Source organism: Mangrovibacterium diazotrophicum, assembly GCF_003610535.1.
Lineage (GTDB): Bacteria > Bacteroidota > Bacteroidia > Bacteroidales > Prolixibacteraceae > Mangrovibacterium > Mangrovibacterium diazotrophicum.
Window position 1 is genome coordinate 57,672 of sequence record NZ_RAPN01000002.1, and the last position, 230,686, is coordinate 288,357.

At 45.3% G+C, this 230,686-nt stretch carries 165 protein-coding genes, 5 tRNA genes and 1 other RNA gene (2 of these 171 only partly in view); 49 read left to right on the plus strand and 122 right to left on the minus strand.

The annotated features are described in order from the left end of the window. From BC643_RS16470 to BC643_RS16495, 6 genes are all read left to right on the plus strand, one after another. A protein-coding gene (locus BC643_RS16470) for a DUF4956 domain-containing protein (protein ID WP_120274376.1) crosses the window boundary here: on the plus strand, positions 1-445 show its 3' portion. It extends 284 nt beyond the left edge of the window; the window shows 445 of its 729 coding nt (coding positions 285-729); its start codon lies beyond the left edge, outside the window; its stop codon occupies positions 443-445. Between the two features lie 22 nt (positions 446-467). Continuing rightward, the gene (locus BC643_RS16475; RefSeq protein ID WP_120274377.1) at positions 468-1,181 is read left to right on the plus strand and encodes a DUF2490 domain-containing protein; all 714 of its coding nucleotides are present in this window, start codon (positions 468-470) and stop codon (positions 1,179-1,181) included. Positions 1,182-1,197: 16 nt separating this feature from the next. Beyond that, positions 1,198-2,964, plus strand: a complete 1,767-nt coding sequence (locus BC643_RS16480; RefSeq protein WP_170154590.1) for a carbohydrate-binding domain-containing protein — start codon at positions 1,198-1,200, stop codon at positions 2,962-2,964. A gap of 251 nt (positions 2,965-3,215) precedes the next feature. Then, complete coding sequence (locus BC643_RS16485) at positions 3,216-3,767, plus strand: RNA polymerase sigma factor (protein ID WP_120274379.1); 552 nt, start codon at positions 3,216-3,218, stop codon at positions 3,765-3,767. Next, positions 3,764-4,627 carry a FecR family protein gene (locus BC643_RS16490; protein WP_120274380.1) on the plus strand — a complete coding sequence of 288 codons (864 nt, stop codon included), beginning with the start codon at positions 3,764-3,766 and terminating at the stop codon, positions 4,625-4,627. Before BC643_RS16485 ends, BC643_RS16490 begins: the two co-directional genes overlap by 4 nt. 29 nt (positions 4,628-4,656) lie before the next feature. Beyond that, positions 4,657-7,230, plus strand: coding sequence for a TonB-dependent receptor (locus BC643_RS16495; RefSeq protein ID WP_170154591.1), 2,574 nt, complete (start codon positions 4,657-4,659; stop codon positions 7,228-7,230). Here the strand turns inward: BC643_RS16495 and rnpB are convergent. Both rnpB and BC643_RS16505 read right to left on the minus strand, forming a co-directional pair. Further along, positions 7,230-7,646: RNase P RNA component class A (rnpB, locus tag BC643_RS16500), an RNA gene on the minus strand. The two genes, BC643_RS16495 and rnpB, sit on opposite strands and share 1 nt — an antisense overlap. Positions 7,647-7,719: 73 nt before the next feature. Continuing rightward, a complete protein-coding gene (locus BC643_RS16505; RefSeq protein WP_120274382.1) occupies positions 7,720-8,664 on the minus strand; it encodes a TIGR01212 family radical SAM protein in 945 nt (314 codons plus the stop codon). Between the two features lie 224 nt (positions 8,665-8,888). On the opposite strand from BC643_RS16505, the gene BC643_RS16510 reads away from it, so the two are divergent. The 10 genes from BC643_RS16510 to hemE all read left to right on the plus strand — a co-directional run bounded on the left by BC643_RS16510 (position 8,889) and on the right by hemE (position 19,612). Then, entirely contained in the window at positions 8,889-10,424 is a 1,536-nt protein-coding gene (locus BC643_RS16510) for a DUF4301 family protein (RefSeq protein WP_120274688.1), read from the plus strand. A 44-nt stretch (positions 10,425-10,468) separates the two neighbouring features. Beyond that, the gene (locus BC643_RS16515; RefSeq protein ID WP_120274383.1) at positions 10,469-11,887 is read left to right on the plus strand and encodes a tetratricopeptide repeat protein; all 1,419 of its coding nucleotides are present in this window, start codon (positions 10,469-10,471) and stop codon (positions 11,885-11,887) included. A 3-nt stretch (positions 11,888-11,890) separates the two neighbouring features. Then, positions 11,891-12,649 carry a phosphosulfolactate synthase gene (locus tag BC643_RS16520; protein ID WP_120274384.1) on the plus strand — a complete coding sequence of 253 codons (759 nt, stop codon included), beginning with the start codon at positions 11,891-11,893 and terminating at the stop codon, positions 12,647-12,649. A gap of 252 nt (positions 12,650-12,901) precedes the next feature. Then, complete coding sequence (locus BC643_RS16525) at positions 12,902-13,279, plus strand: hypothetical protein (protein ID WP_120274385.1); 378 nt, start codon at positions 12,902-12,904, stop codon at positions 13,277-13,279. Between the two features lie 49 nt (positions 13,280-13,328). Next, on the plus strand, positions 13,329-14,585 hold the full coding sequence (gene hemA / locus BC643_RS16530) for a glutamyl-tRNA reductase (protein ID WP_120274386.1): 1,257 nt from the start codon (positions 13,329-13,331) through the stop codon (positions 14,583-14,585). Further along, a complete protein-coding gene (gene hemC, locus BC643_RS16535) occupies positions 14,575-15,504 on the plus strand; it encodes a hydroxymethylbilane synthase (protein WP_120274387.1) in 930 nt (309 codons plus the stop codon). The genes hemA and hemC overlap by 11 nt, the downstream gene beginning before the upstream one ends. A 5-nt stretch (positions 15,505-15,509) precedes the next feature. Further along, positions 15,510-16,259 carry a uroporphyrinogen-III synthase gene (locus BC643_RS16540; protein WP_120274388.1) on the plus strand — a complete coding sequence of 250 codons (750 nt, stop codon included), beginning with the start codon at positions 15,510-15,512 and terminating at the stop codon, positions 16,257-16,259. Positions 16,260-16,262: 3 nt separating this feature from the next. Continuing rightward, the gene (gene hemB, locus BC643_RS16545) at positions 16,263-17,255 is read left to right on the plus strand and encodes a porphobilinogen synthase (protein ID WP_120274389.1); all 993 of its coding nucleotides are present in this window, start codon (positions 16,263-16,265) and stop codon (positions 17,253-17,255) included. Positions 17,256-17,277: 22 nt separating this feature from the next. After that, positions 17,278-18,567, plus strand: coding sequence for a glutamate-1-semialdehyde 2,1-aminomutase (hemL, locus tag BC643_RS16550; protein ID WP_120274390.1), 1,290 nt, complete (start codon positions 17,278-17,280; stop codon positions 18,565-18,567). Positions 18,568-18,580: 13 nt separating this feature from the next. Beyond that, complete coding sequence (hemE, locus tag BC643_RS16555; RefSeq protein ID WP_120274391.1) at positions 18,581-19,612, plus strand: uroporphyrinogen decarboxylase; 1,032 nt, start codon at positions 18,581-18,583, stop codon at positions 19,610-19,612. A gap of 210 nt (positions 19,613-19,822) precedes the next feature. On the opposite strand, the gene BC643_RS16560 is transcribed toward hemE, so the two are convergent. From BC643_RS16560 to BC643_RS16595, 8 genes are all read right to left on the minus strand, one after another. After that, entirely contained in the window at positions 19,823-20,230 is a 408-nt protein-coding gene (locus BC643_RS16560; protein WP_120274689.1) for a DUF4332 domain-containing protein, read from the minus strand. 98 nt (positions 20,231-20,328) lie between these two features. Next, positions 20,329-21,186, minus strand: a complete 858-nt coding sequence (ypfJ, locus tag BC643_RS16565; protein ID WP_120274392.1) for a KPN_02809 family neutral zinc metallopeptidase — start codon at positions 21,184-21,186, stop codon at positions 20,329-20,331. 446 nt (positions 21,187-21,632) lie between these two features. Then, the gene (locus BC643_RS16570) at positions 21,633-22,082 is read right to left on the minus strand and encodes a DUF3276 family protein (RefSeq protein ID WP_245995008.1); all 450 of its coding nucleotides are present in this window, start codon (positions 22,080-22,082) and stop codon (positions 21,633-21,635) included. Positions 22,083-22,194: 112 nt separating this feature from the next. Then, entirely contained in the window at positions 22,195-23,010 is an 816-nt protein-coding gene (locus BC643_RS16575) for a M48 family metallopeptidase (protein ID WP_120274393.1), read from the minus strand. Positions 23,011-23,104: 94 nt separating this feature from the next. Next, positions 23,105-23,980 (minus strand): bifunctional methylenetetrahydrofolate dehydrogenase/methenyltetrahydrofolate cyclohydrolase FolD, encoded by an 876-nt coding sequence (gene folD / locus BC643_RS16580; RefSeq protein ID WP_120274394.1) that lies wholly within the window; start codon positions 23,978-23,980, stop codon positions 23,105-23,107. A 19-nt stretch (positions 23,981-23,999) separates the two neighbouring features. Further along, the gene (gene ffh, locus BC643_RS16585; RefSeq protein WP_120274395.1) at positions 24,000-25,328 is read right to left on the minus strand and encodes a signal recognition particle protein; all 1,329 of its coding nucleotides are present in this window, start codon (positions 25,326-25,328) and stop codon (positions 24,000-24,002) included. Positions 25,329-25,871: 543 nt separating this feature from the next. After that, positions 25,872-27,665 (minus strand): arginine--tRNA ligase, encoded by a 1,794-nt coding sequence (gene argS, locus BC643_RS16590; protein WP_120274396.1) that lies wholly within the window; start codon positions 27,663-27,665, stop codon positions 25,872-25,874. A 113-nt stretch (positions 27,666-27,778) separates the two neighbouring features. Further along, positions 27,779-29,044 (minus strand): OmpA family protein, encoded by a 1,266-nt coding sequence (locus BC643_RS16595; protein WP_120274397.1) that lies wholly within the window; start codon positions 29,042-29,044, stop codon positions 27,779-27,781. 163 nt (positions 29,045-29,207) lie between these two features. Between BC643_RS16595 and BC643_RS16600 the strand changes: the two genes are divergently transcribed. Then, entirely contained in the window at positions 29,208-29,747 is a 540-nt protein-coding gene (locus BC643_RS16600; RefSeq protein WP_245995009.1) for a 3'-5' exonuclease, read from the plus strand. Between the two features lie 31 nt (positions 29,748-29,778). On the opposite strand, the gene BC643_RS16605 is transcribed toward BC643_RS16600, so the two are convergent. Both BC643_RS16605 and BC643_RS16610 read right to left on the minus strand, forming a co-directional pair. Then, entirely contained in the window at positions 29,779-30,195 is a 417-nt protein-coding gene (locus tag BC643_RS16605) for a DUF5606 family protein (RefSeq protein ID WP_120274399.1), read from the minus strand. A 98-nt stretch (positions 30,196-30,293) separates the two neighbouring features. Further along, positions 30,294-32,351 (minus strand): TonB-dependent receptor, encoded by a 2,058-nt coding sequence (locus BC643_RS16610; RefSeq protein ID WP_120274400.1) that lies wholly within the window; start codon positions 32,349-32,351, stop codon positions 30,294-30,296. A 320-nt stretch (positions 32,352-32,671) separates the two neighbouring features. Here BC643_RS16610 and BC643_RS16615 point away from each other — a divergent pair, with 320 nt between their 5' ends. The 3 genes from BC643_RS16615 (at position 32,672) to BC643_RS16625 (ending at position 34,195) form a co-directional block, all read left to right on the plus strand. Beyond that, the gene (locus BC643_RS16615; RefSeq protein WP_120274401.1) at positions 32,672-33,178 is read left to right on the plus strand and encodes an RNA polymerase sigma factor; all 507 of its coding nucleotides are present in this window, start codon (positions 32,672-32,674) and stop codon (positions 33,176-33,178) included. 104 nt (positions 33,179-33,282) lie between these two features. Then, positions 33,283-33,840 carry a DJ-1 family glyoxalase III gene (locus BC643_RS16620; protein ID WP_120274691.1) on the plus strand — a complete coding sequence of 186 codons (558 nt, stop codon included), beginning with the start codon at positions 33,283-33,285 and terminating at the stop codon, positions 33,838-33,840. Positions 33,841-33,967: 127 nt separating this feature from the next. After that, positions 33,968-34,195 (plus strand): hypothetical protein, encoded by a 228-nt coding sequence (locus tag BC643_RS16625; RefSeq protein WP_120274402.1) that lies wholly within the window; start codon positions 33,968-33,970, stop codon positions 34,193-34,195. Between the two features lie 64 nt (positions 34,196-34,259). On the opposite strand, the gene BC643_RS16630 is transcribed toward BC643_RS16625, so the two are convergent. Both BC643_RS16630 and purL read right to left on the minus strand, forming a co-directional pair. Continuing rightward, the gene (locus tag BC643_RS16630) at positions 34,260-36,296 is read right to left on the minus strand and encodes an ATP-binding protein (RefSeq protein WP_120274403.1); all 2,037 of its coding nucleotides are present in this window, start codon (positions 36,294-36,296) and stop codon (positions 34,260-34,262) included. Between the two features lie 135 nt (positions 36,297-36,431). Further along, the gene (purL, locus tag BC643_RS16635; RefSeq protein ID WP_120274404.1) at positions 36,432-40,124 is read right to left on the minus strand and encodes a phosphoribosylformylglycinamidine synthase; all 3,693 of its coding nucleotides are present in this window, start codon (positions 40,122-40,124) and stop codon (positions 36,432-36,434) included. A gap of 355 nt (positions 40,125-40,479) precedes the next feature. On the opposite strand from purL, the gene BC643_RS16645 reads away from it, so the two are divergent. From BC643_RS16645 to tpiA, 3 genes are all read left to right on the plus strand, one after another. After that, positions 40,480-40,980 (plus strand): YkgJ family cysteine cluster protein, encoded by a 501-nt coding sequence (locus tag BC643_RS16645; protein WP_120274406.1) that lies wholly within the window; start codon positions 40,480-40,482, stop codon positions 40,978-40,980. A 171-nt stretch (positions 40,981-41,151) separates the two neighbouring features. Continuing rightward, a complete protein-coding gene (locus tag BC643_RS16650) occupies positions 41,152-41,499 on the plus strand; it encodes a DsrE family protein (protein ID WP_120274692.1) in 348 nt (115 codons plus the stop codon). Positions 41,500-41,632: 133 nt separating this feature from the next. Next, a complete protein-coding gene (tpiA, locus tag BC643_RS16655; RefSeq protein ID WP_120274407.1) occupies positions 41,633-42,391 on the plus strand; it encodes a triose-phosphate isomerase in 759 nt (252 codons plus the stop codon). A 760-nt stretch (positions 42,392-43,151) separates the two neighbouring features. Here tpiA and BC643_RS16660 read toward each other — a convergent pair. After that, on the minus strand, positions 43,152-45,500 hold the full coding sequence (locus BC643_RS16660; protein ID WP_120274408.1) for a glycoside hydrolase family 3 N-terminal domain-containing protein: 2,349 nt from the start codon (positions 45,498-45,500) through the stop codon (positions 43,152-43,154). A gap of 422 nt (positions 45,501-45,922) precedes the next feature. Between BC643_RS16660 and BC643_RS16665 the strand changes: the two genes are divergently transcribed. Continuing rightward, positions 45,923-45,995: transfer RNA gene (locus tag BC643_RS16665), tRNA-Thr, on the plus strand. Between the two features lie 5 nt (positions 45,996-46,000). Here the strand turns inward: BC643_RS16665 and BC643_RS16670 are convergent. The 22 genes from BC643_RS16670 to BC643_RS16775 all read right to left on the minus strand — a co-directional run bounded on the left by BC643_RS16670 (position 46,001) and on the right by BC643_RS16775 (position 78,139). After that, a complete protein-coding gene (locus tag BC643_RS16670) occupies positions 46,001-46,579 on the minus strand; it encodes a hypothetical protein (protein WP_120274409.1) in 579 nt (192 codons plus the stop codon). Positions 46,580-47,270: 691 nt separating this feature from the next. Further along, the gene (locus tag BC643_RS16675) at positions 47,271-48,644 is read right to left on the minus strand and encodes a glycosyl hydrolase (RefSeq protein WP_120274410.1); all 1,374 of its coding nucleotides are present in this window, start codon (positions 48,642-48,644) and stop codon (positions 47,271-47,273) included. A 72-nt stretch (positions 48,645-48,716) separates the two neighbouring features. Further along, positions 48,717-50,840 carry a glycan-binding surface protein gene (locus tag BC643_RS16680; RefSeq protein WP_120274411.1) on the minus strand — a complete coding sequence of 708 codons (2,124 nt, stop codon included), beginning with the start codon at positions 50,838-50,840 and terminating at the stop codon, positions 48,717-48,719. A 19-nt stretch (positions 50,841-50,859) separates the two neighbouring features. Continuing rightward, positions 50,860-52,005 carry a glycan-binding surface protein gene (locus BC643_RS16685; protein WP_147377252.1) on the minus strand — a complete coding sequence of 382 codons (1,146 nt, stop codon included), beginning with the start codon at positions 52,003-52,005 and terminating at the stop codon, positions 50,860-50,862. Positions 52,006-52,037: 32 nt separating this feature from the next. Continuing rightward, on the minus strand, positions 52,038-53,753 hold the full coding sequence (locus BC643_RS16690; protein ID WP_120274413.1) for a RagB/SusD family nutrient uptake outer membrane protein: 1,716 nt from the start codon (positions 53,751-53,753) through the stop codon (positions 52,038-52,040). 12 nt (positions 53,754-53,765) lie between these two features. Beyond that, positions 53,766-57,182 carry a TonB-dependent receptor gene (locus BC643_RS16695; protein WP_211338123.1) on the minus strand — a complete coding sequence of 1,139 codons (3,417 nt, stop codon included), beginning with the start codon at positions 57,180-57,182 and terminating at the stop codon, positions 53,766-53,768. A 168-nt stretch (positions 57,183-57,350) separates the two neighbouring features. Continuing rightward, positions 57,351-58,373 (minus strand): FecR family protein, encoded by a 1,023-nt coding sequence (locus BC643_RS16700; protein ID WP_120274414.1) that lies wholly within the window; start codon positions 58,371-58,373, stop codon positions 57,351-57,353. Between the two features lie 79 nt (positions 58,374-58,452). Then, positions 58,453-59,046 (minus strand): RNA polymerase sigma factor, encoded by a 594-nt coding sequence (locus BC643_RS16705; RefSeq protein ID WP_120274415.1) that lies wholly within the window; start codon positions 59,044-59,046, stop codon positions 58,453-58,455. A 176-nt stretch (positions 59,047-59,222) separates the two neighbouring features. Then, on the minus strand, positions 59,223-60,278 hold the full coding sequence (locus BC643_RS16710; protein ID WP_120274416.1) for a VOC family protein: 1,056 nt from the start codon (positions 60,276-60,278) through the stop codon (positions 59,223-59,225). A gap of 27 nt (positions 60,279-60,305) precedes the next feature. Beyond that, positions 60,306-61,100, minus strand: coding sequence for an SDR family oxidoreductase (locus BC643_RS16715; protein WP_120274694.1), 795 nt, complete (start codon positions 61,098-61,100; stop codon positions 60,306-60,308). 21 nt (positions 61,101-61,121) lie between these two features. Further along, positions 61,122-63,563 (minus strand): DUF5686 and carboxypeptidase-like regulatory domain-containing protein, encoded by a 2,442-nt coding sequence (locus BC643_RS16720; RefSeq protein WP_120274417.1) that lies wholly within the window; start codon positions 63,561-63,563, stop codon positions 61,122-61,124. Between the two features lie 10 nt (positions 63,564-63,573). Further along, complete coding sequence (locus tag BC643_RS16725) at positions 63,574-64,170, minus strand: CDP-alcohol phosphatidyltransferase family protein (protein WP_120274695.1); 597 nt, start codon at positions 64,168-64,170, stop codon at positions 63,574-63,576. Positions 64,171-64,190: 20 nt separating this feature from the next. Then, positions 64,191-65,291, minus strand: coding sequence for an SDR family oxidoreductase (locus BC643_RS16730; RefSeq protein ID WP_120274418.1), 1,101 nt, complete (start codon positions 65,289-65,291; stop codon positions 64,191-64,193). A 92-nt stretch (positions 65,292-65,383) separates the two neighbouring features. Beyond that, a complete protein-coding gene (locus tag BC643_RS16735) occupies positions 65,384-66,058 on the minus strand; it encodes a phosphatidate cytidylyltransferase (RefSeq protein WP_120274419.1) in 675 nt (224 codons plus the stop codon). A 16-nt stretch (positions 66,059-66,074) separates the two neighbouring features. Further along, positions 66,075-66,803, minus strand: coding sequence for a phosphatidate cytidylyltransferase (locus BC643_RS16740; RefSeq protein ID WP_120274420.1), 729 nt, complete (start codon positions 66,801-66,803; stop codon positions 66,075-66,077). 14 nt (positions 66,804-66,817) lie between these two features. Beyond that, complete coding sequence (locus BC643_RS16745) at positions 66,818-67,612, minus strand: sulfite exporter TauE/SafE family protein (RefSeq protein ID WP_120274421.1); 795 nt, start codon at positions 67,610-67,612, stop codon at positions 66,818-66,820. A 38-nt stretch (positions 67,613-67,650) separates the two neighbouring features. After that, entirely contained in the window at positions 67,651-68,409 is a 759-nt protein-coding gene (locus BC643_RS16750) for an outer membrane lipoprotein-sorting protein (RefSeq protein ID WP_120274422.1), read from the minus strand. Between the two features lie 13 nt (positions 68,410-68,422). Continuing rightward, positions 68,423-70,672 (minus strand): efflux RND transporter permease subunit, encoded by a 2,250-nt coding sequence (locus BC643_RS16755; protein ID WP_245995010.1) that lies wholly within the window; start codon positions 70,670-70,672, stop codon positions 68,423-68,425. Positions 70,673-71,427: 755 nt separating this feature from the next. Continuing rightward, complete coding sequence (locus BC643_RS16760) at positions 71,428-74,151, minus strand: bifunctional YncE family protein/alkaline phosphatase family protein (RefSeq protein WP_211338124.1); 2,724 nt, start codon at positions 74,149-74,151, stop codon at positions 71,428-71,430. Positions 74,152-74,305: 154 nt separating this feature from the next. Then, the gene (gene phnW, locus BC643_RS16765; protein WP_120274423.1) at positions 74,306-75,421 is read right to left on the minus strand and encodes a 2-aminoethylphosphonate--pyruvate transaminase; all 1,116 of its coding nucleotides are present in this window, start codon (positions 75,419-75,421) and stop codon (positions 74,306-74,308) included. Between the two features lie 12 nt (positions 75,422-75,433). Further along, positions 75,434-76,792 (minus strand): DUF5690 family protein, encoded by a 1,359-nt coding sequence (locus BC643_RS16770; protein ID WP_211338125.1) that lies wholly within the window; start codon positions 76,790-76,792, stop codon positions 75,434-75,436. Between the two features lie 3 nt (positions 76,793-76,795). Next, complete coding sequence (locus tag BC643_RS16775) at positions 76,796-78,139, minus strand: aspartate aminotransferase family protein (protein WP_120274424.1); 1,344 nt, start codon at positions 78,137-78,139, stop codon at positions 76,796-76,798. 179 nt (positions 78,140-78,318) lie between these two features. Between BC643_RS16775 and BC643_RS16780 the strand changes: the two genes are divergently transcribed. Both BC643_RS16780 and BC643_RS16785 read left to right on the plus strand, forming a co-directional pair. After that, complete coding sequence (locus BC643_RS16780; RefSeq protein WP_170154592.1) at positions 78,319-78,894, plus strand: helix-turn-helix domain-containing protein; 576 nt, start codon at positions 78,319-78,321, stop codon at positions 78,892-78,894. Positions 78,895-78,906: 12 nt separating this feature from the next. Then, the gene (locus BC643_RS16785) at positions 78,907-79,626 is read left to right on the plus strand and encodes an HAD hydrolase-like protein (RefSeq protein WP_120274426.1); all 720 of its coding nucleotides are present in this window, start codon (positions 78,907-78,909) and stop codon (positions 79,624-79,626) included. Positions 79,627-79,720: 94 nt separating this feature from the next. Here BC643_RS16785 and BC643_RS16790 read toward each other — a convergent pair whose 3' ends face one another. The 57 genes from BC643_RS16790 to BC643_RS17075 form a co-directional block, all read right to left on the minus strand. Then, the gene (locus BC643_RS16790; RefSeq protein ID WP_120274427.1) at positions 79,721-81,382 is read right to left on the minus strand and encodes an alkaline phosphatase family protein; all 1,662 of its coding nucleotides are present in this window, start codon (positions 81,380-81,382) and stop codon (positions 79,721-79,723) included. A 60-nt stretch (positions 81,383-81,442) separates the two neighbouring features. After that, positions 81,443-82,969 (minus strand): Ig-like domain-containing protein, encoded by a 1,527-nt coding sequence (locus BC643_RS16795; protein WP_170154593.1) that lies wholly within the window; start codon positions 82,967-82,969, stop codon positions 81,443-81,445. 39 nt (positions 82,970-83,008) lie between these two features. Continuing rightward, entirely contained in the window at positions 83,009-83,485 is a 477-nt protein-coding gene (locus BC643_RS16800) for a hypothetical protein (RefSeq protein ID WP_147377253.1), read from the minus strand. Positions 83,486-83,496: 11 nt separating this feature from the next. Then, a complete protein-coding gene (locus BC643_RS16805; protein WP_120274430.1) occupies positions 83,497-85,125 on the minus strand; it encodes a LamG-like jellyroll fold domain-containing protein in 1,629 nt (542 codons plus the stop codon). A gap of 2 nt (positions 85,126-85,127) precedes the next feature. Then, complete coding sequence (locus BC643_RS16810) at positions 85,128-85,982, minus strand: DUF5007 domain-containing protein (RefSeq protein ID WP_170154594.1); 855 nt, start codon at positions 85,980-85,982, stop codon at positions 85,128-85,130. Between the two features lie 10 nt (positions 85,983-85,992). Beyond that, the gene (locus tag BC643_RS16815) at positions 85,993-86,616 is read right to left on the minus strand and encodes a fasciclin domain-containing protein (RefSeq protein WP_120274432.1); all 624 of its coding nucleotides are present in this window, start codon (positions 86,614-86,616) and stop codon (positions 85,993-85,995) included. A gap of 64 nt (positions 86,617-86,680) precedes the next feature. Then, entirely contained in the window at positions 86,681-88,207 is a 1,527-nt protein-coding gene (locus tag BC643_RS16820) for a RagB/SusD family nutrient uptake outer membrane protein (protein ID WP_170154595.1), read from the minus strand. Positions 88,208-88,240: 33 nt separating this feature from the next. After that, a complete protein-coding gene (locus BC643_RS16825; protein WP_120274434.1) occupies positions 88,241-91,309 on the minus strand; it encodes a SusC/RagA family TonB-linked outer membrane protein in 3,069 nt (1,022 codons plus the stop codon). 62 nt (positions 91,310-91,371) lie between these two features. Beyond that, positions 91,372-92,673, minus strand: a complete 1,302-nt coding sequence (locus BC643_RS16830; RefSeq protein ID WP_120274435.1) for a RagB/SusD family nutrient uptake outer membrane protein — start codon at positions 92,671-92,673, stop codon at positions 91,372-91,374. Positions 92,674-92,684: 11 nt separating this feature from the next. Continuing rightward, complete coding sequence (locus BC643_RS16835) at positions 92,685-95,054, minus strand: TonB-dependent receptor plug domain-containing protein (protein ID WP_170154596.1); 2,370 nt, start codon at positions 95,052-95,054, stop codon at positions 92,685-92,687. A 59-nt stretch (positions 95,055-95,113) separates the two neighbouring features. Then, positions 95,114-95,629, minus strand: a complete 516-nt coding sequence (locus BC643_RS16840) for a hypothetical protein (protein WP_120274437.1) — start codon at positions 95,627-95,629, stop codon at positions 95,114-95,116. 822 nt (positions 95,630-96,451) lie between these two features. Then, on the minus strand, positions 96,452-96,997 hold the full coding sequence (gene hisB / locus BC643_RS16850; RefSeq protein WP_120274439.1) for a histidinol-phosphatase: 546 nt from the start codon (positions 96,995-96,997) through the stop codon (positions 96,452-96,454). 94 nt (positions 96,998-97,091) lie between these two features. After that, on the minus strand, positions 97,092-97,883 hold the full coding sequence (gene eutC / locus BC643_RS16855; protein WP_120274440.1) for an ethanolamine ammonia-lyase subunit EutC: 792 nt from the start codon (positions 97,881-97,883) through the stop codon (positions 97,092-97,094). Positions 97,884-97,885: 2 nt separating this feature from the next. Further along, positions 97,886-99,256, minus strand: coding sequence for an ethanolamine ammonia-lyase subunit EutB (locus BC643_RS16860; protein WP_120274441.1), 1,371 nt, complete (start codon positions 99,254-99,256; stop codon positions 97,886-97,888). A 167-nt stretch (positions 99,257-99,423) separates the two neighbouring features. After that, positions 99,424-100,905: a PA14 domain-containing protein gene (locus BC643_RS16865; RefSeq protein WP_170154597.1), complete on the minus strand. Its 1,482-nt coding sequence runs from the start codon at positions 100,903-100,905 to the stop codon at positions 99,424-99,426. Further along, the gene (locus BC643_RS16870; protein WP_120274443.1) at positions 100,898-102,424 is read right to left on the minus strand and encodes an alkaline phosphatase; all 1,527 of its coding nucleotides are present in this window, start codon (positions 102,422-102,424) and stop codon (positions 100,898-100,900) included. The genes BC643_RS16865 and BC643_RS16870 overlap by 8 nt, the downstream gene beginning before the upstream one ends. A gap of 20 nt (positions 102,425-102,444) precedes the next feature. Then, positions 102,445-103,236: a phosphatidylinositol-specific phospholipase C/glycerophosphodiester phosphodiesterase family protein gene (locus BC643_RS16875; protein WP_120274444.1), complete on the minus strand. Its 792-nt coding sequence runs from the start codon at positions 103,234-103,236 to the stop codon at positions 102,445-102,447. Between the two features lie 99 nt (positions 103,237-103,335). Further along, entirely contained in the window at positions 103,336-104,973 is a 1,638-nt protein-coding gene (locus BC643_RS16880) for a RagB/SusD family nutrient uptake outer membrane protein (protein WP_211338126.1), read from the minus strand. A gap of 37 nt (positions 104,974-105,010) precedes the next feature. Beyond that, entirely contained in the window at positions 105,011-108,151 is a 3,141-nt protein-coding gene (locus BC643_RS16885) for a SusC/RagA family TonB-linked outer membrane protein (RefSeq protein WP_120274445.1), read from the minus strand. A 220-nt stretch (positions 108,152-108,371) separates the two neighbouring features. Then, positions 108,372-112,292: a hybrid sensor histidine kinase/response regulator transcription factor gene (locus tag BC643_RS16890; protein WP_120274446.1), complete on the minus strand. Its 3,921-nt coding sequence runs from the start codon at positions 112,290-112,292 to the stop codon at positions 108,372-108,374. Positions 112,293-112,453: 161 nt separating this feature from the next. Then, a complete protein-coding gene (locus tag BC643_RS16895) occupies positions 112,454-113,311 on the minus strand; it encodes an ROK family protein (protein WP_120274447.1) in 858 nt (285 codons plus the stop codon). Positions 113,312-113,313: 2 nt separating this feature from the next. Continuing rightward, positions 113,314-114,546 (minus strand): MFS transporter, encoded by a 1,233-nt coding sequence (locus BC643_RS16900; RefSeq protein WP_120274448.1) that lies wholly within the window; start codon positions 114,544-114,546, stop codon positions 113,314-113,316. A gap of 44 nt (positions 114,547-114,590) precedes the next feature. Next, the gene (locus tag BC643_RS16905) at positions 114,591-116,228 is read right to left on the minus strand and encodes an MGH1-like glycoside hydrolase domain-containing protein (RefSeq protein WP_120274449.1); all 1,638 of its coding nucleotides are present in this window, start codon (positions 116,226-116,228) and stop codon (positions 114,591-114,593) included. 25 nt (positions 116,229-116,253) lie between these two features. Next, positions 116,254-119,514, minus strand: coding sequence for a GH92 family glycosyl hydrolase (locus BC643_RS16910; RefSeq protein ID WP_120274450.1), 3,261 nt, complete (start codon positions 119,512-119,514; stop codon positions 116,254-116,256). A gap of 87 nt (positions 119,515-119,601) precedes the next feature. After that, entirely contained in the window at positions 119,602-121,134 is a 1,533-nt protein-coding gene (locus BC643_RS16915) for a RagB/SusD family nutrient uptake outer membrane protein (RefSeq protein WP_120274451.1), read from the minus strand. A 17-nt stretch (positions 121,135-121,151) separates the two neighbouring features. Further along, positions 121,152-124,487 carry a TonB-dependent receptor gene (locus BC643_RS16920; RefSeq protein WP_170154598.1) on the minus strand — a complete coding sequence of 1,112 codons (3,336 nt, stop codon included), beginning with the start codon at positions 124,485-124,487 and terminating at the stop codon, positions 121,152-121,154. A gap of 214 nt (positions 124,488-124,701) precedes the next feature. Continuing rightward, complete coding sequence (locus BC643_RS16925) at positions 124,702-125,664, minus strand: FecR family protein (RefSeq protein WP_120274453.1); 963 nt, start codon at positions 125,662-125,664, stop codon at positions 124,702-124,704. Positions 125,665-125,760: 96 nt separating this feature from the next. Continuing rightward, complete coding sequence (locus BC643_RS16930) at positions 125,761-126,339, minus strand: RNA polymerase sigma-70 factor (protein WP_120274454.1); 579 nt, start codon at positions 126,337-126,339, stop codon at positions 125,761-125,763. Positions 126,340-126,686: 347 nt separating this feature from the next. Beyond that, positions 126,687-127,868, minus strand: coding sequence for a DUF4861 family protein (locus tag BC643_RS16935; protein WP_120274455.1), 1,182 nt, complete (start codon positions 127,866-127,868; stop codon positions 126,687-126,689). 43 nt (positions 127,869-127,911) lie between these two features. Beyond that, positions 127,912-128,712, minus strand: a complete 801-nt coding sequence (locus tag BC643_RS16940) for a gluconate 5-dehydrogenase (protein ID WP_120274699.1) — start codon at positions 128,710-128,712, stop codon at positions 127,912-127,914. Positions 128,713-129,059: 347 nt separating this feature from the next. Continuing rightward, positions 129,060-129,734: a GDSL-type esterase/lipase family protein gene (locus BC643_RS16945; RefSeq protein ID WP_120274456.1), complete on the minus strand. Its 675-nt coding sequence runs from the start codon at positions 129,732-129,734 to the stop codon at positions 129,060-129,062. 40 nt (positions 129,735-129,774) lie between these two features. Beyond that, on the minus strand, positions 129,775-132,423 hold the full coding sequence (locus BC643_RS16950; protein ID WP_120274457.1) for a glycoside hydrolase family 31 protein: 2,649 nt from the start codon (positions 132,421-132,423) through the stop codon (positions 129,775-129,777). 39 nt (positions 132,424-132,462) lie between these two features. Further along, a complete protein-coding gene (locus tag BC643_RS16955) occupies positions 132,463-133,104 on the minus strand; it encodes a GDSL-type esterase/lipase family protein (protein WP_120274458.1) in 642 nt (213 codons plus the stop codon). A 22-nt stretch (positions 133,105-133,126) separates the two neighbouring features. Next, positions 133,127-135,688 (minus strand): beta-glucosidase, encoded by a 2,562-nt coding sequence (locus BC643_RS16960; protein ID WP_120274459.1) that lies wholly within the window; start codon positions 135,686-135,688, stop codon positions 133,127-133,129. A 20-nt stretch (positions 135,689-135,708) separates the two neighbouring features. Then, on the minus strand, positions 135,709-137,799 hold the full coding sequence (locus BC643_RS16965) for a polysaccharide lyase 8 family protein (RefSeq protein WP_120274460.1): 2,091 nt from the start codon (positions 137,797-137,799) through the stop codon (positions 135,709-135,711). Between the two features lie 28 nt (positions 137,800-137,827). Next, complete coding sequence (locus BC643_RS16970) at positions 137,828-139,027, minus strand: glycoside hydrolase family 88 protein (protein ID WP_120274461.1); 1,200 nt, start codon at positions 139,025-139,027, stop codon at positions 137,828-137,830. Between the two features lie 115 nt (positions 139,028-139,142). Then, complete coding sequence (locus tag BC643_RS16975; RefSeq protein WP_120274462.1) at positions 139,143-140,603, minus strand: RagB/SusD family nutrient uptake outer membrane protein; 1,461 nt, start codon at positions 140,601-140,603, stop codon at positions 139,143-139,145. 18 nt (positions 140,604-140,621) lie between these two features. Continuing rightward, positions 140,622-143,921, minus strand: coding sequence for a TonB-dependent receptor (locus BC643_RS16980; protein ID WP_120274463.1), 3,300 nt, complete (start codon positions 143,919-143,921; stop codon positions 140,622-140,624). 91 nt (positions 143,922-144,012) lie between these two features. Next, a complete protein-coding gene (locus BC643_RS16985; protein WP_120274464.1) occupies positions 144,013-145,008 on the minus strand; it encodes a FecR family protein in 996 nt (331 codons plus the stop codon). A gap of 104 nt (positions 145,009-145,112) precedes the next feature. Further along, the gene (locus BC643_RS16990; RefSeq protein ID WP_120274465.1) at positions 145,113-147,764 is read right to left on the minus strand and encodes a beta-mannosidase; all 2,652 of its coding nucleotides are present in this window, start codon (positions 147,762-147,764) and stop codon (positions 145,113-145,115) included. Between the two features lie 227 nt (positions 147,765-147,991). Beyond that, positions 147,992-148,591, minus strand: a complete 600-nt coding sequence (locus tag BC643_RS16995) for an RNA polymerase sigma-70 factor (RefSeq protein WP_120274466.1) — start codon at positions 148,589-148,591, stop codon at positions 147,992-147,994. Between the two features lie 71 nt (positions 148,592-148,662). After that, positions 148,663-149,892 (minus strand): MFS transporter, encoded by a 1,230-nt coding sequence (locus BC643_RS17000; RefSeq protein ID WP_120274467.1) that lies wholly within the window; start codon positions 149,890-149,892, stop codon positions 148,663-148,665. 142 nt (positions 149,893-150,034) lie between these two features. Next, a complete protein-coding gene (locus BC643_RS17005) occupies positions 150,035-151,225 on the minus strand; it encodes an alpha-galactosidase (RefSeq protein WP_120274468.1) in 1,191 nt (396 codons plus the stop codon). Between the two features lie 27 nt (positions 151,226-151,252). Further along, complete coding sequence (locus tag BC643_RS17010) at positions 151,253-152,599, minus strand: sugar porter family MFS transporter (RefSeq protein ID WP_120274469.1); 1,347 nt, start codon at positions 152,597-152,599, stop codon at positions 151,253-151,255. Positions 152,600-152,608: 9 nt separating this feature from the next. Next, positions 152,609-153,559, minus strand: coding sequence for a hypothetical protein (locus BC643_RS17015; protein WP_120274470.1), 951 nt, complete (start codon positions 153,557-153,559; stop codon positions 152,609-152,611). A gap of 3 nt (positions 153,560-153,562) precedes the next feature. Continuing rightward, positions 153,563-154,717 (minus strand): aldose epimerase family protein, encoded by a 1,155-nt coding sequence (locus tag BC643_RS17020; RefSeq protein WP_120274471.1) that lies wholly within the window; start codon positions 154,715-154,717, stop codon positions 153,563-153,565. Next, positions 154,707-155,945 (minus strand): DUF4185 domain-containing protein, encoded by a 1,239-nt coding sequence (locus BC643_RS17025; protein ID WP_147377254.1) that lies wholly within the window; start codon positions 155,943-155,945, stop codon positions 154,707-154,709. The genes BC643_RS17020 and BC643_RS17025 overlap by 11 nt, the downstream gene beginning before the upstream one ends. A gap of 100 nt (positions 155,946-156,045) precedes the next feature. Beyond that, positions 156,046-159,657 carry a CBM96 family carbohydrate-binding protein gene (locus BC643_RS17030; RefSeq protein WP_170154599.1) on the minus strand — a complete coding sequence of 1,204 codons (3,612 nt, stop codon included), beginning with the start codon at positions 159,655-159,657 and terminating at the stop codon, positions 156,046-156,048. A gap of 109 nt (positions 159,658-159,766) precedes the next feature. Further along, positions 159,767-162,616 (minus strand): glycosyl hydrolase, encoded by a 2,850-nt coding sequence (locus tag BC643_RS17035; RefSeq protein ID WP_120274474.1) that lies wholly within the window; start codon positions 162,614-162,616, stop codon positions 159,767-159,769. A 33-nt stretch (positions 162,617-162,649) separates the two neighbouring features. Further along, positions 162,650-164,101 carry an L-fucose/L-arabinose isomerase family protein gene (locus tag BC643_RS17040; protein ID WP_120274475.1) on the minus strand — a complete coding sequence of 484 codons (1,452 nt, stop codon included), beginning with the start codon at positions 164,099-164,101 and terminating at the stop codon, positions 162,650-162,652. A gap of 417 nt (positions 164,102-164,518) precedes the next feature. Continuing rightward, positions 164,519-165,562 (minus strand): alpha/beta hydrolase, encoded by a 1,044-nt coding sequence (locus BC643_RS17045; RefSeq protein ID WP_120274476.1) that lies wholly within the window; start codon positions 165,560-165,562, stop codon positions 164,519-164,521. A 29-nt stretch (positions 165,563-165,591) separates the two neighbouring features. Beyond that, positions 165,592-166,023: a cupin domain-containing protein gene (locus BC643_RS17050; protein WP_120274477.1), complete on the minus strand. Its 432-nt coding sequence runs from the start codon at positions 166,021-166,023 to the stop codon at positions 165,592-165,594. A 24-nt stretch (positions 166,024-166,047) separates the two neighbouring features. Then, positions 166,048-166,806, minus strand: a complete 759-nt coding sequence (locus tag BC643_RS17055) for a carboxymuconolactone decarboxylase family protein (RefSeq protein WP_120274478.1) — start codon at positions 166,804-166,806, stop codon at positions 166,048-166,050. A gap of 284 nt (positions 166,807-167,090) precedes the next feature. After that, the gene (locus BC643_RS17060) at positions 167,091-167,321 is read right to left on the minus strand and encodes a tautomerase family protein (protein ID WP_120274479.1); all 231 of its coding nucleotides are present in this window, start codon (positions 167,319-167,321) and stop codon (positions 167,091-167,093) included. A 76-nt stretch (positions 167,322-167,397) separates the two neighbouring features. After that, complete coding sequence (locus BC643_RS17065; protein ID WP_120274480.1) at positions 167,398-168,594, minus strand: NAD(P)-dependent alcohol dehydrogenase; 1,197 nt, start codon at positions 168,592-168,594, stop codon at positions 167,398-167,400. Between the two features lie 34 nt (positions 168,595-168,628). Continuing rightward, positions 168,629-169,189 (minus strand): DapH/DapD/GlmU-related protein, encoded by a 561-nt coding sequence (locus BC643_RS17070; RefSeq protein WP_120274481.1) that lies wholly within the window; start codon positions 169,187-169,189, stop codon positions 168,629-168,631. Positions 169,190-169,194: 5 nt separating this feature from the next. Beyond that, entirely contained in the window at positions 169,195-169,686 is a 492-nt protein-coding gene (locus BC643_RS17075; RefSeq protein ID WP_120274482.1) for a cupin domain-containing protein, read from the minus strand. A 190-nt stretch (positions 169,687-169,876) separates the two neighbouring features. Between BC643_RS17075 and BC643_RS17080 the strand changes: the two genes are divergently transcribed. Beyond that, positions 169,877-170,773 carry a helix-turn-helix domain-containing protein gene (locus BC643_RS17080; RefSeq protein WP_120274483.1) on the plus strand — a complete coding sequence of 299 codons (897 nt, stop codon included), beginning with the start codon at positions 169,877-169,879 and terminating at the stop codon, positions 170,771-170,773. Positions 170,774-170,960: 187 nt separating this feature from the next. Beyond that, positions 170,961-171,998, plus strand: a complete 1,038-nt coding sequence (locus tag BC643_RS17085) for a nucleoside hydrolase-like domain-containing protein (protein ID WP_170154600.1) — start codon at positions 170,961-170,963, stop codon at positions 171,996-171,998. Between the two features lie 97 nt (positions 171,999-172,095). On the opposite strand, the gene BC643_RS17090 is transcribed toward BC643_RS17085, so the two are convergent. The 4 genes from BC643_RS17090 to BC643_RS17105 all read right to left on the minus strand — a co-directional run bounded on the left by BC643_RS17090 (position 172,096) and on the right by BC643_RS17105 (position 174,641). After that, positions 172,096-172,320 (minus strand): hypothetical protein, encoded by a 225-nt coding sequence (locus BC643_RS17090; RefSeq protein ID WP_120274485.1) that lies wholly within the window; start codon positions 172,318-172,320, stop codon positions 172,096-172,098. 141 nt (positions 172,321-172,461) lie between these two features. Continuing rightward, the gene (locus BC643_RS17095; RefSeq protein WP_147377255.1) at positions 172,462-173,148 is read right to left on the minus strand and encodes a hypothetical protein; all 687 of its coding nucleotides are present in this window, start codon (positions 173,146-173,148) and stop codon (positions 172,462-172,464) included. A gap of 95 nt (positions 173,149-173,243) precedes the next feature. Further along, positions 173,244-173,849: an FMN-dependent NADH-azoreductase gene (locus BC643_RS17100; RefSeq protein ID WP_120274487.1), complete on the minus strand. Its 606-nt coding sequence runs from the start codon at positions 173,847-173,849 to the stop codon at positions 173,244-173,246. 267 nt (positions 173,850-174,116) lie between these two features. Continuing rightward, positions 174,117-174,641: a Crp/Fnr family transcriptional regulator gene (locus BC643_RS17105; RefSeq protein WP_170154601.1), complete on the minus strand. Its 525-nt coding sequence runs from the start codon at positions 174,639-174,641 to the stop codon at positions 174,117-174,119. Between the two features lie 435 nt (positions 174,642-175,076). Here BC643_RS17105 and BC643_RS17110 point away from each other — a divergent pair, with 435 nt between their 5' ends. Next, complete coding sequence (locus tag BC643_RS17110) at positions 175,077-176,654, plus strand: GH39 family glycosyl hydrolase (protein WP_120274489.1); 1,578 nt, start codon at positions 175,077-175,079, stop codon at positions 176,652-176,654. A 50-nt stretch (positions 176,655-176,704) separates the two neighbouring features. Further along, positions 176,705-178,201, plus strand: a complete 1,497-nt coding sequence (locus BC643_RS17115; protein WP_120274490.1) for a family 43 glycosylhydrolase — start codon at positions 176,705-176,707, stop codon at positions 178,199-178,201. Positions 178,202-178,646: 445 nt separating this feature from the next. Here the strand turns inward: BC643_RS17115 and BC643_RS17120 are convergent. Next, positions 178,647-178,719, minus strand: a tRNA-Lys gene (locus tag BC643_RS17120). 184 nt (positions 178,720-178,903) lie between these two features. Between BC643_RS17120 and BC643_RS17125 the strand changes: the two genes are divergently transcribed. Together BC643_RS17125 and BC643_RS17130 are read left to right on the plus strand one after the other, a co-directional pair. After that, a complete protein-coding gene (locus BC643_RS17125) occupies positions 178,904-179,707 on the plus strand; it encodes an SDR family oxidoreductase (RefSeq protein ID WP_120274491.1) in 804 nt (267 codons plus the stop codon). 6 nt (positions 179,708-179,713) lie between these two features. After that, positions 179,714-180,118 carry an acyl-CoA thioesterase gene (locus BC643_RS17130; RefSeq protein ID WP_120274492.1) on the plus strand — a complete coding sequence of 135 codons (405 nt, stop codon included), beginning with the start codon at positions 179,714-179,716 and terminating at the stop codon, positions 180,116-180,118. On the opposite strand, the gene BC643_RS17135 is transcribed toward BC643_RS17130, so the two are convergent. Then, a complete protein-coding gene (locus tag BC643_RS17135) occupies positions 180,115-180,753 on the minus strand; it encodes a LysE family translocator (protein ID WP_170154602.1) in 639 nt (212 codons plus the stop codon). The two genes, BC643_RS17130 and BC643_RS17135, sit on opposite strands and share 4 nt — an antisense overlap. Before the next feature lie 142 nt (positions 180,754-180,895). Between BC643_RS17135 and BC643_RS17140 the strand changes: the two genes are divergently transcribed. The 3 genes from BC643_RS17140 (at position 180,896) to BC643_RS17150 (ending at position 184,252) form a co-directional block, all read left to right on the plus strand. Continuing rightward, positions 180,896-181,813 carry an alpha/beta hydrolase gene (locus tag BC643_RS17140; protein ID WP_120274494.1) on the plus strand — a complete coding sequence of 306 codons (918 nt, stop codon included), beginning with the start codon at positions 180,896-180,898 and terminating at the stop codon, positions 181,811-181,813. A 128-nt stretch (positions 181,814-181,941) separates the two neighbouring features. Further along, entirely contained in the window at positions 181,942-182,472 is a 531-nt protein-coding gene (locus tag BC643_RS17145; protein WP_147377256.1) for an NUDIX domain-containing protein, read from the plus strand. A gap of 1 nt (position 182,473) precedes the next feature. After that, entirely contained in the window at positions 182,474-184,252 is a 1,779-nt protein-coding gene (locus tag BC643_RS17150; RefSeq protein WP_170154603.1) for an aminopeptidase P family protein, read from the plus strand. Between the two features lie 51 nt (positions 184,253-184,303). Here the strand turns inward: BC643_RS17150 and rho are convergent, their stop codons facing one another. After that, entirely contained in the window at positions 184,304-186,088 is a 1,785-nt protein-coding gene (gene rho / locus BC643_RS17155; protein ID WP_120274497.1) for a transcription termination factor Rho, read from the minus strand. Positions 186,089-186,483: 395 nt separating this feature from the next. On the opposite strand from rho, the gene BC643_RS17160 reads away from it, so the two are divergent. Together BC643_RS17160 and rpe are read left to right on the plus strand one after the other, a co-directional pair. Next, the gene (locus BC643_RS17160) at positions 186,484-187,350 is read left to right on the plus strand and encodes a sigma-70 family RNA polymerase sigma factor (RefSeq protein ID WP_120274498.1); all 867 of its coding nucleotides are present in this window, start codon (positions 186,484-186,486) and stop codon (positions 187,348-187,350) included. A gap of 70 nt (positions 187,351-187,420) precedes the next feature. After that, the gene (gene rpe, locus BC643_RS17165) at positions 187,421-188,074 is read left to right on the plus strand and encodes a ribulose-phosphate 3-epimerase (protein WP_120274499.1); all 654 of its coding nucleotides are present in this window, start codon (positions 187,421-187,423) and stop codon (positions 188,072-188,074) included. Here the strand turns inward: rpe and BC643_RS17170 are convergent. Both BC643_RS17170 and feoB read right to left on the minus strand, forming a co-directional pair. Further along, the gene (locus BC643_RS17170) at positions 188,066-188,287 is read right to left on the minus strand and encodes a hypothetical protein (protein ID WP_120274500.1); all 222 of its coding nucleotides are present in this window, start codon (positions 188,285-188,287) and stop codon (positions 188,066-188,068) included. The genes rpe and BC643_RS17170 overlap by 9 nt on opposite strands. Positions 188,288-188,328: 41 nt before the next feature. Further along, positions 188,329-190,785, minus strand: coding sequence for a ferrous iron transport protein B (gene feoB, locus BC643_RS17175; RefSeq protein WP_120274501.1), 2,457 nt, complete (start codon positions 190,783-190,785; stop codon positions 188,329-188,331). A gap of 141 nt (positions 190,786-190,926) precedes the next feature. On the opposite strand from feoB, the gene BC643_RS17180 reads away from it, so the two are divergent. The 6 genes from BC643_RS17180 to BC643_RS17205 all read left to right on the plus strand — a co-directional run bounded on the left by BC643_RS17180 (position 190,927) and on the right by BC643_RS17205 (position 193,673). Continuing rightward, complete coding sequence (locus BC643_RS17180) at positions 190,927-191,691, plus strand: hypothetical protein (protein WP_120274502.1); 765 nt, start codon at positions 190,927-190,929, stop codon at positions 191,689-191,691. After that, positions 191,672-191,968, plus strand: a complete 297-nt coding sequence (locus BC643_RS17185; RefSeq protein WP_120274503.1) for a thiamine-binding protein — start codon at positions 191,672-191,674, stop codon at positions 191,966-191,968. Before BC643_RS17180 ends, BC643_RS17185 begins: the two co-directional genes overlap by 20 nt. A gap of 67 nt (positions 191,969-192,035) precedes the next feature. Next, positions 192,036-192,108, plus strand: a tRNA-Arg gene (locus tag BC643_RS17190). A gap of 199 nt (positions 192,109-192,307) precedes the next feature. Continuing rightward, on the plus strand, positions 192,308-192,817 hold the full coding sequence (locus tag BC643_RS17195) for a hypothetical protein (protein WP_120274504.1): 510 nt from the start codon (positions 192,308-192,310) through the stop codon (positions 192,815-192,817). Positions 192,818-193,064: 247 nt separating this feature from the next. Beyond that, a tRNA-Arg gene (locus BC643_RS17200) sits at positions 193,065-193,137 on the plus strand. Between the two features lie 347 nt (positions 193,138-193,484). Continuing rightward, entirely contained in the window at positions 193,485-193,673 is a 189-nt protein-coding gene (locus BC643_RS17205) for a hypothetical protein (protein ID WP_120274505.1), read from the plus strand. A gap of 96 nt (positions 193,674-193,769) precedes the next feature. On the opposite strand, the gene BC643_RS17210 is transcribed toward BC643_RS17205, so the two are convergent. After that, positions 193,770-193,842, minus strand: a tRNA-Lys gene (locus BC643_RS17210). Positions 193,843-194,088: 246 nt separating this feature from the next. Between BC643_RS17210 and BC643_RS17215 the strand changes: the two genes are divergently transcribed. From BC643_RS17215 to cysN, 3 genes are all read left to right on the plus strand, one after another. Beyond that, entirely contained in the window at positions 194,089-195,894 is a 1,806-nt protein-coding gene (locus BC643_RS17215) for an SLC13 family permease (protein WP_120274506.1), read from the plus strand. A 169-nt stretch (positions 195,895-196,063) separates the two neighbouring features. After that, a complete protein-coding gene (cysD, locus tag BC643_RS17220) occupies positions 196,064-196,972 on the plus strand; it encodes a sulfate adenylyltransferase subunit CysD (RefSeq protein ID WP_120274507.1) in 909 nt (302 codons plus the stop codon). Positions 196,973-197,025: 53 nt separating this feature from the next. Next, positions 197,026-198,939 (plus strand): sulfate adenylyltransferase subunit CysN, encoded by a 1,914-nt coding sequence (gene cysN / locus BC643_RS17225; protein ID WP_120274508.1) that lies wholly within the window; start codon positions 197,026-197,028, stop codon positions 198,937-198,939. Positions 198,940-199,075: 136 nt separating this feature from the next. On the opposite strand, the gene BC643_RS17230 is transcribed toward cysN, so the two are convergent. The 4 genes from BC643_RS17230 to BC643_RS17245 all read right to left on the minus strand — a co-directional run bounded on the left by BC643_RS17230 (position 199,076) and on the right by BC643_RS17245 (position 201,889). Beyond that, positions 199,076-199,522: a DUF4293 domain-containing protein gene (locus tag BC643_RS17230; protein ID WP_170154604.1), complete on the minus strand. Its 447-nt coding sequence runs from the start codon at positions 199,520-199,522 to the stop codon at positions 199,076-199,078. Between the two features lie 162 nt (positions 199,523-199,684). Beyond that, positions 199,685-201,235 (minus strand): ribonuclease Y, encoded by a 1,551-nt coding sequence (gene rny, locus BC643_RS17235; protein ID WP_120274510.1) that lies wholly within the window; start codon positions 201,233-201,235, stop codon positions 199,685-199,687. Between the two features lie 108 nt (positions 201,236-201,343). Further along, positions 201,344-201,637 carry a cell division protein ZapA gene (locus tag BC643_RS17240; RefSeq protein WP_120274511.1) on the minus strand — a complete coding sequence of 98 codons (294 nt, stop codon included), beginning with the start codon at positions 201,635-201,637 and terminating at the stop codon, positions 201,344-201,346. 15 nt (positions 201,638-201,652) lie between these two features. Beyond that, a complete protein-coding gene (locus BC643_RS17245) occupies positions 201,653-201,889 on the minus strand; it encodes a hypothetical protein (RefSeq protein ID WP_147377257.1) in 237 nt (78 codons plus the stop codon). A gap of 271 nt (positions 201,890-202,160) precedes the next feature. Between BC643_RS17245 and BC643_RS17250 the strand changes: the two genes are divergently transcribed. Continuing rightward, positions 202,161-203,870, plus strand: a complete 1,710-nt coding sequence (locus BC643_RS17250) for a M23 family metallopeptidase (RefSeq protein ID WP_120274513.1) — start codon at positions 202,161-202,163, stop codon at positions 203,868-203,870. Positions 203,871-203,961: 91 nt separating this feature from the next. Here BC643_RS17250 and BC643_RS17255 read toward each other — a convergent pair whose 3' ends face one another. Continuing rightward, entirely contained in the window at positions 203,962-205,566 is a 1,605-nt protein-coding gene (locus BC643_RS17255) for a fumarate hydratase (protein WP_120274514.1), read from the minus strand. Positions 205,567-205,703: 137 nt separating this feature from the next. Further along, positions 205,704-206,564: an aminotransferase class IV gene (locus tag BC643_RS17260; RefSeq protein WP_170154605.1), complete on the minus strand. Its 861-nt coding sequence runs from the start codon at positions 206,562-206,564 to the stop codon at positions 205,704-205,706. 45 nt (positions 206,565-206,609) lie between these two features. Here BC643_RS17260 and BC643_RS17265 point away from each other — a divergent pair, with 45 nt between their 5' ends. Next, positions 206,610-207,563, plus strand: coding sequence for a sensor histidine kinase (locus BC643_RS17265; RefSeq protein WP_120274516.1), 954 nt, complete (start codon positions 206,610-206,612; stop codon positions 207,561-207,563). 46 nt (positions 207,564-207,609) lie between these two features. On the opposite strand, the gene BC643_RS17270 is transcribed toward BC643_RS17265, so the two are convergent. Further along, positions 207,610-207,987 (minus strand): RidA family protein, encoded by a 378-nt coding sequence (locus BC643_RS17270; protein WP_120274517.1) that lies wholly within the window; start codon positions 207,985-207,987, stop codon positions 207,610-207,612. A gap of 409 nt (positions 207,988-208,396) precedes the next feature. On the opposite strand from BC643_RS17270, the gene BC643_RS17275 reads away from it, so the two are divergent. Then, a complete protein-coding gene (locus BC643_RS17275; protein WP_170154606.1) occupies positions 208,397-208,996 on the plus strand; it encodes a response regulator transcription factor in 600 nt (199 codons plus the stop codon). A gap of 25 nt (positions 208,997-209,021) precedes the next feature. Here the strand turns inward: BC643_RS17275 and BC643_RS17280 are convergent, their stop codons facing one another. From BC643_RS17280 to BC643_RS17330, 11 genes are all read right to left on the minus strand, one after another. Further along, positions 209,022-210,053, minus strand: coding sequence for a patatin-like phospholipase family protein (locus BC643_RS17280; RefSeq protein WP_120274519.1), 1,032 nt, complete (start codon positions 210,051-210,053; stop codon positions 209,022-209,024). A gap of 59 nt (positions 210,054-210,112) precedes the next feature. Then, the gene (locus tag BC643_RS17285) at positions 210,113-212,308 is read right to left on the minus strand and encodes a tetratricopeptide repeat protein (protein ID WP_147377258.1); all 2,196 of its coding nucleotides are present in this window, start codon (positions 212,306-212,308) and stop codon (positions 210,113-210,115) included. Position 212,309: 1 nt separating this feature from the next. Further along, positions 212,310-213,185 (minus strand): hypothetical protein, encoded by an 876-nt coding sequence (locus BC643_RS17290; protein ID WP_120274521.1) that lies wholly within the window; start codon positions 213,183-213,185, stop codon positions 212,310-212,312. Further along, on the minus strand, positions 213,182-214,138 hold the full coding sequence (locus BC643_RS17295) for a hypothetical protein (protein ID WP_120274522.1): 957 nt from the start codon (positions 214,136-214,138) through the stop codon (positions 213,182-213,184). Before BC643_RS17295 ends, BC643_RS17290 begins: the two co-directional genes overlap by 4 nt. Continuing rightward, entirely contained in the window at positions 214,111-216,621 is a 2,511-nt protein-coding gene (locus BC643_RS17300) for a proprotein convertase P-domain-containing protein (RefSeq protein WP_120274523.1), read from the minus strand. Before BC643_RS17300 ends, BC643_RS17295 begins: the two co-directional genes overlap by 28 nt. Positions 216,622-216,693: 72 nt before the next feature. Beyond that, positions 216,694-217,956: an eCIS core domain-containing protein gene (locus BC643_RS17305; protein WP_120274524.1), complete on the minus strand. Its 1,263-nt coding sequence runs from the start codon at positions 217,954-217,956 to the stop codon at positions 216,694-216,696. A gap of 11 nt (positions 217,957-217,967) precedes the next feature. After that, complete coding sequence (locus tag BC643_RS17310) at positions 217,968-219,323, minus strand: ATP-binding protein (protein WP_120274525.1); 1,356 nt, start codon at positions 219,321-219,323, stop codon at positions 217,968-217,970. Next, positions 219,317-220,957, minus strand: coding sequence for a contractile injection system tape measure protein (locus BC643_RS17315; protein ID WP_120274526.1), 1,641 nt, complete (start codon positions 220,955-220,957; stop codon positions 219,317-219,319). Before BC643_RS17315 ends, BC643_RS17310 begins: the two co-directional genes overlap by 7 nt. 10 nt (positions 220,958-220,967) lie before the next feature. Beyond that, a complete protein-coding gene (locus tag BC643_RS17320; RefSeq protein ID WP_120274527.1) occupies positions 220,968-224,135 on the minus strand; it encodes an Ig-like domain-containing protein in 3,168 nt (1,055 codons plus the stop codon). Positions 224,136-224,146: 11 nt separating this feature from the next. Further along, complete coding sequence (locus tag BC643_RS17325; RefSeq protein WP_120274528.1) at positions 224,147-229,126, minus strand: hypothetical protein; 4,980 nt, start codon at positions 229,124-229,126, stop codon at positions 224,147-224,149. An 11-nt stretch (positions 229,127-229,137) separates the two neighbouring features. Next, positions 229,138-230,686, minus strand: partial view of a baseplate J/gp47 family protein gene (locus tag BC643_RS17330; protein WP_120274529.1) — the 3' portion only. Its footprint extends 1,967 nt past the window's final position; only the last 1,549 of its 3,516 coding nucleotides appear in the window; the start codon falls outside the window, past its right edge — the gene reads right to left on this strand; it ends in the stop codon at positions 229,138-229,140.

Sequence of the window (230,686 nt, forward strand, 5' to 3'; positions counted from 1 at the left end):
AGTTGGTTTCGCCCTTGGTCTGTTTGCTATTTTCGGGATTTTGCGTTACCGAACCGATTCGTTACCGGTCCGGGAAATGACCTACCTGTTTGTCATTATCGGGATATCTGTTATTAATGCACTGAGCAATGGCACGAACAGTATAATGGAGCTTCTGATCACCAATTCCATTTTCCTGATACTAACCTGGCTGATGGAAACCAAGCATCTGCTAAAACACACATCCAGCAAAGCTATTATTTACGAGCGACTCGACTTGTTGAAACCCAACATGCACGATGACCTCCTCAACGATATTCGCGAACGAACCGGGCTGAATGTGACTCGTTTCGAGATCGGCCAAATCGATTTTAAAAAGAAGTTAGCCTACATCAAAATTTACTACCCGGGCAACGGCGACATCAACACTGCCGATACCATGAAAATGAATCAATTCCCAATATAATTAATTGAACGACAGAGTGACTATGAAGAGACTATTGACAGCAATTTTGCTATTAACTGCGTATGCATTGCCAACCAAACACGCAAATGCCCAAACGGAAGATTTTGGAGCCTGGTTTGGCTTCCAACTGGAAAAAGAAATCAAAGACTGGACTTTTTCGGTGGGTGAAGAACTCCGAACAACTGACGCTGCAAGCGATTTTTACGGATCCTACACATCGCTGGGAATTGACTATTCACCTTTCAAACACCTGAAGTTTGGAACGAGCTATCAGTTTATTCTTTACAACGATACGGAATATGACGACATACAACCCCGGCACCGTTTGAACTTTCAAACTACCGGCGACCTGAAATGGAACCGCTTTAAATTTAGCCTCCGCGAACGTCTGCAAATGACCTTCAAAGACGAAAGCGAACGGGACTATAAAATGAATCCGAAAACCCGCTGGCGAAACCGCCTCGAGGTTGAATACAACATTCCGAAATCAAAATTTACGCCGGCTTTCTCGGTTGAAAGCTACTACCAGTTGAATAACCCGGACGGAAATAAATTTGATGGTATTCGCTACAAACTGACCGGCGCTTACAAGTTCAACAAGCGGAACAAGCTGGAACTGTATGCGCAATACGACAACGAGATCAATGTAAAAAATCCCGTCGATCGTACGATCATCGGGCTTGAGTACACTCTGAAATTGGGCAAGAAGAAAAATAAGAAAGAAGAAAATGAATAACCCAACAACACACTTTATGAAAGTAAACCACAAACTATTAATTCTGAGTTTGTCCATTGGACTGATGACCGCGCTATCGTGCAAAAAATACGATGGTGACGACTCAGACGACGATGATGACGAAACAACAATTGTAGATGCCGAAACCGGCAACGCTGAAGACCACGAAGAAGCTTCGGACTATGTTTGGGAAGGAGATACCGTAACAGCAATTATCCTGAACGAAACATCAATCACTGTAAGCGGTGACGGTGCATCCGCCAGCGGAACAACCGCGACAGTAACTGCCGCCGGAACCTATTTGGTTAGCGGAACGCTCGACAACGGGAAGATTATCGTTGACACAGAAGACGAAGACGCGGTAAAATTGGTTTTGAACGCTGTGAATATCACCTGTTCCAACAGCGCTCCTATTTTCGTGAAAAGCGCTGAAAAAGCAATCGTCATTTTACCATCGGGAACAACCAACTACTTGACAGACGGATCAAGCTACTCGTATTCCAGTTCGGACGAAGACGAGCCCAACGCGGCGCTTTACAGCAAAAGCGACTTATCCATTTCAGGCGAAGGAGCTCTTGTTGTCGACGCGAATTACAACGACGGGATCACCAGTAAAGACGGGCTGATCATTGCCAGCGGTAACATCAGTGTCAACTCGGTTGATGATGGTATTCGCGGAAAAGATTACCTGATCATCGAAAGCGGGACCATCAACGTAACTTCAGGAGGTGACGGGTTTAAATCGGACAACGATGAAGATGACGCGAAAGGATATATTTCAATTGAAAGCGGAACCATCACCATAACCGCGGCTAACGACGGCATGCAAGCGACGACAGACCTGCTCATTGCCGACGGTACATTCAACCTGACGACCGGAGGCGGAAGCAGTAAAACAATCAGCAGTTCTGTTTCAGCCAAAGGCTTGAAATCGGATCTGAATATCATCATCGAAAGCGGAGACTTTACGATCAACTCTGCTGACGATGCCATTCATTCCGCCTCACTGATTACGATTAATGACGGGACAATAGCCATTTCATCCGGCGACGACGGTATTCATACCGACAACACAGTCAATGTAAACGGTGGCGAAATCACCATCACCAAATCGTACGAAGGCATTGAAGGCCCTTACATCAACATGAACGGAGGCACCACTTATGTCACTTCATCTGATGATGGTTTGAATGCCTCCAAAGGCAACGGTGGCGAATCCAACGACGGAAGTTTATTGAGTATCACTGGTGGCTACCTGTATATTAGTTCAACAGGCGACGGATTGGACAGCAACGGTAGTATTACCTCGACTGGAGGAACAGTAATCGTAAATGGCCCTTCCTCTTCAGTCGAAGTTGGGTTAGATTATAACGGTACATTTAGCCTGAATGGAGGATTGATTTTAATCGCTGGTCCTAACTCGAGTATGACACAAGGGGCATCCAGCTCGTCAACCCAAAACTCGGTCTTGGTGCGATTCAGTTCGTCCAAGTCGTCGAGTACACTTTTCAACATACAAGATGCCAGCGGCAATAGCTTAGTCACATTTCAGCCAGCCAAAACGTACAGCTCGGTACTTTATTCATCGAGCGACCTCACCAAAGGAACAACCTACTATATATACAGTGGCGGATCTTATTCAGGGGGAAGCGAAACAGATGGACTTTATACCGGGGGAACATACTCCGGGGGAACACAATATTCAAGTTTTACAGTTTCCGGATCAGTCACCTCCGTTGGATCCAGTAGTGGTTCAAGTGGCGGTGGCGGCGGAGGCCGTTAGTTAAAGTGTGAGAAATTGAGGATGGCATGTATTTGTCGTCCTCTTTTCGTAACAAAATCAATCAATACAGGTAGGGTAAGAATCAGGAAAGTGGGATATTCAATAAAAAAGCATATGGAAAAACTTTTACTCAAAAAAATCAAACACCAAAAGAAGAATTTGAATTAGCCAAAACAAAACCAATAGCCAAGGATCAATTCTTTCAGCGAATTTCAGTTATATTTGACACCGAACATGCAAAATAGACGAATTTGACACGGGAAGAATTTACAAGGCTTTTCGATTTGTACTTTGGCGATGTACGTAAATACATTTTGTATCGCTCCGGCAACGAAGAAATAGCGACCGACATTGCACAGGATACGTTTATGCGGATTTGGGAAAAACAAATGCTGATCGAACAAAAGACCGCCAAGAACCTGCTGATAAAAATTGCGCGCGATTTGTACATCAACCGCTATCACAAGGAAAAAAAGGCGTTCAATTTCTTCGAAACGTACCAAATCAATGAAGATGGGTTAACTCCGGAAGACCAGCTAAATTTTCACGATTTGAAGTTGGCTTACGAGAATGCCCTGAAAACAATGCCTGAAAAGCAACGGGAAGTCTTCCTGATGAGCCGAATTGAAGAATTGAAGTACAAAGAAATTGCGGATCAGTTGGGACTAAGCGTAAAAGCGATTGAAAAGCGCATGAGCTTGGCTCTCGATCATTTGAAAACGCATTTAAAAGACAAAGTTACGCACATCGTACTTTGGATTGCCAGATTGTTTTTTTGCATGACTTATAAATCAGAGAAGTGAATAAAAATCAAAATCATAGCAACCACGAACAAGTTGACAGACACAGCAGATACTTCCTATCGGGAGGTACATTCATTTGGACTAAAAATGAAGAAACCATCCGAACCGAACTGCTTCGAAAAATCGCTGAGCGACCATTAGTACGTCGTTTACCGGTTCAAAAGATATGGGCGGTGGCTGCCGGAATTTTATTGGTGGCAGGCCTGGTGTCATTCATGCGGTTCTATTCAACCAACGTAAGCGTTCCGGCCGGAACACACCAAACGGCGATGTTGCCCGATGGTTCATCGGTGGAAATGAACGCCGAATCGAGCCTGACCTATTACCCGTTTTGGTGGCCGTTCGAACGCAAACTGAAATTTGAGGGTGAAGGATTTTTCAGTGTTCAAAAGGGCAAAAACTTTGCGGTTCAGTCGAGAAGAGGTACAACCCAGGTTTTGGGAACCAGCTTCAATATTTATAGTCGCGAAGAAATTTACCGCGTAACTTGTGTAACCGGGAAAGTGCGTGTTGGCAATTCACCCGACAATAAAGTTGTGATTCTTCCAAACACCCAGGCCGAGATTTTAGCTGATGGCCAAATACAGGTGAGTAAAGAGATCGATGTTACCTCTGAAATCTCCTGGAAAAACAATATCTTCCTGTTTACAGCAATGCCGCTTCGCCAAGTGTTTAAAGAAATTGAACGGCAATATGCAGTGACAATTGAAATGGAAGCACCGGTTCACCAGTTGTACACCGGTAATTTTAACCGCGCTTCGAAAATTGAAGACGTACTCAGCTTTGTTTGCCCCGCAGCAGGCTTGAAGTTTGAGAAGAAATCAGCCGATGTTTATATTATCAGCCCGGATTTGGAATGATCAGGAAAGCCCTTTGGATAGTTTTATTCATGCAGGCTCTATCAGGATTCGCGCAACCTGTAACGTCTGTGAAACTGGATGTAAAAGACAAGCCACTGAACATGGTTTTACACCAGTTACGCGACAATTACGGATTCCAGTTATCCTACACCGAAAACCAATTGGCCCGGTATAAAGTCACTGTCAACCAAACATTCCAAAGTCACGAAGAGACGCTTGAGTATTTGCTGAAAGATTTGCCCTTCAAACTGAAAAAATCCGGCGACGTCTTTATTATCATTCCCCTAAAAATTGAAGAAGATCCGCCCGGGCAGCAGGAAGTGTATATTTCCGGTCAGATATTGGAGAGCGGAACGTGGGAGCCACTCTCCTATTCGAACATTATCATCAACAAAAAACAACTGGTTGCCGACGTAACCGGTTCGTTTAATTTTATAGCCTCTGCCGACAGTTCGTTTCATGTGCAAATATCTCACCTGGGGTATTTTGTGTACGACACGGTGCTATACGCTGGTATTAATCAGAAGTTTATGCTAAAACCGTCGGTTCTTCCCTTGCCCGAAATAAAGGTCGAAAACAACCTGATAGACCATTCAACACAAATTGGAGCAGCTGCAGGTAATATGAAAATCAATCATAACATTGCCCGTTTTCTCCCCGGACAGGGAGACAACTCAATTTTCAACCTGCTGCGATTAATGCCGGGGATCCAGGCTTCGAACGAGCAAAATGCCGATTTGCAGATTTCGGGAAGCCCCGAGGGACAAAGCTTGATTACCTTTGACGGATTCACCCTGTTTGGGCTGAAAAACTACAACAACAATATCAGCATTGTCAACCCTTTTTTGGTTAAAAACATCGAGATTTACCAGGGAGGATTTCAAGCACAGTACGGTAGTCGTGTTGGTGGACTGGTTCAGATAACGGGCAAAAACGGGAACCTCCAGAAGCCAACATTCAGTTTTAACGTGAATACAACTACGCTGAACGGGATGGCGGAAATTCCGTTGTTTAAAAAGTCCTCTTTCGTGGTTGCTTATCGTCAAACCTACTACAACCTCTACAACTCGGACAACTTTAACATTTATGCGCCAACGCATTCAAAATCAAAAGTTGAAGACGACAAAAGTAGTTTCAAGAGCGGCGAGAACAGCATCAATGTCTACCCCGACAATTACCGTTATCGCGACTTCAACACCAAGTACACCATCAACTTAAGTGACAACGACCAGCTCGCTTTTAGCTTTTATTTGGGTGGAGATAAGTACCGGCTGAATACCAGTAAAGATCTGAATTCACAATCCCAAACGGGTGATAATTCCTACCAGGTTGATTTATCGGATCGCGAACGAAATTCACAAAATGGTTTTTCAACCTTTTACAGCAAGAATTGGAGCAAAGCTCTGAACTCCCAATTTACGTTTTCAACCTCCGACTATTCGCGCGAAGCCTTTCAATCGATCGTTGGTCGGCCTGGCGATTCCACCAACGTGGACAGCCAGGATGACATGGAATACTCGAACTCGGCCGGCGAATACAGCCTGAGAAACGAGAACAGATTAACACAAAAAAACGGGAAAGAACTGAAATTCGGTGTCGGCTTTTATGCCAACCGCGCCAGTCTTGTCAACATTAACAACTACGGAGACACACTGACTTTCAACAACAAACAGCGCTACCACAACACGCATTATTTCGCTTTTGTGCAGGAGCACTTGCCGGTTGGCGAAAAGCTGAAGGTTGATATTGGGATGCGATTCAACCTAAGTAACACGACCCATAAATTATACAATGAGCCACGAGTCAGTCTTCAGTATAAATTGACAGACAACCTGAAGTTCAATGCTGCCTGGGGCCGTTATCACCAGTTTATGTATAAATTGGCTCACGTGGACCGCGATAACAATTACACCTACTTTTGGGTCACCGGCGACGAATCGACCCCGGTGCTGAATTCGACCCAATATTTCGCCGGTCTAAACTATTACAAAAATAACCTGACCATCAATGCTGAAGGATATTTTAAGCGAACCAAAAATTTGAGCCGCTTGATTTACGAGCAAGAGCCACTGCCAACACCGGGCGTTAATCCGACTTATATCACCTACCTGGGAGGTGCGAAAGCTTATGGCATTAACACCTATGTCCGGAAAGACTTTGGCAAACAAGCACTTTGGGCCAGCTATACATGGAGCAAGGCTCTGGAACGTTTGGCTCCGGCCGGCATGCCTCTTCCTGAATGGGAACCGGCTATGCATGACCAGCGACATGAGGTAAAACTGGCAGCGCTACTCAATTACCGACGTTTCTATTTCTCAACCGATTTTGTTTATGGTTCCGGATTGGAATTGATAAAAGATGCTTTCTCTGATGGAAATGCTAAAACGGATTATCAACGGCTGGACGTTGCATTGACCTACAAGCTAAACTGGAGCAAAACTCAAAGTGAGTTGGGGGTTTCTGTCTTGAATGTCTTTGACCGGGAGAACCTTTCTTACAACTTCCTGCGAAGCATTAACTTGTCGCCCGAGTACAACTCGGTGAAAGTTTATACCAATGCCGTTCCTTTCACCCCAACTATATTTTTCAAAATTGTATTCTAAAAAAATGCAGACCTGTAAGCCGGGTTCTGTACTCAACCGAAGCTGAGCTTCTATCATTTATCTGGCCGCAACATTGCTGTTACGATCTAGCAACCTACCCCTCACGACTCCCGAACAAGTTCGAGACTGCCCCAAAGGACAGAACAGGGCGGGCAACCCTGCCGGCATAATGCCAACCGTGATATATTTGGTCTTGCAACCCATGATGCGTACGGCTTCCGAAGTCGCCTCCGGAACCGGTGAGCTCTTACCTCACCTTTTCACCCTTATCCCGATACGAGATCGGGACGGTTATTTTCTGTTACGCTGAAACAAGCTTTCACCCGTCTTCCCGTTAGGAAGCATGGCGCCCTGCGTTGCCCGGACTTTCCTCAATCCCAACACAAGATCGGGACAGCGATAGAACGGTCTGCGGCGCAAAGATAGCAATGTAAACGGATATTTTCAGCGGATTTAGATGAAGCAAGTAGTTCGCAATCTTTCGACTTTCTACTTTTGACTTTCATACAATTGACCTTGCCAGGTATCCCTTTCTGCAAGCCGCTTTTCGAGTTTCGCTACAAATTCGAAGTTTTTCAATCCCCATTTGGGAGCGATGAGCAAATCCTTCGGAGCCTGGCTGATGAAACGCTCAAGGATGATATTCGGATTCAGCAGTTCCAGGTAATCCACCACCAAATCGATGTATTCGTCTACTGTAAACAGTTCAAAATCTTCCGGCCGATTCGCATATTCAACCGCCATTCGCGTTCCGCGATGAATCTGTAATTGGTGTAATTTCAGATTTTCAACCGGTAGTTTCGAAATCTCCCGCGCTTGTTCCAGAAAATCGGAACGGTTTTCACCCGGCAGGCCCAAAATCAAATGCGCGCAATTATGGATCCCCCGGCGGGCAGTTTCGTTAATAGCCCATTGGGCCGCTGCAAAATCGTGCCCGCGATTGATCCGCTCCAGTGTTTCATCCTTCACCGACTCTACACCAAACTCAACCATCACGTAATACTTTTGCGACAGTTCCTGCAAATAATCAAGCACTTCCGGAGTTACACAATCCGGACGCGTTCCAATCACTAGGCCAATTACCTTTTCCACGGCAAGCGCTTCTTCATAACGCTCCTTCAGTACAGTAACATCAGCATAAGTATTCGAGTAAGCCTGAAAATAGGCCAGGAATTGCATCGACTGGTATTTCTTCGCAAAGAACTCGATTCCCTGATTTAACTGCTCTGTAATACTTTTTTCGAGTTTGCAGTAATCCGGTTTGAAGGTTTTGTTGTTACAATAGGAACACCCGTTCAATGCTTTTCGTCCATCGCGGTTCGGGCAGGTAAAACCTGCATCAACCGATACCTTCTGAACCCGCTCGTTGAATTTCGATTTAAAGTAGGTCGGAAAATCATTGTAACGGCGATTGTGTTTCCAGGGAAATTGCATGGCTTGTTTTTTGCTGTTTGAAAGGGGGCAAAAATAACAATAATCTTCAGGACTTTAGAACCGGGATTGAAACAAAAAATGAATGCAATTTGCCTTTCAAAGTGGCTTTGTGCGCAGATAGCTTATCAACAAATGTTGAAAACTTTCAGCCCACTCCGCCCGAACAGCCCCGTTTTTGTGAATTCTATTTGTTTAACTTTATACTAACTCCAAAACAAGAAAATATGTTTACTGAAAAAGATCACGCAGATATTGAGAAAAGAGGCAGTAATACTTTAACAGTCAAACAACAAATCGAAAACTTCATTAGTGGTTTTCCATTTTTACAAGTTATAAAACCAGCTACAGTCGGCGATGGAATCATTCAATTATCTGACGCCGAAACAGTCGAAAACGTTAAGCATTTCGAGGATAGTACAGCCGCAGGTGCGTCAATTCTGAAGTTTGTTCCGGCCTCCGGAGCAGCCAGTCGCATGTTCAAGTCGCTGTATTCAGCCAAGGACGATCTGGAAGCTGGTGTTCCCGAATCTGAAGTAAAAAGCAAGAAGGATATCCAGTATTTTTTCGACAATCTGACGAAATTTGCATTCTACGAAGACCTGAAAAAAATAGCAGGAAAAGCACCCGAAGAGCTCCCTGCGGTAGAAGTTTTGACCTTGGTTTTAACCGAAACCGGACTGAATTACGGCAATTTACCGAAAGGTTTACTTAAATTTCACAATTACACCGATGGCAACCGCACTTCGTTCGAAGAGCACTGCGTTGAAGGTGCATTGTACGCCAAGAAAAACGACGGTAACATTGCTATTCATTTCACGGTTTCTCCCGAACACCAACCAAAATTCGAAGAACATTTGGCCGAAATTCAGGCCAAATACGAAAAAGAATTCGATGCCAGCTATTCCATCTCGTTCAGTCAGCAAAAACCATCGACTGACACGATTGCAGTTAGCCCGGACAATTCGCCTTTCCGCAACGACGACGGCACACTGCTGTTCCGTCCCGGTGGCCACGGCGCGTTGCTGGCAAACCTTGGAGAATTGGATGCCGACATCGTATTTATTAAAAATATTGACAACGTGGTTCCCGACTACATGAAGCCGGAAACCGTTAAATACAAAAAAGCACTGGGTGGTTTGTTGCTGAATCTGCAAAAGAAAATATTCAGCTACCAGGAAATTTTCGACACGCATCATTATTATGCGCTCGACAGTATTTTCTTTTCAGAAGCGGCGAGTTTCCTGGAAAACGTACTGAACGTGCAACCACCGTCTCCTCAATATTACACCGAGAAAGAAGAACTCTACTATTACCTGAAAAACAAATTTAACCGCCCGATCCGGATCTGTGGTATGGTCCGTAACGAGGGAGAACCAGGCGGGGGACCGTTCTGGGCTAAAAACAGCGATGATTCGGTTTCGCTACAGGTAGTGGAAAGCTCGCAGATTGATTTCGACAATCCGGAGCAAAAACAGTTAGTCGACTCGGCCACCCACTTCAACCCCGTTGATTTGGTGTGCGCATTCAAAAATTACAAAGGAGAAAAATTTGATCTGTCCGAATTTGTAGATCCGGCAACTGGATTTATTTCCAAAAAATCGCAAAACGGTAAAGAACTAAAAGCACAGGAATTGCCCGGTCTATGGAACGGAGCCATGGCTGATTGGAACACGCTATTTGTGGAAGTTTCAATCCAAACCTTCAATCCGGTTAAGACTGTTAACGACCTTTTACGAAAAGAGCATCAACCGGAAGGATAGGAATTCAAAACTATTTGTAAATTTGCACCTGCAATTTTCTTTTTATGGACGAAGACGCAAGGGATTATTTAGATAACGAAGAGATCGTAGAGGCTGTCACCCGATTCCGGAAAATGATTAAAGAAAACCGATTCGAATACTTTGATGTGTTTGAATTTGAAGGGATTGTTGATTATTACCTGGATGAAGGAAAGATAAAAAAAGCACTGCTTGCAGTCGAATGCGGACTTCAAATTCACCCTTCATCAGTAGCTCTTAAAATCAAGAAAGCTCAAATATTGCTGGTCGACGGTAAGTCGGAAGAGTGTCTCGAACTAATTCAGTTTGCTGAAGCAATCGAAGATACAAACCCGGATGTTTACCTGGTGAAAGGATCAGCTTTAATCATGCTCGGCATGGTCGAAGAAGCGATCGCTGCCTATGAAATGGCTGTTGAATACAACTCCGACGACAATGATGACCTGATGTACAACATTGGTGTAACATTGGGCCAAGCCGGCGAAGTTGACAAAGCGATTTCATTTTTGGAACGTGCTTTCGAAAATAACGCTCAAAACGAGTTGGTTTTATACGAGTTAGGGTATTATTACGATCGCGTTCAGGATTTTACGAAGAGTATTGAGTTTTATAACAAATACCTGGATCTCGATCCCTTCAATGCATCCGTTTGGTACAATTTGGGGATCACGTTTAATCGGATCGGAGAGCACGACAAAGCTGTTGACGCCTACGATTACTCGATTGCGCTTCAGGAAGACTTTGACCAGGCGTATTTCAACAAAGCAAATGCGCTGTCGAACGCCAATCGTTACGAAGAAGCGATCGGCTGTTACGAAGAATACCTGGAGCGAGACAAAGAGAATGATGATGCCTACTGTTATTTGGGTGAAAGTTATTTGAACCTGGAACAATACAGCGAAGCTTTGAGTAATTATCGCAAAGCAATTCGTTTAAATAAAAATAATTCGAACGCGTGGTATGGTTCCGGACTAATTATGTGGATGGAAGGTAAACTTTCAGAAGCATTGGTATTTTTGAAGAAAGCGCTTAAACTGGATGATGAAAATCCGGATTTCTGGTTGATGTATGGAAAAATCAATCATGAGTTGGATAAATTTGATCAGGCCGAAACAGCCTTTAAAAAGGCAACGGGTTTGGACCCTGACAACGCTGATGGCTGGATCTCATTTGCCGAATTGGAATACGACCGCGGTAAATTGAACAGTTCAATTGAAATTCTGAAAAAAGCATCCAAAATTATTTCCGACGACCCGGCCATTAACTACCGGTTAACGGCTTACTTGCTGGAAAATAACGATGAATTATCCGCTACGGGCTACTTTGAAAAAGCCTTGGAGGTTGATTTCAACAACTACCGGATTTTGTTTGATTATTATCCGGAAGCGCTTCAAAATGAATCCATTAAAAAATTGATTAAAAAACACGAATCAACCAAATTATAAAAAATGAATTTCAATTTGCCGTTTGTCCCTGAAAGACCTGAGAGACCGAGACAGTCAGGTCTTACAATGATGATGGACAAAGGATTATCTCTCCGGGAAGCAGAAAACTTCTGTGAAGTTTGTGCGGAATACACAGACCTTGTTAAATTAGGATTTGGTACAGGTTTATTGACTCCGAACGTAAAAGAAAAAATAAAAATCTATCAACAAGCCGGTCTTCGTCCCTACTTCGGCGGGACATTGTTCGAAGCGTTTATTGCCCGCGACATGCTGGACGATTACAAACGGTTCATCGCTGATGCAGGTGTCGAAACGGCTGAAGTTTCAGACGGTGTGTTGCCCATTGAACATGGAAAAAAATGTGAATATATTGCTGATCTCGCGAAAGACTTCGTCGTACTTTCTGAAGTTGGAACGAAATTGAAAGGCAAAGAAATCACAAACGAAGAATGGGTGAGCTGGATGTTATCGGAACTGGGAGCCGGTGCGTGGAAAGTAATTGCCGAAGCCCGCGAAAGCGGAAACATGGGAATTTACAACGACGATGGTTCAGCCAACAGCGAACTGGTTTTGGATATCCGCAACCACATTGATCCGGACAAGATCCTATGGGAAGCACCTTTGAAAAACCAGCAAGTTTGGTTCATCAAGCTTTTGGGTCCCAATGTAAATTTGGGGAACATCGCCGAGAACGAAGTTATACCGTTGGAAACATTACGGAGAGGTTTGAGAGGCGATACGTTATTAAGCTTTTTACCCTGATAGACAGACGATATCAATCCCCGCTTGTCGGGGATTTTTCATTTATAACGAATAAAATCGGCTGTTTTTCTAAAAAAATCGCATTTGGGGAAACCTATCCGGGCTTATATTGTTTTACCCATAGCAAATCAGAATTTACAGGGAAGAAAGGGTATAATCAACGTTAATATTGATATCTATCAACTTTTTACAAGTGTATTGATATAACAACTTTGACACGGATTGTTAACTTTGTTTCAAAATCATAAAGAGATGTTTTTTGTAGGACTAGCAGGATCGATTATACCTTACATCCTTTTGATGGGCGTAATGCTTGTTTTCACCTTCGGGGCCAACGCCGAGGTGATGGAAAAGCTGTCGCCTGAGAAAGCTGAAGCCAATGTGCTCAAGGTAGAAATGAATGCTGCCACAACTACGAACATTGACCCTGTAAATTTTCACTTCTCGGCATACAACTCCTTCGAAAAATTCGCAAAAGAAAAAACAGACGATCAGTCTGCTTTGATCCTGGAGTGTTCGCCCGAAAAGCCGGAAATAAACGCCTTTAAAGTATTTTCCGAGATACAACCGCATTACAGATCCAATTTCTGCACCCGATATTTTGGTTTATCTCCACCATTCATGGTTTAATCGCTGCTAACTAACTAAATCAACCTAAAGTTTAACTTTTATCTCCACCATGATTGGAATTATTGGATTAAGCCACAAGTCGGCACCTGTAAATATTCGCGAAAAGTTTGCACTCAATCAGGACGATAGTGCCAAATTAGCCAAGCTGATTTGCCATAACAAATATATTCAGGAACTGGTCATCTTATCGACCTGTAACAGAACTGAATTATATTTCAAAGCCGATGAATGCTGCTCTTCGGGAGCTTTTAATATCATCATCAGCTTTTTGCACAAGCATGTGGGCGTTGACGATGAACTGAACAAACATTTCTATCGCTATGCGCACGACAAAGCCGTCAATCATTTATTCCGGGTTGTATCAAGCCTCGAGTCAATGGTTTTAGGTGAATACCAAATCGTATCGCAAATCAAAGAAGCTTTTAACCAGGCTGAGCAAAACGGGACCGTTGGCAAAGTGCTGACCCGCTTGTTTCACAAAGCTTTGGAAACAGGCAAACTGGTACGTTCGAACACTAAAATGAGCACCGGTGCTTTTTCGGTGAGTTATGCAGCGGTTGAGAAATGTAACAACCAGTTCAAAAACCTGAAAGACAAAAACATTTTGTTGATCGGTGCCGGAGAAACCGGGGAATTGGTGATTAAAAACCTGTACAAGAAAGGCTGTAAAAATATTACGGTGACCAACCGTACCATCACAAAAGCCGAGGAACTTGCGAAACGCTACAGTGGTAAAACACTTCCTTACAATCAAATGATGGAAGGCATTCACGAGGCTGAAATCATTGTTAGTTCCATCGCAACCAAAGAGCCAATTTTCAATGCAGCAACGGTAAAACCACACCTGAATGGTCATCCATTGGTGATGATGATCGACTTGGGCGTACCACGTAACATCCATCACGATGTAGCCGATATTCCGGGAATTGCATTGGTTAATGTTGACGACCTCGAAGAAGTTGTTTCCGGCAACCAAGAGAAAAAGCAAGCTTTGGTTTCCGTAGCCGAAGAAATTATTGCCGAAAAAGTAGGCGAATTCTCAGATTGGCTGAATAGCAGAAATCTGTCGCCGGCCATTCAACAAATCATTGCCTCAATGAATATGGTGAACACAACTGAACTGGAGCTTTTCAAGAAGTTTCACTCGGATGAAGATTACCAGCAAATGGAGAAATACGGCAAACACATTACGGAGAAATTAATCAACTCGATGATTAAAAATCTGAAAACGATCAGCGACAACGGCCGTCAAACGGAGTACATCAAAGTTGTCAACGACCTCTTTTCCCAAATCAATGAGCAATAACACAATCAAAATAGGCACACGGGGTAGCAAACTGGCCCTGTGGCAGGCCAATACTGTTAAAGCAGCAATTTCGACTGCTTTTCCCGACTTAAACGTTGAAATCGTCATCATCAAAACCAAAGGCGACATCATTCTGGATGTGTCGTTGTCCAAGATTGGCGACAAAGGTTTATTTACCAAAGAAATTGAAACAGCTCTGATCAACGGTGATGTTGATTTGGCTGTTCACAGTTTGAAGGACCTTCCGACTGAATTGCCCGAAGGTTTGTGCATCGGAGGCATGCTTCCTCGTGGCGAAGTTCGTGATGTTTTCATCTCGAAAGACGGCCGCAAACTGAGCGAAATGACTGCCAACGACCGGATCGCTACTTCAAGCTTGCGCCGTAAAGCGCAGTTGTTGGCCTACAACTCCAACCTGAATATCGTTGATATCCGCGGAAATGTGGATACCCGACTTAACAAAATGAACGACGGCCACTGCGAAGCTTTGTTGATGGCCGGTGCCGGAATCATCCGTTTGGGATACGAAGGTTATATTACCGAACTGCTGGATCCAACGGTCGTGCTACCTGCTGTTAGCCAGGGAGCCGTAGCTATCGAAATTCGCGATGAAGATGAACGCATTCAACGTATCATCGACGCTATTTCCGACGAACAAACATGGAATACAACCATGGCCGAACGCTGGTTGCTGCGCACGCTGGAAGGCGGTTGTCAGGTTCCGGTAGCCTGCTATTCAGAAGTTGCAAAAAACCAACTAACCTTAACCGGATTGGTCGCTTCGATCGATGGAAAACAGGTGATCAAAAAAACGGTTTCGTGCCCGATTGACGAAGGCTCCGAAAAAGCAATCGAATTGGCTGAGGCAATTCTGGCTGAAGGTGGAAAAGAAATTCTCGATCAGATTCGCACAGAATAGCGACAATGGCAGACCGACAAACCGACAATAAGATTCATGGCAAACTAATCATCTGTACTTATCCCCAACCCGAACCGGACGAATTTTCCGTTCAGCTCGAAAAAGCCGGGGCCAAAGTACTTTTCATGCCTGCAATCGAAATTCGGCCCCTCACCTGCCAGTTACCAAAGCAACTTTCGGATTACAATTGGCTTGTTTTTACCAGCAAGAACGGCATTAGCAGCTTCTTCAATCAATACCAACCGGCAGCAAATAACAAAGTTGCCGTTTTGGGTGAAGCAACCGGGAGCGAGTTGAATAACTTCAGCCTGAACGCGAACTATACGGGAACCGGCCGAACCGGTGCCGATTTCGCGAAAGAACTAAAGGACGTGATTCACCCCGGTGAGTCGGTTTTATTGGTTCTCGGAGAACTGGCTCCGGACACTATCCAGCAGGAATTGCAAGCCACCAATTCTGTTGATCGTATCAACATTTACCAGACAGTTGCTCCGGATCATTTCGATCCGGAATGTGTGGAATTAATCGAATCTGAGAGCTATGATCTGATGATTATCAGCAGCCCCTCTGCCATAAAAAATTTGTACCTTGCGTTTCGCGAAAAAATCAGCCAATGGCGCGTCATCAGCATTGGCAAAACAACCACTGCCGCCTGTCGGAACCTCGGAATTGAGCCGCTGACAACGGCAAAAGATTCGAGTTACAAAGGACTGGCAGAAACAACAATTGAATACTTACAACATCAAAATATTTAGATTATGAGTTATCCTGTTACACGCTTACGGAGACTTCGTAAATCAGCCTCTATCCGCAATATGGTTCGCGAGACTGAAGTAAATCGCGACGATCTGATTATGCCTTATTTTGTTTGCCCGGGCGAGAATGTAAGCAATCCCATTAAGTCCATGCCGGGTAATTTTCAACTTTCAATCGACCTTTTGGTAAAAGAAGTTCAGGATTTAGTTGAAACAACTGGCGTCGATAAGATTTTGCTTTTCGGTATTCCTGCAGAAAAAGACGAAACCGGCCACGTGGCTTGTCATCACGATGCTATTGTACCGAAAGCCATTCGCGCGTTAAAAGAAGTGCTGCCGAATATTCTCATTGTGGCTGACGTTTGTAACTGCGAATACACCACTCATGGCCACTGCGGTACCATTATCGACGGCGATGTGGACAACGACAGCACCGTGCACACTTTGGCTGCTCAATCGGTTACACTGGCTAAATCCGGTGCCGATATTATTGCCCCATCGGATATGATGGACGGCCGTATTGGTGCCATCCGTGCAGCTTTGGATGAAAATGGGTTCCAAAATACGCCAATCATGGCCTATTCAGCTAAATATGCTTCCGGCTTCTATGGCCCGTTCCGCGATGCTGCCGAGAGCGCTCCAAAGTTCGGCGACCGCAGCACCTATCAAATGGACCCGGCGAACAGCGACGAAGCCCTGCGCGAAGTAGAGCAGGATATTATTGAGGGTGCGGATATGGTGATGGTAAAACCGGCATTGAGCTATATGGACGTCATCCAACGCGTAAAAACGACATTCAACATGCCGTTGGTTGCCTACAACGTGAGCGGTGAATTTTCAATGGTGAAAGCAGCTGCAGCCAATGGCTGGATTGACGAGGAACGCCTGATCAAGGAGATTCTGACTTCGTTGAAACGCGCCGGTGCCGATGTGATTATCACCTACCACGCCAAAGAATTTGTTTTAAGTGAATTGAAAAAAGGCAACCGAGTGTAAGGTTGCACAAAAGTCAAATCGAATGAACTACTCCAAAAGCATAGCGGCTTTCAAGGAAGCCCAGGAACTAATACCCGGTGGGGTGAACTCACCGGTTCGGGCCTTTAAAAGTGTACAGGCCGATCCACTATTTATCGCAAAAGCCAAAGGTGCCAACGTTTGGGACATCGACGGCAACAAATATATTGACTTCGTATCCTCATGGGGACCGCTGATTTTAGGTCACGCTAATCCGGCGATTGTTGAAGCAGTGCAGAAAGCTGCCGAACTGGGAACCAGCTATGGTGCCCCTACCCTGATTGAAACTGAAATGGCCAAGCTGATTACCGAGATGATGCCATCAGTGGACAAAGTTCGAATGGTAAACTCAGGCACAGAAGCAACAATGAGCGCCCTGCGTCTCGCTCGCGGATACACAAAACGCGACTTGGTTGTGAAATTTGCCGGCTGTTACCACGGGCATGCCGACGCCTTCCTGATTAAAGCAGGCTCCGGAGCAATCACTTTAGGATTGCCGGATAGCCCCGGTGTTACCAAAGCTTCAGCCCAAAATACGCTGACGGCTGAATACAACAACCTGGAATCAGTAAAAGAGCTTTTTGATGCACGCGGCGAAGAAATCGCTGCCGTAATTCTGGAACCGGTTGCCGGCAACATGGGCTGTGTACTTCCGGATGTGGAGTTCTTAAAAGGCGTTCGTGCCATCACCGAACAATACGGTGCTTTGTTGATTTTCGATGAGGTAATCACTGGTTTCCGTTTGTCGGCAGGTGGTGCTCAAAAGCGCTTCGGCATCATGCCCGACCTGACCACGCTGGGTAAAATCATCGGTGGAGGACTTCCGGTTGGCGCTTATGGTGGCCGCAAAGAAATTATGGATCTATTGGCGCCAAATGGACCGGTTTACCAGGCAGGAACGCTTTCGGGCAACCCGCTGGCGATGACTGCCGGAACTGTAATGCTCAGCACCTTGAACAACAATCCTTCTATTTATGAAGAATTGGAACGCAAAGGAGCTAAAGTTGAAGCCGGTTTGAAAGCTGCACTGGAAAGCAACAGCATCCCGGGTGTGATCAACCGAATCGGCTCAATGATGACCATGTTCTTTACCGAAGAAAAAGAAGTGAAATCATTTGATCAGGCCATGAAATCAAACGCGCCTCGTTATGCGCAATTCTTCAAGAAATCGCTGGAAGCAGGCATCTACCTGGGACCTTCGCAATACGAGTGTTTCTTTGTTTGCGACGCGCATACCGATGCGGACCTCGACTACATGATTGAAGCAGCCGATAGCGCCATGAAAAGCCTCTAAACAACCAATAAACATGCAAGATTCAATCTTTTTAAAGAAGCTAAAGGGACAAGAGACAGAGCGTCCGCCAGTTTGGTTCATGCGCCAGGCGGGCCGAGTTCTGCCCAATTACAATAAGCTGAAGGAAGACTACACCTTTCACGAATTGATGGAAGATCCGAAGTTGGCCGCCGAGGTGACTTTGATGCCCATTTATGATCTGGGTGTTGATGCTGCCATTTTGTTTTCCGACATCCTGGTTATTCCGAATGCCATGGGAATGGATTTGGAGTTTACCGATCACGGGCCGGTGTTCAACAAACCACTGAAAGGCTTGACCAATCCAGCCGATCACCTGGCTCCTGTGCCGGAGAAACTGGAATATATTTACAAAAATATCGAGGAAATTATCGCTCAGCGACCAGCCAACATTCCGCTGATTGGTTTTTGCGGCGCGCCGCTGACTACCTTGTGCTACATGGTGCAAGGTATTAGCTCCAACCCGAATTTCCCGGATGCCATTAAGTTCTTGTTTCAACACAAAGCAGAAGCAAAGAAGCTGATCGACGCCATTGCAGATCTTTCGGCCTTTTATGCAAAAAAGCAGATCGAACATGGTGTAGAAGCTTTCCAATTGTTCGAAACGCATGCCAACCTGGTTCCGGTTGAACTATACAACGAGCTGTTTATGCCTGCTGTGAAAAAGATCAGCCGTGCGGTTCGCGAGACGGGTACCCCGTTTATCTTCTTCCCGAAAGGAATCGCTACTGGCTTGAAATATGTGACGCCCGAGTTGGCTGATTTTGTCAGCATCGACTGGCAATTGTCGATGGAAGATGCTCGTGCCATGGTACATCCCGAAGTTGGGTTACAAGGCAACCTGGATCCCCGGTACCTTTACGGAACTCAGGAGGAAATCAAAGCCCACCTGAAGGCTTATATTCCGTTCTTCCAGAAGCATCCGAAATGGATCTTCAACCTGGGACACGGATTCCTGCCGGACATTCCGTACGAAAATGCGAAGTTCGTGGTTGACTGGATAAAATCAGTAGACTGGAAAAAATAACAACCGATATCGAAGGCTGGACGAAAGTTCAGCCTTTTTATCGTCAATACGCCTTCCCGAAACCTATCAGAGATTAGTACCCCGGAAAATATCGAATCTGGATAGGTACGAAAATAAGCTGTCTGAAAAGGCGCAAAGCAATTAGTTCCATACAATGAAGACTTTTTAATCGCTTGGCAAAATCGCTTTTCAGACAGCCAACAAACTCGTTTAATAGGTAACTAAAGGTTCTAGATCTTTTGCCTGTTCAATGTAGTCGGCCACCTGGCTTAAAGCGGGAACAGCCCGGGTAATGTTCTTCTCAGCCTGAACTTCGACAAGCTTCTCATAAAGATTTTCAGCATTACGGGTGCGCAATTCTTTTACCGTTTGAACACCGGCTGCTTTCAATAATTCGGCAAATTGAGATGCAACTCCGGTAATTCGGAACAAATCGGCCATATTAACCCAGTCGAGGATTCTCCATTCTTCGATTCCGGATTCGTCAGCCAACTGTTTTCTTCCCGATTTAGTTGCTCCTGCTTCCAACAGGCCTTCAACTGTTGAGATGTCAACCGCTGCTAATTTTTCGCCATAAACTGGTCCAATTCCTTCAATGTCATTAATTTTTCGTGCCATAATTAATAATTTAAATGATAAAACTAACACCAGAATTTTCTCCAATTCCACCAAGAAGTTTATCGATCAACTCATCAATTTTCAAATTAGCCTCGAATTCAAAAAGCCTCGGAATCAAACGTATTACCCTCGTCGAGCTTACCGGTTGTAAAACCCTTTTTAAACCAAAACAGCCGTTGTTCAGAGGTGCCGTGTGTGAAAGAATCGGGAACAACATAGCCCTGTGTCTGCTGCTGGATTCGGTCATCGCCAACAGCCTGCGCGGCATTTAGCGCTTCCTCCAGATCACCCTCTTCCATGATGCTTTTTGTTCGTTGCGCATGGTGAGCCCAGACCCCGGCGAGGAAATCAGCCTGAAGCTCCAGATTGACATTCTGGGCATTATAAGCCGTCTCCGAAACGCGCCCTCTCAACGCATGAACCTGATCGAGCGTCCCGAGAAGTTTTTGCACATGATGTCCAACTTCGTGAGCGAGAATATAAGCGACGGCAAAATCTCCTTCAGCCCCGAGCTGACGCTGCAACTGATCCAGAAAACTCAGATCGATGTAGACCCGTTCGTCATTGGGACAGTAAAATGGTCCGGTGGCCGCGCCGGTAATGCCGCATGCAGACTCTACGCGGCTGCTAAACAATACCAGTGTAGGCTCGCGGTATTCCATTCCCATATTCTCAAATAAGGCATGCCAAACATCTTCCGTATCGGCTAAAACGACACTGATAAATTCTTTCACCTCTTCTTCAGAGGCACTCCCCTGGTAATCCAAGTCGGCTGCTGTGTTGCCTTGTTCGCTGGGCATCACATTCAGAACCTCATTGGGATCTCCTCCCAAAAACATGACGATAAGCGCAAAAACAACTGCACCAATTCCTCCGCCTATTCCTATTTTTCGTCCGCCGCTCATCCCTCGGCGATCTTCAACATTCGAACTTTGTCGTCTTCCCTTGAATCGCATAAATCCAAAATTTAACAGTTACAAATGGCAAAATTTAGTCTGCAACGAACGATAAACATCCTTGCCGTGCTTTCCGGAAAGCTTTGAATATCCTGCTTCAAAACTATTCGATAACCAGTTTGTGTTTCCAGTGTATTTTTTCGGATTCGCCTCTCTTCGGACGATCAGCAGCAGGTGATTTAGTCCTGTATTTCATTTCTCTAAGGAATTTGGCGGACTACCCTGCCTGTTGGGAAATATCTGTCAGAATGTAATTTTTCTGATTTCTATACAAGTTACCGAACTTTTACTACAAACAGAATAAGAATCTGTAAAAAATTATTTTAAACAAGACACTTTTCCAACTGCCTGTAGTTTTACGAAACATTGTAGTCAATTCGCCAATTCTAAAGGCATAAAAAAAAGCTGTCTTCTCAGACAGCTTCAAATAATGTTTTGGTATTAAATCAGTTATTCAAATCTTCAAATTCAACATTGGTATAATCTTTTACCAATTCTTCGTCTTCTAATTCCAATTCGTCTTCAACATCAATCACTGCCATTTTAGGCTTTTCCTCTACAACCTCTTCTTCTCTGTAATATTCACGCTCGCTGGTTTCGTCATATGGCTGCTGGTTTACAATGAAATCCACAACCTCGTTCAAACCATCCGCAAATTTCTCGAAATCTTCTTTGTAAAGGAAAATTTTATGTTTTTCAAAGTGAAACTTACCGTCTTGTTCGTAGCGTTTTTTGCTTTCAGTAATTGTCAGATAATATTCGTCTTTTCGGGTCGATTTTACATCGAAGAAATAAGTTCTTTTACCGGCACGTACAGCTTTTGAATAGATCTCCTGCTTAAATTTACCATCCATTTCTTCGTTCAATTCATCATTCTTATCAAAGCCTTCCATCATTTTCGTTTTAGGTTAGTCACAAGTTTATCTTCAAAAGTAAACAAATATTCTGAAAATTATAAAAAACTGTTAATAAACAGTTGCCATCCGATTAAGCAGACAAATGTTCAGTTTACTGGCCTGAATAGTACTTCAGCGCCTCCGGCATCTGCTTCTCTAAAGCGGCAATTCGGTTCTGATCAACCGGGTGAGTACTGAGCCATTCCGGGGTTCCACCGCTGTTAGCCGACATGCGTTGCCAAAAAGCCACAGCCGAACGCGGATCGTATCCTGCAATTGCCATGAAGATCAAACCCATTTGATCCGCTTCATATTCGTGCTTGCGCGAGAAGGGCAACATCACTCCCACCTGGGTAGTCGCTCCGTAGGCCATATTGTACAAAGCTTTGGTTTCTTCCGGTTTTTCCTGAACGGCAGTCGACAAGGCCACCCCTCCCATTTGCACCAGCATTGCGTGGCTCATCCTCTCGTTACCGTGCCGTGCAACCGCGTGAGCGATTTCGTGCCCCATCACTACAGCAAGACCACTTTCATCCTGGGTGTAAGGTAAAATGCCCGTATAAACGACGACTTTGCCACCCGGCATACACCAGGCATTCGGCACATCGCTATCCACCAGGTTGAACTCCCATTTGAAATTTTCGACATAACTCCCAAAACCGTTATCTCTAAGATACTTTTCAACGGCGGCAGCCATTTTAGCGCCAACGCGTTTGACCATCTCGGTTTGTTGCTTGTTAGTTGAAAGCTTGTTTTCTTTCAGAAACTCATCATAATTAGTTAAACTCATCGAAACCATGTCCGACTCCGGGATTAAACTGAGCTGGCTTCTTCCGGTTAACGGAACCGATTGGCATGAATGTAGAAATAAAGCCGCTGCGACAAGCAGACAGCCAGTTAAAGCAGATAGTTTTGTTCTTCGTTTCATTGCACACAATTTTTGACCATCTAAAGTAAGCAATTTGAAACAAAAAAAAGGTGACCATAAGGCCACCTTTTTCAAAATATCTTTATCATAAATACTAGCTGTAAATTTCCTTCTTTGCAGCCAGCAGCGTATTCTTCAATAACGAAACACGGGTCATCGGTCCTACTCCGCCCGGAACAGGTGTAATGAATGCACATTTATCAGCTACTTCATCAAATACAACGTCGCCTTTCAGTTTCCATCCCGATTTTGTTTCTGTCGATTTCACACGAGTTGTACCCACATCGATAACAACAGCTCCAGGTTTCACCATGTCGGCTGTAACAAAACCAGGAGAACCAATTGCAGCAATCAAGATGTCAGCATTCGCGCAAACTTCTTTTAAGTCTTTTGTACGACTGTGAGCTACGGTTACCGTTGCGTTCATTTCCTTTTGAGACATCAGAACGCTCATCGGGCGACCAACAATATTGCTGCGGCCAATCACCACACAATTTTTGCCGGATGTTTCGATACCGTGACGTTTGATTAATTCAACAATACCATCGGGTGTTGCCGAAACAAACGAAGGTAAACCGATAACCATACGTCCTACGTTGATCGGGTGAAAACCGTCGACATCCTTTTTCGGATCGATGGCCTCAATTATTTTTTGTTCGGAAATATGTTTCGGAAGCGGCAACTGAACGATGAATCCATCCACATCAGCATCCTTGTTCAACTCGTCCACTTTGGCCAGCAATTCAGCTTCAGTCACATCATCTTCATAACGAATCATGCTCGATTTGAAACCGACTTCTTCGCAATCTTTGATTTTATACGCAACGTACGTCTCGCTTCCACCGTCGTGACCAACCAGGATCGCAGCCAAATGAGGTGTTTTGCCTCCTGCAGCCTGGATCGCTTTCACTTCCTGTGCAATTTCGGCCTTAATGGTTTTGGCCGTTTTATTTCCGTCAATTAATTGCATTCGTATTTCTTTATAAGGATTAACGTCTTCTCATATTACCCATCATACCGCGCAGGTTCTTTCCGCCCGAAACCATACGCATCATTTTGCGTGTTTCGTCGAATTGCTTGATCAAACGGTTTACTTCCTGGATATTCGTTCCTGAGCCCTCAGCAATCCGTTTGCGACGGGTACCGTTCAAAAGCGCCGGATCCTCGCGCTCAGCCGGAGTCATGGAATAAATAATTGCTTCAATATGTTTGAAAGCGTCGTCTTCAATGTCGATATTTTTCAACGCTTTTCCCATTCCCGGGATCATGGCAGCCAAATCCTTCAGGTTACCCATCTTTTTGATCTGCTGAATCTGAGAAAGAAAATCGTCGAATGAGAACTGGTTTTTCGCCAATTTCTTTTGCAACTGGCGGGCTTGTTCGGCGTCGAACTGCTCCTGTGCACGTTCAACCAACGAAACAATGTCACCCATACCCAAAATACGGTCGGCCATACGCGACGGGTGGAACACGTCGAGCGCATCCAGTTTTTCGCCGGTACCAACAAATTTGATTGGCTTGTTGACTACCGAACGGATTGAAAGCGCCGCACCACCACGGGTATCACCATCCAATTTGGTCAAAATCACACCATCAAAGTCCAGACGATCGTTGAACTCTTTCGCAGTGTTCACAGCATCCTGACCAGTCATGGAGTCAACCACAAACAAAATCTCGTTCGGGTTAATTGCTTTCTTAACGGCAGCAATCTCTTTCATCATCTGCTCGTCGATCGCTAAACGACCGGCGGTATCGACAATAACAAGGTTTTGACCATTTGCTTTTGCCGATTTGATCGCAGCAGTAGCAATAGCCACCGGATCCTGATTTCCAGGTTCACTGTATACAGGTACGTTGATCTGTTCACCTAAAACTTTCAACTGGTCGATCGCAGCCGGACGATAAACGTCACAAGCAACCAACAACGGTTGTTTGCCTTTTTTCGATTTCAGGAACTTTGCCAACTTTCCGGAAAAAGTTGTTTTACCGGAACCTTGCAAACCTGCCATCAAAATAACAGTCGGATTGCCTTGCAAATTCACGTCAACCGCTGAACCACCCATCAGTTCAGCCAATTCGTCGTGTACAATCTTAACCATCATCTCGCCTGGCTTAACCGCGTTCAGCACGTTTTCACCAAGTGCTTTCTCTTTTACCGACTCGGTAAAAGTTTTGGCAATTTTATAGTTGACGTCAGCGTCCAATAAGGCGCGTCTGACTTCTTTTAATGTTTCGGCAACATTTATCTCAGTAATTTTGCCCTGCCCTTTCAGCAGCTTAAATGACCGTTCTAACTTCTCATTAAGATTCTCAAACATAGTAGAAGTACAATTGATTTTTTAAAGCTCGTGCAAAAGTACAAAAATAAAATGAAGAAGAATTTTAAAAAAAAATTGTTTTAGGGGGTATCCTTTTTCTGGTTACCGGAATTAAGTTGTGAGTGCGCGAAAAACGAGAAAAATAAAAGTAAGCTAAAAGAGTGGTATCTTAATTTACTTTCCACGAACATAATGAAAATGCACATTGAACTAATCAGTTTCGACACGATTAATTCACCGCATTGAAGTTATCCTGTGAGACGTTTCGTTTCTCGACTCTCAAAAGTTACATAAGGATTAATAGCTTAAACGATAAACTGTTAATTCAGATAAAAAGTCCCTTTTTCACGAATCGCAATTTTCTAGAATTTGGGGGTCAGCGGACCCCCTTTTTCTTTTTATCCACCCCACCAAACAAGCAAATACAGCAGAATACTATAATTTTAAAATAACAGAAGGCAACCATAGCTGATTGCCTTCTGAATTTCTTATGTCGTGAACGACCTTAAATTTAGTCGTCCTTCATTTTCAAATTATATCAAATTACATACGTTCAGGAACTGAAATTCCCATCAAGCCCATACCCGATTTTACGATTTTGGCAACGTTGGCTGAAAGTACCAAGCGGAATTTCCGAACATTCTCGTCCTCTTCATTCAGGATTGAATGATCGTGATAGAATTGATTGAATTCTTTTACCAGGTTGTAAACGTAATTAGCAATAACTGCCGGGCTGTACGCCTCGGCTGCTTCGCTCACGGTAGCCGGGTAAAGCGAGATTGTTTTAATCAGCTCAGTTTCTTTTTCCGAAATCGTCAATGACGAGTCGAAGTTAACCGCTGGCTCGATTCCTTTCTCGGCTGCTTTACGCAGGACCGAGCGAATACGTGCATATGTGTATTGAATAAACGGCCCTGTGTTACCATTGAAGTCAATCGATTCTTCCGGATTGAACAACATGTTCTTTTTCGGGTCAACCTTCAGAATGAAATATTTCAAAGCACCGAGAGCGATTGTTTTATAGGTTTCAATGGCTTCTTCTTCGGTGTAGCCATCCAGTTTACCCAATTCTTCCGATGTTTTGCGGGCAACTTCAATCATTTCGGCCATCAAATCATCGGCATCCACAACAGTTCCCTCGCGGGATTTCATTTTACCGTGAGGCAATTCAACCATTCCGTACGAGAAGTGGTGCAATCCTTTTCCCCAGCTGTATCCCAGTTTGTCCAGCAAAATCGACAAAACCTTGAAGTGATAGTCTTGTTCGTTACCCACCACATAAACCATCTTGTCAATTTTGAAGTCGTCAAAACGCAACTTTGCTGTACCGATATCCTGAGTCATGTAAACTGAAGTACCGTCGCTACGCAACAGAATCTTCTGGTCCAAACCTTCTTCCGTCAGATCAGCCCAAACAGAGCTGTCTTCACGCTGAACGAACGTCCCTTCTTTTAAACCACGCAACACTTCGTCGCGGCCCACAAGGTAGGTTTCAGATTCGTAGTAGATTTTATCGAAATCAACTCCCATTTCTTTGTAAGTTACGTCGAAACCATCGTAAACCCACTGGTTCATCATACTCCACAATTCAATGGTTTCATGATCTTTGGCCTCCCATTTACGCAACAACTCGCGGGCTGCAACAATTGACGGAGCCTGTTGCTCAGCTTCTTCCTTTGAAGCACCTTTGGCAACCAACTCTTCAATTTCGGCTTTATAATGTTTATCGAATAAAACATAGAAATCGCCTACCAGGTGGTCGCCTTTGATGCCTGTGTTCCCGGGCGTTTTACCTTCACCCCATTGCTGCCAGGCATACATCGATTTGCAAATGTGAATCCCGCGGTCATTCACAATATTTGTTTTCACCACGTTTTTGCCATTCGCCTTCAGAAGTTCACCCAATGAATAACCGAGCAGGTTATTGCGGATATGTCCCAGGTGCAGTGGCTTATTCGTGTTTGGCGACGAGTATTCAACCATTACCAAAGGCGAATCTTCTGTAGCTTGTTCAAAACCGAATGTTGGATTCTGAAAAGCATCAGCCAATTGGTTGATCCAATACGAAGTTGAAACCGTCACATTCAAAAAGCCTTTAATAACTGAGTAGGCATCCACTTCGGTAACTTGCTCCTGTAGGAATCCACCCAAATCATTGGCAGTTTGTTCCGGCGACTTTTTCGAGATTCGCAAGAAAGGGAAAACAACAACTGTTAAATCGCCTTCAACATCTTTACGGGTATTCTGAATCTGTACATTTTGAGGGTCAAATTCCTGTCCGTAGAGTTGCTGAATGGCCAGCGCTACTTTCTCTTTTATGATTTGTTCAATAAACATGTTTGAATTTTTTTAGGGATGGGCAAAGATAATAGATTCTGCCTTAATCGATGATTGACAGGCATAAAAAAAGCCCCGCGGTTAACGGGGCTTGTTCTTATCGATTAAATAATTTATTCTGCAACGAAAATTTCAAATTCAACCCGTCGGTTCAGACGGCGGTTTTGTTCCGTGTTGTTCGGAGCTACCGGGTTCTCCTCGCCCAAACCGTTGGTCGAAACAATCCGGCTGCGGTCGAATCCCATACTAGTCATAAAGCGCATCACCGATTCAGCTCTCTTTTCCGAAAGCTTTTGGTTGTAGTCTGCGCTGGCCAAATCGTCGGTGTAACCCCACAAGCGTACAAGGTAGGCCGGATTTTTCAGCAGCATATCCACCAGATTCGCGATCTTGTTCTTGGTATAATCGGTCAGGTAACTCTGGTCTACCACAAAATAAACCGGTCTCACTTTAATATCCAGCACCCTCATGTTGCCACTTTTCACCGCTTCAGCTGCGGTCATTTGGGATGGTTCAGTTTTCTTCTCATCCTCTTTCTTGGCATTCGGATCCGGACAGCCGTTAAACTCTTTCTTGCCTTTCACATCCGGGCAGGCATCGTCTTTATCGGGGATACCATCACCATCCGCATCCGGGCAGCCACTTGTTGAACTTGGGCCTGGCTCTGTCGGGCATTCATCTAAGTGATCAATTACCCCGTCATTATCCGTATCAATCGGGCAACCATTCTCATCAACAAAAACATCGCGAGGCGTATTTGGACATTTGTCTTTTTTATCCGGAACACCGTCTCCATCCGAGTCTTTCGATCCTCCAATCGTGATCTCGATGCCAACAGTTGCTTTCCATAGGTTATCTCTGTATGTTGGCACCAAACGATCAACAACCACATTGTCATCGGACCAAGTTTCGATATGCTCATTTACTTTAGCACCGTTCACGTAGCCAACTTGCGCATACAACGAAATATTACGCTTGATCGGATATTTCGCACCAAGTCCTAAATTGAAGTTGATTTTATTTACGTTGTTATCCGAAATGTATCCGGGGCCCGCGAAAACATAGGGCTTCAAGACACTACTTTCCGGAAGAATTATTCCATTATAGAATTTATACCGAACCGCAATTGTCGTTAACGATACATCCAGATTACTTTCAATTTTATTGTTAGCTAATCCGAAATTTTGACTGATATAGAAGTCGAGCGAAGGATTAAAATAACGGCTGATATAAAACTCAGGCATGTAGCCCAAGCTGCTCTCACCCAACGCGCCGTAAATACCGGAACCAACTCCTGCAGCCCATTTCCGGTCTGAGGTCTGAGCAGAAGCTGACAAAACAAGTAAACTAACAATAAAAAGTAGAAGTTGTCTTTTCATAGACAGGCAATTTGGTTATTTAGAATGAAAACTAAAATTTCGCTAAATTATTTTATTTGATTGGTAATTTGTTTAACATGTTCGAAAAAGTTTCCGAGAAAATCATTTTTCCTTCCGTTCTTCAATGTTGTTTCCCTATTTTTACCGAAAATCACAGACTGATTTGTATACCATCATCGACATAGAAACCACGGGACAGAGTTACAAAGACGGCAAGATTACTGAAATTGCGGCCTACCGGCACAACGGAATTGAAGTTGTCGATTCATTTACCAGTCTCATCAATCCGGAATGTCACATCCCCTACTTCATCACCGAGTTGACCGGAATCAGTAATGAAATGGTAGCCTCGGCTCCCCGGTTTTATGAAGTAGCCAAACGTCTTGTAGAGATTACTGCCGGAACCATTTTTGTGGCGCACAATGTTTCGTTCGACTACAAATTTATACAGGAGGAATTCAAACGACTGGGCTATGAATACAAACGCAAAACCATGTGTACGGTAAAATTAAGTCGTAAATATTTACCGGGGCATCCATCCTATTCGTTGGGAAGAATTTGCGATGATTTGAACATTGGAATTGATGGCAGGCACCGAGCTTCAGGAGATGCTTTGGCTACTGTGAAATTATTCGAGTTGATTTTGCACAAGCATATTAACGGTACGCCCAATGGTGATGCTCGTCAGCCAAAGTTATTTTGACAAAAAAGCCATGCTTTTGCATGGCTCTGAATTATTTTTCTTCGTCTTTTGTTTCTTCAACTTCCGCTTCTTCGTCAAAATTCAGCAGATCATTTTTCAAAAGAAGGTTGTACCATTGAATCACCTTTTTCATATCCGAGGTGTAAACACGATCCTGATCGTATTCCGGCAATACTTCGCCAAAATAAGCTTTCAACGCATTACCTTCCAGTTTTCCAACTTCGGCACCGTTTTGTTTTTCCGCGATTGATTTCAATACTTCTTTCAAGGCTACTTCTCCGGTTTGGGTAAAAATAGCGATGTCCTCTAATGAACTAATTTTAGAAGTAGAATAAGCGGGTTGGCGTTTGCCGGTCAACAGCGACTCGACAATGATACTGCTTTTCGCTTCCGCAACCAGTTTAAAAAGTCCTGGTTGACCTGAAATTGATAATATACCTTTCAACATAGTCTGTTTTCAATTTTTTACGGACGCGAAGATAATACTTTCCAAAGGTATAAAAAAGGCTTCCCGAATGAGAAGCCTTTGATTTTTCTGTATAGTGATTACTTATTAAAATTCAATTGATAACTAATGCCGGCACTAATCCAGCGCCCGGGTTGCGAAATATTGCCAATATCGATGTAACTCTTGTCAAATAAATTACTCACCGATAAGTACACTTGAGTTGTCTCATTTTTATAGTATACCTTTAAATCGGCCAACCAAAACGGCTCGTAATCCGACTCGCCAATATAAACGGTATCCTCATACTTCGCGTAGCTTCCGTTGCGGTCCTGGAAACGAACTTTCCATCCGGCATAAATATTCTGCCAAATAGAATGATCGAGGCTAAATACGATCTTGTGTTTCAGGTTATCTAGCACATAATTCGAGAGATAATTGCTTGAGCCTTTATCAAGCGAATTGTAGGCGTAGTTCACACCAAAATGCTTGATAAAAAATGAAGGGCCAGCAATTGCTCCAAAATTAAGGTCAGCATTCACCTCCAGCCCATCCGACTTAATCTCGGTCAGGTTTGCAGTTTGCCACAATTCCGCATCAGTCAGACGCACCCAATCAATCATATCCTTCCCGATGCGATGGTACCACGCAGCTTCTGCGTTTAATGCTGGTGTGCGGTACTTCAAACCTGCTTCATAAGTGGTCGACCGTTCCGGTTTCAAATCGGGATTACCCTGGTTTGTGGGTCCCGAGTAGTACAAGTCGGTAAAGGTGGGCATGCGCAATGACTTGTTAAACGAACCGAACGCTTTAAACTGGTCGCTAAACTTGTAGCTCAAATCGATACCAGGGTATACATTCCATTCATTATGAAGATCCGAAATCCAGTTCGCCATTGCCCCCAATGACGCTGTCAGATTGCCCACATAGAAAGTATGCTCAGCAAAATAAGAAATGATCGTTCTGGAGTGCCCTTTATAAAAGTATTGGCCGGATTCCCCCGGGACTTTTATTGAATCGTCCAGGTCCTCACCCAAAACATTACTTAAAATGTTCTCGGATCGGAACTCGGCACCGAACGCTGTCTTGCCTAAATCGGACTGAAACCAGCTGTTCAGACTTAAACCAAACACATCAGTCATATGGTAATTGTGACCGGAGTACCAACTTGCCGGGTTATCACGGAACAGCTCGAACCGATCCTGGTGGCGACGCCAATATGCAGCTGGTGTAAAATGCAGCGTCTTGCCGGTTTCCATTTTCACGGAAGCAAAAGTGGTTTTGGTCGCTTCATATTGATTGGGATATTTTGGCGTATAAAAACTATTTGCTCCAAATCCCTTGTCGGTGTAGCCCACCTGAAAGTCGAGGGTACCGGGTTCGGTTTTCAGCCTTCCCTGGTAAAATATATTATAGATATCGAAATCGGTATTGGAAATGTAGCCATTCGATGCCATATTGCTTGCCGCGATAAAGCTGGTCAGCTTTCCGGTCTTCACATTAGCCGACGCATTCAAATCGCGCAGACCGTGATCCCCGAAAGCAACATCCATCCGAAGGGCTTCGTCATCGTCGGGTTCGGTTACTATATTAATAGCACCCGAAAATGCATTCGGTCCGTAAACCCGGGCCGACGGTCCATTCAAAATTTCGATACGTTTGATGCTTTTTAAACTAACCGGAACATTCAGATTGTGATGACCGGTTTGTGGATCAGAGATGTTGATCCCATTGAGAAGAATAAGCGTTTGGTCGAACGACCCGCCCCTGACTGAAACATCGGCTTGCACCCCGTAGGTGCCGCGCTGCCTGATGTCTACTCCTAAGGCATACTCTAGAAGGTCCTGGATACTGGAGACGGGAGCCGCCTCAATTTGTTCACGCTCAATCACGGAGATGATCCGTGCAGCCTGCGAATATGTCACAGGCGCTCTCTGGGCACTAACCTCAATCTCATCGAGGTTGTAATCCGTACTCAGCTTCAGCGTGTCGGTTTGGGCTACGGCTTCTTGCGGCAAGCTAACATACAAGTAGGCAACTACCAGCGAGGCAATACGCACTTGTCTTTTTATAGCTTGAAACAATGAATAGCCATGTCCATTCCAACGTCTGAAACAAAGAACTTCAGCCCGATTGTGCTTGTTAAATAACTTTTTCATTGATTAACTTTTCTTTACAGAAAGCTGCAAAAGTAAATAAATCTGCTCGTTGTAAAAGACTTTCGGGCTTAGTTTGGTAGGATAATTCGCTTTTTTAGCCTATCTTTTTTAAACCAAAACTTGTTCAACAACAGGACTCTCAGATTAAACAAAGTTGCCTCCTCGGCGTAAGTACTTAGGTGATAGATAAAACCATGACTTCTATCAATTTTTTTTATCGCGAATAAATAAAATCGAATAATAAAAGACTGCAAAATCTTTTATTAGACAACGAATCCTATTTATATTTGTTCTAAACAATAACGTTAAATCACGCTGCCATGACACAACTTCAATTTAACAACGCACTGCTGGGGCTGCAGGACAAGCTGCTCTACTATGCACTTAGCTTAACATCCGATCAGGAAAAGGCACAAGATTTATTACAAGAAACTTTCCTGAAAGCGCTGACCTATCGTGATAAATTCACACAGAACACCAACTTTAAGGCATGGATTTACACGATTATGAAGAACACGTTTATTAATAACTATCGCAGAAACGTTAAAGCAAAAAATACGTTCGACGGTTCAAACAACGATTTCCACCTGAAGTTTTCGAAGGACAAAATCTACCCGTCACCAGATTCATTCTTTAGCTCTAAAGAAATTCTGAAAAATATTAATGCTTTGGAGGACGAATATAAAGTTCCCTTCACCATGTTTTTGGATGGCTACAAATACAAGGAAATTGCAGAGTATCTGAATCTTCCGCTTGGAACTGTTAAAAGCCGGATCTTCTTTACTCGCAAAAAGCTTGAAAAAGCTCTAAAAGATTACGCAAATTAGTTTTAGACATAGTAACATTTTCAATTCTCAAAATGGCTCGATATTCGAGCCATTTTTTGTTTCCACCCGGTTGGTTAGCTATCTTTAAACTAAAAATTGAAGCGATGAAAAATATTGCAGTACACCTGGCCAACGGGTTTGAAGAAACTGAAGCAATTACAATTATTGACCTCTTACGACGCGCCGGATTACATGTCCAAACGGTGTCGATAACCGGAGAAGAGTTAGTGACCGGATCGCACGAAATAGCTGTTAAAGCAGATGTGCTTTTCGAAGAAGTTGATTACAACACCATCGACATGATTATCCTCCCTGGCGGCTTGCCCGGTGCCAAGAACCTGGATGTACACAATGGACTAACCCGGCAAATCCAGGCGTTTCACGAGCAAAATAAGCCGCTGGGCGCCATTTGTGCAGCTCCGCTGGTCTTTGGTCATTTGAATATATTGAAGGGCAAAAAAGCGACTTGTTATCCCGGCTTTGAAAAAGAATTAGCAGGTGCAAATGTTGATGCCGACGCAGTAGTTGTAGATCAAAACATAATTACCAGCCGAGGAGTTGGAACAGCCATCCAGTTTGCTTTAAAAATAGTAGAATCACTGATCAATAAAGAAAAGGCGGATCAAATCTCAAAAAGCATCCTTTTTAGTTCCCCTCTGTAAGCCGCTAAAACAGGCAACTTACTGGAGCACAACAATTTCTTTTCAAAATAATAACAAACATAATAGTGATATTTTGCGCGTATTGTCGTAAATTTCAGATAAGGACTTAATTTAATATCTGAAGTTTATGAAAACACGTTTAAAATTGCTATTCGTTATTGTGTGCTTTTCCGCATGCTTTTTTACAGGTTGTACCGATGAAGACGACACTGAAGGTGCTCCAATTGAAATTCCGGAAAAAGATCCTCCTAAGAAAGATTCAGTCGACGGTGCGACTATCCAAATACCACAAAGTGATAGTTCGTCAACAACTGAAACTGACGATGAAGGTGCACCTATCGAAATCCCGGAATAACACAGAAAGATCTTATAGCAATTCTATTTTAGGATTCGAAGCCAGCGAAAGCTGGCTTTTTCTTTTAGTTATCGGCAGTGGCCAACGGAACCGTAAAATGGAAGGTACTTCCATTTCCGGGTTGGCTTTCAGCCCAAATCTTGCCTTTATTTAGCTTGATAAACTCCTTACAAAGAATCAATCCCAAACCGGATCCATCCTCATTGTTTGTGCCTTTTTTCTTGATTTTGGAATCAATCGAAAATAGTTGTTCCAGCTCGTCCTCCGACATACCAATGCCGGTGTCCTTTACTGATACACACAAGTCTCTCTCATACCGCCTGAAACTGATGAAAACTTCTCCTCCATTGGGTGTAAACTTGACTGCATTGCTTACGATATTGCGCAGAACAGTTTCAATCATCATTGGGGTTGCATAGACGTGCACATTCCCGGGTACATCATATTTCAAGCTAATATTTTTTTGCTCAGCAATGGGCTGCAATAAATTGCAGATCTTCTCCTGTAAGGACGACAACTCGAAAATGATCGGTTCATACTGGAGCCTTCCTGTTTGGGACTTACTCCAGTCGAGCAAGTTTTGAAGTAGACGGAAAATGTTGTTTGTCGAGTTATAAATATCCTGAGCGTATTTTCGTCTGTCTTTGTCTTCGAAACGGTCGTATTCGTGACTCAACAGGAAAGAATACCCCAACACACTATGTAATGGGTTTTTTAAGTCGTGAGCAATAATCGAGAAGAACTTATTTTTAGATGCGTTCATCTGTTCTAATTCGTTCTTCTGCGATTCAATCTTAATATTCTTTTCGGTGAGCACTTTATTGACACGTTTCCTGTTGTAGTTTCCAAACGAAACGTAAGTAACAATAACCAACAGTATAAGTATAGCAAAAACCCCAAGGTTTCGGAATGCTTTGTCTTTTTCCAACTGGATCATTGTCATTTCCTTCTCGGCATTTAACCTCGAAATAATCGCCTCGTTCTTCGTAAACTCATATTTCTTTTCAATAGCGGCCGCCTGGAAAAGGCGTTCCTCCTGCCGCATACTGTCCAAATATGTCTTGAAATTTTTATACGCACTGTAGGCTCGATCAATCTCTCCCATTTTTTCGTAAACGGTCGCGAGATCCTCATAGTAAAGCTGGATAATATAATAACCGTATTTATTCTCTATAGCGGTCTTCAAGCCCTCCCTCAATATTTCCAATGCTTTTTTGTAATTACCAAGTTCACCATAGACGCAGCCTAAACCTTCCTTCACAAAAACCTGGTTCAGCAGGCTACCCTCTTTTTCATAGATCTTATAGGCCGTCTGGTAGTACGAAAGTGCCACCTGAAGACTGTCTCCCTCATCAACATACACATTCCCCATATTATTGATCGCGGCCGCCATTCGTTCCTCGTTATCAATCTGCTTGAAATACCCCAAGGCTTTTCTGAAATATACCTTCGCTGAATCGAGTCGATTTGCATTATAATGCGCAGTCCCCAGACCGTTGCAGCTGCTCCCCATGCGATTTATGTCATTCGTAATCTTTGAGGTTTTGTAAGCCTTTCTGTAGTATTCTATCGACGAACTATAATCGCCCAAACGATTATAAACCATCCCCATATTAATATAGATCCGACTGAGATCTTCTAAACTGGAAGCCCGCTCAAAATCTTTCATGGCTTCAATCTGGCTGGCAATGGCATTCTCAAATTCACCCAAGAAATAATAGGACAAGCCGATTGAATTGTAAATCTCGCCAACCGAACTTAAACTGTCATTCTGAATATACTGCTCAATTGCTTTGCGGTACTGTGGTATTGCTCTTGCATATTCACCGGCGTCGAACAATAAATCTCCGTATGCATACTGAGCTTTTGCCAATGAGCCAAGATCATCCAACTCTTTGTAAATAGAAATACTCTCCCGAAAATAGGCAAATGATTGTGCGGTGTCCGAATCTGTGGTTAGGCTGGAAAGATGCTGTAATGTTAAAGCCCGTTCTTCCCCCGTCTGGCTTGTAAGCAAGTTTGTAAGACTATCTACTCCGGAAGACGCAAATAGATTGAAACTAAGAAAAACTAATAGCAGTAATGGCAGTTTAGTCATCATAGTGTTTGGGCCTCTCACAAAGATGTCAATTTTATCGAATTATCTAAAAAAAACGGAATAAAATATACCTCAGTAAGAAAACTTAGAAAACATATGCTATAAAAAAGAGCTCTCAATTGAGAGCTCTTTTTATTATTATGATTTTGTTTTTTCAATAATCCAATTTCGTGCGTTGACGAAGGCTTCGATCCAAGGTGCAACTTCCTCTTTCTTGCGGTTAGCCGGATAGTAAGGCCACAACCACGGACGGAAAGCACGTTCCAGGTGAGGCATCATCGCCAGGTGACGGCCATCTTTCGAGCAGATTGCCGCTGCGTCATAATCTGAACCGTTCGGGTTACCCGGATAGAATTTATTGGCGTATTTGAAAGGAATGTTGTATTCGCTTTCAGCATACGGGAAGCTGAACTTTCCCTCACCGTGTGCAATCCAAACACCCAACTTCATACCGGCCATAGTTTTCAGCATCACCGAGTTGTTTTCGGCGATCTCAACACCTACGAAGTTCGACTCGAATTTGTGCGACTCGTTGTGCAACATCTTCGGCATTTGTTCGTGTTCCGGGTAAATCAAGCCGAGCTCAACAGCCAGCTGACAACCATTACACACACCCAAACTCAAGGTGTCTTCTCGCTTATAGAAGTTCTCCAAAGCCACGCGCGCCTTCTCGTTGTACTTGAATGCACCGGCCCATCCTTTTGCAGAACCTAACACATCGGAATTTGAGAAACCACCAACATAAACAATCAGGTTCACATCTTCCAACGTTTCGCGTCCGGCGATCAGGTCAGTCATGTGAACGTCTTTCACATCGAAACCAGCCAGGTACAACATGTAAGCCATTTCACGATCGCCGTTCACCCCTTTTTCGCGGATGATAGCTGCTTTTACACCACTGGCAGCACGACGTTTCAGGTCGATGCCGTAGTCTGCTGCTTTACCGGTAAAGTCTTTGAAATCGTAAACCAGCTCGTTTTTCTTGTAGTTTTTGAAACGTTCCAAAGCCAGTTTTTCACCGCTTTGCTTGCGATCCATCAGGTATGATGTTTTAAACCACAACTCGCGCAATGAGTCAATATCTAAATTGAAGCTAGCTGCACCGTTTACAACAGTGAACTCGCGAGCTTCTGCAGGAGTACCAATTTTAACAAAACGAACACCAGCTGTAGTCAATTTGCTTTCGAAAGCCGCTGCATCAGCCGCCTGAACAACAATTGCCGGGTTTTCGTTGAAGAACGCTTTCACGCTGTCCGTTTCTCCCAAACCTGAAAGATCCAGTTTCAAGCCGCTTTCGTTATCGCTGAAACACATTTCCAACAATGTGGTAATCAAACCACCCGAGGCAACATCGTGACCAGCAACAATCAACTCGTCTTCGATCAAATCCTGGATGGTGTTAAATGTCTTCACGAAATATTCCGCATCGGCAACAGTTGGTGCTTCTTGTCCGATCTTGTTCACGATCTGCCCGAAAGCACTACCGCCCAAAGCCAACGCTGTAGATGAGAAGTCGATATAATAAACCGGTTTGCTCGCATCGTTTTCCAATACCGGCTCAATTACTTTTTTCACATCGGTAACTTCTCCCGAAGCCGAAACGATCACCGTACCCGGAGAATAAACTACATCATCCTTGTACTTCTGAGTCATCGACATTGAGTCCTTACCAGTCGGGATATTCACACCCAAAGCACAAGCAAAATCGCTGGCAGCTTTAACGGCACTATAAATGCGAGCGTTCTCACCAGCATTTTTTGCAGGCCACATCCAGTTAGCACTCAACGATACACTGCGGATTTTATCCGGCATCGGTGCCCAAATGATGTTCGTTAGTGATTCGGCAATTGACAGGATTGAACCTTTCGCCGGATCGATCATCGCTGCTACCGGAGCATGGCCGATAGAAGTCGCCAAACCGGCTTTACCTTGATAATCCAGAGTGATCACACCGAGGTTATTCAACGGCAAGTGCAATTTACCGGCACCTTGCTGTTTGGCAATACGGCCGGTTACCGAACGGTCAACTTTGTTGGTCAACCAGTCTTTACAAGCTACACCTTCCAGCTGCAGAACATCTTCCAGGTAGCTTTCTATTTTTGCAGGCTCGTAAGCCAGTTCTTCAAATTTTTCAGTCGAAGTAGTATCAGTCAAAACCGTCTTTGGCGGATTACCAAACATGTAGGCCAATTGCCAGTCGATCGGTGTTTCGCCGGTTTTCGAGTTTTTGAAAGTAAACTGCATGTCGCCAGTCGCTTCGCCGATTACATACATTGGTGCACGTTCGCGATCTGAAATGGTCTTCAACAGATCCACGTCTTTTTCGTGCATTACCAAGCCCATGCGCTCTTGCGACTCGTTACCGATCAGCTCTTTTTGAGACAATGTCGGGTCACCGCAAGGCAATTTATCGGTATCGATCAAACCACCGGTTTCTTCAACCAGCTCCGACAAACAGTTCAGGTGACCACCGGCACCATGGTCGTGAATTGAAATGATCGGGTTGTTGTCCGATTCGGACAAAGCACGAATGGCGTTGTAAGCACGTTTCTGCATTTCCGGGTTGGCACGTTGTACAGCGTTCAATTCGATTGCGTTTTCGAATTCACCGGTTGCTACCGACGATACAGCACCACCACCCATACCGATGCGGTAGTTATCACCACCCAACAGAACAACTTTATCACCTTTTGTCGGCGAGTCTTTCAGACTGTCCTTTTTGCGGCCAAAACCGATACCACCTGCCAACATGATCACTTTGTCGAAACCGTATTTTTTGTAGTTCTCGAAGTGTTCGAAAGTCAACACCGATCCACAGATCAGCGGTTGACCAAATTTGTTACCAAAATCGCTGGCACCGTTCGAGGCTTTAATCAGGATCTCGTCCGGTGTTTGATACAACCAAGGGCGTTCTTCTGTTGCTTGTTCCCAATTGCGGGCATCTTCGGTACGTGGGTACGAAGTCATATAAACAGCAGTACCAGCGATTGGCAAAGCACCTTTTCCACCGGCAATACGGTCGCGAATTTCACCACCGGTACCGGTTGCAGCACCGTTGAACGGTTCAACCGTTGTTGGAAAATTGTGCGTTTCCGCTTTCAGCGAAAGCACAGTCTCAATATCTTTTACTTCGAAGAAATCGGGTTTGTCCTGCGTCTTCGGAGCGAATTGCTCAACCACCGGTCCCTGCACAAATGAGCAGTTGTCCTTGTAAGCCGATACAATTTTATTAGGATTGGTCTCCGAGGTTTTCTTAATCATTTTGAAAAGCGAGCTTTCCATTTCAACCCCGTCGATCACGAAAATACCATTGAAAATTTTGTGACGGCAGTGCTCTGAGTTTACTTGTGAGAAACCGAACACTTCGCTGTCAGTCAACTTGCGGCCCAGCTTTTCTGAAACTTCATTCAAGTAAGCGATTTCATCTTCACTCAAAGCCAAACCTTCTTTCTCGTTGTAAGCGGCAATGTCTTCGATTCCGATAATCGGATCCGGCTTTTTATCGATTGTAAAAATATCCTGTTTCAAACCGTTGTACATCCGCTGAAGCATCGGGTCAAATCCTGCTTTTTCATCCGGAACGGCCATAAACTCTTCAATACGGATAATGCCCGAAAGGCCCATGTTTTGGGTAATTTCCACAGCATTGGTACTCCAGGGTGTAATCATTTCCCGACGTGGCCCAACAAAAAAGCCTTCGATTGATTCACCTTCAACAAAAGTTGCTTCGCCAAAAAGCCAAACCAGTTTTTCGATGTCTGCCTCAGCAAAAGAACTTGTTGATTGCACTGCGAGAACCGTGCCTTGAGGAGTTTTAAAGAATGAAATCATGTTGAATCTCTTTTTAAGATAAAGTTGACATGTTTTGGGCTTCTGCCCTATTTTTAATTTGTCCGCCATCGATTCTAAAATACCGAAACAGAGCCCGGTAGATCATCTTCTCAGGAAGGCCGTCTGAAAGACGCTGCAAAGATAAAAATTCCTTAGGAAGATTCAGCCTGAAGCCTTTAAAAGAAGCCTTTTGTGAATAATTCCGGTTGGATGTTAATAATCCGTTGAGCATGAATTTAGCTCGACTCTTTAGGGATGACATCTTTTCGAAAAGATGTCATCCCTCTCCGGCTCGAATCAACACATTTAGCTTCTTCCCCGCTTTTCTTTATTTTTGTGGCAAAATCAGAGTAAAATGACTTACAACTTCGAAAAGTACCAGCGCTTTATCGCCAACGTCGACAAGTTAACCGAATCACTTTCATCACTGCACAGCAAGCACATGCAATGCCGAAAAGGCTGCGACCTCTGCTGCATGAACTACCGGATTTTCCCGGTTGAATATTTTGCGGTGCAACAGGCATTGAGCGAGAAACCGGTTAAAACAATGGAATCGAAAGATGGTAGCTGTGTTTTTCTGAAGGATCACGCTTGCCAGATATACGAACACCGCCCGTTTATCTGCCGCACGCATGGACTTCCGTTACTTTATATGAACGAAGACCAATGGGAATTGTCGGCTTGCGAACTCAACTTCACCGAGTTTGACGATGAAGACTTCTCTGCAGAAAACACCTTCCCGCAAGATCGCTTCAACAGCGAGTTATTCCAGCTTAATAAGCAATTTATCGCCGATAACAAGCTCAACTTTTCGGAATTCGACTTACTGGAAATGAAAGATTTGCACAAGGGCTAAAACACAGATGGAATACTAAAAAATGTATAAATTATTGCTACTGCTTTGAAATCCATCGTAAGCTTGATAACTTTCCGGTTCAAAGCTATAAGCACGATGAAAAAACTTTTAATATTCCTCTTAATTATTACCGGCACAGGTTTGCATTTAAATGCACAAAATCCAGCAAAAATGAACGAAAACAATAACAAGCTGGCCGTTATTTGGACGAGCGGCGATCCTGAAGTTGCCCAAAAGGTGTGTTTCATGTACACGCTGAATGCCAAAAAGCAAGGTTGGTTCGACGAGGTTGTCCTGATCGTGTGGGGGCCATCAGCGAAGCTACTCGCCGAAAATGAAGATCTTCAGGCCGACGTGAAAAAAATGATGGAGGCCGGTGTAGTCGTCGAAGCCTGCATCAGTTGCGCCAAAATGTACAATGTTGCCGAAGATTTAAGTGATTTGGATATTGATGTACGCCCGATGGGAGTCCCGCTAACCAACTATTTAAAAGAAGGTTGGCACACGCTCAATTTCTGATTTAGAAAGGGTTTAAACAAAGGTTAAATCCCGAAAGCTTCCGGTCAATTTATAGGTGGTTTAGCCACCTTTTGTTATTTTTGGGGCGATATTTTTGAAATCAATAATTTTCTATCCACAAATCAAATAAAACATGAGAAAGAAAGTAGTTGCCGGTAACTGGAAATGCAACACAACCGTTCAGGAAGGTGTTGAATTAGCAAAAGCTGTAAACGAACTGGTTGCCAAAGCAGACGCGAAAGACGTTGTCGTTGTTCTTGGAGCTCCTTTTACACATATTACCAAAGTTGTTGAATCAGTAGACGCTTCACTGGTTGGTGTTGCTGCTCAAAACTGTGCTGCTGAAGCTTCTGGTGCATACACTGGCGAAGTTTCTGCTGCGATGGTTAAATCAACAGGTGCTGGTTACGTAATCTTAGGTCACTCTGAAAGACGCGAATACTACGGTGAAACAAGCGAAATTTTGAACAAAAAAGTGGCTTTGACATTGGCTAACGGATTGACTCCAATCTACTGCTGCGGTGAAGCTTTGGAAATTCGCGAAGCTGGAACTCAAAAAGCATATGTTATCAACCAATTGGAAGAAACAATCTTCAATCTGAGCGCTGAAGACTTCAAAAAAGTGATCATCGCTTACGAACCAATCTGGGCAATCGGAACAGGTAAAACTGCTTCAACAGCGCAAGCTCAGGAAATGCACAAAGACATCCGTGAAGCTATTGCTGCAAAATACGGTGTTGAAGTTGCTGAAGAAATTTCAATTCTTTACGGTGGTAGCTGTAAAGCTAGCAACGCTCCTGAATTGTTCGCCAGCGCAGACGTTGACGGTGGTTTGATTGGTGGTGCTTCACTGAAAGCTGAAGACTTCATCGGTATCATTACTGCTTACTAATCGAAGTTTTTCGATACATCATAGCTATTCCCGGTTGGATCTTCCAATCGGGATTTTTTGTGGCTTTGAATTGAGACTTGCATTGAAATAGACCACTTAAGCGGAAAAAATTCTCACTACTGTTTCCGTGACTGGTACTCTAAGTGTCCCAACGTCCTTCCAGACGGGAGTTACTTTTTGGCTAAAGCCAAAAAGTAACCAAAAAAATCAAGGCTGATTTTTATCTTCTAGCTCCATCAATCGAAAAGCTAAGTCCAGCCTCAGTGAGATTTGCTCTTACTCGTCTATTTGAGCATCAGCAACTTATAAGTCTAAAGTCAATTAAAACAGCCAATACATTAAGCCAAACTAAGACGAAAACACTCATAATTGCGCATTAGTTGCTAAGAGTGGGTGCGTTGGCCGTTAAAAAGCCCGGCCGAGGATTCGTTTTGACAAGATTTTTGCTTCCCTGTCTACCGGCAGGCAGGCTTTTCATCGAATGGAAAAGGAAGAGCCAGTCCGGCTTGAGGACAGATAAAATTTATCATAAAAGTAAAATTATGCTCCCTATCATTCATTTTTGATTAGCAGAATGTAAAAACGGAGCTTGATTCATCAAACACCCTAATCAGTGGTTAGCGAGCTAATTTGAAAATCCAAGAGTAACGAAAACAAAAAAGTCATCCCGAATTCATTTCGGGATCTCTCGACATTTCTATTGAAAGATCCTGAAACGAGTTCAGGATGACTGAGCTATTTCTATAACCGATAAATCGGTTTAATATTGAAATCCTTTTTTCAATGTGATCGTTCCTTCTAACTGCGCCTCTTTCGACGACGAGCCAATCATCACTTTAAAGTCACCTGGTTCAATCACCCACTTGTAATCAACACCAATCAAGCTAAACATATCCTTCTTCAGTGTGAAAGACACCTGCTTGGTTTCGCCTTTCTTAAGGTAAACATACGAAAAAGCCTGCAACTGCTTAATCGGGCGAACAGTCGACGCGTACTCGTCACGCAAATACAATTGCGGCACCTCTGCCCCATCGTACTTGCCCGTATTGGTTAAGTCGAAGGAAACTGTGTAGGTGAAATCATCCACTGGTTCAATCTTCAGATTCGCATATTTAAAGCTTGAATAACTTTTACCTTCACCAAAAGTGTACAACGGAGCCGAAGTTCCCTCCACGTAGTTGTGAGCAACCGGGTTCTTCTTGTCGTAATAAACCGGCAACTGGCCCACTCCGCGAGGTACCGAGATCGGCAAACGACCAGTTGGATTGTAATCGCCGAACAACACATCGGCAATACCGTTTCCACCTTGCTCACCCGGATACCAGGCAGTCAACAAAGCATCTGCATTTTCCGATGCCCAGTTCATGTTCAACGGGCGACCTTCAATATAAATGACTACCACCGGCTTTCCGGTTGCTTTAATGGCTTTCAACAGTTTCATCTGATCGCCCATCAAATCTAAGGTCATGCGGTCGTTCCCCTCACCGCTTTCCATATCGCTTACCAATTTGCTGTTGGCCACGGCAGCACCGGTTGCCAGGTAATCGGTATTGAAGTCGCGGGCACTGGAACCACCAACAACCACAACAGCAACATCTGCACTTTTGGCCGCTTTCACAGCAGATTCGATATCCGTTTGCGTTGTATCGCGGATCGCGCATCCTTTGGCGTAAATCACATTTTTAGCACCCACTTTCGCTTGAATACCTTCCAAAACAGTTACCACATTTTCATCCGGTTGCGGCGAAGTGTAGTCTCCCAGTTGGTTGTACATCACATCGGCATTGGGGCCAATCACTGCCAGCTTAACGCCTTTTTTATTTAATGGCAAAACACCTTTATTCTCTAACAAAACTGTTGATTGCTGAGCAAGCTCGCGCGCCAGTGCAATGTTGCCTTCGCTGTGTACCTCTTTCTTCGCTTTCTTCGGATCAACATAAGGGTTGTCAAACAATCCCATCGCGAATTTCCATCTCAGCACATTGTAAGCCGCCGAATCAATTACACTTTCCTGAAGCTTTCCATCCTTCACGGCCTGACGCAATTCAGCATAAGCAATCCCGCCTAAATCCACATTCGTTCCCGCTTCAATCGATTTGATCGCTGCATCCTGAACCGTCTTGGTCACAAAGTGCGAGCCCATAATTCCCTGGATACTGTACAAGTCGGAAACCGAAAATCCCTGGAAGTTCCACTCATCGCGCAAAATATCGGTCAGGTATTCTTTATTCATTGTTGATGGAACACCATCGATTGAGTTATATGAAGTCATCACCGACAGAGCACCGGCATCAATCGCATCGCGAAATGGCGGAAAATAATTCTCCAGCAAATCGCGATGGCTCACCACCGAAGCATTTCCGTTCACACCCGACTCGGGGCCCCCGTAAGCAATAAAGTGTTTCAAGGTTGAAATGGCACTTCCCGGTTGGGTAACGTCACCTCCGCCCAAACCAGCAACCATCGCTTCTCCCATCCGCGCAACCAGGATCGGATCTTCGCCATAAGTTTCCTCAACACGCGACCAACGCGGTTCGCGGGCCAAATCCAAAATTGGTCCGTACGCAATATGGGCGCCCTGCAAACGCAGTTCCTCTCCGATCACTTTTCCCATCTTTTCGATCAACTCGGTATTGAAAGTTGCGGCCTGTCCCAGTCCTGTAGGGAATACGGTTGTTCCGATAGCCATGTGCCCGTGGGCTGCTTCTTCTGCAAAAAACATCGGGATTCCCAAACGGGAATGTTCGATACTGTAACGCTGCAATGCATTGGCAGCCTTGGCTGCTAATTCCGGATTCAATCCGTTTGCAAGTGTCTTTTTAGTCCATGGATCGGCACGAAAAGTTGCCCACAACATGCCGGCTAACTGCTCTTTTTCCAAGGTTTGAAACTGGTTGGAAGCAAGCACATCATTTCCTTTAATCTCATACATCTCCCAGCCCATGAAACAAAGGACTTGTCCAACTTTTTCATCCAACGTCATTCGTTGCAACAAATCTTTTGTTCTTGCTTCCGGCGAGTAAGCAGGATCTTTATAAATCGGCTGTTTCGTTTGAGCAACAGCAATTTGACAGATCAGCAACAAGCCGATACAGATACGATAATACATAAAAATTGATTTTAAATTTTAACCTCAAAGAACACCTAACCATTTTAACAGACTCAAAACTATCAAAAAATACGGACGAACCCAGAGCAAAGTGTGTGCGCCACTCATTTTTTTAGATCTCTTAATATCAGGGCGAATTACAACCAGAAGTCAGACTGTCCTTTTTTCATTTTTAATCCTTTTTACGACTATTAAAATGACAGGTTTAACTGTCGATTCGTTCGTATTCCGACTTTGGTTTTGCGTTTGAAGAAAGCAGCCCGAGGCTACTGATCTGTTCGAACAAAGTGCTTTCATTTTGTCGACAATTTTGAAGAAGTCGTGGAGATCGCTTTTGACCGAAAGCCGTAATTTTCGATAAAAATATTTTGTCTCTGAAGAACAACGATAGCCCGAATCGATTAAATTCGGGCTATCGTTTTGCCTCTTTAGCTCAGCTGGTAGAGCAGCTCATTCGTAATGAGCAGGTCGCGGGTTCGAGTCCCGTGAGAGGCTCTGGTTTAACAAACTTCACTCTCCACTTCAATAGCAGCCTGTAGCTGCTTCACCCAGCCATCAATTTTTTCGACCGATGGTGTATGATGTCTTTTTCGTCGAGCATCCTCATATTTAATAATCTGTTCTGGACTCTGTCCGCTCCGCAAATAAACTTCCACATCCGAACAAACAATGCAGTACCCGGTAAACGGGCAGACCGTCTCCTCATGGTAAGTGCAAAAGTCAATGTGATGTTCACCCTCAGAAAACGCCAGGTGTTTCTCGCTCCAGAAACGAATGATAAAATCGTAGCGCAGATGCGGCGGAAAGTTGACGGGAAAATCGAGCACAAAATGATGCTTTTGCAAGATTTTTTCCAGTTCGTTGGCTAGAATTTCAACTTGACTCTTACTGAGCACACCGTTTGGTGGCAGCAATTCGCTGTCAATACCAGTTATGGTCGAAACCGTTTCCTTTTCTCCGTAAAGGTATTGCCAGCCGGTGTACGTTTTGTTTTCATGCTCTCTCTCCGCGACAACAGGTTCGTCGACTTTTACTTGCTGGCGAATAGTTTTCAAAAGTTGTTCAAAAGATTGTTTCATAGCTTGCTTGACTTGAGTTAATTACGAATTGGCTGTTCCTGTTCTTCCTCGTGTGCCTTGACTTTTTCTTCAAGCACTTCTCTAACTTGTTCCAGATCATAAACCAATTTCAAAAATTCATCTGAATTCATCATAGCTGTCTGTTTTCGGGTTATTTACTAATTTTCATTTCCCCTATTCCCGAGCATTGCGTTGCAGCGTTAATTGTTTACAAGATCATAAAAGCGGAAGGTTGTTTCGACAAACCACATTTCGTTTCCTCAATCCGATGTCTTGTTTCCACTCTAATTTGTTTTCATCCGATGTACAAAAAGCACACCAGTAAAAGGAAACAAAAAACATCCGTCAATACGAGAGGATTCTATTACTCAACTCTTCAACCTGTTACGAACGAATTTCAATAATTAAATTTACAACTTTCTTTTGTTCAATTCCAAATCATATCGATAAAACTGCATACTTTTATCGTCAATTTATGGGGTAAAAAAGCCTCAACTCCACGACATTGAAAGCACGCTACTTCATTCCCAAACAGGAAGAATCATGATATTCCCTGAATTTTCCGGCAAAAAGAGACAAAACAAAAGAGTTATACACGAGGCATAACTCTTTCGATTGGGGGTTGCGAGCAAAGGGTTTTTCGGGAACTCGCAACCGTTCTATTACTAGAATTTGGGATTTGGGTTCTATGCTATTTCAAACTGGGCATATCCTGTCGGGTTATTACAGTACTGCTTCCCATCGCACTAATCCACCAGGCGGCATTGGCATGCTGGTGGTCGGTACCGCTAAAGGCGGTGCTTGACGGGTCGTTGGTTCGGTTGTAGTCGTACCAGGGCATAAAATATGACCATTGCGCTCCGGCTGACCATTGCGAAGGAATAGTTGATACGCTACCGCATTCGCTCAAGGTAATCATCTTATTGCTGTAAGTTTCCTGAATGGAAGCAAACTCGGCCGCTATTACACTTGCGCTCGACTGGTTGTAAATGTCACGCCCAACGATATCTACATAAGTATCGCCCGGATAAAAGGCATCATCCTTGGTCTGCGTTGTCCACACCCAAATCAGGTTGTTCAGCCCTTCAGCTTCAAAATAGTTGAACATGTAAATCCAAAGGCTTTTGTAGGCTTCGGCACCATCGGCCCCCCACCAAAACCAGGCAGTTCCGCCCGCGTATTCGTAGATGTTGCCCGCAGCTTCGTGCAATGGACGCCAGATAACCGGGATATTTTTTGCCTGCAACAATTTCAGATAGCCGGCCATTTTTGCCAAATCGGCTTCAATAACAGCATTTTCCCACGTGCCCGAAACCACCGCATCGGCAGCGCTAAAGCTGTTGTTTTCGGTATAAAATGAAATGGTTTCCGAACCTTCCGAAACGGGAACATTCCAGTGCCAGCCAGCCGCAACCAGCCCTTTGTTATTCCACCAATCTTCCACCACTGCTGTCTGCGAATAGTCAATCCAGTTGGCCGGCGAACTTTGCAGATGCACGTAGTCGAAAGTAGTCATTGCCGGATATTTGCTTGTATGTTGATACACCCAGTCTGCTTCGTTGGTATTCCAACTCACATTGGCCATGGCGGCCGACACGATCTTGCTTCCGTAATTCTGTAAAAGAAAGTTGAACACGTTAACGGCCTGTGCGGATGGATTCGCCACAGCCAGCGTTTGTTTCAGATTGACAGAAACGGACGCTTCGGTTGAAAAAGAAAACTGAATGGCCTCCGCCAATAACACACCATCCATATTGATTAGCGCTCCCTTGGGAATATTCACAACGTACTCCTCTCCTTTCAACAATACCGCGTTAATCAGGATCTTGGTATACGATTCCTCCACATCCACAGCGTTACCATTCAAAGTTATACCGTGATTATCTGTCAGGTAAACCACCTCATTAAAATTCACAACAATCTGCGTCGCCGGGCTGACATTCTCCTCCTTGTCTGCGGGAATGCTGCTTTTAAAGACAGGTGGATCTTTTATCGTTTCCTCACTGCCATCCGAACAGGCGAATAGCAAAATCAACGACAAAGCCATTAGTATTTTTATCTTCATTTTTGTGCTTTGTAAAAAAAGAAAGGCCGCTTATTTGACTAAACAGCCTTTCCAAAAATTAATGAAATCTACTTATTTGAGGTCGAGTCTAAAGTTATCGAATGAAATACCGGCCGGAATTGGTCCCCCGTAAAGGCCATTGGTTCCGCTGGACAAATTCAGTGTTCCCGACAAACCTAAACTAGTTGCAGGCACCGATATCGTGATCCACTGTCCGTTTGTTGATGCCGGGAATAAGCCGGCACCGTACCACTTCCAGCTATCGCCAAGAACAAATTGGATGGTTGATGCATTTTCGGCTCCCGTTACACCCTCTTCTATTCGGATGTCCAGTTTGAATACATAGTCTTCAATGTCAGCCACAATTGGTCCCAAAGCACCATTGGCCTGGTGGTTACAGTTAATGATCCAAGCGTCGCCGCTAGCGGCAGTGCTAATCCGCATGAAAGTGTTACCATTTTCCTGAAGAATTTCGGAGATACCGGACCAGCTGTTATCCCACCATCCATTGTGATCGCCATGTTGTTCAAAATCGTTGATCATGATTGTTGTGGACAGAATTGGATCCGTTCCCGGTATTTTAAACTCGGGAGAAGTTATTTCGGTCATATCAAAAGCAACCAATGTCAATGTAACTGTTCCACTTGTTGCATTTTCAGGAACATAAACTTCGATCATTGTTTCCGATCTTGTTCCGTACTGCGTTGCCTTAATGCCGTCCTGGAAGATGACGGATTCAACAAAGTTCAGCTTCGTACCTTCAATAACCATTAGATCGCCCGGATAAACCTCACTCGTGATCGAGGTGATAACGGGCGTATTCGGTGTGGTAATATCCAGGTATTCTGCGGATTCAACCTGATCACCGTTGATTGTAACCAATTTGATGGTACCGCTCTCGGCTGCTTCGGGAACCGTCACCGTTATCGAAGTTTCAGAATCGGCCGTGACCTCAACACTTAAATTGCTATTGAATATCACGGTTGTTACCAAATCCAGATCCGTACCTGCAATGCTGATATCGTTTCCGGCAATCAAAGCCATTGGATTGATGGCCGTAATTGTTGGTTTTATCAAACTAAGCTCGGCACTAACAGCACTCTTGTAGGAAAGTGTTGAAACGGTTACCGGCCCGGTTACTGCCTCATTGGGCACAGTTACCTGAATCTCGGTTGCCGACTGGCTTGCAATCACACCATCAACATCACCGGTAAACGTCACGGCTGACACCAAATCCAGATCAGTACCGGATATGGTTAAAACAGCAGCAGTTTTTACCGGATTTGGAGAAATCGCGGTAATCGTTGGTGCCGTCATCGTCAACTCATCAACTGATTCAATTTTGATATTTGAAGCGGTGATCACCGCGATCGTTCCATCCTGCGCATCCACCGGTACGGGGACCTCAATTGCAGTTGCACTTTGCGATGCAAAAAGGTCACTGCCAACACTCTTGTTTCCACTAAATACGACCGCTTTAACCAAATCCAGATCCGTACCACTCAGGGTTAATGTTTCTCCGGCTTTGATCTCGGCTGGCGTAAACGATCCGATTTCGGGCAGCGTTACAAACAAGGTATCTTCCGTTACAATGATAATCGGATCGGCTGCACCGTTGGAAATAGCGATTGGCCCCGTTTGTGCTTCAGCCGGCACCATCAGCTTAAGCTCTTTTCGCGACTGACTGGTAAACAGGGTACTGTCCACGCTAATCTTGTCAGAGAAAATAACCTCAGCAATTAAATTCAAATATTCACCGGTGATCGTCAATTCACTTCCGGGTTTGATCGATTCCGGCGCAAATGCATCAATGGCTATTGGTTCCGAATAGCCCATCTGTGTCTTCGTAACGATATCTCCTTGCGGAGTTTTCAATGTCACGTACCCCACTTCAGCCGTCTGCGGCACTGTCAAAGTCAACAGCGTTGAAGTCACCGAAGTAAATTCGGCTGCCGAAATTACAATACTATCCGGGAGAATAATTGACGTTACCTGGTCCAGGTTTTCGCCAATAAACTTGAGTTCAGCTCCTCGGGCAATCGGCATCGGACCATAGCTAAACAGTTCGATTTTGCTACCGCCGTTGTCATCATCGTCGTCATCATTACATGATACCAGGACCATGTTTGCACCTGCCACAAATAAAATCAGAATGAGCAGGAAATGCTTTATTTTATTATTTAGTAAGTCTTTCATTTCTGTCAGTTTCTAATTTTTAATATCGATTCGGTACAATTCTGAAATTGTCAAAACACATATCGCAGTTCAAAGCAGTTCCGCCAAAAATGGTCATTCGTGTATAGTAGCCATCAATGTTAACTGCCATTTCGGAGCCTGCTGCAACATAGGCATCAACCATTTCTTTAAACGAGATCGTAATGGTCTCCCAATTTCCTTCGCTGTCGTACGGAGGACTCCAGGTATATGAACCAGGATCGTAACCGTTTAATCCTAAAACGAATCTCACGCCACTGCCGTTGAACGGATTGATTGTATTGACCTCAAATTTCAGGCTGTACAAATCAGGATGCAGAATCGCATCGTCAGGAATATTTTTGCTGAGCTCACCCATGTCGGATGGTGAGCCCGCAACAACATCAGTCCATCCCCAGGCTCCGATTTGCTGTTTGACACGGATGTAATTTCCGTTGATCAGTTCCGGATCTCCGTCGCCCGGATTGGAAACCACATAATTTGAACCTGCCCAGCCAACGAAAGGATCGCTGTTGATAATGATATTTCGGTCGTCGCGGAATTTAAAGGAAGACAAACCGGTTCCAAAACTCGATTTTACAGCAATCTGTCCCGGAGACGTTCCCGCCGGTACAATCACTTTAATGGTTTCATCTTCTACCGAAACAACTTCTCCTTCCAGTTCTCCCGGGAAAACTACGATAAGTGGCTCGTAGAAATAATTACCATGAATGACCGCCAGCCCGCCATCGTTGACATACTCACAATCCATCGACGTAACGCTTGGTTTGTTGATGGACACCGTGAAGTCGTGCATCAGGCTGGTACCATCATTAAAATAGACAACCATTTGGTTGGTCACCTCTGTTGGCACTTCCGACGGAACGCGAACCAAAATTGAAGTGTTGGTAATGTACGGCATGCTGAGTGAGGCCGCCAATTGGTTGAATTCGATGGCAACAGCTCCGCCCAGGTTCTCACCGATTATGGCAATTAATTGTCCTTGCCCGGCACTCACGATCAGCGAATCCGACGATTCCGGCGCCGTGATCCGGATATAGTCAATCCGGGGTGTTCCCGAAGTTTCTTCGTCACTGCATGCGCTGTAAACTGTCCCCAGTACCAAGGCAATCAGTGCGATATATAAGTATCGAAATTTCGTTTTCATTCTTTTCAGTTTAAATTTCATTCGACTCATGCTTAGTTACTTTGGTAATAGTCAACCGGCTCTTCCGTCAGGCTTGGCATACTACCCAGGTCGGCAGTAGGAACAGGCAGATAGAAGTTTCCTTCTGTTGCGGTGATCGAGCGCTCGGTATGCCAGGATGTTTTCACAAAAGTCCAGTAGTTTGGATCCGGGTAGGTATCCGGATAAACGGCGAACAAACCGCGATCCTGGTTATTCAGAATGCTCAATGCTCTTGGTTTGTTGTAGTAGAAGATGTTACTCAGATCGTACATAAACATACTTTCCATCGCAAATTCGAGCGTCCGCTCTTTGAAAACATCATCAGCCGTAAAGTACGTTTTGTCCCCATTTCCCATTTCGTTTGGCAGGTTACTCAAACCAGCTCTGCGGCGAATCTTGTTCACGTACTCCAATGCTGTTGCATCCGATGATTCGTCGCTATTGCCCAAAGCAGCTTCCGCGTAAATCAGGTAGATTTCCGCTAAACGCAACATATAAGTGTTATTGGGATAATGTTGTGAAGATGCTCCTTCTGCCACATCAACCGCCTTACCAACAATGTATTTTTTTGTACAGGCGAAGCTGGCATCGCTGGTATTGTTCGGGTAAATACATTCGCGTTGGGCAACGGTTCCGTCGTCTGCGGTATAATCCTGTGTAATCTCAGGATATTTTGCACCCGGCAACATAAACGTGTTGTACAAACGGGTATCAATCGTCGCACCACGAATTGTATCGCCGGTCGTACCAATCGGATTAATCCCTTCGTATTGAGAAATAACATACCATGATGCACCGTAAGCGCCTCCCCAGCCATCGCCATTACCGATATCGGAACTGTAAGCCAAATAGGCAGGAACAGAATTACTTGGGCCCCACGCGCTGGAATATACCCATTGCAATTCGAAGAGCGATTCGTTGTTGTTGTCGTAAGGATACAAAAACAATGATCTGTAATCGTCCATCAGAGATTTGCCACTGTTGTCAATCACGTGCTGAGCATAGTATTTGGCACTATCCAGGTACATCTCGTTACGTACGCCGCCTGTTGATTCAACACCAGCACGAGACAAATAGAAACGCGCCAGCATCCCTTCAGCCGAATACTTGGTAATTCGACCTGTCGCATAAGGTTCTTCCGGCAAATCTTCAGCAACAGCGCGCATCTCGCGTGTCAGGAACTCCCAAATACTCGAAATGGTATTTCGCTTGATATCTGTTGAATTCATAATGGCGATGTTATCGGTGATGATTGGGACAGGCCCCCAGGCCAACACCAAATTGCGGTAAGCGCAGGCTCTCATGAAGCGCGCTTCGGCAATCGCCATCTTTTTCACTTCGTCCGAAACATCGGAAGTAGCGAAGGTATTCACGTTGCGGATCGCCAGGTTCGATTGCTGGATCACCGTGAAGAATGCGTTCCACCCGGCAATAACTTCCGAATTGTCACCATTGGCATTGAAGGCGCCAAACTCGCGACTATTCCAGGGAGCCATCATAATTCCGCTTCTCAGGTCTCCAATACTGAACGAAGCTTTATCGTTGTAGTCGAACCACATCCTGCTGTAAAGCGGAGCAGTTGCGGCCATCACTTCCTCATCCGTTTTATAAAAATCGGCATCAGTCAGTGAATCTTCGGGTGGCCTAACCAGGTAATCTTCGGAACAATTGGTCAAGGCAAACAGTGCTATAAGGCTAATAAGCCAGCTGTATCTTAGTATCTTCATAATTTTTACTTATCAAAAGTTTAAAATCAAATTAAAGGTGTACGTAGGAGTCAGCGGGTAACGTCCCGTATCAATTCCAATAGCCTGATTCGCACTGGAAGCATTGCTTCCCACATAAGATCCTACCTCCGGATCGTAGCCGGTGTACTTGGTTAGCGTGTACAAGTTCTGAGCACTGACTGCCAAACGGCAATTCTGGATGTATTTCACTTTTGTCAAGAATGACTTTGGCACCGTGTACCCGAGGGTAATATTTTTAAGTTTCACAAACGAGCCGTCTTCCACCCAGCGGCTGGAGAAGCGCGTCCAGTTGCCGTTCGGTCCGTACGAGATACGCGGCAGATCGGTGTCTGCATTTACGATGTAAACATCACCAGCTTCAGTCGTCGCTATCTGAGCATAATCGGCAGCATCGGCCATGAGGTTTCGTCCCAAATTAATTTGCGATGGATTTGAGTTAACCATGCGGACGTAGTTATAAATGTCGTTCCCGTAGTTAAAGGTGATCAGCACGCTCAGGTCAAATCCTTTAAAGGCAAAGTTATTGGTGAAACCACCGAAGAACTTCGGCCATGGATTACCGATGTAGGTACGGTCGTTCACATCAACCACTCCTTCGGCGCCATCTTCGCCACCAACGTTTTTGTATTTCACGTCGCCAACCCAAACGCCATCTTCACTAATATCGAGGCGATTACCGTTGGAATCAGTCGGAATTACACTGTTGTAAATTTCATCTACCGATTGGAAAAGTCCATCATACTTGTAGCCCATGAACATCCAGGGCGACTGTCCAACAGCTGTTCGCTGCGTCCAGTTGTTCATCCACCACGATGTGCGATCGAAGAATCCAAGCTCACTGTTCAAACTTTCAACCTTCGTATTTACACCCGAAATGTTGAAATTCATATCCCATCGGAAATTGTGTGTTTGAATGTTCGTTGAAGTCAGACTGAACGCCCATCCCCGGTTTTTGATCTCGCCGGAGTTAACGGTTGGAGGGCCTGCGCCACCATTACCCGAACCACCCATGAATCCAGGTTGGCTGGCATCAAAAATCAGGTTCTTGGTTTTTTTTTCGTACAAATCACCTTCAATTTGAATCCGGTTATCAAACAAGTGAATATTGAAACCGATGTTGTTGGTCAAGGTTTCTTCCCATTTCAAATCGGGGTTGGCAATCTTGCTTGGCGAGAAACCAGTTCCCCACTCTGTAGCCGTTGTTTGCATCGGTGAATAAATCCCGGATCCCCAGCCCGAGTTACCGGTCAAACCGGTTTCGAAACGAAACTTCAGTTCGTTCATAAACGGAATGTTGAACCAGCTTTCGTTGCTGATTCTCCAGGCTACCGAACCAGCAGGGAAATAACCCCAGCGGTTGTTCGCACCAAAGTTTGACGAACCATCACCCCGGATTGATCCTTGGAGGATGTAGCGCTCATCGTAGTCGTAACGCAGACGGAACATATAAGACTCCATAGCCCACGAGTTGCTTCCGCCGCTTGCTACAGAAGTGGCCTCGTCTCCGGCATTCAAATCCAGAATGTCGTTTGTCAGGAAACCTTCGCGATAACCGGTATTTTGCTTCCAGGTACCTTCCTTGTACTCGTGCAGCACGGTAGCATCCAGCGAGTGATCCCCAAATTTCCGGTCATAGGTGAGTTGTTGTTCCCAACTGTAGAAAGTACTTACGCTTGTAAAATCACTAAAGGAAGCCCGGTCATTCACATACCAGCCAATTTTCATTTTCGGATTGAAATAAATGGCATTTTGCGTGTTGTAACTTCCGTTTACCGAAGTACGGAAAACAAGCCCTTTGACGATATCAGCATTCAAGCTAAAACCACCGTTCAGCTCTCGCCGGACATTCTCGTTGGTTCTCAAACTGGCAATCGCGATCGGGTTAACGGGAGCATATTGGTTGGAGCCCTCTTTGGTTTCAAAGCCGCCCCAGCTGCCGTCGATATTTCTCACCGGAACTTGCGGTGTATTTTGTAAAGCATTGCTGATAACCCCTTCTGAAGTCGTGGTCAAAGCTTCCCGTATCTGTCTGAAGTTAGCGGTTTCACTCAGGTGCAACCACTTACGAGGTTCCTGCGAGGTATTGATACGAAGGTTGTAGCGCTTAAATTCCGATCCGATTGCCACACCTTCCTGGTTCAGCATTTCCCCTGAAATATAATAGGTTGAAAACTCGCCCGCACCACTTACGCTTAACTGGTGCTTTTGCATCGGCGCATTCTTGAAAAGCTCTTCTTGCCAATTTGTTCCTTCGCCTAAAATCGATGGATCCAGAAATTCTTCCGGAGTGGTACCGCCAGCAATGGCATGAAACTCTTTCACCATTTGCGCATATTCCCGGAGGTTCATCACATCCAGGTGCTGCGGTGTCATTTGAACGGAGTACGAGAAATTATAGGCGATGTCGGCAGTTCCGCGCTTGCCTCGTTTGGTGGTAATTATCACAACACCGTTGGTTGCTCGGGAACCATATACCGCTGTTGCCGACGGTCCTTGAAGAATCTGAACATCCTCGATATCCGACGGGTTGATACCCGCCAGCGGGTTCGAAGAACTGGTGTTTCCATAGCTCACCGACGAGCCTTCCACCTGCAATCCGTCAATCACGTACAAAGGTTCGGTGGAGCCGTTGATGGTGCTCACACCGCGAATAACCATCGACATGCCACCGCCGGGTTGCCCTGAGTTCTGCGTCACGTAAACACCGGCTGCCCGACCCTGAATGGCCTGTTCCATCGTCGTGTTCACAGTTTTCTCCATTTGCTCCGTCGACACACTGACCTGGGCCGTTGTTAAATTCGTTTTCTTGACACTTCCGTAACCAACGGCTACAACCTCTTCAAGGCCAATCGTTCCTTCCTGCATAACAACATCGATCACAGTCCGTCCACCAACCAGCACTTCCTGAGGCTCCATTCCCATAAAAGAGAAAAGTAAAGTTGCGTTCGCCGGGACGTCCGGTAGCGAATAAACGCCATCAATATCGGTAATGGTTCCCTTGGTGGTTCCCTTTACCACGATGGTTACACCGGGAAGCGGTTCTCCACTTCTACTTTTAACCTTTCCGGTTATTTTGAGATCCTGAGCAACTCCCCCCTTCACATTTCCCGGCGATAGTACAACCTGGCGATCCATGATCGTGTAATTCACCGATCCGTCTTTAAACAGATCCTGCAAAGCTTCCCGGATGTCTGCCCCATTTGTGTTCAGCGAGTACTTTCGGGTCAAATCAAGTTCCGAGCGGTTGTACGCAAACCGATACATGGTTTGACTTTCAATTTGCATCAGAATTTCTTCCAACTGCGCATTCTGTTGAGTAATCGATATTTTTGATGATTGCGTGTAGGAATCGAGCGCAAACGATTCGAATACACAAACCAACATGAAAATAAGTGCTATACGCATCATAAGAAAAACTTTTTTAAAGGCATGATGATCCCACACCTCACACCTGTTCATTTTTTTCATAAATTTGGTTGTTAGTGAAATTTATAAACTCATAGATTTTGCAATCGAAGCAGGACGGCATGGCGGTGCTTTCCTGCTTTTCTGTTTTAGTCCGTATCGTACATTTTTCTATTTTAGTTTTAGTATTATTTTTTTCTTCGTGAAACTGTCATTTTCCGACTGGCTGCGTTCAACAACCTCGTATTTAACCGGGAAAAGCGTTGCAATCAAAGCCAATGCTTCATCGAGTGTCTCGTCCTCCAGAACCAATCGTATCTTCTTATCCTTCAGCTCGGGCGATCCCAATTCAATGTCCGTATTGTAAAACCGGCTCAACTTCACACAGGCTTCCTCCAGCGGAATATCTTTCAGTACAAGCCGGCCGTCTTTCCAGGCCAAAAAATCGTCGACCTTAACGACAGATTTAGATATGGTGTTTTCGGAAATATTGTAAACTATCCGCTCGTTGGGCAATAGCTTTTCTACGGGTTTCTCGCTCATCGATAACTGAACACTTCCCTGCTCAAGTACGATCTCACATGTGTTTTCGGCGGAATAAGAGGCCACATTGAAGCGTGTTCCCAAAACCTCAATCGCCAGTTTCGACGGTGTCTCTACCCGAAACGGATGATCACGATCCAGATGAACCACATCAAAATAGGCCAGACCATCCAGTTCAACTGTGCGCACTGAGTTATCTTCGGTAGAATATTTCAGTGTGGAATTGTATCCCAACCAACCTGTTGTGCCGTCGGGCAAAACAAATTGACTTCGGAAACCATTGTGTGAATAAAATTGGATTGGATGTGAGGCAGATGAGTCGGAACGGCCCGCTGAAAAATAGATAGCTCCTGCAATTAAAATCCCAACGACCAGTATTGCAGCAACTTGACTTGCGCGGAAAAGCAGGCGATTTTTACGCTCCCGGTTGGTTTCGGAGACCGATATCAACGACAACAACTTGTAGAAATTCCGGCTGGCGTCAAACTCCTGCTCCGGTTGAACATCCAGGTTTCTCCATTGATCCCGAAAAACCTCTTTTACTTCCTCATTCGAATCTGACCCGGCAAAATATTCACCGAGTTTTCGATGGTCGGCTAAGCTACCTTTCTGGTGAAAAAGGCGGTTTATTCGATTTTTTTCAATAGTCATTTTTGAGGTTTAGTTTTACCGGTTATATCCTCAAGCGGAAAAAACGTACCTCTTCAATTCAATCTTTTTTCAAAAAATTTTATTGATAAAACAGGAAGAAGAAATAAAACTCGGTGATTTCGCGATCAGAAGACATGGCTGAAAGTAAAAACTTGCGGGCGATTGACAACTGATTTTTGACAAACTGCTCCGACAAACTTAAGCGTCGGGCTATTTCGCCGTTTTTCAATTCGTGTTGGTAGCGAAGCAGGAAGATTTCACGTCGACGCTCGGGCAACTCATCGGCTAGTTTCCGGAATTTCTGCATAAAACGTTTGTAATCGAGTTCTTCCTCATTTTTAGCAGTCACTGCCAGATACTCCGTCGCAAACTCGCGCAAATAGCGTTGTTCGCGACATTTCTTCAAATATCGTTTCCGGATGTTGTTGTAGGCAATCGTAAACAGGTACGACTGAAAAGATGTGTCTGTCTTCAGCGTTTCCCGGTTCTCCCAGATTTTTAAAAACACCTCATTCAATACATCCTCAGCATCCTGCTTTTCCTGCAAATATTTTTTCGAGAAGTGGTACACTCTCAGGCTGTATTTATCATACAATAAATGGAATGCCTGCAGATTTCCATTCCGAACTTGATTCACAAGCGCATCGTCAGTAATTTTTTCCTCTGCGTGCAATGTTGTTCGCTATTCAGTTGTTGTTGGATAACAACGAATATAGAAGATTTTTTGAAAATTACAATTATGCTTTATAAAAAGTAGCAGCTGTTATTGAAGCAGTTTTCTTATCCAAAAGCTATCATAAAAAAAGCACCTCCATTGGAGATGCTTTTGAATATTATCGTGATGATCTTTTAATCTTTTACGCGGTTAAACCGAAGTGTTTTGACCATCCAGTCGGGCAGCGATTTTTTCGGGTCTCGTCCTTTCAGGTTCATGTACCAGCCGAGCTTTTCGATAATCGGCAGCTTGTGCGTTTCAACAAACTCGATTGGCGTACCGTCCGGATCGGAGATGTATGAAAAATGACCTGCGGCTACGCCCATGTCGAAACTGTCGGCGCTATTGACGGTGAAAGGAAAACCTTTCTGTTCACATTCCTTTTGCAGCAATTCCATTCCCTGAATATCGAAACAAAGGTGAATGTAGCCCAATTCGCCCCAAATACGGTCTCTGAAAATATGATCGGGTTTGCGCTCCAGGGCCTGCACCAACTCGATTTGGGTAGGACCTAAAATTTTGCTGAAAGGTCCGGTGCGTGGTTTGTGTTTCAACAACACACGGCGATATTTTTCGTTTCCGCCAGGCAGAACAGCAAAATCGTCGAACACGCCGGATTTATCGTAAACAACTTCACTGTACTCCAAAATATCCGCATAAACTTTTTGGGCCTCTTCAATATCCGATACACCAATCACGGTTCCGGCAACACCGCCGGTCTGCGATTTTTGCATCATGTAAATATGATGATCTTCAACCACCTCGAAAATATTGTTGTACGGATCTTTCAGGTAGTAATGTGAATTTCCTTGCGGATCCTTCGTCAACTCACTTAACAGATCTACTCCGGCGGCTTTGTGAGCAGTGTACGCTTTTGCAACGTCGTGGCACTTCATTTTGACAATGAAGATACCCGTGTCGCCCAACTTCACATCAAACACGGGAGCTTTCGGGCTGATTTGGGTATGTTGCCAAATCTCGAAACCACCTCCACCTTCCATGTTCATGGCCAATGCGGCGTAACGGTCACACTCCTGACCATTTGTATAGTGCTTCATCAACTTCGCTGTCGCGGTGTCTTCAAACACATTAATGTCCATGCCAAACACCTTTCGGTACCACTTCCAGGCCTCCCGGGCATTCACTACTCCAACACCAACTTGCTGGATGCCGCTAATATTTTTCTTCATAAAGGGTGTATTAAACGAGCTTACGCCCTAATTTTTAATGTTAGTTACCATCTTGTAGAACAGGGCCGGCAAAAAACGACGGATATGAACCATCAGCAACTCTTTCTTTCCCACAAGCACTTCTTTCCGGTTCTTTTTGATCGCCTTTACAATTTGAACAGCACATTCGTCAGCAGGCATACCGTTTGACTGCCCGTCATCCATCTTGTTGTAGGCCTCTCCGCTTTCCGTAATCGCGTTTTTCGATACGTTTGTATTCACTCTTCCCGGCGAAACAATCGTCACATCAACATGCTCATTCACCAATTCGGCACGCAAAGCTTCAAAATAGCCTTGCAAAGCATGCTTGGACGCGCTGTAGGCCGTGCGCCACGGAAAACCAAATTTACCGGTAATGCTGCTGATTACCACCAAATGACCGGAACCTTGTTGCAGCATTTGTTGCAGCACCTGTTTCGATAAAGCAATTATACTAAAAAAGTTCAGTTCCATCACCTGCCGGTCAATCGACACCGGTGTGTCTTTCGCCAGGGAACGCTGGCTGCGTCCGGCATTGTTGATCAGAAAATCAATGCGTCCGGTTTGTGCGATAACCGAATCTACCAGATTGGCAATTTCATCCGTCTTTGATAAATCAGCAGGCTGCACCCAACATTTCGACGTGTACTGAAGGCATTTTTCACGAACCTCTTCCAATTTTGCCTGGTTGCGGGCCGACAGTACCAATAAAGCTCCTTCGCGGGCAAATTCGTAAGCCAGTGCCTCTCCGATTCCCGAAGATGCACCCGTAATCCAAACAACTTTATTTTTGAGGTTTTTCATTCCTAGTTTTTTATCCGGCAACTAAAAACTCATTTCTGTGCGGAAAAAGATACCATTTTTATACGTAAAATCACTATTGCGATAGGTTCCTCCCAGTTGCCGCACATATTCTACGCGAAGCACCTTAAAAATATTGGTTACACCAAAACCAATCTCGGCGTAGGGCGCATTTTTACTGTTATCGTAATATTCGGGTAAATCGAAGACGCCCTTGTATGAATCAGTCAGCTTCCCGTAATGCACCTTCAGCGACACCACTTCACGTAACTTTAGTTTCCGAACCAATGGAACCCGGTTCAGCAACACACCTCCCCCATTCAGGTGCGCATGCAAGTTGGTATACACGTTGTGTGCAAATGAAGCATGATGCAACAGGTTGAAACGGAACTTGGCATAGCCCAACGACATCGATCCAACCGGCAGATCCAACTGATCGAAGGGTGCATCACCAAAGAGGTAGCCACCATTCAGCATGTAGTTGACAAACATTTGCCCAAGCAAAATTCGACCTTGAATAGAAGAATGGAAACGTGCATAAAATCCAAGGTCGTCCTCCATTCCCGGAACTGACAAACGGCCAATATCTGCTCCGACATCAATCACCGGAATCGGGTCGACGTAATAAATCCGATCAAAGAAATAACGGTCGTAGTGCTGTCCGAAGGCAAAACGCGCATCAACCAGCACGCCGTAGTTCGTATATTTATTGTACGGAACCCCATCCTTGGTAAACGACACATAAGGCGTGGCATAGTTCCAGTTCACGTAGGGCGATGCCTCCAAATGGATATCGCTTGGCGCGTTGTATTCAATCCGTCCCTCCAGGTATTTTTCCTCCTTCAAATAAGGGTTCTTTTCCTTTGTTGTAAAAACAGCAATGAAGTTACTGTTCCCTTTATTGTTGGGATTGTGCTTGACGAAACGCAAAAAGCGATCCTGCGAAATCAGGTTATAGTCGTTAAAGTATTTGAACCGAAACAAAAATTTATCCGTCTCGCCGGGTTGAAAGTCGAAATTGGCGCCGTACTTAAATTCCTTGTTCGCGGTTCCGTAACCGAGAAATCCACCGACGGAGAAACGCTCAAACATTTGCTCGCTCGTGCGCAGCGGAATGGTAATCCGATTCCCTTCAATCTTGTTGGTCGAATAAATATCGAAGACCGGCCCGACATCAATTTTCCCCATGTTGAAGAAACTCGTGAGCGCCACGCCCCCTACTTTATCAACATTCTTGACAATCGGCTGCTTCTTCAGGTTGTCAACACTTTGATAGGTTTCGGCATCCAACTGGTCAACCGCGAACTCGGGCTGTGTTTTCCAATCTTTGGCTTTCACATCCGCCAGCCGAGGTGAAGTGGAATAACTGGTTGTTTTATTGATCAGCCAGTTCCCGCTCGACACACTTTCCAGCCGCTTGGAGGCGTAACTAGTCGTCGAATCTTTATTGGCAAACAACGACATGTTGATGTCCACTTTCTGCTCATCGAAAAAGTAATTACCCTCCTGGTCGGTTTGATACACTACGCTTCCGCGAAACCCATTGATAAAGTTCAGGTTCGCCTTTTCCGAAATGTAAGCATCAATCTTCGTTAAAGCATAGGTTTCTGCATCAACTGTGAAACTACCCGAAAACAGCGGATTGCGCAGGTTTTTCGGAGCATAGGTCAGCTGGTAAAACTTGTGCCCGTTCTGATAGATGGTATCGTTGAAATAGTAATTGTAGTACAACAAAGCGGAACGACTAATCGGCGACACGTATCCCCGATCCATGATCTGGATATTCTCGTCGTAAAAGTCCATCGAGACCGCCACATTTTTCAACACAAAACTTTCGATGAACGATTCAGAACGCGGGAAAATCCCGTCCTTCTTCAAATAAGCCACTTTCACCGAATCCGCTGAAACATCTTCGCCTTTCTCTGCCAGGTAAATTGGCGAAAACTGCATGTCATGTCCTTCCAAACTGACCGTTATATCGGACATGTTGTCGAAGAAGCGGCTCACCTTCGCTGTTGTATCCACAGCAATATAAACCGTCGTATTTTCAATCGACTTGTAGTTCTTGACATTTGCCAACCGATCCCGGTTTTCTTTCTTATTCTTCTGAATGAGGTTGAAAACCACCCGGGCAAAAGGAACTTCCGACTTAACCGTCACCTCGTCAATTTGCTTGACATCCTGTTTCAGTTCAACCCGCAGTTCCCTCCCAACTTTACTGAGAAGAAATTCCTGCTCGACGTAGCCCACAGTCGAAACCGCTAGCGTATCACCTTTGGGCCCGTTTATTGAAAAACGTCCATCCAGATCCGACTGGGTTCCCTGCATCGTTCCTTTAATCCAAATGTTGGCAAAAGGAATGGCTTCCTTTGTTGCAGCATCCACCACAACACCGGAAATACCTTGTGCGAAAACCCCGGAACTTACAACGACCAGAAAAATGGCGATAGTAAATATCCTTGACATTGGGCTGAATTTATTGTCTGCTTTTCTCGCTTTTCATAAGCCAGTAAAGCCCTTTCACACCGATACGGATATCGTCAAGCTTTAGCAGAACAAAAATCTTTTCGACATAGGCAATTACTCCCCAGCCAACGGCCAGGTAATACATCCAGGTGTAAAAGCCAAAAACGAAAAGAATAAAAAAGAATATACTTTGAATGTAGCCGGCCGAAACAGCCGAATAAAGGTGCAAACCGGGTATTTTACCAAAACGGGTAAACGCCACGATATAGCTGAGCACAAAAACCGTCAGGAATAGGTACAACAGCCAGGCATGCGGTTCAATATCCGTCCACTTAAAGATGAACAGCCCCAACAGGGCCATGGCGTAAGTACAAATGTCGGCCAGGTTATCGAGAGCAGCTCCAAAGTTCGTTTGAAGTTTGAAAAAACGGGCAATATTTCCGTCAAGCACATCACTTACCAAGCTAATGCAAAGCAAGATGACATACCATTTTTCCTGTCCGGTTAATGCGAAGTAAAATATGACGGGGAAAGCCAGCAGCCGGTAAAAACTAATAAAATTCGGCACATTCAGGATCTTCTCCCCTCTAACTGTTAATTGTTTCATTTTTCTGTTGTTCAATTTGATTAACAAGCGACTTGCGCTTTCTTGTCTGTTGCGTTCCCAAGGAAATTTTCCAGCATTAACCGCACGGAGTCATCGCTTAGGTTATCAACCTCAACCTGTAAGCCTTCGTCCAGCTTGGTGGTATCGAATGAAAGATTCGTACCGGTGTAGCTGGCGGTAAACGACATACCGATTGAAATAATCCGCTCGTAAGCGTCCATTTCCGCTTTCTCCAAATCCATTTGCGGAATCAGCTCAATAGGCAGCAACTCACCCAAAGTCTTCAAAATAAATTGATTCTTGATTGCACGTTTAGCAACCATATTCATGATTACCGGGAGTTCTTTCACCTTCACCGTCTGCATCAGGTAAGTCACAACGGTGTCAATCGGAATCAGGTTCTGAGTCGATTCCGGATCAACTTTTACCCTCAGTTTCAGATTTGCATGGCGATTAGCCAAACTTTGAATCCGTCGAGAAAAATCGAAGATACCATAGTCAGTAGCGGTTACACCGGTTTTGCTGTTACCAACAACCTGTGATAAACGCAGGATATGACCTTTCAATCCTTCATTTTCCATGTGCTTACGGATCAGGTTTTCGGCAAAGCGTTTCGATTGTTCATAGTAATTACGAAACTCAGAGATGTCTGCATTTTCGTAAAACTTCTCTTCGAACATGCCGTCAAATTTACCGCACGAATAAGCAGTACTTACAAAGAAGAAACGACACTCTTTGCCTGCAAATTTCGAGAATACCCGAACTGAGTTTTGAACACCGTCCATGTTGGTTTGGAAGATTTCATCTTTTGCTTTGAAATCATATTTGAGACTGGCTGCAAAATGGTAGTAATCCACTTCCCCATCGAAAAGTTCCTTCAACGTTTGTTCTTCAATACCGAAGTTTTCATCCAGCAGCGAGTAATCCAGGATTTTCAGATTCTCCGGCTTCTTAAACGCACCTTGCGTTATTTCAATCATCGCTTTCTGCATTCGCTTCTCAGCCGGGTTCTTATCGTTTCCCCGAACCAAAGCGATAACCTCGTAGTTTTGCTGCAACAACTCTTCTATAAAGTTTGATGCAACATAGCCGTTGGCTCCATTGATTATAATTCTCTTCATGAAAGTAATTTTTAGCTTTTTTCTTTTAACTTGTTTGTTTTCAGGCTGTAATTATATCTTAATCATTTAAACTCAAATTTCATTCAAAATGTTTACATAAACAGGACTAAAACCAGCACCACACTAAGCGGTATCGATAAATTGTCCGATCCTCTCCAACTCATTAATTCTCCGAGTGTACTGGCAACTGCAATCAGTGCTGCGAGCCAAAACGTGTGGAAATCGAAGACTTCTTTATGAAAATAAAGTGCAATAATGCTAATGATGAAACTCGTCACCAGGAAGGCTCCTGAACCGAGCCATGTCTTATTCAGCTTATGTCCGAAAATTTTAATGCGTCCGTTGTAATTCTTGATATTGATCCCGAGGATGGCAGCCATGGGGTCGCAAACCGCAAGAATTAACATAGGCAGAATATACAGCAACTTATTATCCAGCAAACTGGAGATCAAAAAGGTAACATAAATCGACAAAGGAAGCAAGTAACTACCGATGGATTTACGCTCGATATCGTGAATTGACTTCAATTGCTTACTGTACTGGGTAATGAACAAAGCTGCAAAAAACAGCAAGGCCAATATCAAAATGTACCAGTGCGATGGAAATATGTAAGGCAAAGGAATGACTGCTAGGGTTGCGACAAGGTGAGCAAACTTACGCGTGAATTCCCCCTTGAGGTTCAACCTGCGATAATTCAACTCGTTAAATGCCAATAGCAATACAATTCCTATTAAATATAAAACCGATAGAACAACGACATTTCCCATTTCGTTTCAGATCCCTTTAAAAGTTTAACACATAAACACAGAAAGCAACCCAGGCTCCACCCGCAATGAGGCTATCGAAGCGGTCGAGAAAACCACCGTGACCGGGAATTAACTTACTGTAGTCTTTTACTTGATATTTTCGTTTGTAGTACGATGCGGCAATATCGCCCAGGAAGGCGAAAACAACGATCCCGGCAGCTAAAAGCACCGACTCGAGCCAGCTTCCATCGTACAATCTTTTTAATACAAAAGCGCTGGCAACGGCAAACAAAGCGCCGCCAACAACTCCACCCAACGTCTTATTCGGACTTATTTCGGGCAGAATTCTCGTTTTCCCAAACAGCTGTCCACTAATCTGGCTGAATGCGTCGAAAATCGAAAGTACCAGGAACGAGAACAGAATCAATTCTTTCGACAAACCACTGAACAGGAAAAAGCCGATTGTGAGCACGAAATACAAAAGCAGTGAAAAGCCGAAGAATACTTTGTTCTCCAGATTCCGTCGATTAAACAGGCGAAATAACTCGACAACTCCGACCAGTCCAATAACAAGCGCCAGGTACCGGAAAACAACCGGATTGAGTACAATACTGAAAAACAGAATATTGATAATGAAAAAGTAGGCAATAAACTTCGTATAACTTTCCCGTGCAACGGCAGGATCCTTTTTGCGGTTAATCAGGTAAAAACCGATTCCTCCCAGCACAAAGTAGACCAATATGATAATGTAAATCGTTTGAATCATCTCTTTTTTTAAACTTATCCAACAATCATTAAAACTCCCAGCGCCACCATGACGGCAGCGTACCAATACCTGGCTTTATTTTCCGATTTATTGACTTTTGACTTGGTAAGCAATTTCGGCCCGGCCAATGCTCCGACAACAGAACCAACTGTTAAAAATCCAACCAAAGTCAAGTCGATTTGCCCAACCAGGAAATGGGCTCCAATGGCAAAAATTGTGTTCACCAATACAATTAGCAATGACGTTCCAATAACCAGTTTAATTGGAATCCGAAGGGAAAACAATCCGGCCAAAACCGGCGCCGTTCCGCTTGTACCAAATGTTCCAGTAATCACTCCTGCAAAAAATCCAAAGAAAGAAGTCTTTCCAATTTTCTCTTTTTGGGTCAGCTCAACGCACTCACCATTGTTTTCGGCTTTCTTCTTTTTATAAGTATCGCGTACAATATTCGCAGCCATCAAAATGGAATAGATTCCAAAGCTGGTTTTCAACATCTCCGAACTTATACGACTGGTAATACCAGCCCCAACAAAAGCGCCGATGACACCGACTGCAGCAAACATCAGTGCCACTTTCACATCCACATTCTGATGCCGAAAATGGCCGGCCGATCCCACCAAACCAATCGGCAAAGTAGCCACCAGCGAGGTAATTACTGCTGTTTGAGTAGGCACATGCAAAAGCAACGTGAGGATCGGCAAAAAGAAGAAGCCGCCTCCCCCGCCCAGCATCGTGCCAAACAAGCCAATAATAAATCCCAGCAACGGCAGGATAAAGTAAATCGTTTCTATAGGTGAATGCGATATCATCTTAACTTGGCAAATCCGGTATTGTTCTTTTTTGAAAATCAGCTTGCGGAAACAAGCTTGAAGTCCTCGATATTCACGTTGGTCAGGTATTCCAACTGAACAACAAGCAGACGGGAACTCTTACCACTTTTAAAATTTTTCACTTCTATTTCGCGCGGATACATTTTCGCTTCCGCTCCACGTACACTTATGTAGTCTGAAAGGTCCGTCTGTGTTGTCAGGTTACCTTTCGAATCGAATGTTTCGATGCGCAGCAGTTCTTCTTTATCAACCGACACAAATGCCATGTCGTACTCATCTTCATCGTCTTTATGCATTTTGATGACGTGGCATTGCACACCGTTTATTTCTTGCTTGCCCACAATATCCATGTTTGTTCCGGCACTGATGACCGAGCTAAACTGATTGATTGGGATTTCGCTGCCCAGCATTTTCAAGTTTCGCTGACTTGCGCGAATTTTTTGAATTTTCCCGGTAGCCGGCATGTAAATCTCAATAATTCCCCGTTGATCTTTCGAATCTGTGGTGAGGATTTTTGTACCGTTAATATTTTCAGGAGCTGTCACCTCAACCATCACTTTCTTCTCGTCACCAAACTGAGCGAACGAAACTTTCATCGATTTTGTCTTCTCATTACCCTTGGCATCGAAAGTTTGCAGATCGAGCACCAGGTGAACATTTTTGAGCGACAGTTTTTCCTTTGAGCTTTCGTATATTTTTCGGGCTTCAACACTTTCGCCGGCAAACAGCTTCAGTGTTAGAATAATCAGCCCGGTAAGAATCATCAACTTTCTCATGTATACTAATTTTCTAGAATTCTAAGAATTTGGGTTTATAAACAACAATGATGGCCGGAATCAACAACAGCGCGCAAATCAGGCATGCAAAAATTGACACGACCACCAAAACACCAAAGAAGCGCAAGGGAGCAAAACTTGAAAAAATAAGTGCAGAAAAGCCAACAATCACTGACAGTGCGTTGAAGACGATTCCACGCCCTGCGGTCTGCAGGGTCTTGGTCACAGCTAAGCTTCGGTCCTTGCAAACGATATATTCAGCCTTGTACCGCCACAGAAAGTGGATGGTGTAATCCACTCCAACCCCAATCATAATCGAGGATAACAAAGCAGTAACAATATCCAGCGGGATATTCAGAACACCCATCAGTCCAAAAAGGAACAATGATGATAAGAGCAAAGGTAAACTACCTTTTGTACCCGCGGCAAAAGATTTGAATATTATTGTCAATAAAATAAAGATAATCAGCAATGCCAGGATCATCGAGGATATCTGTCCCTGAATGACCATATCGGCAATTTGGATTTTCGAAAGCCCCGGACCTGCAATAAAAGCGACATTCGGATCGCCTTTCGTCATGTCCTTCAACGCTTTTAAAACCTTCTTCCCGGTTTGGTTACTTCCGTCGGTTAAACTAACCAGAATCCTGGCGTGCTGATAATTGTAATCAATAAACTGCGAAACCTGCCCTTCGTAGCCGCTCATCGAAATCAGTTCCAGGTATTGCTCGGCCTCTGCCTCCGATTGTGGCAACTGGCCGTAACCCGGTTCTCCGGGCTCGTTCAGCCCTTTGCTCAGCTCACGCATGAAAATGCTTGGAGAAATTATGTTTCCGATTCCACTCACCGTTTCCATTTTCTGAGTGTACTCATCCATGCGCTTTAATGTTTCCGGCGCGAGTACATCTCCGGCAAAAAGGACAGAAACATATTGCGAGCCGCCAAACTTTTGATTGACCAGTTCAATTCCTTTTTTGATATCAGACTTACCGGTAAAATAGCTTTCTACGTTGGTGTCAACTTTCAACAACATCATTCCGCCAACGCTCAAAATCGCAACCCCGGCAAAAGTTCCTAACACCGTTTTCGGAGCCTTTGAAATCCAGGTTGAAAACCGATTCAAAATCCGGTCAACTAACGAGATTTTTCCTTCGTTTTCTTGTCGGTTCACTTTAGGCTTACGGTAAAAGGTCAACAAAACCGGCACCAAATAGAGGCTCATCAACAACGCCGTACCGATACCGAATGATGCCAGAATACCTAACTGTGCCGCTGGAGCCATTTTATGAGAAAGCAGCCCCAACATACCGCCGATTGTTGTTAAAGCCGTGATAACAATTGGCTTTCGGAGTTCCCGATTGATCAGCACAGCAATTTCTTTCAAACCAGTCACGCTTCCCTCGCGATACTTTTCCTGGTATAAATTGATAAGATGGATACTATAGTCGTTGGCAATTGCGATCAACATAATTGGGAGTAAAACTGAAATCAGTGAAATTTCCCAACCAAGTGCGCCCATCAAACCAAATGAAAAAACGATCGATAAAATAACGACCACAAAAGGCAACACGACTCCTTTCCATTCCCGAAACGAAAAATACAGCATAAGTACCATCAGCACCAATGCTGCGGGTAACAATGTCAGCAAGTCTGTCTTAATATACGATTTGATTGACTGACGGATGTAGGGCAAGCCACCAAGGTAAATTTGATCGTCTCCCGGGTTCACATCAATCACTTGTTGAATATCCGGTACAATTTTATTGTCAGCAACATCGGGTGATTTCGAAAGAATAATCGCGGTAGCTGTCAAGTCTTTCGAAACAAACCGCTTTCCCATTTCGTTGGTCAGCAAACGCTTTCCGAGATTTGCCAGCCCAACAGAATCAGAAGAAATATCTGTGATGATCGGATCAAATGAGGTAAATCCGTCCTCAAGCTTAATCTCCAAAACATCGCGGATAGACATGCAACGCTCTACACCGTCAACATCAGCCAATTCATCGGTAAGTTTTGTGAGTCGATCAAATGTTTCCGGGTTAATAATTCCGTGACCGTTCGTCAGGATCAGCATGATTTTCTCGTTACCTCCAAACAGGCTGTCGAGCTTCTGCATGTAGACATGGTTGCCAACACCGCCGGGAATGTAGTCATTGAAGCTGGGATTAATTCTCAACCGATCAAATTGGGTAACCGCGACTGCCGTAAATACGACCAAAATCGCCACCAACCAAAGTCTATATTTTGAAATCAGATTTTCCAATTAACTAAAGTTGTCTTTGAGGTATTTATTCACTCGAGCCCGCGTACTCATTTATACATTTAAATATATAAACATATAAATCCTTGCAAATATAATCGGATTTCCGAGCATCAATCTGAATACTTTCTCTTATTTACTTCAACTGTACTCATATAAGCTTTCTGTATCCTTAACTTATCCAACAAGCTTCAAATCCTCAAATCAATGATTCAATTCATGTTACAACTAAAAAATTACAAATACGATACCTAATTAGCATATTGGTCGAATAACTACTTAGAGATGAATTAATCCGATGATCCTCAATAAAGAGCGAATGCTTGAATCTGATATTAATTTTCAGTTAAGCTAAGCTTCACTTTTTATAAAATTTCCACCGAGCACCCCTCACAAGATATTGCTTTCCCTAAACAATTAAGCCTGTTATTCCGTGTTTAACAACTACTTTTATCGTCCCGTCCCCAAACGGAAAATGCAATCATTCTGTACAATACATTTTCAAAATGGCGGCAGTTTAACGACAACTGTGTTTTTGGGCAAACCGACCAAATCCGTATTTGAGTAGCAAACTTAAATATTTTTCTTCAATTTGAACGATCCCTGTTTTTTACAATTTTCACGAACCACCCAACGACGCAGAGTTAAAAATGCAGGGGAAACCTTCAGAAGCGGGCAACTGAGACAATAAAAAAGAGCAGCTCTTTCGAACTGCTCTTCTATCGTATTCCTAACGAAAATCTGTATTGACTATCAAGCTAATCCTCATCGTAATTTTTCTGAAAGTCTTCACGTGCATCATCCACATCATCCATGTCCGGACCCTGTTCAATTTTAGTCCAATCAATCGTTTTGTGGTATTTCTTCATTGCAAGCTCAGCATCGAAAATCCGACTATCATGGCGTTCCAACGTGTACGGCGTAAAATCCGGTTCATCTGTAAAGAAGTCCTGTAACAACGAAGCTGTCAAATCGAAATGATTGACATTGGGTACATCCAGGATATTATAGATTGTTTTCAGAATAGCACCAAAATTGGCATGGGTGTGCGAAACGTAGCCATGCTTCACGTAAGGTCCCGCCATCATCAACACCGAGCGGTGCCCGTCGATGTGGTCAACTCCACCCTGCGGATCATCCTCGGTGATAATCACCAGCATGTCTTTCCAGTATTTGGTGCGCGACAAAAAGTGAAGCACACGTCCCACTGCCAAATCATTGTCAACCATGTAAGATTGTCGGTAAGGATAACCATCTTCCGGTCGCGGGCCTGTTCCGTGATCGTTCGGAATCATCATGGTCACAAAAGCCGGCATTTCGCATTCCCCGTCAATCCACTTTTCCGTAAACTCTTTTTCAAACTGATCCATCCGATACTGATCCGGAATATTCATATTATAACCGGCATAGTTATGACTGGTTCGCTTAAACAAAGCTTTTGGCATCGGAATCATTACCGCGTGCGCCGCTCCGGTATTAGTATCGTACCACTCTTCGCGTTCGTGCCCCGACTCGTTAGCCTGTCCGAAGTTGTAAAAGTCGACACCGCGGCGCTCCATAGCTTCCCACATTCCGCCAATCTCGCCGTAATCTTCCGGGTCGATACTTCCAATAGTCTGTGGCGGACGCCGGCCTTCAGCTTTGGAGAACCACTTGGCCGTTTTCGAAGTAGCTGCATTGGCTTCCACCCATTCGTTCGGAATGACGCCAACCAACCAGTGGTGCCCATGCACCGAAGCATCGCTGTCGCAGTAATAATTATCGGAAAAAGCAAACTGCTTAGCGGCCTTGATGTGGTTCGGAGAAATCCGAAGATTCGGGAACAATCCCTGCACCGAATCAGGCAACGTATAAGTGTTGTTTACGCCGAAGCGAGCCAGGGTACTGTCACCAATAGCGCCATTTTTCAGTTGTCCGAAAATCTCGTCGTAGGTACGGTTTTCCTTGGTTATGTAGACAATGTGTTTAATCGGACTTTGACGTAAACCTGCCACTGGGGGCAACGGATTAGTTCCATCGTCCTCCACCTCCGTTTCTTTGAATGTGTTGCCAATGGCCTGCTTCGTATATTCAGCTAATTTTTCGGTCGTAGGCACTGCTACCTTCTGAAAACTCCCCAGCTGAATTTGATTCACATTACTGCCCTGCACAGGTGCCACAAAACCTTGTCCGCCCGTTGGGCCAGCTCCCCATCCCCGGCAGGTAATGATGTAAAGATCTTTGTCATCATTCGACAGCTCCACACGCGTTGGTCCCCATCCGGAAGGAATTAATCCAGTAGTCGTCCGGGAAGGGATATCGATTACCGCAACAGCATTAAAACCAAGCAAGGCCACGTAAAGTGTTTTCTCGTCTTTCGACATAGTAATTCCGAAGGGAAGTAGCCCGCGCACATGGTCAATCCGATCATCAATTTTAATTGGAATTCGGCCAACCAGCTCCTGTGTTCTGTAATCAATAATTGCCACATTATCGTTCGTAGCATTGGTCACATAGGCATATTCGCGGCCCACAGCAATTGAGTTCGGACTGGCACCGCCAACAACTTCCGCATCCTCTACGGTTTCACCAACCAGGTAGCCGGTTTTAAACTTACTGATCACCGTATCCTGTTCAAGGTCGATCGTGAAAACGCTCATCGCATCCAGGCTATTGGGATCGCCAAGACCAGGAATTTGCTTGCCTTCCACCAAAGTGCCGTTTCGAGATTCCGGCGTATTTTCACCATACGGGTGATGCGAAATCATCAAATCTTTCACATTCTCGGGCGTTGCCCCGGTAATGAGCGGATAAGAATAAACGCCCACATTGGCCACAAATGCCTGCTTTCGATCGGGACTAATGGCAATACCAAAAGGCTGTCGACCAACCCGCACCGAGCCGGTTATTTTTTTCGTATCCAGGTTTAACCGAACCATACGAAAATTCGCCCGATCCAACACCAAAAGCTCGTTTTTATCCGGATCATAAACCAGATCGGAGGTAAAACTATCTTCGAAATCTTCGCCCTTGAATTTTCCATCAAGTGAAATGCTACCCACCTTTTGGAGCTTTTCAAGATCATAAATTACAACATCGCCATTGTCGCCTCCGCTGAGGTACACATAGCGGGAATCGCCACCAAACGACACCCCCAGATATGAGCCTTTCACCAACGGCGAAGGAACACTTCCGTCGTAACTGGGTACTCGCTGAACCATCAACTTTTCGGTATCAACAATTGTGATCACGCCATTGTGAAGCGTCACCGCCTTTTTCCCATCGGGCGAAATAGCCATGCCATACGGATCGTTTGTTATTGGCAAAACCTCGCCAACAGGAGTCACAAAACGCCCCGAAGGCAACACCGTTATTCCATCGTGATCGATCTTGCAATACTGATCACGCCCCGGAACCTGCAATACTTTTACCGTTTGAACTGTCGGCTTACAAGCCCCCATTGCCAAAACAAGAGCTGCCAACAAATAGGATTTCATATTCATGAAAATAAGTTTTTAATAACCCACACTACATATTTCGTCACAACGCAAAATAGTCGTCCTGAATGGGAAATCAATTGCAATATTTTAATCTTTCAATGTCATTCCGATTACTTTTCACCTGAATGCCAGCCGAACCGGGCGGGATGAATTCGTCTTACCAAAATTTAACCTGACCGATCGTCTGCACCAGCATTTCCATATCCGAAGGATAAACTTCGCCGATGTTTCCAATACGGAAAGTGTCGCCCTGCGTCACTTTTCCGGGGTAAATCACGAAGCCTTTTTCCTTCAGGCGATCATATAATTCCTTGAACACATATTTTTCAGATGATGGCGAACGAAAAGAAGTAATGATCGGAGAATGCAATTCATCGGGCAAAAGGGTTTCGAAGCCGATACTCCGCATCCCCGAGACCAACGTCTTTTGATTCGTACAGTATCGCTCAAAGCGTTTCTCTACACCACCTTCCTGCTCCAATTCCAACAAGGCCTGCAAAAAGGCGCGCACCACATGCGTTGGTGATGTAAAGCGCCACTTGCCTCCGCCATTCTCCATCGTATTCCACTGATCGTACAAATCGAGCGACAACGAACGCGCCTGACCTTCGCATTTCGCCAACTCATGTTTGTCGGCGATAATGAATGAAAAACCAGGCACTCCCTGAATACACTTATTTGGCGAACTAATCAGAAAATCAGCACCCCAATCCCTCATATCCAGCGGAATACCACCAAAGCTGCTCATGGCATCGAGGATACAAACGATATTCCGACTCTTCGCTTCAGCCAGTACCTCGCGAACAGGATTCAGAATGCCGGTTGTGGTTTCGCAGTGAACAACTGCAAGATGTGTGATATCCGGGTTTTCGTCCAGCATGCGTTTGAGTTCTCCGATTTCAGGAGGATTAACCTCAGACAAAGCATAAACCAGGTGATTGATTTTCAACGCTTGTGCAATTTGAACCATTCGGGTACCGTACGCACCATTGGCAATCACGAGCAACTTTCCATCAGCGGGTACAGCCGAACCAATCACTGATTCCACTCCGAAACTACCACTCCCCTGCATCAACACAGAAGTATAGTTTTCCGGATTGCGACTTGCTAACTGCACCAAACGGCCGCGGATTTCCTGTACAATATTATGGTTGTAATCGTCGTCCCAGGTACACCAGTCGCGCAACATAACCGCCTTTACCGTTTTGCTGGTCGACAAAGGACCAGGCGTTAACAACAAGTAAGGATTATCAGGCAATGAATTTAGTTCCATCGTTTTATTCGTTTATTTATTTGTTCTGTTGATTAAAAACTCCGGAGCGGTCGCCAAATCTTTTTCCTGCTCTGCCCCGATGGCATCCTTTTGGAAACGTCGATATTTGACGTTAAAATACACCATCGACAACGCCATCAATACCAGTCCCACGAGCGAAAACCAAAACCCGGAGAGACTAAAGAATTTCACCCAGCTAATATTTGGCGTATAAAAGTTTTTGTAGAGCACAACTCCCAAGCTCCCGAGGTAACCGAAGGCATCGGACACATAGATCAAAAATCCAATATTACTGATGTACCGAAAGGATGAGATTAACCGCTCGTACAAAAAGGCATTAAACGGAACATAGCCCAAATAGAGCCCAATTCCCATCAATATCATCCACAGTTTCCCTTGGATCAATTGCCTTTCGAATAGCAAAGTAGAGGCAATGACAACCAGAAAACCGATAAAAATGATAGCCAGAATGATATTGAAAGCTTTGAAATTTGATCGCACAAAAGTTACCAAAGCCAGTGAAAGCAAAGTAAACACAGCAACCGGCAATTCGGCCACAGTGAAAATGGATGCATCGTTTCCATACCCGAGCGAATCCCATATTTCTGCAGAAAAATTGTCGCGCAATTCCCTGAAGATGGTCAGAAACACATAGGTTAAAACCAGCAATAAAATACCGATCGAAAATTTGGCCAAAAATGCTCTGCGCTCAGCCTTGTTCATTGGCGCTCGTTTGGTTCGTAGCCGTTCGTCTTCAGCTGTTGGCGGAGGAACCGCATCGAGGAAGAAAACCGAAACAACCAAGGGGATGGCAAAAATCAAACCGGTAATAAAGGGCATCGCAAATTCGCTTACCCCAAAATGAAGCATTACCAGACCACCAACTGTTTTGACAACTCCGGATGCAACAATAAAACTGACACACAACCCTGCTCCCAGCAACTCGGTTAACCGGCGTCCTTCGAGGTAGCTAAAAACAGCTCCCCAAATCATCCCCAAGGGCAAACCGTTGAAAAACATGAAAATAAAATTGTATGGTTGCGGCACCACCCAAAACAGCAACAATGCGACCTCTGCAGCACCAACAAGCGCCAAAATATAGTAGGTACGCGCATTGTTGGTCATTTCCGAGATATATTTGATGCCCAGAAACTTACTTAATGTGTACCCAATTACCTGTGAGGTGATGAGCCATATCTTGTAGTCGACTCCCCACAGACTCAAATCTTCGAAGGTGCCAACCGTAAAAGGCTTTCGAAAAGCATACATACACGAGTAAACAAAGAACGCCGTAAACGACGCATACAACGCAAAAACCCAAGAGGGTTGTCGCGACAACCAACTGCTAATTTTCAGTTTAATTCCTTCCATACACTATTTATTCACTTTTATAATTGCATTTTCCAGGATGCCGAGCGCTTGCTCCAGTTCTTCCTGCGAGATTGTGATTGGCGGGCAAAGGTTGATCACACTTCCCTGCGATACTTTAAAACTCAAACCGTTTTTCAGGCAATCGTACATCACTTTCTCGCCTTCGGCAAATGCCCGCTCCTTGGTTTCGCGATCCGTTACCAAATCAACGCCCCACAACAATCCAATACCGCGAACATCTCCTATTATTTCATAACGCTCTTTCATTTCCAACAAGCGCTTTTGCATCAAAGCCCCCAATTCATTCGCGCGGGCCACAATACTTTCTTTCTCTATAAAATTCAAAACAGCCAATCCGGCAGCACTTCCGAGCGGTGATTTCTCGTGCGTAAAATGGCCCACCGAATGTTCGGCAGCCCCATTGAAACGATCGTTGGTCAGCACCGCGGCCATTGGGAAAACACCTCCACCCAAAGCCTTACCGATTGTGACAATATCGGGTGTGATTCCATAGTGCTCAAAAGCAAAGAACTTCCCGGTTCTACCCATCGCAATCGGGATTTCATCTAGTATCAATACAACTCCATATTCATCGCAAAGAGCCCTAATTTTCTGCCAAAAGTTTTTCGAAGGAATCTGTACATCTGTATTCCGAACGGTTTCGGCAATCAACGCACCGACATCTCCTTCGTTCTCAAACACCTGCCGAATCAACTCTACATAAACATTCTGATCCGGATCGTCTTTCCAGGGCTGACGATAAAACTCGGGCTGCGGAACATGCTGCACACCCGTCATCAACGGCCCGATTCCTTTCCGAAATGGCGCTTCACCGCCAACCGAAATCGTGTCGAGACCTCCCCCGTGAAAAGCACCCCACATGGAAACAACCTTGAATTTTCCGGTTGCAATCCGAGCCAGTTTCAATGCCATCGAGTTTGCTTCAGATCCTCCCGGAGCAAACAAAACCCGGTTCAAACCAGGCGCCAACGAAGTTAACCTTTCCGCCAATTCAATGGCTACCCGATTGGTATATCGGCGAGGCGAAAAAGGAAGCTTATGCATCATTTTCGACACAGCTTCAACCACTTCCCGATTACCATGCCCCAGCTGGTGCAAATTATTACCGTGAAAGTCCAGTATTTTTTTCCCCGAAGTGGTAATCAGGTAAGAGCCCTCAACCCGGTCCAGCACATCCAGACAAGGTGTCGACAAAGCCTGGTGAATAAATGCACCGGCATCCTGATGTAACAAATCAACGGTCTCATCCGCCAATTCCGTCATCCACACTTTCCGACCTTCGGTGAGGTTGATGTCCCCTTCAACCCGGAGTATTTTATCTTCCATGTTTACTATTATTAAACTTTACCATTAAACTGAAGCCTAAAATAACACCTCATGAGTTAAATCGAGGTTTAACATCTATTAATTAATTATTAAACACTTAACTACTTTTTCAAAGAACCTGTTTTTTCCTTAAATTTGTGATGTCAACTAAAACAAGAAATTTACTATTTGTAAACATCATGAATAACGAAGATGTGCACTACGTCGGAAAACGGATCAAGGAGATCAGGCTTCAAAAAGAAATGAAACTGGTTGATCTTGCCATAAAATCCGGCATAAGTAAAGGTTTATTATCTCGCATTGAAAACGGGCGAACGATTCCTTCGCTTCCGGTTTTGTTCAACATTATAACAACGCTAAACGAGAACCCCAGCAGCTTTTTCGAAACGATGGGCCAGGGTTCAAATTCGCCGTTTTACATGTTATTAAAAAAAGAGGAATATTCAGCGATTGAGAAGGAAGATTCGGTCGGATTTAATTATTTCTCAATTTTCAGCCGGTCTTTCAGCGATTTCACATTCAACGCGGTTTTGCTACTGCTTGAACCGGACGCCAAACGGGAAATGGTAACAACCGACGGAATGGAATTCATTTACCTGGCCAGCGGAAATATCGAATACAAACTGGGTGACGAAACGATTTCGATGGAAGAAGGAGATTCGCTGTTTTTTGACGGACGCGTCCCTCACCTGAAAATCAACAATTCGGAACAAACAGCCAGAATACTTGTGATATACCTATTATTCAATAAATAGAAAAAATTGGAAATGAAAAATTTTGAAATGGTCGTTTTTGACATGGCCGGGACTACCGTGGTCGACAAAAACGAGGTAGAGTCCTGTTTTCTCGAAGCCGTCAACCAAACCGGATTACAGGCAACAAACGATGAGATCAATTCGATGATGGGATGGTCAAAATTGACCGTGTTTCAAACGCTATGGAACAGACAATTAACAGGTGCTTCAGAAAAAGAAATTGCCAGGCGGGTGGACGACTCCTACGCTATTTTTCGGGAAACACTGGAAGCGCACTACCTGAAATCCGAAATTCTTCCAACACCGGGGAGTCTGGAAATTTTTGATTACCTGAGAAAAAAAGACGTCAAAATAGCACTGACCACAGGGTTCTACCGCAAAGTGACCGACATTATACTAAGCAAATTGGGGTGGAACGAGGGGCTGGATAAAAATTACACCGGCACTGGACTGATCAATGCCTCAATCAGCAGCGACCAGGTAAAGGCAGGACGCCCGTCGCCGTTTATGATTTTCAGAGCCATGGAACTTTGCGACGTGAACGATGTTCGTCAGATCATCAAGATTGGCGACACACCATCGGATCTGGGAGAAGGCAAGAATGCCGGCTGCCAATTATCACTTGGAGTTACCAACGGCACACACACCCGCGAACAATTAAGCCAATACGAAAACGACGGGCTTTTCGATAGCATCGCTCACTTCCACGATTTTCTAATAAAACAAGATTAAGCGAAATACAAAAAGGGGCCTGAAATTCAGGCCCCTTTTACATCTCACAACTTTACTTACTTCTCGAAATAACCTTACTAAAAGTTCTTTCTTCCTATTTTACACTCAAAAACTCAGGCGATAAAATTTGTTTGGGTATTCCCGGACCACGGAAACCTGTCGCCAAAAAACCACCTCCTCCGCCGTTAAAATATTCAACCCGAATTTTGTGCTTACCCACTTCGAGCTGAACACTTCCCGACTCTTCTTTTGTACCGTGATCGCCATCGTTGTTCACCAATTCTTTTCCATCCAGAAACAGCTTACTACCATCATCGGAAGCAGTGAAGAATTCGTATTTCCCTGGTTTTTCAATCGTAATATAGCCCTCAAATTCCACAGCCACATTCTCCCCCAGCTTATCCGCAATTTGATCTGTACTAATCTCATAAGCCTTTCCCGATGCTACTTTTTTCAGAAACGAAAAGGCAGGAATTTTACCGAGATTTTCACCTTGATAGATTTTATAGTTCACACCGGTATTTTCGTCAACCTTCTCAACAACCCGGTAAAAGGCTTCCGAGTAGGTTGAATGACGACCATCGTTACCGAAATAGGCAGCGCGAACAGTACCTGAGTTAGCCAATTCGAACGGTTCTGAGTAAACCGTCGAATTTTTTGTGGGAATTGATCCATCAGTTGTATAGCGAATCTTACCGTCTTTGCCTTCCGTCAGGATCGTCACCAACGCCTTTTCGCCAACATAAAATCCTCCCGACTTTCCATCGGCATCCTGAGGCAAAATCACCGGTGTGTTTCTGTAGGCCGATAAAAAATCCCCAACCAACGTGGCAGGATCCGGCTCGGGCGCATCTTTGAACGCACAAACTACCGGGCGACCAATCCATGCTTGCGGGCGTGGCACATCAAACACATAAGCAACTGTTGCGGCCAAATCCATCAGGTTAACCTCAACAGGCAGTTCATAACCGCTTTTTGTATGATTGCCGAACAAAAAGAAGGGAACTTCATTTCCTTGAACCGTCATATCGCCATGTCCGTGGCCAACACCGCCATGGTCGGCCGTGATGATAAAAAGGGTTTCGTCATAAGTTCCAGCCTCTTTTGTTGCATTTACAACAACCGCTGCCAGCGAGTCGGCCAATTCAACCGCTTTCAAATACGCCGGAGTCATATGACCATCGGCATGCCCGGCATGGTCTACATGATCGAAATGAATAAACAGAAAATCCGGTTTATCCTCTTTAATCACCTTCGACGCAGTTTCTGCCGTTTTCAGCGCTCCTTCGGGATGAATATCCACATCCACAAACGAATTATCGTACAGGCGCCCAAAATCACCCCAATCATAAACTGACGCAGTTTTCAGGCTGGGTTTGTTCTTCTTCAAAACATAGAAAATATCCGGGTAACGTCCGTTTTCTGTTGTCAATACCGGAGGCAACTGGTAGTCGTCGACCTGCCAGGCATTCGAAGTTACGCCCGTTTGCGCGGCATCCGAGCCGGTTAACATGGCTGCCCAATTCGGACTACTCACAGTCGGCAAAATATTCCGGCAGTGGAAGCTGTAAGCGCCATTGGCATTATACTCGTCAAAATTCGGCGTACTGGCTTTCATTACTCCACCAACCGACATGCCGTCGAAGCCAATCACAACCACTCTTTTTATACCTTTCGGTTTGTACTCACAATTACACGAAACAACCAGTGAGCCCATAACCCCAACCAGGGCTAAAAAATAAATAAAACGTTTCATCAAAATCTGGTTTTAAATTCGGTGGTCGGCTATCAAGCAATTGATAGCCGACCATCTTTTTTAGTTATTGAACAAATCTGAAATTTCCGTAGCGCTCAGGGCTTTGTTGTAGAACCTCAGCTCGTCAACCATACCTTCAAGGTTTTTGCGGGTATCGCTTCCTGAGTTGTAGTGTCCGGTACCGTCTTCCCAAATCGTGAACGGATAATCATTTGTGTTATCCCAGATTGGGCCTGTTAACGTATTCAGGTCGAAGCTGGCCGTATTCTCCGGCTGCGTGTATTCAACTGCATCGATATAAACATGCAACAGTTTGTTGGTTTGATCGAACACCACCGAAACCATGTGCCACTCGTTATCCGAAAGCGCAGGAGCCTGAGGCGTTGTTTTTCCGGCCTTCCAGTCCATCCGGTTTCCGTCAGCTTTTGGATCACCCGCAATGTTTACTTGCCAACCGGTTCCGCTGCCACCGGGCACATAAGAGTCGGCGCCATTGGTACACAGCAAAACTCCAGGGTTGCCGCCGCTATCCCAGTCTTTATTGGAGAAGATGGCCGGGTCGGACCCAATTCCTTCCAATTTGAGCCAGATATTGAAGCTGAAATCCTGAGACAAGGCAGGTCTCAACAAATCATGTTTCGGCAGCACAGCGTAGGAGCCGGCGTTAAACATAGCCACCTGACCACGCGTTGCATCAGTTACAAATGTTACTTCAGCTGTGGCATCCTCGCCCAAAACGGCGTCGAAGTGGTTACCGCTGGCATCAGCCAAGTCTGCGTCCATTGGCAGGTAAACAACCAGGTCGCTACCGCTGCCTGAAGTCGTTGTGAAATTCCAGGATGTATCGTTTGTAAATCCTTTAAACGGCTTACTGTCGGCATCCACAAATGAACCGGCATCGATTGTTACATAATAGGCTGTTGCAAACTCAAAAGGCTCACTCAAGCTAATCGTTACAGTTTCATTGTCAACAACTATCGACGAACTAGCTACCGAAAATTCTTCAACAACAGTACCACCGGCGCTGTAAATCGTGATATTTCCCTCGCCCTTTGCTACTTTTGCACTAAAGGTAACTGCCAGTTCGAACAACGACGCATCTTCACTGTCGTCCTCCGGAGACAAAGAAGCAACGGTTGGACCGCTCTCGCCGGCAGTCACAAAAGTCCAGCTTTGACCAGCACCCAAACCTAAAAATTCGTTGCCAACCAAGTCGGTAACAAAGCCGCGCTCAAGTGTTACCACATAGGTTTCATTCGCTGATAAATCTTCCGGATCAATCGTTAAAACCCGACCGTCATCACCAATTTGAACGGCGCTGGAAGTCACAGCGATCGTCTGCGTATCAACCTCACAGGCAATCACAATATCACCTTCTCCTTTCTGGATGTACTCGTCAAAAGTGAGCACCAAGTTGCTTTTCACGGCAACATCTTCGACGCCGGAAACCGGGTTGAAACTTACAACCGTTGGATTCGAGGCGTCGACGGTATGATCGTAATCCTCCTGACACGACACCAGGCTGTAGGAAGTTAAGCCAACAAGGGCAACTCCCCCAAGCCAATATTTCAAGTTCGATTTTTTCATAATCATCTTATTTATCGGGCATATTTGGTTAAATTGTTTTTATAAGCGGGTAAGCGTTACACGAAAGTCTCCCTGTCCGGTTTCACCGGTTTCGGTGTTCTCCCACCCCATGTAAAATGAAATTGTCATTGTAGTTCCGGTTACAACAACCGCGATTTCGTCAACCGGCGAAACGTCCGTTAAGCTGACTGTTGCACTGCTTTCGGTACCTGAAACTGACCAGGTACTTGCAGACGAACTGAAAACAATCGGACAATCCTTTGCTACGAACCGGGCCGGATAACCGTCGTTGTCAGTGGTAAAAACCAAGCGCATATCGCCGAAAATTTCGGTTGGAAGATCATCCGGAGTTTCAATACCCGAGGGGTCACCCCAAGTCCCGTCAATGCGACCTGCCACAAGCTGAACATCATCCAGTTCAGTCGTTGAAATCGGATTTTCCTTACAAGAACTCAATACCATCAGCGTTGCGAAAAGTATTGGAATGATAATTCTAAACTTCAATATTGTTCTCATCGGTCCTCTTTTTAGTTTACTTTAAACAGACGGTATGGCACATTCGATTTCAGCGCATTTCCTTCCAATCCCCAGCTGCTGTCGATGCTTAAACCGAGCAAGCTGAGCACGTTTACCGAAACATCAGTCAACTTCACTGGGTAGTATGGGTGACGCTCGGTAGCAGAGCCAACCAATTCGCCGTCATGTCCGTTTCCGCTGTAATCTGTTATTGTCGTCCCGCGCACTTCATCCAGCTTCAGGTAAAGATCCAACGACGCAAGATTCGGATGATCCGAACTCTCAATGTTTCGCAGATACATGTATTCCTGAATCGTTTCCTGCGAGAGAACATCCGTCCAAATACGAACTTCGTTGAACGATCCCGACCAGTTTGGACTGCCACCACCGTAGGTTTCTGTACCATCCTGCGCTAGACAGATGTAATTATAGGGTGAAGTCATATCATCGGTGGCCTTGTAGGTCAATTTGGAGCTTGTCATTAACTCGCCGTCCTGGTAAACATTACACTCATTTGTTTTATCAAAACTGACAGCCAAATGGTGCCATGTTTCATCTTCAATCGACTTTCCGGAGCCGATATCGTAGCGTTCGCGTTTGGTGTTGGCAATGTTGATTTTCCAGGAAGTACCACTGCGGCAAATTGTGAAGCCCGGATTACCACCCGAGTCCCAATCCTTATCACCAATAATGGAAGGGTCGCTCGAGTTATCGGTGTTGGCCTTAATCCACAATTCAATAGTGAATTTATCCATTCCCTGCAGCGCGGTGCCGTCAATCGGAACCCGAACGTAAGTATAGCTCGTCCCTTTGTTGAGTTTCAAAATATTATCGGCGTTCGCAATGGCATCCATGCTAGCGGCGTCCAATTTTTTATTATCCAAATCACTCCCCGACAAAATAATCGGGACGTTCATTTCTTCCAGACTATTATTGGTTGCAACGCCGGATTCAGTTCCTCCGTGAGTCGACACCAGGAAAATTGCCCAGCTCTCATCGGCATAGCTGTCGCGACTCTCAATTGCGGCCTGCAATTGCTGTATATAGTCGTCGATTTGCTGCACTGCCAGCACATACTGGGCTTTTCGCAATTGATAACCTACTTCCGCACCAGCATCCTGAGGGCCGCTAAACTGAACGAATTCAACATCCAAATCCGATTGCCCAAGCAACTCCAATGATTTCTGCAGCACCTCATCGTCCGACGCGTAATTAAACTTATAATCGGCGTCGGCATTCAACTCTGTATTGATATCAGCATCACGAACAACCGAAGCAATCACAGTTGCTGAACTCAGCGATTTGATACGACTAACAACCGATGGGTAAGTATCGAACTGGTTTCCGGTGAAGGAATCAGCACTGGTTACTCCATGTTTATCGGACTGTACACCGGTAAGCATTGTTGCCCATCCACTGGTTGAATAGGCAGGAAGGCCACCATAACCCGCCATGTTATAACTGGCGTTGTCAATCAGTTTATCAATTCCCGGCGTCGAAGCATAGTCGATGGCCGTGTTAATAATCCCGTCAACGCCAACAACCAATATCTTCGTGTCGGCAGCGGTAACAACCGAAGCCTGATGCGTTAAAATTGCAAACGACATCAGTGCATATAAGTATTTCAATAAATTCTTCATGTTCACTTGTATAAGCGGATTACATAACTACCCGGACGGCCCAGGACAAACGTGAAGCTCTCGCTCTCGTAATCGTAACTCTCCGTACCATCGGTTGTATTTTCAACCGCCCAGGTACAGTAGGTTTCCGACTCTTCCACCGGGAAATCAACACTCCAGATCTCCCCTTCTTCTGTATCATTCACAAAAGTTCCGGCAAAGCCCGATGCCCGGTTCTTCGTGAAGTCAATCCGTTCGCCCGGAAGAGCAACACCATCCAGGTAGCCCACAAACAACACCTCGTTGGGGGAATCGGCCACGCGCTCTATTTCCGGTTCCTGCGCCATGCCCGACGACCAGGATACCAGTTCATATTCGGTAAATTCAATGATGATCGCATCTTCCAGAATCTTACTTCCCGAAGTATTCGAAACCTGAATATCGAAATGGTATTCACCGGCCGGAATATCATTTCCTTGCTGAATCTCGATCTTTCCGGTGTTTTCATTGACCGACACAGCAGGCAGCTCGACCGTATCTGTTTTCAGCGCCAATTCTTCCGCCGATTCATTTCCATCGATCGGTTCGGTGTAACGAACAACGGGAACTGACTGAGTTAGCGATGAAACATCCTGACCGCTGGTCTCGCTGATATTCACTATTTCGAAGGTCAGCGGCAAGGTTGAAGTTGATACCTCAAAATCGCCAATCGTTTGCTCCATGCCGGAAATCGCATATTGTTTCCGGTTTTTGTAATTGATATCCGGCGCAAGGCTACCCGGTTCCGGAATACTGGTGCAGCTAAACAACGAGATTCCCGTAGCAAGCAGTGCCAGAACGAAGCCCGTGTTTTTGATTTGAATATTAAGTAATTTCATTTCTTTCATTTTAGTTGAATCCAAAAATGTGTGTATCTGAATCCAGAACATGGACAACACCATTGGTAGACTTCAAGTCTGAAGAAACCACCGTAACTGACTGGTATTGAGAATCGCCGCTGACATCGAGCGAAAACACAATATGCTGTGCCCCTTGATTCACATTGCCCAGATAATCATCCTGCTGCAAGTTGAAGCGAGCACTGTTTCCGGTCAGCGTCGTAGCATAACTGTATTGGGTCGTTAAATCTTCGCGCAGGATTTCCTGGCTGGGAAGAATGTAGTTCTGCAGGATGACCGAAATTTTAGCCATTTCATCTGCATCAATGTCATTCAACGTCGCGGGCCATTCATCTAAATCGGCAAAAATCAGCTCGAAATAGTTGTGAATAGAATAATCGCGCGGAGCCAGGAATGTATTTCCCGATGCGTTAACCTCGTCTTCCAAACCACAAATCTCGATCAGAGAAACAAGCGTGTCGAATTGTGCTGCGTTTTCTTGCAAATACTCCATGGTAGAAACGCCCAACTCGCCTACGTTGTCATCCAGTACTCCCCCATCGGCATAATAGTCATCGCTACAGCCAAACGCGAAGAGCAGAATTACAAATGAGACACCTATGATTGATTTCATATTTAATCTTTTTCGTTTTTCAACTGTTCATTGTTGTTCCAATTCAACTCAAATACCCCGAAGGCTATTGGTTAAACTGCCAGTAATAAGTTTGAGTCATGTTCGGGTTATTTTCAAAGGCTTCATCAGCAACCGGATAAAATCCAGCACCTTGCGCCTCGTCTGTTGCAGAGATATTTTCGTTAAACTCATGCAAGCGCCCCAAACGAACCAAGTCGTAAACACGATGATACTCCCCAATCAACTCCCGGCGGCGTTCTTCCAAAACCTGCTCAATCAACATCGACTGATCCTCCTTGGTATATTCAGGAACACCGGCACGAGCCCTGATTTTATTCAGATTGACCAAACATTCGCTGAGGTTATTCAAACGAGCATCAGCTTCCGCTTTCAGCAACAATAAGCCTCCATAGCGAAAAACAGGGATTGGGGCATCCATTTGATTATAACTCATATCCTTTGTCTTTCGGAATTTGGCAAACATTATTTCGCGCTCCCCATTTTGAAGCGGATCTGAAAAGATCGGCCGTAATTCACTACTGCTCACCGAAAAATCGATACTTTGAAAGAATGCGGCAACCCGTTTATCAGAACCATCGGTTTCGTAATCTGGATAGATCTCCAAAATTTTCGATTTCGGTACTGCCAGCGATAAATTAGAACGGGATGTGTAGGGATTAGTCAAATAGTAAGTCATAATGTGACCATAGTAACCGGAGTATTCTCCCAGATCAGCGTCGTAAAAAATTTCAAACACTACCTCTTCTGATTCCCCCTCGTCAAACAAATCGCGGAAATCGTCTACCGACGCCAATTTAAAAACGTTGGAATCAATAATTTTTTGAAGTGCATCCGATGCTTTTTGGTATTCTCCCAGCCACATGTAAGCATGGGCTTCCAGCGCCAGAGCAGCGCCGCGCGTTCCGCGCGACATCGACTCTTTAATCGTTCCATCGTTCGACCAAGGCAAGTCGGCTGCGGCAGTTTCTGCTTCCTGAACAACCAGCGTCATCACCGAGTCAATCGATTCGCGACCAAGCGGTTCAACATTACGAGGTGTTAAGTTAATTGGAATATCTCCCCAAATTCGAGCAGCATAGAAGTGAGCCATCGCACGCAGAAAACGGGCATCAGCCAGTAGTTCTGCTTTACGCTCATCCGTCAGGTCCTCCGTGATGTTCGGAACCTCTTCCAACACCAGGTTACACTGCTCGATAACGCGATAGAAAAGACGCCAGTTTGTCATCGGCTCCAATTGAGAGCGCTCTATCAGGTGGTTTTCCATACAAGCCTCCCAGTCTCCGTCGTTATTCGGCGTAATCCAATCGCCCGAACGAGCGTCACCCCAAAAGTAGTGGTCACCCCAGGCACCGTTACGCGTTGTAGAGGGTGTGTCCTCTTTCGTCAAACCGGCAAGCGCCCGGCGAAAAATCGCATATCCGGCGGCAACAGCCCCTTCCGCGTCACTTCCGTTTTGCCAGGCCTGATCCTCCGTTACTGTGTTAATAGGCTGTTCATCCAACCAATCCTGACAACTTTGAGTCAGAATTGCCAGTGTTAGCAGTCCCATCAATATCAATTTGTTTTTCATGTTGTGTTTCATTTTCATCATGCTTAAGATCAATTACAGTCCTAAAGAAACTCCGAAGAGCAGCATCCGTCGCATGGGATAACCATCCGAATCGTCGAAGCCGTCAACAGTGATCAACTCCGCATCGGGACCGCTGTACTTTTGGAAAGTGACAACATTATCGAGCGTGCAATACACCCGAGCCGACTGAAACGGCAGGTGTTTCAACAGACCTTTATTGAAGTTATAGGACAGCGTAGCTGTTTTGATTTTAAAATAGGAGCCGTCTTCAATATACTCTGAGTCTTGCGTAATAATCTGATTCACATCACTCCACGGATTCAAAGTCGGATACTTCGCATTGTCACCACTTTTTTCCCAAATGGAGTAATTATCGAAATTTGGCAATGAAGTCGACCCGGCAAAATCTTTATCAAGACTCAAACGATCCAACAATTCTGTATTGACAATATCGCGGCCAATCACAAAGGTTGATACCACACTCAGGCTGAATCCTTTGTACGAAAAGTCGTTTGTCCAACCACCCGTCCATTTCGGGTTTGGATCGCCGGCATAAATCCGGTCGTCAACATCAATCTGGTAGTCGTTGTTCTGATCCTTAAATTTCCGGTCGCCCACAGCCAAAACTTTATCCTGCAAACCAACCAGACTAGCCCCCGTTTTGGGATCAACCGGGATTTCATTCTCGGTCTGGTAGATTCCTTCTGATTCATAAAAGAAGAAACCGTTCAGTGGATTTCCCACGCGAATAATCGATCCGAAATCAGTTCCCGACGTACTAGTTTTAATGATGTCGGCGTTTCCGTCGGGCAAAGCAACCACGCGGTTTTTGTTATAGGCAAAGTTCAAGCCCATCGACCAATGGAGGTTACCACTCAGCTTCAAGTTGGTATTTAAGGTAAACTCCAAACCTCGGTTCAACACATCGGCAGCGTTGCGATACACCTCGTTGTAACCCGATGTTGTTGGCAAAGAAGTCGTCAACAGAAGACCCTTGGTTAGCTTCTCGTAGGCATCAAATATGAATTCAACTTTGCTATCGAAAAGTGACAAATCCAAACCAACGTTTGTCATTTCACTCTTTACCCAGGTAAGGTCTTCGTTTTTGAAACCATCATACCAGGTTGGCGTGTAGCCGCCAACTCCACCGTAGGAAACCTCCAATAAAGAATTATAAATATCGAGCGAACCTCCGTCCATTACTCCCAAAGCGAGGTAGTCGTTATTCCAGGTTGTTCCGGAGATTCCGTAACTAACACGCAATTTACCGCTGGTTAACCAGTCGAGACCTGAAAAGAGTTTCTCACTCGAAAAGTTCCAACCGCCCGAAACCGAAGGGAAAATCCCCCAGCGATTGGCCTTTCCGAATTTCGACGATCCATCAGCACGGATGGATGCACCAACCATGTATTTTTGTTTGAAAGAATAGTTTACGCGACTGAAGTACGACAAGATGGTGCTGGCAGTATAATCACTGGTACCGATATTGTTATCCGTCGGCCAATCAACTGTTTCAGAAAGTGACGGAGCATCCGAAACACTGCTGACGCTAGTCACCGAACTTTCCGTTTTTTCGGCACTCTGTCCCAACAACACCTGCAGATTATGATTTTCACCCAACATCGGTGTGTAAGTCAATGTATTTTGAAGCAGGACGTTTTTCGATTCACCCACATCACTGCTATTTGAAGCATAAAGCGTACGGCGAGATTCACTGTAATAGTCGCGCATGGCACGAGTATATTCCAAACTCACACTAACATTATAAGCCATACTCTTCAGAAAATTAAGTGTTGCATCCGAACTGAAGCGAATCCGGTCATTCAGGTTCGAATCGCTACCAACACCGTAGACATCTGTTCCCTCTACAATCGGATCATCCGGCAATGGCAGCAAGGATGAATAACTGGTCGATAGAGCATCGGGGTTTTTACTTTGATCGGTGCGCGACACAGCTAAAGTATTGTTTACGACCAGTGCTTTGTTCAAGGCATTAAAGCTGGTGTTGGTCATCAGGTTATAGCGTTTGAAACCGGTGTTAAACAAAATCCCTTTGCTATCCATATAACCCATACTCACACTATACTGACCAAAATCGCCTGCACCACGCACCGAACCGTTGTAGTCCTGTGTGATTGACGTATTGTACAAATAACCTTGCCAGTCGGACGAATTGTTATAAAAAGGGTTTGTTACATCGGTGTACATACTTGGCATGTAGATGCCATACGGAGCATAAAGCTCGTACAAACGGGCCACCTGCTCGCGTTCCTTCACCCCACCGGCAACATCCTGCAACTGCGGAACAAAGTTGATCCCGTAGCGCATGTTGAAGTTAATCTGCGGCCGGCCCCTTTTTCCTTTCTTCGTGGTCACCAGGATTACCCCGTTTGCTGCACGTGAACCGTAAATTGCAGCGGCCGAAGCATCTTTCAACACAACGATATCTTCAATATCATTCGGATCGAGGTCGGCGAGCACGTTAGTACTTGTGATTGCGAAATCGTCGCTGGTGCGCGAAATAATCGGAACACCATCGACCACATACAAGGGATCAGACACAGCAGAACCATCGTCGCGACTTACAGCTGCCAAACCACGAATGATTACCGTGGGGGTAGCACCAGGCTCTCCGGAGTTGATTTGGATGTTAACCCCGGCGATTTTACCCTGCAACATCGACTCAAAAGATTCCGAGGCCTGAGTCTCCGTCATCTCATCCATCTTCACGCTCGAAACCGAGCCGGTAACTTCGCGCTTAATCTGGGTTCCGTAACCAACCACAACAACATCGTCAATCTTCTGATTATCTTCCGACAATTTAATGATGAGTGGCTGTTCATTTTTATATGTCACCTCCAGCGGTTGATAGCCGATGAACGAGCAAATCAACACGTCGCCGGGGGCAAGTTTTAGTTTAAAAGCCCCGAACGCATCGGTGACTGTGCCCTGCGTTGTTCCCTTCCTCACCACCGTCGCTCCAATCAGCGGCTCTCCGCTGCCGTCGGTAACCTTACCGCTCACAAGCTCTTGCGCTCCCGCAACAAACGGAAGCACAAACAGGGCAAGAAGAAAACAAGCTCGTATTATTACTGTCTTCATTTGTTTTAATTTTTCTGTATCGTTTTGTCATCTGTTTACTCCACGGAAATAATTCCCGGAGCTTAGTTTGACCAATATATATTTTGATTCAGAGAGTTACCGCTCATCGTTTCTTGCGAAAGAGGCCAGTAAGCAGCGCCGTTTGCGACATCCTGTGTCGTGAAAACAGTCACCACATCGGCCACTTTTCCGAAGCGGATTAAATCGAAGAATCGCTGTCCGGTTCCCATCAGCAGGCGCTGACGTTCCAAAAGCAAAGCATCCGCGAAACTGTCCTCATCCAAACCTGAATAATCCTCGGTAGCTCCGTCAGCAGCAGCTTGCAGGAAACTTATTGCCTCTACCAAATCATTATTCTTCCAGGCAGCCTCAGCCAACATCAATTGAATATTTGCCGTGCTAAACAGTGGCAAAACAGATTCGTCACTAACTTTTAGGGTTGCCAGTTCATCATCTTCCGAAATGGAAAACATGTTATCCCGACGACTGTCTCCTTCGGGGTAAATTTGGTTAAGTTCCGTGAGCGATATCCAGACCATGCTGCCATCCAGCGGATCTTCGTCAACATCTGTCCGACGATCGTTTCCGGTCGACAAACCGAAGGTTGAAAGACTATCGCTCAATTCCTCTGCTGTAGTAGCTATCAAAGCAGTGTAGGCTTCATCTGAATTTCCAAGCCACAGATCCTCCTGCGCCAACAACGTGATTGCCGAAGTTTTACTAAATCGAACTGCAGTCAAAGCCGTACTTTCAATGCCATCGCTATTCAACAACTTCCATGGAAGCAAATCCTGCGCGGCGCTGGCAAATCCGACTGCTAACTCAACTGCTTCGGTCTCACTCAACGCCGATCCGAAACTGGCCGATTCTGCAGAAAGAATATTGCCCCAGATACGCGCCAAATAGAAATAGCTCATCGACTTCACAGCCAAAGCTTCGCCTTTAAACAGTTTGTATTGGTAGGTTGAAAGGATATCACTATCAGCATTTTCAACGACTTCAAGCATTTCGTTGGCATCGTTGATCGCATCGTAGAAGTAACCCCAATCGGTTACCTGTTGCAAATCGTAGTTGTCAGCCTTCAGGTCCTGCGAAACAACATCGTCGTAGAAATCAACATCAACCGTTAATTCCCCGGTCCTCGCCTCTCCATACATCAGCCATGCATGGTTGGTTACAAGAGCGCGGCGCAAATCCACATATGCACCAATAATCCCTTGTTCAATTTCCTCCGCAGAAGTGTAGTATTCACCGGGTACAGTTTTGTCATCCGGATCATCGAATGTGAGGTAATTATCGCACGATGCCAATACCAGCACTAAAAATGCGAGGCTCACTATTTTTGAAAAGTTTGTTTTTTTCATCTCGCTTGTTTTTAAAACTGAACTTTTAAGCCTAGCACAACCGACAACGGAAGCGGTGTACCTGTGTAGGCCAGGTTATACCGACGAATGCCAGTGATATTTTCATCCGGATTAGAGCCGCTGTATTTGGTTAGCGTGACCAAATTGTCACCCCGCACAAACACCTTCATCGACGAGATCACCATGCTGTTTTCGAACAACGAGCTAAAATCGTAAGCGACCGTCGCACTGCTCAAACGCAGGTAGCTTGCATCTTCAATCGACTTGATGCCTTGATAGGTCACGTTGCCGTCGTCATCCGTTTCAGTAAAATAGTAGGGTGTTTCAGCTTCTTTAACCGGAAAATCATCTCCAATCAAATCTTCGCTGTAGCGGCTGTCGAACGACTCGGCCACGACATCAGCTCCCAGTGAATAGGTAAACAGCACGCTGGCCGAAAGCTGTTTGTAGCGAAACGTATTCGCGAATCCTCCCCAAACATCGGGAGCACTGTCGCCAATTTTAACAGGTTGTCCGTTTTCAAGGGCAATAAAGGAGGTCAACGCATCGTCATTCTCCAGCTGACTGTATTGACTCAAACTGGTTCTTTCAATATCATCCGGCAAACCGATGACTTTATTCTTCGACGACGTCAGGTTCAGGTTCAGATCCCATCCAAACGAATCGGAATTAACCAGTTTCGCCTGCAAGTCGAATTCGATGCCGGAAAGGCCAAGCTCTGCGCCTGTCTCATATTGATAGTCTACCCCGCTGATGTTTGGCAAGTAGCGCAGGTAGGTAAAATCCTGGTAGTTTTTGCTGAAATATTTAACCGAAACCGAAAGCGCACGAGCTACTTCGTAGGTTAAACCAGCATCAAACTGGGTAATATCAACGCTTTTGGCATCCTTAAACGGTCGATACAATGTTCCCACACCCAATTCGGTGCCACCATAATAATCGCCGTAAGCGGCCAATTCGCCCTGGTAGACTTCTTCAGAAGCTAACGCTCCGGTCTTTCCAACTGCCAAATTCACTTTCAGCGGCAGTCCGAGTGAATGATTCAACTGGTAGTCGATCCCCAAAGCCGGGTACAGTGCCCATTTCGAATCATACAAAGAACTTCCGTCGGCACGTAAAACCAAACGCGCGTTCAGGTCTTCAAAAGCCTTCAGATTCCAGGTACCGTAGTACGAAACCAAACGGTTCTGCACATGTTCCGAGAAAGCATCGGTTTGGGAAGCATTGTAACCGGTTACGACCTTCACGAAATCGGAACCGCCGTCTTCCATGCTTCGCTGTCCGTCAACCGAGGTCAGACGATTATCCACCGTACGAATTTCGTTACCAATCGTCATGTCTAGTTCGCTGCTATTTCCAAGATCTATTTGGTAATTTAAGCTGGTGTTAATCGTCATCAGCTGTCGTTTGTAAGCGGCGCTGTAAGCAAAAATGCTTCCATCCAGTATGTTCGACGGAATATATAAATCGCGGCGAGCGCTTTCATACGACACACCAACCAGCGATTTCAGGCTTAAAGCTGAGCTAAACCGGTAGTTTAAATCGAGCGATGACAACAGCGCCACATTCCGCTTTTTATCCATAAAAAAACGTTCGCTATCGATAACCGGTAAATCCAGCTCGCGGTTATACTCTCCGGCATACCGGCCGTCGCGCCCCGCCAAAGTCAAGTTATTATAAAACTTGGTCGTGAATTTGTCGGTGATATTGTATTTGGCATTCAAAAACAAGGATTGCCGCTCGGATTTGGTATCGTCAATTATACCTTCATCGTGATGGCTATTTACACCAAACAAATACGACCCGTAGCTACCGCCACCGTCAATTAAAAGGTTTTGCTCGTGAAGTAACGATTGCTTGTACACTTCGCGGCGAGCCATCGTGTTGAAACCATAAAAAGCATCCTTTTTATAGTCGAAGTCACCCGTGAAATTGACGCCGGCAAAGCCGGAAGCCAACACATGTAACGGTCCGGTTTTTCCGGCTTTCATTACAATATTGATAGCACCGTTAGGCGCTTGAACGCCGAGAGCAGCCAATCGGTCAATGTCCTTGATGATTTCAATCCGTTCAACCTGCTCCGGCGAAAAGTACGACAGGGGGTTAATCGCGGTGATCTCTGAGGGGCTCGAAATAATCGGAACACCATCAATCATAACAAGGGGCATGGTCGACTCGTCGGTTGGGTCGATGCTTAAACCGCGCAGGTTCATAATCGATTGCATGCCTGGTGTACCGGTCCAGCTTTTGATGTTTAAGCCGGACACCTTACCTTGCAATACATTCTCGAGCCCGCTCCGGTTAGTCCAGCTTGTGCTGTCCATAACAACTGCCTGTTGAGCCTTTGAGCTAATGGTGCCAGCCAGCTGAAAGACAGTCATAACAAGAAGTGTTTTCAGATAGGATTTGGAATAAAATTTCATATCGTTCGTGTCAATGTTTATTCAAACGAAATATTCCGGTACAGAGCGAGGTACTGCTCCAGTCCGTCTATATCAGACAATTGCGCTTCAAACTCTTTGGTGTCGACAAAAAAGATAGAATACGACTTTCGCAAACAATCTTTCATTACTTCGGCAGCCTCTTCGCGGGTGTAGGTTCCTTCTTTCACGGCCTTTTTCAGCAGTTTATTAATTTGAAGAACCGAATTGTAAATGACAGGCTTTTGAACCTCCTGAAAGGAACCACCGCCGACCTTGTCATTTTTATCGGCGACGTAGGTTTGGCGAAAAATGTAGTATAAAACAGAAACGTCTTCTCCCAGGAAATGGGGCGATACGAGCGCCTTATCAATCGAAGAGGTATCGGGATCCTGATAGTGCGAAAAATGAAACTCGGGCAAAGTCGTTCCTTCACGCACTTTCTTCGTTTGTCCTTCTTCTGCAAATGCGCCTCCCAAAAAAGGAAACATAAGCATGACTAGAACGGTCATCTTTTTTAACATCAGAGATTTCATGAATGGTTATTTAGTAATTGTACATGTCAAATATTCCGGCAAAAAGTAATAAGCTGGGTCACCCCAAAGCCTAGGTTTCTGGTTGCGTTTTGGTCAGAGTTTCCAAGTTTATGCGACCTGGTAGAAGTTTACTATTAGTAAACATTTTTTACTAATTTCTCTCTCAAAGGAATTATTATCGAATTACAAGCGAATTGAACATTCATTAATTAACCATTAAACAAACGATTATAGCGATTATATCCGATAGGTTTATTTCGGGAAGCATAAATAAATGTTTACTTATTGTAAACACATTCATCTGATTTTCTTTCTTAAAATAGGAAGTCAAAAAGAGCTATTGAGCTTATGTTGTAATCAGAATTTAAAATGATCGGAACACATTAAAGAGATCAGAATTGTCTTTTTATAATATTCACCATAACATTGCTTATTAACAGACAAGATCTGCATCTAAACAAAATATTCTTTCAAGTATACTCGTGCATTTCGGAGGTCGAATCTGATTCACGAATCAGGAGAGAATTAAAACGTGCTTCGGCCGTTTCCTTAGTGAGGCAGCCGCTATTTTGCCGAAACAGCAAGAGAGTATAAATAATTTCGGGCACGCCCGATAAGGAAAGTGCATATGGTACAGATTGACTGTCAGACAGCCTGTAAAAGCGAGCTGGAGTCAATATTCAATCATGAAAACAAAAACCAGAGTACAATAATCAGTGGAAATAAAAAAAGCCAGCAACCTTCGAAAAGTTATTTGCTGGCTTTTGGGAAATATGGCAGTTTTTTAATCAGCTTGCCAATAAAAACAAGTCTAATTGACGATCAGGATCGCGAGACCACCTTATAAATCTCGTCCCAATCATTCGTAATTGAAACACAAAACGCGTCGAGGTCATTCTCATTAATTTCACCTTTCAATGAACCATCGTTAATCAGGATCCCTTTGGTTCCCAAATTTCGAGCAAGCATCATGTCAGTAACCCGATCACCAATCACATAGCTATTTGCCAGGTCGTAACCACCATTCATATATTTTGTAAGCATGCCGGTTCCGGGCTTGCGTGTAGTTGAGTTGTCTTCCGGATAATGCCGGTCGATGAAGATTTCATCAAAATCAACCCCTTCATTTGAGAAAGCACGAAGCATCCAATGATGCACCGGCCAAAATTTCTCTTCCGGGAACACGGGAGTTCCCAAGCCATCCTGATTAGTGACAATCACCAACTCGTAGTCTAAATTCTGCTTGATCTTGTGCATATTCCGAAAAACCTTCGGCAGAAACTCCAGTTTTTCGAACGAGTCAACTAATTCATCATGTGTTTCGTGAATCAACGTTCCATCTCTATCAATAAACAATACTTTTTTCATTTCAATAATTTCTTAAAAACGACATTTCAACAAAACATTACATGCCTCCGCAAGTTCTTCCACCTGCAGCGACGAATGCGATTCTGAAAGAAGACTATTTCAACGCCTCTCCCTCCGGATTACCGGTGCGTAAATCAAGCGACATCTTCAGTGCAACACCGCTGATTCTTTTCTCAAATGATTGTTCGATTAAATAATTCAAAATGGTAGCTGCGCCTTTCGCGCTCAAACCACTTGCATGAATATTCGATATGCAGTTTCGTCTTTCATCTGTCAATCCCAGGCGAGGGTTGTAAGTTGTGTAGATGCCCATACTATCGGGAACCGATAAACCAGGGCGCTCACCAACAAGAACAACTGAAAAATGCGCTTGAAGTAATTCACCAATCTCGTCACCAATGGCAACCCGTCCCTGCTCAACAACGGCAACTGCTATATCGAACCTGGATTTGAGCACAGGAATAATCTGCGTTATAAGCTCAATTGAACTCTTGTTGACCGCATCCGCCGAAAGACCATCCGTTACTACAAAAACGATATCACAAGTCTGCTTAATCGATTGCAGCAAATCAATATCCGACTCGCGCAGTCTTCTTCCGAGATCCGGGCGAACCAGGTACTCATCCCTGCTCCTGATTTTGCTCGACAATTTAAATACCGGAACATCCAGCGATGCAATCGCCTCGCAAAGCTGGTCGGTTTGGAGTTCCGAATAGATGGCATCTTTGGCTTCGGCGCAGGCCAACCGAAAGGCCAGCACTTCGCGCAAAGGCAAACTTCCGCCAACGTGCCCCAAGGCAATCCGAGCCTTACTGTGAACCTTCAATTCGCTCCATGAATCTTCCAGCACAACCGATCGTTTTCCGTTTAGAGGCAATTTCTCCATAACTAAAGATTCTCCAACAATTTATTTGTGCCGTTCATAATTTGCCTGTTACCTCTGCCGTCAAAAATTCCCATCGTCTGCAACCACTGTTCAAACTCAGGAGATGGCTTTCGATCCAGAACACTGCGCAGATACATGGCATCATGAAAAGAAGCAGATTGGTAATTCAGCATAATATCGTCCGAACCGGGAACACCAATAATGAAATTGACGCCGGCAACACCAAGCAGAGTCATCAGGTTATCCATATCGTCCTGGTCGGCATTGGTATGATTGGTATAACACACGTCAACACCCATTGGCAAGCCCATCAACTTACCGCAAAAATGGTCCTCCAAAGCCGCCCGAATAATTTGCTTACCATCGTACAAATACTCCGGACCAATAAAACCAACAACCGTATTCACCAGGAAAGGATTGAATTTGCGGGCCACTGCATAGGCACGGGTTTCGCAGGTTTGCTGATCGACTCCCCAGTGGGCATTCGCGGAAAGAGCCGATCCCTGGCCAGTTTCAAAGTACATGACCTGGTTGCCCACCGTGCCGCGATTTAAACTGGTTGCCGCATCTTCGGCTTCCTGCAAGATCGATAAATTAACACCAAAGGAAGAGTTGGTCAATTCGGAGCCGCCAATCGACTGAAAAACCAAATCGACGGGCGCTTTATGGATGATGTCTAAAGTTGTGGTGACATGACTGAGCACACACGATTGGGTTGGGATTTCGTATTGAAGCCGAATATCATCGACCATCCTGAGCAGATCTGCCACAATTTGAGGGCTATCTGTTGCCGGGTTAATTCCGATAACGGCATCACCGCAACCGTACATTAAACCATCGACAATGCTGGCTGCAATTCCGGTTTTGTTATCAACCGGGTTGTTCGGTTGCAAGCGAACAGAAAGCGTTCCTTTTAGGCCGACCGTCGTTCGAAACCGGCTGATCACTTCACATTTGTGTGCCACCTTGATGAGGTCCTGGTTTCGCATTATTTTGGAAACCGCGGCTACCATTTCCGGGGTTAACCCGGGACCTAAGCGGGTCAGGGTAGCTGTTGTCGCATAATCGGATAAAAGCCAATCCCGAAATTCGCCCACGGTAAGATCCGATATCGGCTCAAACGCTTCTTTATCGTGGTCGTCGATGATCAACCTTGTGATTTCATCTTTTTCGTAGGGAATCAAATCTTCATTCAGAAAATTTGCCAGGGGCACTTCGCTGAGCGCATACTGTGCGGCAACACGTTCTTCGTTGGTGCTTGCAGCGATTTTAGCCAAAGCATCCCCGCTGCGAAACAAGGTCGCTTTCGCCATCAGCACTCTCAAATTATCAAACAAATATCTCGTGTTCTTCAACGAAAAACTGTATTCCATACCCTAATTTACTGAATATCGATTATCCTCAAAAAATTCGTCAATTTTTCCGCCGTCGTTCAATCAAGAATTAATATTTCAGCATAAAAACACTGTAAAATAATAGCTTACCACCACTCGACAATGAAAAAGCGGAGTCACTAACCCATGACTCCGACACGATCCAATCACTTAGGGGAGTAGTACAACATGGTATCGGACAAATCACCTTGGCGAATTCTCAGACTCGACAAACCGACTTCCAACTCCTCACCCATATAATCTTCGAAATAGAGTAGCGTTATTTTATGAAACCCTTTCGAAAGGTTCGCGGCCCCTTTTCGCAAGCGCGCACTGTGTCCGCCATCGTTGTCAACGATTAGCTGATCATCAATCGACAAGGTTGCGCCATCATCTGAAAGCAGATAGAACCGGTAAGTTTGTGTTTCCGGCACTTCAATATAACCTTCAAACTTGAAGGCAAAATGATCCTTTTGCTTCGCTTTTTCCAGTGAAAAATTATTTGTGGTACCAGTTTCAATCAGTGGTAATTTTTCAATTTCGTTCACGGTCTCAACCGGCCCTTCGTAGTAGCGATATTCCAGTCCCTGTTTCAGCGTTGCCTTGTCCAATTCAATTGCAGGCAGAGGTGCTTCTTCCAAGGCTTGCTGATTACCATCATTAGGATAGACGAAAAACAGATCTTCTTCGCGCGGCGTTGAAATCCAGCTTTTAAAATGAAAATCATTGGCATGCAGTTCGATCACCCGTGCCCCGTTTCTCAAGTCTCCGTACGCGTAAGTTCCGGTGCAACGGCCATAAGCCAAAGCCACATCCTGGTAAACGCCAACGTAATCGTTGTTGTGATCGTGGCCACAAAAAGTGCCGATCACATCCTGCTGTTCAACAAAAGCAGCGAACAAACCAGAGTTAAGCTCAGGAGATGCGACACCTTCTCCTTTGTGGCCAAGCAATTCGGAGCTTTTCGCAACCTCCCGATATTCCATCAGCGGAATATGCAGGAACGCGTACGATGGCACCGGCAGATCGCTGTGCAACTTCCTATATTCATCCGACTGCTTGCGATACCATTCAATTTGATCCGTTTTGACCCAATTGTAACTACCCGGCATGTACGAACTGCAATAGGCGTGAGAGTCGAAAAAATAAAGAACCGAGCCAATGCTCTGGTCTTTCGTGTAAACAGGAAGCGAGAAATTGCCTTCTCCCGAAAGTCCGGGCACTTCCTTGTTGATGTTATAAGGCAAGCTCTCAACAATCTCGTTGATTTCGCTGCGAGGTGTGTCTCCCTCCGAATCGTGGTTTCCGTAAGTTGAAATCCACGCTAATTTTCGGTCAACCATGGGTTGAATCACTTCCTTCCACCCGCGAACCGGATCACCCGCCGTTACAATGTCACCGGTCAGAACCACCAAATCCGGTTTTTCTTTATCCAAAATCACCGACATGGTTTGCAAGGTAAGCCCATTGGCTGGCATGCCCGGCTCCCAGTGGATATCTGTAAACTGAACGATTTTATAGGTGCCGTCTTCCCGGAAATTCAATTTTACTTCTGCCTTTTTCGTTTTCGCCTGAACCCCAGTAAAAGGCGCCAGGAAAACAATCAGAAAACTAAAAAGGAAGGTTTGTATCGTTTTCTGTTTATTCATCTTTATATCGTTTATAGCTATTTCGTGACTCCAAGACCATTGCGGCATCCTCGGCCGAGATCGAAACGCCCATGTATTTCTGCAGGTTTTCCTGAAGCGATTCAACCGTCTTCGATTCAGTCAGAATACCGGAAAGCGATTTGGTTTGACGAGTCAACTCAGTCTGATAGTCTTTAAATGAAAGTGGATTGGTGATATTTGTCCAGGTACCTCCAGCCGGAAGTTCCACCCGATCTTCCTGTTCCTTCGGCATCTTTTTGTAAGCAATTTCTAATCCTCCGGTTTCGTGATCTGCTGTGAAAACCAGCAGTGTCTTTTCCGGATTTCTGGCATAGAAAGCATAAGCCGTTTCCAACACACGATTCATATCCTCAACAGCCTGGTAAACAGCTCCCAAATCATTGTCATGGGCTTCCCAATCGATGCGGGCACATTCGATCATCACCATGTAAGAATGATCATCCATCGAAATCATCTCCAAAGCCTGTTGCGCCATATCCTCAACCATCGGAACTTTAGCATTATTTGGCCCGCGGTCGATTACCGGCGGCAAACCACCGCCACCAAACAGGCCAATGAGTTTCCCATCTTTCGGAGCATTTTGCATTTGTTCCTTCGTAAAGCACAGGTTATACTGATCGGCAGCAAATGCCGCAAATAAGTTCAGTGAATCATTTCGGGCTGAAGTGTACGTAACACCATCGGTATCGAACAGCTGGCTAACCTCCTGCCCTGCCGGAATGAACTGCGAGCCTCCGCCACCAAGAACCACATCCGCCACTTTTCCCTCAAACAGTTGTCGGGCAATGTCACTTTCCAAATCCCGATTCAGGCTATGCGCGTAGAATGCTGCAGGTGTGGCATCGGTAATGCCGGCATCAGAAACAACCGCTGTTTTAAAGTGATTCTTTTTGGCCAAAGCCATGGCACTTTCCATCGGCTCTCCATCCCGGTTCATCCCAACCATGTTCATGCGTGTCTTTTCACCGCATGCCAAAGCCGTGCCGGAAGCTGCCGAGCCCGTCACAATCCCCTCGGATGTACAGGTATAGTTGAAACCGCAAGCACCTTCCCGCATGATTCGTTCAAACATTGTTGGTTCCTGATTACCGGTAGCCCGGCGCATATAAATTGGCAGTGCCATATGCATGTTTCCCATGCCGTCACCGATCACATAAATCACGTTCACACCGTCAGCAACGGCTTCTTTCACAACCCGACCAATTGAGTCGTTGTGTACAATGCCGTTCAATTTATTCAGGTATTTCGACGGGCCTACCGCGCCAACCGGAACCGGTGCTGCTGTATGAAAGTTCGTACTCCACAACACCTGACTCTGCTGACTTTGAAGTCGGTTCAAAAGGATCTGCGACGTTGCACTATGTGACCAATAGGTCGACTCGAGCTCAACTATACGCTTGTTGAACCTAGCTTCTTCATCACTGCCCGGGTTCGAACAGGCCAATACTCCTCCCAGGCATAGTATTGACAAACTATACCGAACTATATCTTTTCTCATTCTAATTTTCTTTTTCTTGTTTACTTGCGGGATTCGAATTTTCCAAGCTCTGCCGGATCATCACACCCGATTAGATCAACACCGGCGTCTTTTAGCGTTTGCCAAACACGATTACGAATCTCTGCCGGTTTATTCGGGTATCCCCAAAAACGAATTATTTTATGCTCCCGATGGCAATGGTCAACAAAGCTTTTCAGTTTTGTCAGCTCTGCTGCGGATATTTCTGCAGTTCCATCCCATTGAAAAAAGTTTGTCCAATCATCGCTCAACAATGGAATCAAACTCTGCTTGGCGGCAAATGACTCTTCATCCAGACGACCATCAATAAAACAATATCGCTGTTTCTCCGCGGCAACCGCTTCAATCGGCCGATCTCCCGACAGGATAATGGTTACAGCTTTCTGATTTATCTGCTTCCCCTTGATTTCGGTGAGCATTGACTGATACTGCGGCAATACTTTTTGTAGTTCCCTGTAAGTTTCAAGCCCGTGATCTTTTATGTCAATCATCAAAACGATCGGGCTGAAATCTGCTCCTTTTTCTTCAATTATCTTTTTCAGGGGATCCAAATACAGTGAACTCAGCGTACGCTCCGGCTTCAGCTCATCCAAACTGTGTCCGACCAGCAATACGCCGTCACGCAGAAAAACATCTGCCTCAACACCGACCATTCCCGCGTCCAACGCGTCCAGCAAGGGGCGTTTATTCCAGTAATCGTTATGCGCATGACCTCCTTTGAAAACCAGATCCTGGGCGAATGCCTGAACCGAAACCAAAAGAAATAAGCAAACGATGATTCTATTTTTTATCATATGGAAAACATTTAGGCAGTTGTTGATAAAACAACAACTGCCATATGTTAATGAACTAATTCAACTTAATTCCGGGTTACCCAACAATCCCGATCAATATTAATAACCGGCATTTTGAGTCAACGCTCCGTTAGATTTCGTAATCTGATTTGATGGATAAGGGAATACCATCATGTAATCCTGGTAAGTTGCCTTATTTTGGTAATCTCCATAGTCGGCAATGACGAAAGCAGATTCCGGATCTGAACGATCTTCGTACTGACGAACTCGTGGGTGTGCATTTAATTCAGCATTTGCTAATGCTTTGATAGTCGCATCGGAAGAACGGTTCCAACGTTTCAGGTCGAAAAGGTGGTCTGTAAATTCAAATGCCAATTCGCAACGACGCTCGTGGTAAAGATCGGCCATTGTGGGCGTGTGATCCAGTGATGCAATATTCGAGCGGTTACGAATTCTGTCCAAATCCGTTTTTGCACTTGCGGCATCACCCGTCATCAAATAAGCTTCAGCACGGAACAGCAACATGTCGGCAAAACGAATCAAAGGAAAATTGATACGGGCAGTTGGCCAGTCACCGTTGGTATTCACATAACCTGCTTCATCAGCATCGGCATATTTAAACGGATCCATGTATTTATTAATCATGAACCCTGCTTCAACATCCGATGTAGAGTAGAAGTTGCGGGTTTCTCCCCAGAACTCAAATTCCTGGTTATATTCCAAGATCGAGCGAACCAAACGATCGTTACCTTCACCATCTTTCAACATTTCTTCATAAATGTCATACGATGGTTTGTTTTGTCCCCAACCGTTGTAATATCCCCAACCTTTGTTTTCGAGAATAACACCCGGGAATTCGCTACCACCACCGTTAGAACCACCGGTTGACGGAATTGACCAGATGTATTCTTCATTCCAAAAATTATCGAAATCAGATGAGAATACTTCGTCTAAGCTCGAGGCCAGGTCGCGTCCATATGTCGTTTCAAGCGAGTTAACCATGCTGATTACATTGGTCCACTGAGACTCGTCCCAAGTAGCCCAGTAGGCGTAAACCTTTGCTTTGTAAGCAACAGCAGCAGCCTGATGAGCACGCCCCTGATCAGCAGCCTCATAATCCTCGAAGGCAGGAAGATAGGCAATTGCGTTGTCCATATCTTCAATGATATACTCGTAGTTGTCGACTACCGATGCTTGTTGTGGAGGAATCGAGTTATCGTATCCATCTGCAAAATCCTCGTAACGAACAAAAGGTACACCTTGATCGGTAGTTCCGTAACGGTAGGCAATAATGAAATGAGCCATTCCCCGCATGAAATATGCTTCGCCCAAACTGCGTGTTTCAATATCGGTCAATCCCGATGCTGTTTGCTTGTCCAAAAGCTGCTCGATTACCCAGTTGGCTTTAGCCATTAACTCGTAAAACAAATTGAAATTGTTGCTCAACGGACTTTCGTCACCAGTGTAATTCAGTGTCGCCAGCGTATTGTAACTACGGGTACGTCCCCACACGATATCACAGGCTCCGCCTTGCTCCCAAAACAGGTCACGGCCGTAAGAGGTTTCTTTATGCAATGGTTGATACAAGGCTGTAACCGCGTCAATGGCTTGCTGATCGTTCTGGAAATAATTCGATATTGTCGCATTCCCTTCGGGCTGCACATCCAGAAACTCGCTGCACGAACTGAGCACAGAAGCCAGTAAACCAACAGCGACTATATATTTATACATTTTCATGATTTTCAATTTTAATTCTGATTGTTGTCTTCGTTGATTAATATGTAAGTTTCAAACCGAAGGAAAGTACACGTGATACAGGATAAGTCATTGTATCATAACCGCCATTTTCCGGATCCATTCCCGAGTATTTTGTAAAGGTAGCCAGGTTTTCACCACTGAAATAAACGGACATTTTACTACTTCGTTGACTCAAATGAGGCACTTTCGTAATCAAGCTGGTCAGGTCGTAAGAAACAGTTACGTTTTTGATACGCAAGTAAGACGCATCCTCCAGGTACCAATCAGAAGGAGTTGAGAAGTTTCCGTTTGGATCGGATTTCGAAAGACGTGGAATATCAGAAGAAGTGTTGGTTGGACTCCAGGCATTCAGAATTTCAGTTGAACGGTTGAAGTTTCCTTCCACATCACTTAAGATCATACCTTTCGCTACATATAAAGATTGAGCTCCTGAAACACCTTGTAACATTGCGCTTACAGATAGGTTTTTGTAAGTGGCGCCCAAAGTCAGTGCATAAGTCAAGTCGGGAGTAGCGTTGCCCATATACTGGCGGTCATTCGTCGTATTGATTTCACCATCGCCATCGTAGTCTACAAATTTCAAGTCACCGGCAACAGCATCCGGCTGAATACGCTCTCCATCTGCATTTACATAAGCAGCAGCCTCTTCATCCGATTGGAAAATCCCGTCGGTTTTAACCAGGTAGTAAGAATTCAAAGGTTCTCCTTGTCCTGTTCGATACATGTATGGCAGGAATCTCCAGGAGCCATCTCCGGTCCAAACTGCAGCAGTGCCATCCGAGTTCTTGATACCAGTATCCGACACCCAGTTTTTCAGAGTAGCGAAGTTACCGGATACGAAGTAGCTGAAATCGTCATTAATCTTATCGCTCCAGTTGAACTGTAACTCAACTCCACGGTTACGAACCTCACCTTGGTTTACATACGGAGCATCTAGACCTATCGTAGACGGGAATTCAAAAGTTTGTGTTTGGATGAGGTTAAATGTACGTTTGTCAAAATAGTCTAACGACAAAGAAAGACGATTTCTGAACATGTCTACATCCACACCTAAATCCGTTTGTTCCGATGTTTCCCAAGTCAGCTCCGGGTTAAGCGCCTTATAGTTGTATACACCTGTTCCCCAGATCTCACCGGCTGTAACACCATATTGACCTGATTCACTCCAGGTATTCTCCTGCGTTCCAAGAACAGGCGAGCTGTAGTTGTGAGTAATTGATCCAAGGTTTCCAACACGCCCCCATGAACCACGGAATTTAAGCAGTGAAATTAAATCGCTTTTCTTGAAGAATTTTTCATTTGAGATTTTCCAACCAACAGTTGCTGCCGGAAAATCACCGTAGTTATAGTCTTGGTCCAAACGTCCAGCATAGTCACGACGCCATGAAGCTGTTACAAAATAGCGATCGTTGTACGAATATGCCAAACGGGAAATAAGTGATACGTTCGCATCAGGGCCGCTGCCATCAGCGTCTTCTAAGTAATCAGACGCACTAATAGAGTTAGCGTAAGCCAGATATTGAAGTATTTCCGATTCGTCTGCAAACCCAGTACCCGTCACAGTCATTCCACGTGGTTCGTAATGATCAGCTGTTGTTGAGATCAAAGCACTCAGGTTGTGCTCACCAAAAACACCATCATAAGTCAAAGTGTTCTCTGTTTTCAAGGCATCAGTACGATAAGTCGATTCTGTCAAACTGTTTGAGGTATCAGGTTTACCAACTTCATCACGTATTGGCGTAAAATTTTTGTAATACTGTGTTTCTAAGTTATAGGAGAACCGGCTCGCAAACTTCAATCCCTGAACAACATCTTTGATTTCAAGGCTGGTAGTTGTCCAGGCGTTGCTGATCTTATTGTAGTTGTTGTCAGCTTTCAATGTACGAACCGGGTTTACCACGTCGCCGTGAATATCCGAATAGTTAGAACCATATTGGGCAATGTAATCCGGATCTTCAGTTGTTGTTCCACCATAAGAACCATCCAGCGGATTGTAAACTGTTGCACTGCGAGGCATATAAAGAGCCGACAAAATTACACCCGAGTATGCACTCTCGGTATCTGTTCCGCGACTTTGTTTGTTTGCCCACACAAAATCCTCTGTAATGGTTACCCACTTATTCAGTTTGAAACTACTATTATAGCGGGTTGTCAGATTTTTATTGAAGGTATTGATCAAAGTACCGTTGTCATCACTGTAGGCAAAAGACAAGCGATGTTTAAAGCTATCCGTTCCCACATTCAAGGCAACGTTATGACGTTGGTAAGTCGCCGTACGGAAGATGGCATCCATCCAGTCGGTACGGGTTGTTGCAATCCATGGGTTAACATCTGTATCCCAACCAGTAGGAAGAGACAAGCCCGCATTCGCATAAGATTGTGTACGCATTGCGATTTCTTGTTCCGCATTCAACCCCTGAGGCAGGTTTGTTGCAGTGCGTGCACCGAATACTGCATCGTATGTAACTGTAGGTTCACCTTTTTCGGCTTTCTTGGTTGTCACCAAGATTACACCACCGGCTCCGGAGTGTGCACCATAGATTGCAGCCGACGCGGCATCCTTTAAAACAACAATTGAAGCAATATCATCCATTGAAGCCAAAGGAGCTCCCGGAATTCCATCGACTACCCACAATACGTTATCACCCCCCTGTGATCCTTGTCCACGAATAACAATAGAAGGAGTTGATGTTGGGTCACCACTGGTTGCACTAACCGTAACACCGGCAAGCTGTCCCTGAAGCATACTTTCAGTAGAAGCTACCGGGCGTTTAACCAACTGCTCCGTATTATCAATCACACCAACTGATGCAGACAAGTCTTGTTTACGAGAACTTGTTCCGTAACCCAAAACAACTACGTCATTAATAACCTGGTTGTCTTCTTTCAGAATGATCTGCAGGTATGGTTTGTCAGCAACAACCTCTAGCGGCTGATAACCGATAAACGAAACTGTCAAAATTGATCCCTCCGGCACAGAAAGAGAAAACTTTCCATCCAGATCCGTCACCGTACCGATAGTGGTACCTTTAATAGCGACACTTGCTCCAATTAGTGGCTGGTTGCCTTCGTCAAGAACCACCCCCGATAGATTGGTTTGAGCAAACATCCACAAGGGGAATAAATGCAGCAAAACAAAAAAACATAGATTTTTCATACTTAAACTAAATTTTGATTTGGACTTTAAACCGAAATTTTAGGCTCAAAAGGGCAAACCTTTTCGGTTCGGTTAGGATAAAATTAGGCGGTCCAGGCCTCAAACGAGGGTGAATATTCTTGCGAATGGGGAGACAAAACTTGCAATAGGGGCATATTTTGAGCAGAAATGGTGGACAAATCTGACTTTAATAATTGCTTAACCCCCAGCTGATTATTCTTTAACGAGATATTTGCTCCCCTCGCCGTATTTTCGCTTGAAATTTTGACGGCGTTAGCCCGGTTTCCTTCTGAAAACAGCGACTAAAATATTTCGGATCTGAAAATCCAACCAGATGACTGACCTCGTTAATCTGAATTCCATCATCAGACAGCAGTTGGCGCGCACGCTTTATTCGGGTTGAACGAATAAACTCGGTTGGCGTTAGTTGCATCAACTCCTTTAACTTTCGGTAGAGTTGCATGGAACTTACCCCACAGGCGTCAGCCAGCTGTTGCGGATCCAGGTCGTCGTTCATCATCTCGGTTTCCATCACATCCATCAGCTTTCGGATCATTTTTTCGTCGTGACTTTCCAGTTGAGGTTGGTTTGGTTCAACAATCGGCTCGATCACTGCCTGACGATTTTTATAGTCGGCCTGCTCCAACAGTCGGTTTATTTTCAACAGAAGCAATTCCGGGTCGAATGGTTTTGCAATAAACTCGTTCACACCTGTCAGGTATCCCTCCTTCACATTTCGGAGTTCGCTCATCGCCGTGAGCATGACAATGGGTAAATGCCGGAATCTGCTCTTGCGTCGAATCTCTCGAACCATTTCAATACCATCCATTTCGGGCATGATCCAGTCGGTCACCACTGCTTTTACATGCGGATGCTTTTTCAGATATTCCAAACCTTCGCGGCCATTATTGCAAACCTGCAGCCGGTAGTTTTGACCGATAATCTCTTTCAAATATGCTTGCAGCGTCGGATTGTCCTCAACAAGCAATACTTCCACCTGATCGGTTTCGTCCGTTTGTTCAAAATCTTTTTCACCTTCAGTTACGCCCAACAAATCTGGTAACGAAAACTCAGGATGGACTTCCCGTTCTAATGGAAACTCCAGTTTAAATTTACTTCCCTTTCCTTCTTCACTCTCGACCTGAATGGTGCCGCCAAGCAAATTCACGTAGTCTTTCACGAGCGAGAGGCCGATCCCATTTCCTTTTTTACCATTTGTTTCCGACTTACCAATCTGGTAATAACGTTCAAAAATAAACGGGATGCGGTCGGCAGGAATACCAATACCGGTGTCTTCAACGGTTAATATGAAATTATGCTGTTCCACACTCGCGCGGCAATTAATCTGTCCGCCCGTTTGAGTAAATTTTAGCGAGTTAGCCAGGATATTGTAAATAACCTGCTTCAACTTTCCGTAGTCGAATCGGTAATCGAAATCCTCTCCGCTGCCTGCAAAATCCAAATTGACCCCGGTTTCTGAAGCTCGACCTTGAAAAGACTCGACCACACTTCGGCAATGATCCAGCAGTCTGCCATTGGTCAAAACGAGTTTTTGGCCGGCCGATTCCAGCTTATTGCGATCAAGCACCTGGTCGATCAGCTGCATAATATATTCCGCATTGTTATAAATCGATTGGACTTTGTTCCGCGAAAAATGAGTCGTTTTGGGATCATTCATCATTTCAACAGCCGGCCCGTAAATGAGCGAAAGCGGTGTACGGATATCGTGCGAAATGTTGGTGAAGAAAATTTCTTTCTGTCGGTTCGACTCCTCCTGGCGATCATACATTTCCAACAGATGGTCACGCTGCGCCAAGATATGATCTTTTTGCAACTGTACTTTTCGGTTTTGTTCTTCCAACGCCAAGTTGGCATCTTCCAATGCAGATTTCTGCTTTTCAATTTTTTCGGTTCGTTGATTGACCAACTCTTCCAAACGAAGGTTATCACGACGGATTTTGGTATATCGCCGCTGAAACAGGAATACCCCTAGCAAAATCACCAGGATTAAAGCTCCCAGCCAATAATAGGGCTCTTGCCAAAACGGCTTCTCAATGGAAAAACGATAAAGCATGCGCGCGTCTGACCAGACCCCATCCGAATTAGCCGCTTTTACCCATAAATTATAATCCCCGGGTGGTAGTTGCGCATAATTCAAATTGCTTTTGGAGCCGTAAGTTTGTTGAAAATCATCGTCAACCGGATCCAGCCGCCATGCCAGTTGATGGCGGAAAGGGCTGTTGGGGAGAATCGTTTGAAGGTCGATCTGCAGATCGTTTTGCCAAAAAGAATATACCGGGGCATTTTCATTGGCGGCAACGTTCGACAACGTTTGGTTTTCGCCGTTTACAATTAAACCGCTCATGTTCACCAGAGGTACATTGGGGTTGACCGGGATGGAATCGGGGAAAAAAGATGTGATGCCCGAAACCCCTCCAAAATACATCCGACCATCGGAAGCCATCAATCCGGCACCTTCCGAGAATTCCGGATTGTTAACACCATCGGTTCGATCGTAAGACCGTAAACTCTGATCTCTCACATCAACCTGAACAATACCTTTCAAGCTACTGCACCACAAACGACCGTCATCCTCAAAAATCCGGTAGATAACTGTTGATGGCAGTTCCTTATTCAAGGTTTCATAGCTGGTTACCTGCCCATCGGGTTCAATGCGATTCAAGCCTCCGAAAGTACCGATCCACATGCCTCCGTCAGCAGATTCACAAAGCTCGAAAATACTGTTACTGGCCAAACTATGTTTTTCGGATGGGTGGAAGCGAAAATTTTTCTCGATCTGAAAAGTACTTGTATTCATCACAAAAACGCCATCCGACTCGGTACCGATCCACAAACGGTTTTGCCGATCGAGCAAAAGCTTGCGAATGTTCTTTCCCTCCAAATCGGTACCAACATCCAACCGTTGAATAGTGCCTACTTTAGGATCGAAATAGTCCAATGCACCCCATTCGCCGACGAAGAATTTGCCGGAACGATCTTCTGCAATTCCGTAAATTCGCGATGCCGATAAAATTCCTTTGCCATTTACCTTCGACGGAAAATAGTCGACAGCCGAATTCTTAGGATTCAGACGTACTAAACCGGCATAAGTGCCTACCCAAACCTGATCGGAGGAATCGATATGCAAACTCCGAATCCAGTTCCAGCGGGCGAATTCAGAGTTTGGAAAATTAACCGTTTTCAACGCACCATCCTTCAAGCGACGTAAACCGGAATTATAAGTTCCCAACCAGAGTTCACCGCGGTCGTCGCGCACAATTGCCCGAACTGCCGCATTCTTCAGTTCCAACTTTTCAGAACCAATATTTGTGAAATTCTGAGAGAACCGGTAACCGCGGCTCAAACCATGATCTTTCGTCCCCACCCATAGGCATCCACTGCGATCCACCAACAAGCTATACACTTCGTTCCCTGCTAATGCATTACTCTCCGTGTCAGATGCAACGTAGTGCGCAAGAATGGAAAGATCTTTGGGGTTGAGTTTGAAAATGCCACTGTTGATGGTCGAGATCCACAATTCGTTGCCAGGTTCCCAAACGGCATGCACCTCAATTTCAGGAGCGACAGCGTGAAAATGTTGTTGAATCTCCTCCAGACGCTCTCTCCCGGGAAACTCAGGATATACAGATTCAGTCTGAAACCGGTCACGCTCAGCTTCGTAACGCCAGGCTTTTATGCTATCTGCTATTAGCAGAGTTCCCTCCTTGTTAACTTCCATCCGGATTGGCGGCCCTTTCATAAACTCCAATTCGGGATAAAGCTGACAGTCTCCCTTCAGGTTTAACAGGCGCGCCAATGTTCCTCCTTCAAAGAGCACCCAAATATCACCGCGTCCATCTACCTCCAGCTGCTCGGGTTTCAAATTGGCAGGGCATTCCTCTTTCAAAAAGTTGAGATCGGACAAACTGTGATAATAATGACCGTCAAAATAACTCAGCCCGTTGTAGGTCGCAAACCAAATTCTCCCGCAGGAATCTTCGGCAGCATCCAACACCGTATTGCTTGCTAATCCATCCTCTACAGTGAAATTTTCAAAATAGATCGCTTCAGAACCGAACACCTTGTCCAATACTGAAACGCCATAGAGCAAAAGAAATAATACGAGGTACTTTGAGCGCATAATTCTTTCCGATTTAGGTTAAGGAAGCAAAGAAAAAGGCTTCATATTAAAGCCGAATCAAGAAGTCATTAGAAAACGACAAAAGCCGCTCCAAATCAGCGAAAGCGGTGATTCAACACCTTGGGGTCAGTTCGTTTTTTCGTAAAATTCCAAGCTACATATCAGCTGTTTTGGTTGTTGTAGAGCGATGCAGCGCCGTAGATGCCGCTATGCTGCAATTCGGAACACTGAATATCGAGGCTTTTCAAGGAATTCGGGAACAAAAAGCCGTCAGCCAGCGACGTGCGCATAGCCTCCTCAAAAAGAGGAAAAGCGTTTGTAACCGAACCGCCCAAAACAATACACTCCGGATCGTAGGCATACAAAACGGCTTGCAAAAACTGACCGATGTGGAATCCTAATTCCCGGAATATTTCGAGGGCAGCCGGGTCTCCCGCAGCTGCCTGTTTCATAAACTCTTCTCCTCTGCCGTTGTGCTCATCCTGAAAGAACTGCCCACTGCAGTAATATTCGAAGTTGTGCTCCCGGTAACTTAAATTACCAAGTTCACCGGCACCACAATTGCGACCTTCAAACAGTTTGTTGTTGATGACCAGACCAACCCCCAAACCGGTACCCATCACGATGCCGACAATGTTTTCAACCCCTTGCGCTTTCCCGTAATATTTTTCGGCAACGGCAAAGCAGTTCGCATCGTTATTCACTAACGTTGAAATTTTCAAGCGTTCTTCGAGGTAGTCTTTCAAGTGCACCTCATCCCACGATTTGATGTTTGTTGCATTGTAAACGATACCTGCTTTCACGTCGACAACCGTCGGAACGCCGATGCCGATTGCCGCAACGCCGGTCAAATCGAACTCTCGAATCAAATTCAGCACCGCTTCCAGCACCTCTTCTTTGGGTGCAGAAGCCGGAGTCGAAACGCTTTTGTATTCAGCAATCACGCCATCTGTTATCAATCCGGCCTTGATACTGGTTCCTCCCATATCAATGCCCAGAATTGCTTGTTTATTTTTCATGTTTAGTCCTGTTTTAGGTTAGAGACAAGAGGCTTGGCCCAAAAGCTGATGCTTAAAATGTAGCCCAGCGTGACCAGCAAAAAGAGCATCCCGAACCGAAGTCCAATCAAGTCTTTCAGCTGTCCAATGATCAGCGGCACAATGGCACCACCGGCAATCCCCGTACAAAGGATACCCGAGAAAGTTCCGTGATATTTAGGGATGCTATTCAATGCCAATGCAAAAACAATTGACCACATGACCGAAAGGCAAAAGCCCAGCGCCGGGAAGCCGTAAAGGGCCATGGTTGCATCGCCGAATAAAGCGACGAACAGAACCACCAAAGCGGCGACAGTGAACATGCGCAACACCACTTTGCTCGACAGAAATTTCAGCAAGACCATTCCCAACAGACAGCCCAAAGTCAACAATCCCCAAAACCAGCCCACTGCTTTAGCTCCTTCAACCTGCGGGTCAAGACCATGATAGGTTTTCAAAAACTCGGAGATCCAGTTGGCAATTCCCTGCTCGGAACCAACATAAGCCGCAATTCCGAAAAAGAACAACCAGGTTGTGCGATCCTTAAACAACAGAAGGTGTGTTTCCCAAGCTCCAACAACCTCATCATCTTTGCGTTCCACTTTCGGCAGCGCTGCAAATCCAATCAGCACCAACATTGCCAAAGCGACAAACGCAAAAATCCAGTACAGGGAAACCCGGGGCAACTGTTCCGGCGTCAAAGACTGCAACAGACTTACAAAGCCATTCACACCATCTCCTTTCGGTAAGTTTGTCGACAGGTAAGAGTAGACAAAGGGACTTAAAAAGGAAGCGCCACCAAAAACCAATTGTGCCGAAACCGACAGAAAAGCAAATTGCTGTTCGCCGCCAACCACACGCAACAAGGGGTTGATTGCCACCTGTAAAATGGCCATCCCTGTACCAATCAGGAACAGAGAGCAAAGAAATACCGGAAACCCGGGAAAGCATGAAAACAACAGGGCGCCGCTCCCTGCCAAAATCCAGGCCAGGAGCATGCTTTTTTTCTCGCCGTATTTTTGCACCATAAATCCCGAAGGAATTGACATGACGGCATACGCGATAAAAAACGAAAACGGTAACATCCCCGTCATTGCGCCGCTAAGGCTAAAACTGGCACTAACGTCGGGGTTGATCGCCCCCAGTATGTTGGTTAAAAATGATATACAGAAGAAAATCAGGAATATCAATCCAATCAGAAGATTCTTTTTAGTCATGTTGTTTGAAATTCATAAAACCCGCAACAGGCTTTCATTAGTAATTAAAATCGATTGGTTCCGGAGGTCACAGCGAGCGTCGCTTCCTGCTTGTTTCCCCATTTCACTTTCAATTTGAAACTGGTGTTGGATTCAATCGTTATCGAAGGTTTTGCGCTTGTTGAACTCCGTGCGTCGCAATGCAGTTTTAGTAAGCCTTCCGCCCCGAAAGGGTAGCGGTCAACACCGTGCTCATCCGTCAACGAGACTTCCCAAATCAGCTCGCGATCCGTGGCATTGGGCAGCAATCCAAAAATCGACTCAAACAAAACGGAGATAGGCACCAAACCGGTCCAACCCACAAAATCGGGTCTGGCCAGCATGCCGGGCTCAGTCAATTCCGGCGCATAATATTCCCAGAAGGTGCCGGTTTTCTGATAAACCTTAAACACCTGGTCGTAGTGGCGTGAAGCCAAATCAAATGCCAAATCGGTGTAGCCTTTATCCTGAAGCCCGCGAATAATCATGTAATTGGTCGGAGCCCAAACGCCACCTTGCCAGTAACGACCATCAGCCTGGTATTTCTCGTGATTGGCCGGAATCGAAGGAATCGGATGCAGCCGATTGAAAGTATCCTTGTTTTTGAGGTGATTCACGAAAGCGTCCAGCTCATCGGGCTCCAACACTTCGGTCCAAAGTGCCCAAAACGCGCCAATTCCCTTGGTTGTTCCCAAAGTTCCGTCTTTATACTGGTCGTACAGGAAAGCACTTTCCGAATCCCAAAGCTGCTCGCGGATAAACTTCTTCAAGGTCTTCAAACTGTCTTCAATGTTTTCAATTTCCTGCCAGCGTTCGATGTAGAATCCCATCTGCACGAGAATCTTTCCAACAAAAAGCTGCTGCAGGCAAGCATCAATCCAGGTCATGTGCCCATTCGAGAAAATCGGGTTGTATTCCGGTTCCAACCGTGGCTGATTATCCATCCCGCTTCCCCAGCCGCTGGTCCAGTACGAGCCATCTTTCCAGGTACGGTTAAGCATCCACCACTGGTAGTATGCAGCCAGAGCCGGAAATACGTTCTGAATACGATCCATGTCGCCAAAATGCTGAAAGAAAACCATCTCGCTCCAGGGAAGCAAGTTAGGTCCGGTACTGGTCGGGTCGAAGCGCTCGAACGCATCTTCGCCCGAATCGCCCCAGATTTCGCGGCAAATGAAGCCATCCGGGTGCTGCTTGGCATAGAAATTATCCAGTGTATTTTGAAAAGGATACGCACGAGTTCCGTAACGGGCAAACATGGTGATAAAGCTTGAATCCCACATAAAAATGTTGCCGTTATAAGCTGTATCGATATAGGAACTGATAAAACCGGAGCCTTCAGACGGGTCTTTAATGTTGTTGAAAGCCATTTCCCAAGCCTTCCAGTACATGCCGATTTGCTCGTCGTGGTTTTTCCAAATCGGTGAAGGCAAGATCGTCTTCGCCTTTTCAAAACCCGGCGACTTTACAATCGCACCTTTTCCCATCCGGTACTGGTTTTCCGTTACGAACAGGTTTTTGATGTAGGTATTCTTAAACGAAGTATTCCCCGTTGTAGCCGCCTTCGACTTGACTTGTTCATCAGCCCAGGCGGTAGAAACCGGCATGGCCGCCGCACCCGCTACAAAAGCTGCTTTCTTGAAAAAATTGCGTCTTGACTCCATACTAAATATTTTATAGTTGATATACTTATTTGTTCATTTGAAACCGTTCCCGATCGTTGGCAAACTGCTGCTGAATATCCTCCGCGCTTAACGGCGCCTGGTAAAGTCTAACCAAGTCCACTTTACCAGAGAAGATTCGTGTTCCGGGAAACTCAACATTTCGCCCAACCGTCCAGTTACTTTCATCGGCAAGCGAGGGCACATGCGCAACTTTCTGACTGGCGACCAATTGTCCATCCACATACAAACGAAGTTCCTCATCGTCGCAAACGCCAACAAGGTGATGCCACTTGCCAACCCAGTTCTCGGTTAGCGCTGCGCGGCACTCACCTCTCCCCCAGCCTCCGGCGAAGAAATTCAGGTAAGCGCCACCCTGAATCTGCAGCACATTGAAATCGGCCTGGCAGAAAATATCCTGTGATTGTTGATCGTGATTTTCAGGATAAACCCAAACACTCATCGTCATCGACTTATCTTCGACTTGCATACTTTTAGAAGCAGGTATTTCCAAATGCGATTGCGTTCCCACCTGAAAAAAATCTGCATCAACACCGATACCGGGGTGAAGTACCGTGTTTGAAAAACCGGAGAGATCGGTTACTTCTTCGCCACCTTTTTTTGTCGCATCCAACTCCAAAACCAGCGCTTCAGTTACTTTTTCAACTTGCTTGAAAGCGACTTGCTGATTGCCGATCTGCAGATGATGAATGCCAACCGCTTCCGGTTTAATTTTCGCCGATAGTTTAGTGATTTCTCCCGGTTCCAATTTGACCGAAATCTGCGTCACGACACGGCAATCTGCAGAAACTTCAATCGGCTTACTTTGCAATTGGCCCGTTATATTTTGAACCTGAAAGCTAAAACTCAACGAATCCCCCACCGGAACTAAAACGTTCGATTGCAATTCAGAGATTCGATAGGGATTTTCAGGAATTGATTTGTCTTTTAAAACCTCAACGGACTGCGTAAATTCGCCGTCAATCGTCAACGAAACCTTTCCGGGTTTATAGAGGCGAATTGCGATGGAATCCGCAACAACACTATTTGCAGGTATGAAAGCGTGTCCCGATTTAAGAGGATTTCCATTCAGCTGCAAGTAGAAAAATTTAGTGCCTGATGACCCTGAATTTGAAAGCCCGTAGCGTAACCAAAATTCTTCGTCAGGACTTACCTGTCGTTTGGAAACAGATGCCGCATGGATTTTGAACTCCGGACTTTTATCGCGGTACAATAAATCTGAGAAAGCATTCACTGGCTCAGCTGAACATTTGAATGTCAACTCGCCACCAGCAACCAACTGCGCATGCGACAACTGTGGTACTGTTTGCTGATCACCGTTAAGCAACACTTCAACCAGGTAGCAGTTATCAATATCTTTTCCCTCTTTCCGAATGGTCAGCGTTTTCCCGTTTGGCAAATGCACAATTGCTTTTGCAAACAGCGGAGCCACCACGCTGTAGTTCGGCTCGCCAGGGCAAAAAGGATAAAAGCCCAAAGCGCTGAACACATACCAACTCGACATCGAGCCCAGGTCATCGTTTCCGGGAATTCCACCCGGCGTATTCAAATATCGCTCATTCCGAATGCGATTAACCAGATATTGCGTTTTTTCCGGATAAGGCGTGTAATTGAAGTAGTACGGAATGTGCAGCATCGTTTCGTTATCGAAAAGAATTTGCCCGGCACTCAAGGCCGAATCCAATCGCGTTACAAAAAATTCGCTGCCTCCAAGGTAATTAATCAGTCCCCAGGGATCCTGTTGAACGCCGTAGCTGTACACCCACTTGTCTCCTTCCTTGTATCCTTGATTGCCAGGATGTTTGATAAAATCCTCTCCTTTTCGGGGCAAGATGAAAAGGCTCTCCAGGTCGATCAGGTTTCTATAATTTTCAGCTGCATTCGAAAAGCGGTTGTTTGTCGAATCCGGATAAACGGTACTCAAAAAGTGACCGGCTGCCCAATCGTCGTATGTATACTCAACGGTTCGGGTGACGGACTCAGGAAAGTCAGCCGACACATAGCCCCTTTCGCGATAAAACTGAAAGTCGGGTGTTCGGGCCGCAAAGTAGTCCAGTGTCTTTTCAATCGCAACCAAGGCTTCTGCCGGATCAACCGAATCAATCCCCTTGGCATACGAATCGGCCAAAACCGCAATCGCGTGATTTCCGGTCATCGGATCGGAAGGCAAATGCCCTGCTTGTTGGTACACATCCAACATCGACCGGACGATGTCCTGCTGCACCTGCGGGCAAAGCAAGCAAAGCAGCGGGTGAAGACTCCGGTAAGTGTCCCAGGGTGAAAAAGCACCATACTGGTTGCTACCTTTCGTTTGGTAAACTTTTCCATCTGCTCCACGGTAGAAGCCATCAATATCTGAAATAATCCACGGCATCAGCAGCGAATGATAAAGTGCCGTGTAAAAAATCGTTTTTTCTGTTTTCCTTTCATCATCAACCTGCACCACCGACAAGCTCTCATTCCATGCTTTTTCAGCATTCAACCGAAACTGCTCAAAATCCCATCCTGGCAGTTCGCTCTCCATATTTTTGTTTGCTCCCTCCCAACTGACGGAAGAGCAACAGTATTTCATTTCAATAATCGTTTCCGATTTTTTGGAAGCTTTGAAACTGACCAGAACACCATCCGAAACCGATTCACTCGAAGCTATTTTCTGCAGAAACCGGAACAAGGAATTCCAGGCCTCGGCTTTCACTTCAGTTCCTTCTACATTGATTTTACCGGCACCGCCGATGTAGATTTTGGGTGCAACGCCTTCAGGAAAGCGAAAACGAACCATCCCGGAGCGGGCATTTGTCGTCATTTCCAATTCTGTTCCATCATCATCCAACACTACCCGATAAAATCCCGGTGTGGCTTGCTCGTTTTTATGAGAAAAAGGACGTCCTACCAAGCCCATGCTGTCTCCTGGCAAACTCGAATTGGAGGGCATAAAAAAGACGTTTCCTCCCGAACCTTCCGGGTACCCGCTGTAATGGTTTACGCAGCTAAATTGGTAGATTACCGAATCGGTATAATGGTATCCCCTGTTGGCTCCGATACCGGTTTCGGGCGTTAGCTGCACACGCCCCCACGGATAAACAGCTCCGGGATAAGTTCCTCCGGCAGTTCCCCAGTTTGTTTTTGTATCCGAATCGGCCGTGCCGATAAACGGGTTCACCCAAGCTGCATTACCGGAAGTTTGTGCAAAAGAACGTTCGTTACTAAACAAGCCCAACAAAAAAATTGAACCAATTAACGCGAGCATATTTCGAGATACCAAATTCATTCGGTTAATCAAGTTTGAAGGGTGTCGGGAATTTAGCCCAACACCCTTTATTTCCTATTAATTATTCATTATCAATATGTGTCCGAATTAATAACCCGGATTTTGAGTCAACACGCCTTCACTTAGGTCGATCTCTGTTTGCGGAATCGGCATCAATTCGCTGACGCCAACTTCAAAGTTTGGCTGACCGATCGGGCTGGTGTAGCTGGCATAAACATCTGCTGCCAATCCCCAGCGCAATAAGTCGAAATGGCGATTGCCTTCTGTTCCTAACTCGCAGCGACGCTCATGAATCAAATCATCCATAGTACAGTTCGATTTTGCCGGTAAACCAACGCGAGCACGAACCGCATTAATATCATCGTCGCCCGAATCACCCTGCTGTAACAAGGCTTCCGCATGGATCAGGTAAACTTCAGACAAGCGAAGTACCGGGTACGACGAATTATTCTCTGCGACACCGTTACCATCAAAATATTTCATACAGGCGTAACCGGTTTTGGTATTACCGGATAAGAATTCGTAATCCTCACCATCAATCCGATAGGTCTCTCCAACCGAAATTACCGTTGCCCGAAGACGCGGATCGCGTTCTGCAAAAACGTCGTCCATCACAACTTCTGTTCCGTCGTCATCGTAAGTAAACAGGCCGGTTGTTGCGCTGTACGAGAAAGCCCGGGTTGCCGAACCATCTACATTTTCAAACTCATCAACCAACGGTTGCTCCGGGTGGAAGAAGTTCCAGCCGCCAAACGAGCCCGGGTACATGTACCAAGCCATCATGCTTCCGCCGCCATTATTGGATTCGGGCGTAAACTGCAGGGCAAACAAAACCTCGGGATTGTTTCGTGTTTCAGGTGTAAAGCTGGCCGAGTAATCGTCCGCCAGGTAGTATTCCGACTGAGCCAAAACAGCTGCGGATGCTTCTTCTGCTTCAGCCCATTTTTCCTGGTACAAATACACTTTGGCAAGCATCCCCATGGCAGCTCCCCAGTTCACCCGACCCAGGTTTTCGCTATCCCAGCTGATAACATTCTCCAGGTAATCGGCAGATTTTATCAAATCGCTCTCGATGAATGCATATGTTTCGGCAGCTGTCGCACGAGGCTGGTTGTAGTCGTCGCTGGCAATATTCTCGTCAATCAACGGAACACCACCGTGAATAATAACCAGTCGGAAATAATTCCAGGCTCTCAGGAAATAGGCCTGTCCCAGAATTTCAGCTTTCGTTTCGTCACTAATCGACTCGATACCGGGAACATTCTTGATGATGTCATTGGCCCGGCTAATCGCTTCATATTTGCGTTTCCAGAGCGCTGAAATATTCGAGTTGTCAGCATTTACAGATAAAATTTCAATCAAGGCATCGTCGGTCCAGTCGCCGGCACAGTAAAGGTCATCGCTAATGCAATCCCAAATATGCTCGTTGTGACCGTAGTAATATTCGTCAAGCGGTACAGCATAAGCCGAAGCCAGCGCACTTTGAGCGTAACTCTCCGAGGTCCAGAAATTTTCAGAACTTACAGTAGCCTGGGGGGCCGTTTCGAGCAAACCGTTACAGGAACTAAACAGGAAAACGGTTGCCAGGACTAAATATGTTGGTGTTATGTGAATTCTCATAATACTAGTTTTAAGTGTTAAAATGAAAGATTCAGCCCAAAGTAGAATGAGCGTGACTGCGGATATTGACCGCGATCAACACCGGCTTCAAGGTCGTTGCTGCCGCTCTCCAATCCCAGTTCCGGATCGTATCCGGGATACTTGGTAACGGTGAACAGGTTTTGACCACTCACATACATCCGAAGCTGAGCTATGCCCAGTTTTGAAGTCCAGGTTTCAGGCAACGAATAACCGATGGTTACATTTTTCAGCTTCAAATAAGAACCGTCTTCCACATAATAATCAGAAGGTCGCTTGTTGTTGTTCGGATCCGACCAGGTTACGCGGGGTACAGAAGCATTGGTATTTTCAGGTGTCCAGCGATCGTAAATTTCCTGCAGATAGTTGTATTTCAAACCGGCAAAGCCCAATTGATAGCGCAACGCATACCAGGTTTCATTTCCCTGAACGCCTTGAAAGAACATGCTGAAATCGAAATTCTTGAACCACGCCGAGAAATTCAGGCCATACGAGAAATCAGGAACGGCGCTTCCCAATGTTGTGCGGTCTTCCGATGAGATGGTTCCATCGCCATTGACATCCACAAATTTGAAATCTCCGGCCTGTGCATCGGGTTGTACCAAATCACCCTGGTCATTTACATACGCACTTACAGCTGCATCATCAGCAAAAACACCATCGGTTTTATAGCCGAAGAAAGACGCAATCGGGTCGCCGACCTGAGTACGGGTAATAGTAAAGTTATCGCGGAAGGTTGGTCCGTAAATCGCTTGGTTACTGTTTCCCAACGAAAGAACTTCGTTTTTATAGGTCGACAAATTTCCGGTAACTTCATAGCGGAATCCATCCGAATTCTGTTTGCCTCCACGGTAGGTCACAACAGCTTCAAACCCTTTGTTCGAAACTTCTCCACCATTCGTGTAGGGTGCACTCGTTGTTCCATAAACTCCCAACACCGGTGGGTTAACCAAAATATCTGTCGTCTTTTTGTTGAAGTAATCGAGGCCAACAACCACCCGCTGATCAAAAAGCGTTGCGTCCAGCCCCAAGTTCAACTGGTTGGTCGATTCCCATTTCAGGTTTTCGTTGGCCAGGGAACCGCGGTAATAACCGTTGTAAATATTTTCACCTGACATTCCGAAATAGTACGCAGCATTCGGATCGTCAATCACATAGGTGCTGTAAGTTTGATACAGGTCAACATCCTGGTTTCCAAGAATCCCCCAACTGCTGCGCAGCTTCAGGTCGTCCAGCCAGTCAACGTCGGCCATAAACGACTCCTGACTGATTCTCCATCCTAAGGAGAGAGCAGGGAAATACCCCCAGCGATTGTCTTCGGTAAAACGAGAAGAACCATCGGCACGCAGCGTTGCTCCGAACAGGTACTTGTTAGCGTACACATAGTTCACACGAGACAGGAAGGAGAACAAACCGTATTCCTGGAAACCACCGTTCGCATAGGTTGTTGTCGATCCGGCATCCAGGTACCAAAACGCCTCATCTTCATCCTGGTAATCTGTGCGGCGGCCCTCCAAATCTGAGTATTCCCAGTGCTGCGCGGTAACACCTGCAACAGCAGATATGCTGTGATCGCCGTAGGTTTTGTCAAAGTTCAGCGTGTTTTCCCACAACCAGTTAATGGTCATATCGCGTGATTGAGTCAGCATGTTGGTGTACGAAGGACGTCCTGCCTCCGGCACAATGGGGTCGAATTCCTTCACATCGGTTCCCAAATAAGTCAGCGAGTAACTTGATTTGGCTTTCAAACCGTCCAGAATTTCATATTGCCCGTAAACATTCGCCTCCAGCTTGTAATTGCGTGCGTAACCTTTGTTCCGTTCCAGCAATCCTACCGGGTTCTCAACATCGCCGTAATTGCTTGACGGTACACCCGAATATTCGCCGTCTTCATCGTAAACCGGAATATCGGTGTGCATCGCCAGCGTTTCCAGTATCGCGCCATAGTTATCGCTTCGGGTATTCACCTCTTTAAAATCCTGATAAGTCAATGACAGACTCTCCCCGACGGTAAACTTCTTACCCACCAGGTGGTCGGAATTGAGGCGGAAAGTATAGCGTTTGTTGTAAGTATTAATCAGGACACCTTCGGCGTCTTTTAAATTGAAAGACATGTTGAAAGACGATTTCTCACTTCCCCCGCTCAAACCAACCACATAGTTTTGATCGATTGCAGTGCGGAACACCTCGTCCTGCCAATCGGTCAGATCTTGCATCGACGAAGGATCAGAATAATCGGATAAGCGTTCTGTTCCATCGTTATCAGATGCTTCGTTATAGATTGTTGCCAGTTGACTGGCACTCAAAACATCAATTTTTTTCGACACTTTGGAACCACCGTAATAGGCATTGAAAGTCAGTTTCAAATCCTGGTTGAATTTTCCACGCTTGGTTTTTACGATAATCACACCACTGGCGGCGCGAGAACCGTAGATTGCCGATGCTGCGGCATCTTTCAGTACTGAAATCGACTCAATATCATTTGGATTCACATTGTTGATGTCAGCGCCGATAATCCCGTCGACAACAACCAGCGGATCATTGTTATTCAGTGTACCGGTTCCCCGAATACGAATAGAAACGCCGGCTGTTGGGCTTCCCCCGTTCTGTTGAACGGAAACACCGGCCATCCGGCCGCTCAGCGCCGTGCTCAAATTATTGGCCGGTAGATTCTCAATCTCGCCAACGTCAATGGTTGAAACAGATCCGGTTAAGTCACCTTTTTTGGTCGTGCTGTATCCCACAGCAACCACTTCGTTCAAACCAATTGTTTCTTCAGCCAGACTAATATTGACAACATCCGAAGTACTGACAACCGATTCCTGTGTTTTCATGCCTACGAAGGAAAAAACAAGTGTTTCGCCTTCCTTGACTCCTTTGAGTGAATAGTAGCCATCGAAATCAGTTATCGTCCCCTGTGTCGTTCCTTTTTTCATGATCGTCGCACCGGGGATTGCTTCGCCGTTCTCGTTTGTGATGCGACCTTTCACTTCCTTTTCGCCGTTCTGTCCGTTTTCTGTCGTTTCCCCGTTGTTTGACGGGTTTATAACGATCAGGTTTTTCGACGTAATGACGTAACTAATTCCTTCGTCTGCTAAAAGTTCATTGAGGATATCTTCAATCGAACGCTCTTTAAAGTTGACAGAAACCTTGCGGTCAACATCTACTCGCTCACTTTGATAAACGAACTTGAAATCTGTTTGATCCTCAATTTTTTTGAGTACATCCCGAATGGATTCATCTTCTGCAAACAGGTTTATCTTATTTTGTTGCGAATAAACCGCTGCCGACAAATGCAGACTTCCGACCAGAATCAATAACGTGACAATTCGCATAATTCGTAATAGGTGTTTTACTGAGGAACAGACCTTCCCCAATTGTTCTTTTTTTTTCATAACTTCGCATTGTTGTTTTAAACACTTTAATTTCTAATACATCGGAGATTAAAGATCGCCGTTGAGTGTTCCCAGCACTCAACGGTTATTTACTTCCGAAAAAGCTTTTTCACCATAGGCATTTTGTATTTTTTGATTATTTGGATTTGTGGATCTATTTGTAAATGAGATAGCCGTCTTTCTCCTGTTTCACTGATACGCCGCTGGCCAAAGTCACTGCATCCAGAATTTCTTCCAAACTGTTATTATCAAAGCTCCCTGAAATATGAACCTCTTCGCCAAGCGATTCCGGCTTGATTGTGAAGTGGTAGCCGTATTGGCGCTCCAGCCAGTTTGCAATGTTGCGCAGCGACTCGTCGTGGAGATAGAGCTTGTTACTCTTCCAGGCTGAATACTCTTCAACCTCGACCTCCTTAATTTCCATCCGATTATCCTTATACTCAAGCATCTGCCCAACATTCAGGAAGTATTCCGTTGGATCCCCTTTCTTTTGGACACTGATTTTCCCGGATTCCAGGCTGGCACGGATCACGTCGTCATCGGCATAAGCTGACACATTGAACTCCGTTCCGTGAACTTTAATTTCCAAATCTTTGGCCTCGACAATAAATGGCACTTTGCTTTTCGTAACCTCGAAGTAGGCTTCGCCATTCAATACAACCCGACGTTGTTTGTCATTGAAATGATCGTCGTAGCTAATAGTAGAACTTGAATTCAGACACACTTCGCTTCCGTCAGGAAGTGTCATCGTGGTCCGGTTTCCGGTATCAGTTTTAACAACTACAGGAGCAGATTCGTGACCGAAGATCATTTGTGTTACGGCCAAAAGGCCCAACACAATCAAAACCCCGGCGGCCAAACCGGTGCTAGCCGCAAACAGGTATTTGCGGCGCTGTGTTTTCCGAAATTCAACCTGCTTGTCAACCCGGGCAAAAGCCAGCACATCGTTGAATGATTTCTTGCGAGGTACTCTGACAGCATTTTTCCAGATAGCTTCATATTCCCCGAACTCCTTCTGAAGTTCTGGTTGATTCATCAACTGATCAAAGGATTCTTGTTCCTCGGGAGTAGCTTCACCGGTTAAAACCTGCCGATATAGATCGATACGATTTGTCATAGAATAAACCTGTTTTATCTAATGACAATCTAAAATCAATTTGGTACTATCCCATTTTGATATTTTTTGAGAAATTTTTCGATCAAAATATCATATTCAGACACGGATGTCCGGAAAAAATTCACTAACACAGTCTCGCAAAAGCTGTAAGGCCTTATTAATTTGAACTTTAACCGTTCGGATTGAAATATCCATCTCTTCTGCAATTTCTTTTTGTTTTAATTGCTCGAAGCGACTTTTTTGAAAAATTTCCTGGCAACGGGGAGGCAGTTTCTCAATACAGTTTTCGATTTGCAGGCGCAATTCAAAATATTCGTATTCTATTTGGTCAATTTCCGGTGATGTCCTCTCCTCTATTGCTGCGGAATAGCCGTCTTTAATTTTACTGTGCTTAATAATATTGAGACATTTGTTCCGAATGGAACGCGAGAGATAAAATTTGACAGAATCTGTGATTTGGATTGATTTGCGCTTCTCCCAGAGCCCCAGGAAAGTATCCTGAACAATGTCTTCTGCCGCCACTTCATCGTCCAAAAAATAACAGGCATAGCGACAAAACGGGCTATAGTAGCGCTGAAATAATAGTTTAAAGGCAGCATAACTACCTCCCCTAATTTCAGTCAACAGCTCGAAGTCCGAATCCTCAATACTATTTTGGGTTGAATTGTCTGTCATGATTGGCGCACACAAGCATCGTAATTTTTGTTGAAATTAAAAAAACGCGAGAAAATCAACCTTAAATTCGGATGTTTTTACCGGCAGTAATAAATAAATAATATTGGGGTCTGAATGTCTGCATCTAAAACAGTAATACTCTGTCAATAAACCAACTCCACATTTATTGTTCATCGAACATAAGTGTTACCCAGATCAGAAAATGCCAATAATATCTGCTCGATTGATCTCGTCCGCTTGCTCTCCTTTGATATTCAAACGAGTCCATTTTGAATTTTGAAAAAGACAAGAAAACAAAAGAGCAGCTCTTACGAACTGCTCTTTTGTACCAGTATTCAATTTATAGATTAATGAACCTGAACCACCAATGGATTGGCAATGATCTTCGCTTGACGCTGCAACAACTCAGCCCAATCTGCTTCATCTTCAACTTGCCCGCTCTTAGTCCAGGCAAAGCCGGCATAATAAGTCAATTTGCTTCGTGCATGCGTCGTCACCAATAACTGCTTTTGATCCGGCACATTCGAATTTGTCGTAAAACCATCGGCCACCATCGCCGGATCTATGACAATCCCTTCGCCGATCGGAACACCATCAATTAGTTCCCAATGGGAAAAAGCCCCGTTATCTTTGTCAATATCTGCGGATCCCTCTCCCTCATGAAGGGTGATCCCAACGGTATAACTATCATTCGGGATATCTCCGGAAATGGAGATATCAAATTTTGAAAAGTTCGATCCCAAGTCCAATGAAATTTGCTTCGTTTCTTTTACTTCATACTGACTCCACGGTGCATAATCTAACTCAAAAGTTGTTCGCAGAGGTCCAGTGCAAATAGTCCGGTAGGCCGTGAAATTATCTGATATGTACAACGAATCATTTTCCCAAATCCCGGTTCCTCCGGTTCCCCTGCTACTCCCAACATGATACGGATCGTAGCCCTCACCATGATCTTTGTGATAATAACCCGGTTGTTGCAAATTCCCGGAATACCATTTATCGATGATTGAGTAGTCGACGCGCTTTAACCACAAGTCAATTCCACTGGAAAGTGTACCACCGGGCTCGCCATCTTTAACCAAACGTTCCGCCTCAGGTCCATAAGTACGAAAAGCAACTTTGTCATTTTCCCAAGCGTAATCACCAATGCGTTCGGGCACAAAACGAGAAAAGGTTTTTACTGCAGGAACTTGTTTTAAATCAGAAGCATTTTCCTTCGATTCCAAACGATAAGTGGAGCTGGAATGCGCTTTCACCCGGGCCTGAAACAGAAACTCATCAGGCTCTCCGTCCTGATCATCATCCACAAGTTGGGAAACCAAATACTGGGACGTTTGCGGGTCGAAAACCAACACATTCTCCAAATCATTTCCTCCGAACATGGATTGCAAGTCGGCGCATTTAACCGACACAACTTCTATCCGGTCGAAATCCAAATTGTTGTCGACAACCACTTCATGCTTGTCAGTGACTCCACAGCCCGTAAAAACCAATGCTGCCAGAACACTAACTACTATTTGCTTTTTCATTGAATTAAAATCTTTTGATTGCGTTATGCTTATTTGTAAAAATCTATTCCAACTCATTCTCGCCGGCCACATAGCCAAAATTGGCCGTAATACCACCATCGACAAACAACAGGTGGCCATTGACAAAATCACTGGCTTTCGACGACAGGAAAAGTGCAGCATAGCCGATATCCTCCGGCAAGCCCCAGCGCCCTGCGGGCGTTCGTGCCATCACCAAGTCGTTGAATGGATGCGAACCTTCGCGAATTGGAGCCGTTTGCGCTGTTTCAATATAACCGGGACCGATTCCATTCACCTGAACATTGTATTTCGCCCATTCGCAAGCCATATTCGCTGTCAAAAGCTTTAACCCGCCTTTGGCCGACGCGTAAGCCGAAACAGATGTACGGCCGTAAATACTCATCAAAGAGCAAATATTGATAATCTTTCCGGCACGCTTTTGAATCATCCCGGGAGCCACTCGCTTCGATACAACCAGCGGTCCAACCAGGTCAATATCGATCACCTGTTTAAAATCATCAACCGGCATTTCCAAAATCGGAACGCGCTTAATGATCCCCGCATTGTTTACCAAAATATCGACAGAACCGACTTCCTTTTCGATTTGTGCTATCCCGGCATCAACACTTTCCTCACTTGACACATCAAAGGCATATGTGAAAACCTCAATACCATCTTCAGCAAATTCTGCTTTCGATTTCTTCAATTTCTCTTCTGAAGTTCCATTAACACAAACCTTGGCCCCAGCTTTCGCCAACACCTTTGCGATGGCCATACCAATGCCGTGCCCTCCTCCGGTAATCAAAGCAACTTTGCCCGAAAGATCAAATAAGCTGTCTATCATGTTTTGAATTTTAACGAATGCGCTGAAGTTAGTCTTTTTTTGGAAGTTTATTTGCTCCAAAAGTATCAACAGAATCCCAGATCGGTCGTTTTTGCGACTATCTTTTCTTTCACCAGGCACGCTCGTTTTCCAATTCTACCAAATGCTTCATCAAATGCCAAAACATCGAGGACTTTTCTGAAAAACATGTACCCGGAACGCAAAATGATACGCCTTCACTCAGGTTCCATCAAAAGTCCATTTCGACTCTCGATCAATCAAAAATTATGAAGGACACTACTACGTCAAAAGAATTGAGCATATAACGTTTGATATTAACCTCCAATATCCATCGATAAAATCAAAATCTATTTTAAATACGGCAACAAGGCCTCTTTCCAAATAGCATAACCTTGCGCATTCATGTGCAGCATATCACTGATATACAATTCTTCATTTGGTTCTCCATCGGCATTTAGCATTGCATCCCAAATATCAACAAAAGTGACTGCTTCTGTTTTGCGGGCATAACGTTTCAGCTTTTTGTTGTAGCTCAGCAATTGCTTTTTCAATGCCCATCTTTTGGGCGTCGGTTTCATTGAAATGAATAGAATATCGATGTCCAGATATTGCTCTTTCAACCAATTCACCAGTTGCTGGGCTTCAGCAAAAACCTGCTTTGGCTGTTCACCGGCAGCCATATCATTACCACCCACAAACACCCAAACCTGGCTCGGCTCGTATGGCAACACCAGTCGCTCTTTAAAATAAAGAATGTCACTCATCTGGGAACCGCCAAACCCGCGATTGGTAATATTTTTATCCGGGAAATAATCCTGCACGTCCCGCCATTTCGTGAACGACGAGCTGCCCAGCATCAAGATGCCATTCGTGTCCGGAGGACATGCCAAATCATCCTTTTCAAATTGGTCGATTGCCTTGCCATACTTGACTTGTGGATCGTATTGCGCATGAACCGTTGCTACGATAAAAAACAGTGAAATACTGAGAAGGATCTGATTTATTCGTCTTGATTTTTTCATTTTCGATTTAAAATTAGGGCGATAAAAGAGTCGCCATGACTCATTGATTGTCTTTTTGAAGGATCTTGAAATAATCGACTAAAGGAGCAAGTGCTTCTTTGGTTTCCGAGGCACTTGTTAACGCTTTCATGAATTTCTCTTTACCTTCGTTAAACTGAGCTAATTCTTCCTCAATCGTGGCCATATTCGGATTCAGTGTCATGCGATAACCAGTCATGGCCAGTCTTCCTAGCTCTGAGTCCATGAAGCGTGTATCTCCAAACTTGAATCCTCCTGCCTTTTTCACTTGTTTGAAAGCCAACTCGGCCCGTTTAAATTCACCCGGAAAACCGCTTAGTTTCTCAGCATTCTCTTTGGGCCATTCAATTTCAACTTTCAGCGAGTCAGTCACCGGCAAGCGTTCCGTTTGTATGATAGTCGCTAATTGCTGCCCGTCGTAGGTCCAGGTTGACGTTTCACTTTTTGCAGCATACGCAATTTCTTTCCCGTTTATTCGCACAGAAACCGGCGGATAGGTGAACTGAAATTCCAAGCGCCATTTCCGCTCGCTTGCCATTCCTTCATAGTTTCCTCCTACAGGTGCAACAACGACGGTTTGCTGCGTTTTACTTCTGTTGGACTGAATTTCCGTTCTGGCCAATTTTCCGATTCTGTAATCTTCATTGCTGCTATCGTCATCGAACAAGTGCAGTCGGCCTGATTCGCCGGGAAAAATTTTCAGTGAAATATCCTCAATCGGACCGTTGATTGCCTGGGAATCGCCGATCATCGGAATTAGGGCACCTTCCCGAACAAAGAGCGGGATTTCCGATAAAAGGTAAGGCCGTTCCACAACTTTTCCTCCATCCAAAATTGTTCCGGAGTACCACTCTACCCACTTTCCCTCGGGTAGCCAAACGCTCTTATCGACATACATTTTACCTTCCGGAATGGAATCGGTGATTGGAGCCACCAACAGATCTTCGCCAAATAGATACTGGCCATTGAATTCATAAGCATTGTGCTGATCAGGATATTCGTAGTACATGGGGCGCATCAGGGAAACGCCACTTTCGTACGCTTCAAAGGACTGGGAATAGAGATATGGGAATAGCTGGTGGCGCAATTTTACCGCCTCACGCATCACCTCAAAATATTCGGAATCGTAGGCCCACATCCGCCGTTCGATCAGGGGATCTTTGGTGGCGTGCGTCCTGAAAATCGGGCTAAAAACGCCCCACTGAATCCACCTTGTGAACAATTCCGGATCAAGTTTATCCCCCTGCATATGTCCACCAATATCATGGCTCCAGTAGCCAAAACAAACATTGGACGCCGTAGCGGTAAATTCAGGCTGATAGGCCAGCGATTTCCAGGAAATAAACGTGTCGCCCGAAAACCCGATTTGATACCGGTGATTTCCCAATCCACCATAGCGATGAAAAATAATTGGGCGTTTGCCCTGCCGTTGCATGTCGCTGTAATGAAGATAGTTTAAATAAAAGGTTGGATTCACGCCAGTCAGTTTAGTCGTTCCCCATTGCTGCCAATCGAGCCACCAAAAATCAACCCCCTCCTTCTCCAGCGGATGCATGATCAGATCAAAGTAATTTTGCGCATAGGTTTTGTCGACAATATCAAAAGGCACATAGTTTTTGCTTGCAGGATCAACTCCCATCGCTTCCGCAAATACCGGATAAACATCTTCGTGTGGCTGAACGCCAGAGGCCGGATGCACATTCAGACAGGTTTTTATTCCTTTTTCTTCCAGCCAGTCCAGAAATACCCAGGGCTGCGGGAAATAGGTCTTTTCCCAGGTGTAGCCGGTCCAGCCGTGCTTTTGGTTCGCCTGATCACGCACTTTCACCCCGTTTTCCCACCAATCTTCCTGATCGGTAATATGCCAATCCATATCCATTACAAGAACATCCAAAGGCAAATCATGCATTTCGTATTCCCGGACCAACTCCCGGTATTCCAGATCGGTGTATGCCCAGTAGCGAGACCACCAAATTCCAAACGCGTATTTGGGAGGAACCGGAATCTTGCCGGCCACGGTCGTAAAATCTTTCAGTGCTGCTTTGTAATCCCGGCCATACGCAAAGAAATACCAGTCGCAGTAGCTGTCAGTAGAATCGCGCGAAACACCCCAGGCCCAATCCGAATCGTCAAACAGAGGCTTGTCTGAATCGTCAATCAATGTCCACCCCGCTGTGGATAGTAAGCCATCATCAAGTTTTACCGGAATCGTATCTCCCCAAACAATTTTCAGATCGCCATCACAGGCGTCCAGTGTTCGGGTGGTTCCCTGCAAATTGCCCTTATTCCCGAGGCCGGGATACCATTCTCCTTCCGTTTTCTTATTCCGAAACTTAATACTCAGGTTTTCCCGCGAGAAAATTCCCTTGCCCTTCTCAAAGGTCAAATCCAATAATGACGTTTTTATTCGAAGTACATCACCGCGCTCGTCCGATTCAAAGGGAGGAACTTCCGTTTTCCGATTGATAAAAACCAGGGAGGGCCGGTCTTCGAATTGCTTCGCTTCAGACCATTCCATTCGGATTAATCCCGGCGTGAGAACCGTAAAACGAGCATTACCAAAACTTACTATTGCTCCGGGTTCAGCTTCACCCTGCATCGGTTGACCCGATGTAAATTGAATACTGAATAGCCCGAACAACAGTAAAGTGAAGAGTTTCAATTGATTCATAGGTTGCGATTTACGGTTCTACATTCCACCACGGGTGGACTACTGTACCTGGAGACCTTCCGCGATAACTTCAGCTAATTTTTTCGCTCCGGCTTCATCCGGATGAATACCATCCGGGAAATGCCCCGCCTGCCCTTGCAAACCGGTGTAGACATCAATGACCGGCAGACTGTTCACAGACGCCAATCGCTCAATAATTGGAATCACCTGCTCGCGAATGGTGGTATCATTGATATTCCATCTTTTTTCGAAGGCAGGAGCCGGTAAACACATGTAAATTTTCGGATGGGTCGGAATCGATTGAAAAGTGTCGATGAGCGCCTGGTAGTCCTGCTCATAGGCTGCAGCATTCCAATTATGATCTTTGGAGTCGTTGGTTCCCAGCTTAATCACAATCACATCGGGTTGGTAAATGAACACATCATCCAACTCGTTGCACTTCCAATAGGGCATATCACTGTTTTTGAGCATTGTTGCCGCGCTTCGGCCGCAATTCATCACCACGTAATCAGGCCCCATCAGGCTGTCCAAAATCACCGGGTAAGACGATTTATTCCACACTTGTGTCCCAACTCCTTCGGTGATGCTATCGCCTACACAAGCGATTTTTACCGGTTTTTGACACGCACTTAAAATGACTGCTCCCAATAGCAGCAAGCCCCATACTTTTAACTTATTCATTTTTATTAATTATTTCGTTTGACTATTTTTTGATTTTTCCCTGTAAACGAATATCGGCTGACGAACTTCCCACTAACAAGTCGAATTCTCCGGGCTCTACCATCCATCGAATCTCTTTTGCGGAGAAGAAAGCAAAGGCATCATCTCCCAGGGTCATCGAAACCCTTCGTTTTTCACCCGGCTCCAGGTATACTTTCTCAAAGGCTTTCAGTTCCTTCGCCGGTCTGGATTCTGACGCTTCCACGTCGTGCACATAAAGCTGTGGTACTTCCGCGCCAGCTACCTGCCCGGTGTTTTCGATATCGAATGCCACGTTAATGCTATCTGACAGTTCTGTAATTTCAAGATTTTCGTACGCAAACTGCGTGTAGGAAAGGCCATAACCAAATGGGAATAGAACCGGAATATCCTTGTTCTCATAGTATCGATAGCCCACCCAAATTCCTTCGGCATAATTTACGGTTAGGTTAGTTCCGGGATAGTTCCCGAATGACGGATTGTCTTCCACTTTAAACGGAAAGCTTTGTGCCAATTTACCCGAAGGATTTACTTTTCCGAACAGCACATTGGCAATGGCATTACCCCCTTCCTGTCCGGGATAAAAGGCTTCCACAATTGCATGAACGTCATTCATCCAGGGCATAGCAACGGCAGCCCCGTTTTGAAGGACAACAACGGTATTAGGATTTACCTTCGCAACTTCCCGAATCAGTCGATTTTGTTCTCCCGGCAAACGAAGATCGCTCCGGTCGTTACCACCGCCCTCAAAAAAATTCGACAGACCCGCAAAAATTACAGCTGCATCGCACTCTTTGGCTGCTTTTACAGCCAGCGCTACAGGGTCCACTCCCGGAACCTCCCATTCCAGGCGTATAAAATTGCGATTCCGCTTTTTGGTAAACTCGAGCCGGACATCCAGCATTTCACCTTCCTCCAAATGCACAGGCAACTGCTTACTTTTTGCAGCAAACATTTCTTCGAAAGTATCGTTGGCACCCTGATTCCAATTATCAAATTTCAGTTCGCCGTTCAAATACAGACGAAAACCACACTCCGCAGCTGACACTCCAATCTTGTAATCTCCGCTAACCGGCGCTTTTATTTGTCCGGTCCAGCGGGCCGAATATTGAATATGACTAACGCCGGGGTGAGGACTTGCCCATCCCCAGGAAAAATCAATTCGAGCTTCCATGTCCACCGCATCGGGTGTGCCTCCTAACGAATCATTTGAAAAATACTCGGCTTTCAATCCCGGCTGCAACGCATCGTCTTTGGAGTGAAATAAATTCCCCTCGCCTATTACTTCCAGGTTCCCACTCAATCCACAACCTTCTTCGTAGTGAATCTCAACCGTATCACCACAATAGTTTTTTATTCCCTGCAATGGGCTCACCGAATAGAATGGTGTTACCGAAGCACTTCCGCCGCCACCGAGTCGGGCCTGAGCCGCATTGGGGCCCAACACAGCCAGTTTTTTCACATCAGACTTAAACGGAAGGACCTGTTCGTTTTTCAATAAAACGATGCCGTCCTCTGCAACTTTTCGAGCTAATTCCTGATGTCCTGGAGAATTGAATTCATAGTCAAATTCAACTTTAGGTAGATCAACAACTTTGGTTTTGATGATCCCTCGCAGGATGCGCTTTACTTTGTCGTTCAGCTCCGCCTCGCTTAGCAAACCATCCTCAATGGCTTTTAATACATTGGCCTTTGTCAAGAACTTACCTGGCCCGGGCATCTCTATATCCAGCTTGGTCGTTATCGATTCTGCTGTTTTAATATCATTCCAGTCAGATACCACAAATCCCGGATAAGCCCACTCGCCTTTCAAAATGTCTTCCAGAATATGTTTGTTCGCTGATGTTTGCTCACCATTCAAATCATTGTAGGCAGTCATCAGCCCCCACGGATCTGACTTTTCCAGGGCAATTTTGAAGTTCGGTAAATAGATCTCCCGCAACGTGCGCTCATCCACCAACACATTCAGGTTGTTTTGATAGGCCTGCTGGTTATTCGCTGTAAAGTGCTTGATTACACACCCCACATCTTCAGACTGTACCCCATTGATGAAAGCCGCCCCTAGCTCGCCCGACAAAACCGGGTCTTCTGAAAAGGTTTCGAAATTTCTGCCATTCAAAGGAGTGCGGATAATATTCACCATTGGAGCCAGCAAGATGGATGAACCGGTACTTCTGGCTTCACGTCCCATGGCGGCTCCCAGTTCCCTGATAAGCGCTTTATTCCAGGTAGCCGCCTGCGCCGAGGCCGTCGGAAAACAGGTGGCGTTGGGCTTCATCTGGCCGTTTTCATCCAGAATAATGGTGATTCCATGCCCACAATCGGAAACTTGAATTGCTGGTACATTCAGGCGTTCAATTCCTTTGAAATGCCACATATCTTTTCCTGCAATAAAGTCGGCTTTCTCTTCCAGCGTCATTCGCCCCAACAGGTCTTCTACGCGTTGATCAACCGGCAGTGCAGGATTCTGGTAGTCGGCAACAGGCACATCCTTTTTGCCGCTACAAGCTGCCATGAGCAAGGCCAAACAGCAGACCGATAGCCGCTGTAAATATTTCTTTTTCATAAGTTGTTTTCTTTTTCTGATTAGTTTTTGTGCAAGGTGAATGTTCGGGTATCCCCCAGCCGGTCGTTTTGAGGAAAGTCCAGGTAAAATCCCCCGGGAGAAATTTGACGGACAAATTCGTTCTCTTCACAGGTATAAGACCGGCCACAACTGATTGTAATTCCTTTTAGCTTCTGCGTAGGATCGGCCAGAGACAGTTCGAGTTGTTTACCATTGGAGTTTGCCATGATCAAACAAGCTTGATCGACATGCAAGCCAAAGGGTAATTTCAGGTTCTCCGATGAATAAACAGCCGCTCCAAACCAGGAGTCGTCAGCTGCTTGCACCACCTGCGCATCAGCTGTATTTTGCAGAATTCTGAAAGAAGGTGCAGTTTCCATTTGCGTCAGCTTTTGCACGTCGGCTCCCGGCACCAATGCATAGGCGTAGCTCGCCTGTTCGGGTTTTACGCCATGCTCGAAGTACATGCAGAGCAGGCTTGTATCCATAACCGACGAGGGATATTGCCAGGCAACCTTATGCCAGTTTCCATGCACCTCTCCAGCTTTCAGCACAATTGAACCGCCTTGGGGGAAAAAGTAACCGGCGCCCTTGTGTAATACCCAAACCGGGTTTTCAAGATGAACGGAATCCTTGACGGTCATATTTGCGTTTTGGTTTTTCACCACGACTTCCCCACTTAAATAGGTCTGCTCAATTCCGGTTGTCATTTCAAACTCACGATCCGACTGAATTCCGGCGCCCAGACAAACCATCTGATCTTCGAGTACGAACCAGGATTTTTTAGCAAACACCTGGTCCCGTTTGTAATCCATAGCCGCTACGGCTCTTTTTCCGTTGCTAACGCCTCCCACAAAATCGCTCTCAAGAAAGTATCCCTGGTAAGTCAGGATTGGTAATGATGCCGTATCCTGAACCGCCGTTACTCCGGGAATTTTTTGCCAATCCCAAAAAGGAAAAATATTGAGGTATTCATCTGGTGACTGGCTCAAAAAAGTCGCACCGTCGCCCATGTAGTAACCGCTGATGTTTTCAGAGTTGCAGGATTCGGCTCCGGCTACCCGATCCGAACACATCTTCAGGGAAAAGAAATAATCTTCCTCTCGCTTTAGCAGGTAATCCGAATTCCGGAAGTAGCGAATACCCATCGGAATTTCCTCATCAGACCAGGCCTTACCGGTGATCTTAGCGAATTTTTCCAGACACCCCATAATCTCATTCGCACGCTTTTTCTGATAATCCACAAAAAACTGGCGCCCCAATGCACTAACGTCGATCTGTCCTTTCCAAATAACCCATTGGATTCCTTCCAGCAGGTAATTTCGCAAGATGGCTACTTTATCCTCGGTAAAATGGAAAGGTGTGCCATCCAAAATTCCCATCCAGTAGACCATGCCAACCGCATAGGCCGAGCCGTAATTTCCAAATTGTTGCTGTGGCCCATGCTGATGAAATGACCAATCCGGCTGTATACCTTCACCGTCGCCCACTTTTAGTTCTTCCTGAATTGCCCGGGCAGCTTTGGCAACCGTTTCGGCATCGCGTTGTAAAAGAGCCCTCAAAAGCACATTACCGGACAACCAAACTTTGTTTTGCCCGGTTAGTTTGATTTCGGCACGACTCAGAATTTCAATCGCTTTATCCAATTGGGCCGCTGTCAATTCTTTTTCCATCAATAACACAGTGGGGCCCAACAGTTGGGGCACGCCAATTTGCGGATACCACCAGTTGGGGCAGATAAAATCGTGCTCCAACCAATAATCCAGCGCAAGCAAAATATTGCTTCGAACCTCATCCTCCTGATAAAATTTCGAAGCCGGTTGTTGCCAGGCAATCGCCAGCGCCTGTAGTCTTCTCAAATGATCAGCCACCGGCCATTCGCCGCGTTGTAAACTTGAATAGTCTATATCGCTCCAGGTTCCTGATTCGTCCATTTCATCCAGCCATGCGGAAAGCGTGTTTGCTGAGATTTCCTGAACAAGTAGCTCATTCCAAATATTTTGGTGCAGTTTGTACAAATGATCGGGATACTCTGCTGTACTTTGTGCACAGCTAAGCAAGCTTGTGATGGAAATCGAAGCACAAAGGAAGAAACGAATCAATTTAATCATGGGTGTAGCTGGACTTTAGTATGATGAATTACTTCAATTTCTGGTTGTAGCGATTTAAGGCTTCCAGGAAATAATAATCGGCATAAGTAAGTGGCACATCAACTTCCGAATCTTGAGGTTTTGAGCCTACATTGTGTTTCAAAAGGAAGTTACCATTGGTTCCCGGTTCCGCCAAATACTCAGGCGATGCCAACACCCGAAGCTGTTTTTCGGCTACGTCCATATATTCCTGCGCTAAAAGTTCATCGTGCACATAGTCGCTCAGCTCAATTAAGCCCGAAGCCATGATGGCCGCAGTTGAAGCATCGCGTTCTTCGTTCGGAATGTTCGGAGCTAAATAATCCCAATACGGAATCATATCGTCAGGCATATTCGGATGATGGATCATCAGCTTTGCGATGTGCTGCGCTTGTTCCAGGTATTCCTTTTTACCTGTTTCTCGGTACATCATGGTGAAACCGTACAATCCCCAGGCTTGTCCTCTTGCCCAAATCGATTCGTCGGAAGCCCCTTGTTGGGTCTGTTTCTTTTCTGGAGCACCCGTAATGGTGTCGTATGAAACCACGTGGTAGCAGCTATAATCGGAACGGTAGTGATTTTTCAGTGTTTTATCGGTGTGAGAAACGGCAATCTTATAAAAGGTTGAATCGCCCGAATATTTAAAGGCCCACATCAGCATTTCCAGGTTCATCATATTATCAATGATCACCGGATACTGCCAAACGTCCTTCTTAAAATCCCAGGAACGAATCAGGCCGATGGTTGGGTTGTAGCGGGTAATTAACGATTTACTTCCGGTTAGAAGCACGTCATTACAAGCGGTGTCTCCGGTTAAGCGAAGCTCGTTTCCAAAGCTGCAGTACAGCATAAAACCAACATCGTGGTTCGAAGTGGTGTATTTTTCCTGCTCCACCCGATCGGTAAACTCTTCGGCAAGAGCTTTTATTTTTTCACTTTTATCGTACTCGTACAAATACCACAAAGTGCCTGGAAAAAATCCGCTGCACCACCACCGGGAATCCGAAGTCAGTAGTTTACCTGTTTTCGGGTCTAGCGTTCTCGGAAGCCTTCCCTCCTGCGGTAGCAGGCTGTCGGCCATTGCCACGGTTTGCTGCTCGGCCACTTTCATTACCCGATCGATGACATCTTTCATCGGCTCTTCTGGTTTTGTTGACGCACAAGCACAGAAAAACAAGGCAGCAAATAAGCTTAAAAGTATTGTTCTCATAGATTTATTTTTTTGGAAATAGAAAATAAAACCCCGATGAAGAAACTCCACCGGGGTACAAGTCTCAGCATGTATATCAAACGTAATGATTACAAATTGCTTCGTATTTTATCGATTAATAACCAGGATTCTGTGTGAGATTATCATTTTGGTTCAACTCGCTCTGCGGAAGCGGTAACAAATAGTGTTTCGATGGATCAAAATCATGTTGTTCCAGGGCATCATCTCCACTGTAAACTTCAGATCCTAACTGACGGCGAACAATGTCGAACCATCTTTTTCCTTCACATGGAAATTCCAGCATTCGCTCATTCAACACTGCATCAATGAAATCATCTTTGCTTAATCCAGCTTCCAAATCCGCAATTTGAGCTCGACTCCGAACGGCATTCAGATATGCGTAAGCCTCAGTTGTTGGACCTCCATTTACCTCAGCCAATGCCTCTGCGGCAATCAGATAAACTTCAGAAAAGCGGAACAAAGGATAATTGTATCCACTGTTTGAACCATCGGAACCTGCACCTACCGCAGGATGGCTAAATTTCGCGTAGTGGCGACGAGGAATTCTCCACGAAGTGTAAGGGGTCATTTCGCCTCCAACTTCAATTTCTGAAAGGAAAGTTTCTGCTTTACGGATATCCGCATCATCGTACAAATCGTACAGACCGTCAGCAGGCACCATCACACTCCAGCCCGCAGCGTCGGTATTCATCGGCATTACAATTGTGCTGATATAATCCCAGCTGGTTCCGGCCAGAAAATCTACGGTCCAAATATGTTCTTTTGTATCCCCATTATCAGCGTACCACAATTGGGAATAGTCTGTCAAGAGCTCATAGTCGTAGTCCGCTTTTTCACTGATCACTTCTTTGGCATATTTTGCAGCATTGGTGTAATCCCCCATCGTCAAGTACATGGATGCCAACAATGTTTTTGCAGCTCCTTTGGTGGGGCGGCAACGAATGGCACCAGAAGAGTACATATCCGGAAGGTGCTCGATTCCAAACTCACAATCTTCGATTAGCTGCGCGTAAATTTCGTCAACAGAAGTGCGACTAACAGAAGCCACACTCTCCGGATCGGTCACAAAACTGTCGATAAATGGCACATCGCCAAATAAACGCACCAGGTTAAAATACAGCATAGCCCGGGTTACTTTTGCTTCTGCAAGTAGCTGATCAGCAAAGTCCTGATCGGTGATTTCAATTTTATCGTAACCACTTATGGCACTGTTGGCTGCACTGATACATTTGTAGGTATAAAGCCAGTCGTAAGCCACCAGCGTGTTGTTGGCATCCACATTAAAGGTGTTCATCACCACGCGGTATGATTTTGTACCGGTGTTACCGATATCGGAAACATCATCCAGCAAGTTAATGGTCAGATATAGTTTTCGTCCGTACATACCTTCGTAGGCCATGTAGTAATAGATTCCCAACACAGCTTCTTCGAGCTGCTGTTCCGTCTGGAAATAAGATTCAGGAGACAATGCGCCTATTGGATTTTCTTCCAGATCGGTACAAGCCACGGTCGAGAACAAAATAGCCAAGAAATAGATCAATATATTATTTTTCATATCCTACTTATTTTCAAATTAAAAATTCAGATTAAATCCAAGTGTTACTGATTTTGCATTTGGATAACTACCGTAGTCCAATCCTAATTTTGTATTGGAATTGTTATAACTCACATCTGGATTATATCCGGAATAGTCTGTTATTGTAAATAAGTTTTGAGCACTTACATAGAATCTAAATTTGTCGACACCATACTTGCTAATCCAGCGCTTTGGCAGGGAATAGCCCAGCGAGATAGTTTTCAGTCTCACGTAAGTTCCATCTTCAACCCAGCGCGATGACATGGTATAGTTGTTTGAGCCGGACACTTTTGGAATATCAGTGTCGGTATTGGATGAAGTCCAGGCATTTTTAATCGTAGTAAGCTGGTTGTTTCGTCCCGAACCGGTCTCCAGCTCCATGCGTGTAAAGTTGATGATGTCGTTTCCAAACACTCCCTGGATGAAGATATTCAGGTCGAAGTTTCCGTAAGACAAGGTGTTATTCAAACCGCAAATAAAATCGGGATGCGGATTACCAATAATTTTTCTGTCGGTGCTGTTTACCGTTCCGTCCGGCTCCATCACCACATTTCCATCCTCGTCAACACCGGCAATGTCTTTGTATTGAACGGCTCCTTCGGAATCCAGTCCGTCGAACACATAACCGTAAAATGAACCAACGGGCGCACCTTCCTGCAAAATAGCAGTTTCATCTCCAACCAGGTGAGTTGGGCGCGCTGCATATTTCACTTCGCCACCGTATAATTCCTCAATTTCTGTTTTGTTTGATGATATATTAAAGTCGGTTGACCAAAACAGTTTCCGATCCACATTAATCGTACTTAACGAAGCTTCGAACCCCTTATTCATGTTACTTCCAATGTTAGATATCGCGGAGCTGTAACCTGAATAATATGGTAGGGGAAGGTTATACAGAAGATCAGAGGTTTTCATGTAGTAATAGTCGAGGGTCAGGTTAACCTTGCTTTCAAATAAGCCTACATCAATACCGATGTCTGTCTGTCTCGTGCTCTCCCATCCCAATTCAGCATTTTCAACGCTACTCGGAATAACCGCATTTACGGTTTCATCACCAACGATTGAATTGACAGAACTGAACAAAGCAAGCGTTTTATAAACGCCGATATCTGTGTTACCGGTTACCCCCACACTTGCTCTGAATTTCAAATTGCTAAGCGCCTCCGCACCTTCAAGAAATGGTTCTTGTTTCACATTCCAGGCAAAAGCTCCCGATGGAAAGAAACCCCATTTGTTGTTGGCTCCCAATCGTGATGAACCGTCGTAACGTCCGGTGAAAGTCAGCAGGTATTTATTTTTGTAGTTGTAGTTTACGCGTCCGTAGTAGGATAACATTTCCCACTCGGTCAATGCGGAATAAGCAGGACGGTACTCTGATCCCGTGCTTAAGTTCCAGTACAAATAGGTATCGGTATTGAAGCCCCTGCTATTAGCCTGCATGTATTCGGAGCGGTATTTCTGATAAGAATAACCACCCAACACGCTGAACTTGTGGTCATCAATTTCTTTTTGGTAATTGATGTAATTTTCGCTGATGATATTGGTTTGCTTGTAGCTTGAAATGCTTGCCACACCATCGTAAGCACTACCGGCAACCAAGGTGCTTGGCGAGTAGGTTCCTTCGCGTTTATTATTTATTTCAACACCAATAGTGGTTTTAAAGGTCAGCCCTTTCAGAATTTCCCAATCGATGTAGCCATTTCCCTGAAAGCGGTCATAGACTTTCTCATCGGTATATTCAGTTGCAATCGCGTAGGGGTTATCGTTTGGATCACCAATGTTGGAAATCGTGTAACTTCCGTCTTCATTGTAAATACCTACGGTCGGTTCCATAATCAAGGCCGCAGAAATAACACCGGTATTCGATGCACCTCCGGATCCCTCCTGCGTTTTTACACCGTCCTGAATGCTTCTTTTATAAGTTATACTGGTCCCCGCTTTTAGCTTATCGTTAATGGTGTAATCAATATTTGACAAACCGCTGTATTGCTTAAATTTCGAATTGATAACAACACCATTCTGGTCGAAATAATTGATCGAGTTATAAAAACGAATACCTTTTGTTCCACCGGAAACAGAAACCTGGTGTTTTTGAATCGATCCGTCTCTGAAGATAACATCTTGCCAATTCGTTCCTTCACCGTATTCTGAAGGATCGTACATAGGAGTTGTTCCATCGTTTGCGGCAACCTGGTTCATATATTCAGCAAACTCTTTTGCATTCAAAACATCCAGAGTATTACCAACTTTATCAAAACTGTATGAACTATTTACCTCAACGCTAATATCACCAACATTCCCTTTTTTGGTGGTAATCAATATAACGCCGTTAGCACCTCGCGACCCGTAAATCGCAGTTGCCGAAGCATCTTTTAATATTTCTATTGATTGAATATCCTCTGCAAATGGCATACTCGCCCCGGGAAAACCATCGACAACAATCAACGGGTCGCTCCCTGCATTGATAGACGTTCCACCGCGGACACGAATCCGACTTTCGGTTCCCGGTTCTCCATTAATGCTGGTCACCTGAACCCCCGACGCACGGCCCTGTATCGCCTGAACGGCGTCAGCTACCGGGAAAGCAGCCAATTCGTCTGAAGATACAGAAGTAACAGAACCCGTTAAGTCGCTCTTTTTCATGGTTCCATAACCAATCGCAACAACTTCTTCCAGGCCAATTGACTCTTCCTCTAACACCACATTTAATTCTGACCTTCCTTCGATTGATAAAGCCACTGTTTTAAACCCAACAAAGGAGAATTTTAGAACTGCATTAGCCGGTAAATCGTGTAGTTGATAATTACCATCATAATCTGAAATTGTTCCCGTTGTCGTGCCTTCTATCATGATTGATACACCAGGGATCGGGTCTCCGGCCACACCGGTCACCTTTCCCCTAACGTCGGTTGGTTGATCCTGAACCTTGGGAGTTGAAGTAATAACAACATTTTTGCCCACAAACTCATAGTTGTATCCGTTGGGTAGCAATACCCGATCCAGTATACTTTCAACTGAAGCATCCTGAACAGAGAAATTAAACACCCGTTGGTCCCGGGTTAACTCTGAAGGCACCAAAAATCCTACATTGGACTGACTTTCAATTTTCTCAAGGATATCAGTCAATGTTTCATTTTCGATTTTAATTGACAATCTTGTCGATTGTGAGTGTCCGGTAGTCGCATTTGCCAGAAATGTAGAAACCAGAACAAGAAAAACAATCATTCGCATCATAAGACACAGTTTCTTCAAGTAAGAACGAGCCAGCAGCCCGCTGTTTACAGATTTTTTTTTCATAAATTTGTCTTGATTAGATATTATAAATCTTAGGGATTGGTAGTCCCTTATTAAGACGGGGAATATTGGTAGTATAACCCGTCTTTTTTTTTCATTCCAGGTATATGATATCAGGCTCCGGGAATTGTTCGACCCGGGTAGCTTTCATTGGAATCGATTTTTTCAGCATGGTTATCACTTCAGCCACTGAAGTCTCACGGTTAAAGGTTCCTGAGAAACGATACTTTTCAGCCAGATCCTTGTTGTTAATCACAAATTTCACGTGGTAAATGCGCTCCAACTTGCTGGTGATCTCGGCCAGCGTCTCATCCCGAAACATGATTTTTCCATCTTTCCAACTTGTGTACAGTTGCGTATTCACCCGAACAATGTTTACGGAATCAGAATTCACCTTGTACTCCAGCATTTGGTCCGGGTGCAGAATGTATCGCTTGCCACTGGATGCCCGGAACATCACCTTTCCTTCAACCAAGGTGCTTTGGTAAGTGGAAGCGCCTTTCTCGGCAAACACGTTAAACTTGGTTCCCAGCACGGTGACCTCCGCTTTTTCGGTTTTAACCACAAATGGCTTGGCGGCATTCTTCGTAACCTCAAAAAAGGCTTCTCCTTCCAAACTAACAATTCGTTGCCTGCTATTGAATTCGCTGTCGTATTTCAGTTCAGATCCGGGACGCAGATAGACAAGGGTGCTATCCGGCAAATGCAGCACAGTGTTGTTATTTGTATTGGAATTGACAACATACTCGAAGGATTGATCCTGGGCGCCATTTCCGTTGAAGTAAAAGGAAGTCCACCATCCGATGTTTAAAAGGATCAGGACTGAAGCGGCGATGCCTGCAATGCGCAATACTCTCATGCGACCAAGGCCTGAATTCGTTTGTCGGCCTTCAATCTTTTTCCAGGTTTCATCGAAATCAACCTCCGGCTTTCTCCAATTCAGCTGTCCTGACCAAATCCAAAGTTTCTGATAGGCCAATAATTCTTTCCTATCTTCTTTGTTTTTGACTAACGCACTAACTTTTTCGAGCTCATCTTTCGAGCTTTCATGCGTTAGAAACTTTAGTACTAATTTGTCAATCCATTCCATACACTGTGTGTTATACGCTAAAAACAATATTCACTCCACCAACCCTATATCGAATTCCGACTTTTTTCGAAAAAAATGAGCTTCGTTGACAATCGGGACAGCTTTTATTCCCAATCTCCCATCCAACTCCCGACAGCCAGATCTTTTAAGCGATTTTTTTTATCCGACTGAATGACTACCTCCCGGGTTTCACCAGCGGGTAAATCGAAATAATTATCCATAAACCAGCTTGCGGGTAATGGCATTCCTGCTTTCAATTCAAGCTTGTCTTTTTCGAACAGGTATACCAAGCGGGCAAAAGTATCGGCCGAAACCTGAACAACTGTCTCCCATTGGCCATCTACTTCCTGCTGACTAAGCATTTCAAGCTTCAACTTCGGCTGTTCCCAGGGAATGTCTTTCCAGCCATCGGCAAAATAGCTGACCGTATTCAAAGCCTTGCCGTCACAATTGGCGCGAACAAATAAAAAGCTGTTTTTGTCGCCACTCAAATCACTATGATTCATTCTGAAATATTCTGAAGTCGAATTACGGGGCACATCCACGGTTTGCGATTCCTCCCAAACAATCTCACCTGCCAACGTTTCCAGCCCATAAGTTAACTCAAACTTGTGATCTTCCAGGGTTTCATTGGCCACAGCAAAACGAATAATGCTATCGCGCTCGAAAATGATGGGTAAAACCGGTTCGCAGGCGCGCTTTGCCGCATAATAGGCCGGCTTGGGCTGACAATAGTAATCAATGATTGACCAGTTCGCCGTAGGCCAGCAATCGTTGTACATCCAGCTCATGGTTCCCCCATTGTTGGGCCGGTCGTAGCGGGCACTTTCGTATTCGCTACGGGTCATCTCCAGATGCGTTGCCTGCCCGTGTTTCACGTATTCTTCCAACGAATGAATTTCGCCCATGATATCGCCGGCAATAAACAGGGTCTGCTGGTAATGCGGCCGGTTACCATGTCCGCGCTGAATGTGGTAAATCCAGGCTTCATTGGGTGGCCAGTAATTTTCTTCACTCAGGAAAGATTGCATGGTATTTAATTTGGCTGGCCCTTGCACACAAAATTCTGAGTCGAACGAGCAAACCCGCTCGAAATGTTTACGCCATTGCGATGGATGGCCATCACACCAGAATAAGGCCGTTTTCCAGGAGCTGATGTGCGAGTTCCCAGAGTTGGGACGGTTGCCGGAATCCTCGCGCGACATGGGACTGGACTCGACATAAGGGACGCTCTGCCCAAACCGATCGACCACTCCCCGAAGCAGCATGGTGTACAAAATCGGATCGTCCTCCAAACGGTTTACGTAGAACGGATCACTGTCTGCATCGTCTGCCGCCTTGTAGTCTTTGGCGTGCCGCCACGACTGGTAATCTTCATTTCCGCCACACCAAATAACGATAGACGGATGGTTTCGCAACCGGAACAACTGGTAGTTCGCTTCGGTGATGATTTCATCCATCAAGTGGTGCACCGGATAGCCGGAGCTGGCAAACATGAAATCCTGCCAAACCATCAGCCCCAGTTCATCGCAAATTTCGTAGAAGAGATCTTTTTCGTAAATACCGCCGCCCCAAACACGTATCATATTGAAGTTGGCTTCTTTTGCTTTCTCCAAATAGAAACGATATTTCTCCACCGGAATCGCTCCCGGCCAGATTTCAAGAGGAATCCAATTGGTTCCTTTGCAAAATACCGGTTCATTGTTCACCAAAAGCTCAAAGGCATAGCCACTGCCAGCACTGGGCGTAAAGGGTGTTTCCCGGGTTTCCGTTTCGCGAATCCCGAACTTTCCTTTCTTACTGTCCACGGCCACGCCGTCAACCAGCAACTTGATTTCATAGTCGTACAAATTGGCATCGCCATAGCCATTGGGCCACCACAACTGGGGATCAGTAATGGAAACGCTGGTGTACGATGTGTAGGATTTATTGAGGGTCCGGTCGATGGTGTCATTGAATTGTGTTCCGAAACCTTCCACCTGCAAACTAATTTTGTATCCTACTTCTTTCGCAGGTTTCGACACTTCAAAATTGAAGTCCACCCGGCCGTCGATGAAGGTTTGAATCCCCAACTCATCGAGCACAAACTCATTCCCATTTTCAATGTACACATCGCCTGCCAAGCCAATGCCGGGAACCGGAAGCGTCCAGTCCCAACCGAAATTATATTGCGGCTTTCGCAAAAAGGACCGCCGTTCCTTCCAGCCCAGCAGTTCGTCGGTTCGTGGCCCGCCGAGCAGTTGATCAATCGACAGAAAGCGAATGAACAAGCGGTTATCTTTTTTCTTCAGGAGCTGCTCCACCGAAAACCGATGGGGGTAAAACGAGTTTTCCATCGCCCCGAGTTTCTGTCCGTTCAACCAAATTTCAGAGCTTCCATCCACAAAGTCCAACACCAGTTTTGTCGCTCTTCCGTCGACAAAATCGGCATCAAACGCAACTGTATACCACCATTCTTTGGAGCTGATCCAATACGCTTCCCGGGCCAGGGTATCGAAATGCATATCCGGAATAACCTCTTGCTTCATCAACTCCACATTGACATCACCCGGTACTGTTATGTTTCGCCATCCATCGGCATCCAAATCGGGGATTTTCACATTTTCAGTTTGCGGGTCTAGTCCGATAAATTTCCATTCGGCCAGGCCACTCCCGGTTTGCAAGGATATTTTCTTTTTTTTCCAACTGGATTGTGACCAGCCATTCAACGAAACCAGCATAAACAAACTGATCACCACTAAAATTCTATTTCTCATGTTTAAGCAATTAATTTAGAATGCGTTTTAAAGGGAAAATGCACTTAAACACGGATCGACTGAGTCCAAAGATTTGCCCGAAAGCTTGTCGGAAACCATTCAACTTTGACGCAGGATACTTCCAAAAGACCGCAAATTTTCGGGTAGCGATTTCAATGACGCGATAAGTGCATTCGTAAAAAAAACACGGTGGCGCGGGCAAACCCTATACAGATGAGATGAGAATTTTAAAAAAGAGAGAGTAGCGCCGAACGCATTCCCGGTGAGAATTTAGATGCATCCTCCTGATCGAGGTAAAGTTTCAAATCCTGCCGTAGTTGTTTCAAGGCACGGGTCATGTTGGCCTCCACAGCTTTCACACTAATTCCCAATTCTTCAGCAATATCTTTGTTAGTGTAATTGTTGAATCGGCTCAATTTAAACACCTCCCGGCATTGCGGCGTGAGCTTGTTAATCATCGACGCAATTCGGTCGGAAAGCTCTTTGTAAAGCAATATTTCTTCGGAAGTTTCTTCCAGCAGGTGTAAGCTCACAGAGGTCTGCAGCAATTCACTTTCGTCAATTTCCTGCATCCGGCGTTTGCGCTGGCGTAAAATATTCAGACAGCCGTTGCGCACCAAAATAAAGAGGTAATTTTTAACCGATTGCTCGGTTTGGGTGTAAATTTCTTTTTCCCACATCTTTATAAAGGACTCCTGCACCACCCCTTTGGCTTCATCATCGCGGTTCAAAAACTGCATGGCAACCTGATAAAAGAAATGGAAGTACCTGTTATACAGATCCTCAAACTTCTTTTTATTATGCACTTCTGAATTCAAGTAGACCATAAACCAGCGTTATTCTACAAATCTATAAAATCAACTACGCAAAAGATGCTGTAGCGGTAATTATTTCACCCTCAAAACTGCTGTAACCTCTTTATTTTCGGGACAAAGACCAAAAATATGATAAACGCTGCCGGATACATGCAGCCGGCATAAATCCACATCGGATCGTAGGAAAAAGAGGCAATGACCAGTCCGATGAGCGGATTAATGACCAGGGAGGAAATGGCTCCGGCCGAGCCCGAAAATCCAATAACGGTGGAGGTAAAATTTTTCCCGAACAAGTCGCTAATGGCAGTGATGTAATTCGTAATCCATAAGCCGTGTGCAAAAAACACAAGCGCCATGGTGGCTATCACCCATGTGGCTGAAGGCAATAGTTGCACGAACATCGCGGGCAGCGTCAACAGGGCTGCTACTCCCATGATGCTTTTGCGGGACTTGTTCAGGCTCCCCGTTTTTCGAAGTACAAAATCGGCAATGTAGCCTCCGAGCATATTCGAAATCCCAAGGGCCAGAAACGGAATCCAAAATAAATTTCCAATCTCGTATAAGCTGATTCCTCGGGCTTCGTTCAGGTATTTGGGAATCCAAAACATGTAAAAGTAAAAGATTGGGTCTAGCAGAAAACGGATCAAAATGAACACCCAAACTTCCTTAATTTTAAGGATCTGGGAGAAATTCTTCCAGAATTCCGTTTTTGTTTCTTCACTCGGAGCAGGTACCTCTGCCCGTTTTTCCTTCTTCGGAAGTAAAAACCAAACTGCCACCCAAATAAAACCAATCACACTGGTTGTAATAAACACTCCCCGCCAGCCGATGACATCGATCAGATAGACACACAAAGGCGGAGCAACAACAGCACCGACGGCCGAACCGCCAATTGCAATTCCGTTGGCCAGTGCCTGCTTGTCTTTCGGAATCCACTCGACCACCGCTTTGATGGCACCGGGGAAAGCACCCCCTTCACCCAAACCTAAAATGAAGCGAAAAACACCAAAATGGAAAGCACTGTTGGCCCAACCGTGCAACATAGTTGCCAGCGACCAAATACCTACCGATATCCCCAGGCCTTTGCGACTGCCATAACGATCGATCAACACACCGCCAACCGTGAACATGATCGCATAACTGATTAAAAAACCGGTATTAATAAATCCATATTCCACATCGGAAATGTGAAAATCTTCTTTGATCCGGATAATCGAGACCGACAAAACCTGGCGATCCAGAAAGCTCAGGGCCGTTGCGAAAAAGGCCATGACGACAATGATCCAGGGTAACCAATAGGTAATTTTTTTCATAGTTCGTTTTTTGACGAGTGACTGGTTTGAAAACGCGGGAACAGCCTAAAAAGGCAATTCAGGCATTAGCCTGACAAAAGCTGGTGTAAGAAAAAGAAGCCCGCAGAATCGCGGAGCTTCTAACCAACAAACTATTTACGAATCAATTACTCTCCAACACGAGCAGCAACACATCTCGTCCACTGAGGGTGCCTTCCAAATCGTCGGCTGTTGTTCCCATTTTCTTTTTATCCCACACGTTCCATATTTTATAATCGCCTTTGTTCTCCCAATCTTCAAAGTAGCGCGTCATGGCCCGTATGTTCCATTCGCACTTGTAAGGCCTTTCGTATTCGCTTCGGTTCAGAATAGCTACCGCCCATCGGTTTCCGGTGAGCTGCTTGCACCAAATATCAATGTCTTCATCTTTGATGTAACGGAAAGCCGATTTTCCCATGGGATCCTGATCAATGGCAATCAGATCCTCATTTTCCAGAATCTTCAAAATATCGGTTTCCATAGCACGCAGGTCATTTCCAAGGATCAGCGGGGCTGAAAGCATACACCACATAGTAAAATGCGATTTATTCTCCAGCATGCTTAAGCCGCCGTTGCCCACTTCCAGCATGTCCGGATCATTCCAGTGTCCCGGTCCATTGTAGGTCCAGATGGGCACCTGTTCTTCCAGGATGTTCATCCATCCGCGTGCTCCGGTTGATAAACGGCAATCGGCGCAATCCATAATATCGATGGTCGTGCGGTAAAGGTGACCCATTTCTCCGGCCCACAGCCAGGGCTCGGTGGAACCCCATTCACAAATACTGAACACGATGGGCCGACCGGCACGGTAAAGGGCATCGCGCATTGTTTTGTAGGATGCGCGCGAATCCTGTGTCCCATGAAAGCAGAAATCATATTTCAGGTAGTCCACTCCCCATTGCGCATAGGTCCAGGCATCCTGAAATTCGTAACCTCGACCACCCGGGCGCTTCATACAGGTCATTTCGCCGGCACAGGAATAAAGGCCAAATTTCAGCCCGCGCGAATGCACGTAGTCCGCCAGGGCCTTCATGCCTGAAGGAAAATTTATGGAGTCCACAACGATGTAGCCTTTTTCATCGCGGCCAATCTGCCAGCAATCGTCGAGATTGATATACTCATAGCCTGCATCTGAAAGCCCGGTGGCTACCATGGCATCGGCAATTTGTTTGATAACATCTTCATTAATCTTATCCCGGAAATAATTCCAACTGTTCCAGCCCATGGGCGGGGTCAGCGCCAAACCTTCAAACTTCTGCGCATAAAGATTTGCACCGAGTACCAGGGCCAAAATCAATACGACTATTTTTTTCATATTCTATCCTTTAAATTTTTAACATTCTTATTGTATTCCCATCTCATGCTGAATCTCTTCCAGCGAAATTCCTTTGGTCTCTTTCATTGAAAAAATCACCCACAGCAACTGCCCAACCATGCAGATTGCATAAAATGTAAAAGCGTAGCCACCGGAGAAATCGGCGATCAACGGAAAGGTCCAGGAGATAAATGCAGCGGCAATCCAATGTGTTGTGGTGCCCAGCGCCTGACCGCGTGCTCTCACGCGATTTGGAAAGATCTCGCTGAGGTAAACCCAAATCACCGATCCCTGACCAAATGCGTGAGACGCGATAAACAGGAACAATCCTCCCAATACGACCCATTTCCCCAAATTGCTGATGTCCGTATCGAAACTAAAAAAAGCCCAGGCTGTCGCACTTAAGCTGAGGATGTACCCGATGGAACCATAAATCATCAGTTTTTTTCGTCCTATGCGGTCAATAACAGCCATGGCTGCCAGCGTAAAAATCAGAAACACGCTTCCCACCCCGATGGTATTCAGCAAGGCTGAACTCTTCTCAAATCCAGCCATATCGAAAATGACCGGCGCATAGTACAGCACCGCATTAATGCCCGACAACTGGTTGAACAAGGCAAGCATGACGGCCAGGTAGATGGGAAAGCGATATTTGCGGGTAAAGAAAGGCTCTGTTTGCTGCTGGTTTTCCAGATGCAGTGAGCACTTTATAATTGCTATTTCGTTGGAAACACTGCCGGAATCGGAGCCACACATTTCAATCACCTGTCGGGCTTCCCCTTCCAAACCACGGGCAACAAGCCAGCGAGGGCTTCGCGGTGTGGTAAACAAAAAAATGAAGAACAACGCTGCCGGGATTGCTTCCACACCGAACATCCAGCGCCACTCAGCTGGCCCAATGTCCAGCGTCACAATCAGGTAATTCGAGAAATAGGCCAGCAACATGCCAAATACAATATTCAGCTGTGCCACAGCCACCATCCGCCCGCGGTATTGCGCAGGCGAAATTTCGGCAATGTACATGGGCGAGACCACCGAGGCTCCGCCAACGCCCAGCCCTCCAATGAGTCGGAACAACAGGAAGCTGTACCAATCCCAGGCCAGCGACGATCCCAGCGCTGATATAAAATACAGCAGCGCCAAAATAAAAAGCATAAAGCGCCGGCCGTAGCGATCGGTCGGTTTTCCGACAAACAAAGCTCCGATGATAGTTCCGATTAAGGCGCTCGCGACTGTAAAGCCCAGTTGTGCGGGCGTCAGTTGAAAAACCAACTCGAGCCAGCCGGTAGTTCCGGAGATCACTGCCGTGTCGAAACCAAACAATAGGCCTCCCAGGGCTGCCACTACAGCCGAATAAATTAAGGTGCGTTTCATAGGCTAATTTTATCCCTGGATGTGCCCGGGTTTGACGGGGTTTCGATAGATTGATCCGGCGCGAAAAAACCAATCGGTAGTGGAATCCGCACTTCCTGCCGGGGGTGTAAGTATCTTGCGATACTCGGCAGGTACAGGCGGTTTTCGTGTAATCAGGTCTAAGGGTACAGCGGAATTTTCGTTAACCACAGCCCACTGTTTATTGCCCGGATGGATATTGGTCCAACAATGGTCGCATGGCAGAAAGTCGGGACGAGCCACGTACAACTTCTCGCCACGCTCCAAAATTACCGGCACCAAACCTTTGTTTTCTCCTGTCAGCGCTTCAGGAATATAAAACTCATCGGCCATTCGTTCGCCTCTGATCCGGGCATCTTTTAAATAGCTTCGTTGCTGATTCACCGGATGGTTGAAAGCCTCCGGATCGATATAGGTGCATACCCGGCTGTGCTTCGAGTCGGTAAGCATGGTAAAATCTTCAAACTTAGCTGGAATCATATCAATGTAGCCGCGTTCAAGCCAGAGGCTATCCGGGGTTCGCGCAGGACCCGAAATCATCACATAGGTCCAGTCCTTGCTCCAACTTGCGTTGGGTGGAAGAAATCCATTGATCACCGAACTTGCATCAATGGTTCCCATTGGCACATCGTGGCCCCCCGAATAAACGATTGGATCAAAAACGAACACATTGTTATGCGCATGCCGCGGTAAAAAAGGCGTGACCAGCCCTTTGTTACACACCGCATCGTTAATCCCGATATAAATGGCCAGAATTGTTTCTGACACAGACGGAATCAGGTGCGCCAGCTCGATCGTCTCCATTCCCTCTCCCCCACACATATACTGCGGAAATTCATTCATCAGCATGAACGACTCCGCCAGAAAATTTCGGTATTCCTGCTCCGGCAGCGCACTTCCGGCAGGTAGGTTTAGTTTTATTTCTAAGTCAGTTATCGGCATCGTTTAGTTTGTAAGAAGTTTGTATACAATTCGTTGCTTGTAGGTTTGTCCGGGCTTCAGTTCTATCGACTGAAAATTGGCTTTGTTCGGAGCATCGGGATATCCCTGGGGTTCAAAACAGAATGCCCCGTATTTCGTGTAGATTTTATCCTCCTTTCCGGCAACATCATCTAAAAAATTACCGGTATAAAAATGCACGCAGGGCTGTGTCGTCCAGACTTCCAGCCCAAGACCGCTCACGGGGTCCAGCGCTGTTGCAGCCAACACCAACTGCCCTTTCCCCGACGAAGGCAATACGTAATTGAGATCGTAGCCTGTATATTTTGCTGACGCCATTTCGGCAAGTCGGGAGCCGATGGATCGTTGTTTCCTGAAATCGACCGCACTTCCGTCAAGCTGCTTAATTTCTCCCGTGGGAATGAGTTCTTCATCAGCTGGCGTATATTTTTCAGCGTTGATCTGTACCAATTGATCCAGGACCGTTGCGTTTCCGGCGCCGGCGAGGTTAAAATAACTGTGATGTGTAAAGTTGACAATCGTTACTTTGTCGGACGTTGCCCGGTATTGAATTCCCAGCTCATTCGCTTCATTTAGCGTGTAAACGACTTCACAACTCAGATTGCCGGGATAGCCTTCTTCCCCGTCCGCACTCAAATAAGTCAACTTCACGCCCACCAAATCATCCTCTTCAAAGCTTTTACCGGACCAAACGACTTTGTTGAATCCTTTCAGTCCTCCATGCAGATGGTTTGGCCCAAAGTCGGGCAAGGTATTTTTCGCCAGATTGTAAACGGAATCGTTGATCGTAACCGCCGCCGTTCCGATGCGATTGGCAACGCGGCCAATGGTTGCGCCGAAGTAATACGGATCCTTCTCATAAGCCGCCAGATCATCATAACCCAAAGCGATGTCGTGCATTTTCCCATTTTGGTCGGGTGCAACAATTCTTCGGACGATTGCGCCAAATTCAATAATTTCGATCTCGACTCCTTGTGAGTTTTTCAGTACAAATGCCTGTACTTTTAGACCATCACCCGTTGTGCCAAAGTCTTTTGTTTTCACCAACATACTTTGCTTATCGTTTTTTGTTGACACGGTCATTGCTGCAGAAAACAGAATGACCAGGCCAAGCAGTAGTATTAGCTCATTAATTTTCATGCTCTCCCGCCAGCTTTATTTCTATATCCATCTGGTTCCACCGGTAATTCATCTCATGCATTTTGCCTTCTTCGTTGCGCATGGCATCAGACCAAATCAGCACCATGTGCGTGCCATCCTTGCTAATCCATTTCGGAGACAGTTTGGGTTGATAAGTCAAATTATTGGGATCGTCGGCAGTCCATGAATCGTTGTAGTAAAATTGAGTCCACGGACCGTAAGGCGTTTTGGCGTACCAAAAACCTAAACTGCCTGACTTCGAGTGCATCGGGCTTTTGAAGTAATCTTCTTTATTGGGCGCATAGCCGGTTCCGGCGTAGGTTCCGCCATTTACCATGATGTACAAGCCCAGTCCTTCGTTCCATACCACCGATGGAAGCCAACTGTACCAACCAAAATATTCCCCGGCATCGTTCTTTTCAGGAAACTCAAAAGCTGGTTTAGCCTTTTCAAACTCGCCGGTCCATTGGGCTTCGTCTCCGTTCCAACCGGCAAAAAACTCCCAGTTTGACCGGCTGTCAATGTCATTACTTTTTACCCGGGCCATCAGCAATTGATGCGACCGCAGCCCCGGCCCGTAGATGTAGATGTAGCCATCGGTAGAAGCACTGTGGTTTTTACCTTGCTGGGCAAACGAGCAGAAAGTAAAGGGGTGCACAAAACGACCGTTGACCGTATCGCCATATTCTTCCAGAAAGAACATATCCTCGGCCGAATCTGCCTCTTTGGCATCCTCGTCCCAGGGATCAACTTTACGGGCTTCACCCGCCTTGTTGATGCGGTACCAGCTTTGGCCATTGTCTTCGGATTTCAGCAACTTGAATCCTTTAAAGGGAATTCCCCAGCGCTCGCGTGGCGTCCGGGAAACCGCGGAATATAAAGTTCCATCGACAGCACACACGCCATATCCAAACCAGCCTTCGCCTTCCTCGCTGAACTTGGGATATCCAGGGATGGCATCCCGGCTAAAATCGTCTTTGCCGCCACGAATTCGATACAGGTTGTTGTGGTAACTTTTTCGCTCGTCCTGCAACCAGTTGCCATCATCCATCGAAGTAATCTGACTGTCGTCGGCAGCCCAGGTAATACACCAGTTATCGCCTCGTCCTTCCGGCCGGGTTAAACTCTCCAGTTTGAAGGCCACATCCACGGGTATTTTTTCGGTATTTGTACAAGCATAGGCATGAACCAGGATCACCAACACCGCCATTATCTTTCTCTTCATCATATCAGTTTAGATTTTATTTCGCCCCATTTCGTCAGGCTTTGTCTAAAAACACCATAGGGCATCGCTACCCTATGGTGAAAGTTGATTTTTTTTGAAAATGCTATTGGATCACTAATTTTTTCTGGTCGACATACGGACCGTTGTAGAGCACAAAAATATAGAAACCAGGATCTAACGATTCCACATTCAGCGTAACGAGCATCGAACCGTTGTACTCCAGTTGAAAGCTTTCTACCACGAGCACCCGGCCGGAATAATCGTATATGCGGATAATCGCATCCGAATCCGGATCTCCCTTGCTAACTTCCAGAGTGATATTCGGCTCGGAACAGGGGTTGGGGTAAATTTTCATGGTTGGTGAGGGCGCATCAATTTTAATGTGAGGCGTTGCCGGCGACAAAGAATTTAGCGAGCGGGCCGCTACGAGTAAATCGTCGAAGCTTGCTCCATCATTTTTACTTCCATAGCCCACTTGCCCGCCTTGAAAGCTGTCGTCGTTTAAGAAGGCGATTTGCTCGTCCTCCAGAAAAACAGTAATCGAACTTCCGATTCGAATCACTTTCAGTTCGTACCATGTATCTGCCTCAACCGACAAGGCCAGATCGTAAAGTTCCGTGGGAACATTATCGACCACTTTAAAAATACCCATGGTATTTCCGTCGTTACTTTCATTCAGTGCGATGTAGTAGAAATTCTGTTCATCCTGGTAATTGAAAACCACTGCCGCGTCATTCCACGCACTGGAGGTACCGGTAATTTTCAGCAGTGTACTCAATTCAAAATCACCTTCGATTACCGTATTGTGAATCGCCAGGTTCCCCAGTAATCCGGCACTGTTGTTTCCGGGAGCCGTCAGCACAAACTCGCCATCTACGAAGTTCCATTCTCCACCCGAAACCAGAGTGAAGTCCCCGATATCGGCTGTAAAATTCTCATCGATTAAGTATTCCCGGTAAATTTTATTCACCGCTACATTGCAAATTGCTGTCATCTGCCCGTCCTTCGAAGTGGCAAAAATACGGGTGTTGCCTGCGGCGATGCCCATCACAATTCCATCGGCATTAATCGTGGCTATTTCATCATTTTCTGAAGTCCAGATGACCGACTGGAAAGTCGCATTGTCAGGCAACACAACCGCGCTTAAGCTGTCGGTTTCGTACTCTTCCAACTCCAGCGTTTCTGTCGACAATTCAATAGCCGAAGCAGGAACCGGATGCCCGAGTACGCGCAATTCATTCAAGCTAATCCACGAACCGTAGTAGCCCGAAGCGCCGGAGCAAGTGAGGCGAACATAGCGTGCCTGAACCGAGTCTGCATCGGCTATGGGTTGCGTACTCTCCGTATTGGCCGAGCGGTCAATCCGTTGCTCCCACTCACCATCCGCGGTTTTGGTTTCGATCAGGTACTGGTACGCCCGTCCGCGATAAGTATAAAGCTCGAAGCTCGAAATAAGGTATTCTGCGCCCAAGTCAATTTCCACCGATTGCGGGTAGCCCGAGGCCGACCAACGCGAGTCATCTGCCGTGTTTGCATTGACCAGATTCACCGCCGGATTGGCTGGCAGATCTTCAGCAGTGGCTGTAATCGGTTTCATCAGCGCCAGGTTGTAATCGCCGTTTGGCTGATTCACGATGACCAGGCAGGAATCCGTATAACCGCCGTCTTTGGTGGTGGCCCTGATGTATGCAGAACCTCCGGTAAGCCCCAAAACCAAACCGGAATCATCTACATAAACAACCGTGGTATCGCCCGATAGCCAGTTCACCAGCTGATTTGAGGCATCTTCCGGAACTATTCCCGCGCTTAGTTGAAAGCTCTCTTCAATATCAATGGTGACCTCTTCAGGCGTCAGGCCAATCCCTGATACCGGAACATTGTCTCCCATAAATTCATAAGCACCAATATCGTATCCGTTTCCGTGCGGGCGCTCATTGCCTTCCAGGTCATATTCCGGAATCTCCTCCGCGTCGCTCCCGTTGTCAATGGCCACATTACCGGGCTTCAGGTGCAAATCAAAATTCTCTGTGTCTTCAAAATAATTTGAAAAATCGCTGTTAGCAATCACCAGGTTATTCGCCACCGTCCCAACATTGGCATCCAGCGACAAAGCGGTACAAAGGTTATTGGCGATCAAATTGCCACTGGCGGCAGTCCCGTCTTTGTGGGCAGTAACCTGAATCCAGGTAGGACCGGGTGAAACGGTATTCGGATCGATCACCGTGTTGTTTACCACCGTACAATTGATCGCGCCATAGAGCGAAATACCGTGATAGGTATCGGAAATAACCACATTGTTTTCGACCACCCAATCGGTAAACAAGCCGTCGAAACAACCGATTCCCTGGAAATCGCCCTGCAAATTCTGATTCGGGTCGGTGGTGCTGATAATCGTATTTCCGCGAATCACAACACCAACCGAATTACCGGTTCCCACATTTCCGTCATCACCAATGGTGTACACCTGAATTCCGTCGTCGTGATTATCATCAACCTTATAGCAGTTTTTGATGGTGTTGTACTGGAACACGTTGTAACTGCCCCGAGCCTGGATCCCGTCTCCACCAATATTCTCAATGGTGTTGTACTCAATGGTGTTATTATCGGCTCCGGTGTACAGGTAAAATCCGAAATCGACATTTTTCAGTTCACAATTCCGGATGGTGTTGTAATCGCCGTAGCAATACACGCCAACACAGTAATTTGCCAACCAGTCTTCGGCTGTCGCCCAGGGCTCCGATGCCGAATACAAAAGGCAGTTTTCAATGGTATTGTGCTGTGAATTCTCATCGAGATTGATCAATTTTTCTTTCGAATATTCCGGCGCTGTTTCCGGGCTGACGGTCAGATTCGACACTTTCCAGTTACTGGCAGATACAAAAGAAATATTCTTTAAGCTGGGTTGCTGCCCTTCCAGCGAAGTAATAAAAACGGTGTCCTGATTCAAGCCGGTAATGACGGGCGATCCATGGTGACCGTTCAGCAAATAAATCACATCATTGGCGTCGAAGGCCTTTCCCGATTTAAACACATCTTCCAACGAAGCCCAGGGGCTATCGCTGGTTCCGGGGTTGGTCATACTACCGTTTACCGGGTCGCAGTAATAGGCGTCCTGCCCATCGTTGCCCGATCCTCCATCGGGGCTGTCCGAAAAAATCAGGCTTGGTGGGATAACACCTTCTTTACTCGAATAGGCATAGTAACCGGACGCATTCACCCCAATTATTTTCAGCGATAAAATGCCATCCGTTTCATTCGCTACAATCTCGGAAAGGTCAATATCAATGTAGCTATTGGCCGCGTCAACGGCATACTGGCTAATCATTTCGGCCACTGCCGGACGGTTGTAATAATTCAGTCCATCCTCGGTCCAGCTATCGTCATCAACGCGGTAAAGAATGTTGTCGTCGCTCAAACTGGCAACCGTCACATACAATCGCAAAGTTGCATAGGCATAGTCGGTCGTGTAATCGCTTAAGTCGAATTTCAGGTAGGTCTCGCGATGGATGTAAGTTGAAGTGTTGTACTTAACCGCCAATTCGGTCGCTGTACCGTAGTTGGTACCTGCAAAACTACTTCCCCGAACAAAGGAATCGGCCAACGTATAAACAACTTTTGTTGCTCCGTTTGCCGCTAAAAAACCGGTAAGCGAAATACAAAGGAGGAAAAGCTTGAACATCACTTGTCTCCCCCTAAAAAGTCGATTTTCTTTCATAAGCATAGATTTTAGTTTTGGTTAATTTTGGAAAGTATAGGCAATACAATGGCTGGTTTCAGCGTGCAAAAACACCCTAAAACGCGCATTGAAAGCACCTCATGATCACTTATTCAATTTGCTCTTTAAAAAGAAGTGAAACCGGGCTGGTCAGCCCCGAGTCCAGAAGCGGCACCTCGGCCCACGGGATGTAAATTTTGTTTAAGCCCTTCACGTGCGTGGCTTCAATGTTGGTGCTGGTCGTTTGGCGCCCGCTTAAGGCATCTCCCGTCAGGCGGTTCGACCAGGTATTGGCCACTTTCACAATCAACTCGTTGTCTCCGGCTTTTAGCACTTCCGAAATATCGAATTGATACGGCGCGGTCCACGAAATCCCCAGGTGCACACCGTTGAGCCATACATCAGCAATTTTTTCCACTTTACCGAGGTCGAGGTATATTTTCCCATCAGCAATATTGATGGAGTTGATATCATGTTGAAAGACTTTCCGGTAGGTCGCAATGCCCGAATAGTATTTAATGCTGTCCACATCAGAGCTGGTCCAGCTTTTCAATTTCGGCCACACAATCCAGTCCGTCCCCTCACAAGTATCGGTCAGGAACAGCTGCCAGGCACCTTCAATTTCGATCCTTCTTATGTTTTCCGAATGATTGGAACTTAGTATTTTAGCATCCGAACTCTTTGCTCCGTTCCCCGGTTTGAATACCACCAGGCTGGAGGCAAAAGGAGCCAGATCAATTGGCACAGTAGTTTTGCCAGCCTCAACAAGGTAGTCGGTCACCGGCTCAATTTCACCGTTCAAAGGATTCCAAAGCTCGGGAGTTCCCGTTCCGTTCCGAAAACTACACCGCTTGGAAACCCACTGATTGCTCGTATTGCGAATGAAGTAAAAGGCCAGATCGCCCTTTTGGTAATGAATGAAGTCGAGCTCACCCATACTTTGTCCGGCATAGCTAAAATCCGGCGCCAAGCCGATCGAGGCGTAAATGTCAGTCAAATCTGCTCGGCTGCTGCGTTCCAAAACAGAAGGTTTGCGCGATTGATCCCAAAGTTTATCGCGTAATTGATAGTCCGATTTTGTTGGACTTTTGCCCTTCAAATTAGCAATGGCCATCGGTTTTTCACCAAGTACCACAGCCCCTTTATCCACCAAATCGGATAGTTTTTGCAGCACTTGCGGGTTCATTGAAGGGCTGTCCTGCAATACCAGCAACTTAAATTTAGAACCGGTCGGGAGCAGAATTTCCCCCTTCTCCGTTGTCGCTTGCAGCAAAACATCGGTGTTGACGATTTCATAGTCGTAGCCGGCACCAGCCGTAAACCGACTGTTTTTATGGCCGCCATAATTGGGGATCTCGTCACCGTAATAATACAGCACATCTGCGCAAAACTCCGTTTGCTGAAACAGGTACGACAAGCGAGCCAAGTAGTCATTGAACGGGCGCACCATGGGCCACCAAACGCGTTTATCGTTGTAATGCGTTCCGGCATGATATACAATTCCGGGGAGTCCAGAGCCTTCCGGATTATGAGTGAACCCGTGAACAACCACCCGATTCATTCCTTCGCAAAATGCCTGATCGGCCAGCGGTTTCATGTCTGCAGGCGCTTCCTGCCAATGTTGAAAAGTAGTGAATGCTTCCTCTTCAACAACCGGGCGCCCGTAGATGTGTGAGGCGGCAGAAACCTCCTTCACTACCCGTAGAATATCAATTCCGTCGGCATTCAGACGATTGTGGTTAATCCAGAATTCGCCGCGCGGCCGATCGAGTGCGCCCAGGGCTTTCAGCGGATCAACCGGCACATTGTGCAAAGGCAATCCCGGCCCGCCGGCTTCCGAATTAATTTCCAGGCCATGCGCGTTGGCTATTTTCTTTGCCTCCCGGTAAAAATTGCTAATCATCAATTCCGATAAGGTTCGCTTGAAATCAGCGAGGAACTGTTGTGTTTGCTGATCGTCGAAGAGATTTGCATCAAAAAGTGCCGGCAAGTAACTGGTAAGCTCGTAGTCGTTCACTTCCGTAAATTTGGCTGGCAAACTGGGTGTCCACACATTTCCGGTAGCCTCATAGCTCGCCAGGTACAGGCTTTTCAGTGCCGATTGTTGCAGGTTCCCTAAAACCTGTTCCAGCCGCCCCAGCATGTAGTTGAAATGAAAATCGGTCGCCTCCGCATCAAAGTGGTCAATGATGGGGCCTTTCGAATTCTGACTCGGCATTTTCAACTGTTCGCCCGAAACAGAGCACACAAATCGTTGCACGACCCAATCGCCTTTCGGTTTTGCCCAATTCAGCATTTCGGATTCCGCATTAAAAAAAGCGGTCACATCAATCACCTCCTCCGGACGAATCGCTCCCGTTTTCCGATCGGGATAGGCTACCACAGCCACTTCGCTGTAATATTCCGGTTTACCATCGGCTCCGTATTTGATCAGCTTCAAACTCCCTTTGGAATCTCGTTTTGGAATTTCCGGAAAGGGAAGTTTTACGCCCGTTGACGCTTCGTTGGAAGCAGATAAGCGTACTTCGGTGCGATAAATGGATTTTGCCGCGTACCGGCTGTTCACCCAGCTCCCACCGGCATTCCAGCTGCTGGCCATATTCAGCCCCACTTCCATCTGCTGGCGACCGGCTTCTTCTATTGCAATCTGGATGGAATGAAGCGATTCGTCGCTGAAAAAAGCAGGTCCGGCAGCAACCATGGTATCCGACGGAGGGACACCAATTTCGAAAATGTCAAAACCGGCAATACCGGCTTTTTTCATTTCACCGATTTCTTCAATCAGCCGGCGGTTGTCCACCTGCCCATTCAGCCACCACCAATACACTTTGGGGCGCGCCTGGACTGGTGGGTTCTTAAAGCCATCGGCCAAGGCAGAATAGGGATCGGACTGGGCCGCCACACTTCCCGGCAAACTCAAAAAAAGGGCGCAAAATAAAACCGAAAACAGACTTCTCATGAGATTAGATTTTTACAGGTAGCATTCCAAGGTTTAGTCTTGCGAAATGAGCACCGACTCCAGGTTCAGGTAATTCGCGATTTTTTGAATGGTTTTGGCGTGATGGCCAATGCAAAGTGCAAAATGGTGGGTTGGCCCTTCACTCATCCAACGGGTAAGGAATGTTTTAATATCGGGTTTAAAGTAGCCGCGGGTATTGGTGTTTCCGGTTGGCGGGATGGGCCCTTTCACCGACTCGCCCTCCGCAATAATGAATTTGAAGCTTCCTTCGTATGTCGAATTGATCGACAGCATGGTAATTGGCCCTTCCTTGATTTTAAACTCCACACCGGCGCCACTGCCCGGCTTTCCGTGGTACCGGTCTAGGCTCCGTAGTACGGGCTTTCCGTCGGCAATCGCCACATTGTGCGGGCCATCGTGACCAACCAGCACAAATCCGTCGTTGAAATCGATCGGGTGCAGTTCAGCAAAACTTCCACCCAATCCCAGGCGATCCATGATCATCAAAGCAACCAGGGTTTTTAAGTCCGATTCACCACACATGGGGAAACCGCTGGCCGTTAGCAGCGAATTACCGACAATCAGGTTCGTCATCACTTTCCGCAGTTCGCTTCCTTCCGGGCCATCATAATAGTAGGCCAGGCCGTCGAGTTTTGTCTCTTCCACAAACTTTTTCAGCGCCAAGCTCACTTTAGCCGCAATGGACAAATCTTCGGGTTTTAACTTGGTTGAAATAGGGTCCGAAACCGGGTCGGGCGTATCAAAGAAATCCAGAATCCGGGCTTCTTCCTCTTTCACCTCATCATCCGTAACCTTCTGAAAACAGCTAAACAGCTCATTGGCTTCACACTCTACCACATGGCTACCAAACTTGGCGGTCAACATGGTGGCATCGGTGTGCATATCGAGCATGGCATTTAGCGGGTGTCCCAGGTGCCCCAGCTGTGCATTTTTTAGGGTATGAAGCACTTTGGCAATTGCCACATATTCGAGAATCTGCGCATCGGCTTCCGGGTCGTCCTTCAAACAACCAATAATCACGTCCGGCACTTTTTTTCCCATCCGTACAGCCACCGCGCCAAACTCAGGCATGGCGCATATGTCGTCGTTCATGAGCTGCATATAAGTCGATGCTTTGGAATAGTCCATCGCTTTTAGCGGCTGAAGCGCAACCAATATAATCGGGATGTTCAAGGTTTTAATGATGATTCCGAAGGTACCCGAAGTCGCATAGGTAACCATGTTACAGAAAATCAAATCCAGCCCGGCGCCCTGCAAATCTTTCACTTTACGGTAGGCCGTTTCGGGGTTGTCAATCATTCCAAAGTCAATGATTTCCGTATCCGAATCCGAAATTTTCGATTTGAATTGCTCATGTTTCGCCAGCATGTCTTCCAGCAATCCGTCGAACTGAGGCCAATAACGATCATAGCCAACGCAAAATACTCCAATTCTGCATTTGCCTTTTCTTAACTTTTCTTGCATTAGTATAGTATTCAGGTTTAATACATACTAAAAACAACTTGCCCATTGAGCACCCTACATGTAAATCCGAATTTTACGCAATCATAAAAAAAAGGGAAGAAATCCGGGGCTTCACTTACAATCGATACGATAAAACAACATTACGGAGTATATCACCCCAAATTAACAAATAAACCATTTCTGCAAAGCTGAAATCCAAGGAGGAAGACGATCCTAATTAATATCCCGAAAAGTCTTCTAATTGCTTTTCTATCTACACCTTACATCTCTAAAAACCACAACACTCACAAGCTAATTACTTGCTAAATTTATCTTTATTCGGTCTTAACCCGCTATGTCCGTTCAGATTATTTTTGCAAAAACGAAAGGCGCTCCGTCAATACGGAGCGCCTTTCCAACTGCAAATGATATTTTGAATTACTTCAAGTTCACTTTAAAGAAGGATTCCAGTTTTTCGAAGGGGATCACATCTATTTTGTCATACAAATCGGTGTGCACAGCACCGGGAATAATCATCAATTCTTTGGGCTCGTTCGCTGCGGGATAGGCATCTTCGCTAAAGTAGCGGGAGTGCGCGTTTTCACCGGCAATGATCAAGATTGGTCGAGGTGAAATTTCATGGATATAGGTCAGCAAGGGCATATTCATGAATGACAACGGATTGGTTGCGGTCCATGATCCGTTGGAATTGATCGAACGAGGGTGGAAACCTCTTTCCGTTTTGTAATAGTTCACGTAACCTTGGACAAACTCCGGCTCGTTACCTGTTAATTGCTCCGGCTCAGGCAGCCCAGCCTGGCCGTAAGCTGGTTTTCCGTTTTCAGCATCTTTCCACCGTTGTTGGCCCAATTGTTCCAGCATTTCTGAACGTTGCTCTGCTGTCATTGAATCAAAATACCCTTTCGCTGTTACGCGAGACATGTCGTACATGCTGGCTACAGCAACCGCTTTTACGCGTTTGTCCGCCGCAGCAGCATTTAGTCCCATACCGCCGAATCCACAGATGCCCATGATTCCAATTTTCTCACGATCTACAATTTCCTGTGTTCCCAGAAAATCTATAGCCGCACTGAAATCTTCGGTGTTGATATCCGGAGAAGCGACATTGCGAGGTTCGCCACCGCTCTCCCCTGTAAATGATGGGTCGAATGCCACAACCGCAAAACCGCGTAGAGCAAACTGGTTGGCATACAACCCGGATGATTGTTCTTTGACCGCTCCGTAGGGGCCGCTAATTGCCAATGCGGGCAATTTTGCGATTCCCCGGTTCTTGGGAAGATATAAATCGCCGGTCAGGGTAATTCCGTAACGATTTGTAAAATGTACTTTTTCGCGTGTAACGTCATCGCTTAATTCAAATGTATAATGTTCTTCGGTCTGTTTCATGTCTTTAGCTTCTTTTGCATGCAATGAGGTCAACATGGTAATTGACATCATCGCGATTAATGCAATTGTTTTCATTTAAATTGTTTTCTGTTTCTGAATTTTGTCTAATTGTTTCGATTGCTGCTGAATTGCACTTGTTGTCCTAACTTACTGTACTCTTCGTCGGTAACCGGCCCCAGCCATTCATTGGTTGAACCTTCCACAGGAACCGATAGCGCCACATGCGCAAACCAGCTATCCTTCGTGGCCCCGTGCCAGTGATTTACTCCGGCTGGAATATTGACGACATCGCCCGGTTTCAGAGCTTGAGCCGGTTTTCCTTCTTCCTGGTACCAGCCGGTGCCGGCAGTACACAGCAAAATCTGTCCGCCTCCATGGTGAATGTGCCAATTGTTGCGGCATCCGGGTTCGAAGGTTACGTTGAAGGCAGGAATACCTTCGAGCGTTAACACGGCCAGGTAACTTTGTCCAATAAAGTACTGGGCGTAGGCCTCATTTTTATCTCCCAGTGGAAAGGGTTGTTTAAACTCACTCATTGTTTTATCTCCTATTTTTTATTGTTATTCGTTTTCGGGCACGACCTCATTGATACAATTTAATGCATTGAGTGTGCGTGGGAAGCCCATGTAGGGCAAACATTGGGTAACGGCTTCAATCAGGGTGTTTTTGTCGTTTCCTACCTTTAAGTTTCCAACCACGTGCGACTTAACCTGACTTTCGCAACCGCCCAGGGCACTTAAAATACACAGCGTTAAAAGCTCACGAGTTTTCAAATCCAGGCATCCGCGGGTGTAAATATCACCGAAACAAAATGCCGAGAGGTAATTCTGAATATGTTTCTGATTTTCGGGCGCAGTTTGACGCATTTGATCAATGACATCGCCAAAGATGCTTTTTTGTGTTTTTAGCCCCTCGTCGAAACGAGTTTCTTCGGTTACCGTTTTCTGGCTTTCCACCGGAAGCGAAATCCCCAGCATCTTAAAAATTTCGTTGGCCTGTTGAATGGCATTCAAAGTTTTCGGAAATCCCAGGTATGGGATGCATTGGTAAATAGTTTCTTTGATTTCGACTGCCGAAGCACCAACATTAAGTGCCGCAAAAACATGTGCTTTAAGTTGATCCAGGGTCTGATTCGTGGTCAAAACCAACAGGGTTATCAGTTCCCTTATTTTATCGGATAAACGACCTTGGTAAAACACTTCACCGAAAATAAAGCGGTTCAGCATTTCCTGAATATCCGGATCTGTTTCCGCAAGCGGACCAGTGTGCTTACCAAACAACTCTTCGTATTTCCTATCGCTCAATTCTACCCTATTCATAACAATTTTCGTTTTAATTCTTTGATGTTGACATCCACAGAATAGCTTGCATAACCAGTAATCGGCGTTGTCAATCGGCCGGTGAAAATCAACAATACAAAGTTCGGTATTAGGCAATTAAGGAGAATACCAGAATAACGGATTTACTTACCACTTTTACCGAAGCAGGTATTTGGACGGGATAGAAAATCGGGCAATTTTACCTTATTGTGTTTTTCGTTGCATAATATTGGAAATCGCCTACAGGTTCGTTCATGATTTAAAGTAACCGGGTTGCTTGATTCTTAATCGAGCGAATAACCCGGCTCCTTGAAAAGAATGTCCTTTCGGCCCATAATATCAGTGAGATAAACTTTGTTTTTCCATTCTCCGAAGGTAAAATCCTCAATGGTCACAGAGTACGATTCGTCACCATAGCCGATCACGCGTTGAGCCGCTTTCACAACTTCTTCGGCTAATTTCTGCTTTTGCTCTTCGGTTTTTCCTTCGAGCAACTTTATTTGAAAATGTGGCATATTTTATAAGTTAAGAACAGCCCTCCGGACTTGCGAAAGGCTGTTTCGGGATTTCAATTCCTTTTGATTTAAACGACTAGAAAGTAGCTGTATCAATCACGTAACGGTAACGCGCTTTCTTATTGACGACATTCTCCCAGGCTTCATTAATTTGCTCTCCACTGATCATCTGAATTTCCGGTTTCACACCATTATCCGCACAGTAGTGAACAACTTCCTGAGTCTCGGGAATACCACCAATCAACGAAACGTTCAGGTTCACCCGGCTGAACATTAAGCTGAAGGTATTAATCGTTAACTGCCCACCAACAGGGACACCCACTTGCGTATAGTGCCCGTCCGGCTTTACGCAGCTAGCATACGATGAAATATCGTACGCATAAGGAATTGTTGAAATCATGTAATCCAGTTTGCCTCTCATCGGTTGAAGTTTTTCAGGACTATCGACCACAATCACTTCTTTGGCTCCAAACGACTTAATGTCATCCACTTTGTCAGCTGAAGTCGTAAAGGCATACACTTCGGCCCCTTTGGAAACAGCCAATTTTACGGCCATGTGTCCCAATCCGCCAATACCGGCCACGCCAACTTTGTCGCCAATTTTAAAGTCAGCTTTCATTAGCGGCGAATAGGTTGTGATCCCCGCGCAAAGCAACGGCGCAGCTTCCTGCATACTGATATGCTCCGGAATATGCACGGCAAAGTGATCGCGAACAACAATGTTTTTTGAATATCCGCCCTGGGTGATTCCCGTTGGAGATGTTTTATCCGGGTAACCGTAGGTGAACAACGTCTGTCCATTTTCGCAGTAGTGTTCATCACCATGATTACAATTGTCGCAGGCCATACAGCTGTCCACCATACAACCAACTCCGGCACGGTCGCCCACTTTAAACTTGGTCACGTTTTTTCCAACGGCGGCAACAATACCAACAATCTCGTGCCCCGGTACCTGTGGGTATTGCTGTGGCCCCCAGTGACCTTTCATCTGGTGAATATCCGAGTGGCAAATACTCGCGTATTTCACATCGATTAGAATGTCATTGTCGCCAACCGGACGACGTTCAAACTCCCAGGGTTGAAGCTTTCCGGATGTATCGAAGGCTGCATAGCCTTTCGATTTGATATTTTGTTCCATATTTATTGAATTTGAATTGTTTGCAAACAAAGAAGCCGGGTTGCTCAACAAAACTGAAGCGCCGGCACCAGCCAAAGCCGTTTTCTGAATAAACTCTCTTCGCGAGCTTTTTCTATTGAATTGATTTTCATTCATACGATCTGGGTTTAGGATTTATGTTTGAGAATATCTAGTCAATGTGTTTAATAACCTTTGCAGGGACACCTGCAACCACTGTATTAGCCGGAACATCGCGATTAACCACTGCTCCCGCTGCCACTATTGAATTTTCACTAACCGTTACACCGGGCAGAATGGTTGCAGCTGCCCCAATCCAGGCATTTCGTTTAATCACGACTGGTTTTACCGACAAAGCTTTACGTTCTTTCGGGTTTACAGGATGTTCTTCTGTCAGGATATTCACTTTCGGGCCAATCAACACATCGTCTTCAATGGTTATCGTTCCCATATCGAGCATCGAGCAGAGATGATTGATGTAGACATTTTTACCAATTCGCGTGAACTGGCCGATGTTCACATAAACCGGTATCTGGATCGTCGAACTGGTGTCAAGTGGCTGACCGGTGATTTCGCCCCACTGTTTGCGAACTTCCTCAACATCGGGAGTTGCATTCAACCTGACCAGCAATTGCGTTGTTCGTGCTGCAACTTCGCTGATATCGCGGTACTGCGGATCAGTGTACGGAACAGCTTCGCCAGCTTGTAATCGTTCAAAAATGGTTTTGCTCATTTTATTCAATCGTTTACGGTTAAATATTCCTCTTCCGTAACTGGCTGCTTCCATTCTACAATGCCTTTTTCTATATTTGGAACGATGTAGATGTGGCTCATTGCTGAATCTTTTGAAGCTCCGTGCCAATGCAACACATTGGGTGGGCACTTCACCACGTCGCCTTTATGAATGAGCTCGATTGGTTCGCCTATTAATTGATGATAACCAACACCCGAAGTTACAATCAGGATTTGGCCGCTTGGGTGCAAATGCCAGTTGCTGCGAGCGCCTGCTTCAAAATAGACTTCCCCGGCTGCTGTGGTAAAAACCGAATCACTGGAAACCATACCAATGACATACGCATTTCCGGTAAAAAACTGAGCAGGTGCTAATTGCCCTTGCTGAAATACTTGCGACAACTGTTTATCGGGATCATTCTGCGAACTACAGCCTACCAGTGAAAAAAAACCAACGACTGCACACGCAACAAGTAGATTATTCAATAATTTTCTCATATGTATTGTTCTCTTGTGATTAAGCTTCATCGTTTATTTGCGAAAAACAGAATACAAAGGTCCGCTAAAACTTCCCTAGCGAATTACCCAAATTACGGAGAGACTTACCCCAATTACGGAACATGCTATCCGGCCTTAACGTATTTGGATTAAGTTCCTTACTTTTGTTTCAGTTATTCAAAACAAGGCTATGAGCGAGATTTTAAAAGTCAATTCAGTCGGAGAATACAACAGTTTTGTGGGGCAAGAAACCTTGCATCCGCTAGTCAGCGTTATTGACTTTGCGAAGATGGATCCCTTCTGCTTTTTCAAAGCTCAAATGAATGTTTACGCGGTCTTTCTAAAAGATATCAAATGCGGCAATATCACCTACGGGATCAACAATTACGACTACGAAGACGGTACCCTGATTTTTATTGCTCCCGGCCAGGTGTACGGGGTGGAAAGCTATAATGAGAAGCGACAAGCGCAGGGAACTGCTATTATTTTCCATCCGGATCTCATTCATGGCACTTCACTGGGAAAACACATCAAGGACTACAGCTTTTTTTCCTACGAAGTAAACGAGGCGCTGCACCTATCGGCCCGCGAACGAGCAGTTGTCAATCAATGTATTGAAAACATTAAGTATGAACTGGAACATGCCATTGACACACACAGCAAAACTTTGATTGTTTCGTACCTGGAACTTTTTCTCAACTACTGCAAACGCTTTTACGAGCGTCAGTTTATCACACGTAGCCATGTCAACAAAGACCTGCTGGTTCGCTTTGAAAAGATTTTGGATGATTATTTCGAGGCTGAAATGGCGCTCGAGCAAGGCGCTCCCACAGTTCGCTATTGTGCCGACAAGCTCTTCCTCTCGGCCAATTACCTGGGCGACCTGCTGAAAAAGGAAACGGGGAAATCAGCCCAGGAGCACATCCAGCAAAAAATGATTGACTTTGCGAAAGAACGCTTGTTCGACGCCAGCAAGTCAATTAGTGAAATTGCCTACGAATTAGGCTTCAAGCACCCGCAACATTTTACGCGCATGTTCAAGAAACAAGTCGGGGTTTCGCCGGCTGAATACCGATCGATGAATTAAAAGCCAAATCAGGTGACTTCCGGAGCCCGATCCTGCTTTTTTGTTAAAACATACGCCATCTCCGCAAATTAAAGACCAATCCATCCGAAAAATGACAATATTGGCACCTGCAAATTGTCTTCGTTTGAAATCGCAATTTTCGGGAGGCAATCACGTCAAACAATCTATCCCCAAAATGAGAAGAGTGATGAAAAAACTGGTCTTTGTTTTAATGCTTGCAATTGTCGTTTCCTGTAATCCCGAGAAAATAAAACCGCGGGTAATCGTTTTATCGGACATCAATAATATTGGTGGCGATCCCGACGACAAGCAATCCATGGGCCACCTGCTCATGTATGCCAACGAAGTGGATATTGTCGGAATTATCCCGGATCTATGGGAAGGCAACGGCGTGGAAGCTTGCATGCAATGTATTGACGCGTACGAAAAAGACTTCAACAACCCGGATTACAAATTTAAAACCTTGAACTACCCCGCTCCCGATCACCTGCGCGGATTAATCAGCAGAAATAAGGATGAAGCCATTGCGGCAATTATCAGTGAAGCCCGAAAAGGAAATACACCCGTTCATGTTCTGGTTTGGGGAAATATGAATACGCTGAAAGATGCTTTGTTTCAGGCTCCGGAGATGGCGCAAAACCTGCGAATTTACACCATTGCTACGCACCGAATGGCTGAAAATGAAGATGCTCTCCTCAATTCACGGGATACCACACAATTTGGACTACGCCGGAACTGGAATCATCCGGGAAGAGATGAGATATACAATGACGAGCGATTTGCCGATTTGTGGTGGCTCGAAAACGACTGGAGCTACAACGGCATGTTTGAAGGACAGGCTCCGCGTGATTTTCTGGGTGAAGTCAAAGAGTATGGAGCATTGGGCTACTACATTTGGGATGTTGTTCAAGCTTTCGACTGGGCACATTATTTCCGGGCCGGGGATACGCCGACTCTGCTCTATTTGCTCGAACCGGGAATTGACATTGACAATCCGGCGACCGGCTCCTGGGCCGGGAAATTTGTTCGCCCCTACCCCCAATCGCATCCAAACTACTGGATTGACGATGCGGGAACGGCTGACTGGAACTATGCCCAGCCAGAGGAAACCTGGAGTCAGGCAACTGAAGTATATCAGAATAGGGTGAACAACTTGCTGCAAAGTCGGGATGCCATGTACGATGCCTATCGCCAGAAAATGAAAGAACTCTACAACCGGAAATAACAGTGCCTGGCGCTGGTTTCATCTCAAAAAAATGGTCCCCAAAGTTTCCATCGGGGACTAATCAATGTGGAATAATAGCGCTAGTTTCTTCCTGGAACTACTCCTGGTCGAGCTTCAAATTCTGTTTCTTTTTTTGGTTTGATAAAAAGGAATAAACGCCCATAAAACCTCCCATAAATCCGCTGATGGCACCAGTTGTGCCGTGTGCAAACGCATGATCAACGACGGTTTCGGGAACGGGAACCATCAAGTAGTTCATCAGGAAGCTCATGATAAATCCCATTACTGCGCCAATAATTCCGGCGATTACTATCTGTTTCATTTGTCGATTACTTTATTGGTTACAACTTGCTTTTCTTGTCCTAATATTTTGATCTTGAACGCTGTGCAATACCGTTTCAATACCTCTCGTATTTCATCCACATAAAGCCCCAATATCAAGATGAAATAGATCAACTTCAGTCTAGTTTAAGATTGTACTGATGAAAATCCCCAATTGGTGGTTTTCGATCTTCATCGGGCCATTTCCGTACCAGTCGTAGTTTAGAGCGGCTCCAAACGAGAGCGTTTTATAACTCACTCCCACGCGACTGTACAAAAAACTGCGATCGTGTTTTCCTGTTTCAGTCAGGTGGCTGTAGAGGCCTTGTGCTCTCGTGTACAACGACCAGGCGTCTTTTATTTGAGGACGGTATTCGACAATCGCCAGGGATTCGAAGTTATGGGTTTCGGTTAAGTGGAAACCAGAACTCAACAGGCCCATAAAAGTACGGCTGTGGTAGCCATATTGAGCACCGGCATAGGGTCTGAATCCCCAGTTCGAATTAAACAAAGCCCCACCAACAACGCTCACATTTTTCACTACGTCGTACTTTAACACAGCCATGTTGATTGACTCTCGTAAAAATTCCTCATTGTCGTAATCTGCTTTCAAAAACGACAAGCCGAAAAGGCCAAATTTGTTAAGCCCTGCGAACTTTTTATCGACAATCAGCTGCGATGTAAAGCCATCTTTTCCTAAAAATACTTCGAAAGGAATCGGCGCCGAAGGTGCTACTGGTGCTTCAGTCTCCTCCGCAAAAACCGGGGTCGACGAGAACGCGGCCATAGCCATCAGTAACACGACTGCTATTTTAATCTTCTTTTTCATTTTCCGTTGTTTTAAATTCATGACTTCAAAATTGAAGAGAGAACAAATCCCTTTCAATCAAGCAGGAATGACTTCATTCCATCTTCTATTATTCGTTAAAAGTTCAGGGCAACTTCTTGTGCTTTGCCGACTGCATCGGCCACGAGTTTTTCGGTATCTTCAGTAAAAATGTCAAGGCGGTCAGCCGCGATGGTGGTGTAATCGGTAATCCCCATAAACCCGAAGATGTTACGCAGGTACTTATCTGCCATTTCGATCGACTCAACCGGCTCGGACGAATAATCGCCTCCACGTGTAATGATATTGACGGCCTTTTTATTTTTGCATAAGCCGACTGGGCCATTTTCGGTGTAAGTGAAAGTAATACCGCCCACAGCAACATAATCGATGTATGCTTTGAGGATAGCCGGAATACCTAGATTCCAGATTGGCTCGGCAACAACATACTTATCAGCATTCCTAAAATCGTAGGCAAATTTCAAGACCGGGTGATTTTGATCGTTGCTTTGCACTGCCTGGCGCAATTCCATCATTTTACCTTTTGGCAGGAATTGCAAACCGGCGTCATACAGATCAAGTTCTATAATCTCGTCGGCAGGATTATTTGCCCTGTAGGTTTCGATAAAGCTATCGGAAATACGAAAGGTCCTTGACTCTCCTTCAGCTTTTGCATTCGCTTTGATGTACAATACTTTACTCATTTTTTGTTTTTTTTCAGTTCTGCACTGTGTTTAACTTTCTATTCTGCCCTGAGGCTTTTGTACAGTCTTGACCTGCCCGTATTTTCAGAATGATCAAACCGGGAGTTCAAAACATAGCACTCCCTGTAAAGCTCGTTTTGACATAGAGCTTTAGAATCAGGATTGGCATAAAGGCGCCTTTATGCCAATCGGTATAGTTCACTGATTAAGACTGTGAGGCAAATGTATCCAGCCGTCGAAGGATTTCTTTTTACAAATGTTAAAAAGTTATTTTTTGGATCTTATACGGCTTAAAGAAACCTGGGAGATACCTAAAAAAGCGGCTGTGTCTCCTAAGGTGATTCGTTGTTGCAGATGACCGTATTCTCTTAGAAATTTGGCATAGCGACCTGTTGCATCGAGGTAAAGAAGCCCTTTTAGATTGGAGATGGCGGTATAAGCAACTATCGAGACAAATTTCCGGGCAAAGGTTTCAAACGAATGATGCCGTTGGCAAAGACGCTCAAAATCGTCGTATTCCAGGTGAATAATTGTTGTATCCTCTAAAGCGACGGTGGAATATTCGGCAGGCGAGTCATGAAAAAAGCTGTCAGTAGCAATGAAAAAATGGTCTTCTTCAAAGAATCGGAAAACATACTGATTACCGTCGTGATAGTAAAAATGCTTGGCCAGACCGGATTCAATAAAAAAGAGGTTTTTACAAACCTTTCCTTCCTGGTGGATTATTTCGCCCTTACGGTAAAAAGTTGTCCGGAGGCAATGCAGCAACTCTTCAGTTGCTTCTTCTGACAATGGCGAAATCTGATTTACTTTCTCAACAAACGCTCGCATTGGTTTAAACTTGACTAAATTTGACAGGAAGACCTACTTGCAATCTTTTTATCCGAATAGATATTCGACAGGTTGAATATAGCTAATATCTCCCTCTTTGCCGAAAAGTGTTCCGGCAAGAGGAGCAACACACCTTGTTAAAAGAGTCGGTTAAAGTCGTTCTTCAGATCCCATTGTACTCACCAACCAGACCAATAATCAATAGCCTAATTTGATAAAAATGGATGCCTGTTTTCGAAACAAATCCGGCCCACAGGCTCTCTGAGGCCTGATCTGTAATTTTGAGACAAAGAAAACTCATTCAAAAAAGCTACTATTGTACTGCGATGCTACTGCATCCTCCTCACATAAACTAGCACAAACAAAACTCGAACAACAAACCAAACCTTTGAAACGATGAAGATCCGCTCTATCCTTTCCTTTCTCCCTTTATTCCTAATAACAATTGGAGCACTGGCTCAAAGCAATTCGGGAAACCGGCTTATTTCGGTAAATCTGCAAAATGAGAAAGGCCCCATGAACACCCTATTTAAAGAATGCATTGGAGCTGGACGTGCCAACGAAGGCTTGAGGGCCGATTGGCAGCAGCAACTAAAAATAGCCAGGCAGGATTGCGATTTCAAATACATTCGCATGCACGGTTTACTAACCGACGACATGGCTGTTTACAAAGAAGACCGCCAGGGCAACCCGGTTTATAATTTTCAGTACATCGACGTACTGTACGATTATATCCTCGAAATAGGCATGAAGCCTTTTGTAGAACTCGGTTTTATGCCAAATGCACTGGCCAGCGGCGACCAAACCATTTTTTGGTGGCGCGGCAATGTAACGCCTCCCAAGGATTACAACAAATGGGAAGCACTAATCCGCAACCTGGTTCAACACTGGACCGATCGATACGGCGAGGACGAAGTCAAAACCTGGTATTTCGAGGTCTGGAACGAACCCAATCTGACTCCCGGCTTTTGGACCGGTACACAGGATGAATATTTCAAACTGTACAAATATGCGGTGCAAGGCGTTAAATCGGTCAATCCGGCCTACAAAGTTGGTGGGCCAGCTACAGCTGGTGCAGCCTGGGTTCCCGAAACCATCGAATTCTGCGAACAGAACAACGTGCCGATTGATTTCATCAGCACGCACTCGTACGGGGTTGATGCGGGCTTTTTGGATGAATTTGGCGGAACCGGCACCCGACTGAGTGCCAACGAATGGGCGGTTAGCCAGGATGTGATCAACTCCCGAAAACAAATCTCCGAATCGAACAAGCCTGATCTGGAGCTTCACTACACCGAGTGGAGTTCATCGTACACGCCGGCCGATCCTATTCACGATAGCTACCACGAAGCGGCCTACATCCTGAACAAGATCAAACAGGTTGGCGACGCTGCAACTTCTATGTCGTACTGGGTATTCACCGATATTTTTGAGGAGCCGGGCCCTCGTTTCACCCCTTTCCACGGTGGCTTCGGGTTGATGAATACACAAGGCATAAAGAAGCCGGCTTATCAGGCCTATACGTTTATGAATAAACTGAGCGAGACTGAACTGGCGAATACCGACGATCATTCGTGGGCTTGCAAAAACGAAAAAGGCGACTTCCAGCTTTTGTTTTGGGACTATACTTATACCCTGCCCGACGACTCGATCAACAACCAGGATTACTACAACCGGGATTTGCCTGCCAAAAGTAAAGGCACTTGTCGTGTCTCCATTTCCGGTGTTCCCGAAGGAAACTACCAACTCGAGGTTTACCGGGTTGGTTACATGCACAACGATCCTTACAGCCTTTATTATCAACTCGGAATGCCAAGCCAATTAAGCAAGAAACAGGTTGAATTTCTAAAAGAAAACAGCAACGGAATACCTGAGAAATCAGAATTGGTGAAAGTAGCGGCTGACGGAACTTTTGATCGGGAAATTCCACTCCATGAGAACGACGTGTACCTGCTTCGCTTTACAAAACTTTAATGTAAAAATTGACAACCGCGTCTATTTTCGAATAAAATCAAGATCAAAACATGAAAACTCTTTTCACTATTCTTATAGCTTGTTTGGGACTATTAGCCCAAGCGCAAAATACGGTACCGACCAGCAGCTACTCGAACCCGATTTTTGCCGGCGATTACCCGGATCCAAGTATTCTGCGCGATGGCGATGATTTTTACATCGTTCATTCTTCGTTTGAATATTACCCGGGACTACTCATCTGGCATTCGACCGATTTAATCAACTGGACTCCCATAGCGAATGCCTTACATACTTACGTGGGTTCGGTTTGGGCACCCGATCTGGTGAAATACGATGGAAAATATTACATCTACTTTCCAGCCGACAATACCAACTATGTAATTACCGCCGACAACATTGAAGGCCCCTGGAGTGAACCGGTTGAATTGCATGTCAGCATGATTGATCCGGGCCATGTCGCGGACGCAGAAGGAAATCGCTACCTGTATTTCAGCAGTGGCAGTTATGTACCCTTATCGAAAGACGGGCTTTCCATCGCCGGAGATATTCAACATAGTTACGATGGCTGGGAAATTCCCCGCGACTGGTCGATCGAATGTTATTGCATGGAAGGACCAAAATTGGTAAAGCGGGGTGATTATTATTACCTGACGGTTGCCGAAGGCGGAACAGCCGGACCTCCGACAGGACACATGGTTGTTTCCGCCCGATCGAAATCGCCACTTGGCCCTTGGGAAAATTCACCCTTCAACCCAATTTTGCGGGCCGAAACGAATAAAGAACGCTGGTGCTCGGTTGGGCACGGCACCGTATTCGACGATGGCAAAGGTAACTGGTACATGTTATTCCATGGTTACGAAAACGGCCATTACAACATGGGACGCCAAACGATGCTGGTTCCGATTGAATGGACCGAATATGGCTGGTACAAAATTCCGGATAATCTGGATATCGCCATGCCAATTGAACTTCCTAAAGGCGAGTCAATCATTCAGTCTCGCTATCCGTTGAGCGACCAGTTTGATGACAACACACTGAACCCCCAATGGAAATTCTTTGGCGGTTATGACGAAGGACGATTCACCATGGCTGACAACAGCATTACCATCGAAGGCAAAGGCCATGCAATTGCCGACTGCTCACCGATGCTCTGTATTCCATCGGATCATAATTACACCGCCGAGGTGGAAATGGAAATTGAAGGCAATGCCATTGGCGGATTAACGATGTTCTACAACCGCCAAGCTTCGTCCGGCATTTTGGCCGACAGCAACAATATTCTGACCAACATCAAAGGGTGGCAATTTGTAACCGAAAAAAACGTGATCAACCGACATGTTTATCTGCAAATTAAGAATGTCGACGATGTGGTAAACATGTTTTACAGTTTAGATGGCGAAAACTGGACGCAAACCGAGAATTCCCTGGAAGTATCCGGATTTCATCATAACGTCTTAGGCGGATTCCTTAGTTTGCGAATCGGACTGTGCGCGATTGGCGATGGAAAAGTCAAGTTTAAAAACTTTATTTATACACCTATCCCGTAACCATTTTCAAAACGAGCAAGAACAGATTTTAAAAATGCCCTATTGCCGATTGCATCAAAGCAAGGTCAATAGGGCAAATTTTGTAGTATTTAAACGAATAAATAAACAATAGTTCTAGCGTGTTCCACGGTTTCAAATCATAGCTTTCACCTTCCCAAACAAAGGCCCCTGTCACGCTATCCGGCACCCGACTAGCCATTGTTAGCACTGTTTTTTATGCTCTCAACAATGAAAGAAAGGATAAAAGATTGATGTAACAACTTAAAATAAGGTCGATTTGCCTGTAATCACAAAAGAATCAGAACTTATTGATGAATTCCATGCCCTTTAAAAATTGTTCCGAGCATTTTCAAGGGTCTGCAAAAGCGATTTCTGGAAATTTGACACCACTAAAAACAAAAGCCTCACAAGTTATTTACTTGCAAGACTTTATCGTTTTTCGGTGTGACTCAGCTGGGGCTCGAACCCAGGACCCCATCCTTAAAAGGGATGTGCTCTACCAGCTGAGCTACTGAGTCATCCTCTGTAGTGTTGCCCTTTTGTTTAAAGGCGCTGCAAAGGTAAAAACACAAAACTTATCTGCAAACTTTCGCATGCATTTTTTGAAAAAAATCGCCTTTCAGTTATCAACAATGCTTTGTTAACTGCGACTTTCAGACATCAAACAAAAAAAGTTTACATTTGTGCTTTGCTTTTAAATCAATGAAAAACAAAGTTGTTATTATTACCGGAGCATCATCCGGAATCGGAAAAGCCCTGGCTTACGAATTTGCATCGAAGGGAGCCAAATTAGTTTTGGCAGCCCGACGAATTGAATTACTTCAAGAGTTAAAACAAGAAATAACAAATACCGAAGTCGTCATTCACCCAACCGACGTTAGCCGCGAAGACGACTGCAAATCATTAATCGAAAAAGCAATTTCAACCTTTGGACAAATAGACATCCTGATTAACAATGCAGGAATTTCGATGCGGGCGATATTCGAGGACGTTGAATTGGATGTGCTCCACAAACTCATGGATGTGAACTTTTGGGGTACGGTTTACTGCTCAAAATACGCACTTCCCCACCTATTAAAAACAAAAGGGTCATTGGTTGGCATTATTTCGATCGCCGGTTTCGTGGGGCTTCCGGGAAGAACCGGGTATGCAGCCTCTAAATTTGCTATTCGCGGATTTCTGGACACCGTTCGGATTGAGAACCTCCGTAATGGCTTGCATGTACTTGTGGCCGCTCCTGGTTTTACTGCCAGCGACGTTCGCAAGTCGGCATTGACTGCCCATGGCAACAACCAGGGAGAAACGCCGCGGAACGAAGAAAAAATGATGTCGGCTGAAGTCTGTGCTCAACATATCGTGAAGGCGATTGAAAAACGCAAACGCCAATTAATACTTACTTTTTTGGAAGGTAAAATGACTGTTTTCCTCGGGAAATTCTGTCCAAAAATCCTGGATAAACTTACCTTCAAACACATGGCTAAAGAGCCGGATTCTCCGTTTAAATAAATACAAATGTTGGTTCACGAAACAAAAATTCGAGTTTATTACGAGGATACTGATAAAATGGGTGTTGTATATTACGGCAACTATCCCCGCTACTACGAAATAGGCCGCACCGAATTAATTCGCAGCCTTGGCGTCTCCTACCGCGAAATGGAAGAATCAGGTATCATGTTGCCGGCAAGCAGCCTGAAAGTAAACTACATCAAGTCGGCTTATTATGATGATTTATTGACCGTAAAAACAATTATTGAAAAAGTCCCGCTCGTCAAATTTCCAATCAAAACAGAGATTTACAACGAAAATGGAGAACTGATCAACGAGGGCGAGACCGTCCTGGCATTTTTCGATCAGAAAGCAGGAAAACCATGCCGGGCACCTCAATATTTCCGCGACAGACTGGCTGAACTTATTTAAAAACGATAGTGTTCGACTAGCGTAAAAACAAAGGAAATCACCACCACCAAGACGATAATAACACCGGCAATTTTATTAAACCACCAAAGCACCCGGAGGTTAAATTTATGCCGAAACATGCTCACCAGGCTGGTCAGCACGAGCCACCAGGCGTTCGTCCCAACAAAAACTCCTCCCACCATCGAAATCGCCTGCGAAGGATCGTCCATCTGAAAAACGATTCCGGAACTGGCAAAAACAGCCAGGAATATAAAAACGACCATGGGATTAGGGAACGTAATCAAAAAGGTTGAGAGAAAATCCTGGAAATAGGAGTTCCCTTTTCGCCGGAATTTGCGCAAATCAGTCACCGGGTCTTTGAAGAAAATATGTATCCCCAGTGCGAGCACCATCAACCCACCAAAAATCTGGAACGCCATCTCATGCGAACGAATGAAATCGATAATATAAGTTATACTAAAACCAGCAACAACCGCATAAATCGTATCCGAAACCGATGCACCCATGCCCGACAGGAATCCACTAATCCTGTTCTTGTTCACCGTCCGCTGAATGATTAGAATTCCGATCGGCCCCAATGGTACGGAAACGGCCAATCCTACGATTACCCCTTTTAAGAATAGCGATAGAAACATGCTACAAAAATAACATAAATGCATTTTACAAAAAGTGTGCATCCATATTTAGCAGAATTTTTAACAAATGCCCACCTGCTCAATTTTTAGTTTGTAAATTTAGGCCTCCCAATCAGACTCTAAAAACAAAAATGATACGATCATGAAAAGACTATCACTCCTTTCAATTCTACTTCTGTTAATAACACAACTCATGGCACAGGATTTAAAAATCAAGCTTTGGCCCGACGGAGCTCCAAATAAAACAACAGTTCCGGGAGAAGAAAAATACTACATCAACAACGGCACCTACCGATACGAAAATATATCCGAGGCAGAACTCTTTGTTTATCTTCCCGAAGAACAGAAAAACACCGGAGCAGCAGTGGTTATTTGCCCGGGAGGAGGCTATTGGGTTGAAGCAATTGATCACGAAGGATTTCAGATTGCTGAATATTTGAAAGGAAAAGGGGTTGCTGCCATCGTGCTGAAATACCGTCTTCCTTATGGAAACTCGGAAGTCCCCCTATCTGATGCGCTCCAAGCCATCCGATACGTGCGCTCAAAAGCTGACGAATGGCACCTTGATCCTTCCAAAGTCGGTATTGCTGGGGCTTCAGCCGGAGGCCACCTCGCTTCGACTGCCGGTACACATTTCACCCTGGGAGACGCCAACGCTACTGACCCGTTGCAGAAATTGAGCAGTCGCCCGGATTTTATGCTACTACTCTACCCCGTCATCAGTTTTGACGAAAAAATCACTCATGTGGGCTCCAGAACCAACCTGATTGGAAAAACCAACGACTGGAAAATCGCTTCTGAATTTTCTAACGAGCTTCAAGTCACAGAAGATACGCCTCCGACTTTCCTGGTATTAGCCGATGACGATCACGGCGTTGTACCCGAAAATTCGATCCGCTTTTACATGGCCTTGAAGAAATACGATATACCTGCCGAGATGCATATTTTTGCCAAAGGCGGACACGGATTTGGAATGAAAAAATTGAATTTGCCGACCGAAAAATGGCCCGATCTATTTTACGAATGGATGCAAACCATGCAAATCGTTCCTAACCCGTAAATCGTCGGAATACAAAATGATATGCTGATAAAAGTCAAGGAATTAATTCTTGGCTTTTTTCATTTACAACGGTACTTTTGATAAACCAATTTTCAAACGCAACAAAAGCTTTGAACAACACACAGTATATGAATTCAGAAAACCACCCCACCGAAGTCTTTAAATTTTGTCCGCGCTGCGGTTCCGATAAGTTCACAACTTCGGGCCCGCGCTCCAAGCATTGCCCGGATTGCTCGTTCAGTTATTTCTTCAACGCATCGGCTGCAGCAAGCGCTTTGATTTTTGACGACGAAGGCCGCCTGATGTTGACGCGCCGGGGAATCAATCCACACAAAGGCAAACTCGACCTTCCCGGAGGCTTTGTTGAACACGATGAATCGGCAGAAGAGGCCATTATTCGGGAGCTGCACGAAGAGCTGGGAGCTGAAGTTCAGGACCTCAAGTTCTACGGTACTTTCCCGAATCAATATGAATTTTCAGGGATAATTGTGTACACGCTCGATTCAACTTTTATTATAAAACTAAAATCGTTGGACAACCTGCATCCGCAGGACGATATCACGGGAATTGAATTTCACAAGTTGGAGGATATCGACTTGAATGACATTCCCTTTCGGTCCATTCAAAATACAATCAAAAAACTACGAGAAAACAACTAGCATGAAGGTAATTATACAACAGCGTCTTGTACGCTTACGACAGGAAATGGCAAAATCCGGTTTGGATGCCTTATACATTTCAGGAACAGATCCGCATCAAAGCGAATACCTCCCCGACTATTGGCAGGTACGCGAATTTATTTCGGGTTTCAACGGATCAGCCGGCTTCCTGATGATCACCAAAGATGCTGCTGCACTTTGGACTGATTCGCGCTATTTTCTGCAAGCAACAGACCAACTTGCAGGAACCGGCATCGACCTGATGAAACTTCGGGTGGAAGGAACGCCCAGCCCGGCTGAATGGGTCGGAAATTTACTGCCGGCGCAAAGCCTGATCGGCACGGATGCAGCCTGCCTATCGATCGCGCAATTCAAGACACTGAAACAAAGCCTGGCATCGAACGATCAAAAGTTAACCGACTGCGGCGATCTGATGAAAACAATCTGGGAAAACCGACCGCCACTCCCGCTTGATCCGATTTTTGAACATGACACCAAATACACCGGGCGAACCCGCCTCGAAAAAATCGAGTTGATCCGGCAGCAAACAAAAGCAGCCAAAGCACAAGCAACATTGCTGACAGCCTTGGACGACATCGCCTGGACCTTCAACTTGCGGGGGTGCGATATTTCATACAACCCGGTTTTCTTGTCTTTCGCGCTAATTACCGAGACTACTATTTCACTCTATATTGATGGTGAAAAAGTATTGCCTGGTTTGAATCAGAAACTCGTGTCAGAAGGAATTAGTGTGAAAGAATATGCTGCCATCTACGAAGACTTGGCGTTGCTTTCGGGCAAAATATTGATTGATCCGGATCGGACAAATCAGGCATTGCTCGAAGCAATTTCACCCGATGCATCGATTAGCTATCAATTGTCGATCCCAACGATTCTGAAAGCAACGAAAACAGATCACGAACTTGAGATGATCAAACTGGCGATGCGCAAAGACGGCATTGCTTTGGTCAAGTTTCTGTATTGGCTCTCCAAAACTGTTGGTACCGAAGAAATAAACGAATACGATGTGTTGCTGAAACTGGACGAATTTCGGGCAACTCAGGATGGCTTTAAAGGAGCCAGCTTTTATTCAATCGTCGGCTACAACGGCAATGGTGCAATCGTTCACCGCTCGGTGACAAAAGAAACCGCTGCTCCAATCAAGGCAGAAGGAATTTTGCTGATTGACTCCGGCGGCCAGTACCTTGAAGGAACAACTGACATTACCCGGACGATTGCACTTGGTAAAGTGGGTACGTTAGCCAAAGAAGATTACACTTTGGTTTTAAAAGGTACAATTGGATTGGCCGAGGTCAAATTTCCGGCAAACACACCGGGGGCCAACATCGATTTGGCAGCACGCCAAGCACTGTGGCAAACAGGACGAAATTACGGGCATGGCACCGGCCACGGAATTGGCTTCTTCCTCAATGTTCACGAAGGACCGATGAGCATCCGCCAGGAATACAACAACCGCGTAATCGAACCGGGAATGGTTATTTCGGATGAGCCTGCTTTTTATCGTGAAGGTCAATACGGAATACGAACTGAAAATGTAATTGCTTGCCGCGAATGGATCACCACAGACTACGGCCGTTTCCTTCAGTTTGAAACTTTGACCCTTTGCCCAATCGACACCCGCTTGATTGAACGAAAACTTTTATCGGAATCAGAAATCAACTGGTTAAACGACTACCACCATCGCTGCTACGATGAACTCTCTCCGTTTGTGAATGACGAAGAAAAAGAATTTTTGAAGCAGACAACAGCTGCTATCTAAATAGAAAAAGCCGGTCGATGACCGGCTTTTTTATGCTTGCTATTTTCAATTTTATTCATTCATCGAAATCAGGAACTCTTCAACCGAAGCACTTCTCATGATACGGGTTTTGATGAATTCCATTGCCTCCAGCGAGTTCATGTCGGCCAGGTAGTTACGCAAAATCCAAATCTTGTCCATAATTGGTTTCGGCAGCAACATATCTTCGCGACGTGTGCTTGAAGATACAATATCCACAGCAGGGAAAATACGCTTGTTGGAAAGCTTGCGATCCAACTGAAGTTCCATGTTACCTGTTCCCTTGAATTCTTCGAAGATTACATCGTCCATTTTTGATCCGGTTTCGGTCAAAGCTGTTGACAATATCGTCAATGAACCACCTTCTTCAATGTTACGGGCAGCACCAAAGAAACGCTTCGGTTTGTGCAATGCATTGGCATCAACCCCACCCGACAGCACTTTACCTGAAGCCGGAGCTACGGTGTTGTAAGCACGTGCCAAACGTGTAATCGAGTCCAACAGGATTACAACATCGTGACCACATTCAACCAAACGTTTTGCTTTTTCCAGAACCATACCGGCAACACGTACGTGGCGTTCAGCCGGCTCGTCGAATGTTGATGAAATCACTTCAGCATTTACGCTGCGAGCCATATCTGTCACCTCTTCCGGACGTTCGTCGATCAACAATACAATCATGTAAACCTCAGGATGGTTGGCTGCAATCGCGTTGGCAATCTCTTTCAACAACATGGTTTTACCCGTTTTCGGTTGAGCTACAATCAAGCCACGTTGTCCCTTACCGATCGGCGAGAACAAATCAACAACACGAGTTGAAATATTGTCGTGACCATTTCCGGTGATGTTGAATTTCTCGGTCGGGAACAAAGGAGTCAAGTGATCGAATGGCACGCGATCGCGGATATAATCCGGCGTACGACCATTGATTGACAACACTTTAATCAACGGGAAATATTTTTCACCTTCTTTCGGAGGACGAATTGTTCCTTCGACAGTATCACCTGTTTTCAGTCCGAACAATTTGATCTGAGACTGCGAAACATAAATATCGTCCGGTGAATTCAAATAATTGTAATCGCTTGAACGCAAAAAGCCGTAACCATCAGGCATAATTTCCAGCACACCCGCATTGGTGATAATACCTTCAAACTCGTAAGGTTTTTCGTGTGAATGGCCATTACCACCTGATCCACCTTGTTTTGGCTTATTTTGTCCTTGTTGATTTTCCCACTTTTGATGTGGTTTATTTTTTGGACGTTGGTCCTGCTGCTTGTACTCTTTTTGTTGATCGCGAGAAAAATCTCTCTTTTGATCCTGGCCGCCTTGTGGATTTTGAGCTACCGGAGTTTCGCGTTCCTGAACCTTTTCTTCCTGCTTAAATTCAGGTTTTGAAATCGGTTCCTGTTTCTCTTCCTTAGCTACCGGAGCATCTTGTTGTTGATCCGCTTCTTCCCTATTTTGCTCTGCCTCACGCTGACGTTGTTTTTTTGCAAAATCAAATGCTGAGGCCGCTTTTATCACAACTGCTGTACGACGACGTTTTTTGGGTTGTTCGTCCGTATTATCATCCTGCTTTGAGTCGTCTTCAGACTTGTCGTCCTGTTTAACATTCTTTGCAGGATTCGGTTTTGCCTTTGCAATATTTTCTTTGGAAGATTCAGATTTCTTTTCTGATGCAAGAATAGCTTGAGTATCTAATATCTTGTAAATCAAATCCTGTTTCTTATAGGATTCTATTTTTTTGATTTTAAGCTCCTTCGCTATTTCCCGCAAATCAGGAAGCAACTTTCGGCTTAATTCAATAATATCGTACATATTTTGAAAATTATTTTAACATCCCAAAAACTTATCTGGAGAAGTGTGTGATAAAAGGATTAAGAATATGGATTTATAGATTCTTGCGAATTATTCTGCAATAATAACTAATAACTCGTTAAAACCAAAAAAATCGGATTTTTTTTAAATACCTTCAAATCCGCGCTCTCAGTACATTCAATACAAAATTAGAAACAATCAAAAAAAATAAAAGTTCGTTCATGTAGCGAAACAGACATTTCGCCCTTAAAAACATCTCATTCATAAAAATATGGGCAAGTTCTTCACGTTTAATTCTAGTAATGATTAATTTCGGCACTGAACAATACCTACTAGGAACTGGTTTAGATGATCGAACCGTACCCAAATTATAACTAACATAACTCGGTAACCACATGAGGCAGCTTAAGATAACGAAACAGGTAACGAATAGAGAAACCTTATCGCTGGATAAGTATCTCCACGAGATCGGTAAAGTAGAACTTCTTAGCGCTGAAAAAGAAGTTGAATTGGCCAAAAAAATCAGAAAAGGCGACCGTCGTGCCTTGGAAGAATTAATCAAGGCAAATCTACGTTTTGTCGTCTCTGTTTCTAAACAATATCAAAATCAAGGATTAAGTCTACCCGACCTTATTAATGAAGGCAATTTAGGCCTGATAAAAGCCGCACAGCGTTTTGATGAAACGCGCGGTTTCAAATTTATTTCCTACGCTGTTTGGTGGATTCGCCAATCGATTCTGCAGGCCTTGGCTGAGCAAGCTCGTATTGTCAGATTACCTTTGAATAAGATCGGATCAATCAATAAAATTAACCGGACATTCTCGAAGCTCGAACAGGAGTTCCAGCGTGAGCCGACCCCGGAAGAAGTAGCAGGCATTCTGGAAACGTCATCAGATATGGTGGAAGAAGCGATCAAGGTATCGAATCACCACGTATCGATGGATGCGCCGTTGCGCGACGAAGACGACAATAGTCTTTACGACGTCATGCTGAATGACGAATCGCCAAGTCCGGACAGTGGCCTGATCACAAATTCACTCCGAAAAGAGATCGAACGTACGCTTTCAACCCTGGGGGAACGCGAAGCCGAAATTCTGAAGCACTACTTCGGGCTGAATGGCTACCGGCAACACACCTTGGAGGAAATCGGTGACATCTTCAATTTAACTCGGGAACGGGTGCGCCAGATCAAAGAAAAATCGATCAAAAAATTAAAAAACAATTACCGGAACCGCTTGTTAAAAGCATATCTTGGACAGTAGAACCGAATTTCGATTCTACTTTTTTTATCAATTGATCTAAAAACTTACTTTTGGGTCAAAATTCCTTTTTATGTCGAAAAGATTAGTTGCTCCTTCTATTTTATCTGCAGACTTCAACCGCTTGGGTGAGGATATTGAAATGATTAACCAAAGTGATGCCGACTACATTCACTGCGATGTGATGGACGGCGTTTTTGTACCCAACATTTCATTCGGTATCCCGATCATTCAGCATGTGAAAAAAGTGGCCACAAAGCCACTTGATGTGCACCTCATGATCGTCAATCCCGACCAGTACATCGAGACTTTCAAAGCTGCAGGAGCATCAATCCTTACCGTACATTACGAGGCTTGCACGCACCTCCACCGCACCATCGGCAACATCAAAGCCAACGGTATGAAAGCCAGTGTCTGCCTCAATCCGCACACTCCGGTTCACCTCCTGGAAGATATTATTGGCGATCTGGATATGGTTCTGTTGATGTCGGTAAACCCCGGTTTTGGTGGCCAAAAATTTATTGAGAACACTTACGACAAAGTGCGCAAACTGAAAAAGATGATCGAAGCTAAGAATCCGGATTGTTTGATTGAAGTTGACGGGGGCGTTAATTTTGAAACGGGCAAAAAATTGATTGAGGCTGGTGTTGACGTTTTGGTTGCAGGAAGCTTTGTTTTTGGCTCAGACGACCCTATCGATACGATCGGTAAGCTCAAACTAGTGTAAAACAAGCGAGCTTCTCTTTTCGGTTGTGTGGCAATCTTTGGCAACCGATAAGCCTTTTAGGCTGCAGGCTGTTGTACATCCGCCGCACTGTCCACTTTCCGGACGTTTCTTCGGCACTGCGATAAACAGTCGCTCAAACGCTTTCAGAAAGCGAAAACCGGCAAAACCGACCGCAATCGCGATAATCGTGTATGTAATTAATTCCTGAATCATACAATCACTTTAAATGCATTTCCCAACGGATTGTTCACTCGCTAACTGAAGAACCAGCGTCCTACGATTACGGTAAGGTAAGCCATCCCCCACGCCAGCAGCGTTGTGTAAACCATAGTAAATACCGCCCAGAAGACTTTTCCCGATTCATTTCGAATGGTTGCAATAACGCCGATACACGGGAAATAAACCAATACAAAAATCAGAAAGGCCAAGGCAACCGGCAATGTAATTACAGATTGTCCTTTGAGGTCGCCGCTTCGGTACTTTTCCATTTTCAATTTATCGCCAAGCGAAACAGTGCTGTCGTCATCTACCTGGTACAATACACCCAAAGTGCTGACAACAATTTCTTTTGCGGGCAAGCCTGCCACCAAAGCAATACTCATTTTCCAATCGAAACCAAGTGGTTTCATCACCGGCTCGACGAACTGACCAATTTGGCCTAAATAGGAATTCTGAAGCCGGACTGATTCCTGTTCAACCCGCAGCTGGTGAATCGCTCCTTGTGTGTCGGCTGTCCCATCTGCTTCCAGTTGTGCAATTTGGGTACCGATGGCATCAGATTGAACGCTTTGTCGAGGGAAATAACCAAGTGCCCAGACAATGACAACGCCAATCAAAATCACGCCGGCGATTTTGCGCAGATACTGGTAACTTTTGTCCCACATGTGTACCACAATATTCCGAAAAGTAGGAATACGATACGGTGGCAATTCCAAAACAAACGGCGTTTCCTTATTTCTGAAAATCGTTTTATTGAAAATCTGCGCCATCAAAAAGGCGATAATAATTCCCGCAAAATAAATTCCACCCAAAACCAAGGCAGGAGATCCGGGGAAGAACGCCGAAATGAACAGTACATAAACGGGCAAGCGCGCACTGCACGACATGAAGGGAATAATCAGCATCGTCAAAAGCCGATCGCCCGGATTACGCAAGGTTCGGGTTGCCATAATTGCCGGCACATTACATCCAAATCCCATAATCATCGGGATGAACGAGCGACCGTGCAGGCCAAAAAAGTGCATCACTTTATCCATAATGAAAGCCGCCCGCGCCATGTAACCCGAGTCTTCCATCAATGAGATAAAGAAAAAGAGGATCAAAATATTGGGTAGGAAAACAAGCACACTGCCCGTCCCGTCAATAATTCCGTTGGTCAACAAATCCCGCAGCATTCCGGACGCCATCATCCCCCGAACCGAGTTGCCGATAAAAGCAACCAGACTTTCGATCCAGCCCATAGGGTATGCACCCAAGGTAAAGGTGGCGTAAAAGGTTGCAAAAATGAGGATGATGAAAATTGGCATCCCCAATAACGGGTGCGTTAAAAATTTGTCAATTTTCTCCGACTGCGACTTTTCCGGGTTAATTCGTTGCTTAAAAGTCTCCTTCAGCGCCCCTGCAATAAACCCGTATTTGGCATCAGTGATGATGGTTTCGCTGTCCTCATTGTAGAGCGTTTCAATGCGCACACACTCTTCTTTCGTAACAGCTTTTATCTCGTCAAAATTGGTATATTTCGACAAATTGAAAAGCGTTTCATTGTCTTTTTCGAGCAACTTAAGCGCCATAAACCGAGACGAGATCTTATCCGCAATAGGGCGGTTTTGGCGAACTTTCTCACGAATCCGCTTGATCGATTTCTCGATCTCCATCCCGTAATTGATGTGGATGTGCCGAACAATCGGGTCACGATCTTCATACACATCAATCGCTTTTTGAAGAAGCTCGTCAATCCCCTTCCCCTTCGAACTTACGGTTGGGATAAAAGGGATACCGGTTAGTTTCCCCAGTTTTTCGTAGTTAAAAATGCTTTTGTTCCGAACCAGTTCGTCGTACATATTCAGGGCACAAACGACCTTAATATCCATATCGATCAACTGGGTAGTAAGAAACAAATTCCGCTCCAAGTTGGACGAATCGACCACGTTGATGACGATATCAGGCGTCTCCTTCCAAATGAACTTTCGAACGTAAATTTCTTCAGGAGAATATGCAGTCAATGAATATGTTCCGGGTAAATCGATCAGATTAAACTGGTAGCCAAATTGCTTGAAAGATGCCTTTTTCGCATCAACGGTTACACCGCTGTAGTTACCCACATGCTCTTTCGAGCCCGACAGAAAATTAAACAGGGTTGTCTTTCCGCAGTTGGGGTTACCAACCAAAGCGATATTGATGATTTTTCCTTTTTCAGTAGCCGAACGCTTCAGAACTTCGCGATCAATCACTCCTTCGTAACCAAGCGGTGTCGTGTGCTTCGCTTCGTCCAGCGAAACCACTTCAATCAGGTTGGCTTCCGACCGCCGCAAGGTAATATTGTAATCCAGAATCTTGAACTCGATGGGCCCTTTGAAAGGTGTATTTTTGATCACCTTCACTTCTTTCCCCTTCACAAATCCCATCTCGGTAATTCGTTTCCGGAAAGAGCCGTGACCGAGCACTTTTGTTATGATAACTGATTCGCTATTTTTTACCTCTGAAAGTCTCACCCGTTGATATCCTCACCCTAGTTTGAATTACATAAAACAGACTCGCAAAGATAGCTTAGTTTTTAAAATAACTTTAAAAAATTACGAAAAGCCGCGCAAGGTATACCCTTTCGTTTATCTTTGTAAGCTGACGCATTGACTATGGAAGAAAATAATAATCTTAAAAAGATTCAGGAAGCCATTGAATCTCTCCCCGACAATTTCAGCATCTTGGAAGAACAAATCGATGTGGAGCTTCAGATGGAATATTTTGAATTCACAAAAGATAAAGATAACAACCAGGGAATTGATGATTTTGAGGCAGCAGAGCAGCAACTTTACGATCCCGATATTGAAGATACCGAAAAGAAACGCTTACTGGTTCGCCTTGCGGGACACGATAAAGTGGAAGCCTTCCGTATTATTGAGCGTTTTCAGGCACAAGCCGAAGGAATGATGCGGAATTGGGCGATCCTGGCCATCCAGGAAAGTCGCATGATTTTGCAAAGTTCACTGCTCGACGAGCAACAGGTTTTTATTTCAACCGGTTTAGGAGGTAAAGGTCAGAATATTCGCTATTTCATCACCCTACTCAATCAGGATACCGAAGTCGATTTTACAGATACCCAGAAGAAATTAATCTCAACCGAATTCCAGTATTTTCTGAATAAAAGCGAAGGCGAGCTGGAAGAAATGAATTTTGTGAAAGGTTTCGCAACAGGCTTATTTCTCTTCCCCCTGAAAAAGAACCTGCAGGATATTTTCAAATCATTTATCGACGAATGCAACCAATACGGCAATTTCCTGCGCGAGGACGTCATCATCACCAACGTTAAGCAACTATCACTCGACGAAATAAAAACATTCCTCAAACAAGAAGAGGAAGAATCAGAACAAGAAGACGAAAATGACACAGAAGAAGATTAATCTGGCACTTCAAGTGCTCCCTCAAGCGGAAGGTAAAAACAGTTACGATTTAGTGGATGCCGCAATTGCTGAAATTGAATCGTCCGGACTGAAATACAAAGTTTGCCCTTTCGAGACCGTAATTGAAGGTTATTACGACGAAGTAATGGACTTGGTGAAGCGGGTTCACGACAAGCTTGAAAAAAGCGGAACAAAAAAACTCATGACTTACATCAAAATTCAAACTGTGTTTCAGGAAGATGTAACGATCGAAGACAAAATGCACAAATACGAGTAAAAAATATCGCTGCAAAATTTGTTTGTTCAATTCTAAAAACACTATATTTGCACCGCGTTTAGCAAATGGCTTCGTAGCTTAATGGATAGAGCATCTGACTACGGATCAGAAGGTTGCAGGTTCGAGTCTTGCCGAGGTCACAAAAAAGGTTGTCAAGTTTTGGCAACCTTTTTTCTTTTCCAGCACTTCAGATTCCCCAAATACTTCGGCCAAATCCCTGTCCAAACCGACAAACCTCATAAAGACCCATTTTCTCCTCATTTCAGGCAATTTGTAAATCAGGTATTGTCTGTCTATCCCCATCTCTTTATCTTTAGATAAACCCCAAATAAACAGGCTATGAAAAACATTTTCCTTTCCCTCCTTTTGATTTTGCAAATTCCGGGCAATTCTTCAACCCAGGATTTCAGAAACGTTTCGTTCGGCATGTCCAAAGTCGAAGTGAAAACAGCAGAGTCGGCTGACTTAATCGCTGATCAGGACAACATGATTGTCTATTCCGACCAGATCGCTTCTATTGACGTCTCCGTCGTTTATGTATTCACTGATGGGCTTCTCACCGAAGGGATGCTCGTTTCGGCAGAAAAGTATTCGAATAGCAACCAGTATTACGAAGATTATCTGCGGCTAAAAAGTCTTTTGAGCGAAAAGTATGGAAAAGCTGTCAACAATGAAAACTGGAACAACACACAATACAAAGAGTCTCCTGCCAACATCGGCACAGCACTCTCACTGGGACAGGTGAGCTTTTTATCGAAATGGGAAGATGATCCCCGCATAAAAGTATCACTGTTACTGCAAGGTAAAAATCACAAAGTCAACCTCATTGTCAAGTACACCAATCCGTAGGGTGAATAATGCCTTCACCAAGAAAAAGACAAAAGCAAAAAACGGCCACGACATTCAAAGCACTAATTTTTCTACTGCGAATAAATCTTACAATTTTCTTGCCTGCTCAACTACCTGAAGATTATCTGTCTTGAGTCTGCAAAAACACCCCAAAAGCCCGACAGTAGCTGAAAATTGGAAAAAAATTTCTCAAAAACCTTGTTCTTTTAAAACTAAAAACACTATATTTGCAGCGCTTTAAGCAAATGGCTCCGTAGCTTAATGGATAGAGCATCTGACTACGGATCAGAAGGTTGCAGGTTCGAGTCTTGCCGGGGTCACAAAAAGGTTGTCAAGTTTTTGACAGCCTTTTTTGCTTTTTTACCGGCAGATCCATCAAATTTCCGCACAACAAGAACACCCATAAATCTCCTATGGCATTCTTCTTCGATTCATACGGATTCGAATAAACTCTCAATAACTTTTAGGTGATTTTACCACCTGGATTTGTCTTCATTTTACGAAACCAGAATTTCTGATAAACGTAAAATCACTTCAAAAGAAAAACAAAGTGTCAGGAAAAATCAAACAAACTTAACTTCCCTACTTTATTAATTGTCATCAATCGAAATGAACAGCAGGAAAAACAAACAATGTGTAAATAACTTCAACTTTAAAATCGAAGACTATGAAAAAACGTTTCAACATTTACAGCGAAGGAACCTTAATCCTGAAAGATGACAGACTGAGCAATTTAAAAATGAGTTTAAAAGGAAAAGGAATCAAAAAAGCAATCAAACATTTAAAGTCGAATGAGATGTTCATTTATTTCGACCCGGTTTCAGGCCGGCAATGGGAATATGAACGAGTCGTATGATCCGAAATAACACAAAAGCGTCAACAACACTGGCGCTTTTTTATTTTAACGGAAAAAAAAGAAGAGCAGCTCTTGCGAACTGCTCTTCTGTCGGTGTGACTCAGCTGGGGCTCGAACCCAGGACCCCATCCTTAAAAGGGATGTGCTCTACCAGCTGAGCTACTGAGTCATCCTCTGTAGTGTTGCCCTTTTGTTTAAAGGCGTTGCAAAAGTATACCTTTTATCGAATCATCCAAAACAAATTTGAAAGTTTTTGACAATTATTTTTTCACCACCAAACTTACCCTCAGAAGATCAATATTTTAAATACGAAAAAAATTTCACAAGGCTTCACTCGTCCTTCAAATAAGTATTTAATCCCATCCGGACCTAAACAATAAAATCTACCTTTGAGACAAAAATCAACTTCTTCCAAATGACATTTGAAGGCTATTTCGTTTTAGGCGTCATCATCATCATGATCGTTGCGCTTATTTACGACCTGATGCGTCCAGGCCTGCTGCTGTTCTCTGCCCTAATGGTACTGATGGCAACAGGCGTGATCAATACAGAAGAAAGCCTAGCCGGGTTCTCTAACAAAGGGATGCTAACGGTAGCCGTTTTATTCCTGGTCAGTGAAGGAGTTCGCCAAACCGGTGCGTTGAATATCCTGGGGCGTGCCTTTCTTCCTAAACGAAGAGGGAAACTACCTTTTACACTTCCGCGAATTTTGTTGCCGGTGTCGGTTTTATCAGCCTTTCTGAATAACACCCCCGTGGTCATCATTTTTGCGCCGATGATCAAGAACTGGGCAGAGCGCATGAACCTCTCGCCGCAAAAATTTCTGATACCACTCTCCTACGCCACTATTTTGGGCGGCATGTGTACATTGATTGGCACATCGACCAATCTCGTTGTGCATGGTCTTATGCTCGAGAATGGCTTGCCCGGCTTGAACATGTTCGAACTTGGGAAAGTTGGGATTTGGGTGGCGATCGTCGGTTTCCTGTACATGTCGGTTATCGGGCACAAAATATTGCCGGGCGAAAAGAACAATCTTCGCCGGAGTCGTAACGACTACAAAGAATATTTTCTGGACGCAACGCTCCCTGACAATAGCGCACTGATTGGAGAAGAAATAAACAATGGCCGCACACATACGATCAAGAACATCATTATTCACTCCGTAGAGCGCAATGGTGAAATTATTGATAGCCGCAAAGGAAAGTTCACACTGGAAAGCACCGATAAGCTTGTTATTGCCGTGAAATCGGACTCACTTATTCCGCTAATCACACACAAGCAGATTGAGTTGAAAGCCATGAAAGGCTTCGGCAAATTTTATAAGAGCACCGACATTAAGCAAATTGAAGCGGTTATTGCGCCACGCTTTCCGGGAATCAATCAAACCATCGACGAGTTTGACTTCCTGAACCACTACCAAGCCGAAGTTTTGGCCGTTTACCGAAATGGAGAAACGATCTCTACCAACGTTGGTTCAGTGCGAATGAAGGATGGCGACAGCCTTGTTTTGCTGACCAATGAAAATTTCATCAGAAACTGGGGTGAATCAAAAATATTCTACCTGACTTCTTTTATTGGCGAAATACCACCACCACGCTATAAAGGACAACGATTGATTGCACTTTTACTTGTGCTGTTAATGATTGTGGGTGCAACCGTTGGCAAATACCTCCCTGAAATTAACGGGGCCAAACCCGACATGTTCTATTTTGCGGCATTGGTTGCCTGCATCATGACCTGGATCAACATCATGCCCAACCGAAAATACACCAAGGTAATTTCGTGGGACGTCCTGATCACCATTGCCTGTGCATTCGGAATCAGCAAAGCCCTGCAAAACTCAGGAGCGGCCGACAGCATCGCCCTAACAGCGATCAACTTCTCAAAATCGTGGGGGCCAATCGGCGTGCTGATTACCATTTACCTGATCACTACAATTTTCACTGAAGTCATCACCAACAACGCCGCAGCAGCACTTGTATTCCCTATTGCTTTTGCCGCAGCCGAGCAGTTACATGTCGATCCCAAACCATTCTTCATCACGATCTGTATCGCGGCTTCAGCAAGCTTCGCAACACCAATCGGTTACCAAACCAACCTGCTCGTGCAAGGTTTAGGAAACTACAAATTCATTGATTACACCAAAGTTGGCCTGCCACTCAACATCATCGCTTTTATTATCTCAATAACCTTGGTGCCAATTCTTTGGCCATTTTAACAAAAGCACCACGTTGGATAAATGATCCTTTTTCAGGCTTAATTGTTTGGAAAATTAAGAAACGTCAAATACGAACTAATACCCATCAATCCTTAGCTAAAATCGATTAGTTTTGCAGGCAACTTATTTTTACCCTTGAAATACAAGGAAAATCAAAAACAGAGTTATTATGAAGAAATATAATCTGACGCATTTGCGGGAGCTTGAGGCTGAAGCGATTCACATCATCCGCGAAGTAGCTGCCGAGTTTGAAAATCCGGTGATGTTATACTCCATCGGGAAAGACTCTTCAGTTATGGTCAGGCTGGCTGAAAAAGCTTTTTATCCGGGTAAAGTACCTTTTCCACTGATGCACATTGACTCGAAGTGGAAGTTCAAAGAGATGATCGAGTTCCGTGATAACTACGCCAAAGAAAACGGCTGGGATTTGATCGTTCATTACAACAAAAAAGGATTCGAAGCCGGTGTTGGACCTTTCACCCACGGAAGTAAAGTGCACACCGATACAATGAAAACGAAAGCCCTATTGGAAGGCTTAAGCAAATATGGTTTTGATGCCGCTTTCGGTGGTGCACGCCGCGACGAAGAGAAATCCCGTGCAAAAGAACGGATCTTCTCATTCCGCGATAAATTTCACCAATGGGATCCGAAAAACCAGCGTCCTGAATTGTGGGACATCTACAATGCCCGCGTTCACAAAGGAGAGTCGATCCGTGTGTTCCCGATTTCTAACTGGACCGAATTAGATGTGTGGCAATACATCCGTTTGGAAAATATTCCAATCGTTCCGTTGTACTATGCCAAGGAGCGTCCTGTTGTCAATGTTGATGGTAACCTGATCATGGTTGACGACGAACGTATGCCGAAAGAACTGGCTGAAAAAGCAGAAATGAGAAAGGTACGTTTCCGTACATTGGGGTGCTACCCGCTGACTGGTGCTGTTGAATCAGGCGCAGAAACAATTGAAGAAATCGTTGAAGAAATGATGACCGTGAAAGTTTCAGAACGCACAACACGCGTGATCGACTTCGACCAAGAAGGTAGTATGGAACAAAAGAAACGCGAAGGATATTTCTAGTTACTGGTAACCCAACAAAAGGAAAAGAGTAACTCAATTCAATTTTTGCAAAAATGACAACACAAACAAGTTTAAATATACAAGACTTCCTGAACCAGGACGAGAAAAAAGACCTGCTGCGCATTTTGACAGCAGGTTCGGTTGACGACGGTAAATCAACCCTTATTGGCCGACTGATGTTCGACAGTAAGATGATTTACGAAGATCAGCTTGCCGCACTGGAACGGGACAGCAAACGAATTGGCCATGCCGGTGAAGACATCGACTACGCCTTGCTTTTGGATGGATTGAAAGCAGAACGCGAACAAGGTATTACCATCGACGTTGCTTACCGCTATTTCTCAACTAACAAGCGTAAATTCATTATTGCCGATACCCCGGGACACGAACAGTACACCCGCAACATGGTTACCGGCGCATCAACCGCCAACCTGGCAATCATCCTGATCGATGCCACCAAAGGAGTAATTACGCAAACTCGTCGTCACACCTTCCTGGTATCGCTGCTTGGAATCAAGCACGTGGTGCTGGCAGTTAACAAGATGGACTTGGTAGACTTCGATCAGAAAGTTTTTGACAGCATCTGCGAAGACTATAAAAACTTCGTAGCTCAGCTCGATATTCCGGATGTGACTCCGATTCCACTGTCGGCCCTGAAAGGTGACAACGTGGTGGAAAAATCAGATCGCATGCCTTGGTACAAAGGTAAATGCGTGCTCGATTTCCTGGAACATGTACACATCAGCTCCGACCGTAATTTCGAAGACATGCGTTACCCGGTGCAGTACGTATTGAAACCGGACAACAACTTCCGTGGCTTCTCAGCTCGTGTTGCTTCTGGAATCGTCCGCAAAGGCGAAACAGTAATGGTACTGCCTTCGAAGAAAACATCAAAAATTAAAAGCATTGTTACTTTCGACGGCGACCTGGACGAAGCGTTTCCGCCTGAATCTGTAACTGTTACTCTGGAAGACGAAATCGACATTTCGCGTGGCGACATGCTGGTTTATCCGGACAATTTACCGCGTGTTGAGCGTCACTTCGAAGCAATGTTGGTTTGGATGGACGAGAATCCGATGGATCCGACGACACATTTCTTCATCAAGCACGCCAACAACAACACAAAAGCGCGCGTTGATAAAATTCAATATAAAGTGGACGTGAATACCATGGAACGTTCGGACATCGATTTCTTCAGCCTGAATGAAATTGGCCGCGTGGTATTAACCACCAACAAGCCGTTGTTTTTCGACCCTTACAAGAAAAACAAGAGCACCGGTTCGTTCGTGTTGATTGATCCAATGACCAACAACACCGTAGCTGTTGGGATGATCATTGACAAACTGAGCTCTGACAACCTTCCTTCGCGCATCACTGAAGACGAACGCGAACAAATTCGTCAGGGAATCGGCTTGATTCAGGACGAACAATATCAAAAACGTTACAACCAAAAAGGTGCTACGCTTTGGGTTACCGGTCTGCACGGTTCAGGTAAAAACGAAATGGCTTTCAGCCTCGAAAAGCAATTGTTCGAGATGGGCGCAACTGTTGTACTGCTTGATGGTAGTTCGGTGCGTTCAGGTCTCTCCAAAGAGCTGGATTACTCGCCAACTGACCGAGCAGAGCACCTGCGTCGCGTGGCCGAAGTTTGCCGTATCCTGAATGACCAGGGGATCATCACCATCTGCTCATTCATTTCACCTGACCTCGAAATTCGCAAACAAGTAGCGAAAATCATCGGTGAAGACCGTTTCCACCTGTTCTACATGAAAGCTGATTTGGAATTCTGCAAAAAGAACAAAGCGGAGTTCTACAACCAGGAGAACCTGAAATATGTACCGGGAATCGACATCACTTTCGACGAACCGAAGAATCCGTCGCTGGAATTGTCGTCAACCGACAATGGCAAGAATCCGGAGAAAATTATCGCCTACTGCCGCGAGAACGGAATCTTCCCGTTGCAATAAGAAATACAAAGTTTATTAGCATAGAAAAAGGTGAAGCTCTGGCTTCACCTTTTTTATTTGTCCAAGAATTACGGAGCAATAGGGACAAAAAAAGCAACTCAACAAAGCTGCTTCAATATTATTTTCGTTATTAAACTTATCGAATACGATCCAACGAACGAATCAACGCTTCATCTTTTCCAATTCCACGAATGGCCAAATAATCCAGGATGATGGCAACAACCGGGAAAACAACCGCAATTTTGAAACTAATATTCGCGTCATCGAAGCTGTAGTAAGTGAAGAACCAGAACATACCGAATAAGCCAATATTCAACAGGATTGACAATACCAGAAAGCGAATTTGCAGAATCCGGCGTTTGTACATAAAAATGGCTCCTACGTGCAGCAATAAAATAAGCCCGATCAATCCGGCGATTGCCATCCCGTTTTCAGTCACCGTATTTTGGTGAACGATTCCGCGGATATCGAAAACATATAACTTGCCCGCTGCGTCCGCGATATCAGCAAAAGGAAGCGTAAAAAGCAATCCGATCAGAATTGCGGCAATGAGCATATAAACTGTTTGAATACGTTGTATCATGTTACTAATTTTTTGCACAAAAATACGGAAATGAACAGAAGAGGCAAGAACAAATGAGCGCTTCACTCCTATTTTCATCGTCAAACTTCACATCATCTGTTCAAACCACAGAAACAAAAAAGCCCGCCGAAGCGAGCTTTTCAAATCTATTTTCAGCTTGAATTATTTTGCGTAGTTCACCGCACGTGTTTCGCGAATCACAGTGATCTTGATCTGTCCCGGATAAGTCATTTCATCCTGAATGTGTTTCGCAATGTCGTATGACAGCTGTTCGGTTTCTTTGTCCGAAATCTTGTCGCTACCAACAATTACACGCAACTCGCGACCAGCCTGGATCGCGTAAGTTTTCAATACGCCCGGATATGAAAGAGCCAAATCTTCCAACGCTTTCAAACGCTTGATGTACGACTCAACCACTTCGCGGCGGGCACCCGGACGAGCACCTGAAATGGCATCACAAACCTGAACGATCGGTGCCAACATAGTTGTCATTTCCACTTCGTCGTGGTGAGCACCAATAGCGTTGCAGATATCCGGTTTTTCTTTGAACTTCTCAGCTAGTTTCATACCCAACACAGCGTGTGGCAATTCCGGCTCGTCATCCGGCACTTTACCAATATCGTGCAACAGACCGGCACGTTTCGCCCATTTCGGGTTCAAGCCCAGTTCCGATGCCATGATTGCACAAAGGTTAGCAACCTCACGCGAGTGCTGCAACAGGTTCTGTCCATAAGACGAACGGTATTTCATTTTACCGATCAAACGAATCAGTTCCGGGTGCAATCCGTGGATACCCAAGTCGATTGTTGTCCGTTTACCGGTTTCAATGATTTCTTCTTCAATTTGTTTTTTCACCTTACCAACAACTTCTTCGATACGGGCCGGGTGAATACGTCCGTCAGTTACCAATTGGTGCAAAGCCAAACGGGCAACCTCACGGCGAACCGGATCGAAACCGGAAAGTACGATTGCTTCAGGAGTGTCGTCGACGATGATTTCAACACCGGTAGCAGCTTCAAGTGCGCGGATGTTACGACCTTCGCGACCGATAATACGACCTTTTATTTCGTCGCTTTCGATATGGAAGATGGTCACCGCGTTTTCGATAGCCGTTTCAGTAGCGACACGTTGAATGGTTTTTACAACAACCTTTTTCGCTTCCTTATTCGCTGTCAATTTCGCTTCCTCCATGATCTCGTTGATGTACGACATCGCTTCGGTTTTAGCCTCATTTTTCAACGAATCAACAAGTTGAGATTTCGCTTCTTCAGCAGACAAGCCTGAAATAGCTTCCAATTGCTCCACTTTTTGGCGGTGCAATTTCTCCAGATCATCTTCTTTTTGCTGAACCAGGTTGATTTGAGCCGTCAGGTTTTCGCGGATGCTTTCCACTTGACGCTTTTCAGTCTCGAAATCTTTCACCGTACGTTGAAAATCATTTTTGCTTTGCAGAAACGCCGTTTCCTTTTGCTTCATTTTATTTTCAATCCCGGCGATCTTGCTGTTTTTCTCGTTGATATACTTTTCGTGTTCAGCTTTTAACTGCAAAAATTTTTCCTTTGCCTGCAGGATCTTATCCTTCTTTATCACCTCGCCTTCAGCTTCAGCCTCGCTGAGTATCTTGCGCTTCTTGCCGTTGATCGCCTTATCCCACAGGAAGTAGGACAAAACGCCGCCGCCCAAAAAGCCAGAAATTACGTATAATATTTCCATTTTATAAATTATTACTGATAATTAAAATGAAAGCCCACTATCTGTTTCATCATCAACTGCAAACAGCTGACAATGAAACAAAAGCGGGCTTTCGATATATTGTATTTTTTATTCGTTCAATGACAAAAATTCGCTTAATTGTTCGTCCAACAAGCGTATTTCTTCAACAATCGGTGATTCATCGGACTGCTCCTCCATTTCCAGATTTTTCAATACAAACTGAAATGCTGTCATCGCCAAAAAATCCTGGGCGTCTTGATTGACATACTTCTTCTTGTACTCCAGAACGATATCATTGATCATCTTTGCAGCTTTCCGAATCCTCTCCTCATCCTTTCGGTCAATCTTCAACGGGTAAATCCGTCCGTTGATGTTAATATTTATTGAAAGCTTATCTGCCATTATTCCATGTATTTGCTAGACATTCAACTGAGCAATACACTTATCAATTTCCCGCACTATTTTATTGATGCGTTGTTTTACCTGTTTCTTTTCGTCGTCGCCGACCGATAAAACTTTTGCAACCTTTAGGTCTTCATACTTTTTGACCAGCTGCTCATTTTCACTCTTCAAATCGGCAATGGTGTTCTCGAGGTCTTCGAGTTTACTTAACAACACCAGCTTTTCGTCTTTCAGCGAATTGTGGCGCTTCATAAGTAACCTGAGCTTTGCCTTAAAATCGTCGAGTAAAACTTGATCTTCCCCGGTCATTTTGTATGCTTTCCCGGACAAAAATAATATTTTTGCCCAATTCATTATACGAAGATAAGTTTATTTGTTGAATAGCATGATACAGGCTGAAAATCTTATCAACAGCCCGAGTTTGTAACCATTGAAGACAACTTACAGATTGACATGAAAATGACAGTGGCACCGGGTTCGCGAGATTGCTTTTATGACAAATAACTGACAAAATTTTACTTTTATGAAGTACCTGCTTTTGACATTATTATTTCTCTTTTTTAAAAATCCATATAATCCGAGTATTGCGCCGAACTATTTTGCACCTCCGGTTAAAATACCAATCTACCTGGCTGGCAATTTTGGCGAGCTGCGCTCGAATCACTTTCATTCGGGAATCGACATCAAGACGCAGGGGAAAACAGGTCTCCCGGTTTACGCTGCCGCCGAGGGAACTGTTACCCGCATAAATATCTCGCCGGTAGGTTTCGGACTGGCACTCTACATCAAACATCCCAATGGCTACTCGACCGTTTACGGGCATTTGAGCCGTTTGCGCGACGATATGGAGCAATACATCAAAGACATTCAGTATAACCGCGAAAGTTTTTCGATTGATGTTTCTGTTCCAGCAGGAAAATTCAATGTTGAAAAAGGCGAATTGGTGGCCTATAGTGGCAACAGCGGAAGTTCAGGCGGGCCCCACCTTCATTTTGAAATTCGCGACAGCGCTACTGAAAACCCGATTAACCCGCTTCTTTTCAATTTCGATGTAAAAGACAACACACCGCCAAAACTGATGTCGGTGATGCTCTACCCGCTTTCCAACGGCGCAAATATTGACGGTAGACTAAACCAAAAACCTTTCGACCTCGTCTTCTACGATGGCGAATATCACCTGAAAGGAAACCCAATCATCACCGCTGGTGGTACCATTGGTTTTGGACTTCAGGGGCTGGACTATTTGGATGGAAGCTGGAGCAAATGTGGCATCTACGAAATAGACCTCACGGTAAATAGCAAGTTGATTTATTCGTTTAAAATGAATGAGCTGAACTTTGGTGAAAGCAGGTATTTGAACAGCCACATCGACTACACGTACCTGCGCAACAATTCTCGCAGATACCATAAAAACTGGATAGAGGACGGCAATAAACTGAATAACTACCCGGTTAGGGAGAACAAAGGGAAAATCGTTATTGAACCGGGGGAAAAATATGATGTGGCTTACCTGGTGAAAGACGTTGCTGGCAATATCAGCCGATTAAATTTCGCGCTACAAGGAAAAGCTACGATTGCTCCCGGGCCGCAGCAAGCCGGCATTCCGGTACAGTGGGACCAGGATTTACTGTTGAAGCAAGATGATGTGGTTGCCAACTTTAAAGCCGGCAGCTTTTACTCCAATTTCTTCCTCGACTACAAAGAACTGCCCACGCAAAAAGATTTGTACAGCAAACGCATTCAACTGCACCAGTCGGATGTGCCGGTACACCAATCTTACAATTTGCGGATCAAAGCAGAAGGGCTTCCCGCCGACCTGCAATCGCGGGCATTGATTGTTGCCATCGACCCGAAAACACACAAGCAGTATTCCATGGGCGGCAAATATACGAACGGCTGGGTTGAAGCGAATGTGCGGCAACTGGGAACATTTGCTATTGCAACTGATACCGAAGCGCCAACAATCACCCCGATCAATATTCAAAATCATTCCACCTTGACTGATCGCCGCAAGGTGAGTTTCAAACTTCTGGATAATCTATCTGGCATTGAGAGCTATAGTGGCTCGATTGACGGCCAGTGGGTGCTGTTTGAATACGACGCCAAAAACAGCCTGCTGGAATACAGTTTCGACGCGAAACGCCTGCAACTGGGAAAATCGCACAACCTGAAATTAACAGTAACCGACGGAGCCGGTAACGAAAGCGTTTACGAGGCGAAGTTTTACAGATAGAATCAATCGGAAAGACATCATAGCACAAAAAAGGAGCTTCAGTAGTACTGAAGCTCCTTTGCTTTTATGGAGAAAATTTGTTTGAATGCGACTACAGTGACGCAAAGAAGTCGTTTCCTTTGTCGTCGACGATAATGAATGCCGGGAAATTCTCGATGCGGATTTTCCGAACAGCTTCCATTCCCAATTCCGGGAAGTCAACCACTTCAACCGCTTTGATACTTTCTTTTGCCAGGATTGCAGCAGGGCCACCAATTGATCCCAGGTAGAAACCACCGTGTTTCTTACAAGCGTCGGTCACTGCTTTCGAACGGTTTCCTTTTGCAACCATCACCATTGATCCGCCCATGCTTTGGAACAAATCAACGTAAGGGTCCATCCGTCCGGCAGTTGTTGGGCCGAAACTACCTGATGCCATTCCTTGTGGTGTTTTAGCTGGTCCGGCGTAGTAAACCGGGTATTTTTTGAAGTACTCCGGCATTGGTTCGCCCGAGTCGACAATCTTTTTGATTTGCGCGTGTGCGATATCGCGGGCTACGATCAATGTTCCGCTCAAGTTTAAACGGGTTTTGATCGGGTATTTGGTCAGCTCGGCCAAAACTTCTTCCATTGGGCGATCCAAATCGATGTTCACAGGAGGAGCCATTTCAGGAGCAGCTTCCGGCAAGAAACGACGTGGATTTTTTTCCAGCTGTTCCAGGAAGATACCATCTTCGGTGATTTTTCCTTTGATGTTACGGTCGGCACTACAGCTAACACCCAAACCTACCGGGCAAGAAGCTGCGTGGCGAGGCATACGGATTACACGAACATCGTGTACAAAATATTTACCACCGAACTGGGCACCGATTCCGCTCTCGCGACAGATTTTCAGAACTTTTTCTTCCCACTCCAAATCGCGGAAAGCCTGGCCACCTTCGTTTCCTTCAGTTGGCAGGTGATCGAAATAACCCGCTGATGCTTTTTTCACAGCAGCCAAAGTAGCTTCGGCCGATGTTCCACCGATTACCAAGGCCAAGTGGTACGGAGGACAAGCAGAAGTACCCAAATCTCTGATTTTTTCTTTCACGAACTTGGTTAACGCTTCTTCTGTCAACAAAGCTTTTGTTTGCTGATACAGGTACGTTTTGTTACCCGAACCACCACCTTTAGTAATGAACAGGAACTCGTACTTGTTACCTTCTTCGGCATACAAGTCGATTTGTGCAGGCAAGTTGCTACCGGTGTTTTTCTCGTCAAGCATCGTTAAAGGCACCACTTGCGAATAACGCAGGTTACGATCCCTATAGGTATCGAACACGCCTTTCGACAAATACAAAGCGTCGTTTGCTCCGGTGTACACATTTTCTCCTTTTTTACCGATGACGATTGCCGTACCGGTATCCTGGCAAGTTGGTAATTCACCTTCAGCAGCAATCACCTGGTTTGCCAGCATGGTGTGTGCTACGAATTTGTCGTTGTCGGTTGCTTCCGGATCGTCCAAAATAGAACGAAGCTTTTCGAGGTGAGCAGCGCGCAGGTAGAAAGAAACATCAGCAATTGCTTCTTTAGCCAGCAACTCCAATGCTTCGGGCGCTACTTTCAAAATTTTACGGCCATCAAATTCAACCGTTGAAACGTAATCTTTAGTCAGCAACCGATACTCGGTTGTATCTTTTTTAATCGGGAAAGGTTTTTGATAAATAAATTCAGCCATAGCTTTTGAATTCAGTTGTTTTTGTATTTCGTTTTTTTAGTTGGACTCGCATTTTTGAACGAATGCCTACAAATATAGCCAATAGCGCCCAAAAGAGCTTTTCATTCGGGCTATTTTTCGGCTTTGACACAATTTCTTTACAAAGCTTCCGAACCGCTTTTTCTTCGGTCAATATAGCTTTGAATGAAGTCATCAAACTCCTTCATTAGCTGTCGTAAAACGGGGTGCTTCACATCAAATTGAATCGCCCCTAGCGATGATATCGGCAATATTTTTGGCGAGGTGCCACTGATAAAAGCAGCCTCATACTGATTCAAATCTGTAGCGCTGATATCTGTTTCCCGGCATTCGATCCCCAATTTTCGGATGCATTCCATAATTTTCAGACGGGTGATACCAATCAGCACTTTTTCGGCAGGCGCTGTGTAAAAAACACTTTCCTTCACTAAAAACACATTCGACCGACTTCCTTCGGTAATGAAACCGTCCCGATCCACCAACAACACCTCGTACCAATTATTCTCGATAATCGTCCGATCAGCCAATTCACGTACGGGCAAATGAGCAACTTTGATCTGCGGATTCGTACGCATGGCATGTAAAAAACCTGTCGGCACTCCCAGTCTGTATTGATCTGCAGTTGGGTAATTGGACGGAATGACGAACATCCGAAGCGTTTGCTTCCCATCTGCTTCAATCCAAAGTTCCACCTTAATATTGTCGCAATCAGTTTTATTCAATCGAATCAATTCCGAGATCTGCGCTTCGAATTCGGATGCAGAAACAGGATCGTTCAGCCCAAATTTTCGCCACGAATTCTGAAAACGCGCATAGTGATCTTCAAGAAAAAGCGCAACGCCATCGATCACCCGCAGAACTTCATATACCTGCAAAGCGTTATCACCCTTAAAAGGCTCGAAAGGAAGTTCCTCTGCCACACCATTTTTAATGTAAGATGTTGGCTCGATTTTCCGATTTGAGGTTGTAATTTTGTTCATACCAAAACTTTTATCTCTCATGAACTCGTTAAATGCCTTCATTAAATGAAAAGTGCATCAAAAATAACATTGATCTATTTTTTAATCAGCTTTTTCTGGATTTTATTTTCAGATCGTTTTATCGAGACGCTCACTGATAACGCGGCAGTTCTGACTAAGCTACAAACCTATAAAGGCTGGTTTTTTGTAATTAGCACTTCCGTTTTTTTGTACATACTTATTAGCCGTGAAATACGAAAACAGGGAAAACTGAATGAAGAACTTCAACAGGCGAAGGAGAAGGCGGAAGAATCGGACAGGTTGAAATCGGCTTTTCTGTCGAACATGTCGCACGAGATACGCACACCTTTAAACGGCATCGTCGGTTTCAGCCAATTGCTTTTCGAAGAAGAGGAAGATCCCGAAACCCGTCAAATGTATATCGACCAGGTTAACCAAAACAGCGAGCTGCTACTGAAAATCATCAACAATATTCTGGAGATATCCAAGATCCAGGAGAACATGATCACCCCGAAAGTCCGGGCAGTGAAACTGCCGGAACTGCTTCACTATGTCAGCCAAATTTACAGTTCCCGGAAATCTGCGCTGATGCAGAAAGGACTCGCTTTTCAGCTGGAAATTCATCCAAGTTGCAAAAAGCTAACCATCCAAACAGATCCCGATTGCCTCAACCAGATTTTATTCAACCTGCTGGATAATGCTGTCAAATACACATCGATAGGGGAAATTAAGCTAGGCTGCCAACTTGAAGAAAGGTTCCTTCGAATTTACGTGATTGATACAGGGATTGGCATCTCAGCCGACGTCATGCCCCGAATATTCGATCGCTTTAAGCGTTTCCAAAACAACGAAAATTTTTCCGAAGGATTCGGGTTGGGCTTGTCAATTAGCCAAGGATTGGCTGCAGCGCTGGAAGCCAAACTAGAAGTCACATCACAACCCGGAGAAGGAAGTTGCTTTTCAGTTCTGCTGCCGCGCAACAGGAAAAGCGAAAACTAAAAAAGGAGCACATGGCTCCTTTCATTATCTTATCTGCAGCTAGAAATTATTTAACAGCTACAGTTTCAATTTCGACCAAAACGCCCAAAGGCAATTCTTTCACCGCAAAAGCCGCGCGTGCCGGTGGATTTGTAGGATAGCAATTTCCGTAAACCTCGTTCATGGCTTTGAAATTGGCCATGTCGCTCAGTAAACAAGTCGACTTCACCACATCAGCAAAAGTGTATCCTGCCTCGGTCAAAATCGCTTCAATATTCTTCATCACTTGGGTGGTCTGCTCTGTAATTCCTCCTTCTACAACCTTTCCCACAGCCGGATCAACCGGAATCTGTCCGGAAATATAAAGTGTTCCATTCACTTCAATTGCTTGACTGTAAGGGCCGATTGCAGCCGGTGCGTTTGTTGTTGAAATAATACGTTTCATTGTAACTACTTAATCGTTAAATATTGTTTGCTATTCAAAATCTGAATTTCGATGCAAAGAAACAAAATACAATTCAGCAAAAACAATTAAAATGTCAGCTTTGGTGAAAAACAAACTTTTTTGTCTGTTTCTAAACAGCTCGAAAAACGGGGACCTTTGCTCCCGAAAAAGAATTAATGAATACGAAAACTATTGTTCTTGACGAACCGACTTGTTTAAACATAAACAAAAGGAGAATCTAACTGTTTCGATACACGACAGGACAAGCAGGCGATTTTCCATTCACTGCAACTGATCATCCTTTGCCGAGGTGGTATTAAGATTGGAGATTGAAAAGATATACTGGCATAAATGTTCAGAATGAATGGTAGCGACAAAATTAATTAACAGATCTTCAAGGAGTATCAACATGGAAGATTCCATGCTAGACTACTTCTTCCGAACGTACAATCACGGGCAAATGTGTTCCGATATCTCTTACGATGTCGAAAAAGATGAAATACTGCACCTCAGTGAAAACTTCCGCGAACTTACCGGACAGCATTGCGGCCAAAAGTTCAACCAGTGCTTGCTTTTCATAAAAACAATAATCCACCCCGAAGACTACAGCACATTTCTGGTGCGTTTAGTCGAATTTGTAAAACTCGATCGGGCCAAAATGGCGATTGACCCCAAAAGCGCTATCCGCTCCTTTACTTTTCGGGTCAATGACTCCAAACAAGAATGGGTATCGGTTAAATTACACGCGCTAATGCTATCGTCGAATACCTTAGTTGGCATTGTACACAAACAAAACAATTTAGCTGACGAAGAGCCTGCCGCCGTTTCGGCGCGCGAGAAGGAAATTCTGAATTTGATTGCCGACGGGAACTCCGCAAAAATAATCGGCGACAAACTGAATATCAGTCCCAACACCGTGATCACGCACCGCAACAACCTGAAAAAGAAATTCAGAGCCAAGAACACGGCAGAACTCATAAAAGAAGCCGTCAAATCGCAAGTGATTTAAAACGGCTTCAATATTTTGAAAGGGTTCAAATTCGGTTCACGGGGTTCTCGTTCGGATCTTCAAACCATTTGAAATAGTTTTCGGCCCCGGCTATTCCCTGCTCCACCAATGCTTGTTTCTTTTCGTCCGTCAGGTTGAAGTCTGTCGCCTTAATATTCAATGCATCGATGTAAACGGTTCGTTGCCAGTCATCGCTGTGGAGATGCGCATTTTCCTGCACTTGCATAACAGCCGCCATCAACGCTTTTGCATAGTCCGTGAAACCCGTAATTTGTTTGCCCTGTAAGGGTTCATTATAACGAAACAGCCCAATATCCTCGCGTGTATCGAGCCGCATGCCGAGTGTTTGGCAATTAAACACATACGGACTTCGATCCGAATTTTCAATCAAAAACCGGGCGTTTTCTTTGTTATAATAGTCGGTACTTCGGATGGCAATTGCTTCTCTTTCACGATCGACGTATTTTTCACGATCAAATAGTTTGACAGGGTAATTTTGCATTGCACCGCCATCAACATAAACATCCTCGCGTTCGCCGTAGCGAACTGCCGCAAAAAACAGCGGTATTGACATGCTGATTCGAACGGCCTGCGCCAGTTCCATATCCGGATGACGCTCGTGGGAGAACACTTCCGAATAGCCTGTCGACAGATTCGTGCCAATAACATACAAATCTGGCTTTTCCGAATCTCTCAAATCGCCAAAGGTCGCTTTCGACGTTCCCATTTGCTTTTTAATCAGTTCGCCGATCCACTCGGTGAAAAAGTCTCCTTTGTTCCACCCGAAATGCTTGGCCAACCGCCGGATATCGCGAATAATCCCCCACGAATCGTCCATAAACGCCTTGAAGTCGGTCGATTCCATAATGCCCCGTTGCTCCTGGATATTGAATCCCAGCGCGAATATGAGTGCATTGATGGCACCAGCACTGGTACCGCCGGCGCGTTTAATATCTTTCAGAATTCCACGTTGCTCCAGGATGCTCATCGCACCGATGTATGCAATCCCCTTAACGCCACCTCCTTCAAAAACCAAATTTCGAAACTGTACTGCCATTGCTATTCCTCCGTTTGTTAGTTTTATGTTTTTGTTGAATTGAAATCGATTTGTTCCGGTTACTTCTGTTGCAGCTCGTTACTGATGCGAACGTTCTTCACACCATTCAGTTGTTGCAACCTCTGCGGATCAATTTGTTCGTTCTCCTGAAGTTTCTTCGGAATAATTACGTCGCCCTGCCTTATTTGAATCTGTTTCACGTCGTCCAGCTGCTCCGCAGCATTTTCACTTTTCAGGTCTTCGTAAACCTGACTGGCAATAAAAAGATCAGGGTTCACCTCCACCTGTCCCTGGTAACTTCCCGTATTAAGCTGCCATGTTCGCGATTCCTCTTTGGGTTCACTCAAACTCTTGACCTGGTTAATTTGAACAGAGCTGCCGCGATCCAGGTTGCTTTGGAATTTTCCTTCAATCTGGTTCAGCCTGCTGATATCCTGAAAATTGCCAAGTGCCTTTTCATCGCTGATGTAATTTAACGCTTTAATCTCGAAAGACGGGTACTGATAATTCGGATTATTTTCGGAACATCTGGCCCCCAAATCTGCCAGTATTTTAAATTTCTGCCTATTTAGAAATGACTGATCTCCCGCTGCAACGGGCATGGTGAAGACTTTGCTCCCGGCAATTGTTTTTTCCAACTGCTCAACATCGGAACTTTTGAAATTGTAGGTATCATTCCGAATATCGAGCCTCATTTTCGTAATCAAGTTGAGCTCGCCCAATTTCTCAGTTAGCTTCGGCGAGTGATTTCCTGAACTGCCTGCCTTTTTGATCAATGAATCTGCCATCGACAAATTATCCAGGTCCAGGTAACCGGCCGCAGCCTCCAGCAACGTATTGGGCACCAAATCGGGCTGATTAGTCTTTGCATAGCCTTCGGCCAGCAACTGGTAAATCGCGGGAATCGGCTTGAACTTTTCAGGATTCGCTGATTCAATCTGCTTCTGAAAACGAATAGCACTCTTCAACTGAAAAACAGCATTCCCGGCGTACCAATCCGATGTCCAGATTCCACGATCAGCAAAGATCAATCCCAACATGGTATGCGATTTCTGAATCGCCTCCAGGTTATTTTGAAGGTAGTGTGCGCTCTTTTCGTTAAAAAGCCGGCGGATCATTTCGTCATATTTCGAATTGTCCAGATCCATTTCCGGGTAGCGATTGTACAGCCGCGACAATTCTACGGCAATATCCATTTTTATCGGATAGTAATTTTTTAGCTTCGGATGATCGTACACATAAAATTCCGGCGCAATCTGAAGTCCCATTTCGAGCAACTTAACCGCAATGGAGACATTGCCCGCGATTAATTCAGTCGCTTCCATTCGGTATAGTAAAGTGGCAACAATATGGCTCCGATAAACATCCGAAGTCCACCAGCCCATCTCACCGGTACTCGCCGCCTTTGTCAACAACCGTTGAATCTCCTGGTTACAGGTCGAAGTCCACACATTCGGCTCAGGGAGATCCTTCGCATAGTTTTCGCTTACGTTCGGCTTAAACGAGAGCGCTTCGGCCCAACGAACACAGGCTTCGGTTGCCTGCTCATTTTCACCCAGTGTCAACGCCAAATCGAGTGTATTCAAGAAACCGGTACGCGCCAAGTCATAGAACCCCTTTTCAAACAACTGATTCGAAAAAGCATTCAGCACCTGCCAGGCATGCTGTTTATCGGTGAACCGGGTGCAAACATCAAAGATCTTCCAGGCCAAGGCTTCATTCCCTGTGCTTCCAAAGAAAGCGCGTTTGTAAAAACCAATAGCCTCATCATACTTTTCCACTGCGGCTGAAAGATCACCTTTCCGCGCATAATACTTCGCTTTATTGGCTGAATCAACTTTGATCAATTGACTCAATAATTCCTGAGCCATTTCTTTATTATCCATCGCCTGATTCACAAAAACAAGGTTCGTCAGAACTGCCACATTGCCTGGATCAACTTCAAGAGCGGCCGAATAATATTGCTTCGATCTCTCCAACGCCTCCATTTTGGTTCCAGGCAGTTGAGCCGCCTGCTTTTGGTACAAATAGGCCATGGTAAAATTGAGTTGAAACTTATCCATTTTTTCAACATCTGCTCCGGCATAGCGTCCCATAGCACGCTCCATCAGCGAAATTCCCTGGTCAACCGGCAGTGCCAATGCTCTTTTGCAAATTACACCGGCGTCGGGGGTTTGTCCATTCACATTCGACCTGCATGCCGGAAGAAGCCCAAAGCAAAGCACAAGCAAAAGAATTTGATATCGTGTTTTCATTTTAATTTGCATTTGAGTCGGTGAGAATCGTTTCGGGACTAACAAGTTCGAGTTCAGAATCGGGCAGCGGCACGTGTTTCAGAATGTAAATCTTCTTTTCAATCGTATCCGTGCCCGAAAAACTCTGCCCGCTATTCTTCAACTTTTCCAAGACCAAACTTCCCAGCGTATAAGTCGCCGGCAGATGGTAGTGTTGAATCGCCTCTTTGTTGTCGATGGACATGAGCACCTGCGTCGTATCGTACAAAACCATCGTCCCTAAAATATCCGAGACTTTCGTTACAATCTGGAAACGGCTCAACTCGGCAATGTTACTTTCGCGTTTGGTGATGGGTACGACAAACAGCTTCCTGGCCTGGATAAAATAGAAATCGTCGGCCACATCAACCTGGCTCAAAATATTTTTCACCAATTCCTCCTTGCTGCTTTGTGCTCCAAGTCTGAAGGTTTGGATCACCTCATCAACAAACTCTCCCCGAACATCCGGCAGCCCTTCAATGTAGCGTTCCACCGGCCGGAAAACCCAATAGGTGGTCTCGACTATTCCCGGCTTTACTTGCGGTTCAATCGAAAGTTTAAAGCCTACTTCTTTCAAGCTTGAATGCGCCCCCGCCTGCTGCTCACTATCCGCCAGTTCTATTTTCAGCGTGGCCTCTCCCGGGTTTAACTGAAACTGAAAAAAACCAAATTTGGAGTTCAAAAAATCAGCCATCAACCGGGAACAATCCCGCTCAATAGCCGGAATCTCTGCGCCGTAAAAACTTTTATACTGCGGTTCGGTAATAACGAATTTGACCTGAATCAGCTTCTTGTTTTCGGCAAAGAGCTGTACCGAAATGAGAAACGCAATCAGGATTAACAAGGCTCTGTATTTCATTCTTTGTAAGCTTTAAACTGAAATTCTTTAAACGCTTCCGTTCCCAAAACGCCTTCGCACACCGCAAACTTGTCGCCGCCCGAAGAGGTCAATTCGAGTTTTAGGCTGTCGTACACCTGAAAATCGACAGGGATAAACAAAGGTTCCTGCACAGTCCATCTGTTCAGGCTGCTGTAAACCGTCTGCTCGTCGTACATGCTGCGCAGTTCAATCAGCCACTTTTCAAAGTAATGTTCAGGAATCCCGGGGAGTTGTCCTAAAATTATCGTCGCATGGTTATTCAAATCATACGTCGTCTCAATCTGCTTGTTATATTTTACAAGCAGCTTTGCTCGGGCCAACTGCATGAAAAATTCAACCGGCACCCGAGCAATAACCGTCGGCGACACCTCCAGGTCGTTCTCCAAATTGATCCTTTTTCCGGTCCACGGATACACCTGAAAACTGAGTTGCTGGTAACCTTTAGCCCGCACATTAAAAGTCCGCCCAAACGGACTTGTGATAACTGTTTGCTGTACAGAAGGACTTTCGTTTGATACATTTAACTCCCAAGCGTCTAGACTTGAACGACCTTCCTGCGTCATCAAAATCGAAACCGGCGCTTGCTTTTTCCCGGTTGAAATATGCACAGAGGAAACAAAGCATCCTGCCACAAACAACAGCACATACAAACCGAAAATCACCTGAAAATTCAGAAAGCCGGCAAGCCAGCGTTGGTAGATCTGGGTAAACTTCTCTTCGTCTTCCTTTTTCAGGTACTTGACCAGAAAACTCACAAAACCGAAAAACACAACCACGCCTCCAACAAAATAAGTTTCGATGAAGTCGTTGCCGATGTGATAAGCCAGCCAGGCATTGGCGATCATCAGGAAGAAAGCCAGCAGCAATATTTTGACAAAAATGTATTTACCCGATTTTTCCATCTTTAGTTTGTCAGTATCCGAATGGTCCATTGATTCAACTTCCCTGTATCCCGGCTGAGATTGTCTGAAACGTGGAGTTTCCAGTTGCCATTTACCGTTTCGCCCTTTAAATCCGAAAGTTTTGGTGTGTTCCCTATCGAATACGTTTTTATCAGGTTATCAGTTGTCCCGCCTGTCTTTTTATGCAGGTTGACGGTCGTACCGCCGGGCGAGGCGAGATTCACAATCAAATCACCGATGTAAGTATGCGTGATATCCAAATCCAACTCGATTTCGTTCACAGTTCCGGTTTCAGAAACAGTAATTAATCGCTCCACTCCTACCGGGTCATTATCCGGAATTCGTAACGCGGGAGCGTCCGTCTTCTCTATCATCGTCTGGGCGGAAACTCCCAAATGAAGTTTCCAAGAATTCAGGTTTCCTGTATCTATACGGGCATTGTCGGAAATTGCCAAACGCCAGGTTCCCTGAATTTGCTGACCATTCAAAAAAGATAAAGCAGCTGTATTTTGAAGATCAAAAGTCGTTTTCAGATCGTCTTTACTTCCTCCGTTTCGGTTATGCAAATCGACCTTTGTATTTGCTGGCGAAATCAGACTGACAATGAGATCGCCAATGTATGTGTGAGTTATGTCTACTTCAACCTTAACCGAATTCAACAACCCTGTTTCACTCACAACAATCTCGTCAGTCACCCCGGTTGCATTGTTGTCAGGGATGGCCAGTCCCGGCGTCGACTCCTTGACAATCGCGGATTCCGATTGGCTTCCTCCGCCTGTCAAACTCAGTGCTTCCGCAACTGCGTCATGCGCGTCAACCCGACCAAAACCAAACCAAGGGCTCCAGGTTCCATCGGCAAAACCCTGATCGGAAAAAGCTCCGCTATCAAACGGTGCAACAGGCGAAATATCCCAGGATGTATCGGGATCATAACTTGTTGGTGGAGTCCGTTGATATCCATTCATATTGAGATCCTTCGAAGCTGTTCGTTGTAGGATGGAGATTACTTCAAAGGCTGTCAGATTGGGATTGGCCGAAATAACAAGGCCGGCAATTCCTGCCACCAGCGGAGTGGCGCTGGACGTTCCTCCAAAATCGTTTTCAAATAAAGGCGAATTTCCCGTCGTGGTTGTAATTCCGAGCCCTTGAACCGACAAACGGTAATACTCGTGAACATTACTGGAAGGTGCCGAAATGGCAATATCAGTTCCGTAATTCGAGTAATGACTCCGTTTTGCATTGCTGGCCAAGGCTGCCACGAACATCACTCCCGGCACACTCCCCAGATTGTGACTAAATCGCTTGGAAGTGTTGACGCCGCTCCAATACCACGACCCGTCGGATCGCTGAGCATACCCCTGCGTGTATGGAATGTTCTGAGTGCCGGAATAGTTTATCGGGCAATTCTCATTCCCTGCGGCCCATAAAAAAACAATTCCTTTCCCCCTTCGTCCACCTGTGACTGCCAACTGCTTGATTTTATTCACCACAATCGACGCATAGTTTCCATGAGGCGAACTTCCCCAGGAATTGGAGATGACGTCAACCTTATCGGCCAAAAAATCAAGCACAGTGAACAACTTGTCGTCACTGATGTACAAGCTCGCCCCACTCGATTCCCATTTAATGGGCAATAACTTGCATCCCGGAGCAGCACCAACAGTCAGAACCGCATCCACTTCGGCACCAATTACCCCGCAACAACTGGTTCCGTGATTCGAACCACTTTGGTACATCCCCGACGGGACGGCACCAATCGCATCGCGGTGCATCAGATTTAGCCCGCTCATGTATCCCCAGGATTTAAATTTCCCGGCTGAATCAAAATCCGGATGATCCAGCTTACAGCCGTCATCCGTCACACCAATCACCACATCCGAACTTCCGAAATGATTCAGCAGATTCCAGGCCGCTTCGCAATTCGATGAAGACCGCGCATCGAACTCCGCGTCCGTTAAGCGCTGATGCAAATGCCATTGTTGCATATAATTTGGATCGACAGGAATATTTACGTTGGTCGGTTTGATTTCATGGTTGAGATCGTGCTCGCAAAGTTCTACCGTTTCCTTTTCCGTTTCGGTGATCAAAACAACGAGTTTCACCGGATTCATTCCTGTATCGTCAGTGAGTTGAAAGAGAAATTCCCGGTCGGAATATTTTCGCTTGAGCATTAAAGCGTACTTCGCCATAAAATTGCTCAAGTCCTCGTGGCTGACAGGCTGGCGGAAAGTAACCACAATTCGGTCGGTAATCAGAAAGCTCGTTTCTTCACCTTCTATCGTGTAGGCGTGGTGAGTCGTTAAATTCTCCCTCAATTTAGCCATCTCCTCGTCCAGCCGACCGGCACTGACTTTTACTTTTGTAGACGCCGAAGAAACTTGCTGTGCATCATCCGTAATCCCCATCTCTTTTAGTTTAGCGGGAAGAGCCCTGACGACGAAGGTATTCGGTTCTTTTTTCAGATAGACTTTTTTGCCATTTCGATAGGTGTATATTTTTTCTTTTTTAGCCATGGTTGTTTCCTTTTAATCGTTAATCAATTCAAGCCAAAGAATATCACAAGAAGACACCTGTTATGTGCATGTTTAAACCGGCGGACAACTCGGGTCAAAGGGGGTAGCGCCGTAGATATCAGCGACAAGACTTGCATAACATTCAGGTTCTCTGCCTCGTTGGCTAGCAGTACTGGCAGATGCATGATCTCCAAAATGTCTGGTCATATGCAACACTTCGTGAATCATCCCGATCGCCTGTTGATCGGTCGAATAACCGGATGTAAAGAAGGCACTGCAAATAGCAATCGTATTCCCGTGTCCAGATGCGCACGATGCTAATACATCGTTAGGACGACAATGATGGGTACAATTTCCAATCGTAGTGTGTGAGTTTCCTGTACATCTGAATTTAATTTGACGCTCCAAGAATCTGGATATAGCCCGAAAACGATCCGAGAGAGTCATCATTTCTGAAGCCTGTGCTTCGGCTAAGGTTGAGAAGTCATGATGAGTAAACCGATTTCTAAATTTATGATTATGTGGTGGCGGATCACCAAACCTACTGTGGTAAGCATTGAATACAGAGCTCGGACCAAAAGTAGGATCGTTGAAAAGCAACGACTCAAAAGCTAATAGTTCGGCGGTTCCCAAAGCCATTAAAACAGCTCTGTTATTTGCATTTTCGATGACCGTCAGCGGTTGAGCCGGAGCTCCGGCTACATTTGGCGGACAGCTGGAGTGTGTGCTCACAGCCCTGCTGATCCGATTGCCTCGTTTTCCCTTCTGTTGCACCACGTGGGTCAACTCATGTGCCAGCAGATTTTTGCCGGTTGAACTGTTCGGTCTGTACTCGCCACCATTAAAATAGACATCTGCCCCATAAGTAAAGGCTCGTGCGTTCAATTGCCGATTCATTTGAACCGCATTCGTATCGGTGTGTATTTTTACACGACTAAAATCGGCTCCGATTGCCCTGCTCATAAACTGGTTGACCGGATCGGGCAACTTGTTACCTTTCCCGGTCGAAGAAAGAATTTGCTGCTCAACAGAAGAAGTCGCTACACCCATTTCATTCGATTTGCGCTGCAACATTTCTTCTTCTTTTTCGCATTTCGCACACTTCATTTGTATTGGCTCTTCCTCTTCTTCGGGCTGCATGCGTAATTTCGGCTGCATCATTTCCTCCTCTTCTTCCTCCGGTTGCATCTGAAGCGACTCAGTCTGCGCCACCTGCATGACACGATCAGCGACTGCATCCGCTTCCTGTTCATACTTGTCACCGGGTTGCCCGATTTTCAGTTTTGGCTGAATCGAAGCCCTTCTTCCTGTATTCTGTGGTTTGATTTCAAACATAGCCTTGTCGTTTAAAGTGTTCTTCGGTTTTTGTGGTATTCCCTTCGTATTCCTTCGATCATGTCCGCTTGTCGGATCTCGTTCGTTCCGCGGGCCAATGCCCGCAGGCTGCAATGTTGAATAATGTTGATAATGGCACCACCCGAAATCTCGTATTTCCGGGCGATTTCATTGATGTCAATTTCAGACTCGAGCCTAACCGCTTTGGGGAAGCTGTTTTGCCAGATTTGTCGCCGCTCTTCCGTGCTTGGCATGGGAAACTGGATAATCGACTGGAAGCGACGGATGAAAGCTTCGTCGATGTTACCTTTTAGGTTTGAAGCCAAAATAACCAGGCCATTAAAATCCTCGATTCGTTGCAGCAAATACGAGACCTGCTGGTTCGCAAAGCGATCGTGCGAATCGCGGGTGTCTGTGCGTTTACCAAACAAGGCGTCTGCCTCGTCGAAAAACAGAATCCATTCTTTGTTCTCAGCCCGGTCAAAAACTTTCGAGAGGTTCTTTTCCGTTTCGCCAATGTATTTCGACACCATTTGAGACAAGTCGATCCGGTAAACATCGCGCCCGGTTTTCTTCCCAATGAGTGCCGCCGCCGTAGTTTTACCGGTCCCGGACGGCCCGTGAAACAAACTTTTGTAGCCGGGTTTCAGAATCCGATCCATTTCCCATTCGCCCATCAGGGTGTGCTGGTGGTTGATCCAGGTTTCAATTTCCTCAATCTGGGTCATCACATCATGACTCAAAATCAGGTCGGCCCATTCCATCTTTGTGGTGAGCAGCTTGGCCGGGAACTCCGGGCTGAAATTTGGCTTTCGGGCTTCACCCAGCGTAAACAAATCAAGCACTTCCTGCGAAATATTGATCGCACCACTCAACGCAGGCTCATCTTTGCCAATCTCTTCGAGCCAAAGAATGTTTTCGCGGCTGAAACGATGCAGCCCGTCAAAGCAGCGTTGCAACGAAAACCGCTTGCTCAAATCGTTTCCTGCCAAAATAAACATCGCCGTTTCACCGGTCGGGATAAAGCCATTGTGATTCTTCCCCGCTTTTCCCCCGAATTCGGTGTAAACCTGGTTGGTATTCTCATTTTTCACCAAAAAGAGATCAAGCAACTCCGGCTTTACATGGGGAACCAGAGCCAAAGCCAGTAAAAACCGTTCCTCAAAATCGAACTGATTCTTTTTGACAAACGCTGCGAAAGATGAAACACTGCCATTATGGTACGGTGGCTCGATCTCGTAAACGCTGCTGTATTTCGTTTCCTTTTGTACATTCAAAAGCGAGCGTGTTCGAAGAATCTCCCTAAACCAGGCAATTTCACGCTCAATATCAGCGGCATTGGATGCTATTTTTTTTTGGTCTACCATTCAACATGAAGTATTTGTTCGTTCCACGGCAGTTTGATGATTGAGATTCCCCACGGGAGTTTTTCCAGCATCACATCAAAGGTGTTCCGTTCAACCAGCAAACTCCGGCCCTGCCCGCTTTGCTTCAGAATTCCTTCCCGTTTCAAAAAAGTCTCACGAAGCGCGTCCGGATTTTGCGTTTTCAATGCCGACCACCGCTCCAAAACGGTTTTGATCAGATGCAGACATTCCTCTTTTTCGCCAGCGCTGAACTCAACTCTTGATGGAATTGGCTCTGACTTATCCAGTCCACAAAGCATTTTATTCAGCGATAACTCAAATTCGGGCGTTTCCTCCAGCCCCGAAACAATGAACTGTAGCAGATGAACAGCCTTTTGTGCGTGTTTCAAACTCAAAAACTGCTGGTGTTCATCCAGTAATTTCAGGCCGTTAAAAAAGAAAGGCAGAAACGGATGTAGAATCACCAAACCGGCATTCGAAATAGGAAATTCAGTCTGCTTTTCCGAGTTTCGCTGAGGTACTTTTCCCTCAACTTCAGCCTTGGAATTTGCAATTACTCGGCCATCATAAACTTCTGATAAAATCAACTTGACGCGCTCCAAATCTTTTAGTGTGACGTCAACTCCTGCTTCGTCAAACCAATTCATTAAATCGACCAAAATCTCCCGCCACTCTTTGGGAACCGACGAGTCTTCAACCAACTTCCGTCGATACGCCGAAATCAGTTCTGTAATTAACTCAACAACAGCCCTTTTCAACGCAAGAACAAAGTCTGTAGGCGACGCTTGAATGGAGTATTGCAATGTATCCGCCAACGTGTCTTTTGCCTGATCTTCAGAAAGTCCCTGTAAACATTCGCCTAATAAATTCTTTAAAACGGAAGTTACCGACGCTTCCACCTGACGATCTCCACCTACTGCAAAGACCTGAAGCAAAATTTCAGTTGAACGGAGCTTCAACTCTTTTTGAAAAGTAGCTGTTGAATTTGCAGCAACTAAGCCGTTGAGCATTCGTTGAAACTGCTCTACCAGCTTCGGATCCAAACGAATCAAAAGAGCAATCAACTGCGAATGATTCAATTGATAAATCAAACGGCGACGAACAGCGGTAGTTTTCATTTCCGGAATTAATACTTGCCGCAAGGCCTCCCGGTCGAATTTCAACACCTGTTGAAGAAGCGCCAACAACTCGTTGCCTGTTTCTTTTCGGTGCCACCACGGCCAATTTCCGGTTCTCAGGAAATAGACAAAAGTTTCCAAAGCGTCGCCCTGTTTCGAAACCCGACGTACAGCATCAGACCTGGTGTTGTCGGCCCTGCTCGTATCTCTATTTACTACCAAATTCTCGCCAGATCTGATTTGTTTTTTCAATGCTTCTGAAGCCTTCTGAAGAACCTGATCAACGATTTTTTGCTCCAGATCTTTTTCTTCAATCGCTCCCAAATCGAGCACCAATTGATCAATCCGTACGGTCTCATCTGACTCGACCAAAGACGAAAAAAGCTTTTCCAGTGCCGGATTGATTTTATCTTTCACCAGGCTTGCCACCCGATCCTGAACAGCCAATGCCTGACTTTGATCCGAAACAGTCACTTCCAGAATCTCGCGATTGATGATATGTTTTTGTGTGCCCATCTACTAATTTTTAGTTGCTTCCAAAACAATGCTGTGCCTGGTAGTTGGCCAGTATTTCCTTCATGTCTGTTGCATCCATCAAATCTCCGGAAATGTCGGGAGTGATAATTTGAAGCAGCGGGAAAATCCATTCCATCCGTACCAGGAAATCCATCTCCTGCGGGCTGAAACCCCGATTACTTTTCAGGTAGGCAAGCAAGGTTGCAATCGGGTCTTGCCCGGGATCGAGAATGATCATAGCCAGGAAGCGCATTACCCGCTCAGTACCCCATTTCAACAGGATGTCGCGGCCAAAGCATTCGGTGGTAGCAGCCTGTGCACCGCCGCAATTCGCTTTCTGGTATTCTAAAATTAGTTGACCGCGTTCATCGTAAGTCGTATTCGGAGTAGTCGGGAGCCCCAGGCAGTTCACCAATCTTGTCCTGGCTTCATTGCCTTCCAGCGTTCCTCCGCGAATCTCGTCCTCGGTAAACCCAGCTGTCGATCGAAGACTATCCAACAGCAATTGGAAAATATCGTCGCCATCACTAACTTTTATGTCTCTTCGCTTCAGTGCGTCCTGAACAAACTCAATTCCCCAGCACTGCAAAATAGGAATGGTATAGCAAGCCTGCGATTCTGAATCGGGGCTCTTCACCCGAATCGTCACTTTGGCTTTGTCCGACAGTCCATTAGTCTTGTTGGTTATCGTGTAGCTGAACGTATCTACACCTGAAAACTCTTCTTTCGGTTGGTAGGTCAAAGGCCCCGATTCTGAGTTTTGGCTGATTTCTCCACCAAATTCAGATGTTTTTTCAGCTTCGATCACAAACTCGTCTTTGCCTAGTTGGTAATCGTTGATCGAAACATCAATATCAACCGGAATTCCAATCGTTGTAACCGCATAATCCGGACGGGCAAATGGTTTCAGATTCTGAATAAAACTACCGTCGTCGCACATCGGAACACAATTGTCCTTTCCGCAACAGATGTACGGCAACGTGAAATCGGCGATGACACTGTTATCTTCCGAATTCCGATACACCAGAATGAACGTTCCGCCCTTGCGAACGCCTGCCTGGTGCTCGACTCCGGGATGTTTCTGAATGAATCCGGAAAAGACTTGTGTCTCTTTTTGCAAATAGAACTCTCGCCGTTTAAAGGCATAGTAGATTCGGTAGAATTTCAGGAAGAACAGCAAATCAACGAACTTGTGCGCTAAAGGGAACAAGCGTTGAATCATTCCATTTATCAGCGGGATTTGTTCCTTTTCATCGCCTTTTTTGATCGAAATTTCATTCAGCAAATCCTGATCAACCAGGAAAAAGTCGATGATGTATTGCAAGATCTTCTTGTAAGTATCCCGAAACTTCTCAAAATCAAAATCCTCCAAGCATTCGGTCAGAACGTCACAGAGTCGCAGCAACATGTCCAGCAATTCTTTGATGTGCTGCAGAATTTCCTTCGCTTCCCCATTATTATCACCATCGAACAAACTGTCCTGATTTTGCTCCACATATTTGTAAAGCACTTCCAAATCGCGAATGACGCTGCACAATCCGAAACGCGCAAAGCGGTACTCTTCCTGTAAATCCTCGAAACCGCAACTGTAATCCAGGGCCAGCTTCCCGGCCGTGGCATCCAACTGCAACGAAATCAAGTCGAAAGGCAGATTGAATTGCTTCTTCAGTTCCGTAATCGTACTGATCGCATCGGTGACACTTTTGTTGATGTAGCCTTCAATCCTGAAAAACGAGTAATCCTGCAAATCGTAGTAAAGCGGGGTAAAAAGTTTGCTTTCCCGCACACTTTGGTCAGCCGACTGATCCTCATAATTCAACACCAAACCATCTTCTTCAAACGGGCATTTTCGGCTCACATCAAAATTCCAATAGTCCATCAAGCCACCTAAGGCCGGATAGAAACTTTCCACATTCAGATCGTAGTACCAGGGAACCGAGCGACTGCTCAACGAACTGCGTTTCTCCAAACTTGGCGTAATTCGGATCGGATACGAGATTTTTCCCAGACCGTTGATTCGGGCGATATCAAAAGACTCGAGCATCAGTACCATGCGATTGTGCAGGCTGACGGTTTTCTTCAGCAACTGTTTTTGGTTATTGTAAATCGGTGGCTGTACAAAATGATGACGGTATTCCGACTGCTCGCAAAGCGAACTGTCATCGCCCAACGCGCGCCCGATCATCACGTGTTTCGGAAAGCGCGACATATCCGGTGTACATTCCGACATCAAATCGAAGGCGGCACTTTTGAACTCCCGGTAAGCCAAAATCAGATCGAGGAACAAATCGTAGACATACTGAACACCGAGATAATCATTGTAAGTCGGATCGGCATCTTCCAGGAAATTGTGGATGGCACCGATTTTATCCTGCAGCGGATTTGTTTCGAAGGGATTTTGCTCGTCATACGAATTCAGGAGTAATGGCCGGTAGATATTATAAGTCTCCGCAAGTGCCTCCATCAACGGATCGAATACAGCAAGTACAGCATCAGCGTACTGCTTCGAAAATTCCATGTAATCGGAAGAGTTTGCTGCGCCCGAGTCGAACAAAACACGAGGTAAATTGATGTTTGGCAGCTCATATTTTTCAGGGAAAACGGCATCCAATTTCCCGGTGTTGGTGCGATCCCAAACTTTTTGCAAATCGGCTGTACTGATCAGCAGCTTCCTGATTGTCAGGTTACGTTCTTTGCCCAACTCATCACAACTTTTGCCCAGGCAGGATTTCAGGTCTTTGTCAAAAATCTCGACAAAAAGCAACACAACCTTATTCGCTAAAAAAGTCTCGTCATTCAGCAGAACGACTTCCGGTCCGTCATCAGCTTCATCTGTCAACAGCTCGAAAAGCTCAACATCCTGCTTGTTCGACGCATCAACAAAAGGTTCGTAAATGGTTGTCGGCGGCAGTTGGTACGGCCGGTATTTAACGGTAACGCAATCGCCCAATGCAATCAGAAAACCTTCGGATGTGATGGCCGTTCCTTTCGAGACTGTCAATTCATTGGCCGTCGAATCGTAGCTCACATTCAGCCCGCAAACCACGCCCATTCCGATCAATCTGGCTCTGGTCAACCTCGTTTGCTGCTCCAGGTAGCCCACTAAACTGTTCATCTGCTTGCTGGTCAGCACCTGGTTACTTTCAAATACCGGATATGTATTGATAATCGTACTCATCGTTCTGTTTTTTAAGCGTTACCTAAAACCGAATTATCCAAAATAATGGCGTTTTCGAGCGTCTCGTCTACCGTACAATCATAGAGTGTTCCTGTCGGATATATATTTCTGAGGGTATTCAGGGTCTCAACCAACTGGCGTTGCGCCGCTGAAAGCTTGCCGAAGTCTTTCACCTTTCGGGCGTTTTCGAGCAGCCAGCGTTTGTAGTTGGTTTCGAAAGCTTCCATTTGCTCACAGCTGATCCAGCAAATTGAAAGGAAAACATGGGCGGGTGCCTCCAGCCGAATCTGACGTTCGAAGAAGCGCCGGAAGTCCTTGTTATCAAAGCGTCCCTGCCAGTGAGGCAAAATGACACTCGCCACACAAGTGTAGGGATCCTGAATCTGGCAGGCCTCGCACTTATCGTCATCCAGTACAATCGCCAGCAACTTGTCTTCAACTTCCGCCTCAACCCGGCTAATCACCAATTCCTGGTGTGTTCCCAAATCAGTCAAATCATCCACGAGGTAGCGCCCATCGTTCACTCCATCAGTTGATCCGCGAACTTCAACCAGATCGCCGGCTTTCAACTCAACTGACTCCGGATCGTTGATGGTTATCAACAGCGAAGCGGCAGAAACAGAAACTATTGGCGTTCCTTTCATGTAGGTCAATTTGCCATACGAATCGGAAAAAGGAATGTCAACCGGAATTTCTTCCGCTGTTTTCAGCTGCGTGCGATCAGTTCCGCCATTGTATTGTAGTCCCTTAACGTTGTATTTTCCATCGTTCCCGCCGGTCTCGCTGATCGTAAACTCGCTGGAAACAATCGTTGAATCGGAAGCATCCAGTTCACCGGAGATATTTCCTTCAACCCGGAACAGCTTCGTCGCCGAGCTTGCCGAGTAAATGGGCAATGTTTTGGGGAAGAAAAGGGACCCGTTATCGGTCAATCCCTCAGTCAGCGTTTCTTCATCGGCATCCACAAAATGGAGCCCCTTCACTTTGGGCCGAAGCAGAACATGCTCCAACACGTGCATCCCCTCGTGGCTGAAGAACACACTCCTGATGAAATCCACAAAAAGATCAACCGCCTTCAATTCGTAGCCGCCTTTAATTGTGATAGTGTTGCCGTCTACTTTGTTAATTTTAAATGACTTTGAATACGACATGGTACCGGTGTTATCATCAGCCGGAACTGATTCCTCAACCACGAGTTGGGTTTCGGAGCCATCAAATGCGACGGAATAGATCGTGTAGGTACCATCAACACTATCGGAACCGGAAACTGCAATTTGGTCTCCTGCATATAAAATTCCGATGAAGTCGAACGAAACAATGAACGTATTCTCCGACTTGTCGCTGCTGAACGCGAACGATTCGGCAATCACTAAATCGCCATTCGCTTGATTGGTGGGTAAAGCGCTACCAAGCGTTACCTCCACATCCGGCCCGTTTGCCGTGGCACCTGCAACCGCATAAATGCCATTGTTTGCAGTTGAATTCTGAACATGAATTGTTACTGACGGAAGATTGGCGATCTCGTCAGCCAAAATATCATTGAAATCGGCATCTTCACTTTCTGCCAAATCCTTGCCCGAGCTACCACCAATCCGGAAACGATAGGCACCACTATCGCTGCTAAAATAGTAGCTCCCCGACCTCGAAGCCCGGTAAATCAATTGCCAAAAGATCGCGTGCCGCGACGCTTCTGCCTTTGCCTCCATCTCGGCTTCGGTTTCGTTGTTATAGAGCAACTCACCCAGAGGAACATTGGCCGAAGGAATGGCCTCATCAACCACGATCTCAGTGGTTCCGCCAACGTCTGCTGCCAGTTGCACCGTGTAGGCGCCATCGTTGTCCTGAGAGTTTTCCACAACTAAACTGTCACCGCCATTCAGCTTCGCGGCAATATTCCCATCAATGATGATTTTCTTCGCCACAGTATCCACCGAAATGATATCCACCTGCGACTTGGGACTTCCCTCGAACGGATATTCGCCCGAAAGAACGAGATCTGCCGGATCGTAGCTCAGAGGCGCGCTGTACAGTTGATAGCTAATCGTTGCCACCGGTGGATCCGGAACCATGTCTACCTGAATATCATATTCCAAATAATTCGGGATCGGGCAAACCAGGTTGTTCCGGTTCGATTGCGGGTTATTGAAGTACTCATTTTCAAAAATCCCGATCAACTTTTCAATATCCTGTTCGGCAAGCCCGGCGGGATCATCATCGGGGTAATCATTTTTTACGCTTATTCCCGACGATTCTGCACCACAGTCCAATGCAAAATAATAATTCACTTCGTCTTCAGTCGCAATCCGGTAATTCTCCCGGAAGAGCCCCTGAACGATCAGGTGTTCAAGTGCCAGCTTCGCGTCATCTTCCACTTCAAACAGCTCATTGCTTTTGAGTAGAATTGTCGGCACGCTGTCGGAAACCTGGATTTGCCAGGCATCACCAACGGGAACAATTTCGAAATTGGAACTGAAAAACAAATCATCCGAATCCGCCTCATCAATCCCAACCAGAAAAGAAGCCCGCCGCCGCAATCCCGAGATATTCTCAGGACTCCAAATGCCACAGCGATCCTCGTAATTAAATCCGGTACCTCGCCGCGAACTGATTTGCGGGTAGGCATTCAGAAATTCCAGTTTGTCGGAAATCAGCTCATCCTGCCCCACCAACTCGCCCGACAATTTCATGGTGAGCAAGGCGTAATCCGTAAAACTTTCGGCAAAGCGCCCGATTAGGTGATCCAGAAATTTGTTTTTCCGGCGAAGAAAAAGCTGCTCGTCTTCGGCAATTTGGTTTAATGTCACCTCATGCCCGTCTTTGTCAATGTAAAGCGCATCAGCATTTGGCACCAAATCAAATAGTGGCTGTGTATAATAGGTACGATCGATGATGTAATTTCCAATCTCATCGCGCTCGGCGTTCATCGAAAACAAATCCTTGACATGCGCAAGCTGCGAGAAATAATTCGCCAGCAACTGATCGAAAATCATCAGGTAACCTTTCAAATGCAAGGCCTGTGCTTCGCGTCGATTCCTTGCATCCATATCACTGGCGTGCGTTGCAATACCTTCTTCGCCTATTCCGTAAATCAACGGAAATTCATTTTGAATGCTTTCGTAGCTGTCCACTTCCCGGTACTTGCCTTTGGGAACTTCAAAATCGAATACCTGGTTAAACTGTTTTGCGACAGGCTCTGCATTTTCCAATTCATCCATCCGTCTTTCAACTTTGCTGGCAGAGGCTCGGAACGGCAACTGATTTTTGTAGTAGGTTATTTTTGAATCCGCGACGCTCAGACGGGGCACATAATTTTGCTCGAACGCCAGCTGCAAACACCATTTCACACTTTTAGAAATGATACTGCCGTCTTCATTATCTAACGGAATATTGGCGATTTGAATGGACCGAACTGACACGACACCGGGAATGTCCATGATGATCTGAATGAGATCGGAGACGTGAATCACCTTCCGCCGGTCGGCCAGCTCCAACTCCGCATTATCGATAAAACCATGCTCAAGGGCCGGTCCTTCAAAGATTTGGTCAGCCGTCAGACATTTGGCTTCATCAGTTGTATAAAAGTAAAGCTGTTCTCCCTCGGTTAACAAAGCCGACGGCACTTCTTCATTCACCGAAATCTTTGTCTTTCCCGCACTTTCGTCGAATGAAATTGATTTAACCATGTAATCGCCATCGTTGCTTCGGGAACCGGAAATTGAAATCTTGTCGCCACTTTTTAGGAATTCATCCGGATTTCCTTCGATTCTGAAATAGCGTTGTTCCGTGTTGGTTTCCAGGATGCGGTATTCATGCCGGATTTTGCATTTTTCAAGCATTTCGTTGAGCTCATAAAAATGAACTGTTGGCGATAAAAACTTCGCGATCTCGTGAAACATTTTCGCTTGAAATTCTTCAACATTGGTTTCCGTTCCCAACTCAATATCAGCACACACTGCAATCTTTTCAACCTTCAATGCATTCAATCTGTAAAAATCTTCACACAGATTCCGGTTGGCGTGCAAACGTGCTTTCACCTCGTCGATGATTTCGAGAATCTTGGCCACCTTCTGCCGGTAAAAAATCAACATGCTTTCGGAACTGTAATACACGAAATCGTTGATTTGAGTCGCGATGTCCAGAAGCCCGGGAATGTCCACTACATCCGAAGCAGTCGTTATCGACCCGTTCAACCTCACCACCTTGTTGACTAATTCGTAGCCGATCGCGTAACCCAACGGCAGGTTTATGAACGTCAGTTTCAGATTCTGCACATGCGATCTGACGCTTAGCGGATCATCCCAATCAATCGCGTCGTTATCCCAAGGTGGAAATTCTACGGCAATCCGAATCGACAGGCCGTTCAGGTTCGTATCCGGCAAATGCTCTTCAATCGTCAAATCCCGGCTGAGTAAATTCTCGTTCAGATCGCCAAAAGCATCGCAGCTCTCAAATTCCAACAAAATATCGTAAAGGATACCGATTTCAAGAGGCGGCTGTTCGGTCTCGTCCGGTTTGGGAACGTAAAGCGGATCAGGATCGTAGTGCAGCGCACTCTCTTTTTGATGCACGTAGACCGGGATTTCATTCCGAGGCGCTTCTTCAATCCAGGCATTTTTCACCCCAACATGCAGACAAGTTTCATTCTCCGGATCGTAAACATCGACATCAATCATCAGCTTTCGATAGTCGTTAACGGTAACCGGCGAGTTTGGAAGTATTTCGCGGGCGGTGAAAAAATTTCGAATGTCATCCGGAACGGATGAATCTGCAGCCAGTAAATCCTGAACCGGATAGCCGGCACGGTAACCCAGTTCGGTTATCGCATAACACAACACCTCGAGGATTGTGACGCCGGGATCGTGAATATTGTAGTCGGTCCATATTTTCCCGGCCAGTTTTTGAATGTACTGAATTCCTTCTTCCCTCAAAAAATCGTATTGCAGACTTTTCGATTCCGGTGTTTTCCGTGATATGGTAATTGGTTCTGACATTCAAGTTTATATTAATTGCACGGACAATCGTCCGATGCGGCTATTTTATTGGTTATAATTTCGTTATTGGGGCATTCACAGGCACCTTCCGCCTCAATAACTGTAATTAGATGGCTTACTGAGGAAACTAATACTGAAGCGGAAGTTGAAGCAACAGCCTCGTCCACATCCAGCGTCGGATCATTGATTGGGTCGTCAGGAACGATGTGAAACATTTCGAAACAGGTGATGTAGTCCACGTACGACTGTTCTTCCACAAAATTCAGGATCACTGACTTGTGAATTTTTCCGCCAAACACAATGTCTGATCCACTTTCGAATGCCCAAGGCGAAAGGTATTTGATGATGGCCTCCTCCAGCTTAACCTGGTAAATTCCAAGATCGATACCCGGCTGAAACTTCACTTTGAACGTCACTTTCACTTCCTCGAAAATCGGGTTGTGCACATGCACTCGGATGAACGGTGAACGCAACGAACCGATGAGTTCGTCAATGTCGGAAAGCGTCACCAAACTGGTGCGCGGCTTCAGCGGATTGACCGCATTTTTATTCCGAACATTGGAAACGACAATGAGGCTGACATGCCTGGGTGAAGCTTCATTGATACTGGTGTAGGTACCTTCAAAACGCGTGTGATTTAAACACTTCACTTTATAAACCGACGGGAAGTTCTGCAAAATGATCCGTTCGTAGTCCCAGATGGTAATCGACCGGTTCTTGTGTCTCAGCCGCTCGCTGACACGGGTATAAAAATCGTTACTCGCTTCCTTAACCTTTCCACCAAAGGAGGTGAAAGGCTGATCAATCTTCTTGATAGCTGAATCGGCAACCAGCATTTTGGAGATCGTCTTCCCGGGCAATGGCTTGCTCAAATAATTCGGATCGTTACTATTGTTGGCAAAAACAACTTTCGCGGCCTGACACTTCACATCAATCAGCTGCGGAATACCAAACGAATCGGCAGTCACCGACGCCCGAATCCAGTGAAGCCCTGTTGGTAAAATCGTATTTTTGGTGCAGGCCTCCGACGGCATGCTGAACTTCACCACGCCAGTCGTAATCAGCCCTTTTGTGGTATCTGAAAGAATGTTCTGCTGCGGAAAAGGCTTCCACTCGTTGCAAGCCAGGTAACTCCATTTTACCTCTGGCGGCGCAAGATCAGGATCAGATGTCCCCTCAGAAACCTGAAATAAAATGGCCAGATTCTGTGGCGGGTTCAGGTCTTTCAGCCCGAGGTACAATTCACCTTCGTTTGCATATTGAGGCAGCAAATAATTGGATGAAGCTGACGTTTTTACCTCTACGACTCCCATAGCATGAATGTGGAAAAACTGCTCCACCCGATCTTCATATTCTTCTGCTGAGAGCTTCTGCGTCTTGATCTTTTCCCCGGAAACATAGTTCAGCGACAGTTCTTCAATCTCTGGCGTGTACGGCTCCTTGGGAAGTTGATCGGTGTAATCGGTCGGAGGCTCCGTAGACGGCGGATTTAGCGCCACCAACACCCGTTTGGTGTAGGCAGTGGGATATTCTTTGTGCCCAAAGTCGGTTCCTTTCAAG

Coding starts and splice junctions, on each gene's coding strand:
- BC643_RS16735 (WP_120274419.1), bottom strand. CDS start 66,058: ATGGGAAATGTCGTTGTTCTATCGGTTTTATATTTAATAGGAATTGTA.
- hisB (WP_120274439.1), bottom strand. CDS start 96,997: ATGAAAAAAGTATTGTTTATTGATAGAGATGGAACGTTGATTCACGAA.
- BC643_RS17260 (WP_170154605.1), bottom strand. CDS start 206,564: ATGAACAAAATTACAACCTCAAATCGGAAAATCGAGCCAACATCTTAC.
- BC643_RS16925 (WP_120274453.1), bottom strand. CDS start 125,664: ATGACAAATCGTATCGATCTATATCGGCAGGTTTTAACCGGTGAAGCT.
- BC643_RS17270 (WP_120274517.1), bottom strand. CDS start 207,987: ATGAAACGTATTATTTCAACAACAAACGCACCGGCTGCAATCGGCCCT.
- rny (WP_120274510.1), bottom strand. CDS start 201,235: ATGGAAATATTATACGTAATTTCTGGCTTTTTGGGCGGCGGCGTTTTG.
- BC643_RS16945 (WP_120274456.1), bottom strand. CDS start 129,734: ATGAAAAAATCAAGACGAATAAATCAGATCCTTCTCAGTATTTCACTG.
- BC643_RS17265 (WP_120274516.1), top strand. CDS start 206,610: ATGAAAAGTGCATCAAAAATAACATTGATCTATTTTTTAATCAGCTTT.
- BC643_RS17170 (WP_120274500.1), bottom strand. CDS start 188,287: ATGATTCAGGAATTAATTACATACACGATTATCGCGATTGCGGTCGGT.
- BC643_RS17180 (WP_120274502.1), top strand. CDS start 190,927: ATGGAAGAAAATAATAATCTTAAAAAGATTCAGGAAGCCATTGAATCT.
- BC643_RS16725 (WP_120274695.1), bottom strand. CDS start 64,170: ATGAAACAATTAACAGTTAGAGGGGAGAAGATCCTGAATGTGCCGAAT.
- BC643_RS16680 (WP_120274411.1), bottom strand. CDS start 50,840: ATGAAAGACTTACTAAATAATAAAATAAAGCATTTCCTGCTCATTCTG.
- BC643_RS17145 (WP_147377256.1), top strand. CDS start 181,942: ATGAATTCAGAAAACCACCCCACCGAAGTCTTTAAATTTTGTCCGCGC.
- BC643_RS16480 (WP_170154590.1), top strand. CDS start 1,198: ATGAAAGTAAACCACAAACTATTAATTCTGAGTTTGTCCATTGGACTG.
- BC643_RS17005 (WP_120274468.1), bottom strand. CDS start 151,225: ATGAAAAAAATAGTCGTATTGATTTTGGCCCTGGTACTCGGTGCAAAT.
- BC643_RS16505 (WP_120274382.1), bottom strand. CDS start 8,664: ATGCAATTTCCCTGGAAACACAATCGCCGTTACAATGATTTTCCGACC.
- BC643_RS16910 (WP_120274450.1), bottom strand. CDS start 119,514: ATGAATTTGGTATCTCGAAATATGCTCGCGTTAATTGGTTCAATTTTT.
- ypfJ (WP_120274392.1), bottom strand. CDS start 21,186: ATGCGATTCAAGGGAAGACGACAAAGTTCGAATGTTGAAGATCGCCGA.
- BC643_RS16750 (WP_120274422.1), bottom strand. CDS start 68,409: ATGAGAAAGTTGATGATTCTTACCGGGCTGATTATTCTAACACTGAAG.
- BC643_RS16875 (WP_120274444.1), bottom strand. CDS start 103,236: ATGATAAAAAATAGAATCATCGTTTGCTTATTTCTTTTGGTTTCGGTT.
- BC643_RS17095 (WP_147377255.1), bottom strand. CDS start 173,148: ATGAAAAAGAAGATTAAAATAGCAGTCGTGTTACTGATGGCTATGGCC.
- hemB (WP_120274389.1), top strand. CDS start 16,263: ATGAGTTATCCTGTTACACGCTTACGGAGACTTCGTAAATCAGCCTCT.
- BC643_RS17185 (WP_120274503.1), top strand. CDS start 191,672: ATGACACAGAAGAAGATTAATCTGGCACTTCAAGTGCTCCCTCAAGCG.
- BC643_RS16800 (WP_147377253.1), bottom strand. CDS start 83,485: ATGAGAACAATATTGAAGTTTAGAATTATCATTCCAATACTTTTCGCA.
- BC643_RS17280 (WP_120274519.1), bottom strand. CDS start 210,053: ATGGCAGTACAGTTTCGAAATTTGGTTTTTGAAGGAGGTGGCGTTAAG.
- hemE (WP_120274391.1), top strand. CDS start 18,581: ATGCAAGATTCAATCTTTTTAAAGAAGCTAAAGGGACAAGAGACAGAG.
- BC643_RS16745 (WP_120274421.1), bottom strand. CDS start 67,612: ATGATATCGCATTCACCTATAGAAACGATTTACTTTATCCTGCCGTTG.
- rho (WP_120274497.1), bottom strand. CDS start 186,088: ATGTACGATATTATTGAATTAAGCCGAAAGTTGCTTCCTGATTTGCGG.
- BC643_RS17205 (WP_120274505.1), top strand. CDS start 193,485: ATGAAAAAACGTTTCAACATTTACAGCGAAGGAACCTTAATCCTGAAA.
- BC643_RS16605 (WP_120274399.1), bottom strand. CDS start 30,195: ATGTTGAAAGGTATATTATCAATTTCAGGTCAACCAGGACTTTTTAAA.
- BC643_RS16610 (WP_120274400.1), bottom strand. CDS start 32,351: ATGAAAAAGTTATTTAACAAGCACAATCGGGCTGAAGTTCTTTGTTTC.
- BC643_RS16770 (WP_211338125.1), bottom strand. CDS start 76,792: ATGGAAGGAATTAAACTGAAAATTAGCAGTTGGTTGTCGCGACAACCC.
- BC643_RS16660 (WP_120274408.1), bottom strand. CDS start 45,500: ATGTATTATCGTATCTGTATCGGCTTGTTGCTGATCTGTCAAATTGCT.
- BC643_RS17295 (WP_120274522.1), bottom strand. CDS start 214,138: ATGGACCATTCGGATACTGACAAACTAAAGATGGAAAAATCGGGTAAA.
- BC643_RS16520 (WP_120274384.1), top strand. CDS start 11,891: ATGAATTTCAATTTGCCGTTTGTCCCTGAAAGACCTGAGAGACCGAGA.
- BC643_RS16985 (WP_120274464.1), bottom strand. CDS start 145,008: ATGGAATGGATTGACAAATTAGTACTAAAGTTTCTAACGCATGAAAGC.
- BC643_RS16670 (WP_120274409.1), bottom strand. CDS start 46,579: ATGAAACAATCTTTTGAACAACTTTTGAAAACTATTCGCCAGCAAGTA.
- BC643_RS16940 (WP_120274699.1), bottom strand. CDS start 128,712: ATGATAGACAGCTTATTTGATCTTTCGGGCAAAGTTGCTTTGATTACC.
- BC643_RS17080 (WP_120274483.1), top strand. CDS start 169,877: ATGAGCGAGATTTTAAAAGTCAATTCAGTCGGAGAATACAACAGTTTT.
- BC643_RS17000 (WP_120274467.1), bottom strand. CDS start 149,892: ATGAAAAAAATTACCTATTGGTTACCCTGGATCATTGTCGTCATGGCC.
- BC643_RS17115 (WP_120274490.1), top strand. CDS start 176,705: ATGAAAACTCTTTTCACTATTCTTATAGCTTGTTTGGGACTATTAGCC.
- BC643_RS16825 (WP_120274434.1), bottom strand. CDS start 91,309: ATGAAGACAGTAATAATACGAGCTTGTTTTCTTCTTGCCCTGTTTGTG.
- BC643_RS17050 (WP_120274477.1), bottom strand. CDS start 166,023: ATGAGTGAGTTTAAACAACCCTTTCCACTGGGAGATAAAAATGAGGCC.
- BC643_RS16815 (WP_120274432.1), bottom strand. CDS start 86,616: ATGAAATCAATCATAGGTGTCTCATTTGTAATTCTGCTCTTCGCGTTT.
- BC643_RS16715 (WP_120274694.1), bottom strand. CDS start 61,100: ATGAAAAACCTCAAAAATAAAGTTGTTTGGATTACGGGTGCATCTTCG.
- BC643_RS16965 (WP_120274460.1), bottom strand. CDS start 137,799: ATGATTAAATTGATTCGTTTCTTCCTTTGTGCTTCGATTTCCATCACA.
- BC643_RS16950 (WP_120274457.1), bottom strand. CDS start 132,423: ATGAATCAATTGAAACTCTTCACTTTACTGTTGTTCGGGCTATTCAGT.
- hemA (WP_120274386.1), top strand. CDS start 13,329: ATGATTGGAATTATTGGATTAAGCCACAAGTCGGCACCTGTAAATATT.
- BC643_RS17285 (WP_147377258.1), bottom strand. CDS start 212,308: ATGAAAACACGATATCAAATTCTTTTGCTTGTGCTTTGCTTTGGGCTT.
- BC643_RS16970 (WP_120274461.1), bottom strand. CDS start 139,027: ATGAGAACAATACTTTTAAGCTTATTTGCTGCCTTGTTTTTCTGTGCT.
- BC643_RS16645 (WP_120274406.1), top strand. CDS start 40,480: ATGACTTACAACTTCGAAAAGTACCAGCGCTTTATCGCCAACGTCGAC.
- BC643_RS16835 (WP_170154596.1), bottom strand. CDS start 95,054: ATGACTGTCTTTCAGCTGGCTGGCACCATTAGCTCAAAGGCTCAACAG.
- BC643_RS16795 (WP_170154593.1), bottom strand. CDS start 82,969: ATGAAAAAATCGAACTTGAAATATTGGCTTGGGGGAGTTGCCCTTGTT.
- BC643_RS16995 (WP_120274466.1), bottom strand. CDS start 148,591: ATGGTCTACTTGAATTCAGAAGTGCATAATAAAAAGAAGTTTGAGGAT.
- BC643_RS16975 (WP_120274462.1), bottom strand. CDS start 140,603: ATGAAAAATAATATATTGATCTATTTCTTGGCTATTTTGTTCTCGACC.
- BC643_RS16935 (WP_120274455.1), bottom strand. CDS start 127,868: ATGAAAAAGCAAATAGTAGTTAGTGTTCTGGCAGCATTGGTTTTTACG.
- BC643_RS16615 (WP_120274401.1), top strand. CDS start 32,672: ATGACACAACTTCAATTTAACAACGCACTGCTGGGGCTGCAGGACAAG.
- BC643_RS16710 (WP_120274416.1), bottom strand. CDS start 60,278: ATGAAGAAAAATATTAGCGGCATCCAGCAAGTTGGTGTTGGAGTAGTG.
- BC643_RS16980 (WP_120274463.1), bottom strand. CDS start 143,921: ATGAAAAAAAAATCTGTAAACAGCGGGCTGCTGGCTCGTTCTTACTTG.
- BC643_RS16900 (WP_120274448.1), bottom strand. CDS start 114,546: ATGACTAAAAAGAATCTTCTGATTGGATTGATATTCCTGATTTTCTTC.
- BC643_RS17090 (WP_120274485.1), bottom strand. CDS start 172,320: ATGAAACAGATAGTAATCGCCGGAATTATTGGCGCAGTAATGGGATTT.
- BC643_RS16730 (WP_120274418.1), bottom strand. CDS start 65,291: ATGAAGAGAATTATAATCAATGGAGCCAACGGCTATGTTGCATCAAAC.
- BC643_RS17025 (WP_147377254.1), bottom strand. CDS start 155,945: ATGATGAAGAGAAAGATAATGGCGGTGTTGGTGATCCTGGTTCATGCC.
- folD (WP_120274394.1), bottom strand. CDS start 23,980: ATGCAATTAATTGACGGAAATAAAACGGCCAAAACCATTAAGGCCGAA.
- BC643_RS17055 (WP_120274478.1), bottom strand. CDS start 166,806: ATGAATAGGGTAGAATTGAGCGATAGGAAATACGAAGAGTTGTTTGGT.
- BC643_RS17230 (WP_170154604.1), bottom strand. CDS start 199,522: ATGATACAACGTATTCAAACAGTTTATATGCTCATTGCCGCAATTCTG.
- BC643_RS17060 (WP_120274479.1), bottom strand. CDS start 167,321: ATGCCACATTTTCAAATAAAGTTGCTCGAAGGAAAAACCGAAGAGCAA.
- BC643_RS16575 (WP_120274393.1), bottom strand. CDS start 23,010: ATGAAACGAAGAACAAAACTATCTGCTTTAACTGGCTGTCTGCTTGTC.
- BC643_RS16785 (WP_120274426.1), top strand. CDS start 78,907: ATGAAAAATTTTGAAATGGTCGTTTTTGACATGGCCGGGACTACCGTG.
- BC643_RS16560 (WP_120274689.1), bottom strand. CDS start 20,230: ATGGCACGAAAAATTAATGACATTGAAGGAATTGGACCAGTTTATGGC.
- BC643_RS17300 (WP_120274523.1), bottom strand. CDS start 216,621: ATGGCTAAAAAAGAAAAAATATACACCTATCGAAATGGCAAAAAAGTC.
- BC643_RS17100 (WP_120274487.1), bottom strand. CDS start 173,849: ATGAGTAAAGTATTGTACATCAAAGCGAATGCAAAAGCTGAAGGAGAG.
- BC643_RS16880 (WP_211338126.1), bottom strand. CDS start 104,973: ATGAAAATGTATAAATATATAGTCGCTGTTGGTTTACTGGCTTCTGTG.
- purL (WP_120274404.1), bottom strand. CDS start 40,124: ATGATTTCATTCTTTAAAACTCCTCAAGGCACGGTTCTCGCAGTGCAA.
- BC643_RS17015 (WP_120274470.1), bottom strand. CDS start 153,559: ATGCCGATAACTGACTTAGAAATAAAACTAAACCTACCTGCCGGAAGT.
- BC643_RS17110 (WP_120274489.1), top strand. CDS start 175,077: ATGAAGATCCGCTCTATCCTTTCCTTTCTCCCTTTATTCCTAATAACA.
- BC643_RS17030 (WP_170154599.1), bottom strand. CDS start 159,657: ATGAAAGAAAATCGACTTTTTAGGGGGAGACAAGTGATGTTCAAGCTT.
- BC643_RS16805 (WP_120274430.1), bottom strand. CDS start 85,125: ATGAAGAATTTATTGAAATACTTATATGCACTGATGTCGTTTGCAATT.
- BC643_RS16775 (WP_120274424.1), bottom strand. CDS start 78,139: ATGGAAGATAAAATACTCCGGGTTGAAGGGGACATCAACCTCACCGAA.
- argS (WP_120274396.1), bottom strand. CDS start 27,665: ATGTTTATTGAACAAATCATAAAAGAGAAAGTAGCGCTGGCCATTCAG.
- BC643_RS16720 (WP_120274417.1), bottom strand. CDS start 63,563: ATGTCAAGGATATTTACTATCGCCATTTTTCTGGTCGTTGTAAGTTCC.
- BC643_RS17150 (WP_170154603.1), top strand. CDS start 182,474: ATGAAGGTAATTATACAACAGCGTCTTGTACGCTTACGACAGGAAATG.
- cysN (WP_120274508.1), top strand. CDS start 197,026: ATGACAACACAAACAAGTTTAAATATACAAGACTTCCTGAACCAGGAC.
- BC643_RS16510 (WP_120274688.1), top strand. CDS start 8,889: ATGTTTACTGAAAAAGATCACGCAGATATTGAGAAAAGAGGCAGTAAT.
- BC643_RS16525 (WP_120274385.1), top strand. CDS start 12,902: ATGTTTTTTGTAGGACTAGCAGGATCGATTATACCTTACATCCTTTTG.
- BC643_RS16790 (WP_120274427.1), bottom strand. CDS start 81,382: ATGAAACGTTTTATTTATTTTTTAGCCCTGGTTGGGGTTATGGGCTCA.
- BC643_RS17065 (WP_120274480.1), bottom strand. CDS start 168,594: ATGAATGAAAATCAATTCAATAGAAAAAGCTCGCGAAGAGAGTTTATT.
- BC643_RS17310 (WP_120274525.1), bottom strand. CDS start 219,323: ATGGTAGACCAAAAAAAAATAGCATCCAATGCCGCTGATATTGAGCGT.
- BC643_RS16780 (WP_170154592.1), top strand. CDS start 78,319: ATGAATAACGAAGATGTGCACTACGTCGGAAAACGGATCAAGGAGATC.
- BC643_RS16885 (WP_120274445.1), bottom strand. CDS start 108,151: ATGAAAAATCTATGTTTTTTTGTTTTGCTGCATTTATTCCCCTTGTGG.
- phnW (WP_120274423.1), bottom strand. CDS start 75,421: ATGGAACTAAATTCATTGCCTGATAATCCTTACTTGTTGTTAACGCCT.
- BC643_RS17045 (WP_120274476.1), bottom strand. CDS start 165,562: ATGAAAACAATTGCATTAATCGCGATGATGTCAATTACCATGTTGACC.
- BC643_RS16620 (WP_120274691.1), top strand. CDS start 33,283: ATGAAAAATATTGCAGTACACCTGGCCAACGGGTTTGAAGAAACTGAA.
- BC643_RS17255 (WP_120274514.1), bottom strand. CDS start 205,566: ATGGCTGAATTTATTTATCAAAAACCTTTCCCGATTAAAAAAGATACA.
- BC643_RS16695 (WP_211338123.1), bottom strand. CDS start 57,182: ATGATGCGTATAGCACTTATTTTCATGTTGGTTTGTGTATTCGAATCG.
- BC643_RS17240 (WP_120274511.1), bottom strand. CDS start 201,637: ATGGCAGATAAGCTTTCAATAAATATTAACATCAACGGACGGATTTAC.
- BC643_RS17125 (WP_120274491.1), top strand. CDS start 178,904: ATGAAAAACAAAGTTGTTATTATTACCGGAGCATCATCCGGAATCGGA.
- BC643_RS17075 (WP_120274482.1), bottom strand. CDS start 169,686: ATGAGAAAATTATTGAATAATCTACTTGTTGCGTGTGCAGTCGTTGGT.
- BC643_RS16540 (WP_120274388.1), top strand. CDS start 15,510: ATGGCAGACCGACAAACCGACAATAAGATTCATGGCAAACTAATCATC.
- BC643_RS17305 (WP_120274524.1), bottom strand. CDS start 217,956: ATGTTTGAAATCAAACCACAGAATACAGGAAGAAGGGCTTCGATTCAG.
- BC643_RS17140 (WP_120274494.1), top strand. CDS start 180,896: ATGAAAAGACTATCACTCCTTTCAATTCTACTTCTGTTAATAACACAA.
- BC643_RS16495 (WP_170154591.1), top strand. CDS start 4,657: ATGCAGGCTCTATCAGGATTCGCGCAACCTGTAACGTCTGTGAAACTG.
- BC643_RS16650 (WP_120274692.1), top strand. CDS start 41,152: ATGAACGAAAACAATAACAAGCTGGCCGTTATTTGGACGAGCGGCGAT.
- rpe (WP_120274499.1), top strand. CDS start 187,421: ATGTCGAAAAGATTAGTTGCTCCTTCTATTTTATCTGCAGACTTCAAC.
- eutC (WP_120274440.1), bottom strand. CDS start 97,883: ATGGAGAAATTGCCTCTAAACGGAAAACGATCGGTTGTGCTGGAAGAT.
- BC643_RS17245 (WP_147377257.1), bottom strand. CDS start 201,889: ATGAAGCGCCACAATTCGCTGAAAGACGAAAAGCTGGTGTTGTTAAGT.
- BC643_RS16630 (WP_120274403.1), bottom strand. CDS start 36,296: ATGATGACTAAACTGCCATTACTGCTATTAGTTTTTCTTAGTTTCAAT.
- BC643_RS16810 (WP_170154594.1), bottom strand. CDS start 85,982: ATGAAATTACTTAATATTCAAATCAAAAACACGGGCTTCGTTCTGGCA.
- cysD (WP_120274507.1), top strand. CDS start 196,064: ATGAAGAAATATAATCTGACGCATTTGCGGGAGCTTGAGGCTGAAGCG.
- BC643_RS16865 (WP_170154597.1), bottom strand. CDS start 100,905: ATGAATAAACAGAAAACGATACAAACCTTCCTTTTTAGTTTTCTGATT.
- BC643_RS17315 (WP_120274526.1), bottom strand. CDS start 220,957: ATGGGCACACAAAAACATATCATCAATCGCGAGATTCTGGAAGTGACT.
- BC643_RS17085 (WP_170154600.1), top strand. CDS start 170,961: ATGAAAAAACTGGTCTTTGTTTTAATGCTTGCAATTGTCGTTTCCTGT.
- BC643_RS16690 (WP_120274413.1), bottom strand. CDS start 53,753: ATGAAGATACTAAGATACAGCTGGCTTATTAGCCTTATAGCACTGTTT.
- BC643_RS16840 (WP_120274437.1), bottom strand. CDS start 95,629: ATGAAATCTCTGATGTTAAAAAAGATGACCGTTCTAGTCATGCTTATG.
- ffh (WP_120274395.1), bottom strand. CDS start 25,328: ATGTTTGAGAATCTTAATGAGAAGTTAGAACGGTCATTTAAGCTGCTG.
- BC643_RS17020 (WP_120274471.1), bottom strand. CDS start 154,717: ATGAAAATTAATGAGCTAATACTACTGCTTGGCCTGGTCATTCTGTTT.
- BC643_RS16760 (WP_211338124.1), bottom strand. CDS start 74,151: ATGAATATGAAATCCTATTTGTTGGCAGCTCTTGTTTTGGCAATGGGG.
- BC643_RS16915 (WP_120274451.1), bottom strand. CDS start 121,134: ATGAGAATTCACATAACACCAACATATTTAGTCCTGGCAACCGTTTTC.
- BC643_RS17320 (WP_120274527.1), bottom strand. CDS start 224,135: ATGAGTACGATTATCAATACATATCCGGTATTTGAAAGTAACCAGGTG.
- BC643_RS16955 (WP_120274458.1), bottom strand. CDS start 133,104: ATGAATAAGTTAAAAGTATGGGGCTTGCTGCTATTGGGAGCAGTCATT.
- BC643_RS16740 (WP_120274420.1), bottom strand. CDS start 66,803: ATGATTCAAACGATTTACATTATCATATTGGTCTACTTTGTGCTGGGA.
- BC643_RS16930 (WP_120274454.1), bottom strand. CDS start 126,339: ATGACAGACAATTCAACCCAAAATAGTATTGAGGATTCGGACTTCGAG.
- BC643_RS17290 (WP_120274521.1), bottom strand. CDS start 213,185: ATGAAATACAGAGCCTTGTTAATCCTGATTGCGTTTCTCATTTCGGTA.
- BC643_RS17195 (WP_120274504.1), top strand. CDS start 192,308: ATGAAAAACATTTTCCTTTCCCTCCTTTTGATTTTGCAAATTCCGGGC.
- BC643_RS16860 (WP_120274441.1), bottom strand. CDS start 99,256: ATGGAATACAGTTTTTCGTTGAAGAACACGAGATATTTGTTTGATAAT.
- BC643_RS16895 (WP_120274447.1), bottom strand. CDS start 113,311: ATGAAAAATAAACAAGCAATTCTGGGCATTGATATGGGAGGAACCAGT.
- BC643_RS17135 (WP_170154602.1), bottom strand. CDS start 180,753: ATGTTTCTATCGCTATTCTTAAAAGGGGTAATCGTAGGATTGGCCGTT.
- BC643_RS16870 (WP_120274443.1), bottom strand. CDS start 102,424: ATGAGAAAAGATATAGTTCGGTATAGTTTGTCAATACTATGCCTGGGA.
- BC643_RS16920 (WP_170154598.1), bottom strand. CDS start 124,487: ATGCGAATTGTCACGTTATTGATTCTGGTCGGAAGTCTGCATTTGTCG.
- BC643_RS16515 (WP_120274383.1), top strand. CDS start 10,469: ATGGACGAAGACGCAAGGGATTATTTAGATAACGAAGAGATCGTAGAG.
- BC643_RS17215 (WP_120274506.1), top strand. CDS start 194,089: ATGACATTTGAAGGCTATTTCGTTTTAGGCGTCATCATCATCATGATC.
- hemL (WP_120274390.1), top strand. CDS start 17,278: ATGAACTACTCCAAAAGCATAGCGGCTTTCAAGGAAGCCCAGGAACTA.
- BC643_RS17275 (WP_170154606.1), top strand. CDS start 208,397: ATGGAAGATTCCATGCTAGACTACTTCTTCCGAACGTACAATCACGGG.
- BC643_RS16675 (WP_120274410.1), bottom strand. CDS start 48,644: ATGAAGATAAAAATACTAATGGCTTTGTCGTTGATTTTGCTATTCGCC.
- hemC (WP_120274387.1), top strand. CDS start 14,575: ATGAGCAATAACACAATCAAAATAGGCACACGGGGTAGCAAACTGGCC.
- BC643_RS16990 (WP_120274465.1), bottom strand. CDS start 147,764: ATGAGAAATAGAATTTTAGTGGTGATCAGTTTGTTTATGCTGGTTTCG.
- BC643_RS16625 (WP_120274402.1), top strand. CDS start 33,968: ATGAAAACACGTTTAAAATTGCTATTCGTTATTGTGTGCTTTTCCGCA.
- BC643_RS17160 (WP_120274498.1), top strand. CDS start 186,484: ATGAGGCAGCTTAAGATAACGAAACAGGTAACGAATAGAGAAACCTTA.
- BC643_RS16700 (WP_120274414.1), bottom strand. CDS start 58,373: ATGACTATTGAAAAAAATCGAATAAACCGCCTTTTTCACCAGAAAGGT.
- BC643_RS16475 (WP_120274377.1), top strand. CDS start 468: ATGAAGAGACTATTGACAGCAATTTTGCTATTAACTGCGTATGCATTG.
- BC643_RS16820 (WP_170154595.1), bottom strand. CDS start 88,207: ATGAAAAACAAATTGATATTGATGGGACTGCTAACACTGGCAATTCTG.
- BC643_RS17325 (WP_120274528.1), bottom strand. CDS start 229,126: ATGTCAGAACCAATTACCATATCACGGAAAACACCGGAATCGAAAAGT.
- BC643_RS17070 (WP_120274481.1), bottom strand. CDS start 169,189: ATGAGCAAAACCATTTTTGAACGATTACAAGCTGGCGAAGCTGTTCCG.
- BC643_RS16960 (WP_120274459.1), bottom strand. CDS start 135,688: ATGAAAAAGAAATATTTACAGCGGCTATCGGTCTGCTGTTTGGCCTTG.
- BC643_RS17130 (WP_120274492.1), top strand. CDS start 179,714: ATGTTGGTTCACGAAACAAAAATTCGAGTTTATTACGAGGATACTGAT.
- tpiA (WP_120274407.1), top strand. CDS start 41,633: ATGAGAAAGAAAGTAGTTGCCGGTAACTGGAAATGCAACACAACCGTT.
- BC643_RS17035 (WP_120274474.1), bottom strand. CDS start 162,616: ATGAGAAGTCTGTTTTCGGTTTTATTTTGCGCCCTTTTTTTGAGTTTG.
- BC643_RS16570 (WP_245995008.1), bottom strand. CDS start 22,082: ATGATGGAAGGCTTTGATAAGAATGATGAATTGAACGAAGAAATGGAT.
- BC643_RS16595 (WP_120274397.1), bottom strand. CDS start 29,044: ATGAAAAGACAACTTCTACTTTTTATTGTTAGTTTACTTGTTTTGTCA.
- BC643_RS17010 (WP_120274469.1), bottom strand. CDS start 152,599: ATGAAACGCACCTTAATTTATTCGGCTGTAGTGGCAGCCCTGGGAGGC.
- BC643_RS17250 (WP_120274513.1), top strand. CDS start 202,161: ATGAAGTACCTGCTTTTGACATTATTATTTCTCTTTTTTAAAAATCCA.
- BC643_RS17040 (WP_120274475.1), bottom strand. CDS start 164,101: ATGCAAGAAAAGTTAAGAAAAGGCAAATGCAGAATTGGAGTATTTTGC.
- BC643_RS16685 (WP_147377252.1), bottom strand. CDS start 52,005: ATGAAAACGAAATTTCGATACTTATATATCGCACTGATTGCCTTGGTA.
- BC643_RS16905 (WP_120274449.1), bottom strand. CDS start 116,228: ATGGAGTCAAGACGCAATTTTTTCAAGAAAGCAGCTTTTGTAGCGGGT.
- BC643_RS16830 (WP_120274435.1), bottom strand. CDS start 92,673: ATGAAAAAAACAAACTTTTCAAAAATAGTGAGCCTCGCATTTTTAGTG.
- BC643_RS16890 (WP_120274446.1), bottom strand. CDS start 112,292: ATGCGCTCAAAGTACCTCGTATTATTTCTTTTGCTCTATGGCGTTTCA.